The sequence below is a fragment of the Lactococcus allomyrinae genome, assembly GCF_003627095.1.
GTDB classification, from domain to species: Bacteria; Bacillota; Bacilli; order Lactobacillales; family Streptococcaceae; genus Lactococcus; species Lactococcus allomyrinae.
In genome coordinates this window covers 519,045-749,730 of sequence record NZ_CP032627.1, presented here as the reverse complement: position 1 = coordinate 749,730, position 230,686 = coordinate 519,045, and the positions used below count along the sequence as shown (strand labels likewise).

The 230,686-nt window shown below is 37.4% G+C and carries 209 protein-coding genes, 1 tRNA gene, 1 other RNA gene, 10 pseudogenes, 1 CRISPR repeat array, 1 riboswitch and 1 other annotated feature (2 of these 224 only partly in view); of the genes and pseudogenes, 45 read left to right on the top strand and 176 right to left on the bottom strand.

The annotated features are described in order from the left end of the window. From glyS to D7I46_RS03570, 11 genes are all read right to left on the bottom strand, one after another. Positions 1 to 355, bottom strand: the 5' end (the start) of a protein-coding gene (glyS, locus tag D7I46_RS03620; RefSeq protein WP_120771641.1) for a glycine--tRNA ligase subunit beta. The gene continues 1,667 nt to the left of window position 1, outside the view; only the first 355 of its 2,022 coding nucleotides appear in the window; it begins with the start codon at positions 353 to 355; its stop codon lies beyond the left edge, outside the window. A gap of 1 nt (position 356) precedes the next feature. Further along, positions 357 to 1,310 (bottom strand): glycine--tRNA ligase subunit alpha, encoded by a 954-nt coding sequence (glyQ, locus tag D7I46_RS03615; RefSeq protein WP_120771640.1) that lies wholly within the window; start codon positions 1,308 to 1,310, stop codon positions 357 to 359. A 1-nt stretch (position 1,311) separates the two neighbouring features. Then, entirely contained in the window at positions 1,312 to 2,166 is an 855-nt protein-coding gene (locus D7I46_RS03610; RefSeq protein WP_120771639.1) for a GIY-YIG nuclease family protein, read from the bottom strand. Positions 2,167 to 2,373: 207 nt separating this feature from the next. Then, positions 2,374 to 5,118: a CRISPR direct-repeat array (repeat unit 36 nt; unit sequence GTTTTACTGATAGGAAAATGTTGAGAGTACAAAAAC). Positions 5,119 to 5,185: 67 nt separating this feature from the next. Next, positions 5,186 to 6,217 carry a P-loop NTPase family protein gene (locus D7I46_RS03605; RefSeq protein WP_120771638.1) on the bottom strand — a complete coding sequence of 344 codons (1,032 nt, stop codon included), beginning with the start codon at positions 6,215 to 6,217 and terminating at the stop codon, positions 5,186 to 5,188. After that, positions 6,214 to 6,513 carry a CRISPR-associated endonuclease Cas2 gene (gene cas2 / locus D7I46_RS03600; RefSeq protein WP_205570832.1) on the bottom strand — a complete coding sequence of 100 codons (300 nt, stop codon included), beginning with the start codon at positions 6,511 to 6,513 and terminating at the stop codon, positions 6,214 to 6,216. The genes D7I46_RS03605 and cas2 overlap by 4 nt, the downstream gene beginning before the upstream one ends. A gap of 5 nt (positions 6,514 to 6,518) precedes the next feature. Continuing rightward, complete coding sequence (gene cas1, locus D7I46_RS03595; protein WP_240424488.1) at positions 6,519 to 7,415, bottom strand: type II CRISPR-associated endonuclease Cas1; 897 nt, start codon at positions 7,413 to 7,415, stop codon at positions 6,519 to 6,521. Between the two features lie 341 nt (positions 7,416 to 7,756). Next, entirely contained in the window at positions 7,757 to 11,221 is a 3,465-nt protein-coding gene (gene cas9, locus D7I46_RS03590) for a type II CRISPR RNA-guided endonuclease Cas9 (RefSeq protein WP_120771636.1), read from the bottom strand. A 130-nt stretch (positions 11,222 to 11,351) separates the two neighbouring features. Beyond that, positions 11,352 to 12,377, bottom strand: a complete 1,026-nt coding sequence (locus D7I46_RS03585) for a DUF475 domain-containing protein (protein WP_120771635.1) — start codon at positions 12,375 to 12,377, stop codon at positions 11,352 to 11,354. Positions 12,378 to 12,453: 76 nt separating this feature from the next. Further along, entirely contained in the window at positions 12,454 to 12,945 is a 492-nt protein-coding gene (locus D7I46_RS03580) for a VanZ family protein (protein WP_120771634.1), read from the bottom strand. Between the two features lie 26 nt (positions 12,946 to 12,971). Then, complete coding sequence (locus D7I46_RS03575) at positions 12,972 to 13,607, bottom strand: YigZ family protein (RefSeq protein WP_120771633.1); 636 nt, start codon at positions 13,605 to 13,607, stop codon at positions 12,972 to 12,974. Positions 13,608 to 13,700: 93 nt separating this feature from the next. Further along, positions 13,701 to 15,428 (bottom strand): hypothetical protein, encoded by a 1,728-nt coding sequence (locus tag D7I46_RS03570; RefSeq protein WP_120771632.1) that lies wholly within the window; start codon positions 15,426 to 15,428, stop codon positions 13,701 to 13,703. 132 nt (positions 15,429 to 15,560) lie between these two features. On the opposite strand from D7I46_RS03570, the gene D7I46_RS03565 reads away from it, so the two are divergent. Beyond that, complete coding sequence (locus D7I46_RS03565) at positions 15,561 to 16,832, top strand: ATP-dependent helicase ComFA (protein WP_120771631.1); 1,272 nt, start codon at positions 15,561 to 15,563, stop codon at positions 16,830 to 16,832. Continuing rightward, complete coding sequence (locus D7I46_RS03560) at positions 16,829 to 17,476, top strand: ComF family protein (RefSeq protein WP_120771630.1); 648 nt, start codon at positions 16,829 to 16,831, stop codon at positions 17,474 to 17,476. Before D7I46_RS03565 ends, D7I46_RS03560 begins: the two co-directional genes overlap by 4 nt. Before the next feature lie 315 nt (positions 17,477 to 17,791). On the opposite strand, the pseudogene D7I46_RS03555 reads toward D7I46_RS03560, so the two are convergent. The 3 genes and pseudogenes from D7I46_RS03555 to D7I46_RS03545 all read right to left on the bottom strand — a co-directional run bounded on the left by D7I46_RS03555 (position 17,792) and on the right by D7I46_RS03545 (position 20,439). Then, positions 17,792 to 18,576 (bottom strand): annotated as a pseudogene (locus D7I46_RS03555) (ABC transporter permease). A gap of 47 nt (positions 18,577 to 18,623) precedes the next feature. Further along, positions 18,624 to 19,385 (bottom strand): ABC transporter permease, encoded by a 762-nt coding sequence (locus tag D7I46_RS03550; protein WP_240424523.1) that lies wholly within the window; start codon positions 19,383 to 19,385, stop codon positions 18,624 to 18,626. A gap of 67 nt (positions 19,386 to 19,452) precedes the next feature. After that, a complete protein-coding gene (locus tag D7I46_RS03545; protein ID WP_120773279.1) occupies positions 19,453 to 20,439 on the bottom strand; it encodes an ABC transporter ATP-binding protein in 987 nt (328 codons plus the stop codon). A gap of 224 nt (positions 20,440 to 20,663) precedes the next feature. Here D7I46_RS03545 and D7I46_RS03540 point away from each other — a divergent pair, with 224 nt between their 5' ends. Next, positions 20,664 to 21,536 carry an Rgg family transcriptional regulator gene (locus tag D7I46_RS03540; RefSeq protein WP_162930826.1) on the top strand — a complete coding sequence of 291 codons (873 nt, stop codon included), beginning with the start codon at positions 20,664 to 20,666 and terminating at the stop codon, positions 21,534 to 21,536. 106 nt (positions 21,537 to 21,642) lie between these two features. On the opposite strand, the gene D7I46_RS03535 is transcribed toward D7I46_RS03540, so the two are convergent. The 13 genes from D7I46_RS03535 to D7I46_RS03475 form a co-directional block, all read right to left on the bottom strand. Then, the gene (locus D7I46_RS03535) at positions 21,643 to 22,218 is read right to left on the bottom strand and encodes a nucleotidyltransferase family protein (protein ID WP_240424486.1); all 576 of its coding nucleotides are present in this window, start codon (positions 22,216 to 22,218) and stop codon (positions 21,643 to 21,645) included. Beyond that, the gene (locus D7I46_RS03530; protein WP_120771627.1) at positions 22,215 to 22,673 is read right to left on the bottom strand and encodes a diacylglycerol kinase family protein; all 459 of its coding nucleotides are present in this window, start codon (positions 22,671 to 22,673) and stop codon (positions 22,215 to 22,217) included. Before D7I46_RS03530 ends, D7I46_RS03535 begins: the two co-directional genes overlap by 4 nt. Then, positions 22,657 to 23,145, bottom strand: coding sequence for an rRNA maturation RNase YbeY (ybeY, locus tag D7I46_RS03525; protein ID WP_120771626.1), 489 nt, complete (start codon positions 23,143 to 23,145; stop codon positions 22,657 to 22,659). The genes D7I46_RS03530 and ybeY overlap by 17 nt, the downstream gene beginning before the upstream one ends. A 45-nt stretch (positions 23,146 to 23,190) precedes the next feature. Further along, a complete protein-coding gene (locus D7I46_RS03520; protein WP_120771625.1) occupies positions 23,191 to 23,928 on the bottom strand; it encodes an alpha/beta fold hydrolase in 738 nt (245 codons plus the stop codon). A 50-nt stretch (positions 23,929 to 23,978) separates the two neighbouring features. Then, positions 23,979 to 24,449 carry an NUDIX hydrolase gene (locus tag D7I46_RS03515; protein ID WP_120771624.1) on the bottom strand — a complete coding sequence of 157 codons (471 nt, stop codon included), beginning with the start codon at positions 24,447 to 24,449 and terminating at the stop codon, positions 23,979 to 23,981. Positions 24,450 to 24,544: 95 nt separating this feature from the next. Further along, positions 24,545 to 25,498, bottom strand: coding sequence for a PhoH family protein (locus tag D7I46_RS03510; protein WP_120771623.1), 954 nt, complete (start codon positions 25,496 to 25,498; stop codon positions 24,545 to 24,547). Positions 25,499 to 25,611: 113 nt separating this feature from the next. Continuing rightward, positions 25,612 to 29,223, bottom strand: a complete 3,612-nt coding sequence (locus tag D7I46_RS03505; protein ID WP_120771622.1) for a beta strand repeat-containing protein — start codon at positions 29,221 to 29,223, stop codon at positions 25,612 to 25,614. After that, complete coding sequence (locus D7I46_RS03500; RefSeq protein WP_120771621.1) at positions 29,202 to 30,881, bottom strand: hypothetical protein; 1,680 nt, start codon at positions 30,879 to 30,881, stop codon at positions 29,202 to 29,204. Before D7I46_RS03500 ends, D7I46_RS03505 begins: the two co-directional genes overlap by 22 nt. A 371-nt stretch (positions 30,882 to 31,252) precedes the next feature. Continuing rightward, on the bottom strand, positions 31,253 to 31,537 hold the full coding sequence (gene rpmA / locus D7I46_RS03495; RefSeq protein ID WP_120771620.1) for a 50S ribosomal protein L27: 285 nt from the start codon (positions 31,535 to 31,537) through the stop codon (positions 31,253 to 31,255). A gap of 1 nt (position 31,538) precedes the next feature. Continuing rightward, on the bottom strand, positions 31,539 to 31,874 hold the full coding sequence (locus D7I46_RS03490) for a ribosomal-processing cysteine protease Prp (RefSeq protein WP_120771619.1): 336 nt from the start codon (positions 31,872 to 31,874) through the stop codon (positions 31,539 to 31,541). A gap of 2 nt (positions 31,875 to 31,876) precedes the next feature. Next, entirely contained in the window at positions 31,877 to 32,191 is a 315-nt protein-coding gene (rplU, locus tag D7I46_RS03485) for a 50S ribosomal protein L21 (RefSeq protein WP_120771618.1), read from the bottom strand. A 40-nt stretch (positions 32,192 to 32,231) separates the two neighbouring features. Further along, positions 32,232 to 32,306, bottom strand: a sequence feature (ribosomal protein L21 leader region). A 77-nt stretch (positions 32,307 to 32,383) separates the two neighbouring features. After that, complete coding sequence (locus D7I46_RS03480; protein ID WP_120771617.1) at positions 32,384 to 33,550, bottom strand: DUF998 domain-containing protein; 1,167 nt, start codon at positions 33,548 to 33,550, stop codon at positions 32,384 to 32,386. 4 nt (positions 33,551 to 33,554) lie between these two features. Continuing rightward, complete coding sequence (locus D7I46_RS03475; RefSeq protein WP_120771616.1) at positions 33,555 to 33,959, bottom strand: YwiB family protein; 405 nt, start codon at positions 33,957 to 33,959, stop codon at positions 33,555 to 33,557. Positions 33,960 to 34,222: 263 nt separating this feature from the next. Between D7I46_RS03475 and D7I46_RS03470 the strand changes: the two genes are divergently transcribed. The 3 genes from D7I46_RS03470 to D7I46_RS03460 all read left to right on the top strand — a co-directional run bounded on the left by D7I46_RS03470 (position 34,223) and on the right by D7I46_RS03460 (position 36,854). After that, positions 34,223 to 35,527 carry an HD domain-containing protein gene (locus D7I46_RS03470; RefSeq protein ID WP_120771615.1) on the top strand — a complete coding sequence of 435 codons (1,305 nt, stop codon included), beginning with the start codon at positions 34,223 to 34,225 and terminating at the stop codon, positions 35,525 to 35,527. Between the two features lie 45 nt (positions 35,528 to 35,572). Further along, a complete protein-coding gene (gene yidA, locus D7I46_RS03465; protein ID WP_120771614.1) occupies positions 35,573 to 36,385 on the top strand; it encodes a sugar-phosphatase in 813 nt (270 codons plus the stop codon). A gap of 100 nt (positions 36,386 to 36,485) precedes the next feature. Continuing rightward, positions 36,486 to 36,854 carry an iron-sulfur cluster biosynthesis family protein gene (locus D7I46_RS03460; RefSeq protein ID WP_120771613.1) on the top strand — a complete coding sequence of 123 codons (369 nt, stop codon included), beginning with the start codon at positions 36,486 to 36,488 and terminating at the stop codon, positions 36,852 to 36,854. Between the two features lie 28 nt (positions 36,855 to 36,882). On the opposite strand, the gene D7I46_RS03455 is transcribed toward D7I46_RS03460, so the two are convergent. The 9 genes and pseudogenes from D7I46_RS03455 to D7I46_RS03420 form a co-directional block, all read right to left on the bottom strand. Then, entirely contained in the window at positions 36,883 to 37,656 is a 774-nt protein-coding gene (locus tag D7I46_RS03455; RefSeq protein WP_120771612.1) for a Nif3-like dinuclear metal center hexameric protein, read from the bottom strand. After that, complete coding sequence (locus D7I46_RS03450) at positions 37,653 to 38,363, bottom strand: tRNA (adenine(22)-N(1))-methyltransferase (RefSeq protein ID WP_120771611.1); 711 nt, start codon at positions 38,361 to 38,363, stop codon at positions 37,653 to 37,655. The genes D7I46_RS03455 and D7I46_RS03450 overlap by 4 nt, the downstream gene beginning before the upstream one ends. Beyond that, on the bottom strand, positions 38,356 to 39,012 hold the full coding sequence (gene nth, locus D7I46_RS03445) for an endonuclease III (RefSeq protein ID WP_120771610.1): 657 nt from the start codon (positions 39,010 to 39,012) through the stop codon (positions 38,356 to 38,358). The genes D7I46_RS03450 and nth overlap by 8 nt, the downstream gene beginning before the upstream one ends. Before the next feature lie 16 nt (positions 39,013 to 39,028). Continuing rightward, a complete protein-coding gene (locus D7I46_RS03440; RefSeq protein WP_120771609.1) occupies positions 39,029 to 39,685 on the bottom strand; it encodes a DnaD domain-containing protein in 657 nt (218 codons plus the stop codon). Positions 39,686 to 39,910: 225 nt separating this feature from the next. After that, positions 39,911 to 41,191: a dihydroorotase gene (locus D7I46_RS03435; protein ID WP_120771608.1), complete on the bottom strand. Its 1,281-nt coding sequence runs from the start codon at positions 41,189 to 41,191 to the stop codon at positions 39,911 to 39,913. A 174-nt stretch (positions 41,192 to 41,365) separates the two neighbouring features. Then, positions 41,366 to 42,004, bottom strand: coding sequence for an orotate phosphoribosyltransferase (pyrE, locus tag D7I46_RS03430; RefSeq protein ID WP_120771607.1), 639 nt, complete (start codon positions 42,002 to 42,004; stop codon positions 41,366 to 41,368). A 470-nt stretch (positions 42,005 to 42,474) separates the two neighbouring features. Then, positions 42,475 to 42,606, bottom strand: a complete 132-nt coding sequence (locus D7I46_RS13830) for a hypothetical protein (protein WP_476737462.1) — start codon at positions 42,604 to 42,606, stop codon at positions 42,475 to 42,477. Between the two features lie 96 nt (positions 42,607 to 42,702). Beyond that, positions 42,703 to 44,383: pseudogene (locus D7I46_RS03425) on the bottom strand (ABC-F family ATP-binding cassette domain-containing protein); the annotation flags it as partial. A 356-nt stretch (positions 44,384 to 44,739) separates the two neighbouring features. Then, positions 44,740 to 45,132 carry a Spx/MgsR family RNA polymerase-binding regulatory protein gene (locus D7I46_RS03420; RefSeq protein WP_120771606.1) on the bottom strand — a complete coding sequence of 131 codons (393 nt, stop codon included), beginning with the start codon at positions 45,130 to 45,132 and terminating at the stop codon, positions 44,740 to 44,742. Between the two features lie 172 nt (positions 45,133 to 45,304). Between D7I46_RS03420 and D7I46_RS03415 the strand changes: the two genes are divergently transcribed. The 4 genes from D7I46_RS03415 to D7I46_RS03400 all read left to right on the top strand — a co-directional run bounded on the left by D7I46_RS03415 (position 45,305) and on the right by D7I46_RS03400 (position 48,009). Next, positions 45,305 to 45,619, top strand: a complete 315-nt coding sequence (locus D7I46_RS03415) for a PadR family transcriptional regulator (RefSeq protein ID WP_120771605.1) — start codon at positions 45,305 to 45,307, stop codon at positions 45,617 to 45,619. After that, a complete protein-coding gene (locus D7I46_RS03410; RefSeq protein ID WP_120771604.1) occupies positions 45,612 to 46,229 on the top strand; it encodes a DUF1700 domain-containing protein in 618 nt (205 codons plus the stop codon). The genes D7I46_RS03415 and D7I46_RS03410 overlap by 8 nt, the downstream gene beginning before the upstream one ends. Then, positions 46,229 to 47,122, top strand: a complete 894-nt coding sequence (locus tag D7I46_RS03405; RefSeq protein ID WP_120771603.1) for a DUF4097 family beta strand repeat-containing protein — start codon at positions 46,229 to 46,231, stop codon at positions 47,120 to 47,122. Before D7I46_RS03410 ends, D7I46_RS03405 begins: the two co-directional genes overlap by 1 nt. Positions 47,123 to 47,361: 239 nt before the next feature. Further along, a complete protein-coding gene (locus tag D7I46_RS03400; protein WP_120771602.1) occupies positions 47,362 to 48,009 on the top strand; it encodes a redox-sensing transcriptional repressor Rex in 648 nt (215 codons plus the stop codon). Positions 48,010 to 48,462: 453 nt separating this feature from the next. Here the strand turns inward: D7I46_RS03400 and D7I46_RS03390 are convergent, their stop codons facing one another. The 7 genes from D7I46_RS03390 to D7I46_RS03360 all read right to left on the bottom strand — a co-directional run bounded on the left by D7I46_RS03390 (position 48,463) and on the right by D7I46_RS03360 (position 58,539). Continuing rightward, positions 48,463 to 48,969, bottom strand: a complete 507-nt coding sequence (locus tag D7I46_RS03390; protein WP_120771600.1) for a helix-turn-helix domain-containing protein — start codon at positions 48,967 to 48,969, stop codon at positions 48,463 to 48,465. A 50-nt stretch (positions 48,970 to 49,019) separates the two neighbouring features. Then, positions 49,020 to 50,792, bottom strand: a complete 1,773-nt coding sequence (locus tag D7I46_RS03385; RefSeq protein ID WP_240424484.1) for a sortase family protein — start codon at positions 50,790 to 50,792, stop codon at positions 49,020 to 49,022. Positions 50,793 to 51,022: 230 nt separating this feature from the next. Beyond that, positions 51,023 to 51,718, bottom strand: a complete 696-nt coding sequence (locus tag D7I46_RS03380; RefSeq protein ID WP_120771598.1) for a pilin N-terminal domain-containing protein — start codon at positions 51,716 to 51,718, stop codon at positions 51,023 to 51,025. Further along, on the bottom strand, positions 51,702 to 55,085 hold the full coding sequence (locus D7I46_RS03375; protein WP_120771597.1) for a prealbumin-like fold domain-containing protein: 3,384 nt from the start codon (positions 55,083 to 55,085) through the stop codon (positions 51,702 to 51,704). Before D7I46_RS03375 ends, D7I46_RS03380 begins: the two co-directional genes overlap by 17 nt. 25 nt (positions 55,086 to 55,110) lie before the next feature. Continuing rightward, positions 55,111 to 57,054, bottom strand: a complete 1,944-nt coding sequence (locus D7I46_RS13245; protein ID WP_162930825.1) for a SpaH/EbpB family LPXTG-anchored major pilin — start codon at positions 57,052 to 57,054, stop codon at positions 55,111 to 55,113. 578 nt (positions 57,055 to 57,632) lie between these two features. Next, positions 57,633 to 58,079, bottom strand: coding sequence for a hypothetical protein (locus D7I46_RS03365; protein ID WP_120771596.1), 447 nt, complete (start codon positions 58,077 to 58,079; stop codon positions 57,633 to 57,635). Positions 58,080 to 58,128: 49 nt separating this feature from the next. Beyond that, positions 58,129 to 58,539, bottom strand: coding sequence for an ArsC/Spx/MgsR family protein (locus D7I46_RS03360; RefSeq protein WP_120771595.1), 411 nt, complete (start codon positions 58,537 to 58,539; stop codon positions 58,129 to 58,131). A gap of 474 nt (positions 58,540 to 59,013) precedes the next feature. On the opposite strand from D7I46_RS03360, the gene D7I46_RS13825 reads away from it, so the two are divergent. After that, a complete protein-coding gene (locus tag D7I46_RS13825; RefSeq protein ID WP_338033594.1) occupies positions 59,014 to 59,988 on the top strand; it encodes a MucBP domain-containing protein in 975 nt (324 codons plus the stop codon). Beyond that, positions 59,973 to 60,572 carry a MucBP domain-containing protein gene (locus tag D7I46_RS13820; protein WP_120771594.1) on the top strand — a complete coding sequence of 200 codons (600 nt, stop codon included), beginning with the start codon at positions 59,973 to 59,975 and terminating at the stop codon, positions 60,570 to 60,572. The genes D7I46_RS13825 and D7I46_RS13820 overlap by 16 nt, the downstream gene beginning before the upstream one ends. 100 nt (positions 60,573 to 60,672) lie before the next feature. Here the strand turns inward: D7I46_RS13820 and D7I46_RS03345 are convergent, their stop codons facing one another. From D7I46_RS03345 to D7I46_RS03280, 15 genes and pseudogenes are all read right to left on the bottom strand, one after another. Continuing rightward, complete coding sequence (locus D7I46_RS03345) at positions 60,673 to 61,299, bottom strand: K(+)-transporting ATPase subunit C (protein WP_120771593.1); 627 nt, start codon at positions 61,297 to 61,299, stop codon at positions 60,673 to 60,675. A gap of 38 nt (positions 61,300 to 61,337) precedes the next feature. Continuing rightward, a pseudogene (gene kdpB / locus D7I46_RS03340) lies at positions 61,338 to 63,403 on the bottom strand (potassium-transporting ATPase subunit KdpB). A gap of 9 nt (positions 63,404 to 63,412) precedes the next feature. Next, a complete protein-coding gene (locus D7I46_RS03335) occupies positions 63,413 to 65,158 on the bottom strand; it encodes a potassium-transporting ATPase subunit KdpA (RefSeq protein WP_120771592.1) in 1,746 nt (581 codons plus the stop codon). A gap of 12 nt (positions 65,159 to 65,170) precedes the next feature. Continuing rightward, positions 65,171 to 65,251: a K(+)-transporting ATPase subunit F gene (kdpF, locus tag D7I46_RS13770; RefSeq protein WP_205570831.1), complete on the bottom strand. Its 81-nt coding sequence runs from the start codon at positions 65,249 to 65,251 to the stop codon at positions 65,171 to 65,173. Positions 65,252 to 65,671: 420 nt separating this feature from the next. Continuing rightward, positions 65,672 to 66,388, bottom strand: coding sequence for a response regulator transcription factor (locus D7I46_RS03325; protein ID WP_120771591.1), 717 nt, complete (start codon positions 66,386 to 66,388; stop codon positions 65,672 to 65,674). Then, on the bottom strand, positions 66,378 to 69,017 hold the full coding sequence (locus tag D7I46_RS03320; protein ID WP_240424482.1) for a sensor histidine kinase: 2,640 nt from the start codon (positions 69,015 to 69,017) through the stop codon (positions 66,378 to 66,380). The genes D7I46_RS03325 and D7I46_RS03320 overlap by 11 nt, the downstream gene beginning before the upstream one ends. Before the next feature lie 165 nt (positions 69,018 to 69,182). Next, entirely contained in the window at positions 69,183 to 73,199 is a 4,017-nt protein-coding gene (locus D7I46_RS03315) for a vWA domain-containing protein (RefSeq protein WP_120771589.1), read from the bottom strand. Positions 73,200 to 73,454: 255 nt separating this feature from the next. After that, entirely contained in the window at positions 73,455 to 74,183 is a 729-nt protein-coding gene (locus D7I46_RS03310) for an epoxyqueuosine reductase QueH (protein WP_120771588.1), read from the bottom strand. A gap of 106 nt (positions 74,184 to 74,289) precedes the next feature. Further along, positions 74,290 to 75,228: a 2-dehydropantoate 2-reductase gene (locus D7I46_RS03305; RefSeq protein ID WP_120771587.1), complete on the bottom strand. Its 939-nt coding sequence runs from the start codon at positions 75,226 to 75,228 to the stop codon at positions 74,290 to 74,292. Positions 75,229 to 75,339: 111 nt separating this feature from the next. Next, positions 75,340 to 77,133, bottom strand: coding sequence for a pyruvate oxidase (gene spxB, locus D7I46_RS03300; RefSeq protein WP_120771586.1), 1,794 nt, complete (start codon positions 77,131 to 77,133; stop codon positions 75,340 to 75,342). A gap of 186 nt (positions 77,134 to 77,319) precedes the next feature. Beyond that, complete coding sequence (locus D7I46_RS03295; RefSeq protein ID WP_120771585.1) at positions 77,320 to 77,745, bottom strand: Spx/MgsR family RNA polymerase-binding regulatory protein; 426 nt, start codon at positions 77,743 to 77,745, stop codon at positions 77,320 to 77,322. Positions 77,746 to 77,907: 162 nt separating this feature from the next. Beyond that, the gene (locus D7I46_RS03290; RefSeq protein WP_120771584.1) at positions 77,908 to 78,276 is read right to left on the bottom strand and encodes a hypothetical protein; all 369 of its coding nucleotides are present in this window, start codon (positions 78,274 to 78,276) and stop codon (positions 77,908 to 77,910) included. A 158-nt stretch (positions 78,277 to 78,434) separates the two neighbouring features. Beyond that, positions 78,435 to 78,995, bottom strand: coding sequence for a folate family ECF transporter S component (locus tag D7I46_RS03285; protein ID WP_120771583.1), 561 nt, complete (start codon positions 78,993 to 78,995; stop codon positions 78,435 to 78,437). Between the two features lie 198 nt (positions 78,996 to 79,193). Further along, positions 79,194 to 79,307, bottom strand: a riboswitch (THF riboswitch). Between the two features lie 153 nt (positions 79,308 to 79,460). Further along, positions 79,461 to 79,610, bottom strand: coding sequence for a hypothetical protein (locus D7I46_RS13240; protein WP_162930824.1), 150 nt, complete (start codon positions 79,608 to 79,610; stop codon positions 79,461 to 79,463). 435 nt (positions 79,611 to 80,045) lie between these two features. Beyond that, positions 80,046 to 80,489, bottom strand: coding sequence for a DUF3592 domain-containing protein (locus D7I46_RS03280; protein ID WP_120771582.1), 444 nt, complete (start codon positions 80,487 to 80,489; stop codon positions 80,046 to 80,048). A 493-nt stretch (positions 80,490 to 80,982) separates the two neighbouring features. On the opposite strand from D7I46_RS03280, the gene D7I46_RS03275 reads away from it, so the two are divergent. The 5 genes from D7I46_RS03275 to D7I46_RS03255 all read left to right on the top strand — a co-directional run bounded on the left by D7I46_RS03275 (position 80,983) and on the right by D7I46_RS03255 (position 87,384). Then, positions 80,983 to 82,605, top strand: a complete 1,623-nt coding sequence (locus D7I46_RS03275; protein WP_120771581.1) for an Rqc2 family fibronectin-binding protein — start codon at positions 80,983 to 80,985, stop codon at positions 82,603 to 82,605. Between the two features lie 211 nt (positions 82,606 to 82,816). Then, positions 82,817 to 83,635 (top strand): putative RNA methyltransferase, encoded by an 819-nt coding sequence (locus tag D7I46_RS03270; RefSeq protein WP_120771580.1) that lies wholly within the window; start codon positions 82,817 to 82,819, stop codon positions 83,633 to 83,635. Positions 83,636 to 83,823: 188 nt separating this feature from the next. After that, a complete protein-coding gene (locus tag D7I46_RS03265) occupies positions 83,824 to 85,344 on the top strand; it encodes an ABC transporter ATP-binding protein (RefSeq protein ID WP_120771579.1) in 1,521 nt (506 codons plus the stop codon). Next, on the top strand, positions 85,337 to 86,431 hold the full coding sequence (locus tag D7I46_RS03260; RefSeq protein ID WP_120771578.1) for an ABC transporter permease: 1,095 nt from the start codon (positions 85,337 to 85,339) through the stop codon (positions 86,429 to 86,431). Before D7I46_RS03265 ends, D7I46_RS03260 begins: the two co-directional genes overlap by 8 nt. After that, positions 86,431 to 87,384 carry an ABC transporter permease gene (locus D7I46_RS03255; RefSeq protein ID WP_120771577.1) on the top strand — a complete coding sequence of 318 codons (954 nt, stop codon included), beginning with the start codon at positions 86,431 to 86,433 and terminating at the stop codon, positions 87,382 to 87,384. Before D7I46_RS03260 ends, D7I46_RS03255 begins: the two co-directional genes overlap by 1 nt. 39 nt (positions 87,385 to 87,423) lie before the next feature. Here D7I46_RS03255 and D7I46_RS03250 read toward each other — a convergent pair whose 3' ends face one another. The 18 genes from D7I46_RS03250 to D7I46_RS03165 form a co-directional block, all read right to left on the bottom strand. Beyond that, a complete protein-coding gene (locus D7I46_RS03250) occupies positions 87,424 to 88,212 on the bottom strand; it encodes a histidinol-phosphatase HisJ family protein (protein WP_120771576.1) in 789 nt (262 codons plus the stop codon). Further along, positions 88,212 to 88,850, bottom strand: a complete 639-nt coding sequence (gene hisIE, locus D7I46_RS03245; protein ID WP_120771575.1) for a bifunctional phosphoribosyl-AMP cyclohydrolase/phosphoribosyl-ATP diphosphatase HisIE — start codon at positions 88,848 to 88,850, stop codon at positions 88,212 to 88,214. Before hisIE ends, D7I46_RS03250 begins: the two co-directional genes overlap by 1 nt. A 22-nt stretch (positions 88,851 to 88,872) precedes the next feature. Further along, positions 88,873 to 89,646 (bottom strand): imidazole glycerol phosphate synthase subunit HisF, encoded by a 774-nt coding sequence (gene hisF / locus D7I46_RS03240; RefSeq protein ID WP_120771574.1) that lies wholly within the window; start codon positions 89,644 to 89,646, stop codon positions 88,873 to 88,875. Next, entirely contained in the window at positions 89,636 to 90,355 is a 720-nt protein-coding gene (hisA, locus tag D7I46_RS03235) for a 1-(5-phosphoribosyl)-5-[(5-phosphoribosylamino)methylideneamino]imidazole-4-carboxamide isomerase (protein WP_120771573.1), read from the bottom strand. Before hisA ends, hisF begins: the two co-directional genes overlap by 11 nt. Then, positions 90,349 to 90,957: an imidazole glycerol phosphate synthase subunit HisH gene (gene hisH, locus D7I46_RS03230; RefSeq protein WP_120773275.1), complete on the bottom strand. Its 609-nt coding sequence runs from the start codon at positions 90,955 to 90,957 to the stop codon at positions 90,349 to 90,351. Before hisH ends, hisA begins: the two co-directional genes overlap by 7 nt. A gap of 34 nt (positions 90,958 to 90,991) precedes the next feature. Then, positions 90,992 to 91,591 (bottom strand): imidazoleglycerol-phosphate dehydratase HisB, encoded by a 600-nt coding sequence (gene hisB / locus D7I46_RS03225; RefSeq protein ID WP_120771572.1) that lies wholly within the window; start codon positions 91,589 to 91,591, stop codon positions 90,992 to 90,994. Positions 91,592 to 91,750: 159 nt separating this feature from the next. Further along, positions 91,751 to 93,052, bottom strand: coding sequence for a histidinol dehydrogenase (hisD, locus tag D7I46_RS03220; RefSeq protein WP_120771571.1), 1,302 nt, complete (start codon positions 93,050 to 93,052; stop codon positions 91,751 to 91,753). After that, positions 93,049 to 93,678, bottom strand: a complete 630-nt coding sequence (gene hisG, locus D7I46_RS03215) for an ATP phosphoribosyltransferase (protein WP_120771570.1) — start codon at positions 93,676 to 93,678, stop codon at positions 93,049 to 93,051. Before hisG ends, hisD begins: the two co-directional genes overlap by 4 nt. Then, on the bottom strand, positions 93,671 to 94,639 hold the full coding sequence (locus D7I46_RS03210) for an ATP phosphoribosyltransferase regulatory subunit (protein ID WP_120771569.1): 969 nt from the start codon (positions 94,637 to 94,639) through the stop codon (positions 93,671 to 93,673). Before D7I46_RS03210 ends, hisG begins: the two co-directional genes overlap by 8 nt. A gap of 112 nt (positions 94,640 to 94,751) precedes the next feature. Continuing rightward, on the bottom strand, positions 94,752 to 95,816 hold the full coding sequence (gene hisC / locus D7I46_RS03205; RefSeq protein ID WP_120771568.1) for a histidinol-phosphate transaminase: 1,065 nt from the start codon (positions 95,814 to 95,816) through the stop codon (positions 94,752 to 94,754). A 510-nt stretch (positions 95,817 to 96,326) separates the two neighbouring features. After that, positions 96,327 to 96,812 (bottom strand): APC family permease, encoded by a 486-nt coding sequence (locus tag D7I46_RS03200; protein ID WP_240424481.1) that lies wholly within the window; start codon positions 96,810 to 96,812, stop codon positions 96,327 to 96,329. 73 nt (positions 96,813 to 96,885) lie between these two features. Beyond that, the gene (locus tag D7I46_RS03195) at positions 96,886 to 97,632 is read right to left on the bottom strand and encodes a gamma-glutamyl-gamma-aminobutyrate hydrolase family protein (RefSeq protein WP_205570830.1); all 747 of its coding nucleotides are present in this window, start codon (positions 97,630 to 97,632) and stop codon (positions 96,886 to 96,888) included. A gap of 252 nt (positions 97,633 to 97,884) precedes the next feature. Then, positions 97,885 to 98,862 carry an L-lactate dehydrogenase gene (locus D7I46_RS03190; protein ID WP_120771565.1) on the bottom strand — a complete coding sequence of 326 codons (978 nt, stop codon included), beginning with the start codon at positions 98,860 to 98,862 and terminating at the stop codon, positions 97,885 to 97,887. Positions 98,863 to 99,048: 186 nt separating this feature from the next. After that, on the bottom strand, positions 99,049 to 100,551 hold the full coding sequence (pyk, locus tag D7I46_RS03185; protein WP_120771564.1) for a pyruvate kinase: 1,503 nt from the start codon (positions 100,549 to 100,551) through the stop codon (positions 99,049 to 99,051). 86 nt (positions 100,552 to 100,637) lie between these two features. Then, positions 100,638 to 101,660 carry a 6-phosphofructokinase gene (pfkA, locus tag D7I46_RS03180; protein ID WP_120771563.1) on the bottom strand — a complete coding sequence of 341 codons (1,023 nt, stop codon included), beginning with the start codon at positions 101,658 to 101,660 and terminating at the stop codon, positions 100,638 to 100,640. Between the two features lie 466 nt (positions 101,661 to 102,126). Beyond that, a complete protein-coding gene (nagA, locus tag D7I46_RS03175; RefSeq protein WP_120771562.1) occupies positions 102,127 to 103,272 on the bottom strand; it encodes an N-acetylglucosamine-6-phosphate deacetylase in 1,146 nt (381 codons plus the stop codon). Positions 103,273 to 103,507: 235 nt separating this feature from the next. Next, complete coding sequence (locus D7I46_RS03170; RefSeq protein ID WP_120771561.1) at positions 103,508 to 104,677, bottom strand: toxic anion resistance protein; 1,170 nt, start codon at positions 104,675 to 104,677, stop codon at positions 103,508 to 103,510. A 173-nt stretch (positions 104,678 to 104,850) separates the two neighbouring features. Next, entirely contained in the window at positions 104,851 to 105,474 is a 624-nt protein-coding gene (locus tag D7I46_RS03165; protein ID WP_120771560.1) for a 5-bromo-4-chloroindolyl phosphate hydrolysis family protein, read from the bottom strand. Between the two features lie 367 nt (positions 105,475 to 105,841). Here D7I46_RS03165 and D7I46_RS03160 point away from each other — a divergent pair, with 367 nt between their 5' ends. The 6 genes from D7I46_RS03160 (at position 105,842) to rsmG (ending at position 110,541) form a co-directional block, all read left to right on the top strand. Then, on the top strand, positions 105,842 to 106,861 hold the full coding sequence (locus D7I46_RS03160) for an NAD(P)H-dependent glycerol-3-phosphate dehydrogenase (protein ID WP_120771559.1): 1,020 nt from the start codon (positions 105,842 to 105,844) through the stop codon (positions 106,859 to 106,861). Between the two features lie 70 nt (positions 106,862 to 106,931). After that, on the top strand, positions 106,932 to 107,870 hold the full coding sequence (gene galU / locus D7I46_RS03155; RefSeq protein ID WP_120771558.1) for a UTP--glucose-1-phosphate uridylyltransferase GalU: 939 nt from the start codon (positions 106,932 to 106,934) through the stop codon (positions 107,868 to 107,870). A 76-nt stretch (positions 107,871 to 107,946) separates the two neighbouring features. Beyond that, positions 107,947 to 108,354 carry a NusG domain II-containing protein gene (locus tag D7I46_RS03150; protein ID WP_120771557.1) on the top strand — a complete coding sequence of 136 codons (408 nt, stop codon included), beginning with the start codon at positions 107,947 to 107,949 and terminating at the stop codon, positions 108,352 to 108,354. Further along, positions 108,351 to 108,881: a Gx transporter family protein gene (locus D7I46_RS03145; RefSeq protein ID WP_120771556.1), complete on the top strand. Its 531-nt coding sequence runs from the start codon at positions 108,351 to 108,353 to the stop codon at positions 108,879 to 108,881. Before D7I46_RS03150 ends, D7I46_RS03145 begins: the two co-directional genes overlap by 4 nt. Beyond that, the gene (locus D7I46_RS03140; protein WP_120771555.1) at positions 108,872 to 109,831 is read left to right on the top strand and encodes a polyprenyl synthetase family protein; all 960 of its coding nucleotides are present in this window, start codon (positions 108,872 to 108,874) and stop codon (positions 109,829 to 109,831) included. The genes D7I46_RS03145 and D7I46_RS03140 overlap by 10 nt, the downstream gene beginning before the upstream one ends. Further along, a complete protein-coding gene (rsmG, locus tag D7I46_RS03135) occupies positions 109,828 to 110,541 on the top strand; it encodes a 16S rRNA (guanine(527)-N(7))-methyltransferase RsmG (RefSeq protein WP_120771554.1) in 714 nt (237 codons plus the stop codon). The genes D7I46_RS03140 and rsmG overlap by 4 nt, the downstream gene beginning before the upstream one ends. Before the next feature lie 394 nt (positions 110,542 to 110,935). On the opposite strand, the gene D7I46_RS03130 is transcribed toward rsmG, so the two are convergent. The 11 genes from D7I46_RS03130 to D7I46_RS03080 all read right to left on the bottom strand — a co-directional run bounded on the left by D7I46_RS03130 (position 110,936) and on the right by D7I46_RS03080 (position 121,025). Beyond that, positions 110,936 to 112,159: a DUF1015 domain-containing protein gene (locus D7I46_RS03130; protein ID WP_120771553.1), complete on the bottom strand. Its 1,224-nt coding sequence runs from the start codon at positions 112,157 to 112,159 to the stop codon at positions 110,936 to 110,938. Beyond that, positions 112,147 to 113,340, bottom strand: a complete 1,194-nt coding sequence (locus D7I46_RS03125) for a 3-phosphoglycerate dehydrogenase family protein (protein WP_120771552.1) — start codon at positions 113,338 to 113,340, stop codon at positions 112,147 to 112,149. Before D7I46_RS03125 ends, D7I46_RS03130 begins: the two co-directional genes overlap by 13 nt. 86 nt (positions 113,341 to 113,426) lie before the next feature. Beyond that, entirely contained in the window at positions 113,427 to 114,515 is a 1,089-nt protein-coding gene (serC, locus tag D7I46_RS03120; protein ID WP_120771551.1) for a 3-phosphoserine/phosphohydroxythreonine transaminase, read from the bottom strand. Between the two features lie 222 nt (positions 114,516 to 114,737). Next, the gene (gene pyrF / locus D7I46_RS03115; protein WP_120771550.1) at positions 114,738 to 115,454 is read right to left on the bottom strand and encodes an orotidine-5'-phosphate decarboxylase; all 717 of its coding nucleotides are present in this window, start codon (positions 115,452 to 115,454) and stop codon (positions 114,738 to 114,740) included. Further along, positions 115,438 to 116,019, bottom strand: a complete 582-nt coding sequence (locus D7I46_RS03110; protein ID WP_120771549.1) for a hypothetical protein — start codon at positions 116,017 to 116,019, stop codon at positions 115,438 to 115,440. The genes pyrF and D7I46_RS03110 overlap by 17 nt, the downstream gene beginning before the upstream one ends. 41 nt (positions 116,020 to 116,060) lie before the next feature. Then, a complete protein-coding gene (locus D7I46_RS03105) occupies positions 116,061 to 116,711 on the bottom strand; it encodes an HAD family hydrolase (RefSeq protein WP_120771548.1) in 651 nt (216 codons plus the stop codon). Continuing rightward, a complete protein-coding gene (locus tag D7I46_RS03100; RefSeq protein WP_120771547.1) occupies positions 116,708 to 117,214 on the bottom strand; it encodes a GNAT family N-acetyltransferase in 507 nt (168 codons plus the stop codon). The genes D7I46_RS03105 and D7I46_RS03100 overlap by 4 nt, the downstream gene beginning before the upstream one ends. Positions 117,215 to 117,324: 110 nt before the next feature. Continuing rightward, the gene (locus D7I46_RS03095) at positions 117,325 to 118,257 is read right to left on the bottom strand and encodes a dihydroorotate dehydrogenase (protein WP_120771546.1); all 933 of its coding nucleotides are present in this window, start codon (positions 118,255 to 118,257) and stop codon (positions 117,325 to 117,327) included. After that, the gene (locus D7I46_RS03090; protein ID WP_120771545.1) at positions 118,250 to 118,717 is read right to left on the bottom strand and encodes a GNAT family N-acetyltransferase; all 468 of its coding nucleotides are present in this window, start codon (positions 118,715 to 118,717) and stop codon (positions 118,250 to 118,252) included. Before D7I46_RS03090 ends, D7I46_RS03095 begins: the two co-directional genes overlap by 8 nt. Further along, positions 118,714 to 119,502 carry a dihydroorotate dehydrogenase electron transfer subunit gene (locus D7I46_RS03085; protein WP_120771544.1) on the bottom strand — a complete coding sequence of 263 codons (789 nt, stop codon included), beginning with the start codon at positions 119,500 to 119,502 and terminating at the stop codon, positions 118,714 to 118,716. Before D7I46_RS03085 ends, D7I46_RS03090 begins: the two co-directional genes overlap by 4 nt. Positions 119,503 to 119,882: 380 nt before the next feature. Then, positions 119,883 to 121,025: a CPBP family intramembrane glutamic endopeptidase gene (locus D7I46_RS03080; protein ID WP_120771543.1), complete on the bottom strand. Its 1,143-nt coding sequence runs from the start codon at positions 121,023 to 121,025 to the stop codon at positions 119,883 to 119,885. A 378-nt stretch (positions 121,026 to 121,403) separates the two neighbouring features. Between D7I46_RS03080 and D7I46_RS03075 the strand changes: the two genes are divergently transcribed. Genes D7I46_RS03075 through D7I46_RS03060 form a run of 4 tightly spaced genes read left to right on the top strand, consistent with a single transcriptional unit; the run spans position 121,404 to position 124,900 of the window. Beyond that, complete coding sequence (locus tag D7I46_RS03075) at positions 121,404 to 122,618, top strand: SPFH domain-containing protein (RefSeq protein WP_120771542.1); 1,215 nt, start codon at positions 121,404 to 121,406, stop codon at positions 122,616 to 122,618. 8 nt (positions 122,619 to 122,626) lie between these two features. Continuing rightward, positions 122,627 to 123,001 carry a hypothetical protein gene (locus tag D7I46_RS03070; protein WP_120771541.1) on the top strand — a complete coding sequence of 125 codons (375 nt, stop codon included), beginning with the start codon at positions 122,627 to 122,629 and terminating at the stop codon, positions 122,999 to 123,001. Positions 123,002 to 123,014: 13 nt separating this feature from the next. After that, on the top strand, positions 123,015 to 124,115 hold the full coding sequence (locus D7I46_RS03065; RefSeq protein ID WP_120771540.1) for a TFIIB-type zinc ribbon-containing protein: 1,101 nt from the start codon (positions 123,015 to 123,017) through the stop codon (positions 124,113 to 124,115). Further along, complete coding sequence (locus D7I46_RS03060) at positions 124,112 to 124,900, top strand: TPM domain-containing protein (RefSeq protein ID WP_120771539.1); 789 nt, start codon at positions 124,112 to 124,114, stop codon at positions 124,898 to 124,900. Before D7I46_RS03065 ends, D7I46_RS03060 begins: the two co-directional genes overlap by 4 nt. 97 nt (positions 124,901 to 124,997) lie before the next feature. Here the strand turns inward: D7I46_RS03060 and D7I46_RS03055 are convergent, their stop codons facing one another. The 4 genes from D7I46_RS03055 to hemL all read right to left on the bottom strand — a co-directional run bounded on the left by D7I46_RS03055 (position 124,998) and on the right by hemL (position 129,161). After that, on the bottom strand, positions 124,998 to 125,531 hold the full coding sequence (locus D7I46_RS03055) for a pseudouridine synthase (protein WP_120771538.1): 534 nt from the start codon (positions 125,529 to 125,531) through the stop codon (positions 124,998 to 125,000). Continuing rightward, positions 125,528 to 126,208 (bottom strand): uroporphyrinogen-III synthase, encoded by a 681-nt coding sequence (locus D7I46_RS03050; protein WP_120771537.1) that lies wholly within the window; start codon positions 126,206 to 126,208, stop codon positions 125,528 to 125,530. Before D7I46_RS03050 ends, D7I46_RS03055 begins: the two co-directional genes overlap by 4 nt. Beyond that, the gene (hemC, locus tag D7I46_RS03045) at positions 126,205 to 127,086 is read right to left on the bottom strand and encodes a hydroxymethylbilane synthase (RefSeq protein ID WP_120771536.1); all 882 of its coding nucleotides are present in this window, start codon (positions 127,084 to 127,086) and stop codon (positions 126,205 to 126,207) included. Before hemC ends, D7I46_RS03050 begins: the two co-directional genes overlap by 4 nt. A gap of 785 nt (positions 127,087 to 127,871) precedes the next feature. Then, positions 127,872 to 129,161 (bottom strand): glutamate-1-semialdehyde 2,1-aminomutase, encoded by a 1,290-nt coding sequence (gene hemL, locus D7I46_RS03040; protein ID WP_120771535.1) that lies wholly within the window; start codon positions 129,159 to 129,161, stop codon positions 127,872 to 127,874. A gap of 467 nt (positions 129,162 to 129,628) precedes the next feature. Here hemL and glpK point away from each other — a divergent pair, with 467 nt between their 5' ends. The 3 genes from glpK to D7I46_RS03025 all read left to right on the top strand — a co-directional run bounded on the left by glpK (position 129,629) and on the right by D7I46_RS03025 (position 133,794). Beyond that, entirely contained in the window at positions 129,629 to 131,152 is a 1,524-nt protein-coding gene (glpK, locus tag D7I46_RS03035; RefSeq protein WP_120771534.1) for a glycerol kinase GlpK, read from the top strand. Positions 131,153 to 131,188: 36 nt separating this feature from the next. Beyond that, complete coding sequence (locus D7I46_RS03030; RefSeq protein WP_120771533.1) at positions 131,189 to 132,766, top strand: glycerol-3-phosphate dehydrogenase/oxidase; 1,578 nt, start codon at positions 131,189 to 131,191, stop codon at positions 132,764 to 132,766. A 296-nt stretch (positions 132,767 to 133,062) separates the two neighbouring features. Then, positions 133,063 to 133,794 carry an MIP/aquaporin family protein gene (locus tag D7I46_RS03025; RefSeq protein ID WP_120771532.1) on the top strand — a complete coding sequence of 244 codons (732 nt, stop codon included), beginning with the start codon at positions 133,063 to 133,065 and terminating at the stop codon, positions 133,792 to 133,794. A gap of 51 nt (positions 133,795 to 133,845) precedes the next feature. Here D7I46_RS03025 and D7I46_RS03020 read toward each other — a convergent pair whose 3' ends face one another. From D7I46_RS03020 to xylA, 12 genes and pseudogenes are all read right to left on the bottom strand, one after another. Next, positions 133,846 to 136,320 (bottom strand): phosphoketolase family protein, encoded by a 2,475-nt coding sequence (locus D7I46_RS03020; protein WP_120771531.1) that lies wholly within the window; start codon positions 136,318 to 136,320, stop codon positions 133,846 to 133,848. 63 nt (positions 136,321 to 136,383) lie between these two features. Continuing rightward, a complete protein-coding gene (locus D7I46_RS03015; protein WP_120771530.1) occupies positions 136,384 to 137,754 on the bottom strand; it encodes a sugar porter family MFS transporter in 1,371 nt (456 codons plus the stop codon). Positions 137,755 to 137,932: 178 nt separating this feature from the next. After that, positions 137,933 to 138,559: a sugar O-acetyltransferase gene (locus D7I46_RS03010; protein ID WP_120771529.1), complete on the bottom strand. Its 627-nt coding sequence runs from the start codon at positions 138,557 to 138,559 to the stop codon at positions 137,933 to 137,935. Next, a complete protein-coding gene (locus D7I46_RS03005) occupies positions 138,553 to 139,401 on the bottom strand; it encodes an aldo/keto reductase (RefSeq protein ID WP_120771528.1) in 849 nt (282 codons plus the stop codon). Before D7I46_RS03005 ends, D7I46_RS03010 begins: the two co-directional genes overlap by 7 nt. A 60-nt stretch (positions 139,402 to 139,461) precedes the next feature. Beyond that, entirely contained in the window at positions 139,462 to 141,141 is a 1,680-nt protein-coding gene (locus D7I46_RS03000) for a glycoside hydrolase family 43 protein (protein ID WP_120771527.1), read from the bottom strand. A gap of 77 nt (positions 141,142 to 141,218) precedes the next feature. Beyond that, positions 141,219 to 142,238, bottom strand: coding sequence for an aldose epimerase family protein (locus D7I46_RS02995; RefSeq protein WP_240424479.1), 1,020 nt, complete (start codon positions 142,236 to 142,238; stop codon positions 141,219 to 141,221). Further along, positions 142,235 to 143,745: pseudogene (gene xylB / locus D7I46_RS02990) on the bottom strand (xylulokinase). Before xylB ends, D7I46_RS02995 begins: the two are co-directional and overlap by 4 nt. Before the next feature lie 27 nt (positions 143,746 to 143,772). Beyond that, the gene (locus tag D7I46_RS02985; RefSeq protein WP_120773273.1) at positions 143,773 to 144,393 is read right to left on the bottom strand and encodes a polysaccharide deacetylase family protein; all 621 of its coding nucleotides are present in this window, start codon (positions 144,391 to 144,393) and stop codon (positions 143,773 to 143,775) included. A 22-nt stretch (positions 144,394 to 144,415) separates the two neighbouring features. Continuing rightward, the gene (locus tag D7I46_RS02980) at positions 144,416 to 145,273 is read right to left on the bottom strand and encodes a carbohydrate ABC transporter permease (protein ID WP_120773272.1); all 858 of its coding nucleotides are present in this window, start codon (positions 145,271 to 145,273) and stop codon (positions 144,416 to 144,418) included. After that, positions 145,273 to 146,229: a carbohydrate ABC transporter permease gene (locus D7I46_RS02975; RefSeq protein WP_120771526.1), complete on the bottom strand. Its 957-nt coding sequence runs from the start codon at positions 146,227 to 146,229 to the stop codon at positions 145,273 to 145,275. The genes D7I46_RS02980 and D7I46_RS02975 overlap by 1 nt, the downstream gene beginning before the upstream one ends. A 70-nt stretch (positions 146,230 to 146,299) precedes the next feature. Next, on the bottom strand, positions 146,300 to 147,610 hold the full coding sequence (locus tag D7I46_RS02970; RefSeq protein ID WP_120771525.1) for an ABC transporter substrate-binding protein: 1,311 nt from the start codon (positions 147,608 to 147,610) through the stop codon (positions 146,300 to 146,302). Positions 147,611 to 147,654: 44 nt separating this feature from the next. Continuing rightward, a complete protein-coding gene (gene xylA, locus D7I46_RS02965; protein ID WP_120771524.1) occupies positions 147,655 to 148,974 on the bottom strand; it encodes a xylose isomerase in 1,320 nt (439 codons plus the stop codon). A gap of 98 nt (positions 148,975 to 149,072) precedes the next feature. Here xylA and D7I46_RS02960 point away from each other — a divergent pair, with 98 nt between their 5' ends. Beyond that, complete coding sequence (locus tag D7I46_RS02960; RefSeq protein WP_120771523.1) at positions 149,073 to 150,026, top strand: AraC family transcriptional regulator; 954 nt, start codon at positions 149,073 to 149,075, stop codon at positions 150,024 to 150,026. A 247-nt stretch (positions 150,027 to 150,273) separates the two neighbouring features. Beyond that, positions 150,274 to 150,810 (top strand): ClbS/DfsB family four-helix bundle protein, encoded by a 537-nt coding sequence (locus tag D7I46_RS02955; protein WP_120771522.1) that lies wholly within the window; start codon positions 150,274 to 150,276, stop codon positions 150,808 to 150,810. 429 nt (positions 150,811 to 151,239) lie between these two features. Here D7I46_RS02955 and D7I46_RS02950 read toward each other — a convergent pair whose 3' ends face one another. From D7I46_RS02950 to D7I46_RS02900, 11 genes and pseudogenes are all read right to left on the bottom strand, one after another. After that, complete coding sequence (locus tag D7I46_RS02950) at positions 151,240 to 152,646, bottom strand: APC family permease (RefSeq protein WP_120771521.1); 1,407 nt, start codon at positions 152,644 to 152,646, stop codon at positions 151,240 to 151,242. Between the two features lie 68 nt (positions 152,647 to 152,714). Then, complete coding sequence (locus D7I46_RS02945) at positions 152,715 to 154,049, bottom strand: aspartate aminotransferase family protein (protein ID WP_120771520.1); 1,335 nt, start codon at positions 154,047 to 154,049, stop codon at positions 152,715 to 152,717. Positions 154,050 to 154,241: 192 nt separating this feature from the next. Then, a complete protein-coding gene (gene hemB / locus D7I46_RS02940) occupies positions 154,242 to 155,225 on the bottom strand; it encodes a porphobilinogen synthase (RefSeq protein ID WP_120771519.1) in 984 nt (327 codons plus the stop codon). Positions 155,226 to 155,276: 51 nt separating this feature from the next. Continuing rightward, positions 155,277 to 156,554, bottom strand: a complete 1,278-nt coding sequence (hemA, locus tag D7I46_RS02935; RefSeq protein ID WP_120771518.1) for a glutamyl-tRNA reductase — start codon at positions 156,552 to 156,554, stop codon at positions 155,277 to 155,279. Positions 156,555 to 156,558: 4 nt separating this feature from the next. Continuing rightward, entirely contained in the window at positions 156,559 to 157,977 is a 1,419-nt protein-coding gene (gene hemY, locus D7I46_RS02930; protein WP_120771517.1) for a protoporphyrinogen oxidase, read from the bottom strand. An 88-nt stretch (positions 157,978 to 158,065) separates the two neighbouring features. Further along, a complete protein-coding gene (locus D7I46_RS02925) occupies positions 158,066 to 158,548 on the bottom strand; it encodes a PAS domain-containing protein (protein ID WP_162930823.1) in 483 nt (160 codons plus the stop codon). Positions 158,549 to 158,561: 13 nt separating this feature from the next. Next, positions 158,562 to 159,568 (bottom strand): annotated as a pseudogene (gene hemE / locus D7I46_RS02920) (uroporphyrinogen decarboxylase). Between the two features lie 68 nt (positions 159,569 to 159,636). Beyond that, positions 159,637 to 160,539, bottom strand: coding sequence for a ferrochelatase (hemH, locus tag D7I46_RS02915; RefSeq protein ID WP_240424478.1), 903 nt, complete (start codon positions 160,537 to 160,539; stop codon positions 159,637 to 159,639). 503 nt (positions 160,540 to 161,042) lie between these two features. Further along, positions 161,043 to 164,233, bottom strand: a pseudogene (gene carB, locus D7I46_RS02910) (carbamoyl-phosphate synthase large subunit). Positions 164,234 to 164,639: 406 nt separating this feature from the next. Continuing rightward, a complete protein-coding gene (locus tag D7I46_RS02905; RefSeq protein ID WP_120771514.1) occupies positions 164,640 to 165,113 on the bottom strand; it encodes a glutathione peroxidase in 474 nt (157 codons plus the stop codon). Positions 165,114 to 165,133: 20 nt separating this feature from the next. Next, complete coding sequence (locus D7I46_RS02900) at positions 165,134 to 165,607, bottom strand: HAD domain-containing protein (protein ID WP_120771513.1); 474 nt, start codon at positions 165,605 to 165,607, stop codon at positions 165,134 to 165,136. Positions 165,608 to 165,748: 141 nt separating this feature from the next. Here D7I46_RS02900 and D7I46_RS02895 point away from each other — a divergent pair, with 141 nt between their 5' ends. Further along, entirely contained in the window at positions 165,749 to 166,375 is a 627-nt protein-coding gene (locus tag D7I46_RS02895; protein WP_120771512.1) for a glycoside hydrolase family 73 protein, read from the top strand. Between the two features lie 17 nt (positions 166,376 to 166,392). On the opposite strand, the pseudogene D7I46_RS02890 reads toward D7I46_RS02895, so the two are convergent. Further along, positions 166,393 to 169,094, bottom strand: a pseudogene (locus D7I46_RS02890) (cation-translocating P-type ATPase). 45 nt (positions 169,095 to 169,139) lie between these two features. Here D7I46_RS02890 and D7I46_RS13235 point away from each other — a divergent pair. The 3 genes from D7I46_RS13235 to hemH (D7I46_RS02880) all read left to right on the top strand — a co-directional run bounded on the left by D7I46_RS13235 (position 169,140) and on the right by hemH (D7I46_RS02880) (position 171,048). Next, positions 169,140 to 169,298, top strand: a complete 159-nt coding sequence (locus tag D7I46_RS13235) for a hypothetical protein (RefSeq protein WP_162930822.1) — start codon at positions 169,140 to 169,142, stop codon at positions 169,296 to 169,298. Between the two features lie 326 nt (positions 169,299 to 169,624). Beyond that, positions 169,625 to 169,954 (top strand): ribonuclease G, encoded by a 330-nt coding sequence (locus D7I46_RS02885; RefSeq protein WP_120771511.1) that lies wholly within the window; start codon positions 169,625 to 169,627, stop codon positions 169,952 to 169,954. A 152-nt stretch (positions 169,955 to 170,106) separates the two neighbouring features. Next, positions 170,107 to 171,048 (top strand): ferrochelatase, encoded by a 942-nt coding sequence (hemH, locus tag D7I46_RS02880; RefSeq protein ID WP_120771510.1) that lies wholly within the window; start codon positions 170,107 to 170,109, stop codon positions 171,046 to 171,048. 37 nt (positions 171,049 to 171,085) lie between these two features. Here the strand turns inward: hemH (D7I46_RS02880) and D7I46_RS02875 are convergent, their stop codons facing one another. The 8 genes from D7I46_RS02875 to D7I46_RS02840 all read right to left on the bottom strand — a co-directional run bounded on the left by D7I46_RS02875 (position 171,086) and on the right by D7I46_RS02840 (position 175,668). After that, positions 171,086 to 171,385, bottom strand: coding sequence for a hypothetical protein (locus D7I46_RS02875; protein ID WP_120771509.1), 300 nt, complete (start codon positions 171,383 to 171,385; stop codon positions 171,086 to 171,088). Then, complete coding sequence (locus tag D7I46_RS02870; protein WP_120771508.1) at positions 171,382 to 171,936, bottom strand: DUF6036 family nucleotidyltransferase; 555 nt, start codon at positions 171,934 to 171,936, stop codon at positions 171,382 to 171,384. The genes D7I46_RS02875 and D7I46_RS02870 overlap by 4 nt, the downstream gene beginning before the upstream one ends. Positions 171,937 to 172,053: 117 nt before the next feature. Next, positions 172,054 to 172,407, bottom strand: a complete 354-nt coding sequence (locus tag D7I46_RS02865; protein WP_120771507.1) for a DUF1304 domain-containing protein — start codon at positions 172,405 to 172,407, stop codon at positions 172,054 to 172,056. 125 nt (positions 172,408 to 172,532) lie between these two features. Further along, the gene (locus D7I46_RS02860) at positions 172,533 to 173,012 is read right to left on the bottom strand and encodes an SNARE-associated domain-containing protein (RefSeq protein WP_120771506.1); all 480 of its coding nucleotides are present in this window, start codon (positions 173,010 to 173,012) and stop codon (positions 172,533 to 172,535) included. 134 nt (positions 173,013 to 173,146) lie between these two features. Beyond that, on the bottom strand, positions 173,147 to 173,683 hold the full coding sequence (locus D7I46_RS02855) for an HdeD family acid-resistance protein (RefSeq protein ID WP_120771505.1): 537 nt from the start codon (positions 173,681 to 173,683) through the stop codon (positions 173,147 to 173,149). A gap of 333 nt (positions 173,684 to 174,016) precedes the next feature. Continuing rightward, complete coding sequence (locus D7I46_RS02850; RefSeq protein WP_120771504.1) at positions 174,017 to 174,442, bottom strand: universal stress protein; 426 nt, start codon at positions 174,440 to 174,442, stop codon at positions 174,017 to 174,019. 110 nt (positions 174,443 to 174,552) lie between these two features. Continuing rightward, a complete protein-coding gene (locus D7I46_RS02845; RefSeq protein WP_120771503.1) occupies positions 174,553 to 174,984 on the bottom strand; it encodes a universal stress protein in 432 nt (143 codons plus the stop codon). A gap of 255 nt (positions 174,985 to 175,239) precedes the next feature. Next, complete coding sequence (locus D7I46_RS02840) at positions 175,240 to 175,668, bottom strand: universal stress protein (RefSeq protein ID WP_120771502.1); 429 nt, start codon at positions 175,666 to 175,668, stop codon at positions 175,240 to 175,242. A gap of 324 nt (positions 175,669 to 175,992) precedes the next feature. Here D7I46_RS02840 and D7I46_RS02835 point away from each other — a divergent pair, with 324 nt between their 5' ends. After that, the gene (locus D7I46_RS02835) at positions 175,993 to 176,613 is read left to right on the top strand and encodes a LysE/ArgO family amino acid transporter (protein ID WP_338033592.1); all 621 of its coding nucleotides are present in this window, start codon (positions 175,993 to 175,995) and stop codon (positions 176,611 to 176,613) included. A 75-nt stretch (positions 176,614 to 176,688) separates the two neighbouring features. Here the strand turns inward: D7I46_RS02835 and D7I46_RS02830 are convergent, their stop codons facing one another. Continuing rightward, positions 176,689 to 177,117, bottom strand: a complete 429-nt coding sequence (locus D7I46_RS02830; protein WP_120771501.1) for a universal stress protein — start codon at positions 177,115 to 177,117, stop codon at positions 176,689 to 176,691. A 286-nt stretch (positions 177,118 to 177,403) separates the two neighbouring features. Here D7I46_RS02830 and D7I46_RS02825 point away from each other — a divergent pair, with 286 nt between their 5' ends. After that, positions 177,404 to 177,673: a DUF3892 domain-containing protein gene (locus D7I46_RS02825; RefSeq protein WP_120771500.1), complete on the top strand. Its 270-nt coding sequence runs from the start codon at positions 177,404 to 177,406 to the stop codon at positions 177,671 to 177,673. Positions 177,674 to 177,943: 270 nt separating this feature from the next. Here D7I46_RS02825 and D7I46_RS02820 read toward each other — a convergent pair. Both D7I46_RS02820 and D7I46_RS02815 read right to left on the bottom strand, forming a co-directional pair. After that, a tRNA-Ile gene (locus D7I46_RS02820) sits at positions 177,944 to 178,017 on the bottom strand. Between the two features lie 306 nt (positions 178,018 to 178,323). Further along, positions 178,324 to 178,833, bottom strand: coding sequence for a hypothetical protein (locus D7I46_RS02815; RefSeq protein WP_120771499.1), 510 nt, complete (start codon positions 178,831 to 178,833; stop codon positions 178,324 to 178,326). A gap of 1,030 nt (positions 178,834 to 179,863) precedes the next feature. Here D7I46_RS02815 and D7I46_RS02810 point away from each other — a divergent pair. Together D7I46_RS02810 and D7I46_RS02805 are read left to right on the top strand one after the other, a co-directional pair. Continuing rightward, entirely contained in the window at positions 179,864 to 180,325 is a 462-nt protein-coding gene (locus D7I46_RS02810; protein ID WP_120771498.1) for a GNAT family N-acetyltransferase, read from the top strand. 587 nt (positions 180,326 to 180,912) lie between these two features. Further along, positions 180,913 to 181,188, top strand: coding sequence for a DUF3892 domain-containing protein (locus D7I46_RS02805; RefSeq protein WP_120771497.1), 276 nt, complete (start codon positions 180,913 to 180,915; stop codon positions 181,186 to 181,188). 470 nt (positions 181,189 to 181,658) lie between these two features. Here the strand turns inward: D7I46_RS02805 and ssrA are convergent. The 11 genes from ssrA to D7I46_RS02750 all read right to left on the bottom strand — a co-directional run bounded on the left by ssrA (position 181,659) and on the right by D7I46_RS02750 (position 190,924). Then, positions 181,659 to 182,018, bottom strand: a transfer-messenger RNA (tmRNA) gene (gene ssrA, locus D7I46_RS02800). 151 nt (positions 182,019 to 182,169) lie between these two features. Then, positions 182,170 to 182,505, bottom strand: a complete 336-nt coding sequence (locus D7I46_RS02795) for a putative DNA-binding protein (protein WP_120771496.1) — start codon at positions 182,503 to 182,505, stop codon at positions 182,170 to 182,172. Positions 182,506 to 182,583: 78 nt separating this feature from the next. Further along, the gene (locus D7I46_RS02790; protein ID WP_120771495.1) at positions 182,584 to 183,717 is read right to left on the bottom strand and encodes a polysaccharide deacetylase family protein; all 1,134 of its coding nucleotides are present in this window, start codon (positions 183,715 to 183,717) and stop codon (positions 182,584 to 182,586) included. 275 nt (positions 183,718 to 183,992) lie between these two features. Continuing rightward, entirely contained in the window at positions 183,993 to 184,232 is a 240-nt protein-coding gene (locus D7I46_RS02785; protein WP_120771494.1) for a CsbD family protein, read from the bottom strand. Positions 184,233 to 184,353: 121 nt separating this feature from the next. After that, complete coding sequence (locus tag D7I46_RS02780) at positions 184,354 to 184,608, bottom strand: GlsB/YeaQ/YmgE family stress response membrane protein (RefSeq protein WP_120771493.1); 255 nt, start codon at positions 184,606 to 184,608, stop codon at positions 184,354 to 184,356. 122 nt (positions 184,609 to 184,730) lie between these two features. Next, positions 184,731 to 186,452: an ABC transporter permease/substrate binding protein gene (locus D7I46_RS02775; protein ID WP_120771492.1), complete on the bottom strand. Its 1,722-nt coding sequence runs from the start codon at positions 186,450 to 186,452 to the stop codon at positions 184,731 to 184,733. Further along, positions 186,445 to 187,653: a quaternary amine ABC transporter ATP-binding protein gene (locus tag D7I46_RS02770; protein WP_120771491.1), complete on the bottom strand. Its 1,209-nt coding sequence runs from the start codon at positions 187,651 to 187,653 to the stop codon at positions 186,445 to 186,447. Before D7I46_RS02770 ends, D7I46_RS02775 begins: the two co-directional genes overlap by 8 nt. A gap of 167 nt (positions 187,654 to 187,820) precedes the next feature. Continuing rightward, the gene (locus D7I46_RS02765; protein ID WP_120771490.1) at positions 187,821 to 188,444 is read right to left on the bottom strand and encodes a GntR family transcriptional regulator; all 624 of its coding nucleotides are present in this window, start codon (positions 188,442 to 188,444) and stop codon (positions 187,821 to 187,823) included. Positions 188,445 to 188,734: 290 nt separating this feature from the next. Next, positions 188,735 to 188,989, bottom strand: coding sequence for a metal-sensitive transcriptional regulator (locus tag D7I46_RS02760; RefSeq protein WP_120771489.1), 255 nt, complete (start codon positions 188,987 to 188,989; stop codon positions 188,735 to 188,737). Between the two features lie 2 nt (positions 188,990 to 188,991). Further along, entirely contained in the window at positions 188,992 to 190,638 is a 1,647-nt protein-coding gene (locus D7I46_RS02755; RefSeq protein WP_120771488.1) for an FAD-dependent oxidoreductase, read from the bottom strand. Further along, positions 190,631 to 190,924, bottom strand: a complete 294-nt coding sequence (locus tag D7I46_RS02750) for a rhodanese-like domain-containing protein (protein WP_120771487.1) — start codon at positions 190,922 to 190,924, stop codon at positions 190,631 to 190,633. Before D7I46_RS02750 ends, D7I46_RS02755 begins: the two co-directional genes overlap by 8 nt. 244 nt (positions 190,925 to 191,168) lie before the next feature. Between D7I46_RS02750 and D7I46_RS02745 the strand changes: the two genes are divergently transcribed. From D7I46_RS02745 to D7I46_RS02735, 3 genes are all read left to right on the top strand, one after another. Then, positions 191,169 to 191,876: a response regulator transcription factor gene (locus D7I46_RS02745; RefSeq protein WP_120773270.1), complete on the top strand. Its 708-nt coding sequence runs from the start codon at positions 191,169 to 191,171 to the stop codon at positions 191,874 to 191,876. Continuing rightward, complete coding sequence (locus D7I46_RS02740) at positions 191,857 to 193,419, top strand: sensor histidine kinase (protein WP_120771486.1); 1,563 nt, start codon at positions 191,857 to 191,859, stop codon at positions 193,417 to 193,419. Before D7I46_RS02745 ends, D7I46_RS02740 begins: the two co-directional genes overlap by 20 nt. 370 nt (positions 193,420 to 193,789) lie before the next feature. Next, the gene (locus D7I46_RS02735) at positions 193,790 to 194,230 is read left to right on the top strand and encodes a DUF4395 domain-containing protein (RefSeq protein WP_120771485.1); all 441 of its coding nucleotides are present in this window, start codon (positions 193,790 to 193,792) and stop codon (positions 194,228 to 194,230) included. A gap of 472 nt (positions 194,231 to 194,702) precedes the next feature. Here D7I46_RS02735 and D7I46_RS02730 read toward each other — a convergent pair whose 3' ends face one another. From D7I46_RS02730 to D7I46_RS02700, 7 genes are all read right to left on the bottom strand, one after another. Beyond that, entirely contained in the window at positions 194,703 to 195,407 is a 705-nt protein-coding gene (locus D7I46_RS02730) for a GntR family transcriptional regulator (protein ID WP_120771484.1), read from the bottom strand. 156 nt (positions 195,408 to 195,563) lie between these two features. After that, a complete protein-coding gene (locus tag D7I46_RS02725; protein ID WP_120771483.1) occupies positions 195,564 to 196,622 on the bottom strand; it encodes a BMP family lipoprotein in 1,059 nt (352 codons plus the stop codon). A 331-nt stretch (positions 196,623 to 196,953) separates the two neighbouring features. Continuing rightward, positions 196,954 to 197,346, bottom strand: a complete 393-nt coding sequence (locus D7I46_RS02720) for a cytidine deaminase (RefSeq protein WP_120771482.1) — start codon at positions 197,344 to 197,346, stop codon at positions 196,954 to 196,956. Continuing rightward, a complete protein-coding gene (gene deoC, locus D7I46_RS02715; RefSeq protein WP_120771481.1) occupies positions 197,333 to 197,995 on the bottom strand; it encodes a deoxyribose-phosphate aldolase in 663 nt (220 codons plus the stop codon). The genes D7I46_RS02720 and deoC overlap by 14 nt, the downstream gene beginning before the upstream one ends. Positions 197,996 to 198,158: 163 nt before the next feature. Further along, on the bottom strand, positions 198,159 to 198,356 hold the full coding sequence (locus tag D7I46_RS02710) for a hypothetical protein (protein ID WP_120771480.1): 198 nt from the start codon (positions 198,354 to 198,356) through the stop codon (positions 198,159 to 198,161). A 1-nt stretch (position 198,357) separates the two neighbouring features. After that, positions 198,358 to 199,650: a pyrimidine-nucleoside phosphorylase gene (locus D7I46_RS02705; RefSeq protein WP_120771479.1), complete on the bottom strand. Its 1,293-nt coding sequence runs from the start codon at positions 199,648 to 199,650 to the stop codon at positions 198,358 to 198,360. A 25-nt stretch (positions 199,651 to 199,675) separates the two neighbouring features. Next, complete coding sequence (locus D7I46_RS02700) at positions 199,676 to 200,275, bottom strand: class I SAM-dependent methyltransferase (protein ID WP_120773269.1); 600 nt, start codon at positions 200,273 to 200,275, stop codon at positions 199,676 to 199,678. 676 nt (positions 200,276 to 200,951) lie between these two features. Here D7I46_RS02700 and coaA point away from each other — a divergent pair. Continuing rightward, positions 200,952 to 201,872, top strand: coding sequence for a type I pantothenate kinase (gene coaA / locus D7I46_RS02695; RefSeq protein WP_120771478.1), 921 nt, complete (start codon positions 200,952 to 200,954; stop codon positions 201,870 to 201,872). 238 nt (positions 201,873 to 202,110) lie between these two features. Here coaA and D7I46_RS02690 read toward each other — a convergent pair. From D7I46_RS02690 to D7I46_RS02560, 26 genes and pseudogenes are all read right to left on the bottom strand, one after another. After that, positions 202,111 to 203,045: pseudogene (locus D7I46_RS02690) on the bottom strand (cation diffusion facilitator family transporter). Between the two features lie 322 nt (positions 203,046 to 203,367). Further along, entirely contained in the window at positions 203,368 to 204,804 is a 1,437-nt protein-coding gene (locus tag D7I46_RS02685) for a glycoside hydrolase family 1 protein (RefSeq protein ID WP_120771477.1), read from the bottom strand. A gap of 59 nt (positions 204,805 to 204,863) precedes the next feature. Continuing rightward, the gene (locus tag D7I46_RS02680) at positions 204,864 to 206,786 is read right to left on the bottom strand and encodes a beta-glucoside-specific PTS transporter subunit IIABC (RefSeq protein WP_120771476.1); all 1,923 of its coding nucleotides are present in this window, start codon (positions 206,784 to 206,786) and stop codon (positions 204,864 to 204,866) included. Between the two features lie 72 nt (positions 206,787 to 206,858). Next, positions 206,859 to 207,704, bottom strand: a complete 846-nt coding sequence (gene licT, locus D7I46_RS02675) for a BglG family transcription antiterminator LicT (protein WP_162930820.1) — start codon at positions 207,702 to 207,704, stop codon at positions 206,859 to 206,861. Between the two features lie 171 nt (positions 207,705 to 207,875). Then, complete coding sequence (trpA, locus tag D7I46_RS02670; RefSeq protein WP_120773268.1) at positions 207,876 to 208,646, bottom strand: tryptophan synthase subunit alpha; 771 nt, start codon at positions 208,644 to 208,646, stop codon at positions 207,876 to 207,878. Between the two features lie 55 nt (positions 208,647 to 208,701). Continuing rightward, on the bottom strand, positions 208,702 to 209,622 hold the full coding sequence (locus D7I46_RS02665) for an alpha/beta hydrolase (RefSeq protein ID WP_120771475.1): 921 nt from the start codon (positions 209,620 to 209,622) through the stop codon (positions 208,702 to 208,704). Between the two features lie 266 nt (positions 209,623 to 209,888). Then, positions 209,889 to 210,419 (bottom strand): cysteine hydrolase family protein, encoded by a 531-nt coding sequence (locus D7I46_RS02655; RefSeq protein ID WP_120771473.1) that lies wholly within the window; start codon positions 210,417 to 210,419, stop codon positions 209,889 to 209,891. Further along, a complete protein-coding gene (gene trpB / locus D7I46_RS02650) occupies positions 210,416 to 211,660 on the bottom strand; it encodes a tryptophan synthase subunit beta (RefSeq protein WP_120771472.1) in 1,245 nt (414 codons plus the stop codon). The genes D7I46_RS02655 and trpB overlap by 4 nt, the downstream gene beginning before the upstream one ends. Next, a complete protein-coding gene (locus D7I46_RS02645; protein ID WP_120771471.1) occupies positions 211,657 to 212,460 on the bottom strand; it encodes a hypothetical protein in 804 nt (267 codons plus the stop codon). Before D7I46_RS02645 ends, trpB begins: the two co-directional genes overlap by 4 nt. Positions 212,461 to 212,469: 9 nt before the next feature. Further along, positions 212,470 to 213,150, bottom strand: a complete 681-nt coding sequence (locus D7I46_RS02640) for an SDR family NAD(P)-dependent oxidoreductase (protein WP_120771470.1) — start codon at positions 213,148 to 213,150, stop codon at positions 212,470 to 212,472. Further along, positions 213,147 to 214,046, bottom strand: coding sequence for an alpha/beta fold hydrolase (locus D7I46_RS02635; protein ID WP_120771469.1), 900 nt, complete (start codon positions 214,044 to 214,046; stop codon positions 213,147 to 213,149). Before D7I46_RS02635 ends, D7I46_RS02640 begins: the two co-directional genes overlap by 4 nt. A 35-nt stretch (positions 214,047 to 214,081) precedes the next feature. Next, on the bottom strand, positions 214,082 to 214,486 hold the full coding sequence (locus tag D7I46_RS02630) for a VOC family protein (protein ID WP_120771468.1): 405 nt from the start codon (positions 214,484 to 214,486) through the stop codon (positions 214,082 to 214,084). 185 nt (positions 214,487 to 214,671) lie between these two features. Then, positions 214,672 to 215,310, bottom strand: coding sequence for an HAD family hydrolase (locus tag D7I46_RS02625; RefSeq protein WP_120771467.1), 639 nt, complete (start codon positions 215,308 to 215,310; stop codon positions 214,672 to 214,674). After that, positions 215,307 to 215,840, bottom strand: a complete 534-nt coding sequence (locus D7I46_RS02620) for a GNAT family N-acetyltransferase (RefSeq protein ID WP_120771466.1) — start codon at positions 215,838 to 215,840, stop codon at positions 215,307 to 215,309. Before D7I46_RS02620 ends, D7I46_RS02625 begins: the two co-directional genes overlap by 4 nt. A 463-nt stretch (positions 215,841 to 216,303) precedes the next feature. Then, positions 216,304 to 216,876 (bottom strand): annotated as a pseudogene (locus D7I46_RS13715) (phosphoribosylanthranilate isomerase); the annotation flags it as partial. Between the two features lie 3 nt (positions 216,877 to 216,879). Further along, the gene (locus D7I46_RS02610; RefSeq protein WP_120771464.1) at positions 216,880 to 217,362 is read right to left on the bottom strand and encodes a GNAT family N-acetyltransferase; all 483 of its coding nucleotides are present in this window, start codon (positions 217,360 to 217,362) and stop codon (positions 216,880 to 216,882) included. Further along, positions 217,359 to 218,138, bottom strand: coding sequence for an indole-3-glycerol phosphate synthase TrpC (trpC, locus tag D7I46_RS02605; RefSeq protein WP_120771463.1), 780 nt, complete (start codon positions 218,136 to 218,138; stop codon positions 217,359 to 217,361). The genes D7I46_RS02610 and trpC overlap by 4 nt, the downstream gene beginning before the upstream one ends. After that, positions 218,135 to 218,704 (bottom strand): histidine phosphatase family protein, encoded by a 570-nt coding sequence (locus D7I46_RS02600; protein WP_120771462.1) that lies wholly within the window; start codon positions 218,702 to 218,704, stop codon positions 218,135 to 218,137. The genes trpC and D7I46_RS02600 overlap by 4 nt, the downstream gene beginning before the upstream one ends. Continuing rightward, positions 218,701 to 218,967, bottom strand: coding sequence for a DUF3977 family protein (locus D7I46_RS02595; protein WP_120771461.1), 267 nt, complete (start codon positions 218,965 to 218,967; stop codon positions 218,701 to 218,703). Before D7I46_RS02595 ends, D7I46_RS02600 begins: the two co-directional genes overlap by 4 nt. Then, the gene (locus D7I46_RS02590; protein ID WP_120771460.1) at positions 218,964 to 219,401 is read right to left on the bottom strand and encodes a GNAT family N-acetyltransferase; all 438 of its coding nucleotides are present in this window, start codon (positions 219,399 to 219,401) and stop codon (positions 218,964 to 218,966) included. The genes D7I46_RS02595 and D7I46_RS02590 overlap by 4 nt, the downstream gene beginning before the upstream one ends. Further along, complete coding sequence (locus D7I46_RS02585) at positions 219,373 to 219,957, bottom strand: GNAT family N-acetyltransferase (RefSeq protein WP_120771459.1); 585 nt, start codon at positions 219,955 to 219,957, stop codon at positions 219,373 to 219,375. The genes D7I46_RS02590 and D7I46_RS02585 overlap by 29 nt, the downstream gene beginning before the upstream one ends. Then, the gene (locus D7I46_RS02580) at positions 219,950 to 220,414 is read right to left on the bottom strand and encodes an HIT family protein (protein WP_120771458.1); all 465 of its coding nucleotides are present in this window, start codon (positions 220,412 to 220,414) and stop codon (positions 219,950 to 219,952) included. The genes D7I46_RS02585 and D7I46_RS02580 overlap by 8 nt, the downstream gene beginning before the upstream one ends. Positions 220,415 to 220,956: 542 nt before the next feature. After that, positions 220,957 to 221,963: pseudogene (gene trpD / locus D7I46_RS02575) on the bottom strand (anthranilate phosphoribosyltransferase). Between the two features lie 166 nt (positions 221,964 to 222,129). Next, a complete protein-coding gene (locus D7I46_RS02570; RefSeq protein ID WP_120771457.1) occupies positions 222,130 to 222,540 on the bottom strand; it encodes a VOC family protein in 411 nt (136 codons plus the stop codon). A gap of 92 nt (positions 222,541 to 222,632) precedes the next feature. Then, positions 222,633 to 223,076, bottom strand: a complete 444-nt coding sequence (locus tag D7I46_RS02565; protein WP_120771456.1) for a GNAT family N-acetyltransferase — start codon at positions 223,074 to 223,076, stop codon at positions 222,633 to 222,635. Positions 223,077 to 223,080: 4 nt separating this feature from the next. Continuing rightward, positions 223,081 to 223,650 (bottom strand): aminodeoxychorismate/anthranilate synthase component II, encoded by a 570-nt coding sequence (locus D7I46_RS02560; RefSeq protein ID WP_120771455.1) that lies wholly within the window; start codon positions 223,648 to 223,650, stop codon positions 223,081 to 223,083. An 87-nt stretch (positions 223,651 to 223,737) separates the two neighbouring features. On the opposite strand from D7I46_RS02560, the gene D7I46_RS02555 reads away from it, so the two are divergent. Further along, on the top strand, positions 223,738 to 224,355 hold the full coding sequence (locus D7I46_RS02555) for a VC0807 family protein (protein ID WP_120771454.1): 618 nt from the start codon (positions 223,738 to 223,740) through the stop codon (positions 224,353 to 224,355). Positions 224,356 to 224,438: 83 nt separating this feature from the next. Here the strand turns inward: D7I46_RS02555 and trpE are convergent, their stop codons facing one another. The 6 genes from trpE to D7I46_RS02525 all read right to left on the bottom strand — a co-directional run. After that, the gene (trpE, locus tag D7I46_RS02550) at positions 224,439 to 225,806 is read right to left on the bottom strand and encodes an anthranilate synthase component I (protein ID WP_120771453.1); all 1,368 of its coding nucleotides are present in this window, start codon (positions 225,804 to 225,806) and stop codon (positions 224,439 to 224,441) included. Between the two features lie 536 nt (positions 225,807 to 226,342). Further along, positions 226,343 to 226,774, bottom strand: coding sequence for a phosphate-starvation-inducible protein PsiE (gene psiE, locus D7I46_RS02545; protein WP_120771452.1), 432 nt, complete (start codon positions 226,772 to 226,774; stop codon positions 226,343 to 226,345). 247 nt (positions 226,775 to 227,021) lie between these two features. Beyond that, complete coding sequence (gene cysK / locus D7I46_RS02540) at positions 227,022 to 227,942, bottom strand: cysteine synthase A (protein ID WP_120771451.1); 921 nt, start codon at positions 227,940 to 227,942, stop codon at positions 227,022 to 227,024. A gap of 1 nt (position 227,943) precedes the next feature. Further along, a complete protein-coding gene (locus D7I46_RS02535) occupies positions 227,944 to 229,092 on the bottom strand; it encodes a cystathionine gamma-synthase (RefSeq protein WP_120771450.1) in 1,149 nt (382 codons plus the stop codon). A 402-nt stretch (positions 229,093 to 229,494) separates the two neighbouring features. Further along, positions 229,495 to 230,412 carry a BsuBI/PstI family type II restriction endonuclease gene (locus tag D7I46_RS02530; protein WP_120771449.1) on the bottom strand — a complete coding sequence of 306 codons (918 nt, stop codon included), beginning with the start codon at positions 230,410 to 230,412 and terminating at the stop codon, positions 229,495 to 229,497. Continuing rightward, a protein-coding gene (locus D7I46_RS02525; RefSeq protein WP_240424520.1) for an Eco57I restriction-modification methylase domain-containing protein crosses the window boundary here: on the bottom strand, positions 230,409 to 230,686 show its end. 763 nt of this gene lie beyond the right edge of the window; 278 of the gene's 1,041 nt are visible here — the last part of the coding sequence; its start codon lies off the right edge, out of view; it ends in the stop codon at positions 230,409 to 230,411. The genes D7I46_RS02530 and D7I46_RS02525 overlap by 4 nt, the downstream gene beginning before the upstream one ends.

Sequence of the window (230,686 nt, the reverse complement as noted above, 5' to 3'; positions counted from 1 at the left end):
CTCCCTCAATATGCTTGTTTGCATAATAATAATCACCACGCAAAACTAATTCGTCAGGATTGATGCCTTGACCCCGTGAGAAACCTTGAATGGCCTTTGACCAATTTCCCTCTGCGTCTTTAGCGATTTTTGCTGATGGTCCTTTTACTTCCTCATCCTTACTTTCTGAAGTTTCAGCAATATTTTCCACCAAAATAGCCAGGCGGCGCGGTGTTGAATATTTGACAATTTTATCAAATTGAACACGATTTTCAAGCAAAAACTGCTGAGTACGCTCTGCCAACTGATTAATTGATGGCGTCACCAAGTGCGCTGGTACTTCTTCCAGACCAATTTCTAATAAATAATTACCCATTTTATTTTGCCTCCTTTTCAGCGATAACTGGTGTATATTTTCCATTCACACCCAGATATTTTTCTCTAAGCGCCTCATCTTTCAACAAAGGAAAACCAAGCTTTGCGCGCTCCTCAATAAAAGTCTTCGCCACCTTGCGTGCCATCGTCCGCACACGGTGCATATAGCCCGCACGTTCCGTGACCGACACCGCACCACGCGCGTCCAGCAAATTAAAGGTATGAGAAGATTTCAAAATGTAGTCGTAAGCAGGGTGCACCAAGCCCTCGTCCAGCAGGCGCAGCGCTTCCGCCTCATACTCGCCAAAAAGCTGCAACAAAAGCTCCTGATTGCTCTCCTCAAAAGCAAATTTCGAGTGCTCGTACTCAGGCTCTTTGAAAATATCGCCGTAAGCCACGCCATTGCCCCATTCGAGGTCATAAACGCTATCCACCTCCTGAATGACCGTCGCCACGCGCTCCAAGCCGTAAGTAATCTCGCTCGTCACACTATCAACCTCAATCCCGCCGACCTGTTGAAAATAAGTAAACTGCGTACATTCTTGCCCGTCAATCCAGACTTCCCAGCCAATTCCGGCACAACCCATGGACGGATTTTCCCAGTTGTCCTCGACAAAGCGAATGTCATGCTCAAGTGCGTCAATCCCAAGCGCCGCAAGACTTTGCAAGTACAACTCCTGAATATTTTTTGGCGAAGGCTTCAGCACCACTTGAAACTGATGATGTTGGAACAAACGATTTGGATTTTCGCCATAACGGCCGTCAGCAGGACGGCGCGAAGGCTGCACATAAGCTGCTCCCCAAGGCTCAGGTCCATTTGAGCGCAAGAACGTATAAGGCGACATCGTGCCCGCTCCGACCTCATTGTCATAGGCTTGCATCAGATTCGCCCCCTGCTTTGCCCAGAAGCCTTGCAAGGTTAAGATAATGTCTTGAAATGATAGTTTTTTGTTCATGTTAGTTTTCCTTTTCTACGAGCTGTCTGCCCATTTTTTCAGCAAAATCAAGCACTTTTTTTATAGCCTGATTAGCACTCAAATTTGAGTACAAATAAGTAGTATTGTCAATTTTTTTATAACTTGCATAAGGCTTTATTGGCGGATTTTTCGCTAAAATCGTTGCAAATTTTGCTTCTCCTTCAGAAATCAATCCGCTATTTTCAACTTCTTTTTTATTTTGTAGATAGAAGTTGATAAGATAATTGATATAGGCTAGGCGTAAACTCTTATTGCTTTTCCCAGAAATAGCGCCGTCAGAGACCTCAAACTGATAAACTTTATCCGCAACAACTTTCTCATCAGGTGTATCCAAGTCCTCGCCCGTATTCGGCGTAAAAACATCATATTCCCAGAACTGAAACATCTCCAAAATATCTCGGTTTAAGTTTTCAGCATCAATCTTGTCCGACTGAGATAAAAAAGATTTGTTCCCCTGTGTTGCATTTTTTCGATCAAAATCTGTTTCTGGAAAATTTCCAATCCAGTCGCTCTCCAACAAATCAAGCTGTCCTTTACTTAGATTGCCATTTTCCATGCCAAAAAACGCCATAAATTCAAAGTCTTTTTCTAAATCGCCTTGAGACTTATGCGTGCCTGTACGCTGGTCTAAATTGACCGTTTGCCCAACATACCGATAATTATTTTTCAAGCCGATATAAATATAAATCCCAGCATTAGAAAACACAAACGACAATTTATCCTTCGCAAGCTTCAGCTCTTCCTTTGGAAAAATTGCCAGATAATGATTATCTTTAACAAAATAATTAATTCTATCCTTCTGATTATTTTCATCAGCGATTTTAATAACCTTCATTCTTCTCCTCTCCAAACCAAAAACCGCACATCACACCCTGTCAAAAACTGACAAAGGGCGCAAATGCGCGGTTCCACCTTTATTTTTTACTTTACTTTAATATTCATATTATTTAAGCCATTTTTTACCCTGAGCTTACACTACCCTCAAGTCGCTATGTTTAGATTTTAGCCTTATTCTTTGGATTTGTCAAGAAGATATATGTCCAAATCTTTGATAGGAAGATGTTGAGAGTACAAAAACCAAAGCACAGTAAATCTTATCAAAATGATAGGTTTTACTGATAGGAAAATGTTGAGAGTACAAAAACAATTCTGGTTATACAAAAACTTCATCAGAAGTTTTACTGATAGGAAAATGTTGAGAGTACAAAAACACCAAGCACATGTAGCCCTTATATCGTACGGTTTTACTGATAGGAAAATGTTGAGAGTACAAAAACTTGGCTTTATATATTTTAAATGGTATCAGAGTTTTACTGATAGGAAAATGTTGAGAGTACAAAAACGGGAGGAGCTTATTTTATAATGTTGATTAAGTTTTACTGATAGGAAAATGTTGAGAGTACAAAAACAGCTTCAATGATAATTCTCAGCATTTCACGGTTTTACTGATAGGAAAATGTTGAGAGTACAAAAACTAACACTAAGAAGATCAATCCTTTTAAATAGTTTTACTGATAGGAAAATGTTGAGAGTACAAAAACTCAGGTATGGAATGGTACAGCTCAGTTAAAGTTTTACTGATAGGAAAATGTTGAGAGTACAAAAACTATCGCGGGGTATGCTCATGAGTTACTATCGTTTTACTGATAGGAAAATGTTGAGAGTACAAAAACAAGGAGAAAATTATCATGATTAAAAAAACTGTTTTACTGATAGGAAAATGTTGAGAGTACAAAAACTGATGTTTTCAAGCTCTCGCTCGGTCAAATGTTTTACTGATAGGAAAATGTTGAGAGTACAAAAACACTTCTTCAATTCCGTCAAGCTCCCAGATGGTTTTACTGATAGGAAAATGTTGAGAGTACAAAAACTGCTCCCCCCTGATACTATATCAATATTGTGTTTTACTGATAGGAAAATGTTGAGAGTACAAAAACCTAAACTAGAAACAGCTTTGATTAAGTCGTGTTTTACTGATAGGAAAATGTTGAGAGTACAAAAACGGGCAAACCACGAGATAACAACGCTTCAGCGTTTTACTGATAGGAAAATGTTGAGAGTACAAAAACAGTAGCCTGTGTATCTTCTTGGAATAGTACGTTTTACTGATAGGAAAATGTTGAGAGTACAAAAACGGACTTACTAATGTTTTACCGCTGGTATAGGTTTTACTGATAGGAAAATGTTGAGAGTACAAAAACAGTCCTGCGGCTACTCCTTTGTTCCCGCTGGTTTTACTGATAGGAAAATGTTGAGAGTACAAAAACTCTACGTCGATGATAGTATTTCCATGATAAGGTTTTACTGATAGGAAAATGTTGAGAGTACAAAAACTGCTCCATTTATATGAATTGGTGGCATCAGGTTTTACTGATAGGAAAATGTTGAGAGTACAAAAACCAGACCATGAATTTGGTTAAAGCCAATTCTGTTTTACTGATAGGAAAATGTTGAGAGTACAAAAACTCTGCTTTTGTTCTACGCAGTACATTTTGAGTTTTACTGATAGGAAAATGTTGAGAGTACAAAAACCATTGTTTGCGGACTTAACAGAAAAGCCACGTTTTACTGATAGGAAAATGTTGAGAGTACAAAAACGGCATTCTCTGAAATGGTGGATGGATATAAGTTTTACTGATAGGAAAATGTTGAGAGTACAAAAACCATAATCAGGGTCAAGAAATTCATTATCATGTTTTACTGATAGGAAAATGTTGAGAGTACAAAAACACTAGATGGGAATATCTACACAGGGGTCACGTTTTACTGATAGGAAAATGTTGAGAGTACAAAAACAAAAAACGTAATGCTTGTTATTAACCATAAGTTTTACTGATAGGAAAATGTTGAGAGTACAAAAACTGGCTTGAGACAATCCCCCACCTTTTCCGAGTTTTACTGATAGGAAAATGTTGAGAGTACAAAAACCAAGGCATCCATAGGAGCAGCGGCAGATTTGTTTTACTGATAGGAAAATGTTGAGAGTACAAAAACACAAGCTGAGAAAGCTGCTAAAAGAGTTTTGTTTTACTGATAGGAAAATGTTGAGAGTACAAAAACCAAAACGCCATGAGCGGACAGATTATTTGCGTTTTACTGATAGGAAAATGTTGAGAGTACAAAAACTAAGTTCACTCAGATATTTTTGTATTTCCTGTTTTACTGATAGGAAAATGTTGAGAGTACAAAAACGAACAACAACTGTCATCGGTGCATGGATTTGTTTTACTGATAGGAAAATGTTGAGAGTACAAAAACATAATGTAACCCGCCCCATTTCATAGCCGAGTTTTACTGATAGGAAAATGTTGAGAGTACAAAAACCAGAGCCGTGACTGGTCTTCTTATGTATCTGTTTTACTGATAGGAAAATGTTGAGAGTACAAAAACATACTATAAATAAGGAGAACAATAATGGCATGTTTTACTGATAGGAAAATGTTGAGAGTACAAAAACAATAGCGAAGGTGACATGGTTGTATACTTTGTTTTACTGATAGGAAAATGTTGAGAGTACAAAAACAGATTAGTTGTCTGATTATATTACTTTTCAGTTTTACTGATAGGAAAATGTTGAGAGTACAAAAACAAAGCCAAGCTAAAACAGCAAGCCCTGCCAGTTTTACTGATAGGAAAATGTTGAGAGTACAAAAACCCACTTGCTGCATTACCATCATCATCTTCAGTTTTACTGATAGGAAAATGTTGAGAGTACAAAAACAAAAGTTTCATTGGTTGTCCTCCTCAAATAGTTTTACTGATAGGAAAATGTTGAGAGTACAAAAACCTCAAATTAAAAACTTTTTGGTTTTTGCTCCTACGATTTCCAAACATTCTTGAAAATTCGTCAATCCTCAAGAACTAAGATAAGTGCGTTCTAGCTCAGAAAGTTCATCAAAATTGATAGAAAATGATGCACTTTCAATACCTAAAATCTCATTTATCACCTTTAATAATATCATATTTTGATAAGATTTTCCAGCGACTTTTGCCTTGCTACCAATGCTTGAGACGATTTCATAAAAATTTTGACAGAGCGCTTCATCTGACATTTTCAAACTTATCGGATAATGATTTTCAATACTTTTTCTAAAAGTGTCAAAATCTGGCATTTGATAAACATCATCTGTCAAAACAATCGTACTCGGCACATCATTTGGAAAATACACTAGTTCAAGCGTTTGCTGGCTAATGACAAACGTATGGACAAGTTCCGTTTTTTCTGTCAGCACTGACAGACCCTCTAGCAAGTCTTGTATCTTTTCTGTCATTAAAAAACTTGCTGGATTAATCAAAATAATCCATGTTTCTTTAGGCTGATGCTCCAATTTCTGACCGAGCAGTGCCAAATATTCATCCACAAATTCATTGGCATCCATCATTTCTAAAGGGAAGTCATGATTATCAGCCGCATAGGACAAAAACAGATGGTTTTTCAATAAATCTTCAAATGACAAATCTGTCAAATTTGACGAAACATTATTCGAAACTTGACGAAGCTGTCCATTAAAGAGCAGCTCAATCTTCAATAAGTGGTTTTTGATTTCTTCAAGTTCCGTAGTGATCGCCATATTTTCCGTCAGAGCTGACAGGAAATCAGTCATCAAACTCTTTCTGTCAAAGCTGACTTCTCGGTAAAGAGAGGCATTATCCTGTAAGAAATGGATGTCGATATTTTTTTCGTTGAGCCGTTCTTTCTCTCGGTAAATTTCAATCCCATTTTCACCGTAAACCAATTCTTCCAAGTCATTCAAAGTTTTTTTATTAGCAAATCTTTTCAGGCTGCGAACAAGTTCTTGCGCAACTTTTTGATTTTGACCATAAAAAAACAAACGCGGCATTTCGTCAAATTCAATAAACTTATTATTTTCTATTTCTATTCTCATATAATTACCATTTTGTGATTACCGACAGCGACTTCTTGCGGTGCTTTTTCACCCGTCAAAAATCGTCGGTCATTAAACTGTTTCTCCGTCACATACATCAGCTCAACCAAGCCATTGTAAGGAGTTACCCTTTTGAGCTGCTCCTCATATTTTGTGAGTTGACTCCGATTGGGTAATGTTCTGACATAAACTGATTCTTGTACCATCACAAAGCCAAGTTCTATCAGTTTTTTTCTGAAAACGCGATAATATTTCTGTTCCTGTTTCGTTTCCATTGGCAAATCAAAAAAACACATCAATCTCAATTTCTCATACACCTCGCAATCCCTCCTAAAGTAATTTCTGTCAACTCTGAAAGATTTTCATTTTTCATTACTTTAATAAAAGAATTGACATAATCCAACATTACCAAATCAATCGTTGTTTTCTTCCCTCTGTAAAAATAGGGCTGATTCAAGAAATCAATCAACTTACAGCGCGCTTCCCAAGTCAGATATTTCGGGTAATTCGGTAAAATTTTCTCCAAAATATACCAATCCATCAAGGGACGAAAAGGTTCCATCAAATCATCCACCAAGTTAAACGAATTAAATTCATTCCGATGAAAAACGCCTAAAGTTGGAATGAGTCCTAAACTCGTCACCAGCCGCGCCATATAAGCTCTGATAATGGTGTAGCCGTAATTCATCGCGCCATTTTCCAGACAATCCTGCTCCCGCGTGAATTTCATGCCGTACAGACTGTTAAAATAAACCTTTGCCGCATGTCCCTCACGGTTCGTCGCATCCGCCAGTTGGATGTGTTCAATCAACTCCTGAAGCTTGTCAATCCGCTCTACATCTGCATCATGCGCAATGAGTACCGCTCGTTGATTGCTCAGCTTTTGTCGGATAATTTCTGTCCAGACTTCATTTCGTAGCTTTTCACTCCAAGCAACCTGCTCCAGATTGCGCTTGGCCGTCCGATGATACTGCCCAAAGCCCATGAAAATACCACAAGGCACATATTTATTGTCACAAACAATCACGGCAATATTATGTTGTGCTAACTTTGCAAGCAACTTAGTCGTTAGCGTCAAAATATTGCCTTCTAGAGTGATTGTCGCAATATCTGAGAGTGGAATACTAAATTTTTGTCCACCTTTCTCAATTTCTAAGTTATCTAATTTTAGACGAAGATAGTCCCCGTCCTTAATCATCACATTTCTCCAAGTCATAAATAAGATGTGAGACCGATTGCTCTGATGGCTTGAAAAATAGGAATTTGTAGTTCTGTCGCAAGTGTCAGGTTCCAATTTATCTTTTTTCCAGCCGTCAAAGAGGTCGAACTCAATTTTCCTTTCTAAAGAAAAACAAAAAACTCGCCCAAAGGCGAGTTAATGATTTCGGCATAAAGCCTTATCCTTGTAGATTCTCAATCATTTTCCTATCAATAAAAAGATTGAATACGCTCCGTCGAGCGCAGTAGTTCGTCAACTACTCCTTTATTTTAGCAAAAATTTTGAGTTCCTGCAAGCGTCACGTAAGCCTTTTCTTAATTTTATAAATTTAATTTTGGTTGATCTGATTCTTTTTCGGTGTAGTAGGGTGTGCCTAGAATTCCCGTGTTGACTTTGTAGAGTTTATAGCCCTTTTTAGCTAATGGCTTTAGAAATCTACCAGAAGATGTTTTTCCATAAAAAGCAATCTCCTCTGCACCTTCAAATCTCGCTTTGTGGATAGGTTTCATCTCAACATAACCCTCATTGTTTCCAGCACGAGACCCAAACAACAACTCAATTTCTTCCCCTTTATCGTCCACAATCTTCACACGATCATTTCGATACAAACTAAACCGAAACTCGCTGTTCCGCCCAATCGGTTTCCACAAAATCGTGCCGTCCGCTTCAATCCCATGTTTCAGCTTTTCATAGGCTTCCTCCGTGATTCCGTAAACTCCTTTTGTGAATTTCAAATCTGCATATTTGAGACCGAGAAGTTCATATTGCTGCGTGTCAGGATTGTAGTAAACGTCCGTCCGCCAAGGCTTCAAGCTTTGCAACACGACTTTATTTCTAGCGTTCTCAGGCGTAATATCAATATGACTGCCGATTTTTGAGTCGTAATATTTCAAGCTCACCACTTTTGGCCCATTATTATGCTTGGCATATTTAGTAATAAAACCATTTTCACGGCGATAAAGCTCAAATGGAGAAACAGGGATGACTTTGACTTTTCCATCTGTCTGCGTTTTTTCTTCAAAATCAGGCGTGTTTTTCAGAATTTTAAGCAATTTTTCCCAAGTTTTTGGGTCTTTTTCTTGCATCAAAAACTTGACATCCTCTTTTTTGAGCGCCTCATCGTACAACTTTTTGAATTTCGCAAAATCATCTACGTTATAGATGTTTTTTATCGTGCCAAAGATATATTCATCTTGCACAATTTCCGTTTTTCCACGTTTTACAACTTCTGTTTCTTTCATGCGCGTGCCGTAAATCGTCTGATTGGCAACGGCGCGATTGGCTTTTTTATCGACTTTGTGGCTGAATTTGACTGGATTTTCTGGGTCATCAATGTCATTTGCCAATTCAACTTGCTTGAAAAGCGGAAAATCAAAAATCTCGCTGTCTAATTTTTCAAATTCTTTTTCATTCGGAATCGCCCATTGCGCCAATAATTCGGCTTCACGCGCTTTTTTGACCGCTGCTTTATCTTGCAAAATTTCGCCCGTTTCCTTGTCAATATCAATCAATTTGACCGCTTTGTCAAAGGCTTTCAGCAATGGAAAACTGGCGATAATGCTGGCATCAATCGCGTGATGATGATGCGTGTCGCGCGTTTTGGCAAGTCCACCTGCGCTATTCCATTTTTTACGCATTTGTGAAGTCCATTTGCCACGGACGACCTTGACTTTTGTGGGCAGATGGTTTGACTTGAAAAAGCTGTAAAACTCGTCCAGCACCACGCGTGAGGCATAGCGCGTGTCATTAAGATTTCGCTGAATAAAACTACGACGCGTGATAATGTCGTTCAAATCCGCGTCGTTGAGCAGATTGTCAACTTTATTTTTGTTGAAATTTTTATTTGCCTTAACTCTGGCAATGTATTCCGCTTTCGTTTGCCCAAATCCGCCGCCGTTGTTAATCCAGCCAAGCGGCGTTTGCTTTTCCTTCGCTTGATTGCACTGACTATGGACAAGCACTTTATTATTTTGCGAGTCATCAAAACTGACTGAAATCGGGATGATGTGGTCAATTTCAAAACTTTCATTATTGTTGATGAGCTGAATCACCTTGATTTTCTCGCCGCAGTATGGACAAAAAGTTTCTTGCTGATACCAATAACGCACTTTTTGTGATAGACCTTTGAACTTGCGATATTGAGCAAGTAAGCTGCTGTCAGGAATTGTCATTTGTTGTTTGACGAGTTCGTCAGCTGCATTTTTCTCGGCTTCTTGTGCTTTCTGAAACTTTATTTTTTGCTTTTTAACATCGTCTTCATTGTCTTCGCGCGGCAATTCAATGACAACGTGCGCAATATTTTCTGCGCCGACACGTTTTGCAATCGCATTGAAAACATTAATGGCTTCGCGCGTTGATTTTGCGACGACAGGATTGTAAATTTCTTCTGTGATTTGAGCTGCTGGAATATTCTTCAAGCCTTGATATTTCTCATTGTCAGGCTTCATCAAGCCCAGACCTGTCAAAATCGTCATCTGTTCATCAGAGGTATTGAGCAGCTCAGGAATGAGCAAATTCAAGGTTTTGTAAGAAAAACTGTGCCAAGTCGCACGTCCGTCAACGAGGAGATTTTTATTTTCTTTGACAATGAGTTCTTTTACCTCGTCAGAAATGGCAAAATCGGCTTTATCCAACTGCTTGCGGATTTCAGCTTTTTCAGTATTTAACGTGAGAATATCTGCGATTTTATCGAAAAATTCGGTGGACAAATCATTTGCTTCAATATTGCTTTCTGCAAGCGCTTTGCGGAATTTTCTGTAAGCAAAAAGTGTATGCTTAAATTCAATTTCTCCACCTTTTTTGGTTTTAAGTTCATCAAATTTTACTCCAATTAGCTTACAAATCTGAACTTTCCCAAAAATACCCTCAGCCCGCTTCGCAGCTGACAGAATTTCTTTTTTCGTTTCAGTCGTCAATTTTCCATCTTCGGTGTTTGGCACGGTCAGGTTATTCAAATCATTGAGCAAATTATAAATCTGAGCGGTCAAACTTGACGCAGATGCCCGTTTTTCGCCGTTGATTTTGTCCGTTCCGATGAGTTCGTCAAAAAGATTATCCAGCGTCCTACCGTCCGTTTTGTAAATCCCGTAATCTGTACGTGATTTTTCATTGCCTGGACCGACAAAATATTCGCGCTTGCGAGTAATCAGTTCATTGATTTTCGCGATAAATTCGTCCGTGATTTCAGGATAATATTCAGCCTGCTTTTCCAAAATCTGCTTGGCTTCGTCCGCATAGGCAGCTGACGGAAAAACATTGAGCAAAGTTGTTTCATCATCTGCTTTGACCTGACCACGAACTTGACCGAATTCATTCAGCCGTTCAAGCTGAATTTGCCCAATCGTCTTTTCACGCAAAAGCTGGCGGTTGATATTAATCGAAGATTTGTAGTCACTAACACCGCTCGTCCCGTCGTCTTCCAAATCGCCCAAATCATAGGAAATCCCACGCCGATTGACAATATGATAAAGTGCAGTTGCCAATTCTTCCTTTGATAGTTGCTCTGCCAGCCCTTTGGAACGAAGGGCATAAGGATTTTGATTTTTGTCATTACTGACAGCAAAGCCATTTTCAGCCAAAAACTTCGTCAAATCTGACAAACGATTTTTTCGCCGTCTGATGAGTCGCCGCGTCCCACGAAAACTCCGTCTGTCTTGATTTCCAGCAGCATTTCCAGATGGAAAAATCCGACTGCCTAAATCTATAATCTCTTTTTTCTCAATATCAATAATGCTCCAGCCGCAGCTTGCTATACCGATGTCCAAACCGACACTATACTTTGTCATAAATCTCTCCTGTATACGTTTTCTTTCATTTTATCATATTTTGCTTTGAAAAAATTAAAATGAAAAACCCCAGTTAACTTGCACTGAGATTTTTAAATATTTACAGTTTTAAAATACTATCCGTTAGTCCTCAATGTTTCCGATTATAGAAAACACTAGAGATAAATGAAACGACAATAATCACACCACCTAAGAGGCCTGTGATGGCTTCACCGATGTCCCATTTGATACTACCTAAAATGAGAAGAGCAAGGGTTAGGATTGCCCAATGCGCGCCGTGCTCCAGATAGACGAGTTCGTTGAGCGTGCCTTTCTTGACAAGGTAAAGGGTCAGCGAGCGCACAAACATTGCCCCAATCACACCGAGTCCTAAAAGGATGATGATGGGGTCGGAGGTAATCGCAAAGGCACCAATCACGCCGTCAAAACTAAATGACGCATCAATCACTTCCAGATAGAGAAAGAGGGCAAGTCCTGCTTTTCCTGTGGCAATCACAAAGTTTGACATAGAGCTTGAAGCTGCTTTGCTATGGCTCATCATCTCACCAAAGCCGTCAACGACCATAAAGGTCAAAATACCAAGTAGACCTGCAAAAAGAATCGTCTGCGCATTTTCTGTCAAGGTCATTGAAGCAACTAAGAGTAAAGCCAGTGAAATAATAGCATTTGCGGCAGGAAAGTGACCAATTTTTTGAAGGACTTTCTCTGGAAGTTTGAGCCAAGTGTGCGCGCGTTTATCGAAGAAAAATGCCAGCGCTAACATGAGCAAAAACATACCGCCGAAAGCCGCAATCTGAGGGTGTGCGTGGTGGAGAATGTATCCATAAGTCCCTACAGTATGTGGATTACCTTTTTCAAGCGCTAAACGCAAAGCCTCGATTGGATTGAGCTGCGCTGAAACACTCACAATGAGCAGGGGAAAAATCAAGCGCATTCCTACTACGGCAATCAATATCCCGACGGTGAGAAAGACTTTTTGCCAAGTCGGACTCATGCGTTCAAGAATCCTCGCATTGACAATCGCATTATCAATCGAAAGAGAGATTTCAAGAACAGCAAGAATCGCTGTGATAAAAAGTGCATCCCAGCCACCGTAAATAAAAGCAACGATAAGTGCAATGATACTAACAATAATTGAGCCTCTGAAAATTTTCATGGGGTTCCTTTTCTTATATTTTGTCTTTTCTAAAATAAAACGACTTTTATCATTTTAACATAAATATCACACTTACTTACATCATTCGTCTAAAGAAAAGTCTACCAATCCAGATTATGATGAAAACTATCATAATACATCCCAAAACAACAATATTTCTATCAACTTTGCGCTTTTGTCCTAATTTCATAGCAATACTATAAAGACTTAAACCAATAAGTCCTCCTAAACTATTAGTGATAAGGTCAGTCACATCACTCGCGCCAATGGACAGCAGATATTGCAAACTTTCAAATAAAAAACTGACTGCACAGATTATCAAAAATTTTAATAAAAATGGAATTTTTCTTCCTACCATATTCAGTAATACACCAAAAGGAACAAAAATAAAAACATTGAGTAAAACTTCTCTCCGTCCTCCTGAAAGAGCAAATGGAACCAAATTGAGACTTCTTGTGTTTACATTTACCAAAAAGTTAATCGGATGAAAAGAAAGTTTAAATAAAATAATCCAAATCAGAATAAGACTATATATGATAAATAAAATTTTAGCTAGTGTTTTAGTCATTGAATCCTTTCATGGCCAAATAAAATCTACTTAATTTGTGCAAAATCGACTTCTGTCAGTCTGATTTTCCCTTTGTCAGCGGTGATTTTACTATTAAAATGCTCTGTCAGTGCTGACAAAAAGCTGTCAGCACGGTTTTCGTCAATGTATGCGCTCACTTTGATTTCTGTCAAAAATTCACTCTGTGCGATGACGAGATTTTCTTGTGTCAAAAAACGCTGTAAGCTGTCATAAAGACTGTAATCAAGGCACAATATCATTTCTTGCTGTTCAACCAACTTTACCAGTCCAACAGCTTCAACCGCGTGGTTAACAGCACCTGCATACGCACGAATGAGTCCGCCTGCGCCCAGCTTGATACCGCCAAAATAGCGCGTGACAACGGCACAAACATTGGTAATTTCCTTCTTTTTTAGGATTTCAAGCATGGGAACGCCCGCAGTGCCTGACGGCTCTCCATCATCACTCATACGCTGGATTTCCTGCCGCTCGCCAATCGTATAGACCCAGCAGTTATGATTGGCGCGAGGATTGGCTTTTTTGACCTGTGCAATAAAATTTTGCGCTTCTTCCTCTGATTTAACACGCGCGAGCTGACAGATGAAACGTGATTTTTTGATTTCTTCTTCGTTTGTAAAGTCGGTTTTTATCGTGATAGTCATCTATTTCTCCTCAGCAAGTCTTAGCACAATTATAGCATTTTTACATATAGAAAATGCAAAGTTCTACAGCTTTGCATTTCTCTATTTCATCTTTTATTTTTCTTTTTTAGCGGATTTTTTATGTTTTTTGAGTCCTTCTTCAAGCGCGACAGCTGCGGCGCCAAGCGCAATAGCGCCACCTTCTACTTCTAGAAGCTCATCAGTTTTATCGCCTGTTTTTGGCATATTGACGTCCTCACCACCTACAACAAACCCATCATCCATTGGCACTGGTGCTGGCTCATCAGAGGTAAAGCTATAAGTTGGTGTCAAAGTAATCATTGGCTCGGGAACAATCTCAGCTGCCTCGGTTTCTTCTGCGACCTTTTCCTCAATCTGAGGCTCCGTTTCTTTCTCCTCTTCTACGATTTTTGGCTCTGGTTCTGGGATAGGTTCCGGAATTGGCTCTGGTTCTGGTTCATTTTCTGGTAAAACCAATTTAACCGTCGTATTCCAGCTTGCCGAATATAGATTTTCAACCTCTGTATAATAATACCTCAGTCCTCGATACCACTCGTTTTCACCAGGAATTTCTGGATGGTAAGTAGATTTCAACCAATGAAAGGCTGGATTCTCCGCTGTACCATCCGCAGTCCTCGTCAATACAATATACACATAATGATCTGTCCCTACCAAACTCATTAGGGCAGGGGTTCGTGATTGATTGGCATATGTTTCAAGTGGACTTCTCAGAGTTACAGATTGTCCAACCTCAAGAGAATACAACAACGCTTTGAACGAATCATTGTTTAGTGTTTCGACAATAATCGTATGGTCTTCTGGACTCACGACTTGCTGATTAAAGCCAAAGCTCAGCACCCAGTTCGATATCGCCATCGTAGGACTCGTCGTCCATGTACCCGAACTGTGCGCGTTATAATTCTGCGTTCCCGATAAGAAAGTCGCTGTTGAGCCATTGATTGAGTCAAGCTCTGGCGGAAGAACCGTCGAACCAGCTAAAAACATCGTCGCATCAAATCCTTCATGATAGATGCCGTCCGCAAATTCCCCATCAAGCCCATGTGCAAATATGGTCTTACCGTCTTTTGTGACATACTCCCATGCCGTCGGGATGACTCCGTCAGGCAGCTTTCCTACAGGACCCATCTCGTGCTCAATGCTTGCAGATTCTTCTGCAAAATGATACCTTTCTTTTTCCTCAGCTGTAAAAGCTGGAACTTTAGATAAATCATCTACCCCAAAAAAGAGCGTTGCTTCATTTTCCGTTCGGTCAAATTCATAACCTGTAAAATTCTTAATTCCAAATTGATTAAGAATATCCTTGACATTGACATCAGTCTTAATCTTGGTAATATCGCCAAAAAGAGTGATTAAGTAGTTAATATCTTCACTTTCCCACAAACTTGTGAAATCAACCTTTGCGAGACTTTCAACATCCACTTCCTCCGCGGCGGCAGTTTCTCCTAGCACAACCTCTGTTATTTCTTTTGAAAGATTTCGAGAAATTTGTGCCAAACGTGCAGTCAAAGGTGATACCTTGGACAAGGTTGTTGTGAGAAACTCAATAGATGGGATTTCTTCCGGAAATGGACTCCCTGCAGCTCCGAGAATTCCTGCAATTGCCGCCTCCATGCTTGAACTGTCGCCCTTCTTTTTCTTACTTTTTGTATCTTTTTTAATCATCACTGACTTGATGAAAGATTTCGCAGCAGCAAGCTCTACTGGTGTTGCTGTCGCCACGACAACAGAAGAACCTGCAACTATTCCTGTTGCGATGAGTAAAATTCTGAGCATTCTAGATTTAATATGATTCGATTTCATAGCTTTCCCTCCATTTTTAGTATTTCCTATTAACTCTATTTAAACAAATTTTAACAAAAACACATAATAATTTAACGTTTGTAATATTTAAAATACACGTTACATCAAGCAAAAATTTACGTATAACTATTTATGAAAGATTTATATGGACGATTATTACTAACAGCCGATTTTAATCGTATCAGACATTCTGTCAGCAAGACTGATTTTAACCAATCTCCTACCATGACTGCTGTCAGCACTGACAGCATTAAATGTTTGCGATGTGGCAGCGTTCACAAAAAAGTTATGGTTCAACTTCCTCTGGGATGTTTTTATTGTCCAACTTGTATTAACTTAGGGAGAGTACAATCTGATGAATCGCTCTATCATTTTCCTCAGCAAAATTTTATTGCACATCCTTATCTTCTTTGGTCAGGGAAACTAACATCAGAACAGCAAAAAATCGCTGACAGCCTTATCACAGATTGCCATCAGCGCTCACAGATTCTTGTCAGAGCTGTCACAGGTGCAGGAAAGACAGAGATGGTCTACCCAATCATCAATCAATATTTAAGAGATGGAAAAAGTGTCGCAGTTGTCAGTCCTCGAATTGATGTCTGTATCGAGCTACATAAACGATTTTCTCGTGATTTTTCTTGTAAAATATCTCTCTTGCATAGCGAAAGTCAACCTTATTTTCGTGCACCGCTTGTGATTGCCACCACGCATCAACTCTTACGATTTCGTGATGCTTTTGATTTATTGATTGTTGACGAAGTTGATGCCTTTCCTTTTGCAGATAATCCAATGCTTTATTTCGCTGTAGAAAATGCAAGAAAACCTGATTCTTGTTTGGTTTACCTGACTGCCACAACCACCGACTTCTTAGAGCATCAAATCAAAATCGGAGCTCTCCATCAACTTGAATTAACCCAACGTTTTCATGGAGGTAAACTCACAGTTCCAAAACTTTTATGGCATACAAAATTTATCCAATGTTTAAAAAAGCAGAGAGTAAGCCGTTTTCCACTTCTTATTTTTGTACCTGAGATTAGATTTGGAGAATCATTTACAAAAAAGTTAAAACAAAAATTTCCAGAAGAAAAAATTGCATTTGTATCCTCCAAAAGCAAGCAGCGCTTAAATATAGTTGAAGACTTTCGTTCAGGAAACTACTCTATCCTTGTTACCACAAGTATTTTAGAGCGAGGAGTTACTTTCCCAGAAATAGACGTATTTGTCCTCTTCGCTCATCACACTAATTTTACAAAATCAGCCCTTATCCAAATAGCAGGACGAGTTGGACGCTCAAGCACACGCCCTGATGGATTAGTCTACTTTTTTCACGAAGGACGAACTAGAGCCATGCTTAAAGCCGTTCAGGAAATCAAAAAATCAAACCGTGGAGGTGGTGTTTTATGACTTGTCTACTCTGTCACACTAAATTTCACATTCATTATCGCTTTTCAGATTTGCTTCTTCTCAAAACCCCTGAGCAATTTATCTGTCCAGATTGTCAACAAGCTTTTATAAAAATCCCAGCAGAACACTGCCCACGTTGTTATAAGTCAGGGAACTCACAGATTTGCAAAGATTGTCTAGAATGGGAAAGTAAAGGTATCTTGATTAACCACCAAGCTATTTTTCAGTACAATAATGCAATGCACGACTATTTCAGTCGTTATAAATTTCTTGGAGATTATCAACTTCATAAAATTTTTAGCTCATTTTTCAAAAAATTTGACAAAAACTTTACGGTTGTTCCTATCCCAATCAGTCCAGAACGTTATCAAAAGCGTGGTTTTAACCAAGTTTCTGCATTTCTAAAGGAGCCTTCTTTTACAGAATTGCTTGTTAAATCTGATACCCTAGCTCAAAGTTCTCTCAATAGAAAATCCCGCTTAAACTCAAAAAATACGTTTTCTATTATAGAAAACGCAATCCTTCCTAAAAAAGTCCTCTTAGTCGATGATATTTACACCACAGGAGCAACCTTACAGCACGCTGCTCATCTTCTTAAAGATTCAGGTGTTAGAGAAATCAAGACTTTTTCGTTATGTCGCTAAATTTAATACTGTTTAATTTCTAAAATTTCCCTTTAAAAATTAAAGTTTGCGTAAATTCCAACCATTTCTTGCGCTTAACACAACGCGTTATGGTGGCGGATAAGAAAAGCAAGTTTTTTCCCAATCGTCGCATTGTGCGCCGTTCGCAGAACGGTCTACGTTCATTTCGCTCACTACGCTGTTCGTTTGCTTAGCAAGCGAAGCTTGCAAGAGCAAAAGACAGTATATTTGCAGTTCAACTACCAAATTCGCTTACGCAAAATTAGAGGTAAACTAGTATAAGTATCGTTTATCAAAGTTTTTTCAACCCTTATCTCAAGACCCTGCTGACTCGTATGCCGCAATTCCCTTATTCCAAATCCAGAGTGCAAAAGTCATGAACATGACAGAAACAAGTATTGTCCCCCAATATTTAAAACAAAATTTTGCCCTTTCAGTAAGAAACTCGCTGGATAATAAGCTGTAAAGGCAAACGGTACGATAAAGCTAACTAAAAATCGAACTGGAAAACTATAAATCGTGACAGGATATTTTGAAAATCCATTGATCTGGTAAAAAACATAGAGCAAACTTCCGCTTTGCTTCATCCAAAATGCCAAACTTGAAAGTATTATTTTCAGTGCTGTATAAATCAATGTCGCAAAAGGAATGCTTACAATAAAAGCAAATGCTTTGAGTGGAGTCCAAGCAACAGTCTGCCATGTACTTGCCATTAATAATATCCCAATTAACATCTCACCAAAACCATCAACTTGAAACATTTCAAGCGCACAGTAAATCAATGGACTAATCGGACGCGTCATATATTTATCAAAATCTCCCCTACGGACCAGTCGCTGTCCAACCGCCCAAAGATTATCTGTTAGCACATGGTCAATCCCTTTGGGAAGCGAGCCATAGCCATAAATAAAAATAATCTCAGGTAAACTCCAGCCACGTAAACTTGGAATCTGCGTAAAAATAATTCCAATCAGCAAAATATTTAGCCCTTGTGTCAAGAAAACACCAATAATTCCCACCAAAAAATCTGCTTTGTACTCCATCAATTGTTTGAGATATTGTGCGGCAAAGATTTTTTCTAATCTTAAAATTCTTTTCATAGTTCCTCCAATGTTTTACTCTGCTTAAATCGTCGTTCCAACTTACTTTAACCCCCTTGCACATTGAGACGCTTTATGGTACTGCGCCAAATTAACTTTGATAATCCCATGAAAATTAAAAGCCAAACGACTTGAATAGCAAAAGCGATTAAAATTTGGCTCGTATTTTCTTTCCCTAAATAAATCATCACTGGTGTGTAAATCAAACTAGAAAAAGGTAATAAGCCCAATATATGTCCAATAGCTGGTGGAAAAAAGCTCAACGGAATCAACGAACCCGACATAAAAGCAACGACTGCACTTTTCAAAACATTGGCTCCCCACAAATTTTGGAACACAAACGCTGTGAAACCATAGCATAGATTAAAATAAAAATTGATAAAATAAGCAAATATTGAACTCAAAAGAAATAAAGCAAAATTAACGAAACTAAAACTTACCGTTGTAGGATGCAAAAATTGATAGAGTAAAACACCACCAAAAATCGGTACACTAAGCATTCCAATCGCAACAGATTTTCCGCCCAATTCGTTGAACAAAAAAGTTGCATTAAAATTAACAGGTTTCAAAAGGCGCATCGCAACTGATCCATCTTTCACTTCATCCCCAAGCGCCCAAGCTCCGTCTGAATATGAAAGTTGAGAGGTAAAAAAACTCAAAAAAACATAAAGTGTCATTTCTTGGACGGTAAAACCGTTCAGATTGGTACGTGATGAACTCAGAAAAACAGCTTGCCATAGAAAGAAAGTAACAACGGCTCCCATAATATCGCCCAACCTGTAAATCAAAAAATCCATCCGATATGCCATCAGACCTTGAACTCCCGCACGTAGGAATGGACGATATTTTCTAAAGTTATAATAAAATCCTCTCACTCTAAATCTCCTTTCTAAAAAATCTACGAATAATTTCCTCAATATCAGCATCTTTAACTGAAACATCCACCACTTGAGCTTGACTCATCACAGAGTGCAAAAGCTGTGGCACTGTAATTTTTGTCGCATCAAATCGAACTTTTATCTGTCGCCCCATTTGTTCGACTTCAACTTCTGAAAAGCTAGTAAAATTAACCTTTTTTACCTCTTCTTCGCTGAACAATTCAAAATCAACCTCGTGAATCTTTCCAAATGTCGATTTTAATTGGCTGACAGAACCATCAAACATTGCTTCTCCTTTATCAATCATATAAATTCGATTGCAAAGTAGTTCAATGTCCGCAAGGTCATGTGTCGTTAGGATAATCGTTGTTTGTTCTTCTTGATTAATTTGCATAATCGCTTTTCTAATATTATCCTTGACCGCGACATCGAGTCCTATGGTTGGCTCATCTAAAAACAATACTTTGGGACTATGTAGAAGACTTGCTGCAATATCTGCTCGCATCCGTTGACCAAGTGAAAGTGTACGGACAGGGTCCTTGATAAACTCTTGCAATTCAAGCACTTCATTGAGAAAATCCATGCGTTTTTCAAATTGTTTGTCGGGTACTTCATAAATTTCTTTAAGCACACTATAAGTTTCTTGTAGTGCCAAATCCCACCAAAGTTGCGTACGTTGACCAAATACAACACCGATTTCTTTAACATATTCGGTACGATTTTCTTGCGGGATTTTTCCATTAATCGTGCAAGTTCCGCTCGTCGGAGTTAGAATCCCTGTTAACATCTTAATTGTTGTAGATTTACCCGCACCATTTGCACCAATAAAGCCAAGAATCTCCCCTTTTTTTACATCAAAAGTTAGATTTTTTACTGCTTCAAAGGTTTCATACTCTGGATTGAAAAGAGATTTAACGGCTCCTTTTAAACCAGATTGTTTAATTGTTTTTTTGAAGCTTTTACTGAGTTCATTAACCTCTATCATTTTTTCCATAATTTTCCTGATTTCTGCTGATAATAAGGGTTTTGACAGTCCTGTCAAAACCTGACATACGTAGTATATCAAACTTCGCACAAAAAATTTGATAGCAGTTTCAAATATTTTAGGAGGAAACGGCGCTATCAAATTTTATGTTTTTATTGTATAATGACTTGAAAGCGAAATCAATATTTTTTAGAGTAAAATTTCGCAGATATGAGAGTGAAAAAATGAACGATAATTTAGGAAAAGCTTATAAAAGCTTACGTTTAATGAGAAATATCGAGGCAAAATCAATCGCCTGTGAAAATCTTTCTTATTCTCAACTCATGAAATTTGAAGCAGGGAAAACCACTCTGACGATTGACAAACTTATGGTTGCGCTCAATGGGATTGGAACAACCTTGATGGATTTTGAATATGCTTATCATGAACTAGAGGAAAATAAAAACTCTACGAGTTGGCAAATCTGGCAGAGTTTTTGGCAACGAAATATTGCGAAATTAGAAATTCTCATTGAGCAACAAAATCAAGAATTATTGAAAAATCCTGATGATACTGCTGTCTTTCTCTATAAAATGCAAGCAGAGGCTTTTTTGAAGCAGCTCAATCCCAGGTATCATGTTAGCCAAACAGATGTTGACCATCTCGTCTCCCATCTCCTTAATATTAGTCAGTGGTGGTATGTTGAGTGCGAAATACTCATGAATTGTGCGGTTTTATTTTCAGATAAACAGTTGGCTGATTTGACTAATCAAATGATTTCACCTAAAGTTCAAGTGAGAAATTGGGAGATTTTACAAGGAAAGATTGATGCCGCACTACTTTCTGTAATTCGTATTTTCATTGCAAATAAACACTTTGGACCTCTGCGTGAAATTTTTAATTACTTGGAAGCTCATGTCTTGCCAGATTATAATATGTATGAGCGAGCTATGTTTGCTTATTTTAAAGCACTTTACAAGTTTCGTAAGCAATCTAATTCTGAACATTTAGCAGATGTTGAACGTTGTATCGATGCTTTTAAAGTTTTGGAGTGTTTTGGACTTGCAAATTTAGCAGCTGAAGAACTTGAACGTTACAAAAAAGAATCGCATATTTGAGAAATTTTATTAAATTTGATAAAAAAGCGTACTGATAGAAAGTTGTCAGTACACTTTTTTAATGATAGATTTGTTGAGAATACTGACAGAATTTCTGTCAGTAATTTTAGTGTTTATCATCAGGCCAAGAAAGTACAGTCAATCCTTGAAATCTTTCTTGCCATTTTTTTGCCTTAGCAAGATACATCTCACGTGTGATATCATCATGCACCAATGGACGAATTGTTCTTGAAAAAATATCATCTAAACCATAGGGTGCAAAATAACGAATCCCTGCCTGTGTCTGAGTAATACCGATAGCATGAACCGTTGCAATCCAGCGTTCAATTGCATTTTCACAGCTCGTATAGGGTAATCTGTCAGTACCATGCCAAAGATGCATTTGAGCTTCATTGTGTACGTCAAACTGATAACCAAATTTTACTGACAAACAACTTTCCAAAGCTTTGTCAGCAATTTTAGATTCATCAGCTGACAAATGCGAATCAAAATAAACAAGATCTATATCATGAACACCATTCATCAATGGCTTGCCCTCCTGAGCATTCCATACCGTTTGAAAAACACTTCCGGCAGCAATGTACCAATGAGGTAAATTTAGTTTTGATACTTCCTCAACAATCATCATCAGTTCTGTATTTTGCTGCAAAATATTTAAAAATTCTGTTTCTTTATCCATCATTTAAAAATTAAGCTCCAAATTTTAGGGAGGAAGACAATCAAGCCAACCACAATCGCAAACCCTGAAATCACAAGGACTGCTCCAGCTGCCATATCTTTTGCACGTTTTGCCCGCATATGAAACTGATAATCAGAGGCTAAATCGACCACATTTTCAATCGCCGAATTAAAAAGTTCCGCCATAAAAACAAGAAAAATAGATAAAAGCAGAAATAACCACTCAAACTCTGAAATTTTGAAAAATATCCCGAAAGCAATTGCTATAATCGCTGACAGAGCATGCTTTCTCATATTTCGCTCATAACGAAAAGCAGTCAAAATCCCTGTCAAAGCAAAATTCAAACTTGAAAAAACATCTCTATTTTTCCACTTATCGCGTGAATTAGCATTTTTGTCATTCGGATTTTTGAAATCCTTCTTGTCATAAACTTTAAAATCTTTATCGTGTGAGTCCATAGGCAGTCAAAATCTCCTCTTGAAGTCCAAACATCTCTGCCTCTTCCTCAGGCGTATAGTGGTCATAGCCATTGATATGTAAGAAACCATGTACTGCAAGCCAGCCATATTCACGTTCAATCGAATGTCCATAATCTGCTGCTTGCTCAACTGCTTTATCAATCGAAATAAATAATTCGCCAATAAAAGGATCCATCTCATTGAGCAATTCTTCAGGGATTTCCATTTCTTCATCAAAGAAGATTTCACTTTCATCAGGTTTGTACTCTAACGAAATTACATCTGTTGAACGGTCTGTATCACGATATTCCAAATTCAATTCATGAGAGCGAGCGTTGTCAACAAATGTGACTGCCATCTCCGTTGCATCTTTCAACTTCAATTTTTCAGCAGCAAATGCCAAGATTTTTTCAGTTTGCTCAATGATGTTTTCAGGAACCTTTCCTGTTTCATCCGTCATTTCTACGTACATTTTATATTTCCTTATTTTTTGTTACTGACAAGCTTTATAATATTATCAAACACCATTCTCGATTCGTAAGAGCCAATTTTTTACCAAGAATTCAAACACTTCTGACTGCTCCATTTGCAAATTGTGTCCTGCTAAATCCAAAATCGCAAAAGTGGTACGTGGATAATCTTTTAACAAACTAATTTGGTCAACAAATCCTACCGTTCCATCTTGATGCCCCAATAAAATCAAAGTCGGAGCATTGAAAACTTTGACATGAGTCGTATCAAAACTAAGCGCATAAGACCCACGCAAACGTGCCAAAAATTCTGAATTAGCATCTCGCCAAAGCTTGTCTGAGCGGACACTTGCTTGTTGGCAAATTTCGGTGTCATAAAACCATTCGACATCAGGCAAAATTCTAGCATCTGTATCTGGAATGACCATAGGTTCGAGGAGCAACAAACCTGATACCTGAGCACTTTTTGCTACCATTGCTCTTGCCAAATATCCGCCATATGAATAACCAGCTAACAAAAAAGGCTCATCAATAACTTCTTTTGCAAAGCTCATCAAAGTAGATAAAATCATGTCCGACGAGGAAAAAACATCATGAACAGATGAATCTCCCATTCCTGGTAAATCAACGTAAATCCGTTTATACCCTATTTTCTCATTGAAAATTGGTTCAAAAACTTCGGTCATCGTTGCTAAATGAGCTGCCCAGCCATGCAAAATCAATATCGGCTTTCCTTCACCCATTACTTCATAATGCAGCTTAAAATCATCGATTTGAAAAAACATTTTGTCCTCTTTTTATTCATTTTTTATTTCTGTCATTTCTGACAAAGTGCTCAAAAACTCCTTGTGAGCATTTCTTTTGCAAAATGCAAAATCGGAGTTTTTGTAGATCGTGTAATATCATCTGGAAGTTGATTAAAAGCGAACCACCTACAATCTGTCACTTCTGACTCTTCCATGACAATATCACCCGAAAAATTTTTGCAAATAAAAACAGTATCCACAATGTGAACCTCGTCACCATTAGGATAAAAGAAATGTTGCTCTTTCCCTGATGCTACTGTATAAAGCTCCATCTTCAAAGCAGAAAGCCCTGTTTCTTCAAAAAGCTCGCGCTTTGCTGCTTCTTCCACTGTTTCGTCAGGTTCCACAGAACCTCCATGATAACACCACTGACCATTATCCTTGCGTTTTTGCAAAAGAATGCCCCGTGTTTCATCATAGATAATCACACTCGCACATGCAATTACCATCGGAATATGCCCGATTTTCTCGCGCAAATCCATGATATATCCTTCAGCCATTATTCAATATTAGACCACTAAATCACTGACAGAAAACTGTCAGCAATCTTTTGTCTTTTCTCCTTTTAAGCTTTAAGTTAAACTTCTCATCAAAATCACTCATCGCCGTAAGCTTTGATGATTTCAGCCACTACCGGATGTCGCACAACATCTTTTGAAGTAAAATATACAAAATCAATCGCATCAACATGATTCAACTTATCCTTAGCATCAATCAAGCCCGACTTTACTTTTAGAGGCAAATCAATTTGTGAAGTATCTCCGTTGACAATCATCTTCGAATTAAAACCGAGACGCGTCAAAAACATCTTCATCTGCATTGTCGTTGTATTTTGTGCTTCATCTAAGATAACAAACGCATCGTCTAATGTCCGACCACGCATATAAGCAAGCGGTGCAATCTCAATAATACCACGCTCCATCATACGCTCAGTGGCGGTTTTCCCCAAAATAGTAAATAAAGCATCGTACACGGGACGAAGGTAAGGATCAACTTTTTCCTGTAAATCTCCAGGTAAAAATCCTAAACTTTCGCCAGCTTCAACCGCAGGTCTTGTCAATATAATACGCTTCACAGCACCATTACGTAAGGCTTGGACGGACATTACCACGGCAAGAAATGTTTTCCCTGTTCCGGCAGGTCCAATTCCAAAAACAATATCATGATGTTTGACCGAGTCCACATAGGTTTTCTGCCCCAGATTTTTGAGCCTAATTGGTTTATTATTTGCATCTTTAGTTAGCTCAACTTCATAGAGCGTTGTAAAGTTCTCAATATCATCATTCAAAACCATTTTTACAGCGATAACCACGTCTGACGTGTGCACGGGAAGTCCTCTTGAAACCAAGACCTGAAGAGCTTGAAGTGCCTTTCGCGCTCGCTCACCTGTTGCCTCATCATCAGACAAAATTTGAACCATCTCGCCACGATAATTTACCTCAACACCTAGTTGAGTCTCAATTAATTTCAAATACTTATCTTGCACACCAAAAATCAAACTTGCATCTTCTGGATTTTTAAGCTTAAATTCAATAGAATTTTTATTCAATAAACAATCTCCATTTAATCGTTTTCTTATATTATAGCATATTTCATTTTTTAATATAAATTTCAATTTATCCAAAAAACCCCGAGATAACATATCAATCTCGGAGTTTTTTGTTAACTTTGGCCTTCTTCAGCTTGCCGTTTTTTACGTTTTCGTAGAATAACTGCAAGGCTACTGATTCCAGCCCCTAGGATAACTATGAGCAAGATACCAATTCCACCAGTATATGGCAACGACCATGTCGTTTTCGTATAGTAAATTGTAAAACTCAAATCCGTGTTTCCAGTTGTTGTTGTATCTGCAGAAACACCCGTTTCAAATAATTTACTTAGAGCACCGATAGTTGCACTAGAGCTTAAACTTGTAGTGGTTGATGTAGGTATTACCGTATTTGAACCAGCTTTTGCCACCTGTCCCTTCAACGTATAAGTATTGGAGTTTCCAGTTGTTGGAGTTAGTGAGATTGACTTATTGGTACCACCCGTTGTATAGTCATTTTCAACAGCAGTTGTCACAATATCATACTCGGAGAGTGGGGGTGCTGCGATTTTACCTGCAATATTTGTAATTGAGTCAAAGCTAGGATCCGTAGAAAGTAATGTCCAGCCAGTAGGTGCACTTACTGTCCCAACCGTATTGGATGACGTGTAAGATACTGTAGGATAAGTTGTAGGGATACCATCATACCAGTAAGTGGCATAAACACCTGTTGTTGTTCCTGAACCATTCGTTCCACTCATTGCATTCACAGTGATAAAGGTAATCGTCTGCTGAGATGTTGTCGCCACCTGATGCGTTGTATCAGTTTGAGCAACATAGTTCACATGCTCTGTCGTATAAGTAGGACTATTAGACATCGCAATACTCGTGGACGTATTATAATAAACATTCAGAGTAATACTAGAAATTGTAGGAGTATAGCTATTAGTTGTTGGGTAACTGCTTGATGTCGTGTATCCAGCAAACTGTGTGCCGCCAGTTGCTGTTACTGCTGGCACTTGCGTTGGTACAGGCGTAATCACTACTCCAGCATTAGTTACTGCATTGATATATTTCCCAGAAACCGTAGGAAATGAAGAAGATAAAAACTGAGGTGGACTACTTGAATTATAAGTACTCCATCCTGTCGCTGAAGATGCCAAACTTCCATCATTGTTAAGTGCTGGAGCACTACTTGATGTTAGAGTAGGTTTACTTGTCCCATAATTATACCAGTCAGTATAAAGAAGATTTCCATTGACTTGATCATACACATTACTAAAGCCAATATAATTTGTTACCGCGGTCGCCACAGTTGCAGTACCAGCTGGTGCAGTAGCCGAACCAGTATTAGTATAATAATTTATCGTCTCAGCTTGTAGTATAGGAGTCAAAGCCGTACCATTGATACTAGAAGTAGCCATATGCGTCAAATAAATCGTAATTGTCTCAGGGGTATTTTCTGCCAGTGACCAGTCAAATGTTAAACCACTTGTTGATACATCTGTTGCCGAGTTTGTTCCTGAAGAATTAGGGATTGTTGGTGTTGATGAGCTACTTGGGGACGAGCCAGTCATAATCTTATTTGTACCAGCCCCAGACTGACCTGTCGTGTTGACTGCATAACTTAACTGATAGCCCGCTGGAATAGCAAAATTACTACTGGCATTTGTTGTCACAAGATTTGTTCCTGTCGTTTTAGCGTTCGTATAATTGCTGGCAGCATAACTAACGGCTGACAAAGTTGCTCCGACTGTACCTTTATAAGCAATTGAAATTTGTGTAGGTGTATCCTTATTAGAACCTGTAATACTTGGATCAACATAAGTTGGGGTTTTGCCATCGCTCCCACCATTCAAATCAACATAAGTGACATTAGCATATTCTGTTGCAGGCTTGTAGATATAGTACAAATAGGTATTATTCGCAGAGAAAGTTCCTGTATATTTTCCAGACATTGATGTGCCATCATAACTTCCTGTTGTTGTATCTAAGTTTACTGCTGCTGTCGTACTTCCATTAATATAAATATTTCCTGAACTATCCCCAGATAGTGAAGTGATACTACCCGATGCCGTACCATAAATTCCCGCATAAGTATAATCAGGCGATACACTAAATGGATTTGTTGGACTAAAAGGTGTTGTACTCTTATTGAATATTTCAGCCGGAACCGCTGTTCCATCTCCTGGGTCAAAACTTCCTCCACTTCCGCCTACATCGGGAGCAAGAGTTTGATACATCCGACTAACTTGGTCTGTAAATTCATTTCCAATATTGTTTTGAGTTTTTCCATCAGGTGTAATCATTGTCGTCACTGACTTCGCTGTTGGGGGTGAAACATCCACTCCTGATGCATTTTTAGATTTGATTTGTGAGATTGGATTCCCAGCATTATTGACAAGTTGTTGTCCCGACAAGTTAACTACAGTATTTTTGGTAAAGTCAACATAACCTACTGTCACATAACCTGGTGAAGGAGAAAAGCCAAAGCCTTGATTAGACTGCATTGCATTAGCTGTTGCATCTCCTTGAAATTCTACCTGTTGCAGATTCATTGAACCACCAGTTGATCCAAGAAAGGCAAAAGACATTGAAGTTGTTCCAACTTCTGAAGCACCACCAGCATTATATTCTAATTCTGCAACAGGAATAGACCATTTGAAATCACTACTTCCATCAACAGAGTTCGCAGAATATGTAGCAAAGCTTGCATACCAGTAAGTTACTGATGTGCTTGTACTTGTCGTGGTACTCGATTTCGCTACAATCACATTAGAATACGTGATTGTTGGTGTTGAATAAGAAACAGTACCATAACCACTTGTAAATGATGATGAAGTTCCTTGTTGAGTATATGAGAATGTGGTACCAATTGGGTATGGTGTACCTTTGTAACTAAAACTCTTTAGAGCTATTTTCATCCCAGTCAAAGCTGAACCATAAGTTACTGTTGGTGCTGTAGAGGCCGCCATATTACTAGCTATTGTAATTTTATAGTTTGAATTGCTACTTGCGCTACTTTCTGAGCTAAAAGCAACTGCATTTGTAGAGTTACCATTGCCTTGAATTGCCCAAGTTGAACCATTGGGAAGTATTGTTGTTGTGCCACTTGTTGTCGCATTTCCAGAAGTTGTAACACTCGGAGCTGAAGCAGCGGCTAAATCTGCTCCATACTCTACTGCGATTGTCCCTTGAGCAAGGTCAGAAGCTTTGGTGGATTTTGTTCCTGGTGTGTATTGAAGCGTAAAGTCATGAAAGCTATTATCCAAGAAACCTGAAATATCAGCTGTAGGACAGTCTGTTAAGTCAAAGACAGAATATGCATTTGCTGCCGAACCACCTGAAGGTCTTGAAAATGCCCAACCTCCTCTTGCAGTATTTGTTCCCCCGCCTGTAGTGAAGTTAAGCGCTAAATTTTGCGTTGTGGTATTCGTCCCACTATTTGATACTGTAGCACCAGAAGTTGGTAAAGTATAATTCGATGGTCCATCTGAACCTTTATATGTTCCATTAGTTCCTGTTGATGTACTATCTGAACCTTGTAGCAGATACGCTGGGTCTGTTGTGGCTCCTGCCCCATTGGCATAAGTATCCGCTGTCCATCCAAAAGCACCAGACAAGCCTCCTACACCGAGGTCTAATCCTTTTTTACCGATTTGTCCGACATTACCTGGATAGAGTGCAAAACCAACACCATCAGCTCCTCCAGTACCACCAATTGCTACTTGCCCCCAAAATTCCAAGTCTTTGTCATGTCAAGTTTATAGGAAGTCAATTCAGCTGCACCGATTTGATTACCTGAGGCTGGTGTAAGTGTGAGGATACCTTTTGAAGCTGTTGTTAGATTGGGTCCTATCGAAATCACTTCTTGATCGTTTGCAAAGTTTGAGTAGAAACTCCCTGATTTATTTGGTGTTCCTGTAGCACTAATAGCGTTTGTTCCTGAGCTATCTGTAGAGGTTTGATTAATAACTGGTTCTGTGATCGTGGTTGCTGCACCATCCCAGACAATTGTCATATTTTTTGAAGCATCTTCTGAGTAGGTAATGGTACAAGTCACACCCGTTTCTTTACCACCTGTAACAGTAATTCCAGAAAGTTGGATAGGGTTTCCTTTTGAATCATTGGCAATCATCTTTCCTGCTACTACTGGGGTTAATGTTGTTCCTTTACCATTCGAGATTTCTGCGTAATCTCCTGAATAGGTTGTGCCGTTAGGGTCTTGTTGTCCCGAATAAGTAACCGTTGTTCCTGTCACAGTGTTTCCATTGGCATCTTTACCCGACACTGTAGCACCAACATAAGTGATTACGCTCGTGATTGAACCTGAACCTGCAAAGGATGAACCATTGTAAGCATCAAAGTAAGAAACATCTTCTACTTGCGTTGCAATAGCGTTATCCCCTGGATTGACTGCTTGAATCGGGTAAGTTGCTTGTGTATTCGGGTCTTGGTCTGGTTGGATATAGCCTGTTTTAGCTGAACTTAGGTCACTTTGGTAAAGGATTTTTGTTGTAAATCCTACAGGAGGATTAAAGGAAGTCGCACCTGTTGTTGAACCTACAATCGTCCCTGGTGTACCACCTGTTCCTCCTGTCTTTGTTCCATCTGGATTGTCCAATGTGATTGTTGTCGCGGAGGAAGTCTTGGTATATTGTTTTCCTGAGTTTCCAGCAAGAACTGTACTATCTTTAGGATCGGGTCCAAGCACGATACTGCTACCATCCGCAGGTTTCATTGTATAAACAGTCGCGATTTGATTTGTACCATCAACACTACCCGGAGTATAGACAAATGAACCTGCTGTAGATGTTACTGATTTACCTGCATTAGCTGGAGCTGTGGTACTTGTCACATTAGAGGTTTGTGGGGTGGTATAAGTTCCAGTTGTTGGTGTTGTCGGCTGCGTGCTATTATTTGTTGCTCCTGATTTATTTCCTAGAGTATAAAGATAAGGAATACCATAAGTATTTTGTGGCCATTCTGAGAAGAAAGAGTTTATCAAGGGCAAGCCTGTCCCTGTACCCAGCGAACCTTTAGGATTAATGGTAAAGTTTCCTGTACCATTGATTAAATCATTGGAAATACCATTTGTATAGCTTGTACTGTCTGTCAAATCTCCAGCCGTCTCAAGTCGTTGTGCAGGCATTGTACTTGCGTCTCCTGAGGTTACGAATCCTAAGTCTGTAAAGTAGTACAGAAAATCATTTGCTCCGACAGTATTCAACGTACCAGTACCATCATTACCAGAAACGGCATAGACTTTTAAAGTATTTTGATTTGCCTGATAAACTAACCACCCCGTTAGCGCGCAAAGCATGATAAATGAGGCACTAAAGCGAAATACTTTTGGATGCTGGGAAAGTTTGATAGATGATTGTTTCTTTTTATTTTGTCGCATAACACTACTCTTTTTTGTTTTTATACCAAAAAATCTTTAATATTTGGACTTTTGCATAGATAACTTATAGTCTTTGTTATTTATGTTTCTTGAGTTAAATATCTTTAGATTTTGTAGGTTTTCCTATTTATACACTAAATCTAAAACTATTTTATCACTTTATGTTTATAATTACAATTTCATATCTTTTATTTCTTTAATTATGTTTTTAATTTAAAGAATTTACTCTGCGAATGTCTTTTATATATTACTGTTTTTGCTAATTTATGGTTATATATTAACTGAATCATTGTAATTTTTATGTAATATTAAAAGTCTACAAAAAAACTCTGCCCCACGGCAGAGTTTAAAATTTCAATATTTATTAGTGATTATTTAGCAACCACTGGATAAACTGATACGTGTTTTTTACCACGTTTCATTTCGAATTTAACAGTTCCTTCGATTTTAGCGAAGAGAGTATCATCGCCACCACGGCCAACATTAGTACCTGGATGGATATGTGTACCACGTTGACGGAAAAGGATTGAACCGCCACTTACAAGTTCACCGTCAGATGCTTTAGCACCGAGACGTTTTGATTGTGAGTCACGTCCATTGGAAGTAGAACCTCCACCTTTTTTGTGGGCGAAGAGTTGCAGATTAAGTTCAAGCATGTTATTGCCCTCCATTTTCAAATTTAAGTGTAATGTATTGACCGTAATTTTTCTCTACAGCTTTCATTGCATTCGCAAAAGCTTCAAGCAAAGTTTGAGCCAATACTCCTTGTTTTTCAGGTGTGCTCAATGGGATTTCAACATACAAATAACCATCTTCCATCTTGGTCACAGGTTTAATGTGAGCCATATCATAGATATTATTTGCAGTAGTAATCGATAGAACGCTGACTGCGGAACAGACCACATCATGACCGTATTCACCAGACTCAGCATGTCCTGAGATTTCATAAGAGACAATCTTATCTCTTTTTGTCCTGATACAAGCTTCAATCATAATTAAGCGTTAACTGATTTGATAACAACTTTAGTGTAAGGTTGACGGTGACCTTGTTTGCGGTGTGAGTGTTTTTTAGGTTTGTATTGGAAAGTGACAACTTTCTTTTGTTTACCATGTTTTTCAACTTCACCAACAACAGTAGCACCTTCAACGAGTGGTGCACCAACTTTAGTTGTGTCTCCTCCGACAAAGATAACTTCATCGAAAGTTACGTTTTGACCAGCTTCAACGTTAAGTTTTTCAACGTAGATCACTGAACCTTCTTCAACTTTAACTTGTTTACCACCAGTTTTGATGATTGCATAGTTTGACATTGTGATTCCTCCTTATTAGATTTGGTCGCTTTTTTAGTCAAGCGACTGTCAGACTCGCCTTTGTTCGTGGGCTTTTTGCCACTTTAAACGAAACTTCGTGCGGTTGTACTTCATGAGATTCCACAAAGACAACTATATCATTATACTACTTCTTATATTGTTTTTCAAGAATTTTTTTCAAAAAATTTGAATTTATTCTTCATTTTCTTTAGAAACGGTAACTTTGTATATTTTTCGGTCATTCCATAACATATTAATCAATGTATTCACTAAAAGGAGGAGCCAAGCAAAACTTAGACTGAATGAAAGAATTTCAAAAGCTGTTAGTGTTAAATAGTGAACAGGATGCCAAAGAAAATATGAAAACAAGATAAGTCCGACGATAATATAAGACATTTGATAAAGACTCTTTCCAGCTTTAGGCAAAAACCATTGAATCCCTAAAATAGACAATGCCATAAAAAATACAATAAGTTGAGCAGCCACATCATGAGCGATGTGCATCCATCCTGCATTATTCGGTATCAATCCAACTAATGCAATCGAAAATGCACATAAAGTAAGTAACACCTGAAGTATTGTTTGTCTAAGATGTGTGCCGTATTTTTCTCGAATAGAAACAAAAATATAATCTACCAGCGCAATGAACAGCGCAGCAGACACAATCAATGTCAAGTTAAATTGCCAACTAGAGTGTGAGGCTTCTGTTCCTAATAGACTAAAATTCCGCTGCCACCAGTATTGATTACCATTTGTTGCCATGCTTGACACTAAACCGCCCACGGAAACCATCAATAACATATTAACCATCATATTAATTGAAAAAGTGTCAACAACAAAAATCATCACATAGTTAAGAATTCCTGAAAAAATAGCAAAGATTAGTGTTGAAGTAAATAAACCAAAATTTACACCGTAAAAAATTTGTCCTAAAAACCAAAATAATGCCATCAGAGCTAGTGTTACGATGATTAATATTGATACTGTCACTGTGACAAAAGTCCTCCAATAAATCCGTTTGGTCATTTGACGATAAAAACTTTTTCTACGACTGAAATAGGCAGAGATAAAAGTAAAAATCGCTAGGGCATTCGCTATTACAATCACTGCTGTCGCAATAGATTCATTTCCAGACAAAGGAATCACATGAGGATGGTTAAAAAAGAAAGCAAGCGCAATAAAAATCAATGTTGCAAAAATCGTAGGTACAATAAACCAAGTAGGTGCATAGTCTGATTTTTTACTAGTTAATCGCCGGACGGTGAAACTGTCTGCTGCTATATCAATCACTTCAATTTCCTCGTCAATTGATAAATCAAGTTTGTCATAAAGTTCTTGTGGAAGATGAATTTTTTTCATCAATTTATTTTACTCCTTCTTTCTCTTGTTCTTCTTCATCTAACCAGGTGATGTGAAGTCTATAATCTCCGATTTTTAAGTCATTTTGTGCAAGTTGATAGTTGATTTTTACTAATTTTTCTTGAATATTAACTGACAAATTTTCTGTCAGCACTGACAGACTTCCCAAGCCTTCGTAAGTCATTTCACTAGGAAAATCTTCATGAAAACGCATAGTTACAGGCTTGTCAGTAAATCTTGTCATTGTAAGTTCTTGTTCATCAAATTTGAGAAGTACCTTTTCTTCTGCTTCATTCTTGTAAATTAATACTGTTTTTCCTGCAATTCTTTTTAGTTCGCCATTGTAAGTTTCTTTGATTATTTCTTCGTGCTTATCAATTTTTATCTGATTTCTTATTGTGATTTTCATAACTTATATTTTACTATAATTTACCCCATAATCATAGCTGTTCATTTTTACTTAGGATGTTTTTGATGTGTCTGTAAGAAATGGTATTTTAATTTAAAATGGGTTATAATTAGAGAAAATGAGCTGTCAAAGAGATTAGCTTTCTGTCAGTAAATTTTCGTATTGGCAGATTATAAAATTTGTTTCTCTTGACTCTATTTCAAATTTTTGATTAGTGATAATTATAAGCAACTCAACTCATCACAATAAATAGGAGGTCCGTTTTGGAAAAGGTTTTTCGTGACCCAGTACATAATTATATTAATGTAAATAGTCCGATTATTTCTGCTTTAATTGATACTGCAGAATTTCAACGGTTACGTCGAATTAAACAACTTGGTACATCGAGTTTCACGTTTCATGGTGCTGAACATACTCGCTTTTCCCATTGTTTAGGCGTTTACCACATTGCTAAAAAAATCACTGATTATTTCAGTATGAATTTTCCTCTTGAATGGAATCCTGATGAAAATTTGTTGACTCAGTGTGCTGCACTTTTACATGATGTAGGTCATGGTGCATATTCTCATACTTTTGAAGGTTTGTTTGGAACTGACCATGAAGCTGTAACACGTGAGATTATTACCTCTGAAGAAACGGAAGTCAATGCTATCTTACGACAAGTTTCACCTGACTTTCCTGAAAAAGTAGCTTCTGTAATCTCTCACGAGTATGCTAATCCTCAAGTTGTTCAGCTTATTTCCAGTCAGATTGATGCTGACCGGATGGACTATCTTCTACGCGATGCTTATTATACTGGTGCGGTTTATGGACAATTTGACTTAACCCGAATTCTACGAGTTATGGTACCTACCGAAAATGGTATTGCCTTTAAGTATTCTGGAATGCACGCTGTGGAGGACTACATTGTCAGTCGCTATCAAATGTATATGCAAGTTTATTTTCACGCTGCTTCGCGCTCAATGGAAGTTCTACTCCAAAAAATGTTAGCACGAGCAAAATTTTTGTATGCGCAATGTCCCGATTATTTTGCAACAAGTAGTCCTTGCCTTGTTCCTTTCTTTGAAAAAAATCATAACCTGAAAAACTATCTTCGTCTTGATGATGGCGTGATGAATACTTATTTTCAAACTTGGATGGAGCACGAAGATAAGATTTTATCAGATTTAGCAACAGCTTATATCAATCGTCATCTACTTAAATCTATCAAATTCGATCGCAATTCTATTAAAGAAAATGAGCTTGATGTTCTAAGTCAACTTGTCAATGAAGCAGGTTTTGATCCAGCTTACTATACGGGTATCCATAGTAATTATGATTTACCTTATGATTTTTATCGTCCAAGTTCAAGCAAACCTCGCACCCAAATTGAGATTTTGCAAAAGGATGGAGAATTAACGGAACTTTCCATGCTTTCTCCATTAATTCAAAGTTTAACTGGAACAATCCATGGTAATAGTCGCTTCTACTTCCCAAAAGTCATGTTGGAAAATCCCGAATTCACAAAACATATCAAAAACGATACTTTTGTTAGCACTAATGGTGTCATCAGTACTATTTTAGATTAAAAATACATCATTAAAATTATGTAAAATATAGAAAGAGATAAATTTATGATTAAACTTGTAGCAATTGACCTTGACGGAACTCTCCTCAATCCTAATCGGCAAATTACTGATGAAGTGAAATTAGCTGTCGCTAAAGCAAAAGAAGTCGGTGTCAAAATTGTTATTACAACTGGACGTCCTCTACCTGGTGTTACTGATATTCTCAAAACTTTAGGCTTGACTGAACAAAGTGACTATGTTATCACATATAATGGCGCTCTAGTTCAAAGAGCAACTGGTGAGGAGTTTATCAAAGAAACATTGGCTGCTGAGGATTGGCTTGACCTTGATGCTGCTGCTAGAAAAATTGGATTACCAATTCATGCCATCACCCGAAAGGGAATTTATACACCTAATAGAGACCTCGGAAAATACACTGTTCATGAAGCTCAAATGGTTAATATGCCTCTTTATTTCCGTCAACCAGAAGAAATCGCGGCACTAGAAATTGCAAAAGTTATGATGGTTGATGAACCCGAAGCTCTGGATGATGGTATCGCCTACCTCCCATTTGAATTTTTTGAACGATACAACATGGTAAAGTCGACGCCTTATTACCTTGAATTTATGAATAAAAAAGCAAGTAAAGGCTCTGCTGTAAAGCATTTAGCTGAGAAACTTTATCTTGATTTGGATGAAATTATGGCAATTGGTGATGAAGAAAATGACCGTTCTATGCTTGAAGTTGCTGGACATCCAGTAGTCATGGAAAATGGTAAAGCTGAACTCAAAAAAATTGCAAAACATATCACTAAGTCAAATGCAGAATCTGGGGTAGCTCACGCTATCAATGAATGGGTGCTTAAAGATTATAACTAATCGTAAACATTTGTAAACCAAAAGCATGACCTTTCTCTCAAAAAATTTTACAATAGGGATATACAGGATAATCTGATACATATAAATTTGGAGGTGTAAAATGAAAATTACATTTGATGAAAAGACAGCTGATAAAATCAGAGCACTCGGAGATGTTGAACTTGTTTTTGATTTCGACCATACTCTGAGTGAAAAAAATACGGAAGTTGATGCTTGTGCCGGTGGTATTTCACGCTATCGGATTGTTGCCGTTGAAAAAGGAAATGTCCCTAAAGAATTTGATGCACATATTGATTCAGAGTTTGGTCCTATCTACTATAAAGGATATGGTTCTTACTTCTTTCACGATAATATGACAACGAGTATCAACACTTCTTATAATCTTATTGAACTTAAAAGCCCTGCAGAACTACTTAGTCCCAATCTTCTGATTGTTGATTTTCGTGGTAAAACAAGTGTTACTTATTAAAAAAGACCTTACGGTCTTTTTTTATATCTTATATATCATAAAAGGGATTGGTATTCACTTTACTTTCAATTATTTCAACATCTGTCTCAAAACTACGCATTTTTTCCGCAACTAATGGAATAAAAGCTTTTTCAATATAATGACCGGGATCAATACCTAGAAGTCCTCTAGAAAGCATATCATGACCTGCATGATAATAAATATCCCCTGTTAAATACACATCAGCTCCCTTTTCTTTTGCAATTGGCCAAAATTTACCGCCAGAGCCACCACATAGCGCAAGTCGAGTAATTTTTTCCAGCATATCATGATGATAAGTTACTATCCTCAGCCGTTCAAGATTGAAGACCGTTTTCACTTTTTCTGTCAGTGCTGACAGAGTTGTCAGCGGAAGATTCCCAATGCGTCCAACACCTTCATCATCATCTAGAACTTCAATATCTGTCATCCCTAAAAGTTCACAAAAATAATCGTTCAATCCACCTTTAACGACATCAATATTAGTGTGACTTGTATAGACTGCAATCCCTGAACTTACCAAATCTAAAACAAGTTTCTGCTGCTCATCAAGCGTAGTCAAAGCTTCCAAAGCTCTAAAAATCAACGGATGCTTCGCAAAAATTACATCGACTCCTAAATCAATCGCCTCTTGAACCGTTTGCTCTCTAATATCTAGTGTCACAAGAACTTTTTTAACCTCTTTATCAGGATTACCCACTTGTAATCCTACAGGATCACCCTCTACTGCAAGTTCTTTTGGACAAAACAACTCATATTTTGCTATAAAATCTGCTAATTTCATTTGAGTATCTCCTCAATTTTTTGTTTTTGTTCTTGGAGTTCAACACGTTTTATAACTTGTTCTTCAGGCAATCTTTTCAGTATTTTATTTAAAGTATCTCGTTCTTTTTCCCATTTTTTACAAAAAATGTCTGATTTCTCAAGTAGTAATTTAGGACCAAAAATCAATTCCTTCACTGACAGTCTTCCGTCAGTACTGACAGAATTTTCAGTAAAACAATCAGTAGACTCTGCTACAATAATTTCATAAAATTTACCCGCTTCTAGCAGAATTTTTTCATCAACTATCTTAAATCCCTGATTATCAAGCCATTGGCGTAAGGTATCTTCATGATTATTAGGTTGTAAAATCAATCGTTTTACTTGTTTTAACTTTTTTATGTCAGCACCCAAAATTTCAGAAATTAAAATCCCCCCCATCCCTGCGATGACAATATTATCAATTTGGTCATCTTTTTCTATTGCAGCAAGTCCATTTGCTAATCTTACATCTATTTTATTATGTAAATTTATATCATTAATGTGATTCTTGGCGATATTAAACGGACCCTCAACAACTTCTCCAGCGACTGCAAAATCAATCGTTCCCTCTTGTACCAAATAAGCCGGTAGATAGGCATGGTCAGAACCAATATCTGCAACTCTTGCCCCTTTTGACACAAAATCAGCGACTGATTGAAGTCGCTGTGATAATCTAATTTCATTCATTCTCTAAATACTTCTTTCCAAACTTACAATACTCTAACACTGGACATTCTGAACACTTCGGTTTTTTAGCTGTGCAGTGATAACGACCAAAAAATATAAGATGATGATGTGCTTGAACCCACTTCTCCTCTGGGATAAACTTCATTAACTTTTCTTCAACTTCTACTACTGTCGCTTTTTGGGGAACAATATCTAATCTTTTAGATACGCGCTCAACATGAGTATCAACTGCAATCCCAGGTACACCATAAGCTTCTGCGAGGACAACATTAGCAGTCTTACGCCCGACACCAGGCAAAGTTTGCAGAATTTTTTTATCTTTTGGAAGATTTGGTAATAAGTCACCAAACTCTTCTGTCAATATCTGAGCAGTTTTTAAGATATTTTTAGCCTTTGTTTTATAAAGGCCGATGGTTCTGATATATGACTCAATATCAGAAATATCCGCTTGTGCCATTGTTTGAGCATCTGGATAAGCTGCAAAAAGTGCAGGAGTAGCCTTGTTCACTCCTTTATCTGTCGCTTGGGCAGATAGGATTGTTGCAATAAGCAATTGAAAAGGGGTTTCCCAAACTAACTCTCCATGTGCATCTGGAAACATATTTTCAATGATTTCTAAGGCTTCTAAATATTTTTTCTTACTTAACATAATTTTTATTCCGTAATCAGTTATTCCAAGGACCATCCATTGGAATATAAAAATCTTTCTGTGGCGTCATTTTTCTAGATTCTTGACGTTCAATCTGACGATTTTCTACTGCTTGAACAGAGTGAATCCCCTCATTTTTCCAATTTCGCAGAATCGCCTTGATGTAGTTTAACGAAACTTTCCGATTTAAGACTGCCTCACGAAGTGCTTGTTTAATTAAAGCAAATTCATAATTATCCTCAAATAGCCATGCCCGTAATTCTTCCATCTGGACTGGAGAAATCACCCCCATTTCAGCTTCAAATAGACTGATTAGCTCTTTGAGTGTCCCTTCAATTTCTTCATTCGCATTTGTACTACTATCTGAGTTAAGGAGTTCATCCAAATGTTTAAAAGCTGGACTGACATCAAAAAAAGTCTCCATTTCACCGTCAATCTCTATCAAAGTTACTTTCATAGCTCCAAATTTCGCCAAACGGTCAATCGCGTGATTAATTTCCGCAGGTGTACTCCCAATTTTTGAAGCAATTTCGCTTGGAGCAACGTCACTATTTTCAAAAAAATAAAGCCAAACCAAAAAATCAGAGCTAGAAGGAAAAAGCTTATTGAAATGTGTCAAGAGTGCGCTCGGCAAAACCAAGTGTCCTTTGCTATATTCTTCATAATAATTCATTTTATATTGTTATGCTCCTCTTTGCTCATAAGTTACTTTAATCACCTGGTATATCCCAATCTTTTACCTTTATTTGATAAACTTTGGCATATACCAACCTGTTGTTTGTTATCCTACTGGGATACAAATCAATTAATTAAGTTTTGGAACAACTCTATTATAGCATTTCAGAGGATTTTTTTGTACTTCATAATATAATAAAAAACATCAGAGGTTTCTGATGCTTTAGTGTTGTTGATAGACAACTTTTCCTGAGCAAATCGTAAATTTTACTTGCCCTTTAACTTTTTGATGGCTGAAAGGTGAGTTTGTCGCTTTAGAATCAAAGTATTCTGGCACCGTGAAGTCATGATGAGCATCAAAAATTGTCAGGTCAGCTGAAGCATTTTCTGCCAGATAACCTGCATCAAAATGATAAAGTTGCGCTGGATTGATTGTCATTTTTGCAAGTAAATCTGATAAGCTAAGATGACCAGGTGCTACTAGATGAGTCAAACCAAGCTGCAACGAAGTTTCCAAACCAATCATTCCACTTGGCGCTTTTGCTAGCTCAACAGCTTTTTCTTCATGGGTATGTGGCGCATGATCGGTTGCAATGACATCAATAGTCCCGTCTCGCAAACCTTCAATGATTTTTGCAATATCCTCGTTACGACGCAGAGGTGGATTGAGCTTAGCATTTGTTCCTTGCTCCAATACCGCCTGCTCTGTGATTGAGAAGTGCTGTGGTGTCACTTCTGCAGTCACTTTCGCCCCCAACTTTTTAGCAAAACGAACAACTTCGACAGATTCGGCTGTTGATAAATGTTGAACATGAAGGCGAGCATTAGTATCATAAGCAATCATGACATCACGCGCCACCATACTGTATTCAGAAACTGCAGGTGCACCCGTAAAACCGCATTGATGAGCGACCGCACCATCGTTTACTCCCAGAGTTCCGATAAGATTTGGATCTTCTTCATGAATGGAAATTAAACTGTCAGTTTCTAAAGCTTTTGTCAGTGCTGACCGTAATACACCAGCGTTTGTCAAAGGGATACCGTCATCAGAAAAACCAACAGCACCTACTGACAGAAGTTGGTCGAAGTCTGTCAGTTGCTGACCATCAAAATCCTGTGTAATCGATGCAACAGCTCTTATATGAATGGATTCCTGACTAGCAATTTCTAAGGTTTCACGGAGAATTTCAGCCGTTGACAGCACAGGTTTTGTATTTGCCATCATGACAACCGTGGTAAAACCTCCAGCCGCAGCGGATTTGGCACCTGTATGAATTGTTTCCTTATGCGTTTGTCCAGGTTCTCTAAAATGAACGTGAATATCAATCAGCCCCGGCGATACAACCAATCCTGTTGCATCAATAATCTCATCAATTTTAATCCCTTCAACTGACAAACTCTTCCCGATTTTTACAATTTTTTTATCTTGAATTAAAACATCACAAACACAATCTAGTCTAGTTTTTGGGTCAATGACACGCCCGTTTTTAATCAACAAATACATGACTTCTCCTCTTACTCTTTTCTGTCAGTACTGACAGAAATACTGTCAGTATTTTTTGCGTCATCTCATCCCGTTTGACTTTACGCAGCTACTTCTTTACTCAAAGGTAAATCAATCTCTTATAGTTAATCTAATACTTTTCTAACAAAAATTAAAAATAAGTCCGCAAAGCGATTATTCGCTCACGTCCAACCAAGTTTCTTGATTTTCTTTAAATTTCTTGAGCAAGGCAAGTTCATGGGAAGTAACATAGCCCGTTTCTTGAGCAATTTCAATCAATTCAGAGTAGTTGGTAAGTGTCGCCAATTTAACACCAGCTTCGGCAAATTTTATACTTGCTTTTTCCAATTCGTAGGTAAAAATTGCAACTACTCCGAGGACATCTGCCCCTTCTCGTTCAGCTGCAGCAACTGCTTCCAAGACTGAGCCTCCCGTAGAAATTAAATCTTCAACAACAACCATTTTTTGCCCCCTAGCTACACGTCCTTCAACTTGATGACCTGCGCCGTGGTCTTTGGGTTTGCTCCGAATATAAGCAAAAGGAAGTTTCAAATAATCCGCAATAATTGCCCCATGCGGAATGCCAGCTGTCGCCGTACCTGCAATGACTTCAACTTCTGGAAATTCTGACTTGATCAAGTCTGCAAAGCCTTTTTCAATCTGTGTCCGTACCTCTGGATAAGCAAGTGTAACACGATTGTCCGTATAAATTGGCGATTGAATACCAGAAGCCCAAGTAAAAGGTTGACTTGGTGACAAACTAACGGCCTTGATTTTTAATAAATCAGCTGCAATATTCTTTGACAATGACATAGAAAATTAACTCCTTTTAGTAAGAGATGAGAATATTTAATACTGTTATACTTATTTTGCGTTAATACAACTTGCGCTTGACACAATGCATAAAAGTTGGTGTTTAAAGCATAACGAATAAAAAAATGAACTCAATTAATTGTGTAGTGTTATAACAAAAAAACTTGCAGAAACACTGCAAGTTTTGAAAAATTTTGTAAAAGTTTTCTGTCAGTATACTGACAGCTTATTGTATAAGCCGATAAAGCGCTCGTTCAATACAAATCAAGCCATATTGAACGGACAGACTTTTTGTCAGTACTGACAGATGATTATTCTACACCTGTTCTCAACCTTGCTAGTCTCTCTGGACTATCCTAGGACTTCCCGTCACTAGAACAGGGCAATCTCACAGCAAGCTGCAAAAACCAACCCTAAATTAAAAGTTTTATTAGAACGATTCTATCAAAGATCAGACAAATTTGCAAGTCTTATTCTAACTCTTCTAGTAGTTCCATCGCTTCAAGAAGCATAAGCTCAGCTTCATCTTTTTGCTCAGTCAATGTATCAATACTTGCCTGAAGTTCTCCAAGCTTTACAAAGTCTTCCGAATTTTCATGCATCTGCACCAGTAACTCTTTTATCGTAAACTCTATTCTTTCTAAAGTTTCTTCCGCATTTGCAACATCTCGTTCAATTTTGCGTCGGTTTTTTTGCGCTTCTTTTTGTGCTGCAAAGTCTTGCTGACTCGCTGATTCAACAAACTCTCGCCCCCTAACGCTTCCCTTGCAAACTCAATTTCTTCTTTCTTTTCCAAGTAATAATCATAGTCGCCCAAAAACTCCATACTCCCCTCGGCTGAGAGTTCAATCACTTTTGTTGCTACACGATTAATGAAATAACGGTCATGCGAGACAAATAAAATCGTGCCTGCAAAGTCAATCAAAGCATTTTCAAGCACCTCACGCGAATCAATATCCAAGTGGTTTGTTGGTTCATCCAAAATCAAAAAATTATCATGGTTCATCGCCAATTTTGCTAATAATAAACGTGCTTTTTCACCTCCAGACAGCATTCCTACCGTCTTTTTCACGTCTTCACCAGAGAATAAAAAATTTCCTAACATATTGCGAATCTCGACCTCATTAAGAAGACGATGTTCATTCCACAACTCGTCAAGCACCGTATTAGATGAAGTTAAACGTCCTTGCTCTTGATCGTAGTAGCCCAGTAGCACATTTGCACCAAGTTTGGACTCACCCGAAATAAAAGGAATTTGACCAATAATGGATTTAATAAGTGTTGTTTTCCCAATCCCATTTGGGCCAACAATAGCAATCGCTTCTCCTTTACGTTCATCAAGGTTAATTGACTTTGAAAGTACCTTATCAGGATAACCAATCGTGGCATTTGTCACTGTCAGAACCACATTACCTGAAGATTTTTCGGGAATAAAAGTAACGTGTGCAGACTTTTCATCTCCAGAAGGAGAGTCCAGACGCTCCATTTTTTCCAATCTTTTCCGACGAGATTGCGCCATTTTTGTCGTTGAAGCACGTGCAAGATTGCGTGCTACGTAATCCTCTAACTTCGCAATTTCTTTTTGTTGTTTTTCAAAATTTTTAAGTTCAGAAAGTAACTTTTCTTCACGAAGTTCAACATATTTTGAATAATTTCCAACAAAACGAGTCAACTCACCTCTGGATAGTTCTAAAACTTCATTCACGACTTTATCCAAAAAATATCGATCGTGACTAACAATCAAAAGACTTCCGTCATAATTTTTTAAATAATTTTCCAACCAAGCCAGCGTTTCAATATCCAAATGGTTCGTTGGTTCATCTAAAATTAACAACTGCGGCTTTTCCAAAAGCATTTTTGCTAAAGCAAGGCGTGTTTTTTGTCCCCAGATAAGCTTGAAATTTTTCTATCCCACATTGATTCATCAAAGCGAAAACCATTCAATACTGCCTTTATCTCTGCCTCATAGGTAAAACCATTTAAAACTCGAAATTCTTCTGAGAGATGGTCATATCGTGCCATAAGAACTGCTAAATCGTCAGACTCTAGTTCTCCCATCTGCATTTCCATCTGACGAAGCTGTTTTTCCATCTGACGTATTTTTTCAAAAACTGTCAGCATCTCATCAAAAATAGTTAAATCCGAGTTTAGTCCCGTATCCTGTGCAAGATAGTTCATCGACAAATCTCTAACTTTTGAAATCATTCCTGAACTCGGCTCCTCAACTCCAGCAATAATTTTTAATAAAGTAGATTTTCCAGCACCATTTCGTCCAACCAAAGCCATACGCGACTTATCTTGCAAACTAAAATTAATATCTTTAAATAAAACATCGCCACCAAAAGTACGAGCGATGCCATTTCCTTGTAGTAAAATCATAATTCTATTTAAACCTCTTCATAAAACGATGTCCTTTAACTTTTTGAAGTATGCGAATTTCATTTTAAAATCCAGTAGGATTTTATATCACCATTGTTCATTTATTGTCGTTTATTCACGACGGATTAGCTCTACTTCTATTTTTAGCTGTTAGGCATTCATGTTTATTATATCATTTCAAATCGGCTTTTGGTACTCTTTTTCTAACTCATCATTGAAGAAGCGATTACTTCATCAATAATTACAATTCTCCTTCTTTTCAATATTGAGATATGAACAAAGGCAAAGCTAGACTTTTGCAAAATTGAAATAGACTTACTCGTATTGGTAAGTCTACTTTACTCATTTCCTCATGCTCAGGCTAGAACCATTCTTGATTTCAAGGCAACTCTACGTACTTCCGTAGGAATAAAGCTACGAATTTTTTCTTTATTATAGCCTATCAGCAATCGTCTTTCATCCAAAATGAGTGGTCTTCTCAAAAATCTTGGCTCTCTTTGGATTAAAGCGATAGCTTCATCTAAGTGCAAATTTCCAAAATCATAAACAACTTCCAAGTATTTCTTGCTTCGACTAGAAATAATATCTTCAAAACCATTTTCTGATAAGGATAACATCTTGATTAAATCCTCCTTACTCAGCAAATTTGGTGATAATTTAATTTCTCTAAACTTGATACCATGACTTTGTAACCATTTTCTTGCTTTTCTACACGATGTGCAAGAATTACTGAGATAAAGTTTAATCATATTTTCTCCTTAACTAAATACTCGCCAAGCCCTGAAAGCCTTTGTTTCTATCATAATTCCATTTTATCATTAAAAGAATACATTTGAAAACGTTTTAAATATCACAGGATGATTTGACTTTATACTATATTTCATATAATATAGTATTATAAACGATATAGAAAGGAAATCTATGGAAATTCAAATCCCAAGTCTTTTACTTGACGGCACCGTTTTAGCCTTACTTAATCAAGAAGACCTTTATGGTTACATTATCACTAAAAATGTCCAAGAACGGCTTCCTATAAGCGAATCAACAATGTATCCTGTACTCCGCCGTCTCAGGAAAAATGAATTACTTGAAACCTATGATATCCCTTTTGAAGGAAGAATGAGACGTTATTACAGAATCACTTCCGATGGAAAAGATGAACTCAAAAAAATTACAGAAGATTGGAAGAACTTTCGACAAATTATTGATGAAATGTTAGGAGAAAAAGATGAATAACTATCTTAATGAGGTTCAAAAGCACCTTACGGGTATTCCTCAAAAAGAATCTATTGAACTTTTGGAGTACTATGAAGAATATTTTCTTGATGCAAACCTCACTTTAGAACAAGTCTCAGCAAAATATGGAACACCAAAGAAATTCGCTCAAGCACTTAAAATGACCTATTTCCTAGAACAGGATGCTGAAAATAGTACATCTGTTCAGCCTCAAAACACCAAACATAGATTGCAATTGGTTTGGTTGATTGTTCTCGGACTCTTCGCTTCACCGCTGTTGCTTCCTGTCGCTTTAAGTCTTTTTCTTGTTTTATTCGCTTGCTGCATTGTGCTTATCGCCTTATTATTCTCTTACTATATTGCAGTAATTGCCCTGATTTTAAGTGGATTTTTTACTCTGATTTCTGCCTTTGGAATTCTCGCACAAAGTTTGGTAACTTTCATCTTCTTCACAGGGATTGCTTTTGTTGCTATCGGTCTTGGATTTATTTTTGCTCCATTGACACTCAAACTTACCCATGTTTTGTTTAATTTATTCATGAAACTTATCAAATGGATTGGGTACAAATTAACAAGAAAATCGAATATTAAGATGAGGGGAGCAATTTGATGAAATTTAAAAATCTTATGATAGCTGGTGCTGTACTTTTGGTTTTAGGTTGTGCACTCGGACTTATCGGATTCGGGATGGGAGCGTCTAGAAGTATTGTCTGGAAAAATGGTCATCCACAACTTAGTAAGATGGTAGTCACTCATCAAGCTCTCAATTCTTCTGTAGAAAATCTTAAAATTAATGCATCAGATGTCAATGTGTCATTTAGAGAAGGTTCTGAATTTAAAGTTGAGTCACACCTTCTTGAACGTAATACAGTGATTACTTCTCAAGGAAAAAGTGCGGTCATTCAGACAAAATCAACTAGCTCTGAAGGTTCAACTTTATTTAGGGCTCCAACTTTGTCTTTTGGTTCTGCTCAGAAAGAAACGTTAATCATCACACTTCCCGACAAAAATCAGATTAAATCTTTACAATTACAACTTTCTGATACAACAATAACACTAGAACATTTTTCTTTGAAAAATTTTTCAGGTCAGTTTCGTGATACTAAGCTGACTGCTCGTCATTTGTCAGTAGCTTCTCCTGCAGCACTTAACTTCTCAGATAGTCATCTTGAGATTTCAGACAGTCAATTTTCAACCCTTACTTCCAAAGGGAGAGACTCTCAGCTCGTACTGACCGACTTACAGACTGACATCTTTAATGTCAGTGCCAATGATTCTGCTTTTGATACAAGTGCACTTACTGTCAAAAGAGCTGGCACATGGACACTTAATGACAGCAGGCTCACATTAAATTATCCTAAAGTAGCTGGTCTGATGATTGACGGACAAGATAGCAGTCTCCATGTGAATCATCAGCGCCAAAGTTTTCCCTTTACTGATGGTAATTTGAATCAGTCCCTTAAAATTTCTGTCAGTGATAGTCAGATTAATTTGAATCACTAATTAATTACAGAAAAAGTTGTCAGTATGCTGACAGCTTTTTTATACTTCATTTATATTATTTATTCTTCTGACAACACATTGTCAGCGCTGACAATATCGGTCATAATTCACTTCTGTTATTTTTGGTTGATAATTTCACAAACTTTTGGTAAAATTATCACAAAAGAAACAGATTTAACTTTTGAAACAAAAATTTAAGATGAAATGTGTCAAAATACACATTTTATACGGAGAAAAAAATGACTGACACTAAATTTAGTAAAACTTTGCCAAAAGCAACCGCAAAACGTCTTCCTCAATACTATCGTTTATTTAAAAATTTGGTTGAAGAAAACATCACACGGACTAATTCGCAGTTGATTTCTGAAAAAATTGGTGTGGATGCTGCAACAATTCGCCGAGACTTCTCTCTTTTCGGTGAACTTGGGCGCCGTGGTTATGGCTATGAAACACAAGTATTACGTGACTTTTTCGGCGAATTACTTGGGCAAGATCAAGAAACACATCTAGCACTGATTGGAGTGGGAAATCTCGGACGAGCATTGCTCCACTACCACTTCCAAGAACGCAATAAAATGAGAATTACTCAGGCCTATGACATTTCTGGAAATCCATTAGTGGGTACACAGACAGATGATGGTATTCCAGTCTTTAATATTTCCGATTTAGAGAGAAATGTAAAAAAATCAGATATCAAAACTGCCATTCTTTCTGTTAGAAAAGAAGACGCTCAGGAAGTCGTTGATATTTTGATTAAAGCTGGTATCAAAGGAATCCTAAATTTCGCTCCTATTCGCCTTCGCGTCCCATCAGATGTTGTCGTTCAATCTATTGATCTCACTAAAGAACTTCAAACTTTGCTTTTCTTCATGAATGACAATAAATAAAAATAGACAAACTGTAAAAAAGAATCACCAATAGAGTGATTCTTTTTTGTTAAACCAATTAAAAAATATAGACATAAAGCTAACAAATGTCCATTTTTAAACTTTGAACCTTGATTAACTATTCAACTTTTGAGTTATCATTCTTATTTATCCCTTCAATATTTCCATCAGGATTAGCCCTAAACTCGTTAATCTTAGTTTTAGTACTATTTGCAACTCCTCCATTTTGAAACGAAATATAATCAATCTTGAATACATTTGCATAAATTAGATTGCTTTTAGAGTATGCATCTACATCGCACACTCATTCTATCTAAAAATCACACAAATGTCTAAGTTCCATAATTTCCGTAAATGATAAAAAAACAGCTCTATTGAACTGTTTTTTAACTTAAAACTGTTGACAGAAATCAATCATTCTCTCCTACTCCTCAAATAGCTACCAAGAGCCTATTAATCCCTTAAGAGCCAGTCTAATGTCACATTTCCCATATCTGCAATTTGGATAAGATAACTTAGTGATGGAACAAATTGATTGTTTTCCATTTCATCAATAGTATAAACTGATAGACTTGGAGAAAGTTTTTCACCAAATTCTTCTTTTGAGTATTTCAAAGTATAGCGAATACGTCTTATTTTTACGCCAAACTTTACTGGAACTTTTGAGTCTAAAAATCCTAAGTCTTCAAATGAATTCTTAGTTCTTTCTTCTCTATCATGTTGCTTTGCCATCGTATTCAAGCTTCTGTTTTCTCTAACAATCCCCTCCAATGCTTTTTCAACTTTTTCCAAAAAATCATCCCCAGCTTTTTTTCTAAAAAACAAAACGTCAGCCACTATCGTTCCTGGATAATCTATTTTTTCTGAAAGCTTTAAAATTGGAATTCTATAACGCTGGATGACTTTCTTAATCGCTTTTATTCGTTCATTGATTTCTTTTTGTTTTTCCAGATTGCCCATAAATCTCTGACTCCTTTATCACTCCTATCACTTCTTTTCTAACACAAAACTCAAAGTAAATTTAAAAAAAGAATAGGAACCATTAAAAGTAACACAATAGGAATAAGAGTTTGCATCGGATTATTAATAATAGCCGCTGCAATCTTCATCCCTAAAACAGTAATTGACGAATAACTAGGACCAGTATATATTTCACTAGATAACTTAGATGCCATCCTACTCATACCCAAAGCCTTTAAGTCTTGATTATTTAGTTGACTTATTGACTCTTTTTTCACCAAATCTCCCTGAACAACACGACGAAATTGAGTGCCCATTCCACCTTCACAACGAATGAGAGTAATCACCGCCTCACCTCCCCTATCTTGTGGCTGTTCAATATATTGTGTTTCTGTCTCCTTAACGACCTGATTTGTTGTAACTTTATAAACATAAACATTTTTGAAATCTGAGGCATAAATCACATCTCCCTTTTTTAATTTATTGATTTTTCCCAAAAGAACTGGACTTGACTCTCCCTTGTTATTAGGAATATTATGTGCAAGCAAAACATAATTTCCCTTTCCCAACTGTTGCTGAACACTATACGTAGCTGCACCATTTAATAAATTATCATTATTCATCCCAGCCAATATTGGAAGATTAATTTGTTGACTAGGAATCACTATTTTCCCTACACCCCAATCATTGACCGTCTGATTAAAATTTATCTTAGCCTCAGCATAATTTCCGATCCCAACAGATGTGACATCTGACTCTGTATAATTAGCACGATTAATCTTATCCAAATTATAATTCGAGAGCTGTTCTGTTTTTCCTACATCAATACTATTCATCTGCCTCTGATGTTGAATCTGTGTGTAACCATAAATGGCAAATCCCAAAACTCCAACCATCACGATAATTAGCGTGATAAAAAGGATTTTGACTGCTTTAAATAATCTACGCAACCTTTTTTCTGAAGTTTCTATATTCCCATGATTCATCATCTTAACTGCTTGGTTATATTGACCTTTTAATACACGGTATAAAATCAAAATAACAATAAATAAAAGGGCACAAAGACTCAGTGAAGCAATAACCACCTTAGTATAGCTGAACAAATCTCTATGAGTTACTTTTGCTTTTTGGGCTTTACTATATGGGATACGAACTCCATTTACCAAAAGACGATAAGTATTGATTCCTGGCGGAGTACAAGTAACCAAAGTAACCATATCTTTACCAGGAATAATCTTGACTTTATCTACCTGAGAAGGGAGAACTTCATCCATAGATTGAATCTGATAGGCCAATTTTTTCTTTAAAACATTAATATAAAAAATATCTCCTACCTGAAGATTTCGTACATTTGTGAATAATACCTGATTTTGTAACCCAGAGTGTCCTGCAATAACAGCACGGGTATTCTTTCCTCCAATCGGAACTGATGAAGGCTGAAAATGCCCCAATCCATCATTCAAAGTCAACTCATTCGTACCATGAAAAACAGGCATATTTTTAATATCAATCGCTGGAATATCTAGTGTTGCCATAACTCCATCAAGATTAATTGTGTTTTTATACTTAATATTAGGATAAGGTGCGATTTCACCTTGCTGCTGAGCAAAAATATTATCATTATATTCTTGAGCATCCTTTAATTTCTGTTCAATATCTGATTTAGAAATTTTTTCTAATCGATTATCATAATGAGCAACAGCTGTTGAACGCTGTTGATTCGCAAAATAATCTCCTACAATAGGATACACTAATGCACCAATACCAACAAAAATAAAGACAATTGCGGCAATTAACAATACTGGAATTTTTTTCTTTCTCATCGTTCCCCTCTTTCTTGTGGTAATGAATAAAATAATTACAAATATTATCTCATTCATTACCACAAGAAGAATTTCTTCCTGTGATAACCGTTAATATAGAATTCAACAATAAAAACTTGTTAAAAAAGATAGATAAAAAGGAGAAAGAAATAGTAAGAGTATTATCATCAGAGCACGCAAATTTTTAAAATTAATCATGACACTTGTCCTACTCTTCCTCCTTTTTATCATTATTTAGTGTAATGTTCAGATTTGATTATAAATACACCATATAATCCTGCACAAATCACTATGACTAAAGCAATATAAATAGGATATAAAGAACTTTCACTTCCAGAAGTTTGCGGAATGTTACTTATCTCTTTATTTCTTAAAGGTGTTGTTTCTTTTTGAGCAGATATGACACTAGATTTTGGATAGAGATAAACGTGATTCAAAAACTGACCATTTTGTAGAGTCATTGGAAGTTGAACGATAACAGGAGCTGCAGGATTCTGAACCCCTGCTCCTTGAAGTTCTGTTACTCTATAGATTCCTGCTGGAAGCGTAATCGTTGCTTGTCCCTCATCATCTGTAGTAATCACTTGAGAATGATTGTTAGGAGCAATTTCAAACGGTACATTCTCATCATTACTTGGGATGACTTCATCAATCTGATACTGAACCCCTGACATTATTGTTAAATCATTTCCCGATGAATCTTTAGCTTCATTAGCTCCCAAAATCGAACCTGTTGGCTGTTTCGGCAAATTAGAATTTTGAAGCTGTGATTCAGAAAGTTTATATTTCACAATTGTCAATGACGTATCAGGAATTGATGTGTCTGCAAAGGTCAAGTTTTTAGAGACAAAACTGAAAAAGAGAAACGAAATGAATAGGAATATTTTAAAAGCAGTTGAAATTTTTATTTTATTCAATAACATCATTTTCCTCTCCTTTCTTTCTCTTGTTTTGGATGAGGTATCCTGCACCTACCGTAATCAGTCCTACAAGTCCTAAACTACTTGCTACGATTAATGGCACTTGATTTGAACCATCACCTCCTGTGCTAGGAAGAATGGTTTGTGGACTATCACCTGCAAATGCTACTGTAACACCATTATTTGATGATGAAACCGTAACAGGAATTGGTTTTTTCAAAAGTTCATATCCTGCAGGAGCTTTTGTTTCTACAAGAGTATAATCTCCATACCAAACATTACTAAAATGAATTTGACCGTATTGGTCTGTTGTTGCAGTTCCTACTGTTTTTCCGCTCGCATCAACCAAATCAAAGACTGCACCAGCCAAAGGATTTCCCTTAGTCAAATGATAATTAGAGTCAATATCTGGTTTTCCATCACTATCTGTATCCACAGTTGTACCTGTTTCAAATTTAAGCAAGTATACATCACCTGTATAGTTTTCCATTGCAACCCCAACTTTGATTGGTTCAATAACTTGGGAAGTATTTTCTTGATAAGCAAAGGAATTCCAAGCTGCCCGATTTGTTGGATTGCTTGTAGGGTCTCCTGACACATTAGTTGCAAGAGCATTTGTTTCTCCTGCTGAGATAAGTTGAGCCACTGTTGGAGCTTGCATCGTGAAAGTATAAATCAAATTAGAAATATTACTCCACGTATCCCCAGTGTTTTGTTTAATCATATAGCTATGAATTTGAGACCAATCCGTTACTTGACTAGCAGTTTGCCAATTAGCTGTCTGAACTCCACTCGGATCTGTCAATTGAGTCGTTGTATCAGGATAGACCACATTAGCCGTTAAATCTGAACGAGATGGATTCTTAGCTGTAGAATAATAAACTGTAACATGACTATTCCAAGAACTAGGTAAACTAATAGGTCCCGTCAAAATAGGAGTAAATTGAGAACCTCGAGCAGCATTGTCCGTAATCCCTAAATCTCCCACAGATGGAAGTACATCTACAAAGACAAAGTTCGTAAGTGTCTGATTTGGATTACGTGTAGTTAATGCTATTTTATAATTAATTATCCCACCAGGTGAAACATGACCAAAGGTAGAATATCCTGAATCCAAATTCCCCTGTACTTGCTTTTGAACATTTAAACCATAGTTACTCAATACCGTATATTGATTGCCTGATTTAACCAACTTATCTGTACTGCTACCATTATTATTGATATCTGCTGTTTTTGCAATATCATCTGAACCGTTATCTATCAACAAGAACGAATCCGTTATTTTGCTTGGAGCAGTAGGAACTGTAAGGTTTGTATCACTTGATGACCCAAAAGTATAGAGTTGGATAGGGGAGGAGGCTGTACTGTCTATGTTTACATTAAAGCCGTACCATAGAGCTTGGCCTGGTTGTAAAATACTATCACTTGTCCAACTAATTAAAATTTGTTCCTGCCCTGTACTGTTATAATTTGTAGAAAGTATTTTAACAGTACCATTAGCATTATTTCCATCTGTCGTTGCGCTATCCCATGAGTTACCAATCGCACTCTTTAGCTGATAGCTAGGATTTGCCGTGTTAATTGTTACACCCTTAGGTAAGATAACCACTGCTGTAAATGGGCCGTTCATATTTGAAGTTGATGTGTTGATATTTCCAAAATTACCTGTCACACGATTAGCCCCTAGATTTACCACCCCATTATTATTTGTGTCGAAACTAATCTTGGAAGTTGCCACTGGAGGACTCGGCACTGGACGAGCAACTATTTCTGCTGTTCTTGCTCCAACAGCATTACTAGGGTTTGTAGAATTAGATGTAGTATCAATGGTTACTGGTTGACCTGCAGCGTTATAACCCGATATTTTATAAACCACAGTATTTGTGACTTTCCCCACATAACCACTTTGTATCGTGAAATTTAATGCCATATTACTCGCATACATTCCTGCGGGAGCATAATTGTAGTTATATCTCACATTAGAAACATGGCTATCTTGAGGTAATCCCAATTGAGTAAAGATTGCACTCATCTGGTAAGTTGTTAAATCTGTCGCATTAGTGACTGCTTTGTATTCTGTCCCATTTACTGTAATATAAATATCCATATTAGGATGCTGCGCACCAACCATAGCCGTGCTCGGGTTGTTAGCTGCATCGTAAGCTAAGACATAACTTGGAACATACAAAGAACTTAAGTTCAAATGTGGGTCGATTGAATAGTAAGCCACATATGAAGTCATATCTTTAGTTTGACTATTAGCCGCATTATCTCGAATATTAAAAGCTGTCGCCCAAGTTTGATCATTATAAAGCGTTGGATCTGGATTTGATCCTTGAGTCCACTGTGTTTGATAAAAACCAGCAGCTGCATTTGCACCATGTTGCAACGCCCAAATATTTCCTGAAGGTACTTCTGGAGCAGACGGATCGCTTAATCCCATACTAACCGATGCTGATGAAGTATTTGTTACGGGGGTTCCATTCAGGTCTGTCGCAGTTGCTTTCACACTATTAGTCAGTTTTGAGAAATTAGTTGTGCTAGATATCATCGTTTTTACATTGATTGTCTTATTATATAAATCTCCTGTTGCTGCTTGTTGTTGAGCAATGGTTGGTGCTCCAAAAGTCCAAGTAACTGTATTATTCGAAGCATTATACACACCACCAGAATCATCACTAACATAAGTCAATCCATCTGGAAGAGTGTCTACCACTACAATATTAGATCCTTCTTTAAGATACAATAAACCCGTTGTTTTATTAATATCTGCAACTTTAATCTGCCAATTAATGAGGTCATTGGTTGCAGGAGGACGTGAGATAGTTTTACCACTTGAATCTGTAATTGAAGCCGCTGTTTTAGATGTACTGATTGTATTAGATGCAGTAACTGTCACTGATGCATTGTCGGTTGCATTTCCATCAAAATTATCTGCAGTAAACTTAGCAGCTAATGTTAGTGACGTTCCATTCGGAGTAGAACCATTAGTCGTTGCTACTTTTAAGACCAAAGAATAATCTAATCCAGAACTAACCGTCCCTAAATTATAGGTTAAAGTATTAGTTGTAGTATCATAAACAGGTGTTACTCCATTAATCGCAATACTATTTAAAGGCATATTGGTAGTATCTAAACTAAAACCTGTTGGAACATTGACTGTTAATTTAGCATTATTATACGTCGTATTAATCCCTGTTACTTTGAAATCCATACGATATAGGGCATCTTGCCCAGATAATGTAGAACTCATCATACTCGAGACATTAACATCTACGTTCAATGTTCCTACAGCAAATACATTAGCGGCTGGAAACAGTGCTGTAAAAAGAAGTATCAACATTCCTACAAAAGTACCTACTTTTTTCTTCACTTCTGCTGTCTCCTTTCTCTAAAAATTATGCTTCCTTTGATTGACGTTTTTTACGCGCTACAATAATCGCTGTACCAATACCAATTGAACCAAGTGCAAGAGTTACGAGTAATACTTGTCCTGCTCCACCTGTAAATGGTAAATCTGTTGATTTTTGGTCTGCGACTGTTAATTCTATTGTTGAATCATTCGATGTTGTGTCATTAACTGTCACTTTTTGCGGAGTTTTTAAAAGTTCATATCCTGTTGGAGCTTTTGTTTCAACAACCCAGTAATCAGATTGAACAGTGTCTCCATCTGAAAGTTCTCCTGGGTCAATGATTCCATTACTGTTGCTGTCTGTCCAGTCAAGAATACCATTGCCGTTGCCGTCATTAAAGACCAAAGGTAATCCATCAAAAGCTGCGTGTCCATTACTATCAGATGTAGAGGTCAAGAAACTTACACCACTTGGTAATGTATCTGCTGTTGTATAAGAATTACCATCAGATGCAAGATATTTTCCTGCATTTGCATTATCTTCACTCGTGGCAATCATGAATTCAGCACCAGCAAGTTCAGCTTTAGTGGAAGCATCTTCTTTTACAATATCAAAACCGCCATCAAAATATTTAGGCGTTTCTCCTGGTGGTGGAGTAACATCAGTAGGTGGGACTGGAGGGGTAACTGGAGGGGTAACCGGTGGTGTTACTGGGGGATTAACTGGAGGGGTTGTTGGAGTTGCTGCTTCTGTAGGGGTTTGATAAGTTGCTGTGAAGTTATTTTCAATGACCCCATCCCAATTTGCATCAACCTTAGTGTTAACAACCGCACGAATTTGAGGTGTGCCGCCTGCTGTTTTTGAAGCTGCTACTTTAGCAAGTCCTGATTCTGTTAATTCGAATGTAAGGGTTGTTTTACCCGTAGTTGCATAAGTATAGTCGCTAGATTCTAAATCAACCCATGCACCAGAGGCATCTTGATATTGCATTTTTTGTGAGTTGACCGTTAGTTGATTAGACATCTGGTCAGTAATTGTATATAGGCTTGAAGGAGCTAAATCAGCTACTGTAAGAGCCGTGCTTGAACCATTCGAGTAAATAGGCACACCACCTGCTGCTGCAAAAGCATCTGATGCTGAATAATAAAGTGGATCTCCTGCTTTGATTGCAACCGTTACAGGAGTACCATCCGCGTAGTAAACAGCATTTCCAGCTTTATCTCGTACTTGCAAAGAAGTATCTTTCGTTGCTGTTGAATAAAGACCTGCAGGAATATCTGTTTTTAGATACCAGTTAAAGTTATTTCCTGCTACTAATGAATCTGTTTTACCATCCTCTGTTCCAACATTTTTGACGGGATGAATATCGTCAATAATTTGGTTTTTAGGTTGAGCTTGGACATCATAAATAAGTCCTGATTGTGTTCCGCGATTTGTTTGTGGAATATAAGCAAAGAAAGGTGCAGCTGGACTCACAACTGTAACAGGTTTCCCTGTTGTAGGATCAATAGCTCCTGAATCATCAACCTCTGTCACAAGATAGATTCCATCATTGTCAGTGCCTGTTCCTAAATCAAATTTGACTTTACCGTCTGAACCTGTTGTTCCTGTTTGTGCTGTAAAGCTAGAATCAATCGTATAGTCTGTTCCTTCATGTTGAAGTGCAGGATTAACTAATTGTGCACCGTCTTTTACTGGCAAAACACGTTGAATTTTAAACTCAACTCCTTGAAGTAATGGAAGATTTACTGTACCGCCAGTTCCATCTCCATTAATGCCAGATTGGTTAGCTTCCGTAATTTGATATTTGGTAATAGTCAATGAACGGTCGCTTGTAGAATCTGCGACGGGATTAGTGGAAAGATTTGAGGCACTGTCCGTCGTAGCATATGCCTGAAATGCTGGTACTGCAGCTCCGCTCGCAAGAATAAGAATTGTAGAACTAGCCATCATTCTTGAAAAAATTGCTTGCTTAAGTGTTTTTTTCATTTAATTTTCTCCAATAAATAATTAATCAAAATTTAATCAAAATTTGATTTTAGCAATGAATTGTTTTTGTGAAATAATTTTTTCACTCATCTTGTATGTTGTTTCTTTCTCTGCCTATTTCTCCTTTCTATTCCTTGTGTAGTAGACATTCGCCTTTCTTCTTCTTTTTTTATTACTCTTTCAAGAAAACCATAATTTTTCTGAAAGCAAAAACTCTAGGGTATAATAGAGTTAGTCTTAAAAACCATTTAAAAATAAATAATCGTCACAAATTCCGAATCTATGAATTCTAATTTTTTCACAATTTTAATTATTGATTTCTTATATATCTTTTGCAAAACTGTTGACATATTTATAAATTGTTATATAATGTATTTGTAAGGTAGTAATAAGCATTACTGTTTTTATCTTATGTTTTTATATTTTCTTTCAGAAAAATTATGGCTTTTCGTATAAATATTTGATATAAAACTCTAATTAAATTAGCCTTTTTGCTATTTTCATACGCTAAATAAGTTTTATTTTGTTAATAAAAAAACCTCTCGAAGATACGAGAGGTTTTTTATTGTGCTTTATTTTTATTTTTTACTTGATTTGTACTCAATATTGGCTTTTCTAAAGTCATTTTTTAGATTTGGGTACTGCTTTTTAATCACGCTTGCAGAAATATAATAGAAAACGATAACCAAAATCAATAAAATGATGGTTATCAAAGATAAAAGCGCAGATAAAATAATTTCATTTGGAGATATAAAAAGTAAAATCATGAGTGGAATAGATACAACATTATAGACATAATATAAAATAGGTGCAGTGTAACAGATTTTTGGTACTTCTGCTCGCTTATAGTTAAGATGTGTGATTACCGCAAAAATAAATATAAATGTTCCAACAACATTTATCTTAATTCCTACCAGAGTAAAGAGATAGAGTATGATTAATGTTGAAGGGAGGATAATACTATTTATCCATGACTGATAAGGAGCAATTTGTGTTTTGTACCGTTGCTTGGGTGTTGTTTCCATATTTTCTCCACAATTAGTGACTTAACTCAGCAAAAGCTAGATCATTCATTTACTGACTGAAATGATAGCGTTGTTCTACTATTCTACGCTCTCGATGAATGAATTGGCGCAATTCTTCTTCGTTATATCCTATTTGGAGTTTGTGGTCTTTAATTGCAATTGGACTTTTTAATAAATAATGATGTTCCAACAAAAAGTCAAGCATTTCCGGCACAGTATATTTATCAATTGCTTGATTCAAAAGTTTATTAAGGCTTGGATTTTTTATTTTTGATCTTATGATATCTGAAAATCCTTGATCTGTTAAATATAAAATATTAAGCAATTCTTTTTGGGTCAGAGAGCCAAAGGTTAATAGCTGATATTCCATTTGATGCATCTGAAACCACTTTTCTAATTTTCTGACAGTGGCACTTTTTCTTCCTACTGAATAATAGACTTTTATCACTTCGTCGCTCATATATTAACTACTCACTCTTCTATAGGTGATTCATATTCTCCATTTTTAACAATACGTTATCTTATGATTACGTTAATTTTACATATTTCTTATCGTTTTTGCAAGTTTTTTAGATGTTGTTTCTGATAGAATCTAAGCTATTTTTACTATAAAAGCCTATATTACTTGTTCTTAAAGTGATACTTTAACGACTTCAGTGATTTTTATTTTATAAGTTTTTTATAGAATCTTGATATTTTTATTTGAAATAGTACAAATCATTTATATTTCTTTTTGTGAGCTTATGTTTTAAAAAAATATTTCAATATAAAAACAAAATAATGCAATCAATAAAATACATAATAAAAGTTAATTAAATAAAACCAACTTTAACAAAAAGATATCTTTTAATTTACTTCAAATGATAAAATTTAATCATGTATTAATGTTAGTCATGAAAAAGACCAACAAGTTAAATAAAGGAGTCTTATAAAATTGAAAAGAAAACACATTTTGTCTTTAGCTGTATTGCTTCTATTTGTAGCATTCACCGGTTGGAGAAGTCCAAAAGTACAGGCGAATACACCAAATTTCGGTGCTGCTCTTTATTATTCTTTTGATGGTAATAATTATCGAAATATCTCTTGGAATCAAGTTTCTGATATTAATCTCAGAACAACTTCTACCGTTTATATTCAGGAGCAACTCATTGCAACAAGTAATGGAGCACTGACTAATAAACTATGGAGTAGCTTCACTAATGCTGATGCATCTGGAAATGAATGGTTTACATTTGCAGATTACCCTACCTTGTCTGGAAGTAGCAATTTTTTACCTTTAGTAAAGATGACTTATACGACTGATGGCATTAACTATACAGATACAAAGCCTCCACTAAGTGAATTGAAAGGTGTTAAGGCGACTCTAAATGGAACACTCACCAGTCCTGAGTCTGACGGTACCAATCCATTTGTTAGTATTACTGCTCCATTGATTCCTAAAAAGGATGATATTATAAACAATAATATGTTAAATCAACCGATGTTCCCTGTTATGGGCCAATATTCTATTTTTTATGATTGGAGTATTCAAGACTGGTTTTATGAGCTAAATCCATCAATGATCATGGGACGATTTCAATTTTTAAATCCTGCTTTATCTGGTAAAGATATTACTGTTTTGTACCAAGATGAGAATGGCAAGGAAATTGCAACTCCTGAAACTTTAAACGGAAATATTGGAGATACTTATACAACTGAACAAAAGAATATTTCTGGTTATACTTTTAAAGAGGTGCAAGGAAATACAAATGGAACTTTTACTGACCAAGCCCAGACAGTAATTTATGTTTATCGTATGAATCAAGATTTTTCTAGTATTATTGTTCATGATTCAAACTTGATCGTCGGAGAGTATTGGTGCGCTCAAGATAATTTTGATTCTGCAACAGATTATTGGGGAATCCTGTAGATTTTTCAAATATTATTGTTAGTGGTGATGTAGATACTAGCAAAGCGGGAATATATAAGGTGAGCTATACAAGAGGCGTTCCTAATTTCTTTTCGAATTCGGAAAATCATGGGATATATAGTGCTGTGGCTACGATAAAAGTTAGTGATAAATTGCCAGATAAGGGAAATGTCATCATTAACTATGTGGATGAAGCTGGAAATACTCTCTCAAAATCTATAATCTTATCTGGTGATGTTGGTGAAAACTACTCTTCAGAACAAAAACATATTGATGGCTACACTTTTAAAGAAATTCACGGAAATCCTGATGGACAATTCACTCATCAAACTCAAAACATAACTTATATTTATAAAAAAGATGCTGTTTTGCCATCTGATCCAAAGCCATCTATCCCTACCTCTCCCTCAAAAAAGGATACTCATAAAAACAAGAGTATAGATAAAAAAGTTGAAAATAAAAAATTACCTACTACTGGAGATTCTCCTTCTGAATTTCTTTTGGTCCTTGGTGGTACTTTGATAGTTATTAGTTTGGGGGTACTGTTATTTAGAAAAATACAAGCACGATTTATTAATAAATAAACTAAGTAAAGCTGATATGCAATAAGTTGAATTTCTGTTTTTCTCTTTGGAGAATACGACGAGATAAAATCACTAAGAATTCTTAGTGATTTTTTATATTTTATTGATTTTGGGATAAGAGCTTCGCTATATCAATGTTGACAGATAGAACATTTACTGTTTTTTCTCCAAGAAATCCGAGTAATTTATTTTGAGTATTTTTTCTGACAATTTCTTTTAATTTACTTTCACTTAATCCTGTTGTTTTCGATAGCTCTGGTACTTGAACAAGCGCGCTTTCTGGACTAATGTCTGGGTCTAAGCCTGAACCAGAAGCGGTCAGTAAATCCGTCGGAATTTGTGATTTTGTTATTGTCGGATTTGCCTTGAGAAACGCAGCTTGATCTTTTTCAACACGGTATTGAAGTGCTGGATTGCTTGGAGCAAGATTTTGAGAACCTGATGACACTCCTGTGTAGATTCCTTTTTCTTTTTCTTTGGCGGTATAGGTATTGTAATTTACAGCAGAAGGGCGTCCTTTCATATATTGTGGCGCTGTGAATTCCTGTCCGATTAATGACGAACCTATAACTTTTCCGTCAGCAATAACTTGACTGCCATTAGCTTGATGGGGAAAGAGTGTTTGACCTAATCCTGTCATAAGCAATGGATAGAATAGACCGCAAATAACAATGAACACGAATGTAGTTAAGAATGGTGTTTTTATTTCTGTAAGTGATTTTTTCATATTTTCTCCTTTTTGTCAGCACTGACAATCAGTATTTTTTAAAGTCCAATCATATGCAAAAGTGGCGCAATAATAAAATCAATGATTTTGATGCCGATAAATGGTGCGATTACTCCGCCTAATCCATAAATGAGCATATTGTGTGTCAACATTTTTTCGGAACGTTGGGGTTTGTACTTGACCCCTTTCATCGCAAGTGGAATCAGAATAGGAATAATGATGGCATTAAAAATCAGAGCCGATAAAATTGCACTTGACGGAGTCGCAAGTCCCATGACATTGAGCACGCGCATCTCTGGAATCGCTAGCATAAACATCGCTGGAATGATGGCGAAATATTTGGCAATATCGTTGGCAATGGAGAAAGTGGTCAATGCTCCGCGTGTAATCAGTAATTGTTTTCCGATTTCAACAATATCAAGAATTTTGGTGGGATCGCTATCAAGGTCAACCATATTTGCTGCTTCTTTGGCAGCACTCGTTCCTGAATTCATAGCGATTCCTACATCGGCTTGAGCCAATGCTGGCGCGTCATTTGTCCCATCCCCTGTCATCGCAACGACTTTTCCTTTATTTTGCTCTGCTTTGATAGCTTCTATTTTATCCTCTGGTTTACATTCGGCGATGAAGCTATCTACACCTGCTTCTTGGGCAATGGTTGCGGCAGTCAATGGATTATCGCCTGTGCACATAATTGTTTTTATACCCATTTTACGCAAACGCGCGAATCGTTCAACTAGACCTGGTTTGATGGTATCTTTTAGATAAATAACACCCAGAATTTTATCATTTTCGGCAACGGTCAATGGTGTGCCGCCTGCTGATGAAATTTCGTCAGTGATTATTTTCAAGTCTGAGGGGATTCTTCCCCACGTTTTGTGACAAAAGCGGTAATCGCATCTGTCGCACCTTTTCTAATCGTCCGTCCTGTCAGAAAATCCACCCCACTCATTCGAGTTTGAGCTGTAAATGCTACAAAAGTCATATCAGCAGGTGTCATAAATTCTTTATCTTCTTGCTCCTCAGCCAGTTTGACAATGGATTTTCCTTCTGGTGTTTCATCCTGTAATGATGTCAGCACCGCACTCTCTGTCAGTGCTGACAACGTTACTCCAGTAACAGGTATAAATTTAGATGCCATTCGATTACCAAAAGTAATTGTTCCTGTCTTATCCAAAATCATGGTATCAACATCTCCACTCGCTTCAACAGCTTTTCCTGACATAGCAATCACATTGAAACGTGTCACACGATCCATACCAGCAATTCCGATGGCAGATAACAAGCCACCAATCGTTGTTGGAATCAAACAAACGGTCAATGCAATTAGAGTAGGTACAGCAAGCTTCACATGGACAAAATTTGCAATAGGATAAAGTGTCACAATGACAATCAAGAAAATGATTGTTAAGCTGACAAGAAGCGTGTTCAAAGCAATTTCATTGGGGGTCTTTTTGCGCGATGCTCCTTCGACTAAAGCAATCATTTTATCAATAAAGGATTCACCAGCATTTGATGTAATTTCGATTTTAAGCCAGTCACTTGAAACCGTTGTTCCTCCTGTGACAGAAGCAAAGTCTCCTCCTGATTCTTTGACGACAGGTGCTGATTCACCCGTAATGGCCGACTCATCAACAGAAGCTATCCCTTCAATGACTTCGCCATCATTTGCAATAAGCTCGCCTGCTTTGACAAGAATAATATTGCCTTTTTTCAGTTCAGAAGCATCAATTATTTTCTCGTCAGTACTGACAGAATTTCTGTCAGTACCAACAAGTCGTGCTTTCATATTTTCTTGCGTTTTTTTCAGACTCTCAGCCTGTGCTTTGCCTCGCCCTTCGGCAACGGATTCAGCAAAATTTGCAAAGAGAATTGTCAGTAGCAAAATCAGGGCTACGATACTATTGTAAATCTGTGTTGAACGACTCACTGGGCCAAACAAATCAGGAAAAATAGATAAAATCAACGTAATCGCAAAACCAATTTCAACCACAAACATCACTGGATTTTTTATCATATACATTGGGTTGAGTTTGATAAACGCTCCTTTGATAGAGCTTGTCAGTATTTCCCGATTTAATAATTTTTTATTTTTTGAAACCATCATAACACCTCACAAAGTTAAAGATTCAGCAATCGGCCCTAAAACTAAAGTTGGTAAAAAAGTTAAAGCTGAAATCACAATGACAATGACAAATAGCACAATGGTAAAAGTGCCTGTGTCTGTTTTTAGCGTTCCTTGTGATTCATTGACTGGTTTTTTCATCATCAATGAACCAGCGATTGCAAGTTGAATAATCATAGTCACATACCGTCCAAAGAACATGGCAAATCCTGTTGTGATATTCCAAAATGCAGTATTATCCTTCAGACCTTCAAAACCTGACCCATTATTAGCTGATGATGAAGTATATTGATAGATAATTTGTGACAAACCGTGAAAGCCCGGATTGCTCACTCCCGCAACACCTGCGGCAAGTGAAACAGCCAGTGCCGAAAAACTTAAAATGAGAAACGGATGCACAATGATTCCCATTGCAGTCAGCTTCATCTCTGTTCCCTCAATTTTTTTCCCAAGATATACAGGTGTGCGCCCAATCATCAAACCGCAGATAAAGACAGCCAAGATAACGTATAAAATCATGTTCATCAATCCAACACCTTTACCTCCGAAAATGACATTAAACATCATATTTACTAGAGCAACACCACCACTCAATGGCATCAATGTATCATGCATATTATTGACTGAGCCTGTTGTAAATGCTGTTGTAATTTCAGTAAAAAGTCCCGACATTGTCACACCAAATCGTGTTTCTTTTCCCTCCATATTGCCCATAGACTGACTAAGACCAATATGCTGTAAAATAGGATTTCCTTTAGACTCTACCCAGAGAATAACAATAAGACCAGCGATAAACAATACACTCATGACAATAAAAATCGGGCGTGCTTGTCTTCCGAGCCAAACTTTTTTAATTTTTTGAGTTTTGTCATTTACTGACAGCTTTTCAGAACGTTCTGTCAGCACAGATTGATTATCCGCAACCATATGTCCGAAAGCAACAAGGATTGAACCAGGTAAAAGCATCATTGACAGCATTTCAACAAGATTAGTAAGCACATTTGGATTTTCAAAAGGCATAGCTGAATTTGCCCCGAAGAATCCACCACCATTCGTTCCCAAATGCTTGATAATTTCAAGCGCTGCAACAGGCCCCATCGCAATATCTTGAAATTTTCCTTCCAAAGTTGTCACTGTCAAAGTGTGCATGAGCGTTTGAGGAACTCCTTGTGAGATAAGAATCAATGCGCCGATGATTGAAAAAGGTAAAAGAACGCGCGTAATAATCCGAACAAAATCAACATAGAAATTTCCCATATCTTGAAATTTGCCCGACAAACCACGAATAAATGCCATTGCAGCCGCAAAACCTGATGCAGCTGATGTAAACATCATAAAAGTAATCACAACCATCTGGCTTAAATAAGACAAAGCTGACTCTCCAGCATAGTCTTGCAAGTTAGTATTGGTGATAAAAGAAATTACAGTATTAAAGCTCAAACTTTGCTCCATCGCCGAAATTCCATTTGGATTAAAAATAGGCAAAGCCTGCACCCGTAAAATCAAGTAACCCCAAAAAGCCATTACCGCATTGGTCAAAACTAATGCAATTGCATATTTTTTCCAAGTCATCCCTTGTTTTTTTACCCCGATGCACTTATAAATCAGCGCATCCACACGATTCATCACTGAATCAGCAAAGGTGCGTTGTCCCGTTGCAATATGATAAAGATATTTTCCTGTAGGGAGCATTAAACAAACCCCAATTACTAAAACAAAAACACTTTGTAGCATCTCATTTTCCTCCTAAAACCGCTCTGGATGAATCAGCGCATAAAAGAGATAAAAGGCCAATAAAATAATAATAATCCCCAAAACAATAAACACTTCAACACCTCTTTCTAATTTCTCTTCATCTGATGATTACACCAAGTAATCAAACCAAAAATTAGTGCAAAAAGCACCACAAATATTATAAGCATCAATAAATCCATCAAAACATTATCCTCCTCTTTGATATCGAAATCATTCTAACATTTTAAAAATTAAGCTGGTATAAAGATTAGCCAAGTCATATAAAGATGATATAAAGATTTTATTTTTGAGATAAAAAAGCCTGTCAGCACTGACGGGCTAAAAAAACTTACTGACAAAAAATCTGTCAGTAAGTTTTTATCTTATCAAAGCAGGTACGTACTAATTCTCGATCTCTGCGGATAAAGTAGCACAATCTCCGTCCTCTCATGCTCCTCGCTCCATCACTAAAGCACTTAGTCGGAATGACAAATTTCGCATTCCGCCTTGGCTTCATTTTTCATCAATTTTAACCATTCGATAACCTACGCCAATATGCGTTTGGATAATTTTAGGATGTGCTGGATTAAGTTCAATTTTCTTGCGCAATGTATTAGCGAAGACACGCAAAGCCGAAAAATCCTCCTCATAATAACCCCAAATTTCCTTGACAATGAAATGATAAGTCAAAACACGATCAATATTTTCAGACAAAAGACAAAGTAATTTGTATTCAATTGGAGTCAGGTGGATCTCTTCACCATTGACAAATACACATTTTGACAAAAAATCTATTCGCAGCCAGCCGTTGATAAATTCTGTTTTTTCTGTCAGTGCTGACAGATTCTTGTCAGCAAATTTTGCTCGTCGTAAGCTCACACGCAGACGCGCTAACAACTCATCAGTGCTAAAAGGTTTCGTCAAATAGTCATCTGCACCCGCATCTAACGCACCGATTTTATCCGTCTCTTCACCGCGCGCACTCACCACAATAATCGGTAGTTGTGAGAAACCGCGCACTTTTTCAATGATTTCACGACCATCCATATCAGGCAGTCCCAAATCCAAAATCAATACATCAGGGCGGTGCGTTACTAACTCACGTAAAGCATCTTTACCCGTCTGAACCGCCGTATAATCATATTCTTCAACTTCCATCGTTAAAGACAATAATTTATTGACTGACGGATCATCCTCACAAATCAAAATTTTAATCACATCATTCTCCATCTGCTAAAACAACCTCCACTAAAGGTAATGTAAAACCAATAATTGCACCTTTTGGATAATTATCTCGTGCATAAATCTCACCACCGTGCGCCACGATAATACTCTTACACAAGGATAGACCAAGACCTAAACCACGTTTTGAATCCACTTGACGATTTCCTGTTGTATAAAATAAATCAAAAATTTTCAACTTTGCTTCATCTCTAATCCCAACCCCATCATCAGCAACTTCTACCACCATTTTTCCGTCCAAACGCTGTGTGCTTAGCACAATCATTGAGCCAACAGGCGTGTATTTTACAGCATTATTAATAATATTGATTAATACTTGAATCATTAAAGAAGCATCCATTTTCGCAGTCAACACCTCAGATGATAGTTCCAAACTAAATTGATGTTGACTCAAATGCCTATCCACATGTTTCAAAGCCTCCTCAATCACTTCGTCAATGATATTTGTTGTTAGCTGCAACTCCACATCACCATCCAATTTTGTGATAGAGAGCAGATTTTCGACTAAGTTAATCAGCCACATCGCATCATCATAGATATACGCTGAAAGCTCATTTTTCTGAAGCTCGTCCAGACTTTGACCAGATTCCATCAGTAATTTTGCATGACCTGAAATACTTGTCAGTGGTGTCCGCAAATCATGAGAAATCGCACGAAGTAGGTTAGCGCGAAGCTGCTCTTGTTGCATCTTAAGCTCCGTTTTCTGCTGCTCCTCACGTAAAATTTCTTTCTCCAAAGCTAGTGCAGCCTCACCTAAAATCGCAAAAACGACTGATTTTTCAAAAACTTCCAGTTCAGATTTTTCAGTCATTAATATTCCAATCACAGCAAAAACCTGATTTTTACCTCGAATAGAAAGATACAAATATTTTGAAGCAGATAAAGTACTCGTTGTTGCTCCCGCTCGCTTGTTATTATGCATCACCCACTCAGCTACGCCTTTTTCCTTATAGGATTCATAAGTGGCTAATGTACGATTAGACTGTCCCGTAGCAAAATAATGTGGTTCGCTAAGTACGCCTTCTTCAACAGGATAGACAACAATATCACGCTCCAACAATTTTTCAACTTGATAAGCTGTAGCCTCTAAAATATCTACTACCGAATCAGATTGTGCCAATTCCTTATTGGTTTGAAGTAAAATTTCCGTACGATAAGACTTCTCAGCAGAAGCTCTCACTTGCTCCTGAATCCTCTTAATCAATGTTGCTGTAATTAACCCTGCAGCAAGCATGATAAAAAAAGTTACTGGATAATTCGGACTAAATGCCACAAAAGTGAAATAAGGAGCAGTAAAAAAGTAGTTAAAACAAAGCACTGAAAGCACTGACGAAATAACGCTAAAAATTCTTCCCTTTGTCAGCACAGCATTAATCTGAACCCCTAAGATATAGATTGTAATAATATTTGCAACACTGAAATTCCAATATCGAAAAGCCAGACCGACTACCGTCACAATGACAAGCATCAGTAAAGTTTTAAATAAATCGCTGACAGAAAAATGTAGTTTTGCCAGTTGATAAAACTTTCGATGTGATGTCTCCTCCAGTGCTCTCCCATTTGGGATGACATAAATATCTAAATTAGGCGCCGTCTGACTTAAAAAATCAACAATATTCACCCTTCGCCAAAATGGTTGTTCCGCACTTTTACCTATTACTAGCTTTGACACATGACTCACCTTGGCATACTCTACGATTTGTTGAGGGAGGTCATCCCCATAAACAACCGAAACCTTTGCTCCTAGCTGTTCAGCTAACCGTAAGCTCTGACGTAACCTCAATTTATCTTCGTCACTAAAAGATTCAGTCTCCGCATTTCCCACATAAAGCGCCGTAAATTCTGCTTTAAACGCCATCGCCAAACGTGCCGCTGATCGAATCACGTGCAGTGCTGATGGTGAAGGAGAAACACAGACCAAAACATGCTCTTTCGTATAAGCACTATTTCTATTTTTATCCATGCGAACCGCACTATGGTTCACTTGGTCAGCTGTTTTGCGCAATGCTATCTCACGAAGAGCAATCAACTTCTCCTCTGTAAAGAAATTTTGCATTGCACGATAGGCTTGAGCTTTTTGATAAATCTTTCCCTTATCAAGACGTTCAAGCAAATCCAACGGCTCAATATCAACTAATTCTATTTGGTCAGCCTCATCAAAAATATCATCAGGAATCCTTTCATTCACACGAATTCCTGTTATCTTTTCAATAACATCATTCAAGCTCTCAATATGCTGAACATTCACCGTTGTATAAACATCAATTCCTGCCCGAAGTAACTCCTCAATATCCTGAAATCTTTTCTTATTCCGTGACCCATAACCATTAGTATGTGCCAACTCATCAACTAGCATAATTTGCGGTTTTCTTACAATTGCAGCATCAATATCAAATTCCTGAAGTTTAATTCCCTTATAAATCAAACTCTTAGTCGGTAATTTCTCCAATCCATCCAGCAATCGCATGGTTTCAGGTCGTGCATGAGGTTCAATATAACCAGCCACCACATCAATTCCATCTTTTTGGGCTTCATGCGCCCCTTCAAGCATAGCGTAAGTTTTCCCAACACCAGCCGCATAACCGAAATAAATTCGTAATTTTCCTTTTTTCATCATTTGCCCCTGATATTTAGTTGCTCATATTATAGCATTTATTTTCAAAGAGTTAGCCTATAAATCTATTTTTTGTAATACACGCCTCACAACATCACCTCTAAAAGAAAAGCCTGCATAATAATTATTATGCAAACTTTTAAAAATTTGTGAAGTCAAAACACTAAATTACTTCTTCAGGTATCTCTTCATGAGATAAGTAGCAATCAATACCAAGGCACCTATACCAGTGATACCAGCACTAACTACTCCCAAACTAGGTAATTTTGAACTTCCTTCATCCTTAACATCTTCATTATTACCGTCATTATCTCCATTACCATCATTAGGTTCTCCAAGTTCAAAGTTAGCAAAAACCAATCCTATCTTATCATCAAGAGTTCCACGATATTCAGGAAATTCTTCCAAGGCACCAAATTCTAAAAGATTAGGATTATTAGCTGAACGACGGGCTAAGCGGATGTGAATATCTGCTACATCACTATAACCTTGAGCTTCATCCATATAAGCAACAATCACTGTGTTAGTTGGCTGATAGCCAGCTGGTGGAGTATCCTCACTAATAATATAAAGATTCCCCCGAGACATATGATCCAGTGTTTTAGAACCATTAACCGTTGAAAGTGTAGCACCCGTCGATACATCTACCTCTGTTTCACTATCTTCGTCTTCCCCTCCAGAAAGTTCTAAATCCTCAAGGTTTAAAGTCTTCAGTGAATCAAAATCTGTCGCAGGAACAAATCTCTGTACCCATCGTAAGATAAATTGTGTATCCATAGGAGCATTAGTTCTTGCATCAACTTTCTCAATCGTAAACGGATGTGTAATATTTGAATGAACTTCAAAAGAAATAACATAAGCTGATGCTTCAGTATTACGTGACATCTTTAAAGCAGCCCTTGCATTAGATTCTAGATTTACCATTGGTTTGAAATCTGCATTTTGTGTTGTGATAAGTGAAACATAGCCTACAGGAGAAGGCGGATGAACAACAGAATCAGAGATAGCTTCATCAGGTGTTTCAATTAGGTCATCTCCTGAGATAGTTATAGCACTATTTGCATTAGCGTGTTCCTGTACTTTTGCAGCAGTCGGTGTTTTAATTGTCCATTGGCTCAATTCTCCGAAGTTTGGGAATAAACCAACAGTATCTTTTTTAACTAGTTGATACTCTGTATCATAATCTAATTCAATAGGGTCTGCATTTTCTATCAGATTTCCCTCATCGTCCAAAGGCGATAAATGTCCAGAATCATTTGATTTTAATAAAACAGTATCATCCAAAGCTACACTATCAAAAAGTCTCAAAGGAGTAACAGGTTCACTTGCACTTGTATTTCCATCCTCTCCATTGATTCTTCCAACTTTTGTCAGTTCAAAAGTCACCCCTGCTAATGGAGAAGTAAAGTCAGCATCCCATTTTGTTACTTCAAGATAGAGTGGAGGAGCAGCTTGATTATGAAAGATGAGGGTAAGTATAGGATTATTTTCTTCATCTTTTTCAAAGATAAAACCATTTTGCCCAATCTCTGCTTCCTCTAAAAACGGCACTTCTTCACCCTCAGCATTTATCGCGGTAAATCCACCCTCAAAATCAATTCTGAAATATTGAACCTCATCATTACGGAAATATCCATTTGGTGCTGCAACTTCTTGTAAAGCATACAACCCAGGTAACAAATTATCAAAACTTTCCAAAGCTGTCAAATCCGCTAAATCATCACTAAGCGCATTTAGATGGTATAGGTTAAAGTGTGCTCCTGAGATTGATTGCCCAGTTACTGCATCTCGTTTATCAACTTTTACAGAATTTTTAAATGCTTCAACATTAATCTCATTTGTGATATTAAGTGTAAGAACAAATCTATTATTCTCAGCATCCAACTCTACCTTCTCATCCCCAACAAATACTACAGGTTTTCCTTCCTTAATTTCTGCTCTTATTGTCCACGGTTCTGTTGGTTTATGACCCGCTGGCGTTGTTTCAGACAAGCGATATTCTTCTCCATAGTTCAATCGGAAATCTTCAAAAAGAATCTCCCCAGATTCACCTGTCCTATCACGCGCAACCTCTTTTCCTTCACTATTTTTCAGGATAAACTCTACCCCTGCTAATGGTTTATTAGTATGATTGGAAGTCTTAATCAACTGTAAACGGAAACGTTCTGTGTTGACAACTGTCATATCTGTAGTACCAGTTACATCCCACTGGTAAACATTAGACAGATTCTTATCTTCATCAGAAAATATTTCATTATTAACTTTGTAATTAAAATCTAGTCCAAGATTACTAAATTTCGGAAGTTTAGACAGTGAAGCTCTCCAATCTTCCTCACTACTTAATAAAACTGATTTTTCCCAGTCAGAAATTCCATTTTCTGTAGAACGGCCCAGCACCAGCTCTAATTGTTTAGGAATGCTTTCAAGATTAGCAACCCAATGTTTAGCAAAATCCAAATCCACACCAGGAGCATTACCCGATGGTACCGCAAATAGCGCTTCAGCTCTACTATTCACAGAGTTGGTATTATTTACAAATTGGGTAGCTACAGGGTCAGAGATATGATACCACTGCTCTGGAACAAAATTTTTATCCTCAGTCTTGATTCGTACTTGATGATAAATTTGAACTTCCTGATTAGCTCCTAAGCTGATATCAGATAATACTATAGAATCATTAGCAGAAGTATCTATAGCACCAATATTTCCTCCAGTTCCCACTAAGTTGGCTTTAACACTGCTTGATTCAAGATTAAATTGTTCGCCAATTTTAATATTAATTTGCCCGTTGTTAACAGTATTTAAATGATCTTGAAGTATACCGGACAATTTCTGAGAAATAAGATGAAAATCTCCACCAGGAAAATTGGTAAATTTTGATTCATTGCTTTCGTAATCATAATTTTCTCCATCAACTAGACGTTCAAAATTCTTTTTTACCTCTTCAATATTAAAACCACGTTCTGTTCCACTAGTATTCGTTGCAGCAATGTTCATCCCAATACCATAAAGTTGTATTCCATCTTGCTGCATCTTATCTGCCTGAAAGATTGTCGCTGGAAAAACATTGTCATACTGAGGGTTACTAGAACTAGAACCTACAGCATTTCTAGGACGAAGGCCACCATTAACTCCTTGAGACCAATCAATAATACGCCCAGAATTATTGTATCCATTACCATTACCTGCAACAGTAGTATTAGCACCAGATGGAGTCTGTGCCGCTGGGACGCCATCACGTATTGTTGAGTTCCCTTCACCAGTCGTTTCTGTAACTTCACCAATATCTATAGTATTATTAGAATTTTTATTATCAAATGCCGTTATTGAATTAGAAAACGTCGGAATCCCATCTGTCAGTAAGATAACAATCCTTTCACGACTTCCATCAGTTACGTCAAACATATTTTGAGCTGCACGAAGTCCAGCTTGAGTGAACGTATAATTAGAGGAAAGCGAAATCGGTGTTTGTTGAGGATTAGCAATCCTTTTTAAATCTTCCGCAGCCTGACCATAATTTTTCAAATTAAAGTAGGTCGCAGTATTTGCATCGTTTCCTGTATTATATACTTTTGACCCGAAAGCAACGTGTCCCACTCGAACATCGTCCGCTTTTACTCCCTCATAATTGGTTAGTAAGTTTGAAAATTCGTTGACTGCCCCTCGCCAATAATTCATACGCGATTGACTATCCATAGACGCCGAAAAATCTGATACTAAAATAACATCAAGCGGCTTGGTTAAGACATGCCGATAGCCTTTAACATGAGTGAAGACATCATATAGACCAGGAGTTTTAGTTTCTTTAGCAAATTGAGTGATATCAAATTCTGGTTGTGACATTGTACCATATTGAATCCAGGTATTATCTAATGTATTACTTGAGCCTATTTCTGGAAAATCACTTTCTGAAGCATCAGGTGCATTTGTTATAAAATTATTTATTCCTCTTATAGTATTTCCTGTATGATTCAGAACCCGTTCATGGTCAGCAACTTTCCAAGTGTTAGCTGCCAAAGGTCGTCCGCTTCCTCCAATATCAGATTCTTGGTCTTGATAATTCGGATTAATCGCACCAGATGTTTCTCCTGATGTTCTGATTGTACCAAATCCGCTAAATAAGGGGAGAACCAGAGCCAGAATCGCAAAAAGCTTTATTGACTTTTTAAATCTTTTTTTACTCATGGATTTTTACTTGAATTAATGTCCAATTTAACACTAATTCTTCCTTTCTCTAATATTTTCGTCATCTAATGAATACATTTTATTAACTTATAATTAGAATTATCTCATATAAAATTTAATTTACCTAATGATATGCAAATATCGATGATGGATAAAACCTTAATTTTACTGACTTTTTAAAGATTTTATCTATTTTAGTCAAAAGAAAAAGAGAGCTGAATGCTCTCTTTTGGTAAAATATACATTAAATGACGATCAAATCTTTTTTTGATTATTTATGAAAGCAATAGCTTCCCTATTCTGAATCTTCAAGTCCACACCTTGCGCTTTAGCAGCATAAATACATCCACAATAACATTGACGATAAACATCATATTCTTTACAAAGCTCAATAGAACGTTTATAGCCGTTATTTTTCTTAAAATCACTTGGAAGATAATTTACACTATATATTTTCTGAATATCAAGACCAATTTCATTGATAAGTTGACTATTTTTCTTTGGAGAAAGCGTCAGAGCACTACCAAAATAGTCAAACCCTAGTTCTTTGGCTTTCTCAGCCACAATATCCAATCTCATTTGAAAACAAGCCGTACATCTTTTTCCACCTTCAGGCTCACCAGCAAGATGATTTTCTTGTATCATTTTTATGAAAAGATTAGGCTCATAATCAGCGGAAATAAATTTAACTTCATTACCTGTTCGTTGATTGAATTCTTCAATAAATTGCTGCTGAACAATTTTTCGTCTTTCATATTCGCTAGCAGGATGTATGTTTGAATTAGCAAAATAAATTGTCACATCAGCTGTACGAGTAAGATATTCAAGTGAATAAGTGCTACATGGTGCACAACAACTATGCAGCAATATTTGAGGTCGAATCCCCTGCTCAATCCAATCTTCTTGTACTTTTTGAAAAACTCTATCATAATTAATTTTTTGATTTTTATTCATTTTTTCTAAAATTTCTGATGCATTTTTCATATTTTCTTCTTCCTTCAATCTTAAAAAATAATTATATCATAAAAAAATACCCTGATAATCTTATCAAGGTATTTTTTGTATGATTATTTCACCATAAGTTAAACCACTATTTTGCTTTTAAGATTTCTTCTTTACTATGAATCAGTTGTGTCAAAAAATCACAGTAAGGTGTTGCAACATGATATTTTACCCCTTTTCTTGATACTGCACCATTAATATAATCAATTTCTGTAAGACGATTATTTTTAATTAAATCTTGGTACATTGAGGGATAGTGCATACCGATGGTATCGGGATTAAAACAAGTTTCGACGTGCTCAACAACCTCAGATATATCTAAATTTACTCCTTCATACTTGGCTACAGCTGCGAATTCATCGACAATAGTGACAACCGTATCATGAGCAAATTGTGTAATTCCAAGCCCATACATATTAGTGTCTAAAATCGTACATAAACCATTCACTGTACCATTTACACAAGCTTTACGATAAATTGAATAACGAATATTCTCTGAATATTTAGCATTTAGACCAGACTCAAATAAAACTTTAGCAAGTTCTCTAGCAGCAGCTTCTTGCCCCATCGCCAAGTTCTGTAACTCGACTGAACCATCTCCAAATAACTTTACTCTACCAGGCGCTTCCAAGCCCGCAGTCCATATTGTGTTTCCAATGAAAATATTCTCTACTGGAACATATTTCTCAACAATATCCTCATGTCCAATCCCATTAAGTAAGCACAAAACTTTCGTGCGTTTATCAATTAGCGGCTTGATATCTTGAAGCATTTTATCCAATTGCATCGCTTTAGTAAATAAGACAATCAAGTCTGTTTTCTCTTGAGAAGAAATATTTGATTGAAGCTCTATTGGCAAATGAGCCACAATATCTTCCCCATTAAAATTAGCTTGTAAGCCATTTTCTTTAATTGCATTCACATGGTCAGCCCAGCCATCAACTAGGGTAACATCATTGCCGCCTTGATGTAGCATTAAACCAAAGCGACTCCCCATTGCACCAGCTCCTGCGATTGTAATTTTCATTTATCTATAGCCTCCAAGATTGTTTTTTCTGCTTGATATAAAATTAAAGCATACGAGAAAGATTGTATCTTTTTATGACAGAAAAATCAAATTCTTACTCTCTTTTTATGATTAGAAACCACCTTGTGCTGTTGCTTTTTCAGCTTCACTTAATCCTTCTTCTTTCATATATTCAGAAAATGGTTTAAGAATTTCAGCATGAAATCTAGTTTTGAATTTATTGATTTCTTCTTTTGAGAACCGTTCTGAATCTAATTTTAAAGCTTCGGCAGGAATAGGACTTTCTCCAGTTATTTTGGCATCAACCAATACAGGAATATTTTTTTCGATATCATTCAAAGCTTGTTCAAAAATATGATCTAACTCTTCAACTTTTCGAACAGTATATCCTTTAGCTCCCATAGCTTCCGCTATTTTTGCAAAATCAATACCTGTAAATTCAACACCAAGATATCCTTTGTTTGTAGCTTCTTGTTCATCTTTTATAAAACCAAATTGTTCATTTGAAAAGACAACATTGAGTATACCTAGTTTTTCTTGTACTTGGGTAGCTAGGTCTTGCATCACCATGGAGAATGCACCATCACCTGACAATGACCAAACTTGTCGTTCAGGATAATCTAGTTTTGCCGTAATTGCTCCTGGAAGTCCAACACCCATCGTTGCAAAAAGTCCTGATGTACGCCACATTTGTCCTTTACCCATCTTCAAGTGACGTACTGAAGTCATTGTAACATCACCCACATCAGTTGAAAATAAAGCATTATGAGTCGCCACTTTATTAATGGCGTGATAAACTTGATACATATTTAACGGAGATTGAACATCTTGCTCAAGAGAATCTGTATATGATTTCCAGTTAGCAACATTTTTTATGTTAGCACGCCACCACGCTGTTTCTGATTTTTCGTTGATATTTTCATTTAATGAATGAACGACTTTTTTGGCATCAGCTAAGATTGCTAATTCTGTTTTTTGTCTTTTTCCAAGTTTTGCTGGGTCAATATCAACTTGTACGACATGCTTCACATGTTCAAACATATTGGTCACATCAATAAAAGGTTGGTTGGTACCAAGCATTAAAACAGTATCTGCATTTGCGATAGCTTCATTTGCTGGTTTTCTTGATACACGGATTGCTGAACCTAAAAATGCTTCATAATCATGGTCAATAATATCTATCGCTAAGGCTGAAATCATGATAGGGGCTTTAAGTTTTTTGGATAGAGCAATTACTTCATCACCTGCTCCTCGCATTCCAATCCCTGCAAAAATCAAAGGACGTTCAGCATTTTCTAGAATTTCAGCTGCTTTTTCTATTTGTTTTGCTTCTGGATTAGCTAGTTTTGGTTGAGCATAAACTTGACTCGCATCAAACCAACTGCCTGAAGGAATTTCTTCCCATCCTAGATTAACTGGAAGTTGGACGACTGCGACTCCTCTTTGGCTATAAGCTTGTCTAATCGCTTCATCAATCACATGAGGTAAAGATTGAGCGGTCATAACTACTCGATGGTAAACAGCAACATCAGCATAAATGGGGTCTTCATTCATTTCTTGAAAAGTATCCATATTCATCCCACTTGTTCCAAACTGTCCAATGATAGCTAAGACTGGTACATGATCTTCTCTAGCGTCATAGAGTCCATTGAGCAAATGAGTCCCACCAGGTCCTGCAGAACCAAAAGCTACTCCAATATGTCCAGTGAATTTAGCGTGCATACTTGCGGCCATTGCTCCTACTTCTTCGTGACGAACTTGAACATAATGAATGTTTTCTCTTTCTTCTAAAAGTGCATCCATCAAAGAATTAATGGATCCTCCGGGAAGACCATAGATATTTTTTACTCCCCAATTTTCAAGAACTTTAACTGCAGCAACGCCTGCTTTTACGGTGTTTTTCATAATATTCCCTCCAGTATTTAATCATCAATCCAAGTAATACTGCTTGGTTTCTTTCTTCGTTTACATTTGTAAACCATAATTATATTATATGCCTATTTCTTATAAAAAACAACTCCGTAATTAAAAAAAATCAAGAAAAATGATATTTCGCTTGATTTTCATAAATATTTGTGAGCTTTATAACCCTTAATTGCAGGCAGCTCTTTCTTCATCCCACATTCTAACATTATCAATTGCACGTGCGATTTCTATTTTTCGTACGGAGCGAGGGAGAAATTGCCGAATATCATCTTCATTGTAACCCACTTGCAATCTGTATTCGTCTACAAGAAGTGGACGTCTTAGAAGTCCTCTATTTTTGCTGATTAATTTTACTAATTCACTTAGGCTAAGTGTATCAAAGTCCAAATCTAATGCCTTATAAATATGACTTCTTTTTGAAAGAATTTCTTCTGCACCCAATTCTGTTAATGAGAGTATTCTTAGAATATCACTTTTTTCTAACTCATCTTCTATCAAATTAACTTCTTCAAAGTTTAATTCATTTTTAATCAACCACTGTTTAGCTTTCTGGCTTGATGAGCATCCTGGGAAGTAAAATAATTTTATCATTGTTTTCATGTCCTTTTGTTATTATAATGTTTTTCTCATTTATATAATCATATTATAATAAAATTAAAAGTTTATGTCAATACTTTTATCATATTTTTTTAATTATTTTCTTATTATTTTTCTAATAAGAAAAACCAACACTAATTTGCTGGTTTTTTAATCTTAGATTTCTTGTAAATATTCTTGAAGAGGACTGGTATCTGAGATTCCCAAACATTTGATAAAGGGGAGCAGATAACCGATATCTTCACTCCCAATATTTTTGAGAATTGTGATTTTTCCTTTTCCTTGATAAATCTCTACTGTACTTTTATGACTTTCTTCGATAAAAAGATGCACATGCTCCTTGTTTCCTTGATGAATACTTACTTCTACTTCTGTGCCATTAGAAAATGTTCTACTTTGATTTCCTTGAAGATAACTATCAATCACAAGTTTCATCATTTCGCTTTCGATGACTGGGTCAATGTCAACAAACTGTTTGATTGTTGCTCTTTTTATCTTTGTGGCTCCTACTTTTCTTTGCTCCATATCGGCAATCTCCTATATTTTTATATTTCTATTATAACAAACGGTTTTATTAGAACAAAATGAGATATAATTAAAAAAGTGATTATCGAAATTTCTGATAATCACTTTATTTTTTTATCAAAACCAGTGTGTGCTAAGCCTTTAACTTAGTCTTGACTTCATTTTGAATGTTCTGTTATGAATGCTCCAATAGGTTTTATTGATTGAAGAGTTGGGATAATAAACATTAGAATACAAGTTTCGAGTGGAACTTGGAGTAATAACAGGACTCGGCCGCTAAGCAAGGTCATAAAAGTTGAAAAGTTCGAATTTGGTATCATCAACGTTATCCATAATGTATTAAAAAAGGTTGAATCTATGAGCATGATTATCGCAATCGCTATGAATACGAAGAACCAATGTTTTTTATTTTTTATGTCTAGACGTTTTTTATAGAAAAATATGCCATAAAGTATCCCTACAAAAAATGCAGAAATCGTAAACCCTGGGAAATAGGGCACTCCTGATAAGACAGCTCCTAGAATATCACCTATCATTAGGAGAATTCCTCCCCATAATGGTCCTGCAATCATTCCAATTAGTGCATTAGCAATAAAGACTGGACTAAGTCTAAAAAAACTATTGCCAATGGCTAGTCTTGATAGTACTAACTGTAACGCCAATAGAAAGGCCAAAAGGACTAAGCGTTGCAGCTCAATTTTTTTCGTAAAGTTTTTCATGTTATTCTCCTTGAATAAGATATGAATTTGACCATTTTGGAGTCATAAATCTATCACCTTGCTTGTAAATTTATTTGCTTACGCAAACAAATGAATAGCTAGTTAGTTTCATAACTTCAATCCTGCCAAACTCCGCTGGGTAAAGTTCCCATAAATTTAAGGTAGAGTAACACTGATTATTGTGCAAGACACAAAAAAACCAGCGGATGCGGAGTTGTACCGCGTACAGTATTTGTAATTTCAACAAATCTGTACTTCGCCTGCAAGCAACATCCCGTCTTGCAGTACTTAACGCACTTCCCCTACTCTGTGTGACATTTTTCATTATAGCATAATTATTTTCTCCTACTTTCACTAAAAGTTGTTGATTCATCAAAAATAACTCTGAAAGTTCGGATATCGCATTATCATTTGATTGGTATATTTTATATAAAAAAATCATCAGTAATCACTGACGATATCTTTTTATTTTCTATTTTCTGCGGTGAGTATCTCCAGTTTATGCTTCCATTCATTTTGGAACCATCGGTTTTCAAAAGTATCAGCAAGGATTGCATTTCTATCATTATGATTCTTGCTATTTTTTACGACTTTTATTGAAGCTTTTTTAGACATTTGATTTCCTCCTGTCAGTGGTCAGTAATAGCTGACCCTCTTAAACTGGTTTTCTCAAGAAGCCACCCCTTTGCGGCTCTTCAAAATCTAAACATAACACTCTGGAGATATCTTTTGATAACTCTGTAATAAATTATATCAAAAAATTACGATTTATTGAAATTAAAGCACTTCTTCTTTATTATTCCTTGTCAATTCAGCTCTGTCAGTGCTGACAGAATGCAAAAAAGCAAGCTCCTCATGTAAAAGGAGCTTGCTCAATGTTTGTAATTTGAAAAGAATTTCAGAGATGCCAAAGTTGGATAGGCTTTGACTTTATTATTCTATCGTATTCTTTTGATATTTACTAAAAATTTGCTTACAAATTTATTTGATAAATTTTAGCTTCTGTCAGTACTGACAGAATATTTTAAAGTCAAGATGACTAAAGAAAGTTTACTTTTTTGTTTTCTCTTCAAGAATTTTCATTCGTTTAATGAGCTGATGTTCTCCAAACAAAATAAGGAATAGCACTAAACTCCAACCGCCTAATAAAGCCGCTGAATCCTGTAAATCATCGCCACGTTGACTTGTAAATACTCTTGAAGGGTGGTCATTAACAACGTAAACCGTGATTTTATCCCCTTCATCTCCAAGTTTTCTAAAGTATACATCTAATGGACGACGAACGAAGTGTTTACCTTCAAACTCGTAAGAAACCTCATGAATCGCTTTGACATCGTCGCCATAAACAATTTTCCCTGAAACGGGTGTTTTTTCTAAATTTTTGTTTGCCTGATGAACTCCTATCAAAAATGATGCGCCACCAAGCATTGCTATTGCGACTATTAACGTAATAATGCGCAGAATTCGCTGGATAATTGTAATCGTTTTACTCATTCATTATTCCTATTTAAACATCTTCTATGTCGAATTTACTAAAAAATACAATATTTTAACTGGTTTCACTCTAAAATCCGATAAATTTTATATTACATACAAATATAATTACAAATCATCTATTCGGAGAGTAGCCTCTTATTATTCTACCATTTTTTGTTAATAAAAGTCGAATCCTTGATATGTCTATTATTTTATAAAAATCTAGTAAGGATGAATTTGTATAAACTAGTAAAATCTTATTGATACATTTGGAAAGACAAGAAAAAAACGCTTTTTTTTGATAAAATGGTCTAAGAATTTTTTAATTTCACTAGATGTGTGAAAGCAACTCTGTTTTTTGTCAAACGATCCTTTTGTATGGCATAAATGTCATTTCGCAACACCATGATTACGCTTCATTTAAAAGCAAAACAAATTGCTCTCACATCTTTATTAAACAAATCACTGACAGTTTTCTGTCAGCACTTATAGAAATGAAAAGAGGTGAAAAATGTCTTTTGATGGTATTTTTCTACACCACATGACCGCTGAATTGCAGCTCCTTGTCGGCGGTCGTATTCAGAAAATCAATCAGCCTTTCGAGCAGGAACTTGTGCTGACCGTGCGTGCAAATGGTAAATCACATAAACTTTTGCTGTCCGCTCATCCTGTATTTGGACGTGTTCAATTGACGAAAACAGACTTTCAAAATCCACAAAATCCGACTAATTTTGTCATGATTCTGCGCAAGTATTTGGCTGGCAGTTTCATTGAAAAAATTGAACAAGTTGGCAATGATCGACAAATTATTTTCCATATTTCCACCAAGGATGAAATTGGTGACATGATGAAAATCGCGCTAATTGCAGAAATTATGGGCAAACACAGTAACATTATCTTACTTGAGCAAACTTCAGGTAAAATTATTGAGAGTATCAAACACATTGGATTTTCACAAAATCAATATCGAACGATTTTGCCAGGTTCGACTTACATCACACCACCGCTGACAAATGCTATTAATCCTTTTGTCAGCACTGACGAAAAAATTTTTGATGCGCTTCAGACTGACAGCCTCTCAAAAGTTTTTCAAGGTATTGGGCGTGATAGTCGAGAGGCGCTTTCAGGTCTGTCAGTCAATGACTTTAAGCAAAAATTGACTAACGTTGTACCATCAATTTATTCTGATGATCGTTTTTCAAGTATTCAACTGACAGATGATTTTGTCAAATTTGATGATTTGTCAGAAATGCTGGATATCTATTATGCCGACAAGGCGGAGCGAGACCGTGTCAAACAAGTCGCAAGCAGCGTCATCAAAAAAGTTCAAAATGAGCTTAAAAAGAATCGTGACAAACTTAAAAAGCAAGAAACAGAGCTGTCAGCAACTGACAAAGCTGAAATTTTTCGTCAAAAAGGTGAACTCCTCAACACTTTCCTCCAGCAAGTGCCAAATGACAAACCATCAGTAACATTAGAAAATTATTATACTGACAAACCGATTGAGATCGCCTTAGATTTATCCCGAACGCCTGTGCAAAATGCTCAGCGCTACTTCCATCGCTATCAAAAATTAAAACAAGCTGTCAAATTCTTGGGCGAACAAATTGAGCAAACCAAACAAGCTATCACTTATCTTGAATCTGTTGAATCAAATCTTTCAAATGCTGATGTTCCTGAGATTGCAGATATTCGTGAAGAACTTATTCAGACCGGATATATCAAGCAAAAATATCGTAACAAGAAACAAAAAATGCTACCACCCGAAAAATATCAGGCCCCCGATGGCACAATTATTCTCGTCGGCAAAAATAATTTACAAAATGAACAAGTCACATTCAAACTCTCAAGACGTGGAGATTTGTGGTTTCATGTCAAAGATATTCCTGGAAGTCACGTACTTATTACGGGAAATCCCACTCCTTCTGATGAAACGATTACATTTGCTGGAGAACTCGCTGCTTATTTCAGCAAAGCACGTCACTCCAACCTTGTTCAAGTTGATGTTTTAGAAGCTAAAAAATTACACAAACCTACTGGTACAGCGCCCGGATTTGTTACCTATGACCGTGAAAAAACGATTCGCGTCACACCAGATGAAGAAATCATTAAAGCCAGAAAGATTTCGAGATAGGCTGATTTCTCATAATTAGCTCATCTCTATATGACTTTGACTTTAGTTGTTTAGTCAGACAAACTCCACAACTCAACTGTCTTACGCTTGCTTTTTGTTCCTTCCCCTTCGTCTTAAAAGCTTTAGTAATTTAGAACAAATCTACAACGTAATACAACAGAGTAACTTCTAAAACACTTTTAGAAGTTAAACAGTACCAGAAAGAATGATAATGAATGAAATATTAAAATGTCCTGTCTGCGACCAAGCATTAACTCCACATGAAAAAACTTATGAATGTAGCAATCATCATAGTTTCGATTGTGCTAAAGAAGGATATCTTAACCTTTTACTTAATGCCAAAAAGACAGCGGGTGATTCCAAAGAAATGATGGCAGCCAGACGAAATTTTCTCGCAAAAGGCTATTACGAAAAGCTGTCAGACCATATCAATACTCACTTACAAGCCGTCAGTACTGACAAAAGTTCTGTCATTGATATCGGCTGTGGTGAGGGCTACTACCTCTCACGCTTTCAACGTCAAATGGCTCATCATGCAGATCAGTTCTATGGTCTTGATATTTCAAAGCTCGGTATTCGTATGGCAGCAAAGAAAAATCCTGACATTCATTGGCTTGTGGCCAATTTTTCCAAACTTCCCTTTACTGACCATTCTATCAGCAGTGTTTTGTCCATGTTCGCTGAATATTCTGTCGAAGAAATTGATCGAGTCCTTGCTGACAAAGGTACTGTCATTATTGTCAGAGCTGCAAGCGACCATCTTTTGGAATTAAAAAATATCATTTACCCTGAAATTCATGAAAAAGTTAAAGCAGCCAGCATCAAGTATTTCCCAGGTTACCATGTTGAACGTGAAAATTATCGCTACAAAACAACGATTAAAACCACTGATGACCTGCTCAGCCTACTTCTAATGACACCTCACTACTGGAAAATAAAACCTGACGGTATTGACAAACTCAAAACATATAAAGAATTAGAAATCACTGTCAGTATCGAAATTGACTGTTTGACACGTCAATTTCATTAATCTAGTAAAATTTTAACATAAGTTTTTCCCTCACTAAATCCTGAAAGCGTTATTTTTTTCAAAATGAACAAAAGGCATTGAAAATTTTTTCTTTCGTGTAAGCGCATCCTTTCTGCCTGAAAAAACACTTTCATAAATGTTCAAAATTTGCTATAATTAGCTGTAATTATTTTATAGAAGGAGCCACTATGGCCAACGAAAATGTCATTCAAATGATTGATGTGACCAAACGATTTGGTGAATTTGTCGCTAACGACAAAATCAATCTTGAGTTGAAGAAAGGGGAAATTCATGCGTTACTCGGTGAAAATGGTGCCGGTAAATCAACACTAATGAATATCCTTTCAGGACTCCTTGAACCTACTTCTGGGGAAGTTCACGTCAACGGAAAACTCGAAAATATCGATTCTCCATCTAAAGCAGCCAACCTAGGAATTGGTATGGTTCACCAGCATTTCATGCTAGTTGACGCTTTTACAGTCGCGGAAAATATCATTCTCGGTAATGAAATCACAAAAGGACTAAACCTCGACCTCAAAACAGCGAAAAAGAAAATCCTTGAACTTTCTAATCGCTATGGTCTTACAGTAGAACCCGACTCTCTTGTGCGAGATATTTCTGTCGGACAACAGCAGCGTGTTGAGATACTAAAAACACTCTATCGTGGAGCAGATATTTTAATCTTTGATGAACCAACAGCCGTTCTGACTCCCGCCGAAATTACTGAATTAATGCAGATATTAAAAAATCTCATTAAAGAAGGTAAATCTATCATCCTCATCACACACAAACTTGATGAAATTCGTGCAGTTGCTGACCGTATTACCGTAATCCGCCGTGGTAAATCTATTGAAACCGTTGAGCTTGGAGACAAAACAAACCAAGAACTCGCAGAAATGATGGTTGGACACGCTGTTTCTTTCGTTACAGAAAAAGAACCTGCGCATCCTACTGATGTCGTTCTCCAAGTAGAGAATCTACAAGTCAGAGAAAATCGTGGTTCTCTTGCAGTTAAAGGACTTTCACTTGACGTTCATGCAGGCGAAATCGTTGGACTCGCAGGTATTGATGGAAATGGTCAAACTGAGCTAATCAAAGCAATTACTGGATTGATGAAAGTTGATTCAGGTACAGTAAAATTACATGGTAAAGACATTACAAATCAACGCCCTCGTAAAATTACCGAACAATCTGTCGGGCACGTTCCAGAAGACCGTCATCGTGATGGTTTAGTCCTCCAAATGACCGTCGCTGAAAACATTGCGCTTCAAACCTATTACAAAGCTCCAATGAGCAAATATGGATTCCTTGACTACAACAAAATCAATAGCTACGCTCGTGATTTAATGCATGAATTTGATGTTCGTGGTGCTGGAGAATGGGTTTCTGCTGGTTCTCTCTCTGGTGGTAACCAACAAAAAGCAATCATCGCACGCGAAGTTGATCGTAACCCAGACCTGCTCATTGTTTCGCAACCTACACGTGGACTTGATGTTGGTGCGATTGAATACATTCACAAACGCTTAATTCAAGCACGAGATGAAGGCAAGGCTGTCCTAGTTGTTTCTTTCGAACTTGATGAAATTCTCAATGTCTCTGACCGAATCGCTGTTATCCATGATGGTCATATTCAGGGTATCGTTTCTCCTGAAACAACCACAAAACAAGAACTCGGTATTTTGATGGTCGGAGGTAATATTAATGAATAGTAAAATGAAAAAAATTCTCGTACCAATCATTGCCGTTCTTGCTGGTTTTGTACTCGGTGCGATTATCATGGTGGTTTTCGGTTACAACCCACTGTGGGGTTATGAAGATCTCTTCATCTCTGCATTAGGTAGTGCCCGCTCAATTGGCGAAACACTACAAACTACTGGTCCACTTATCCTAACTGCCCTTTCCTTTGCAGTAGCAATGAAAGCTGGTCTATTCAATATTGGGATGTCTGGTCAAGCACTGGCAGGTTGGATTACTTCCATGTGGTTTGCACTCAGTTTTCCAGATATCCCTCGTGTACTTATGATTCCACTTGTTGTGATTATTGGGATGGTTTTCGGAGCTTTGATGGGCTTCATTCCTGGGATACTTCGGGCCTTACTTGGAACCTCAGAAGTCATCACTACCATCATGCTCAACTATATTATTTTATTCTTCTCGACCTATATGATTCATGATATGTTCCAAAAGAATATTTTGATGGAAAATACAACAGACCAAACAAAACTTATCAGTGCAAATGCTTCTTTCAGAACAGGCTGGATGTCTTCTCTTACAGATAATTCCACACTCAATATTGGGTTAATTATTGCTTTAATCGCCTTAGTGATTATGGCTATCGTCTTCTCAAAAACAACACTTGGATTTGAAATCAAAGCTGTCGGATTAAATCCAGATGCTTCTGAATATGCAGGTATTTCTGCAAAACGTACAATCATTATGTCAATGCTTGTTGCAGGTGCTCTTGCAGGTCTTGGTGGTGTCGTTTACGGATTTGGCTATATGCAAAACTTTGTTTCGCAGTCTGCTTCCCTTGACATTGGATTTAACGGTATGGCAGTAGCCTTATTAGGAGGCAATAGCCCCGTTGGTATCCTATTTGCTGGTCTCCTCTTCTCTATCCTTCAGACAGGCGCTCCCGGTATGATGAATGATGCTATTCCGCCACAAATCGTACAGGTCGTTACAGCTTCAATCATCTTCTTTATTGCAGTGAAATTCATCATCGAAGTAATGCTGCCAAAAGCAAAGGAAATAAAAGCTGCTGAAAATGCTAAGAAGAAAGGAGAAAAAGCCTAATGAATCTCGTTAACACTTTGCAAATTATCGTTGCAAATATGCTTATTTACTCAACACCTTTCATCTTCACAAGTATTGGTGGTGTATTCTCAGAACGGGGCGGTATCGTAAACGTCGGTCTTGAAGGTATCATGACCATGGGAGCTTTCAGTTCCGTTGTATTTAACCTGACAACAGCGAGTATCTTTGGAAGTTTGACCCCTTGGATTTCTATCCTGTTTGGTGCCTTGATTGGAGCAGTGTTCGCTTCGCTTCATGCCGTTGCCACAGTTAATTTCCGCGCAGACCACATTGTATCTGGTACTGTACTCAATTTAATGGCACCAGCACTGGGCGTTTTCCTTCTCCAAGTTCTCTATAATCAAGGACAAATCAACATCAACGAACAAATTGGTTATTGGGATTTTCCACTTCTCTCAAAAATTCCTATCATCGGTCAAATATTCTTTAGCCAAACTTCATTACCTGGTTTTCTCGCAATTGTTGTTGCATTTATTGCTTGGTATGTTCTCTTTAAAACTCGCTTTGGCTTACGTCTTCGCTCTGTTGGTGAAAACCCTCAAGCAGCAGATACACTTGGTATCAACGTTTATGCTTATCGTTGGGCAGGTGTCCTTCTCTCTGGTGTCCTTGGTGGTATCGGTGGTGCAATCTATGCCCAAGCTATTTCTGGTAACTTTGCTGTGTCAACCATCGTTGGTCAAGGGTTCATCTCACTTGCAGCAATGATTTTTGGTAAATGGAATCCAATCGGAGCTATGCTCGCTTCACTTCTCTTTGGACTTTCTACTTCACTTGCTGTTGTTGGTGGTCAAATTCCAGGGATTAAAGAAATTCCATCTGCTTTCTTGCAAATGGCTCCTTACGTCTTTACGATCGTCGTCCTTGCACTCTTCTTAGGAAAAGCAGTTGCTCCAAAAGCAGACGGTGTCAACTACATCAAATCTAAATAACAAAAAAGTCAGTTTAACAGCTGACTTTTTTCTATACATTTATTTATCTAATATCCTTTGACTAAATGTTGATATCTCTGAAAATCCTGCACTCTGAATCAAATGTTGAGCCTCTTGAATCCGATCAAGAGTTCTATCAGCTTTATGATTATCCGTACCCAAAGTTACAATTTTACCATCTGCCATCGCATACTCCGTAAGCAAGTATTGATAAAATATTTGTGCTTTTGGAAACTGGAATAATCGAGTATTTACTTCAATCCCCTTACCATTTTCAACTAATTTTTTGATAATTTGATGAATAATCCCCTCAAACTTATCATAATCAATCAGTTTATCTTGATACGGTCCATAACGCGCTACATAATCCAAATGCCCTAAACTATCAAAGCACTTAAATGTGTCTATGCACTCTAATAAATGTTCAAAATACTCTCTATGTGCAGTTATTTTGGATTTATTCTTATAATAATTTGTGTCTTCATAAACTTCAATATCATCAATTTCATGAATTGAACCGATAACAAAGTCAAAATCATGTTCATTGACAAATAAATCTATTTCCTCTTTAAATCGGCTGTCTAACCCTATTTCCAGTCCTTTTTTTATTTTGATTTTTCCTTCAAATTCTTTTTGGAGACTCTGTATCTCATCAAAATAAGCAGAAACATCTAGATTAAAACTTAGCCCTGGAAAATGAAATTCATGATGTTCAGTAAAACATATCTCCTCTAGTCCGTATTTTATCGCCTCTAAAACTTGATTTCTGGGGTTTTCTTCACTATCTGCAGAGAAGTATGAATGGAGATGATAGTCAACATTCCGCATCAATAACTTCCTTTCTGATGAAATATTTTTTTGTTTTGCTCTTTTTGATGACGTACTTTTAGTTTATCCTCTACATCAGAAAGAGTAATCTCTCTTTGATTCATCAATACAAAAAGATGATAGAGCAAGTCACAGATTTCTCCAACTAATTCTACTTTATCAGGATTTTTACTGGCAATAATGACTTCGCTTGCTTCCTCACCAACTTTTTTTAACACTTTATCTATTCCTTGTTCAAGAAGGTAATTAGTATAAGACTGCTCAATTGGATTTGATTTACGTTCTTCAATCAAGTGTTCTAGTTCTAAAAAAATATTTCTATCATCAAAAGCTTTAATTTCATTGAAAAAGCAAGAATAATTTTCTGTATGACAAGCTGCTCCAACTTGCTCGACATAGACTAACAACGTATCTTCATCACAATCAAGCATTATTCCTTTGATTTTTTGGATATGTCCAGATTCTTCGCCTTTATGCCAAAGTCTTTGCCGTGAACGTGAATAAAACCATGTTTCTCCTGTATCAAGCATTTTTTCATAGGCTTCCTCATTCGTATAAGCGAGCATCAAAATTTGCTTACTTTGATAATCTTGGACAATTACTGGTATCAAAATTTGTTTTTTAAAATCTGGTTTCATTTTTCTTTTTTCTCCTATTACTTCAAGTTCTCATGCTCAAACGACGAGCTGGAACTTTATTTTTGATTAAAGCTTCTTTTACCTCATCAATAGTTATTTCTTTATAGTGAAATAAACTAGCTACAAGCGCCGCATCTGAACGAGTTTCTTTGAAAACATTGACAATATCTTCGACACTTCCACAACCTCCGCTTGCAATCACAGGGATATTTACGGATTCACAAACTATATTGAGCATATTAATGTCGTAACCTGATTTAGTCCCGTCCTTATCCATAGACGTCAATAATATCTCACCCGCTCCAAGCTGCTCACATTGTTTAACCCACCGGACAAGGTCTAAACCTGTGTTTTCTCGCCCACCCTTGATATAAACATCATAAGAACCTGCAGAGTTTATTTTGGCATCAATAGCAACTACAACGCATTGATTACCGAATTTTTCTGCTGCTTGCGTAATAAGTTTTGGATCTTTTACTGCTGCAGAATTAATAGATACTTTATCAGCCCCTTTTGATAATATTTTCTGAAAATCATCAATCGTATGAATTCCGCCACCTACTGTAAGTGGAATTGATAAAACACGCGCCGCATGTGAAATGATATCTCCAATAATTTCACGATTTTCATAAGTTGCTGTAATATCAAGAAAAATAATCTCGTCTGCGCACTGTTTTTCATATTCTTTGGCAAATTCTACAGGTTCTCCTAGTTCTTTTAAGCCAATAAAATTCGTTCCTTTTACTACTTTACCGTCTTTAATATCTAAACAAGGAATAATACGTTTACTCAACATTTCTCAGTACCTCCTCAAGATTTATCTTTCCTTCATAATAGGCTTTCCCAACGATAATCGCATAATAATCCTTTTGCCTGGCTTGAATAATATCTTCTCTATCTTTCACACCACCTGAAACTACAAATTTAAGACTCGTTTTTTGAGCTATTTCTTCATATAATGAAAAATTAGGTCCTGTCAATGTCCCATCTCTAGAAATATCTGTGATTACAACATAACCGACACCCATTTTTTCTAGTTTTTTTAGAAATATGAGATAAGGAACATCACTTGTTTTTAACCAACCACTTGTTGATACGTATCCTTTTTTTATATCTACACCCACCACTATTTTCTCTGCTCCATATTTTTTTAAAGCTGTTTTGAGAAAATCGGGATGTTCTAACGCGGCAGTTCCCAAAATAACACGGTTTATTCCTAGTTTTTCTAAATAGAGAGCAAGAACTTCAGGAGTTCTTACACCACCTCCAACTTGAATCTGAAGTTGAGTTGTTGCTTTTATTTTTTTGATTATCTCTATATTAGTCGTTTTACCTTCTTTTGCACCGTCAAGATCCACAACGTGGAGATGTTTTGCTCCCATTTTCTCAAAATTCTGAGCAATTTGTTCAGGAAATTCACTGTAGGTCGTTTGATTTGAATAATCACCGTGATAAAGGCGAACCACTTTTCCGTCTTTTAAATCAATTGCTGGAATTATTAACATAGTATCATCTCCTTAAAAGCTTTAAGTATGAGTTGACCTATTTGAGCTGATTTTTCAGGGTGAAATTGGCAACCCATCACATTACCAGAAGCTACGATAGCTGGGATTTTGACATCGCCATATTCTGTGTAGGCAATGAGTTCGTCTTTTGGACATTGCACTGCGTAGCTATGCACAAAATAAGTTTCATCATTTTCTTTTAAATATCTAAGTAGTGGATGATTTTGTGTAAAATGAAGTTGATTCCAACCCATGTGTGGAAGTTTCTCCACCGTTTGTATCAAGTTAACACTTCCTTTCAATAAGCCAAGCCCTTTTGTTTTTTCTTTTTCTGTGCCTTTTTCAAAAAGTATTTGCATTCCAAGACAAATTCCTAAGATTGGAACTCCTGCTGCTGCACGTGTTTTTATTAGTTCAACTAGATTGTACTGCGTAAGCTGTTTCATTGCTGTTGGGAAAGCTCCTACTCCCGGTAAAATCAGAGCTTGAGCTTTATTAATTTGTTCGGAATCTCTTGAAATAATACACTCCAATCCTAGTCGCTCTATTGCTCCTTGAACACTTTGAAGATTTCCTACATTGTAGTCAATAATAACAATCATTTTCTGCCTATTGTCTTTCTTATGGATGCTGATTTTATAAAATACCTTTTGAAGATGGAATTTCATCTATTTTTTTATTGTCTATGGCAACTGCTTGTTTAAGTGCACGTGCGGTAGCCTTGAATATTGCCTCAATAATATGATGAGTATTTTTTCCATAATGTTCATTGATATGTAGAGTAATCCCCGCATTAAAGGATAAAGCTCGGAAAAATTCTTCTGTCATTTCAGTATCATAGTCACCAAGTTTGTTATTAGCTGATAAATCAGCATTAAAGACCAGATAAGGGCGACCACTAATATCGAGGTCACAAGTAATTAGTGACTCATCCATCGGTATCGTAAAGCTCCCATAACGTTGAATCCCTCGTTTATCATCTAGTGCTTGGTTGATACACTTCCCAAGAACAATCGCAACGTCCTCAATCAAGTGGTGAGCATCCATTCCTACACTCTCATTATCGCCATGAGCTTTTAGTGTTAGGTCAAAATCTCCGTGATAAGCTAAAAGTGTGAGCATATGGTCAAAAAAACCAACTCCTGTAGTAATGTCACTTTGCCCTGTTCCATCAAGGTCAATTGTGATTGTAATTTGAGTTTCTTTTGTATTGCGCGTAATTTGTGCTGCCCGCATTTTTTCTCCTTTTGGTTTTAGATATGGGATTTTATACTAGTTCATCTTTAATTTTTCTAAGGAAAGTTATTAGACGAACTGCAAATATACTGTTTTGTGATAATTGGTAAAACATCTACAGCCTTGATACTGTATGTCAAGCGTAATCTTTAGTATAATTTACTCTTTGTCAAATCTTACTGTTATAGAATTCGCATGAGCACTCAGACCTTCTGATTTTGCGAACTTTTCTACATCTTCTTTAAATTTTGCTAGACTTTCCCGTGGATAGTAGCTGTATGAACTGTATTTTACAAAATCATATACTCCCAACGCAGAATAAAATTTTGCTGTGCCTCCTGTTGGAAGAACGTGATTGGTACCACTCATGTAATCACCTAATGGTTCTGGGGTATGCTCTCCAAGAAATATACTACCAGCGTTTTTTATCAATGGAAGTTTATTGAGCGGTTCTGAAGTTAGAACCTCTAGATGTTCTGGAGCGAGTTGATTGGAAACCTCAAAAGCTTCCTCAATCGTCTGAGAAAGAATTGCTCCACCATAATTTTTAAGTGAACTTTCGATAATTTTACGTCGTTCAAGTTGTTGAATCTGTCGTTCAAGTTCCTGATTGACTGCTTCTACAAGTGGTGCTGAAGTGGTGACGAGTATTGCTGAAGCAAGTTTATCATGCTCTGCTTGTGCCATCAAGTCTGCTGCAACATATTTAGGATTAGCCTTTTCATCAGCAATAATAAGCACCTCAGATGGGCCTGCAATCATATCAATATCAACACTACCGTAGCAAAGTTTTTTCGCAGTCGCTACGAAGATGTTGCCGGGTCCTACAATCTTGTCAACTTTTGGTATGGAGGCTGTGCCGTAGGCAAGAGCTGCAACCCCTTGAGCACCACCTACTTTATAAATTTTATCTACCCCTACAACTTTAGCTGCTGCAAGAATCACAGGACTGACCTTACCTCCTGCTTTGGTCGGAGTAATGATTACAAGCTCTTTAACCCCAGCAAGTTTGGCTGGTACGGCATTCATCATGACAGTAGAGGGATAAGCCGCTGTTCCTCCTGGAACGTAGAGCGCCACTCGCTCAAGTGGACGAACGATTTGCCCCATGATGATTCCTTCATCTTTGTAGATAGACCATGAGTTGCTCAACTGATGTTTATGGAATTCCTCAATTTGAGTTTTTGTACGCTCCAAAATACGGATATAATCTTCGTCTATTTGCGAAAGTCCTTCTTCGAATTCTTCTGGTGTGACCATCAAATTTTTCGTTGTGAGTGTTACTCCATCAAATTGTTTCGCATAATTAAAGAGTGCCTCATCACCTTTTGTTTTAATATTTTCAATAATTTTTTCAACAATATTGGTGATTTCTTTGGAAACTTGGGATTTTCTTCCTTGAAATTTCGTAGTTAAATCTGTTAGATTTTCTGTGTTTTCTATGATTTCTAAGAGTGTCATTTTATTTTTCCTGCTTTCTCAAATTTTGTTACCATTTGTAAAATATTTTGTTGTTTAAATCTAAAGCTGGCTTTGTTTACAATCATTCGTGTCGAGATGTCACTGATTTTTTCAATAATTTCAAGACCATTTGCTGCTAAAGTATTTCCTGTTTCCACGATGTCAATGATGGCATCTGATAGTCCTACGACAGGCCCTAATTCAACAGAGCCTTCTAGTTTGATGATTTCAACATCTTCTTTTTGGTTGGAAAAGTATGCTTTTGCCACTTTTGGATATTTGGATGCAATCCTTTTTCGGCGGTGGAATGTTTTATTTTTAAAATCTGGGTAGGCAGCTAATGCGAAATAACATTGACCAACTTGCAAATCAAACAACTCATAGTAATCATCAAAATCACTCTCTTGCAAGGTGTCTTTACCAACAAATCCAATATCAACAACACCATGTTCAAGAAAGGTGACAACGTCATTTGCTTTGCCAAAGATAAACTGTAAATCATCTGTTGTGGTCACTTCCAAACTTCGGCCCATATTGATGATTGGTTGTGTATCATAGCCTGATTTTTGAAGTAAAAGGATAAGTTGTTCTTGAATACGACCTTTTGTAACGGCGATTTTAAGCATTTGTTTCCTCCTCTATTGCTTTGAGAATATTGTCCATATGACAACAAAAACCAATCGCAGTAGTTTTAAGTTCAAACCTTGATAAAAGTTCATCATAGCGTCCACCTGAGATAATGGGTTGACTGACAACATCACTGTAAGCTGTCAGCATCAAGCCTGTGTAATAACTCATGGCTGGAACCATTGCCAAATCAATGACAATCTGATGGTCGTCAGAAAATTGCTGACAAAGTTGAGTAAGTGTACTGACAGCTTCAATCAGTATTTCATCTTGGGTAGCAGCAACTAATTTCAGTAATGACAGTGGGTCTGTCAGCACTGGCAACTTTGTCAGTAAATTTTTGAATGCTGACGGAAATTGATTACTACTTACAAATTGCTCAATACCGCTGATATTTCTTTTTTTGAGAAGTTCTGTCAACTCTTTTGATTTTTCTTGCCCAACTAATTCGCAAAGACGTTTGTAAAATTTTGCTGAGCCAATTTCAAGGACGGAATGTTTGAGGGGAATTTGTTCTAGTGTCGCAAGACTCAATGCAATAATTTCCTTGTCCGCAAGTTGTTCTTGGGCTCCCAATAATTCAATGCCAATTTGATAAGACTCCGTACGGCGACCTTTATGCCGTTTTTCTTTTCTAAAAACCTTGCCAAAATAGACATAACGTTCAACTTCTGAATTTCTTGTATAGGCATAAGTTCGTGCTAAAGGGATGGTGAAATCGTAGCGCAAAGCGATAGATTTTCCTTCATGATTAATCATCTGAAAAAGTTTCTCTGATTTAAAATCTGAACCAAGTTGGGTGTAAAGTTCAACGTATTCAAAGTTAGGCGGCATTACTTCTTGATAGTTCGCGTTAATAAATATCTCGCGCAATATTTTTTCAATTTTTCTTAGATTAGCTACTTGTATAAGTGACATTTCCGCTGACTCTTCTGGAAGCAGATAGTGATAGTTGTTCATTTATAACTCCTTATAGTTAGAGTGTTCTGAAAGCTTTTGATTTACTTTATTTGAGTGCTGTTGGAGCATCTTAATGAAATATACAAAATATAAATTTTTTATTGAAACACTTTTATTTTTTTCTTTCTTCAAGATATTGTTTTAAAAACTGCGCAACTCTTTTCATTTGATCATCAGTACCGATTGTAATGCGCAACCAATCGTTAAGACGCGGTTTTTGCCAATGTCGCACAATAATTTTTTCATCGTAAAGCGCATTAAATAACTCTTTTCCCGAAATTTTAGGATGTTTAACAAATACAAAATTGGCTTTAGAGTCTGTCAGTTCAAAACCAAGCGTTATCAGCGATGCTTTGAACCATTCTCGCGTAGAAATAATTTTTTTAACAGTATGGTCAAAATATTTTTGGTCTAAAATACTAGCAATCCCGATTTCTTGTGCCAAACTATCCACAGGATACGAATTAAACGAATTTTTAACGTCATATAGTTTACTAATCGCAAACTCATTCCCCAAAGCTACACCCAAACGGATACCAGCAAGCGCGCGTGATTTTGAAAAAGTTCGTGTAATCAATAAATTTTCATATTTATCCAAGAGGGAAATCGCTGATTGTCCACCAAAATCAACATATGCCTCATCAATTAAAACAAGAGAATCTGGATTTTTTTGCAAAATATACTCAATTTCGTGTAGATTTATCGCCAAACCAGTCGGAGCATTAGGATTAGCAAAGACAATCCCACCATTTGGCTGACAATAATCTGCAAAAACTAAACGGAAATCCTGAGTAAGAGCTACATTTTTATACTCAATATCGTACAAATCACAGTAAACAGGATAAAAGGAATAACTAATATCTGGTATTAACAATGGCTTATCACTATTAAAAAAAGTTAAAAACGAAAGAGAAAGCACCTCGTCAGAACCATTACCAATGAATATTTGTTGCTCAGATAACCTATAATATTGAGCTAATTCTGCACGAAGTCGATCGGCATCAGCTTGCGGATAAAGCCGAAGATCCTTACTGTCATACTGACGAAGCTGTTTCGTCACTAAGGGACTGGGAGGATAGGGGTTCTCATTCGTATTAAGCTTTATCATATCCATAAAATCAGGTTGTTCACCCGCAACGTAAGGGTGAACTTTACGTAGATTATCTTTCCAAGACATAAACATTCCTTTCATAAGTTCCTTTTTTTCTGTCAGTATACTGACAGAAATTGATATAAAAAAACCGCCTAAAAGCGCGAGGCTTAAAGGACGGCATATCAATCGTGGTTCCACCTTTTTTCGTACTCTTTTCACAAAAAGTACCTCTGTAAGTATAAACTCAAGTTATAACGGGACAAACGTTTTCTGTCAGTGCTGACAGAAAAAAGATTGCGATGAGTGTGGTTCATTTGTCATAACAGACCTCTTTCTCAGCAACGAGGCTCTCTTTTCTGCTACAAACAAATTACTCTTTCATCTCTATTTTTAAATTATTTTAAATTATCTGAATTTTAGCATAAACATTATTTTCTGTCAAGAATAAATTTATTCTTTTTTTCGTTTATATAGTCCAGTGATAAAATAAAAAGGAATAACAACAACCAATGCTCCAAATTCCCAAAGCAATTGTTCAACTTCAACCTGTGTGAGTAATCAGATACTGACTAAAATAGCCACACTAGGAATAACCTAACCAAACGGCAATCTAAAAGACTGTTTAACCTCTTTTTTAGTTTTTGCAAAGACCAAAACAGCGAGACAAGTCGGGACATATTGAGCAAAGTGCGAAAGTGCTGAAATCAGAGCAAGCTGAGAAAAAGCACCTGACCATGCGATTACAAGAACAATGATACTAGGAATAATAATAATAAAAATACAAGGTGCATTAAATCTATTTCTTCTCGCAACCACTTTAGATAGCATTTTATTTTCGGTTAAAGCATCCTTCAAATAAAGCAATCCTCCTGTTGAAAGCACTACTCCAGCTGCAATTAGATCTCTATCAAAACTTCCTGCAACTTTTTCAAAAGCATCTTGAATAGGCACTGAACTTGCTGATAACGAATGGCTTTCTAAAATACCAACTGCCACTACTTGTATTAAAACATAGAATACCACGATGGCAAATGTCGTCAATATAAAAATACGAGGCAAAATTTTCTTTGGATTTTCCATATCACCAGCTACGACAACTAGCTCCTCAAAGCCTGTAAAAATATAAAATAAAGTAACCGTGTTGTTTTTTATTCTAATTTATCTTTGATTTCTCACAACACTCTACAAAGTGCTCAAAAATCTCTAGTTGCAACTTATTTGAACGCCACATATTCTCTGGATGCCACTGAACCGCTAAAATATCTTCTTCCTTTGATTCAATCGCCTCAACAACTCCATCATAAGCTGTTGCAATCACATTAAAACCTTTCGCTAAATCTTTAACAGCCTGATGATGGCGCGAGTTAACATAAGCCTCAGACCCAAAAGTTTCATACAAATGACTTGACTCGTCAATTTTTACGTGATGTGTTGGGAAACCGCCTGGTGCAGATTGACTGTGTTTGAGATTGCTCCCCAGATTTTGTACGGCCAAATCTTGATAGAGTGTCCCTCCAAATGCCACATTAATAAGTTGTAAACCACGACAAATCCCAAATATAGGTTTATTTGCTTTCCTTGCAGCTTTCACTAGAGCAATTTCATAATAATCGCGTTGATAAGCTGTACGACCTATTTCACGAATTGGCTCCTCACCAAAAAAAGTTGGATCAATATCTGGACCGCCTGGAATAATCAACCCATCAAATAATCTCACAGCTTCTCTGGCAAACTCGTCAGCAAGACTCACATTCTCAGGAAACGGTAATATAATCGGAATTCCTCCCGCTTCAATAATCACTTCTTTCAAATCTCTTGGAGCAAAATCAGCAAAATTCTGATTGATAACTCTAGAAGGCTCGACCATACTATCTGCTGTTATAGCAATAATTACTTTCATCATATTTTTCCCCACTAAAAATTTCACTTAACAAAAGCTAATACATTTATTTTCAGTCAATCATCTGGTTTCTTCACTCTGAAATCACTATTATAAAGTATGTACCAAAGTATCCACAATTATATTCTTTTTTATATACAATTGCAATAACTTATCAATAATATTAAATGAAATATATTTTTATAAATAAAAAAGTTCATGGCAGAAAATAATTCCACCATAAACTCTTATAAAGTTAATAATTATCAAAAATTAGTTTTTTATCGCTGAAGCAAATTCTTCTTTTTGAAAAGCTTCTTCAATAATTGATTTCAATTGTGCACCAGAGGCTTGCATTTTTTGCATTTCAGCATCATTCAATGGGATATGAATTGGATTCACAACACCTTCAGCTCCGACAACTGCTGGTTGACCCAAGTAGCAATCGTCAATTCCATATTGGCCATCTTGAAAAACAGATACTGGCAAAACAGAATGTTCGTCGTCAAGGATTGCTTTTGTGATACGAGCAAGAGCTACTGCTACACCATAGAAAGTTGCACCTTTTTTGGCAATGATTGAATAAGCGGCATCACGAACAGATTCGAACAGTTCAACAATTTCTTCTTCATTGAGATATTTATTTTCTTGGAACCATTGTTCTAATTTAACACCCGCAACATTGGCATGTGACCAAACAGCAAACTCTGAATCACCATGTTCACCCATGATATACGCATGAATTGAACGAGCATCAACGCCAACTTTTTCTCCCAAGGCTTGACGGAAACGAGCAGTATCAAGTGATGTTCCTGAACCTACAACACGGTTTTTAGGGAAACCAGAGAATTTCCATGTTGCATAAGTCAAAATATCTACTGGATTAGCGGCAACAAGAAAAATTCCTTTAAATCCTGAATCTACAATTTTAGTAACAACATCTTTAGTAATACGAAGATTTTTTTCAACTAAATCAAGACGAGTTTCACCTGGTTTTTGTGGTGCTCCAGAAGTCAAGACAACAAGGTCAGCATCATGAGCATCAGAGTAATCTGCAGAGTAGATTTTTTTAGGCGAAGTAAATGCCAATGCATGAGAAAGATCTTCTGCATCTCCTTGAGTTTTTTCTTTAAAAATATCAACGATTCCCAATTCTTGGGCAATTCCTTGGTTTACGAGCGCAAAAGCATATGATGAACCTACTGCACCATCACCAACGAGGATTACTTTTTTACGTTGTTTTTCAGCCATGATTTCTTTGATTCCTTTCAAATTACGAATGAGTTTATGTTTTAATTTAGTGAATATCTACCCTTATTTAGCATTGCTTAAAGAACAGATTGAGCTATTTTTGTCAAAAATATTTGACATTGTATCAGGAAATAAAGTCTGTCAATATTGACAGACTTATTTGTCATATTCTTTTTTTCTTTAGGTTTATTTAACTGTACGAATACGCATTGTATTTGTGCGTCCTGAACCAACTGGTACACCAGCAACGATGATAATATTATCACCAGATTCAACTAAACCAGAAGCCAAAGCCGCTTTTTCAGCTACTTCAAACATATCATCAGTTGAAGCAGGTTTTTCAGTCAACAATGGAATAACTCCCCAATTAATCATCAAGCCACGTTCAACTTTTTCGTCAAATGTAACAGCCAAAATATCAGCGTCTGGACGATGTTTAGAAATCAAACGCGCTGTGTTACCTGACTCAGTCAAAGCAACAATCAACTTGATATCCATTGCTTCAGCAGCATTTTTAACTGATGATGCAACAACTTCTGTTACAGTTGCTTTATCATATTTTTCTGGATGAAGACGACCGTATTCTTTCAACATTGTTTGAGCATTTTTGTTAACAGTAGCCATTGTGCGAACTGATTCGCGTGGGTATTTACCATTAGCAGACTCACCTGAAAGCATTGTAGCATCTGTACCATCAATAACTGCGTTGAACACGTCAGAAATTTCTGAACGAGTTGCACGGGGTTTTTCAGTCATTGATTCAAGCATATTCGTTGCGGTAACAACCATCTTACCAGCTTTATTAACTTTACGAATAATTAATTTTTGGTAAACTGGAACCATTTCAAACGGTACTTCAATCCCCATGTCCCCACGAGCAATCATGATACCATCTGCTGCTTCAATGATTTCATCAAGGTTATCAATCCCTTGTTGGTTTTCGATTTTTGCAAGAAGTTGAACATGTGCATTGCCAGTTTCTTCACAAATTGCACGTACTTCATTAACATCTTTAGCAGAACGTACAAACGAGATGGCAATAAAATTCAAGCCTTGTTCAAGCCCAAAACGGATGTCTGCATTATCACGTTCAGCAAGTGCTGGGAAAGGAATTTTTGTGTTAGGAATATTGACACCTTTTTGTTTACCAACAAGTCCGTCATTTTGAGCTTCAACAACAAATTCACGAGTAGCAACATCTTTTTCAAGAACAGTCAGACCCAATTTACCATCATCAATCAAAATAGTTTGACCGATTTCAACGTCGTCAAAAATATCAAGTCCACCAGCAACATTCAAAGCAATTTTTTCAACAGTTGAAGTCAAGCCTTGCTTAGTTGCCACGCGGAATTTATCGCCTGTAAGGAATTTATATTCGTCTGCGCCGTCTTCATAAACTTCAGTACGCATTTCAGGACCTTTAGTGTCAAGCAAGAAACCAACTTTACGTCCAGCGATTTCTTCAGCACGACGTACAGTTGCCATACGTGCACCTTGTTCTGGGTGATCACCGTGTGAGAAGTTGAAACGGAAAACGTCAGCACCTTCCTGAATTAGAGACGCAATTGTTTTTGCTGAAGTTTCAACATCAAGTTCTTCTCCCCAATAACCTTTTTCACCAAATTTTTTACCACCGCGAGTTTCAACGGCAGGGCCAAGAGTTGAGACGATTTTTACACGTTTATTCATTATGTGTTTTCTCCTATAAAAGATTTTATTATCTGTCTCTAGCTATGCGTACTTCAACACTTAACTAGAAACTAGAATGCAGTAACTTAATTAAGGTTGAGATTGTTCAGGTCTGAATTCAGACGGTAGAGTTCAAGACCAGCTTTGTGTGGGTTGTTCACTTTGATACCACCATCTTCAGTCAAACTGAATAAGGCATGTTCTTCAGCGCTACCTAAAATTGGGCTTTCCACAAGTTCTTCATTATGAATACCAACGGCTACGCCTCCGATACCATCACGAAGTAATTCAACGGCACGAGCACCCATACGTGAAGCAAGAACACGGTCACGAGCTGTTGGAGAACCCCCACGTTGAATGTGTCCAAGAACAGATACACGCAAGTCCCCTTTATATCCAGCTTCCTTGAGTTTTGAGGCAAATTCCTCACCTGACATTACACCTTCAGCAAGAACGATGATATGGTGATTTTTACCTTTTTCATAGCCTTTGTTGATATTGTTAACAACGTTTTCAAATTTGAAGCTCTTTTCTGGAATGCAGATATCATCTGCTCCAGCCGCAATACCTGACCAAAGTGCAATATCTCCAGCATTACGTCCCATTACTTCAACTACAAATGTGCGGTTGTGTGATGATGATGTATCACGAATTTTGTCAAGAGCATCAACAACAGTTGAAACAGCGGTATCAAAACCAATCGTGAAGTCAGTTCCCACGATATCATTGTCAATAGTACCTGGAAGGCCGACTGCTGGGAAACCATGTTCAGTTAGGCGCATTGCACCATGATAAGAACCGTCACCACCGATAACTACTACACCTTCGATGCCATGTTTTTTTAGTTGTTCAATACCAGCAAGTTGCCCTTCAATTTGAGCAAATTCTGGATAACGTGCTGAATACAAGAAAGTACCACCACGTCCAATTTTATCACCAACTGATGCCGAAGTGAGCGGGAAAATATCTCCTGCAACCATACCAGCATATCCGTGATTAATACCGTAAACTTCGATACCTTCAGAAATCGCTTTACGAACAACGGCACGAATAGCCGCGTTCATTCCTGGTGCATCACCACCAGAAGTCAAAACTGCAATGCGTTTCATTAGAGATTTGTCCTCCGAATTATAAGATACATAATTCCATCAGTACTGACAAGGATTTATCAGTAACTTTATAAATCATGCTCATTTATTATCTAGTTCATTATATCACGTATTTTCAAAAAAATCCTCTAATAAACTGTGTAAACCGTTTACATTACAAAAAATTTTTGAACCCTTAAGTTGCAAAGGTTTTCTCGTATTTTTTAATGAAATTTTTCTGCCAATTCAAAATTTTCATGGTTATTATTAGTAAAAGTTTTTCATTCTCATCTACGACAGTATAGCATAAAAAAGTAAAACATTTTTTACAATTTTATGTCTTAAATACACGAGTATAAATCATTTTTTTAACTTATCGACTGCTTCCATTTTGTCTATAGTTTTAAATATTGATTTTACTTTGATGGGCTAAATTCAAAAGCCGAATATCATAACGATATTCGACTTTTATTAGTATTACTTGTTCTTAACCGAATCTCTTTTGACCATCAAGATAAGTCGCAACAAGGTTCATTTCGCTATCAAGGACAATGAAATCTGCGTCCAAGCCCGTTTTAATTTGGCCACAAACATCGTCAATATTAACTGACTTAGCTGGAGTTAAAGATGCCATCATAATCGCTTGGGCAGGAGTTGCAATCCCCCAATCAACAACATTTTTTACAGCTGTTTTCAATGTTAAAATAGAAGCTGCGGGACGACCTGTTGGAAGCCATGCTGCGCCATCACGTACTTCAACTTCGTATTCACCAAGCATATATGGTCCATCTGGTAGTCCTGCTGCACGCATCGAGTCTGTAATTAAAACAACATGGTCAGCCCCCTTCATCTTCATCACAATTTCTGCTGCTTCAGGGCGAACATGATGACCATCACAAATAAGCTCAGCATAAGTATTTGGCGTGTTTAGAATCGCCCCCACCATCCCTGGTTCTTGATGAGTCATTCCTGACATCCCATTGAATGTATGAATCCACATCGTTGCACCTGCTTGAACTCCTGCTACAGCTTGTTTATAAGTCGCATTGGAGTGACCAAGGGCAATGGTTACACCTGATTCTGTAGCTTTTCTGATAAACTCCTCTGAACCTTCACGCTCAGGTGCCAGTCCGACTTTTTTTAACATCCCATGTGCTGCATTTTGCCAATCTTCAAGTTCCCACATTTTCGCATCACGCATATATTTAGGATTTTGCGCTCCTTTGTGTTCTTCTGTGAAAAATGGTCCTTCAAAGAAAATACCGCGTACTTTGGCCCCACGCGCTTCTTGGTAATGCTCGCCAACAACGCTACAGACTTCTTTTAATCCCTCATGATTATCTGTCAATGGACTAGGTAGAAATGAAGTAACTCCAGCCGATAATAGCCCTTCAGACATGGTGCCCATGATTCCCTCAATTTCGGCATCTTGTGCATCAGCCCCACCAAATCCGTGAATATGTGTTTCTACAAGTCCTGGTGCAATAGATTTTCCAGAATAATCCAAAATTTCAGCGGAAGTTGGTATTTCTTCTGTCCAGTCACCAAATTTTCCATCAACAATTTCAAGAAAACCACCTTTTTTAATTTCATAAGGATAGAAAAATTGGTCAGCTTTGATGTAATAAGTCATAAAATCCTCCTAGTTTAACACATGAGCAATGCAGGATTAAAATTAGAGTGCTAAAAAATTTTGCAGATTCTAATTTTAACTTTTCTCAAGTTTCTTGCATTCTGAATAATTTGCTCTTTTTCAGTTTATTTTATCACGATTTTTACCTTCTGTCAATAAGAAGTATATACCAATTAAACTGACAGAAGTTACTTTCATACTGAAAAAGTCTGTCAGTATACTGACAGACTTTTTGTCATTGCTTATTAGAAAGTTGTAGAAGCTTTGTTTTGATTTCTTCTTCCATTTTTGCCATTTCAATCTCACCTTGTTGACGTTTTTGACGACCATCAGCTTGGATACGCATGGTTTCTTGAATCGTATCTACTAAATTTTGTTGAGTTAATTTCAATGTTTCAATATCAACTAACCCACGTTCATTCTCAATAGCTGCTTCAATCGTTGAATTTTTGAGCATCTCCGAATTTTTCTTGAGCAAATCATTTGTCGTCTCAGAAACAATCCGCTGGCTCGTCAACGCATCTTTTTGCTTCAGCAAGGTCAATGCAATCGCAACTTGATTTTTCCAAAGCGGAATGGCTGTATTGATTGACGTTTGAATCTTTTCTGCCAATTCTTGATTGGTATTTTGAATCAGTCTAATCTGAGGCGCTTGTTGAATTGTCAACTGGCGAGCAAGACGTAAATCATGAGCACGTTTTTCCAAACGATTTTTGTAAGATTCCAAATCATTCACTTTTTGGACAACGAGAGCATTATCTGTTGATTGCTGCGCTTCAAGGCGAGCCTTAGGCAACGTTTCATTATCCAACTCCTGAACTTTTAATTCCGCTCCTGCGATAAAAACATTGAGCGCTTTAAAATAATTCAAATTTTCATCATAAAGTTTGTCCAAAGTTTCATTATCTTGCAATAATCCCTGTTGTTCATTGTTCAATTTTGCTGAAATCTTATCAATTCCCGCCCCGATTTTTTGATACTTTTGAGTCACCTCAAAAATTGATTTTTTAACTTTTCCAAACATCTTAGTGAACAAACCTTTGTTCTCCGCGACTAACTCATTAGGATTAGCTTGCTGTAAGTTAAACATCAGGTCTGTCAGCGATATCCCCACTTCTCCGAGGTCTTGAGCTTGTACTTTATTTAAAACACTTTGCGAAAAAGCCGAAATTTTATCTTGCGCATTTGCTCCATAAGCAATGACAGACTGTGCGCTATTTTCGTCAAGCTGTTTTGAAAGTTCTTTTGCTTTTTCCAACTCCTCAGGTGAAAGTGCGTCAACAGCCGCTAAGGAAGCGCTTTTATGCATCTCTACAATTTCTGACTTTTGCTGTTCATCAAGTTGCTCGGCATCTTTGATGACCTTATCATTATTTAGTAAATCATCTAAAATCGGATTCTCCATGAATTTTTTGTCCTTTATCTATTTTTCTTAATTATAAACGATTCCTGCCAAAAATGACAGGAATTTTTTAATAATTTATTTCTGTCAGTATACTGACAGACTTATCAGCTATGCTGACAACTCTTTTATTCGCTGATAAATACTTACAGTAATCACACGCATCGGTTGTGCTATCAGTCAAAATTCACTTGATGTTTAATCACATTAACATCATCCATAAGAATTTCATGATAATTTTTTGAAATTGCTCCTGACAAAGTTTTAATCAGTAATAACGTTTCATCCAAATCACGTTTAATATCATCAGTTCTTACAGATTGCTTTTTCATCTCAATGAATTTTTCTGTCAGTTTGACCATATTTGGTAAGTTTTTGTATAGAAACTCATTTTGCTTTGTCAGCTCTTGAGGATTTTGCACAATATATCTGAAAGTTTGTTTACTTGAGTCAAGCCCACCTGTTACAGACTCAACAACTTGTAAATCATCATCTTTCTTTTGATGTGTTTCCCAAGTTTCAATATTTGCTTTTGCTTCAGCCAAATTTTCACGTAAAATCTTGATATCGCTATCAGAAAGTCCTGCTTCATGGTAACGTTCCATATTTTCTTTCAAACTCATTGATTTATCCTTATAACCTCCACGTTCCTCACGACGATTTTTGCGCATAAAGCCAATACCAATAATCATTTTTACAATCAAGAAAAAGAGAATCAAACCAAAAATCATGTTCACAACTCCCCAATGTCCACCACCCGCCATCATTCCTTGATGATTCATAAACAAACTGACTGGCATATTTTTTTCCTCCTGCTTGCGTCCTGTTCTCACAAGTTTCTAATTTCAAATTCATTTTTATTTTAGCAAGTGCCTACTAATTTTTCCATCTATGGTGGTAAAACAAACAGCACTCAGCTCTGTTTTCGTTAGTACTAACATCTTTCTAAAAAAATGAAGTATTCACTTCAAACTAGCCCTATCAGGCTATATCTATATTTTATCACATTTTTGGATAGTGAAATCATACTTAGGGCTGATTTTTAATCTTGCTTATGATAAAATGAAAGGGAAATAGAAATACATGAAAGCGTCTGTTTTTTTATACTAAACAAGTGATAGTAAATAAAATCGGCTATTTCACATCTTATGAGAGAGGCTCATTCATATGAAACCACAAAAAATCGCGGTCCTAGGCCCAGGGTCATGGGGTACTGCCCTTTCACAAGTCCTAAATGATAATGGTCATGAAGTACGTATCTGGGGAAATAATCCAGAGCAAATTACGGAAATTAATGAACAACATACAAATCAACGTTATTTTAAAGAGGTCATTTTAGATAAAAAAATCAAGGCATTTACAAATTTAAGTGAAGCTATTGATGGAGTTGATGCTATTCTTTTTGTTGTTCCTACAAAAGTTACTCGCCTTGTTGCCAAGCAACTTGCCGAAGTTTTAAAGCATAAAGTCCATATTCTTCACGCATCAAAAGGTCTTGAGCAAGGAACACATGCCCGTATTTCAAGTATTCTTGAAGAAGAAATCCCTGCTGAATATCGTGGAGAAATTGTAGTTGTATCTGGACCTTCTCATGCCGAAGAAACAATCGTTCGGGACATTACTTTAATCTCTGCTGCTTCAAAAAATCATGACGAAGCAAAATATGCACAAAATATTTTTAGTAATGACTACTTCCGCCTTTATACCAATACTGATGTGGTTGGAGTGGAAACAGCGGGTGCGCTTAAAAATATCATTGCCGTTGGTGCTGGTGCTCTTCACGGTCTTGGATTTGGAGATAATGCAAAAGCCGCAATCATCACACGCGGGCTTACCGAGATTACACGTCTCGGTGTAGCAATGGGTGCTGAACCTTTAACTTATAGTGGACTTTCTGGGGTTGGCGATCTCATCGTCACAGGAACTTCCGTTCACTCGCGAAATTGGCGCGCTGGAGATGCACTTGGTCGTGGAGAAAAGCTTGAAGATGTTGAGCGCAATATGGGTATGATTATTGAAGGTGTTTCAACAACAAAAGCCGCTTATGAATTAGCACAACAACTTAATATTGATATGCCAATCACTGAAACTATTTATAAAGTTTTATATGAAGGACTTGATGCTAAAGTTGGTATTCTTGACATTATGCGCCGAGAAACACGAGCAGAAAATGAATTCACCAATTGACATATCTTGTGAATACAAATAAAATATGTTATATTTGTAACTGTTTACAAAAAAGGAGCTTCTATATCTTATGAATCAAACTAAAGCTAGAAAAGTCCGTAAGGCTGTTATTCCTGCGGCAGGTTTAGGTACTCGTTTCTTGCCTGCAACAAAAGCAATGGCAAAAGAAATGCTTCCAATCGTTGACAAACCCACAATCCAATTTATTGTTGAAGAAGCCTTAAAATCAGGCATTGAAGATATTTTGATTGTTACAGGTAAGGCAAAGCGTCCTATTGAAGACCATTTTGACTCCAATCTTGAACTTGAGCAAAATTTACTGGAAAAGGGTAAAACTGAATTATTAAAACTCGTTGAAGAAACCACAGACATTAATCTTCACTTTATCCGTCAATCTCATCCAAAAGGTTTAGGCCATGCTGTACTTCAAGCTAAGGCTTTTGTCGGAAATGAACCTTTTGTTGTCATGCTTGGGGATGATTTGATGAATATCAATGGTGAAGGTACTCCACTTACTAAAGAGCTTATCTCCGATTACGAAAAAACTCACGCTTCTACTATTGCTGTAATGAAAGTCCCTCATGAAGATGTTGATAAATATGGTGTTATTGCACCTGATGGCGAAGTCTCTAAAGGACTTTATAATGTCAATCATTTCGTTGAAAAGCCAAAAGTTGAAGAAGCACCTTCTGACTTAGCAATCATTGGTCGCTATCTCTTAACACCTGAGATTTTTGATGTATTAGAGTCACAAGCACCAGGTGCAGGTAACGAAATTCAATTAACTGATGCCATCGAACGCCTGAACAAAACTCAACGTGTTTTTGCACATGAATTTACTGGAAAACGTTATGATGTTGGAGACAAGTTTGGTTTTGTTGAAACAACTATTGAATATGGACTTGAACACCCTCAAATTAGCGAAGATTTGAAAGCTTATATTATCGCTAAAGCTCAAGAACTCACTAAACAATCAAATACTAAGGTTCCATTAACCAATAAAAAATAAGAAAGTTGCCCTCAAGGCGCTTTCTTTTTGCAGATTTCGTGAAAAATTTCATCAATTTTGCTATAATAGTTCAATAATGAAATTCCTTAAAAATACGATACTGTTTTTTAAAAATATAAAGATTAAACCTCTAGATTTTGTCATTATTTTCGTATTGTTTATCGCTTCTTTTTCTACTCTTTTTTTCCTAACCAGTCACCAAGCTGGAGCTGAAGCACAGGTGCGTGTGAATGGAAAGGTAATCAAAACTTTTGATTTAACAAAAAATCAAACTTGGACTTATCGGGCAAAAAATGGTAATTGGAATAAAATCCAAGTCCTTGATGGAAAAATTCGAGATAAGGCCGATAATTCTCCTGACCAAATTGCTGTTCATCGAGGTTGGATTTCAAATGTGGGAGAAACTGCTGTTTGTCTTCCTCACAACCTTGTCATTGAAGTGATGAGTGGTAAAAAAGATAATCAGGTGGATTACACAGCATGAATATTAAAGAATATGTCTACGTTTCCCTATTGACAGCTGTCGCTGTTGTTATGGGAATCATCGAAAATATGTTTCCACCTTTTTTTGCATTTGCTCCTGGAGCCAAAATTGGTCTTGCCAATTTAGTGATGATTATTGCTATTTTCACTTTGAATTGGCGTAAAGTTTGGGTAATGGAGATTCTTCGTTTACTTATTACTGCGCTGTTCACAGGCTTTTCTGTGTTTCTTTATTCTTTTGCTGGAGGAATATTATCTCTTCTTGCAATGTACCTCATGAAACAATTTGGACCCAAGTTAGTTTCATTAATTGGAATATCAGTTGTTGGCGGCTTTTTTCATAATTTTGGTCAACTTGTCGTCGCAGCTTTTCTAGCAAAGGCTGCCTCTGTCATGCTATATTTACCCTGGCTGGCTTTTTTTGGGATGTTAGCTGGGTTTGCAATAGGAATTGGTGGTAATCAATTAATTACGCGAGTCAAACCAATACAGGAATTATTTATCAAAGAAAGTAAACAATGGACGTAAAAAACACAATTTGGAAAGATTATCCAGTACTTGGAAAGCAACTTTCAAAAGTGCAGAAATTGATGAAAAGTCAAATTTCAATCAAAAATGAGTCGATTAAGTCGGCGATTTTTGATATTTTTGATGCGGGAGGTAAAATGCTTCGTCCCGCTTATTTGTTGCTTTTTGCTGACTTTACAGAGTTAGACGAGAAAGAGAAATTAGCCTTAGCAGCAAGCGTGGAGATGTTGCACACCGCAACTTTGGTTCATGATGATGTTGTTGATAAAGCGACGACTAGGCGAGGAGTTGCGACAATATCCGCAAAATATGGCTCTGAAGTTGCCGTTTATGCAGGTGACTATCTTTTTGTTGCCGTTTTTAAATTGATGTCTGAGTATTCTTTAGAATTAACAAATTTGACAAAAAATCTTGGTTCAATTGAGCGATTACTAGGTGGTGAATTAGGCCAGTTAAACAAACATTTTGACCTTGAACAATCGCTTGAAGATTACATCGAAAATATTTCTGGGAAAACGGGCGAACTCTTTGCTATGTCTGCTTCTATCGCACCTTTAATTGCCAAAAAGAATCGTCTTTCTAGTTTATCTTATAAGATTGGGATGAACATCGGCATTGCCTTTCAGATTATGGATGATTATCTTGATTATGCTTCTACAAGTGGTGTTTTGGGTAAACCTGTACTTGAGGACATCAGACAAGGCATTTATTCTGCACCTGTCCTTTTTGCTTTGCGTGAAGATTTTAATCAAGTGTCTGTCTGGATTAGAGATGAAAATTTTGAAGCTGTGGATGAATTTATCAAAAGCTCACAAGCATTAGCTGAAACAAAAAATCTTGCAAAATCTTATACTACTGCTGCTCTGGAACTTATTGAAAAGTTACCAAAAAGCGAAAATAGAGAAATGATTAAAGAAATTACTAGAAAACTTTTGGAGCGGACTTTATGACCCCTGATGAATTTTTGTCGCTACTTACAGAATTTAATATTATACTTTCTGAACACCAAAAAGAGCAGTTCCAACGCTATTTTGAGTTACTTGTTGAGTGGAATGAGAAAATCAATCTGACTGCAATTACCGAGCAATCAGATGTCTATTTAAAACATTTTTATGATTCAATTGCTCCAATTTTGTATGATGTTATTGCTGACGATGCGACTACTCTTCTTGATATTGGCGCTGGGGCTGGTTTTCCTAGCTTACCGATGAAAATAATTTTCCCGTCATTAAAAGTAACGATCATTGACAGCTTACAAAAGCGGATCAATTTTCTGTCAGTACTGACAGATGAGCTAGGACTTAAAGAGGTAACTCTACTTCATGGACGGGCGGAAGATTTTGGCCAAAACCCGCACTATCGTGGACAGTTTGACTTAGTTACGGCTCGTGCTGTGGCAAGACTTTCGGTCTTATCGGAATTCACCATTCCATTTTTAAAGAAAGATGGTCGTCTTCTATCGCTGAAAGCCAGCCAATTCACAGAAGAGTTATCAGAGGCAAAAAATGCCATTGCCATCCTCGGAAGTAAATTCATCAAAGAAATCGCTTATGAATTGCCAAATGGTGATGAACGGCATATTGCTATCATTGAAAAGAAAAAAGAAACACCGAAAAAATATCCTAGAAAAGCTGGATTGCCAGCTAAAAAACCACTTTAATCACTGTTAGTTTAAGTGATGATGATATACAGAAAACTCTGTCAGCACGCTGACAGAGTTTTCTGTATATCAAGTTTTAACTTAGCAAGTGCTGCCTTCGTTTTACTGCCCTAGGGTCTCGATATTTTAACACTTGCGATTTGTGCTTGTTACTTTTAACAACTTAACGAGATAGACTTCAGGGACAGAACCATTTCGCCTTGCAATTTTTAGTCGCTTAGAGCGAATGGATAACGTAGCAAAGCGGAGATGTAACTTCATTTCTTTGATGTTAAGCATACTATTTGCGTACAAGTCACTTAGTTGTTACATCACCTAACATTGGTGGAGAAGAAAAATTCTCCACCAATGAAATAATCACTTCAAATCAACTTTAACTTTCCAACAAAATTTATTAGCTTAATTCATGCAAAAATAGTCCTGATAAAAGCTTTGGCTCAAACCATGTTGATTTTGGAGGCATAATTTTTCCTGCATCTGCAACGGCGAGAAGATCTGCCATCGTTGGAGGATAAAGTGCAAAAGCGATTCCAGCTCCAGCATTTACTTCGTCTTCAAGTGCTAAAAGTCCACGAATACCACCGACAAATTTAATATTAGGATTTGTCTTTGGGTTATCTATTTCTAGCAATGGTGCCAAGATTTCATTTTGCAAAATTGCTACATCTAAAGCCTCCACTTCATCCGTTGGAATGAATTCATTTTTAGGTGTCAACCTAAACCATTGATGATTCGAAAATGCATGGATTTCATGTGTTTTCTGTGGAATTGAACGTTCAATTTTTTCAAAATAAAATTTTTCAGCAACTTTCTCCCAGAAATCTTGCGGTAGAGCTGTTTTAATCACTCGATTATAATCCAAAATTTCTAATTCATTATCCGGAAAAATAACAGATAAAAAATAGTTATATTCCGCATTTTCATCATCATTTTCAGCAGCTCTACGCTTTGCTCCTACTCTGAATGCACTCGCACTCCGATGGTGGCCGTCTGCAATATATAGCGCAGAAACTTGAGAAAAATACTGCTCAAGCTGCTCCACAACATCGTTATCATCAACAAGATAAATGCGATGTGCAACGCCATAAAAACTCGTAAAATCATAAATCGGCTCATGACTCTGTTTCCATTCTGAAACCAAAGCTTGAATTTCGTATTTTTCATGATAAGCAAGGAAAATAGGACTAGTATTGCAGTTTGTTGCCTCAAAATGATTAATTCTATCTTGCTCTTTTTCAGGCAAAGTCAACTCATGACGTTTGATTTTGCCGTTTTCATAATCTGAAATTGAAGTACAGCCAACAATTCCCGTTTGAGTCCGTCCATTCATCGTTAACTCATACAAATAAAGTCTATCTTCATCTTCTTTTTTCAACCAGCCAGCCTCTAAAAAATCTTTTAAGGCAGTCGCAGCCTGCTGATATACCGCTTCACTATGCGAATCAATATCCACTGGCAAATCGACCTCAGCTTTATCAATATGCAAATAAGAGTAAGGATTATCAGCCGAGAGCACCCTTGCTTCATTGCTAGATAGGACATCGTAAGGCAAAGTCGCTACTTTCTCAACCAAATCCTCTCGTGGTCTAATCGCCTTAAAAGCCTTCACAATGACCATTTTTTAATCACTCTTACCCTCACAATATTTTCGCTATTTTCAAAATGCTCAACTAAAGCTTGAATTTTAGATTCATTTTGTTCATCCAAGTCAATCAAAGTATAAGCAAAATCACCTTTTGAACGATTGATGATATTGCTGATATTAATATTTTTATCCGAAACAGCCACCGAAATTTGTGCCACTACATTTGGAACATTTTTATTAATCAATGTAATCCGATAAGGAACTTTTAGCTCTTGCCGTACATTTGGAAAATTCACAGAATTAATGATTTCACCTGTTTGAAGATAAGCTTGAATTGACCTCGCGGCCATCCTTGTGCAATTCAAACTCGCTTCCTGAGTTGAACCTCCCAAATGAGGGCTCACAAAAATATGTTCTTGATGATAAAATTGCTCTGAGCCAAAATCCGTTGCAAAAAATTGAATCGTCCCATTGGCAATATAATCAAGAACAGCCGATTTATCAGTAATCTCATCTCGTGCAAAATTCATCAAAATCACACCTTTTTTCATCTTTGAAAAATTATCATAGCCGTACATTTCTTTTGTTTCTTCGGTCAATGGTGTATGAATCGTGATATAGTCTGCTTCCTCAAAAATATCATCAAGATTCGTTACCCGTTTCACATCATGAGAAATATCCCACGCGCGCTCAACAGAAATATAGGGGTCATAACCTAAAACTTTCATTCCCAGATTCGCCGCATCATTTGCTACACGAGAGCCAATATTACCCAAACCAATAATACCTAGTGTTTTCCCACGGATTTCACTCCCTGCAAAAGCTTTTTTCCCTTTTTCAACGGCTAAATCAATTTCTCTATCGGTTCCTTTTTGGCTGGTCAACCATTTATTTGCAGGTTTGAGATTTCTAGAACCAAAAATCATCATGCAAAGTACCTGCTCTTTTACCGCATTAGCATTTCCGCCAGGTGCATTGAACACAACAATTCCTTCACTAGCACATTGCTCAACTGGAATATTATTGAAACCTGCTCCTGCACGACCAATCGCTAGAAGATTTTTTCCAAACTGATAATCATGAAAGTTCTGAGCACGACAAACAAAGGCATCTGCTTCATCTTCTTTTACAGCATCAATGACAAAACCTTCGCCAAATGCTTGTAAACCTAGAGGGTCAATATTATTTCCAATTGTTTTGATATTATAAACCATTTCTTTTCTCCCAATTTATTTTAACTTGCTATCTCCGCTCTTTGAGTTATGGGCATTGCTGCTCACTGCTGAGTTTCGGAACAGATTTAATGTTCTTTTTCAAATTTTTTCATAAACCTAACCAACTCAACCACACCATCTCTTGGAAAAGCATTGTAGATACTTGCTCTCATCCCACCTACTGAACGATGCCCTTTTAGGTTCTTTAAGCCTGATTCATCAGCCTGTTTGACAAAGAGTTGGTCAAGCGATTCATCAGAAGTCGTAAAAGGAATATTACAAATTGAACGTTCTGCTTTATTTTTGATTGGTGTTTGATAAAAAGTAGTGCTGTCAAGATAATCATAAAGTAACACTGCTTTTTCTCGATTTAACTTCTCCATCTCATCAACACCACCAAGCGATTTTACCCAATCAAAGACAAGCCCCGCCATGTATATTCCAAAAGTTGGTGGTGTATTATAAAGCGAATGATTTTTGATTAAAAGTTGATAATCCAGCATTGAAGACAGCATTTCTTGATGAGGTAAGAGGTCTTCTCGCACGATAACAATGGTTACCCCTGCTGGTCCAATATTTTTTTGAGCACCAGCATAAACTAGTCCAAATTTATTAATATCATATTTTACAGCAAGAATATTTGAACTCATATCTCCAACAATTGGCACACCATTAGTTTCAGGGAGTTCATATATACTGCTCCCTTCAATGGTATTATTCATTGTCAAATGAACGTACGCAGCTTCTGGGTCAACTTGACATTTATCAAACTGTGCGATTTTGGTAAAATGATCACCTTTACTCTCAGAAAGGATAATCGGTTCCAAATCCAATTTTTTAGATAATTTAACGGCTTCTTCGTATGCTTTTTGTCCGAAAAGTCCCGATATTGTATAATAAGCTTTTTTCTCAAGTGCCAAATTTAGCGGTACCATTGTAAATTGTGTAGATGCTCCTCCTTGTAGAAATAAAATTTTGTAATGGTCAGGAATGTTCATCAACTCGCGCAAAGTTTCTTCTGCGTGCGTAATAATTTCACTAAACAACTTGCCCCGATGTGTCAACTCCATCACACTCATTCCCGAGTTCGCATAGTTTAAAAACTCTTTTTGCGCTTTTCTAAGCACTTCTTGTGGGAGTACGGCTGGTCCTGCTGCAAAGTTATAAATCATTATTTCTCCTTTAAGCTGTGAGGAATGGTCATTAAGCTACTGTAAAAATTTAATATTTCAGAAGAAATGGATAGCTTTATCCTCAGTATGAAAATTAGAATTTTTATATATTGTAGCATAATTTTCAGATTATTTTAATATCCATGATGTTTCTAGCCATAAAAAATGGATAAGTTCACTTATCCATTTTATTTTTAACTTTTATTGATTGGTTCATAATTTAACTTATTGATTCCACTCTGCTTTAATATTGTGGTAAGCCTCAATAGGATTTTGTGCTTGGGTAATAGGACGACCGACCACGATATAATCTGCGCCAATCTGATGGGCTTGCGCTGGTGTCATTACTCGTTTTTGGTCTCCTGAAGCTGTTCCAGCTGGACGAATACCAGGTGTTAAGCAAATAAAATCTTCATGAGTTGCTGTTTTTATCTTTTCTACTTCGTGTGCTGAACAAACCACACCATCAAGTCCTGCTTCTGCTGTTTTTTGAGCATAATTGATGACAGATTCTTCCAGACTTGTCATGATTTTTTGGTCATTGTGCATGATTTCTTCAGAAGTTGAGGTCAGCTGAGTCACTGCAATAAGTTTCGGTTTTCTCCGTCCGGTCGGTGTACCTGCCTCCAAACCTCGTCTTGCAGCAATCATCATTTCAACACCACCAGCCGCATGAACATTAACCATATCTACACCCAAGCGCGCAAGAACACGCATTGAGGATTCCACTGTATTCGGAATATCGTGCAATTTCAAATCTAAAAATACACGATGTCCAAGTGATTTCACATAATAGACAACTTGTGGACCTGCAGTATAAAACAGCTCCATTCCTAACTTAATATAAAGTTTCTCTGAAGGGTCGAATTGCTCCAAAAAATCTTTTACATCCGCAAATTCTGGAAAGTCTAAGGCAATAACTGGTCTATTTTCGTGTGTCATGTTTTCTACTTTCTTTTAAAAATTGTCCTTTTTTCTTTTTGTCACTACTTACAGCTTTGTAAAATCGTTCCGTTTGAGCACCAAAGTATTCAAGCGCACTCATATTTCCCCAATCAATTTTCCCGTCAGTAAGGAGCCTTTTATCAATAAATCTGTCAGTGATTTTTATAAAAAGATGATTAATTCCATCCATCGAAACAACTTTTTCAATCTGCCCAATAATTGATACTGAACCATTTTCCAGGATCGGAATCTCATCAATCTCTGTCAATTCTGCTCCCATTTCTGTCAGTACTGACAGCCTTGTGCGACTACTGACAAGACCTGCAATATCAGCTAAAATCCCATTTTCAGCATCCAAATAATTTACTGACAATTTTGTTCCAACTTTTAGATGTGAAGCTGTATTTCCGTCAGCACCTGCTCCTATGACAAGCCAGTTATCCAGCATATAAGACGAGCTATAAGTCGTCGCAAGGATTTGTTCTGTGTCTATTTTCACAAGAGTAATAAACACAGGAAAACCTGTATAAAACATTTCTGAATTAAATCTTTTTTTGGTCAATTTTACTCATCCTTTCAAATTTTGTTTTTTCTCTTAACCTATCAATTTCCCATCAGTTTATCTTCCAAACTTTTGATATCGTCGACAAGCCAAGTAGCACCTGCTTCTTCAAGTTCTTTTTGATTTCCAAAGCCATAGAGAACACCGATTGAGTTTAAGCCATTTTCTTTTGCACCAATGACATCAAAGGCACGGTCGCCAACCATCACAGTATTTTCCTTTGTAATACAATGAGTTTCTATCGCATAGGCAATTACATCACTCTTTTTGCTCCGACTTCCATCCATTGTCGCACCAGCGATAAAATCAAAGTACTCGGAAATAGAAAAATAATCAATAATCTGCTTGGCATAAAATTCAGGTTTTGATGTTGCAACACCGAGTTGCTTGCCACTTTCTTTCAAAGTGTGCAAAAGTTCTGAAATCCCTACATAAAGCTGATTTTCAAACAAGCCATTTTTACTGAAATACTCCCGATAGTTAATAATTGCCTGCTCAGTTTGCTCATCATTAAACCCACAAAAAGTTTTGAAAGATTCGGCAAGAGGAGGTCCGATAAATTTGAGTAAATCTTCTTGATTAATCTCAGGTGCGGAAGACTTTTGCAGCGCATAAACCAAAGCGTTGACAATGCCCCGTGCTGGATTAGAGAGCGTTCCATCTAAATCAAATAAAATTGTTGAATAAGTCATTTTAGTTTCCTTAAATCTTTGGCTGTGAAACCATAAATATAACGACTTTCACCTTCTCCATCCCAATCTCTGAGCAGTCCTTCACGGTGAAAATTAGTTTTTTCTAGCAATTTTTGTGAAGGAATATTTTCTGGATTGACATAAGCTGTCACGCGCGCCAACTCCCATTCTGCAAAAACTTTTTTTAAGAAAAGTTGTAACATCGCCCCTCCATAACCCTGTCTTCTGACAGCTGGCGCCACGATATAATCAACCTCAGCTCGATGGTAACGCGAATCATAGCGCTTGATTGTTATAAATCCAATAAATTTTTCACAATCAAACATAAGATAACGAATCATTTCATAGTTTTTAGCACCTTCAATATAATGATGAATCAAACTTATAATCTCTAACTTATTCTTCGCTAAATCTCTTCCAAAATACCGCATTGATGACTCATCTGTATAAAGTTCCCAGAGATATTTTACATCATTTTCTCCAATTTCTCGGCATCTAAGCATACCTTCTCCCTTACAATTGATAAATTGGATTTTATTATAACTGATTCACTATAGAAAAGCAATAAACAGTTGCTCTCAGGACAAACTCTGAAAGTTGGAACCGTTCTGTATTACTTTTTGCCTGATTTTACCTCTTCAATCAATCCTTCCAATGTGTCAATGCCATATCTATCCATCAACTCGGGAAGATTTTCAATAATCTCAGGGCAGACCGTTGGATTGGCAAAATTTGCTGTACCTACTGCCACTGCTGACGCCCCAGCAAGGTACATTTCAAGGACATCTTGAGCTGTTGCTACTCCACCCATACCAATAATCGGAATATCAACTGCTTGTGATACTTGATGAATCAACTTGAGAGCAACAGGTTTTATCGCAGGACCAGAAAGTCCTCCTGTGACATTAGCAAGGATAGGTTTTCTAGTCTTTAAATCAAAACGAACTCCCATCAAAGTATTAATCATTGTGATACCATCTGCACCAGCAGCTTCAACCGCCTTTGCAATAGGCACAATATCAGTCACATTGGGCGAAAGTTTTGGATAAATAGGCAAGTTTGTTACTGCTTTACACGCGCGAACAAGGCTTGCCGCTACCTCTGGGTCGGTTCCAAAAGCTTGTCCTCCGTGCTTAACATTTGGACAAGAAATATTTAATTCAATTGCTTTGACATTAGGTGCTTCACCAATTCTAGCACACACCGCTACATAGTCAGCTTCCTCTGAACCCGCTACATTCGCGATAATAGGAAGCTTCTTAAAATGTTCATTGAGCCATGAAAGCTTATGAGCTAAAACTTCTTCAAGTCCTGGATTTTGCAAACCAATTGCGTTGAGCATACCACTCGCCGTTTCTGCAACACGCGGCGTCGGATTACCAAAGCGTGCCGTCAAAGTCGTTGCCTTGACCATGATTGACCCAAGTTGATTAAGGTCAAAATATCTGGCATATTCTTCTCCAAAACCGAAACAGCCTGAAGCTGGAATAATCGGGTTTTTCAAATCAAGTCCTGGAAGTTTTATCGATAATCTATTTTCAGTCATTTTGTCCTCCTTTGACCATTTTTACTTCGTGAAAAGTCATACCATCATTTTCGTATGAAAATGTTTCTTGTTTTTCAAATCCAAATTTCTCGTACAAGTTTTGGGCAACTGAATTGTCTAATTCTGCACTCGTGTAAATATCTTGTCTTGGATATTCTTTTTTGAAAAAAGCTAAAAATTGCATAAGGGCTTGGCTTGCGATGCCTTGATGTTGATAAGAATGGTCAATCATCAATCGACTCAATGTCCAGCCACCCATCTTCTCATCAAAATCATACAGTAACAATCCAACGGCTGTTTCATCTTTATAAATTGCAAGCAGATTCAACTCAGGCTCATAGGCTGCCTGCAATAGACTTTTCCAATTTGGTGCAACGAAGTTTTGCTGCTCCTCTGAAACCTTCAAATCTATCAAGACCTGATAATTTTCTCCGTTGACTTGCCGTAAACTGATTTTCATAAAAGAACCTCATTTCCAGTAAAAACTGGACCGTCTTCACATACCTTCAATGCTTTTGACTCATCATTTTTATCATGTTCAACGCAGGCATAACAAGCACCAATCCCGCACGCCATCCGACTTTCCATGGAGATATAAAGTCGTTCAAGTGTATCATATTTTTGAGCAACCGCTTTGAGCATCGGAGCAGCACCGCAAGTATAAACAGCGTCAGGTTCAAAGTCTAAATCATTCATTAAAAGTCCCACATGACCTTGTGTTCCATAACTTCCATCATCAGTTGCAACTTTGAGCTCAACATTTGATAACTCACGAAATTCCTGCTCTAAGATTTTGACTTCTTTACTGGCGAAACCAAGTAATACTGTAATTTTACAACTCACTTTACTCAAGCGTTTAGCCAACTCATATAATGGTGGAACGCCGATACCACCACCAACAATCAAAACACGTTCTCCTTTTTTGACTTCGTCAATCGGAAAACCATGTCCAAGAGGTCCCATAACATCAATCTTTTGTCCTGCTGTCAGTACTGACAAAAGTCTAGTTCCTGTCACTTCATCCCCAGCTCTGTATAAAATCGTGCAAGTATTAGTTTCAGAATCCCAACTTGAAATGGAAATTGGTCGTCTGAGAAGCATTGCATCATTGGGTACTTTGATATGCAAGAATTGTCCTGGCACTTCCATGTCAGCAACTATTTCACCTGTCAGCACCATTTCGAAAATATCTCGTGCAACTTCACGCTGACTGACCACTGTCATCATTTCTTGTAATTTCGGCATTTCTTTCTCCATTTCTGTCAGTATGCTGACAAAAGTTGTCAGTCACACAAAGCTTGTCCAAAATCTCGCTGAGCGGTGGAACTAATACTGTTTAACTTTTAAACGTATCGTTTAGAAGTTAAAGTTTGCACAATATCTGCAGCTCATCTAACAATTCTATCTCCATGCTATCGCACTTCGTAGAATTGAAGGCGAACGAGTATAATACAAAAAACACTCGCAGCTCAGACTACAAGTGTACTAAAAACTGTCAGCACTGACAGAACTATATCAAACATTGTCAGCACTTCACATTCTATTTTCTGTATCCTTGTAAGCCTCTCTGGACTCATTTAAAGGTTTTAAATTATTATAACGAAATTTATCAGTTTCGTCAAAGATTATCGAATCATTTGATGATTTCCTCGTTTGACTTTTTGGTCAAATTTTGGACGAACACTTTTTGTCAATGCAATAATAACAAAAACTGGACCACCCACCACTGGAATAAGCAACCAACAGAAATTACTTTTTCTATAATCAAAGAAGGTCATCACAACGAGATAAAATAGGATACTTAAAAGCAAAGTAAATCCTAATACTTGGTTTCCCTGTGTAGCGACCGCATGATTTTTGCCTGCTGCCAAGGTACGTTGTACGTTAGAAGTAATGGCGAAGACATACCAAAAATTCGTAATAATCCCAAAAATCAGCGCCACAACAAGTAAAACTGAGCGGAGTATTTTATTTTTAGCCAAAGCTGGCAAGCTTCTGTCTCCAAGTTGAGCTGGTATATTTTTTAAAAATGCCTTGAAGTTAGCGATTTGCTGACTATCCGCATATAAAATAATTAAAGCAAGGGTTAAATACAAAGCATAATCCATCAAGACAGCGCTCAATGAGGTCACTTGCGAACTCACTCCACCCGTAAAAACTAATGCCGCAAAATCTTGCATAGCATGAAGAAAGATTGCAAACATCAGATTATTTGTTTTGATATAAATCGCCGCCAAGAACATTCCTAAAGGAAAAACATAAAGCACCTGTAAAAAAGTGTTTAAAAGTGGTTGATGAAAGATGTTGACCAAATGCAAGCAAGCAAAGAGAATAGAAGACACCGTCATCGAAAATAGGAGTGATTTTCCTTTGGAAATCAAGTGTCCCAAAATAAGACCGCGAAAGACAAATTCCTCTGCAAGCCCAATAAAGATTGCTCCTACAAATAAAGCAATAAAAATGCCTAGTCCAACTTGACGGTATATTCCTGCACCAATCGCTACACAAAACATTAAAATCGTATAAAAAGAAACGCCTAGTCCTTTTCCTAAAGGATATTTTTTGAAAATGATCTTTTGTTTCCAAATAAAATGATTAAGGAAAAGCATGAGCACAATAATTGGAATTTCTTCCAGAAAAATCTGAGCAGTTATACTATAAGCTCCAAAATGTTTTATCATCTCTCCAAGCTGTAAAAAATCAATGATAAAATGGAAAGCTGTAAGATAAAGAATCTCTACAACTAAGATACTTATTATTTTCTTCATATAGATTCTCCTTATATTAGTTCATCTAGCGATTCCACTATAGATAATATTGTCTTGTGACGCTTGGAAGGAAAAGGCGATACTTTTCTCATTCATAGCCTTGAAAAGCAGCATTAAGCGCAAGAGATGATTCGCGTAAAATTTTCAATTGGTACGTTTGAAAATTAAACAGTATTAAAAATCCCCTCACCTCTTGTGTACTATGGATAATTCTAAACTTTTACTTTTAAAAATTCAAGCCACAATTTTTTCAGACTTTGGACCGATTTTTTAAAAAATATGGATATAATATGGGTTTTAAACAGGAAATTTGTTATAATGAAAACGGATAATAAGTTTATTGAATGATAAAAATATTCTATTTTGGAAGGAACGATTATGGGAATTATCAAAGCAGCAACAAGCAGTATTGGTGGAGCACTTTCTGACCAATGGCTCGAAGTGATTGAGCCAAATGAAATGTCTGGACAAACTGTTTTTACAAATGGCGTTAAAGTTAGAAAAGATGATAAACGCGGTTCAAACCGCAAAGGAACAAGCGATGTTATAACGGATGGTTCAGTCGTACACGTCTATGAAAATATGATGATGCTTCTTGTTGACGGTGGAAAAATTATTGACTATACTGCCGAACCTGGCTATTACACTGTTAAAAATGACACTGCACCAAGTATGTTTAATGGTGATTTGCGTGCCTCTGTTCAAGAAAGCTTCTTCCGTTTCAAGTTTGGTGGTGTCACTCCACAAGCTCAGAAAGTTTTCTTTATTAATTTACAAGAGATTAAAGGTATCAAGTTTGGCACAGCAACACCTTTGCAATACTTTGATAATTTTTACAATGCAGAGTTGTTTTTGCGAACACATGGGACTTATTCAATCAAAATCACAGACCCATTGGCTTTTTATGCGAATGCGATCCCTAAAAATGCTGACCGTGTAGAAATTAATGACATCAATGAGCAGTATTTAGCTGAATTCTTGACTGCATTGAACACCTCAATTAATCAATATTCTGCACAAGGAGAACGCGTTTCATTTTTGACTTCTAAGTCAATGGAATTGTCAAAATATATGGCTGATGCCTTAGATGAAGATTGGACAAAACTGCGTGGCATGGAAATCGTCTCTGTAGCCGTCGCCAGCATTTCCTATACAGACGATAGTCAAAAACTTATCAATATGCGCAACCAAGGCGCAATGTTAGGTGATCCTAGTGTGCGTGAAGGCTATGTGCAAGGTGCAGTGGCACGTGGTCTTGAAGCTGCTGGCAGCAATCAAGGTGGTGCAATGAATGCTTTCATGGGCATGAATATGGGAGGACAAAATCTAGCTGGTTTTTCTAGTACAAATCAAGCACAAATGACACAACAACAAGTACAAAAAGAATCTGCTGGAACTTGGACTTGTCCTGAATGTTCGACTAAGAATACTGGAAAATTCTGCTCCAACTGTGGGCATGGTAAGCCTGAACCCGTCGCAGCTTCTGATATCAAAATGGCTTGTAACGAATGTGGGGCTGTTGTCAATTTAGCAAATGGTGTCCCTAAGTTCTGTCCTGAATGTGGGAAACCTTTTGTTGCAAGGGCTTTGTGAGGTCTTTTATGAAAGCCTCTCTAATTTTGAGTCTGATTGGTAATATTTTTAACTCTGTAATTTTTGGTTTCCTTTGGATTGGTGCCATCAGTCAAATTTATGAACATCAGTATCTGTCAGATATGATTGGTTATTTATTATGGTTTAGTATTGTGCTAGTTTTCGGCTGGTTTTCTCGCGAGTTAATGAAAAGAAAAGGTGCAAAAACAATAAAAACTGGGCGTATCTTAATGCGAATTGTTGCTATTCTTTCTTTACTTGATTTTCCTGGTGCCCTTTTGCTCTTCATCGCCAGTTTCTTGGGAAAAAAAGAACAAGAACACTTTCGAACTCTCGGTGTTTTAGAAGATGACGACCCTAGCAATGACTGGGCAGATTATTAAAAAAGGAGACCTTATGAGCGACAGTACTGTGCTTACGCACAAATGTCCCAATTGCGGTGGACCGCTCTTATTTGAACCTAAAAATCAAAAATTCCATTGTGAATATTGTGGTTCTACTTTCACTGAACAGGAAGTGACAGAGTTTGAAGCTAAGCAGGCTGATGCAGCCATTACTGACAACTTATCAACAACTTCTATCAGCACTGACAGCAATGAAATTGACGCTAAAACCAAAGAAGTCGGCATTTTTCTGTGTCCTTCCTGCGGTGCTGAAATCGTGACAGATGCAACAACAGCATCAACTTGGTGTTATTACTGCCATAATCCCGTTGTGCTTACTTCTAGACTTTCTGGTCAATTTTTGCCAGAGAAAATTTTACCTTTCCAGATTGAACGAGATGATGCTGAAGCAAAATTTTTAGATTGGGTCGGTAAAAAATTGTTCGTCCCTAAAGAATTTTTTAATAAAAAACAAATTCAAAATCTTTCTGGTGTCTATTTTCCATACTGGGCTGTTGATGCAGATTTGTCTGGCGAAATGTCTGCCGATGCAACTAATTTACGCGTTTGGATTGCTGGGGACATAGAATACACCGAGCACTCACAATATTCTATTGCGCGTGCTGGAGATAGCAGTTTCAAGGATTTAATCAAAAATGCTTTACAAAAAAATCTGGCTGATAAGATGGTTGGTTCAGTTCAACCTTTTGACATGGGTGCAGCAATTCCATTCAAAAATCAGTACCTATCAGGTTTTCTGACAGAAAAACGAGATATCGAGTTCACTGACATGAAAGAAAATGTTGAACAAGAGTTTCGTCAGTATGCTGACAGACTTATGGAAAATACGATTAGTGGTTACAGCTCTGTCAGTAATGTCCGCAGTCAGCAGCAAATCAAAAAACTTGATGAAGATTATGTACTTCTTCCTATTTGGCTTGTCACTTATCGTGAAGCAGGCAATGATAAACTTTTTTACTATGCAATGAACGGACAAACAGGTAAAGTAGCTGGTGTCCTACCCATTGACAAAACAAAGCTTTGGATCTGGGCAATAGGACTATGCGTGCTTATTTTAATTTTAGGAATTTTAGTGGGGTATTTCATTTCATGAGAAAAAAATCAACACTTTTTGTCCTTTCTTTTTTGACTTTATTTTTTATATTCTTTGCTCAGCAAGCTACAGCACAGACTTTTCCTTCAAATATTGAAGATAGTGCACAGATTTTAGGAGATAGTGTTTCAACATTGTCCCAAAAAGCTCAAGAAGTTGCGCAAAAAACAAGAGCTGGCGTCTTTGTCGTCACGACAGAAAATGATATATCAGCAGGCGATTACGCAAGAACTTATCTGGCAGACAAGGTGGGTAGTGGCAATAATGGCGTTGTCCTCGTCATCAATATGAATTTGCGCAAAGTTTATATCTGGGCAACAGGAAATATGAAATATTATCTGCCAAGTTCTCGGATTAATGCCACGCTTGATGTCGTGCAACCTGCTTTATCAGATAACGATAACATTGGTGCAGTGAGTGTCTTCTTTGACAAAGTTGAACATTATTATCAAGCTGGTATCCCTACTTCTCGCAAGTATACAGTTAACCCTGAAACCGGCGTCATTACCTTTCATCGAAGTTTTCAACCGCTCAATATTTTAATCGCAGTCATTGTTGCATTTATTGTTGGTGGCAGTTTTGTCTGGACGATTTATCGACGTTATCAAATGAAGGGCAGCCATTCGATTTGGCGCTATGATTACGGGACAAACGGTAATCTTGAACTCAATGAACAACAAGATGTTCTCGTTAATACTTTCATCACAACACGACGAATTCCTCGCCCTTCTTCAAATAGTGGAGGTAGTTCAGGTGGAGGTTCCGGCGGAGGTCGTAGTTTCTAGAAATAAAAAATTCATCTCACTGATGAATTTTTTATTTTACCTCTACATCTACGCTAGTATTTGAGTAAAATGAAGTCTGTCAGTATGCTGACAAACTTCATTTTATTATTTTATACTCACCAGATTTGAGATCTCCCAAATCATACTGACCAATAGACCTACGAATCAACCGCAAAGTTGGAAAACCAACGGCTGCTGTCATTCGGCGCACCTGACGATTTTTCCCTTCCTTAATCGAAATCTCTATCCAACTTGTTGGAATATTTTTTCTCTCACGTATCGGAGGTGTTCGCGCCCAAATCCAATCAGGCGGTGCAATCTTTTTAACCTTTGCAGGTAATGTTTTCCCATCTTTGAGCAAAATCCCGAGACCTAATTTCCGAGCTGCTTCATCTGAAAAATCTCCCTCAACTTGCACCACATAAGTCTTATAAGACTTCAATTTTGGGTCTGTCAGCTGATGATTAAGCTGCCCATCATCTGTCAGTAAAAGTAAGCCCTCACTGTCTTTATCCAATCGCCCAGCCGCATAAACATTAGGAATTTTGATATAGTCCGCAAGCGTTGCTCGACCATCATTATCTGTAAATTTTGTCAATACATTATAAGGTTTATTAAAAAGTACAATCATAATTCATCTTTCAATATAGAAACAAAGCCGTTTGCAGCAATTGCAGCTTGTGTTGTTTTTCCAATTGCAATCAATTTCAAAGAGCAATCAAAATTTTTATAGACACTATAAAATCTTGCCCACGCTGATGGACTTGTCAGATAAACCGCATCTAAATTTCCTGCTGACAGAAGCCTTTCAAGTGCTGAAGTAGCTGACAGATTTGCCCGATTCTCATAACAAATCACATTTTTAATGACTGCATTTGTCGCCAATATCGGCTCTGCCAAGTCTGACATCGGATAAAAAATCTGTACCTCTTCAGAATACAAATTTTTCCATTCAGCAATAAAATCTGCCTTATTTGCCTTTGACGAAACAAAATCAGGCTCATAACCGCACTGACGAATTCGGCCTGCCGTATGCTCGCCAATACAAGCAATTTTTATTGGCTTTGTAAGCAGCGACAGAATCATTTTTACTGGCGTCTGACTCGTAAAAATAACCCAATGTGACTGATTCAAATCCTGTATCTCTCGTGCTGTTAACGCCCTCAAAACAAGCTCTGACAGAGGCAAAATTTGACTTACGAAATTTCTGTCAGCAAAAAACTTTTCATCAGCAGCAGAATTTTTTCTCGTCAGCAAAACGCTCTTCGTATGCTCATTTTGTTGATGTGTGCGTGAAACGATTTTCACTTCATCAGCTCCTCATAAGCTTGCACAGCAAGCGAAAGTGGATTTACCCCTGTAAAACGAACAGAACGTCCTGCATCATTATCATCTTTGGCAAGAAAAGCATTAAACACCCATTCCTCGTCAAATCTCTGTGCCAAAGCTCCAAGCGGAATATCACAATTTCCATTCATTAATTCTAAGAACTTACGTTCCGCAATTGCCATCTGTTCTGTTTCAGGGTCAGAAATCTCTTTCAACAGTTGAAAGACTTCCTCATCATCCATCCGACATTCCACACCTAGAATTCCCTGCCCAACTGCAGGAACAAAATTGTCTGGACAAAGTGGCTCATACAACAAATGATCTAAATAACCCATGCGCTCAAGACCAGCACAAGCCAGTACAACACCATCCAAATGTTCATCCAACATTTTTTCTAAACGTGTCTCGATTTTTCCACGAATTGGAACCGTTTCAACATCACTAAAATGAAGCCCAAGCTGCTTAATCCGACGGCTTGAACCAGTACCCAATCGCAAACCACCATCCGAAATTCTTTTTTCAGAATATTCAGGATAAACCACACAATCCAAAGGATTTGCACGCTTTGGATGTGCCGCCAAAACTAGACCCTCAGGTAATATTGCCGGCAAATCTTTTAAAGAATGTACCGCAAAATCAATCTCCGAATCAATCAATTCTCGCTCTACTTCTTTTGCAAAAATTCCCTTTCCACCAATTTCGGAAAGCTTAGATTTTTGGTCTCTATCTCCTAATGTCGAAATTCCAACAATTTCAATCCCAAGTTCAGGATGTTTGGCTTTAAGCATATCAACGACCAGTTCCGTTTGTTTCATAGCAAGCGGACTCTTACGCGTTCCAACTTTTAAATTTCTCATGTTTCTCTGTATTTCCATCTCTACTAATACTGTTTGACCTTTAAATGTGTCATTTAAAAGCTATCTCTGCTTCACTCTGCTGTCCATACCACAGTTCTCCATTCGCTCTAAACGCCTAAAACTTCTCTCGCTACCTCGTCGAATCCCAAAGTTTATATATTACGCTTGAGGCACGGCGTCAAGGTTTCAGATAAGGAAAGCAGCATTTTCCCCAATCGTACCGCTTCTTGTGCTTGCTACGCAACCACCCACCCCAAAAGCATTTTTTTGCAGACTAACCAATAAAATCTATCATTTTAACTTAGCAAGTGCTGCTTTCGTTCTACTGTTCCAGGGTCTTAGCACTTTAGCGGTTGCGATTTGAACTTCTGACTTTAGTCGGTTGCCACTGCGACTAGGTACTTTGCCGTTTGCTTAGCAATGAAGTTGCATAGACCGTTCGTAGAACGGCGTGCTAAGCACGTAGCACCATAGCAAGCATGGACAGCGTAGCAACGAAGTTACGGAGATAGTAAAATTGACAGCATAGCAAAGCGAGATAGACCTCAGGGACAGGACCATTTCGCCTTGCAACTTTTAATCGATTGCGATTTGAACTTCCGACTTTAGTCGGTTAGTGAAATCGACAACGTAGCAAAGCGGAGATAGAGCGAATGGATAACGTAGCGAAGCGGAGGTGTGAACTCATATCTTTGATGCTAACATTGGTGAGGAAGAAAGAATCCCCTACCAATGAAGGAATCACTTCAAAATTAGTCTAGTATAGAAGTCACCCCTCCGTCAGTTCAATTTTCTCTTACCAATTCTGCAAAAGCACGGTCACAAGCTGCTATTGTTGCATCAATATCTGCATCAGTATGTGCTGTTGACAAGAACCATGTTTCAAATTGTGAAGCAGGTAAATAAATCCCTTGCTCAAGCATTTTTTTGAAAAAACGTGCAAACATCACAGTATCAGCTGTTTTTGCTGTTTCAAAATTAACAACTGTCTCATTAGTGAAAAACACACCCATCATTCCTCCCACATGACTTGTAGATAGAGCAATTCCATACTTCTTAGCCGCCAGCTCAAATCCTGACAATAATCTAGCCGCTTTACGCTCAAACTCCACGTAATCATCAACTGATAACTGTTTCAAAGTTTCCAAACCAGCTGTCATCGCTAAAGGATTCCCAGATAAAGTTCCAGCCTGATAAATCGGTCCACTAGGTGCAATTTGTTCCATTATTTCACGACGTCCACCATAAGCTCCAACAGGCAAACCACCACCGATAATTTTTCCAAAGCACGTAATGTCAGGTTCAATACCAAATTTACCTTGAGCACAATTGTAATCCACACGAAAGCCAGTCATCACCTCATCAAAAATCAAAAGCGCGCCAAACTCTGCTGTAATCTCACGTAAGCCTTCCAAAAAACCTGCAACAGGCGGAACACAACCCATGTTTCCTCCCACTGGTTCAACAATGACTGCTGCAATATCAGCACCAAAATGTTCAAAAGCAACACGCAAAGCTACCAAATCATTGTAAGGCACCGTCAAAGTATTCTCCGCAATACCAGCAGGCACTCCAGGAGAGTCAGGTAAACCAAGCGTTGCCACACCAGACCCCGCCTTAATTAACAACGAATCCGCGTGTCCATGATACGAACCCTCAAATTTCACAATCTTATTGCGCCCAGTCACACCACGTGCAAGACGCAGAGCAGACATTGTCGCCTCCGTTCCTGAATTCACCATCCGAACCATCTCAACAGATGGCACTCGACGAATGACAAGCTCAGCTAAATCAGTTTCAATTTCTGTTGGTGCACCAAAAGACGTCCCACGTGACACACTAGCCTCTAAGGCACTCACAACCGACTGCTCTGCGTGTCCAAGAACCAATGGTCCCCAAGACAATACATAATCAATATATTCATTGCCATCAATATCGTAAAGCCTGCTTCCAGCACCATGGTCAATAAATACAGGGTTCATATCAACAGATTTAAAAGCCCGTACAGGACTATTTACCCCACCAGGTAGCACTTTTTTAGCTTCATCAAAAGCTTTTACTGATTTTTCAAACATGATTTTCTCCCATAAAAATATAAAGAATACTCGTTTTAAGGATATGAAATTAACCCCTATCCAGAACACCATATATTTGAAAAAATTTATCTTTTTCTCAGATTATAGCATCCAAGTTACTCTTTTATACTCAGAAATTTGTTTCAATTCACCTTTCTATTTTACCAAAAAAAACAAGCAATAGCTTCTTTAAGGATATTTTCTGACTTTTTCACTTTGTGAAATTTCATAATTCTTAAAAACAAACCAATTTTTCTATTTTCATCAAAAACAAGCAATAAACAAAGCAAATAAAGCATTTATATTTTTAGACAAATTATAAAGTTTGTTCACTTTGTGAATTTCAAACTTGAAAATGTATTATTCTTGTAGTAAAATAGAAATCGTTTTCAGAATACGTTTACAAATGTTAGAGTTTATTTCAGTAAAATTAAAGTAGACTCATACCTTAAAGGAGGAACACATCTATGTCTGAAGGATTACCATTGCAATCCACCGAACAACCACAATATATCATGGCGATTGACCAAGGTACAACAAGCTCGCGCGCCATTATCTTTGACCATGATGGCAAGCACGTAGGAACTAGCCAAAAAGAATTTACCCAATACTTCCCTGAAGCAGGCTGGGTCGAACATGATGCCAATGAAATTTGGAATTCTGTTCAATCCGTCATTGCAGGAGCCTTCATTGAATCAGGAATAAAGCCCTACCAAATCGCGGGAATAGGAATCACCAACCAACGTGAAACGACTGTCGTTTGGGATAAAAAAACAGGACTCCCTATTTATCATGCGATTGTTTGGCAATCTCGCCAATCCGCAAGTATTGCAGACCAACTTAAAGATGCTGGTCATGCTGAACTTTTCCACAAAAAAACAGGACTTATTATTGACTCCTACTTCTCTGCAACCAAGATTCGTTGGATTTTGGACCATGTAGAAGGTGCACAAGAACGTGCAGAAAAAGGTGAACTTCTTTTCGGTACCATTGACAGCTGGCTGGTCTACAAACTCACCGATGGCAAAGTTCACGTCACTGACTATTCTAACGCCAGTCGTACCATGCTCTTCAACATCAATACACTTGAGTGGGACCAAGAAATCCTTGATATTTTAAATATTCCAGCAGCTATGCTCCCTAAGGCTGTATCCAATTCAGAAATTTATGGCCTCACCAAAACTTATCACTTCTTTGGCTCTAAAGTTCCTATTGCAGGAATGGCAGGTGACCAACAAGCCGCACTCTTTGGGCAAATGGCTTTCGAACCTGGCATGGTAAAAAATACTTATGGAACAGGTTCGTTCATCGTGATGAACACCGGAGATAAGCCACAACTCTCTCACAATAATCTACTTACTACAATCGGCTACGGCATTAATGGTGAAATCAACTATGCCCTTGAAGGCTCTGTATTCGTTGCCGGATCTTCTATACAGTGGCTACGTGATGGTCTCAAAATTATCACTAAAGCCAGTGAATCCGAAGCTGCAGCACTCGAGTCAAAAAGCGAAGATGAAGTTTATATGGTTCCTGCCTTTGTCGGACTTGGAGCGCCTTATTGGGACCAAGACGCACGTGGCGCTATCTTCGGATTAACACGTGGCACAACGGATAAAGACCTGATTAAAGCAACTTTGCAAGGCATTGCCTATCAAGTTCGAGATATTCTGGGTGCAATGGCAGAAGATACAGGGATAGATATCCCTGTACTAAAAGTTGATGGTGGTGCTACTAACAATGACTATCTTATGCAATTCCAAGCCGACATCTTAAATACCTCTGTTCAGCGTGCGGGCGATTTAGAAACAACAGCACTTGGTGCAGCCTTCCTTGCAGGACTTGCTGTTGGCTATTGGAAAGACCTTGATGAGCTTAAATCCTCTGCAAAAGAAGGTAAACGTTTTGATGTCCAAATGAATGATAAACGCCGTGAAAAGCTTTATTCAGGATGGAAAAAAGCAGTTGAAGCAACACGTACTTTCAAATAACAATCCGTTCATCATATCTTAGTTAGGAGTGAGAAAATGCCGATTTCTCGTGAAAAAAATATAGAAACTCTCAAAAATCATCCTGAAGGATGGGATTTTATTATCATAGGTGGAGGAGCAACAGGACTGGGAGTTGCCGTTGATGCTGCTTCTCGTGGATATAAAACTGTTCTACTTGAACAAAATGACTTTGCAAAATCAACTTCAAGTCGGTCAACAAAACTCGTCCACGGAGGCGTTCGCTACCTTGCACAAGGCGATATTGCTCTTGTTCGAGAAGCCCTTCATGAACGCGGCCGCCTAGCACGTAATGCTCAGCATCTTGTTAAAAGTCAAAAATTCATTATCGCCAACCGAAAAACTTGGGAACAACCTTTTTACTCCGTTGGTATGAAGTTCTATGACGCCTTAGCTGGAAAACTCAATATTGGAAAATCAAAAATTTATTCCAAGAAAAAAGTTAAAGAAGGGATTCCTAAAATCAAGTTTGATGGCTTAGTTGGCGGTGTCATGTACTATGATGGACAATTTGATGATGCCAGAATGGCAATAAATCTCGTCCAAACCGCGACAGAACATGGTGCTGTTCTAGTCAACTATGCTGGTGTTACAGGATTAAAAAAATCAAACGGAAAACTTTCAGGAGTGTCCGTCAAAGATAATTTTACAGGTGAATCTTTTGAGCTAAATGGAAAAGTTGTCATCAACGCTTCAGGCATCTTCGTTGACCAAATTATGTCTATGGACATCAAAAATCACAAACCCTCGGTTCGTCCATCCCAAGGAGTCCATTTGATTGTCGATGGAAAATTTTTGGGAGGCGATGATGCGATTATGGTTCCTAAAACTTCAGATGGCCGCGTTCTTTTCTGTGTTCCTTGGCACAATAAGGTTATCTTAGGAACAACAGACACGCCTTTAACAGAGTTTACTCTAGAGCCTCGTCCACTTGAAGAGGAAATTGACTTTATTCTTCAAACAGCAGGTGAATATCTTGAACAAGCACCAACCCGTGATGATGTACTCTGTGCCTATGCAGGACTTCGTCCACTCGCTGCCCCAAAAGAAGGTGCTGATCCTTCCAAAACAAAAGAAATCTCACGAAGCCATAAACTATTCAGTAATGATTCTGGTCTCGTCACTATCACTGGTGGCAAATGGACAACCTATCGTCAAATGGCAGAAGAAACTGTTGATCTAGGGATAAAAATTGGAAATCTGCCTGTTCATGACTGTATCACAAAAACACTCACTATTCATGGTTCAAAGACAACAACAACGCAAGACCGTGAAGACTGGATTTACGTCTATGGAACCGACGGTGAAAAGATTCGTCAACTTGAAAAAGAGAATCCAGACCTTGCTCAGCCACTCTCTGATAAATATGAGTTCACTGGAGGTGAGGTCGTCTGGGCAGTTCGCGAAGAAATGGCACAAAAACTTGAAGATGTCCTCGCTAGACGTGTTCGTGTTTTATTCCTTGATGCACGCGAATCTAAAGTAATTGCTCCAAAGGTCGCTCATATTATGGCAACAGAGTTAGGATACAACAAAGATTGGGAACTTGAACAAGTCAAAGATTATAATAAATTAGCTGATGGATATATTTTATAAGCCACTTCTTACTGATGATGAGCGAGTATAAAAATAATGAATTAACATTATTACACAACTTCATGGCGCAAAAAAAGCGCCTGAGTTGTCTATTCCGTCTTATTATAATGTATATACCATCTAGAGATAGTATATACTAGTTAAATTAAAAAATAATGAAAGGTAGGCTTATTAAAAATAACGATATTCTTTTCCCAACATGCCGTAAAAAAACACCTTTTTTAAAAAGTGTTAGTATTTTGTGCGCCCTGATGAAAAAATATCGCTATTTAATAAACCTTTTATATAGGTGCGTTATGCATTCCGTTTTGATTCAATGTCTTGGTGAATTTCTTGGAGATTTTATCATTATCTTATTTGGCAATGGTGTAGTTGCTAGTGTTTCTTTAAACAAAACAAAGGCTCAGGGAACTGGTTGGCTTGCAATCGCTCTAGGTTGGGGCTTTGCAGTTCTATTTGCGGTAATGATTGGTGGTGTCTTCTCGCCTGCAGCATCATTTAACCCTGCTTTAACTCTTGCTATGGCGATAATTGGAAAATTCAGTTGGAATCTTGTTCTTCCATTCATCCTTGCTCAGTTTCTTGGAGCAATGGTAGGGCAACTTTTTGTCTGGCTTTTCTTCTATCCCCATTGGGCAGAAACTAAAGACTCAGCTACAATCCTTGGCTGTTTCTCTACTGGTCCTGCAATCAAACATACTCCATCTAACATCTTTGGAGAAGCAGTCGGAACAGCCATTCTCCTAATTGGAGTTCTTGCTTTTGGTCAAAATAAACTTGTGGCAGGTGTTTCACCAATGATGGTAGGATGGCTTATCATGGCAATCGGTCTTTCATTGGGGGCTACTACTGGATATGCCATCAATCCCGCACGTGATTGGGGACCTCGTATTATGCACAGCATACTCCCTATTGCAAACAAAGGAAAATCAGGTTGGAACTACGCTTTAGTTCCTCTAGTTGGTCCAATTCTCGGAGGTGCTCTTGGAGCACTACTCTACCAAGGTTTATTAGGATTACTCCATTGATAATATTAATCAAAAAAGCCCTCAATTCACGAGGGTCTTTTTATTCATCATTTATTCTTTACAATTCAAGTCTTTCCAAACCCAATCTGTAAATTCTGGAATATCTATTCCTTCGTTACGCGTTACCTCGAAATGATGCGCAATTGTTCGCTTCATTCGGTCAATAAATGCCTTTGCCAATGCTTGATTGACTTTGCGTTCGACATACAGAATTTGGACAGCATCAATCGCTTGATGAAAACGATCCAGTTCTGAATAAACCCGCATATCATACGTCGTAGTGATATCACCATCTTCGCGGTAACCATGCGCTTTCAATCCCAGATGCCCTCTTTGATAAAAAATTGATTCGATCAAATCTTCATAGCCATGAAATCCAAAAATAACTGGTGTTCCTGACGGACCAAAGTATTTTTCAAATTCTTCATCCGAAAGTTCACGCTCCTGATTAAGTAAACCATTCTTTTTCTGTAAGCGCCCGAGTTCAACAACATTGACATAACGGAACTTCACTTCTGGGAAAATTTCATTTACCAGCTTCAAAGCTGCCAAGGTTTCAATCGTAGGCTCCGCACCCGCAGAAGCAAAAACCAAATCAACCCTTTCCCCTTCTTTAGCCGTCGAAGCCCAATCAATAACGGCAAGACCATCCGTTGCTAATTTTTCCGCTTCTTCAACTGTGAACCATTGTTGGCGAGGTTGTTTTGAGGCAACAACATGATTGATTTTGCTCCTATCTTGAAAAGCACGATTAAACACAGCCAGCAAAGTATTTCCATCAGCTGGTAAATACTGACGAATAAAATCAGACTTCTTTTCCGCCAAATGTGTCAACATACCAGGATCTTGGTGAGTATAACCATTATGGTCTTGTTGGAAAACTGTTGAAGTTGAAATCACATTTAAAGCTGGATAATCATGCCGCCATTTTTGATCAGAAGCCTGACGAATCCATTTAAAGTACTGCGTCAACATAGAATCAACTACACGCAGAAAACTTTCATACGAAGCAAAAACTCCTGTACGACCAGTCAAAGTATATGCTTCCAAAAATCCTTCTGCTTGGTGTTCTGATAATTGGGAATCAATAATCCTTCCCTCTGGTGCAATGGACTCATCATTAGGATTTTTGATGACTTGCATCCATTGACGATTGGTCACCTTAAACATTTCCCAAAAACGATTAGACATCGTTTCATCAGGGCCAAACAGGCGGAATCTTGTTGGATTGAGCTTCACAATCTCGGCAAAATACTTAGACAGCACATTCATATCCATATTGTCATTGACTACTGGCAATAATTTACCGCGATTTTCCGCTGTAATATCATTTGCAAACTTTTTCCAATCTGGTAACGTCAAGTTTGAACCATCAATTCCACCATTCGTTACAGGATTGGCTGCCATGCGCATATTCCCTTTCGGAGAAAACTCACGTAATTCTTCTTTGAGGGTTCCATCAGTATTAAATAATTCTTCAGGTTTATAAGACGTCATCCACTCTTCAAACTCTGGCAGAGTCTGCATATTTCGACTCGATAATGGCAATGGAACTTGATGAGCACGGAAACTATGTTCAATCGGCATACCGTTCCCGTGGAATTTTGGACCTGACCAATCATTAAAACGAGGTCCGCCCCAACCTTTCGGGAGTCGTGCAATAATAACGGGCCAAGCTGGAATTTCTCCGTTTTGATAGCGACCATGTTCACGCGCATCTGACCAGATCTGATGAATATCTTCTATCGCTTTATCAAATACTTCCGCTGCAATTTTATGATAAGTCATGTAATCATGGATATCATCGTTTTCGATATATCGCGGACTATATCCTAGTCCTTCAAAAAATTTACGAATATCCACATCAGAAGTTCGAGCAAATAGCGTTGGATTAGAAATTTTAAAACCATTCAAGTCCAAAATTGGTAAAAGCGCGCCATCATTTTTAGGATTAATAAATTTGATAGAATGCCAACCTGCCATCAGAGGACCTGTTTCTGCTTCCCCATCCCCAACCACAGCAAAAGCAATTTGGTCAGGTTGGTCAAGGATTGCTCCCGTCGCATGAGAAAGCGTATATCCCAATTCTCCCCCTTCATGTAATGAACCTGGCGTTTGTGCCGTCATATGTGAGCCAATACCACCTGGAAATGAGAATCGTTTGTACAAACGTGTCATGCCTTCAAGATCTTGTGTGATTTCAGGATAAGCTTCTGTATAACTTCCATCAAGATATGAAGGAACAACCATCGCCTGCCCGCCATGTCCAGGACCTCCAAGATAAAACATCTTCTGTTGATATTTATTAATCAAACGATTGGCATGGGCATAGAGGAAAGTTTGTCCTGAAACAGTTCCCCAGTGACCAATTGGATTGGCCTTCAAGTCTTCTGCTTGAATCGGTGTTTTAGTTACTGAAAAAAGTGGATTAGATTTCAAAAAAATCATTCCTGCACCAAGATAGGTTGCTGCTCTCCACCATTTATCAAGATTTTTAAGATACTCATCTGAATTATAATTTGCCACTATATTCTCCTTTTAATTTCTATCTCCATTTAAAATTTACAAACAAGCTTGATTTTATTATATTTATCCGTTAAGATGATGGACACGATGAAGTAGTTCTGCTTCAATTTGTTCCAATGTCTTACCGCGAGTTTCGATAACTTTCTTACTCGTAAACCAGATTGATAGAAAACAACAAGCTGCATAAAGCAAGAAGATTTTACCCGTACCAAAAAATGAAAGCAAAGGCAAAAAAGTTAATGAAACCACCCAATTTGCAGCCCAGTTAACTGCAGCTCCAAAGGAGTTTCCAAGTCCACGAATTTTTAGGGGGAAACTTTCACCAATCATCACCCACATTACAGGGCCCCATGTTGCCGAGAAGAAAGCAATATAAACCGTTAATGCAATAACCGCCAAATATTTCCCAAAACCAATATGTGCATTTTCAGCCAAAATCATTCCAACAGACATCAGCACAAGAGAAATTCCCATTCCCCAAGCCCCAAAATTCAACATCCATCGACGATTAACTTTATCCATTACTTTCATTGCAATATAGGTGACAATCACGTTAAAAATGCCAATACCAATGTGAGCAAGCAATGCTGCACTTGCTCCAAAACCAACAGAAACAAAGATTGATGGAGCGAAGTATAAAACAGTATTACAGCCCATCACTTGTTGGAAAACAGCGAGTCCAATCGCCATAATTAACACTGGACGTGACATTTTCCCAAATAATTCTTGCAACCCACCTTGTTTTTCTTCACTAGCCATAAGCTGTATATCAGAAATTTCGGCATCAATAGAATCAGGATTGTCATTAATCATCTTTAAAATATCACGCGCTCCCTTTTCATCATCATGACGTACAAGAAATCGTGGAGATTCAGGTAAAAATAACCCACCAATAAAGAGTAAGGCAGCAGGAATTGTCGCAAGCCCAAGCATCCAATGCCAGTTTCCTGCCACTCCTTGTAAAGCATAATTTGAAATGTAAGCAAGTAAAATTCCAGTCATAATCATCAATTGGAACATCGTAGATACTCCACCACGAATTTCTGCAGGTGAAAGTTCTGATAGATAAGTGGGAACTAATGCAGATGCTGAACCAACAGCCATACCTAAAATAACACGTGAAATGATGAGTAGCTCTGCACTATTAGAAAGTCCAGAACCTAAAGCTCCAATAAAAAATATGATTGCTGATAGTAACAAAAGTCGTTTACGTCCAAACCTATCACTCATTGGTCCAATAACAATAGCACCAATTACCGCCCCCATCAAAACTGCTGCAGTAATCCATCCTTCCATCCAAGCCCAACTACTAACATGCCAACTCTCTTTTTCAATGAAAAGTAATGCACCAGATATAACACCCGTATCATATCCAAATAATAGCCCACCTAAAGCTCCAAAAAAATAGATGAAAGTGGGAGAAAGTTTTCTCATAACAATAACTCCTTAATTTTATTTTCGCAAGTTTCTCTTGCATTGTATTATTGCACTTAAATGATACCGCTTTCTAATTATATTTTCTTGGAGAACTTTGATATTTTAAAACGGAAAGGTTGCGTTTATTTCATATAAAAAAAACCGTCTTTTTTCATCAGACGGCTGTAACCTATCATCAGTATCTTTTTAATATACGTGCTGGATTTCCAGCAACCATGCAATGACTGGGAACATCTTTAGTGACTACACTTCCTGCACCAATCACAACATCATCTCCAATTGACACCCCTGGTAAGATAATCACAGTTCCTCCAAGCCAACAATCATTCCCAATCGTAATCGGTGCATCATATTGCCAACCTTGTCTTCTTAATTTGGGATTACTAGCATGATGATTAGGAGTAAATAATTGACAATTTGGACCAATAAAACAGTGATTTCCTATCGTCACTTTTCCAGCACTAATCACTTGTATTCCAGAGTTAATAAAACTTTCTTCTCCAACATAAAAACGCTCAGGATATTCTACACTCGTCAACGGAAAATAGATTTCGGCTGTCTTAGAAAGATGAGGCAAAAAGTCTTCGAGAAGCTCTCTTGCTTCTTCAAAACTTTCTTTTGATTTATCATTTATTTTTTGTATGCTTTGGCTGCTCTTTTTGACAATTTCTTGCAATTCTGGTGCTTTGCCAAACTGATACCAATCTCCATTTTCTATTTTTTCAAATAGGGATATCTTGCTCAATCGCTCAATTTCTTCATCAGTAAGTGTTCTTTGCACTTTATTCCCCTTTCTTACCATTTATCTTCTGTATAATTTTCATCTGGCGCACCCATTACTCGCTCTCCTTTTTGCAGTTCGTCAATGGCTTGTTCATCTATTGGTGTCAATGACCAATCAAAAATACTAATATTTTGTTCTTGCCTTACAAAATTCGTTGATTTTGGAATGGCAGTAACCCCTTTTTGAACAAGCCAACGTAAAATAATCTGCCCAACTGACTTATGATACTTTTGGGCTAATTCTATTATTTTATTATCATTTAGTTCTTGACCACCATGACCCAAAGGACTCCATGCCTGAGGTTGAATTTCTAACTTTTTTAAATAATCATGAGTAACATGGTTAGAAAAATAAGGATGCGTTTCGACTTGGTCAACTGCAGGCATAATTCTTGCTCGTGTTAAAAGACGATCAATATGATTGGGTTCAAAATTTGACACTCCTATCGCTCTTACAAGCCCCTCATCATAGAGTTCTTCCATTGCCTTCCATGTTTCAAAAAAAGTTTTTTCTTTTGGCCAATGAATCAAATATAAATCCAAATAATCCGTCTGTAATTCCTTGAGTGTTTTCTGAAATGCAGCCAATGTTTGTTCATAACCTTGCTCATCTTGGGCGACTTTACTCGTCAACCAATATTCCTCACGATTACATTCTAAAGTTTGTAGCCAATTTCCAAGCGCAATCTGATTGCCATAGTTTGATGCTGTGTCAAAAAGGCGATACCCCTTATTCCAAGCGCTATTATAAACAGCATCAAAATCAGAAACATCTGTTTCAAGAACAGAACCAAACCCAAGGATTGGCATCTTTATTCCATTGTTCAATGTTACAAACTTTTTTCCATAATTTTTGTTCATTTTTACCTTACCTTTAGAAAACTCACTTCGCCTTTAAAGATGAAGTGAGCTATTTTCTTATTAATCAAAACGAGATTCACTAGCTTCCCAGCTGTACGAACCATCCTTAAGAAGTTTGTCGCCTAGTTCTTGATAATCAAAATAATCAAACTCAGCTTGAACATCATATCCAGAATAATCAACAACAGCAAGTCCTACAAAAGCACCCGTGAAGAATCCACCATAAGACTGCACCACATAATCATCTGACAACACGGCTGCGTCCAAATAAACTGGAATTTCTATAAATTCTTTGCCATCAAACGAATATTCATAGCTATATGTTTCTTTACGAACTTTTGTTCGCAACCAAACATACTCTGTTCCTTCAGGAATTTTTATTGCATTATCTTTCAAATACGATGTATAATTGCCACGATTATTTTCTCCAACTTCGATGACATGACCTTTGATTTCATTCCATGTCACAAAAGCAAAACTCCAATGACGGTCGTTATAATAGTTGGTTAAACCAGCCATTTGTTGATAACTGAAAGGGTTAAATTTAATTTTGGTTTCAGCATCAAAGTAAAAAGTTTGCCATCTACGAGCAATTAAAGATAAGTCATGAACATTAGCAAGTGATCCTTGACCCACTAGAGTTAATTTACCATTTCCCACTTGACCCATTTTTTTACTAAACGGTACACGAAGAGTATTCCAATTTATATCTAGTGTGTCATTTTCAAAATCATCGTGTTGCGAGTGATGAAGAGGAGCCTTTGTCTCAATCGCATCTTTGGGTCCTTCAACAAAAGTAGTACCGCCATGTCCACCGACAATACGAGGCCAACCTTCTTTGTCCCATTCAACCTTTTGAATAGAAGTTTCACGTCCTAATGTTGACCAGCCACGTGGATCCGTGCTGGATTCATTTTCTCTATTCCAAGGTCGAGCGCAAAGGGAAGCATAATACCATTCTCCCTCAGGTGTTGAAACTAAGCCACCATGTCCTTGTTTTTGAATATATGAATCAGGTGTATCAAAATTGGTAATAAAAGGATCTCCAGGCTCTGTTTCAAACGAGTTTGCTTCTAAGGTCTTAGATCTGGCAACGACTTCTTGGTGAGTAAATATTGTCCCGCCTTGAGCAACAAAAAGAAAATAATAACCATTTACTCTATAAAGGTGTGGACCTTCAACTAGCTTAACGTGAGTTCCTTTATAGATTGTTCTTGCTGTTTCTGGACGAAGTTTCATCGTTGATACATCAAATTCTGTCAATGTAATTCCATCAAAGGGATGATGATATTCACGGTGATCCCAAGTTTGTTGGACAAGATATTTTCTGCCATCTTCATCATGAAAAAGTGAAGCATCAAAACCTACACCATTAAGCTTAATTGGTTCAGACCAAGGACCATGGATATCTACTGCTGTTGTCAGATAATTTGTCATATCCTTAAAAGCCCCCTCGGTAATTTTTACATCAGTATAAACCAACCAAAATTTTCCATCAGAGTAAGATAAATCTGGTGCCCAGATTCCTCCTGATGATGGATTTCCTTTCATATCCAGTAAGTTTGTGGTCGATAGAGGTGATGGAAGCAAGTTCCAATGTGCTAAATCTTTTGATTCGTGTAAACGCACGCCTGGAAACCACTCAAAAGTTGAATTTGCGATGTAGTACGTATCATCTACACGAATGATTGAAGGATCCGCATTGAACCCTGGTAAAACCGGATTTTGAATTTGTGCCATTCTAAAAATTCTCCTTAATAAACATAAAAAACAATGATAATCACATCTTTATATTATTTCTTTTACACTTCTAATAGTTACTCTGGTTCAACAGAAAATGTATAAGTTGAAATAAAGGTCTTTTCCTCACCTAATCTAAGTTCTATCGTTCCCCATTCAGGATGATGCACCATGTCAGGTAATTCTTGGAATTCAATAGCAACTCCTCGATTAGGTGTCATCTTCTTTCCCGATATTGTTGATTCTTGTTCAGGATTGGTAGCTGTATAAATGACTACTGCCTGACGATCCGTTATACAGGTCAACTTTCTTCCCGATTTTTTCTCGAAAAGATTTAGAGTTTTCTCTGTGTTTTGTTCTGGAAATACGAAGCAGTGATCAAAACCCTGAGGTTTTTTTTCTAAAATACTCCTGATAGATACTGGTTTTCTCAAATCATAAACCGTATCTCCCACAGGAACTAGATTTCCCGTTGGAATATTTTCTTCATCCACTTCAACTACTTTTGTCGCTGAGGTTTGTAAAATATGTTCCAAAATATTTTCTTTGTCAGCTGTAAGATTAAAATATGGGTGAAAAGCTGGATTGAAGACCGTATCTTTTTCTGATATTCCTGTCATTTTTACCGTTAGACATGAGCCTTCAAGCTCATATACGACACTTGCAGAAATATTTCCTGGAAAGCCTGATTGGCCATCTCTCAAAGTTAGCTTAATTCCTATTTTTTCTTTCTCTTTGAACACCTCATAATTCCAAAATTGTCTTTCCCATCCTTTGCTGCCAGAATGAAGCGTATTTTTTCCTTCATTTGCGTCTAATTTAATCTCTCCATAACTAGCTTCCGCAATCCTACCAGCTACTGGCCCACAAATTACTCCATAGTATCCTCCATCATGTATATATGTTTCGGAATTGTCTTTAGAAAGGAGAATATTTTCAAATGTTCCATACTTATCGGGCGCAAAAATCTGATGGATACGCGCTCCAAAGTCATGGACGACAATGGTTAGATGCCCATTTGAAAGAGTAATTTCACGGATGCTCTTACCTGGTAAAAGCGGGAGCTCTTTTTCAGAAATATCACTTATCATAATCATTTTAAGTTCCCATCATTAAAGTCTACTAATTGATGAGATATATTTTTTGTTACTGAATAAACTTGTTTCCAGATTTGATAAACTTTTTCATATTCAGCAACATTTTTAGCAATTGGCTTAAAGGTTTCTGTCTGATAGTGAACAAAAGCTTTCGTTACTTCTTCAAGCGTTGGATAAAAACCACAACCAAAAGCAGCAATCATACAAGCGCCAAGTCCTGGTCCTTGCTCAACGGTTAAGCGAATCATTTCTGTATTAAAAATATCTGCTTGCATTTGCATAATATCTGGATTTTGTGCACCTCCACCTACAGAAATCAAGTATTTGAATGTTTTTCCCTTTGTTGATTCCATTATATCTTTTGAATCTCGTAAAGAAAATTGAATCCCTTCTAGGACTGCACGTGAAAAATGTTTTTGTTCATGTGTTGCTGAGATTCCTATAAAACTACCGCGGATTTTAGAATCAAAATGTGGCGTACGTTCTCCTACAATATAAGGTGTAAACAAAAGCCCACTAGAGCCTACAGGTACAGTGTTCACATCAGAAAGCAATTCTGAAAAACCTTTACCATTCCCAAAAGTTTCTTTGTACCAATTCAATGAATTACCTGCTGCTAAAGTGACCCCATAGAATAGTAAGCCTGAGGTACAGTGTGATTAAAGAAGTGAAGCTTACCATCATAATTGGTAAACTTAGACTCAAAACTAGAAACAACTCCTGATGTTCCCATTGAGATTAATCCAATTTCTTCGTCAATCAATCCAACGCCAAGAGCTGCTGCTGCATTATCCGCTCCACCAGCAAAAACTTTTACTTCATTTTCAATACCAAATTTATCTTTGATTCCAGCGGTCACTGTGCCAATCTGTCCTACAGACTCAACCAGCTCTGGTAAAACTTCCATTGAAATATTAAAAGTATCTGCGATTTCTTTGGACCACTCATGTTTTTCAATGTCTAAAAGCAAAGTCCCTGCTGCGTCTGAAAATTCTGTATGAATGTTTCCTGTCAAATAAAGACCTAAATAATCTTTGGGCAACATTATTTTTTTAACACGTTCCCAAACTTTTGGTTCATTTTCCTGAAGCCATAAAATCTTAGGTAAAGTAAAGCCTTCAAGCGCGATATTACCAGTAATTTCAAGTAATCTGTCACCCATTTTGCTCATAATCTCTTGACATTGCTTACTTGTTCTCACGTCATTCCACAAAATAGCTGGGTAAATAGGTGTATTGTTTTCGTCTAATACAACTAACGAGTGCATCTGACCTGAAAAACTAATTCCTGAAAGTGCTGTACCAAAATCTGAAACTTCTTGCGATATTTCGGTTAAAACTTTTTCTAGCGCTTCTACCCAAATGACTGGTTTTTGCTCAGAAAAACCTTGCTTGGGATTGTCAATATCATAATTTGCGCTTTTTGTTGTAACTACTGAACCTTCTTGGCTCAGTAGAATTCCTTTTAAACTTGATGTTCCAAGGTCTATTCCTAAAACGTATGACATTTTTATTTCCTTTCAATCTATAACTTTTTATTTAAATCCAATTTTATCTCTTTTGTTTCTAGAATAGTAGATGTATGGTTCTTCGTTGAGTTGATGACCTAATAAATCTGGAATCGTTTTAAAAATAAAGTCGTTTTTTTGTAAATAATCTATTATTTTAGGTAAGGCCTCTGCTTCCGCTTCCTGATAATCGTGCATGAGAATGATATCACCATCCTTTGCTTTTGTAGCACGCTCTAAACACTGATTAACATCATGATGATTCCATGACTCTGTGTCTAAAGACCAACAAATAATAGGTCGATTGACTATTTTTAATGTGTTGAAGTCTATATCACCAAAAGGTGGTCGGATAAACTTGGGAACCTCTCCAGTTAGTTCTTTGACGATATGGTCTGTTTTTTCTAGTTCTTTCCTAATTTCTTCCTCATCAATTTCAAGTAAGGAATGATGGGAAAAGGTATGATTACCGAAAGAAAATAGTTTGGCTGCTGCTGCTCGTTTTACAAGTTCTGGATATTGCTTAGCATGCTCGCCCCATATCATGAATGTTGCTGGAATTTTTTGAGCGATTAACTCATCTAGTACTCTTGGGGTTGTTAGCCCCCAAGGACCATCATCAAAAGTTAAGGCAATTTCTTTTGTCATCTTCTCATACTTTCTTTTGTCATTAACCTTTAACACCACCAGCATTACCGCCACCAACGATAAATCTTGATAATAGGAGATAGACAATTATGATAGGAACTACTGTGATAGAAAGTCCGACATAAATAGCACCCCATTCTACAGTGTGTCCCCCTGCGCCCATCGCTGTGATCGTCTGAACAATCATTGGCAAAGTATACATACTTTGTTTTGAAATTAAAATCAATGGCATCAAGAAGTTATTCCATGAGAAGACAAACCCAAATATTGCCATTGTAGCGAGTCCTGGCTTCATCATTGGCAACATGACACGGTGAAATATTTTTAATTCTCCTGCTCCGTCTAAACGGGCTGAATCTGCATAGTCTTTGTTGTAAACGGTTGACATATATTCAACGAGGAAAAATACTGTTGCTGGTGCTGCTAAGCCTGGTAAAATCAGGGGTAGAAAGTTATCCAACAGGTTTAATTTAATCATAAATTCGTAGAATCCAATCATTGAAACTTGACTTGGAATCATGATTAGAGCAACAATCGCACCGTAAATCAATTTTTTTCCTTTAAAATCATATGCTACCAATGCATATGCCGCCATTGCAGAAAAATAGACTGAAATAATAGTCGATGCGGCCGCTACAAAAAAGGAATTACCTACTCCTCGAGCCATATTAAATCCATATTGAAACAAAACTTCAATATTGTGAATCAACGAGCTTCCAGGAATCAATGATACACCAGTATTGATTTGAACAACGGAACGTGTTGAATTGATTAACATCATGATTAACGGTAAGACACTGATTATCGTCAAAATAGCAAATACAATATAAATTAATATCCGTCTTGTCCTCAATGCTTTGCTCATACTACTCTTATTCATCATTTTTTACCTCCAATCGCAGTATTTGTAGTTCTTTCTCGGAAGAATCGGAACATAATAATGGATACGATTGCAGCAATAACTAGTAAGATAATTGATGCTGCGGATGCAATGCCGTAGTTACGATATTGAAAGGCTTGATTGTAGATAAAGATAGCCAAAGTATAAACCGAGTTAAGAGGTCCTCCTGAACCCTGTGTTAACAAATACGGAATATCGAAAACTTGCAAGCCTCCGACAAATGATGTTACGAAAGTGTACATGATGATTGGACGCATCAAAGGCATCGTGATACGACGATAGATTTGACCATCAGATGCACCGTCAATACGTGCAGCTTCAAATAATGATTCGTCAATAGATGAAATTGCTGCGACAAACACAATCGAAGTTTGCCCATACCACATCCAAAACTGAAGGAATATTGTAATTCCTCGCGTTCCCCAAACAGACTGTAAGAAGTTGAATGGATGACTAATCAGATGCAAATTCATTAAGAATTGGTTAGCTGGACCCTGAGGATATGAAAACAAAATCATGAACAAAGCAGCGACAGATGCCGCCATAATCATATTAGGAAGATAAAAAACTGTCTTGAAAAAACTAGAGCCTTTCAGAGCTAGTTTCCTATTTGTCCACCATGCTGCCAAAATCAATGCCATCAGTATTTGTGGTATAAAATTAAGCAACCATAAAAGCAATGTATTTTGAAGACTTTGTATAAATAATGGTGTCTTAGTAAGTAAAGTTACAAAGTTGTCGAATCCTACATTTGTTGCTGTTGATAACGTCTGCCAACCATTCATACTCGTAAAAGCTATTCTGAAAGTATAAATAATTGGATAGAGTTGAAAGAGTAGAAAACCAATGAAAAACGGAATGAGAAAATAATAACCATAACGATTATATTTTTCAAACTTTAACTTTTTCGTTGATTTTTTTTTATGTTTTTCCATGTTATTCTCCATAAAAGAAGAACCGAATAAGTTTATTCGGTTCTCTTATTTGCTAATTGAACCACTGAATTTAGTCGGTAGTCAATTCAGGATAAGCACTTTTCACGTCAGCTTTGAAAGTTGCCAATGCTTTATCTTTAGTTGTTTTACCATTAGCATATGGGTTAATCACATCATTAATCCAAAGGTTTTGGATATTTTGGTCGTATTTAGTGATAATTTTACCATTGATATTTTTAGCTGCTTCTGAGAATAATGAGTATGGATTTTGAGTACCAATTGGACTTCCTTTAACTGGATTATTGTCATAGTCTTTTGCAACAGCTTCATCAACTTTTTGATCTGCTACAAAGTCCGTATTAGCAGATGCTTGCCAAGTTTGGAATTTTTTGTCTGTTGACCAGTAAATTGCAAGTTTTGCTGCATTCGCTTCATCTTTAGTTCCTTTGACTGCACCAAACCAAGTACCACCCCATGAATAAGATTGAGGGCCTTGAATTGCTCGCCAATCTCCTGCTGTTCCTTTAGAATAGTCTTTCAACCAGTAGAATAGTCCCCATGAAGGTAGTGAATACGCTACAATGTTATCAGAAGACATTCCTGCAAACCAGTCAGAATTTTGTCCCACAGTATTCTGTGTTAAACCTTTATCAACAAATGTTTTCATCAAATCAAGGTTAGTGAGTAATGATGGGTCAATCTGAAGTTTATTATCTTTTGAAACCCACCCCTCAGTACGTCCACCAATCGCTGGCATATACATATCTTGCAAAGATGAGAAGAGATATGCTTTACCTCCAGATTTTTCTTTAATTGTTTCTGCTGTTTTTTCTACCTGATTCCAGTTTGAGAAAGCTTGTTGAGCTGCTTTTTGGTCATCTGGTGCAATCCCTAGATATTTTTGTAATAATGATGCACGATAGTAAACAGCTCCTGGAGCAGCTTGATAAGAAATGGCGACTTGATTACCTTTGCTATCTTTACCAATATCTAATGTATATGAGAAACTATCTTTTGTAGCACTCTTAACACCATAAGGCTTGAGATTAGCAAGCATTCCTGAGTCTACATATTTACTCACAAATCCTGCATCTAAAGCAACCATGTCAGGTGCTTTATTTGTACCGAGAACCTTGTCTAGCTTTGTTTGGAAATCAGCATAGGGAATAACTGTTTCTTTTATCTTGAAACCATTGGGATTCTCTTTTTCATATTCTTGGATTTGCGGTTTCATATCTGCAAAAGTCCAAAGATTGATATTTTTATCTGTAGCCTTTGGCGTAGATGATTTTGAAGCACTCGTTGATGAACCACAAGCTGCAAGCAGCCCCGCACTAGCCAAAGCAATGGTTCCTAAGATAACTTTTTTTGAAGTTTTCATGAATATTCACTCCTATATGAACATTTTATTTTGATTTTATTTGCTTAAACAAGATAGTCATTCAAAACTGATTTAATGTGTTCGAGATGATTAGATTCTAATTCAATTTCATCACCATGTTCAAGAGCATAGGCTGCAAGACTTTCAAAGGTTGCTGTACCATCTTCAATTGAGCGACCAACTTCTGTTGTTTTGTATGATTCATAGCGATGTTCAACAATATCTGATAAGAATTTATCTTCAATGATTGCTGCTGCTCCTTTAAGTGCACGCGCATAAGTATCCATACCTGCTATATGTGCTAAAATCAAATCTTCAGCCTTGAATGAAGTACGACGTACTTTCGCATCAAAGTTAATTCCGCCTTTACCCAATCCGCCGTTCAAAAGGATTTGATGCATTGCCAAAGTGATGTCAATCACAAGTGTTGGGAACTCATCTGTATCCCAGCCTAGCAAGTAATTTCCTTGGTTGGCATCAATAGAGCCGAGCGCATTGAAGCTACGGGCTGTGTTCAATTCATGTTCAAAAGTATGACCAGCAAGCCAAGCATGGTTCGTTTCCAAGTTGAGTTTGAAGTATGATGTCAAATCATATTTTTCTAAGAAAGCCATTGCTGTTGCAGCATCATAATCGTATTGATGTGTCATTGGTTCTTTTGGTTTTGGTTCAATCAAGAAGACTGGTAAATGGTCAATCGATTTTGCATAATCAACAGCCATATGGAAGAATTTAGCCATGTGGTCCATTTCGAGTCCCATGTCTGTATTCAAGAGTGATTCATAACCTTCACGGCCGCCCCAGAAGACATAGTTTTCACCACCGAGTTTTTTAGAAAGTTCCAAACCTTTTTTAACTTGTGCAGCACCATAAGCAAAGACTTCAGCACGGTTAGAAGTTGACACCCCATTCATGTAACGTGGATTTGAGAACATATTAGCTGTGTTCCAAAGCAATTTGATGCCAGTTTCTTTTTGTTTTTCAAGGAGGTGGTCAGTAATTTCGTCCAAGTTTTCATAAAATTCTTTGAGCGAACTACCTGCTGGTGCAATATCGATATCGTGGAAACAATAGTATTTCACTCCTAGTTTTTCAGCAATTTCGAAGAATGCATCTACGCGACGGTGAGCGATTTCAAGCTCTGTCCCGCCTTCTAAATCCCAAGGTCGCTCCATTGTTGCTCCACCAAATGGGTCTGTTCCATCCATTGTAATTGTGTGCCAGAACGCCAATGCAAAATGAAGATGTTCAGCCATTGTCTTTCCTAGCACCACTTCTTCAGGATTGTAATGACGAAAGGCAAACATGTTTTTTGTTTTTGTACCTTCATATTGGATGGATGAGATGTTGTTAAAGTAAGCCATTTTATAGCTCCTCCTAAGTAAGATGTATTTTAATTATTTCTAAATTCCTGCGAGCGCTTGCAAAAATATGTTACAATTACTAACAGGAGGTTGTAGACGTGAAAAATGAATTGGAGAATATTTATCATTCAAAGATAAACAATCTGAATTTTTTGTTAGTGGATATTGCTTATCGTAAACCCCATTTGCACTTTGATATGGAAGTATCATTTGTTCTTGAAGGAAAAGGAAAAATTAGAACTCAAGAACAAGAATTTACCATCCAAGCAGGGCAAGGTATTATTTTTAATAGTTGCCAGATTCATGAGTTCATCTCAGAGCAAGCCATGAAAGTCTTGGTCGTGCAGTTTAGTACAACGATTCTTGAGATTGTTTTTCCACAGTTGGATCGGACCAACTTTGAGAGCCAACCTTTTGACTTGGAGAATAATCCTGAAGTCCTTTATTTTATTCTTCAAGCAGCTCTGAGCTACTTTGAAGAAGGGACACATTCTCCGCTGCGCGTGCATGGTTATACCTCGTTGGTTCTGGATGGGCTGATGGAAATCTGCAATTATGACATTTTGAGTGCGGCTCAACAAAATAAATTAATGGACTTACAAGAGCGTATCCAACGGATTTCTTCGTACATCCATGAACACTACACCAGCAAGATTTCTCTGGATGATTTAGCTACACGTGAAGGATTTTCTCGGACTTACTTTAGTCACTTTTTTAAAAATAATTTTGGCATTACTTTTAAAGAGTACTTGGATAACTTACGTTGTGAAAAAGCACGCACCCTTCTCGCCTCGACAAATGAAAACTTGCTCACGATTTCCTATATCTGCGGTTTTTCTGATATTAGGACGTTGAATAATGCATTCTCTAAGTGTTATGGTGTTTCTCCAAGGGATTATCGAACGAATAACCTGAACTCTCCCTCATTGGTAGAGATGTCTTTTAATCAAGACGAAATTGATAATCAACGAAGTTATAATGATAAAGAAAGTTTTGATTTGCTTCAGCACTATTTTGATGAGAGGTTTACAAGATTTGTTTTTAAACGTTAATTCTTATTTCCCCCTTGCACAATAACAATGATACCGTTTTCCTAAATGTTTGTCTTACCAATTCTTTCGATTTTAAAGTGGAAACGTTGTCATTTTTATAATTCGTTTTATAACTATCAAAATTAATATATAAAAAACGATTCTTTTATTAAGAATCGCGGAAAATAGATTTTGTAAAAAATGAATTTGATAGAATATATATGCTTCGTGATACAATACTAATAACACGTAAACGAGGAAATTTAATATGGTAAAAGCTACAAATAAATCCGAACTTATTTTCTACTCTCAAAAGAATTGGGAGAAACTTTGGAAATTAATTAATGATATGGATGAAGAAATGAAAAATGGAACTTTTAGATTTAACCCCGAAGGGAAAAAAGAGCAACATTGGTCGAGAGATAAGAATACTAGAGATGTTTTGGCACATTTATATGAGTGGCATAAACTCCTACTCAATTTTGTTATGAAAAATAGACAGGGAGAGCATATCTCCTTTCTGCCCATCCCTTATTCGTGGAAAAATTATGGAGATATGAATGAAAAATTCTGGGAAAAAAATCAAAAAATTTCTTTTGAAGATTTGAAACAACAAATTTTTCAAACACATCAAGAATTAATTACTCTCATTGGTACTTTTTCTAATGATGAATTATATATAAAAAAATATTTCAACTGGACTGGGACAACTAGTCTAGGACAATATTTTCAATCTTCTTTACCTTCCCACTATGACTGGGCTTTGAAAAAGCTAAGGCTTCATAAAAAGACATTTCAAAATTAATAAACAAGTCTATCAAAAATAAAAAGATTCATTCAGTTATAATAGTTAATAAGGGATGTACTTCTAACCTCTAGGAGTCATGCTTTTTTATTTACTCCATAAATAATCATAGTTATACAATCTTCAATCTGCTGGATAAACGTTTGTTCATTCATCTGTGATAAATTTATGATTAAGACAATGAGATGTAAAATTTCGCTTCAGTTGATTAATCATCCATCTTCTTGTCTTGTGTAAAAAACAAATCGTTTTAGAAATTGGGGGAAAAACCATACCCTTCTCTACCAGTTGGACAATTTTTAACAACTTGAAATTTAAAATTTACACTTTATTTGAGGTAGAAAAACCTCCTAAAATAGATTTTATACTGTTTCTTTGCAGTATCTATTATTTTAAGAGGTTCTTTTTATTTTCGACTATTATCATATCTTACTGTTTCTTTATTTTACCATGCTTACTTCCATAAAGTGTATAAACAATAATTCCAAGAATAAACCAAATAAATGCTCCTAGTTTTGCTGCTGGATCAAGCATTTCAAAGACGATGACTGAGCCAATCGCTCCAAGTGCTGGCAATATAGGGTAAAATGGCATTTTATAACTTGCGTCGGGTAAATCCTTTCCTTCTCTTGGACGAAGGGCAAACATTCCTAAGGAAACAAAGATAAATGCTACCAAGGTCCCAGCAGAAATAAGTTGTGCCAAAAAGGCAAATGGGAAAAATGCGCCAATGACGATAGCGACAACGGTCAACACTAATAGTCCATTGGACGGAAGTCCTCTTTTATCTAGGTTTCCTACTTTTGCTGGAAGCATTCCATCACGTCCAAATGCATAAAGTAGACGAGAACCCGCCAGTACCATCCCTAGCAAAGCAACAAACATCCCTGCGTCCGCAACTACTGATACAACTACTGAAAGTGTACCAAAACCAGCTTTTTCCAAAGCCCAAGAAACTGGTGCAGCATTTCCTGCGTATGAAGAATAAGGGTGCATACCTACTAGAACTAAAGTTACCGCTGAGAATAGAACGACTGCAATTAGTAGTGAACCAAGAATACCAATGGGCATTGTACGTTTCGGATTTTTAGCTTCTGCTGAATTAGCAGCAATGGAATCAAAACCGATGTATGCAAGGAAAATCATTGATACACCTGATAAAATACCAGAAACTCCTCCAAAACCTGTTTTTGGATTATGAGCTGGGATAAAGGGAACATAATTGTGTGCTTTAATGACGGTTAAACCTACAAAGATAAAGACTAGAATAGCTGCAACTTTTAGGACGACAAGAATCTGGCCGACTCGTCCTGCATCTGATGCTCCTCGCCAGACAACAAAAGAGGATACAGCAATAACTAGTAGAGAAATCAAATCAACAATACCACCCTTTGTACCAAAAGGGCTTGCTAAAGCTGCTGGCATATGAAAGTTGAGCTGCCCAAGTAAGTTTTGAAAGGTTGCTGAGAATCCAGAACCTACAAAGGCAACTGCAATGAAGTATTCAGCAAGGAGTGCCCAACCTGCAATCCATCCAAATCCTTCTCCAAATAAGACCGAAATCCATGAATAAGCAGAACCCGCAAATGGCATAACTGTTGACATCTCTGCATAGGCGAAGGCTACTAGACCAGCTACAATAGCGGCTAACAAAAATGAGAATACGACTGCGGGTCCTGCATATTCGGCTGCTACAATACCAGGTAAGGTGAAAATCGAAGTGGAGATGATTGTTCCAACCCCGAGGGCAAGGAAATCTCTCACTCCTAAAACTTGTTCTAATTTTTTATCTTTTTGATAATATGTGCTAAAACTTGCACGTTTTGTGAATCCCATGTTTTTCTCCTAATGCTTTATGTTATTTCTTCTTTAAACGACTTTACTGCAATGGTAAGTGTCGTTTGTTACCAGCCTATTTTTTCTGAGTGTTCTGGTAGGGTTAGCTCATTATTTTTATAAGCCTCAAAGGCAATTTCAATTTGTTTGAATCCTTTGTTGAGCTGCGCTTCAGTAATGACTAGTGGTGGTTGAAAGCGGAGAATATTTCCTCGTAAACTAATCATAATGACACCAAGTTGAAATAATTTGTAGATGATTTTAGTCGTTCCATCTATATCTGGACTACCATTGCTATCAACAATATCAATGCCTCCATCAAGTCCATACATTCTTGTATCTCCGATGAAGTCATATTTTTCTTTCATTGTTTGAAAAAATTCGAAAGATTGTTTTCCAAGCTGTTCCGAGCGCTTGACAAGTTTTTCTTCTTCAATGACTTCTAGAGTTGCATGGGCTGCTGCTGCACATATCGGGTTTCCTGCCGTAGTAAATACGTGAGCTGGCGCGGCTAAACTATCCATAATTTCTGTACGTCCTATGAGAGCAGACAACGGGAGTCCTGATGCCAGTGATTTCCCAACACTGATTAAATCTGGTTCAATGTTAAAATGTTCAACAGACCACATCTTCCCTGAACGTCCAAGTCCTTGATTAATTTCATCAACTGCAAAAATAATTCCGTGTTTTCTTGTAAAATCGTATAGGCGCTTGAGATAGTCTTTTGGTGCTGCGATGATACCTCCATCTCCCTGAATAGGTTCAATGATGATCGCTGCTACTTCTTCAACTGGTAACCATGTTTCAAAAGGGAGTGTAAACATCTGCCACATTCTATCTATAAATTGGTCATCTGTTTCATTTTCCATTCTTAGATGTGTGTCGGGGTAAGGGAGTTTTATAATATTAGGTAAAAGTGGTCCTATTTTTCTTGACATATTTAGGCTGACTGAGGACAAGCTTAATGAACCATAGGTTGAACCGTGATAAGCTCCGGTAAAGCTAATAATATATGGTCGTCCTGTATAGGCGCGAGAAAATTTTATTATTGCATCATTAGCATCCGAGCCAGACGTTCCTAATGCAACTTTCTTGGAAAAATTTCCTGGAGCAAGCTGTGCTAGTTTGGTCAGTAGTGAAGCGGTCATTTCATTTGCATAATAGGCAGGAGTGAAATGAATGAGTCGCTCTGCTTGCTCTTGAATCGCCTTGACAACTTTAGGGTGACAATGACCTACATTTGCAGAGGATGCGCTAGAAAGGAAATCAATATATTCTCGTCCCTCCACATCATATAACAATGCACCGCTCCCACGTTCAAGCACAATATCAAAGTATTTGACGCGTGAGCTCTCTGGAATACTTTCTGCTTCTTCGGTTAGGATACTGTGGTTATCCTTCATATACTCTCCTTTCTTTCTAGTTAAGATGAGTTGCTCTTTTCATCTTTTGAAATGTTATTTATTTAGTATAAATAAATTTTATAGAATTGTCAAAATATTATTAATAATATGGTGTTCTTATTTGCTTATTACATCATTCGTGATAAATAAAACACAATCGAAATCTTGATTGTGTTTTTTAGATAATAAAATTCAATCTTCACTGAGCCATTTCGCAACATCTTTTGCAAAGTAGGTAATAATCATATCCGCTCCTGCACGTTTCATGCTGGTTAGCTGCTCAATGACAATGCGTTTTTCGTCGATCCAACCGTTCTGCGCTGCTGCTTTAACCATAGCGTATTCGCCGGATACATTGTAAGTCACAAGTGGGAGATTGCAGTTATTGCGTACATCTCGCGTGATGTCCAGATAAGACAGTGCAGGCTTGACAATCAGAAAATCTGCGCCCTCGTCAATGTCAGACTGCATTTCACGCAAGGCTTCAAGGCGATTTGCTGGGTCCATTTGATAGGTTTTACGGTCAAAGGGTCCTGTGCGTGGGGCAGAGTCTGCCGCATCACGAAATGGGCCGTAGAATGCCGAGGCGTACTTGACCGCATAGCTCATGATGGGAATATTTTCAAAGTCCTTTTCATCAAGTCCAGCACGGATTGCAGCTACAAAACCGTCCATCATATTTGACGGTGCGATAATGTCTGCTCCTGCTTTCGCCTGCGAAACTGCTGTTTTCACAAGAAGTTCAAGGCTTTCGTCATTAATGACACAGTCATGCTCAATCATACCACAATGTCCGTGGTCTGTGTATTCACACAGGCAAGTGTCAGCGATAACAAGAATGTCTGGATGACTCGCTTTAATTTGGCGAATAGCTTTTTGCAAAATTCCATTATCATTGTAAGCTTCGGTGCCTAGGTCGTCTTTATGGTCAGGAATGCCAAAAAGAATCACTGCTGGAATGTTCAGTTGAGCGATGACCTTCATTTCTATTTCCAACTGGTCAAGGCTAAATTGGTATTGACCTGGCATCGAAGAGATTTCTTTTTTTATATTTTCTCCTTCAACAATAAATAAAGGATAAATCAGGTCTTCTTTGCGAATGAAATTTTCGCGTACCATACTGCGCATGGTCTCAGATGACCGCAGACGGCGATGACGGTTAAATTGTAAGTTCATTTTTTCATCTCTTTCTTTTTTGTCAAATTTGACAGTGCTGACTGATTTCTGTCAGCGTTTTTGGTCTTCTGACAGGTTAAATATTTGTTTGAAAAGTGTCAGTTTTTCTGGTGAATTTTCATCAGTAGCGAGTGATTTGACAGTCAAAATGGGCTCACGCAGAAGCTGATTGACAATAGATTTTGTCAGTTTATTGATGACTTTTCGGTCATGAACGGATAAATCTGTCAGTTTATGGTCAATGGTCTCCATGACTTTTTCTTGAATCTGCATTGATTTTTCTTGAAGTTCGGCAATAATTGGTGTAACTTGTTGCGCTGACAGCCAGTTTTTAAATTCATCAGTCGCTTTTAGAATCATTTTTTCTACTTCTTTTTCTGCTTTCTGCCGTTCTGACTTGTTAAATTTGACCAATCGTTCCAAGTCATCAATATCGTAAAGTTTTACCCCTGTGATATCTCTGACAGATGGTTCAATATCTCTTGGCACCGCCAAATCAAAAAGAATCAGCGGCTTATTGTCACGCTTTGCCTGAACAATGCGAACAAGACTCTCATTTAAAATAAAGGATTTACTGGAAGTTGATGAAAAGGCAAAATCCACTTCTGTCAGTAACTTTTCAAGTTCTGTCAGTTTGACAGCCTCAGCATGATAGTGTTCGGCGAGTTTCTGCGCTTTCTCATAAGTGCGATTAGAAATGGTCAGCCCTGCAATCTTCTGGGCGGCAATATATTTCGCTGAAAGTTCCGACATTTGTCCTGCACCAATGACAGCTGCTTTTTTGTCAGATAAATCTGACCAGATATTTTTGGTTAATTGCACCGCAGCAGAGCCTACGGACACGGAATTTCGAGACAGAAGGGTTTCCGTATGTGCCTTTTTGGACAGTGTAATGGCTGATTTAAACAAGGTATTGAGAACACTTCCCGTCGCTTGATTTTCCTGAGCGAAGAGAAAGCTCGATTTGACCTGCGAGAGAATCTGTTCTTCCCCAACAATCAATGACTCCAGGCCACAAGTCACTCGAAAAAGATAGTTTGCGACCTCTAATTCTTGATAAACATCCAAATATCCAGAAAAAGTCGTAATCGAAAGATGAAACCAATTTGCCAAGAAGCGTTTGAGGTAATCTTCACCTCGCTTCGTTTGGTCAACTACAGCATATATCTCTGTCCGATTGCAGGTGGACAAAATCACATTTTCAAATACAGATTGCGATTCTTTCAAAGTTGCCATCGCTGCTGCCAATTCTGACTCTGCGAAAGCGAGTTTTTCACGGAGTTCTATAGGAACTTTTTTATAATTTAAACTTAAAGCTAATAAATGCATTTTTTTATCTCTGCTTCATTACAAAATTTAGTGCTTCGTTGCCATATTTGCGTCCTGCAACAACATTATCAGGCAGGCCGATCGCATCGTAAGACATTCCTGCAATGAAAGTACCTGGTAGTTTTTCAGCAAGAGTCTTCCGTGCTTCTTCCAGACGCGCTTTGTGGCCTACTGTATATTGCGCCATTGAGTTGGTCAAGCGAGAAATTTCAGCAAATTCTGGCTCTCCATCTAAATCCATAATTTGTCGTAAATCTTTGAGTGCAAGTGAAATCAGCTCCTCGTCTGAAAGCGTTACATAACGCTCATCGCCAGGCTTTCCCATGAAAACACGGAGCGTAATCTTGCCTGCTGGTGTCGTGTGCGGCCATTTTTTGTGCAGCCAAGTGCAAGCTGTAATCGAAAAATCAGAATTTCTGGACACTAAAAATCCAGTGCCATCAAAGTCTTTTTTGAGTGCTTCAGCAGGGAATCCCATTGCAATCGTAACCACAGAAGTCGATGGAATATCTGCAAAGCCCTCCATCACACCATAGGCTGCCAAAAGTTGCACCGAAATCTCATGCGGAGTAGTCAAAATAATACTGTCAGCACTGATAAAATTTCCGTCAGCAAATTCTAATCGATAACTGCCACTGTCAGCCAAAATTTTTATCACAGGGCTACTCAGACGCACCTTTTCTTTAGGAATATGGGCTTCAATAGCATCTACTAAAGTTTGCAAACCTGTTGAAAAATTTTGAAACATCCCTTTAACAGCACCACGATAAGGCATTTTTTTCACATTTTCTTTGGCTTGTTCACGAAGTCCACCAATCAAACTGCCATATTTTTGCTCAACTTCGTAAAATTGAGGGTAGGTTGAAAGCAGACTCATTTCATCCAGATTTCCACCATAAACACCTGATAATAAGGGCTCAATCAAATTTTCAACAACTTCATCCCCAAGTCTACGACGGAAAAATTGCCCCATTGATTGGTCAATTTCAGCTGGTGATTTTTCTATTTTAAAGTCATCCATCGCCCTTTTTTTGGCTTCGTCAGAGAATAATCCTGATTCCAAAAAACTTTCTTCATTGGTAGGAACACCCATGATTGACCCCGCTGGAATCGGATATAACTTGCCATTCATCGCGATATAGGCTTGACCTGTCGCATTATTTACAAGCTGCTCAGCGACTCCAACTTCTGCGGCAAGTTCTGCCATCGCTGTTTTCCGCTCCAAAAATGAATCAGGACCACGCTCAATAATATAGCCAGCGTGCTTGACTGTTTCTATTTTCCCACCTAAGCGTGGTTCAGCCTCAACAAGCAAGAGTTCAACAGGCAAATCTTCATTCAAAACTCGTTTTTGCATTTCCATCATTGCTGACAGTCCTGTAATTCCGCCGCCGACAATGACAATTTTCTTCTTATTTATCATTTATTTCTCTTTGTTTTTTATAAAATACATTAAAAGCTCTGTCAGCACTGATAGAAAATACATCAGCACTGACAGAGACTCCTATCTCTTATTTGTCAAGGGGTTTCAACTCTTGGAACTCTTTGATTGTTTCAGGAGCATGTTTTCCTTCTTTATCTTTCAAAATATCAAGGTTAATTGTTACATCCATGCTACCAAGATATTTGCCAGTTTCATCGCGAACAGCCATGAATTTTTGATAAATTTGTCCTGGTTGACCATTACGTTTAGGGAACCAAAATTCAAATTCATCTGCTTTTCCTTCACGAAAATCATCAAGCACTTTTTTCACATGGTGAGCAACTCCTGGGTGAAGCTCTAAAACAGACTTCCCAAATGCTTCTACACGACGTTTATGGACACGGTCAGGATTATTTGAGAACCAACGGAATTTATCATCAGCATCACAAAATCCCATTTCAAAAGGCAACATTTTGATAATTGTATCTAAAGTGCTTGCCTTAATTGTGCCAGTTTCAAATTTGATAATAGCTTCTGGACCAACAACTTCGCTTAATTTTTCTTCAGTCATAACGACCTCTTTTCTATTTTTTGTTTTTGTCAGCACTGACAGAATTTCTGTCAGCAATTTTTTGTCTTGAATAATCATGAACAAAAGCGGTCAAACGCTTCAGGACCTCAGGATTAACTTCTGGGAAAACACCATGTCCTAAATTAAAAATAAATCCAGCCTGATGAGCCATTCCCATGTCTAAGATTTCTCGTGTCGCTTGTTCAATCACATCCCACGGTGCCAAAAGTAACGAAGGATCCAAATTCCCCTGAATTGCTTTCGTCACGCCAAGCTGCTCTGCTTCAGCAATCGTCATGCGCCAATCTAGGCCAATCACATCACAAGGTAAATCGTTCCATTCCAAAACCAAATGTGATGCTCCCACCCCAAACAAAATCAACGGCACTTTTTCCTCACGTAAACTTGAGAAAATTCGACTCATAATCGGTTTAATAAACCGGCGATAATCTGCCACATTTAAACAGCCAACCCATGAGTCAAAAATCTGAATCACAGTTGCCCCTGCTCGAACCTGCGCCCGAACATAGCGAATCACCATGTCACCCAACTTATCCATAAGTGCGAACCAAGCCACAGGATTCGCATGCATAAAAGCCTTGGTCTGATGATAATTCTTTGAAGGCCCCCCTCAATCAAATAGCTCGCCAAAGTAAATGGTGCACCAGAAAATCCAATCAGTGGCACCTCAAGCAATTCCTCTGAAAGCAAGCGAATCGTCTCAAGCACATAGGGAACATCCTGTTCAGGATGAATCTCTCCTAAACGCTCAACATCACACAATGTCCTTATCGGATTTGCAATCACTGGACCAATCCCCGACTTGATTTCAACATCTATACCAATTGCACTCATCGGCGTCATGATGTCTTTATACAGCACCGCTGCATCCACATCGTAATGTTCCACAGGAAGTTTCGTCACATAGGCACAAAGCTCCGAGTCATGTGTAATCTCAAATAAAGTATGGTTCTCCTTTATTTTACGATACTCTGGCTGTGACCGTCCAGCTTGACGCATATACCAGACAGGGACGTGGTCTACCATCTCACCTCTCGCAGCCTTTAAAAAATTGTCATTGAAACTCATTAGTTCAACTCCAACTTTTTCATGATCAAATCTGTGATGCTTCCGACAAAAGTGGGATTCGCGTTCGGCATCCCTGGACGGTGGTAATTCACCCCTAATTCATCACAAACTATTTTACATTCATAATCATTATCAAAAAACACTTCTAAATGTTCCGTAACAAAACCAAAAGGACAATAGATAAAATGTGTGTAACCATGAGCCTGATACAAATCACGTGTGACATCTTGAACATCAGGCCCAAGCCATGTATCCGCCGTTGCACCCTCTGACTGCCAAGCCTGTACTGCGTGTTTAAGATCAGCCTTTTTGATAATTTCAGCAGCAGAATCTGCTACTTGGTGCTTATATGTGTCTTCAATTGCCATCAATTTTTCAGGAAGAGAATGTGCTGATAAGATAACCACTGTTTTATCATGGTCTTCCTCAGGAATTTTAGAAAATTCTTCTTTGATATTATTTGCCCAGAAATCAGAAAACTTCTCTTCTTTCCACCATTCCATAATATCAGTAAAGTGCATATCAGGATATTCTTTTGCAACTTCATAAGCTGCATCATGATATCCTTTCACACTAAACGCAGAATAATGTGGCGCCATCGCAACAGCAACAACTTCACGAATTCCATTTTCGTGCATTTCACGCACCTTATCACCAATAAATGGGGCAACATGTTGAAAGCCTAAATAAAGTTCAAATTCTACTTCAGACTGAACTTCATTGACTTGCTTGTAAAGTTCATCTGCCTGAGCAATCGTCAATTCTATCAACGGCGACAACCCAATCATTTTAAAACGATTAGTTAATTCTTGAAGCTGTTCAGTCGATGGTTTGTGTCCGTGACGAATTCGAGTGTAATAATCCTCAATGCCCTCGTAACTTGATGGTGTTCCAAAAGCCATCACTAATAATCCTACTTTTTTAGTCATGTTTAACGTGTGAAAAACCGATTATAGCACGGTCTTACAATCCTTCTTTCTCTAAAGAATGTAAAAATATCTTTACAACGATTTTATTATACTAAAATTTTTAGATTTTTTCAGACTTTGCGAAAGTTAACATTTGGTTACAAATCACACAAAGTTCACAAATAATTCTGACTTTAACGACACCGTGTAAATTTTGAACGTGAGTTTTATCTAATTCCTAAAAAGAGGGCAGGCTTTAACATCAGGCTTTTAAGCAAAAATAGATTCCTAATTTATATATGACATTATCTTCTGAGAAAAACTTTTCCAGTACAAAAAAGATTGTGCAACTCTCTTTACATAATCATTCATAAATAAAAAAACTTCAAAGTAAACGAGTTACTTCAAAGCTTTTAACTTAATACTATCTACAGTTTCTTATAAAGCTTACAAACATAATCAAAGATAAACTAGTATAAAAAGTCAATCATAAACACTCAAATCATGCGCGTTGAAAAACTGCGACTCTCCATTACTTTAAGAATGGCCGCAACTGTATCAAGTGCGGTAAATAGTGGAATTCCACGACTTATGGCTTCTTGGCGAATCCTGAATCCATCTGTTTCTGTTTGCAGTGATGCACGATTATTTCCCATTGTATTAACAACAGCTTGCACGCGTCCACGTCTGATTTCTTCAATCAAGGTTCCGTCTTCTTCATCGCCAGACAATTTTTCAACTTCTCGAACATAAAGTCCATGGTTCGTGAAGAATTGTGCTGTACCTGTTGTTGCTACAAGGGAATATCCGATTTCTGCGAAAGCTTTTGCAAGCTCCAAGGTTTCTTCTTTATCCTCATCTGCAACGGTAAACAAGACTGATCCGTGGTCCGCCATATGAAGTTTTGCAGCTTCAAAAGATTTATACAACGCTTTTTCGAGTGTTGTATCAGATCCCATCGCCTCACCCGTTGATTTCATCTCAGGTCCAAGTAAGCTATCCACTTTTGCTAATTTTGTAAAGCTAAATACTGGCGCCTTGACGTGTACCATATCAGGAGTAGCTGCTAAACCTTCTTTATAGCCTAATTCACTCAAAGTTTTACCTAATATCATCTTTGTTGCTAACTGTGCCATTGGGATATTAGTAACCTTTGATAAAAACGGAACTGTACGCGAAGCCCGTGGATTGACTTCAATCACGTAAACCTGATGATTATGAATGACAAATTGAATATTCATCATACCAATACAATTTAGACCAAGTGCAAGGCGTCTTGTATAGTCGACAATGGTATCAATGATTTCTTGTGAAAAGGTTTGAGGGGATAGACTGCCATAGAGTCTCCCGAATGGACTCCCGCACGTTCGATATGCTCCATAATACCTGGTAACAATACCTCTTTTCCATCGCAAATCGCATCCACTTCGCATTCGCGCCCTTGCAAATAGCTATCAACTAAAACGGGATGTTCAGGACTTGCTTTTACTGCACGATTCATATAATCTCGCAGGTCTTTCTCGTTATTAATAATCTCCATAGCACGTCCACCAAGTACAAAAGATGGACGAATAAGAACAGGATATCCAATTTTACCCGCTGCAATAACCGCTTCTTCTTCGTTTGTTGCTGTGCTTCCTGGTGGTTGTGGGATAGATAATGCTTTAAGTGCTTTTTCAAAAAGATCGCGGTCTTCTGCTCTATCCAAATCTTCAACTTGTGTCCCTAAGATTTTTACACCTGCTTTTGATAAAGGCTCTGCCAGATTAATCGCAGTCTGTCCACCAAACTGAACAATCACACCAAGCGGTTGCTCAAGGTCAATGACGTTCATGACATCTTCAAAAGTCAAAGGTTCAAAGTAAAGTTTGTCTGAAATCGAGAAATCTGTTGACACTGTTTCAGGATTAGAATTGATCACAATGGCTTCACGCCCTTCTGCTTGAATCGCTTTGACACAGTGAACTGTTGCATAGTCAAACTCAACCCCTTGCCCAATCCGAATCGGACCTGAACCTAAAACAATAATTTTTTCTTTATTAGATTTTACAGACTCGTTCTCCCACTCATATGTTGAATAAAAATAGGGTGTAGAGCTTTCAAATTCGGCAGCACAGGTATCAACCATTTTATAGACAGGGATGAGTTGATTGTCTTGTCTTCTACGACGGACTTCATCAGCATTTACATTCCAAAGTTTAGCGATTTCTTGGTCGGAAAATCCATTTCTTTTAGCTGTTTTTAAAAGGTCTGGGTCGAAAACATTAACTTTTAGCGCTTGTTCAATTTCAACAATATGAAGTAATTTATCAAGAAAAAAGAGGTCGATTTTTGTTAATTCGGCGATTTCTTCTATTGGAATGCCACGGCGAATGGCTTCACTAACGTAAAAGAGTCTGTCATCTTGGACACGAACCATTTTCTCATAGAGGATTTCATCTGTCGCTTCTCGTGCTTCTTCAAGGTCATTGTGAAACACACCAATTTCTAATGACCTGACGGCTTTGAGAAGTGACTCTTCAATGTTACGTCCAATCGCCATCACTTCGCCTGTTGCTTTCATTTGAGTTCCTAAATGTCGGTCTCCATTTTCAAATTTATCAAAAGGAAAACGCGCAATTTTGGCGACAACATAGTCAAGTGCAGGCTCAAACATGGCATAAGTTTTGTTAGTTACTGGATTGATAATTTCATCAAGTGTCATACCAACAGCGATTTTAGCTGACATTTTCGCAATAGGATACCCTGTTGCTTTTGAAGCGAGCGCCGAGCTACGACTCACGCGCGGATTGACTTCAATCACATAATATTTATAACTCTCGGAGTCAAGTGCAAGTTGGACGTTACATCCCCCTTCGATTTTAAGCGCACGGATGATTTTTAAGCTGGCATCACGCAACATTTGATACTCATTATCAGAGAGTGTTTGGCTAGGCGCAAATACAATAGAATCTCCTGTGTGAACACCTACTGGGTCAAAATTTTCCATATTACAAACCACAATAGCATTATCTCTTGAGTCACGCATTACTTCATATTCGATTTCCTTAAAACCTGCAATGGAGCGCTCAATCAGACATTGTGTCACTGGGCTAAGTTTCAATCCATTTGCGGAAATTTCGCGAAGTTCTTCTTCATTGGCACAGATTCCGCCACCTGTTCCACCCATTGTGAAAGCTGGTCTTACAATAACTGGATAGCCGATTGTATTGGCAAAAGCGACCGCTTCCTCAACAGTGTGCACAATTTCTGATTCTGGAATAGGTTCGTTTAACTCTTCCATGAGTTTTTTGAAAAGTTCTCGATCTTCTGCTTGGTCAATCGCACTGAGTTTTGTTCCTAAAAGCTCAATATTTAGCTCTTCCAAAATCCCAGTATTAGCTAGCTCCATCGCCATATTCAATCCCGTTTGTCCACCAAGTGTTGGTAGCAGAGCATCTGGACGTTCTTTGCGAAGAATTTTGCTAACAAACTCAACGGTAATCGGCTCAATATACACTGTATCTGCAATTTCACGGTCTGTCATAATTGTTGCCGGATTTGAATTGACAAGAACGACTTTATAACCCTCTTCTTTTAAAGCAAGACAAGCTTGAGTTCCAGCATAGTCAAATTCAGCAGCCTGTCCAATAATAATTGGTCCAGAGCCTATAATCATAATTTTCTTAATATCAGTACGTTTTGGCATTTGTTCTCCTTATAATTATTCAGCTCTAAATAAGATGAATTGTAACTCTGTTATTTTGCATCTACGTAAGGTAAAGTCCACCTTAAACAAGATAGCATGAGATATGTGCTAAACAGCGCATTTTTATAAAAAAACATCTGCCAGAAATCTAGCAGATGTGTACCAAAATGCTTCAATAATTTACTGACAGAAAGCTGTCAGCAACTTACAGAATGATATTTTTCTCGTTCACAACCTTGCTAGCCTCTCTGGACTAGATTAAAAGTTTTATTGTTTAATAGTTTAGCAAAATTTCTTTTAGATTTCAAGTATTTACTGACAAAAACTCTGTCAGTAAATATTCATTCTGACAGAATAATTATAATGTAAATGGAAAATTTATAAAAAGAACTTTTATATTAGAGTATCAGAGCAATTTTTCAATAGCAGCAACCATATCTTTAGGCTCAGTTGCTGGTGCAAAGCGTTCAATGACATTACCTTCTCGGTCAATCAAAAATTTTGTAAAATTCCATTTGATTGTGCTTCCAACTGTTCCTTTAGCTTCATTTTTCAAAAATTGATAAAGCGGATGCGCTTCTTTACCATTGACTTTAATTTTTTGGAACATCGTAAATTTTACGCCATAATTCAACTGACAAAACTCATTAATTGTGGCGTTTTCAGCAGGATCTTGTCCAGCAAATTGATTACAAGGAAATCCTAAAATCTCAAGTCCTTGACCTTTGTAAGTTTCATACAAATCTTCTAATCCTTCAAATTGTGGTGTAAATCCACATTTGCTTGCTGTATTGACAACAATGACAACTTTCCCTTTATAGTCAGCCATTGATTCGTTTTCACCATTCATCTTAATGGCACTAAAATCATAAAAATTCATTTTTCCCTCCATGATTTATCTTATTTATTTTTCACGTATTCTGATACTTTTTTCATTTCTTTATCAGAAATTCCTACATAAGCATTAGGTTTAATGACAAGTAATTTTCCTTCTTTTATTAATTCTGTCAGTACTGACGAAGCTGTCAGCAGCCAGTGATTCGCATTGTCATCAATAAGAACAAATTTTTTACCTACATTTTGCTGACAGAAAATTTCAATGGTTTCTAATTTCCCCCATAAATAATTTTTGGTATGATATTTAGAAAAATCTAAGAATCCTTGACAATGGAATGCTAACTCATGTTCAAAAATTTTGGCATTGGCTTGCCAAGATGTTGCCCAATAAATTTCAGATTTCTCACTCAAATCTTGTAACCATTTCCGCAATTTTTTACGTACAAAAACAGGACCAACTGCAATCATTTTGTGTTGAGGATACGGACCAAATGGAACCAAAACTCCATCAACATCCAACAATATCACTGTCTCCACTGTAGCTTTAACCTCCTTTCATACCCAACTCCTCAAACTTTTTATTATGAAGTCCAGTCAGAAAATTCTTTGGAATAACTATAGTATATCAAATCCCCCATTTTTAGCCAATAAGTTGATTTTTATGTTAAACTATATAGTATGAAAACTCAGACTCGGCGAAAAAATAAATATCGACTCGCCCCTTTTTTCTTAAAACTTATTTTACTCATTCTCATCATTTTTTCAACGATTTTTTATAAAACCGTTACTACTAATAATTCTGTAAGTAGTGCTAAACTCTCAACTCAGTTGCAAAAAATGATTCAGTATAATTTTATCAGAGAGATTGCTCCTCTTGCTCAAAAAGCTTACAAAGAAGACAAGGTTCTTGCTTCTATTACCCTTGCTCAAGCCTGTCTTGAGTCTGACTTTGGACAAAGCACCCTCGCCAGTAAATATCATAATCTCTTTGGAGTCAAGGCTTATGGTAATGTCCCAACCGTCAAACTTGATACACAAGAGTACGAAAACGGACAATGGATAACCATCAAGGGAGAGTTTCGTGTTTATCCAAGTTTTGAAAAATCTGTCCTTGGTCACACTAAGCTTTTCCTTGAAGGAACGACTTGGAATCCAAAACAATATGCGAGTGTCCTTGCTGCAAAAGACTACACAACAGCCGCAAAAGCCGTTCAAACATCTGGCTATGCTACTGACCCCAGCTATGCTGATAAATTAATTCAAATGATTCAGACTTACCATTTGGACAATTACGACCAAAAATAAAAACGCCCAAAGGCGTTTTATTTTTGATATTTTTTCTTCAAAATCATTCTTAAACGGAAACGTTCAAAGCCACCATTTACTGCTTTCAAAATTTCCATCAAAACGACTGCCAAAAGAGCAAGACCAGCAGAAATCAGCCATTGATTCCAGCCAAAATTCGCTGGAATTGAGAAAATATTGCGCAATATTGGTAAAGTAGTGATTGTATATAGCGCCAAACAGAAAGCTACTGCACCAAAGACATATTTATTTGAAGCAACTCCCTGTCTGAAGATAGATTGTGAATTTGAACGTGCAGAAAAAGTTTGCAATGTCCTAGCCAAAATAAGTGTCGTGAATGCCATTGCAACACCCATTTCAGGCGAGTCCAAAAGTCCAACCGCTTGTGAAACAATCGTTGCAATCCCAATCAAACTTCCACGAATTACAATAATTCTCATCAACCCATTTGCAAATATTCCCTCTTGCAAACGCCTCGGTGGCTTTGACATCACATCAGGCTCCGCTTTTTCCATCCCTAAGGCAATGGCAGGAACAGAGTCATTCACCAAGTTGATAAATAAAAGCTGCAAAGCTGTAAACGGATTTGCCCAACCAACGATAAGCGCAAATACAATCGCAATGATTGCTCCCAAATTACCTGAAAATAAATAAGCAATTGATTTCTTGATATTATCATAAACAACACGACCGATGGAAACAGCTTTCACAATTGACACAAAATTATCATCTGTCAAAATCATGCTTGAAGCATCTTTTGCCACATCCGTTCCAGAGCCCATCGCAATTCCTATATTTGCTTGTTTGAGTGCTGGTGCATCATTAACCCCATCACCTGTCATTGCAGTGACCTGATGTTTCTCCTGCCATGCTCGTACAATTCGTATTTTGTTTTCAGGTGAAACACGCGCATAAACAGTGATATGCTCCAACTCGGCTGACAATTCCTCATCAGTCATGGCATCCAACTCCTGCCCTGTTAACGCGCGTTCATTGGGCTCCATCAGTCCAATATCTTGTGCAATCGCACGAGCGGTCGTCTTATGGTCTCCAGTAATCATGATAGTGCGAATACCTGCTTTTCTCGCTTCAGCAATTGACTCATAAACAGCTTCACGTGGTGGGTCAATCATTGCTGACAGGCCAATCAAGACCAATTCATTCTCATCTGACAAGTTCAACTCATTTTTGTCAGTACTGACAGCTTTATAAGCATAAGCAAGCACTCGCAATGCTTTCTGACTGAAGGCTTCATTTTGTTCTTGGAGTAACTTTTTCCATTCATCTGTAAACACTTCTTGCTTTCCATCAACAAAAATATGACTGCAGCGTGAAAACAAAACATCTGGCCCCCTTTAACAAAAATCATTTGACGCTCTTCAAAGTGATTTAAAGTGCTCATCAATTTACGCTCTGAATCAAATGGAAGCTCTGAAATTCGAGGAGAACTATTTCTCAATGCTTGATAAGGTTGATTCAATTGATTACTGTAAGCAATCAAAGCAAGCTCTGTCGGATCACCAAGTCCTTGTCCTTCCGCAGTAAAACTCGAATCATTGCAAAGCACCATTGCATTGAGCAAAAGTTGGTGCCGCTGTACTGACAAGTCTGTCAGCATACTGACAGAAAAACCAGATGCTGACAAATCACTGACAGCCCCCTCTGGTAAAAAAGTTTCAACGACCGTCATCTTATTTTGCGTTAGTGTCCCCGTTTTGTCCGTACAAATGACCGATGTCGAACCCAAAGTTTCCACCGCAGGCAAATTTCTCATAATCGCGTGTTGCTTTGCCATTTTGTTCGTTCCAACAGAAAGCACAATCGTGACCACCGAAGATAGAGCCTCTGGAATCGCAGCAACTGCCACAGCTACGGCAAACATAAATGCACTAAGAATATCTTTTTGGACATCAACAGCTTGAGAAGTCGCAAATATTCTAAAAGATTGAACAGCAAAAATCAATAAACACAATCCTAAAATAGCAAAACCGAGCTGTTTACCAAACTTCTCTAATTTTTGCTGCAATGGTGTTTGTTTCGCCTGAGCCGTCTCCAGCATCTCAGCAATTTTCCCAATTTCAGTATTTGAAGCAATTGCTGTGACTACAAACTCACCACGCCCATAAACCACGAGGCTACTACTGAAAACCATATTTTTTCTGTCACCAAGCCCAACTTCGCCATCAATACTTGCTGTCATTTTTTCTACAGGTTCTGATTCTCCTGTAAGCATCCCTTCTTCCAAACGTAGATTTTGACTTGAGAGCAATCTACCGTCTGCTGGCACAAAATCGCCAGCCTCAAGCAAAATAACATCTCCAACTACCACTTCACGTGCTGGAATCGCTATCTTATTGCCATCGCGTAAAACCTTCGCACTCGGAGCAGACATTTTTCTCAAAGCATCTAGTGAACCTTCAGCACGCTTACTTTGAATCACCGCGACGAGTGAATTAATCATAAGAACCACTAAAATAACGATAGACTCTATAAACTCACCTAAAAACAATTGGATAAACGCAACCAAAAGTAAGATGATGACCATCGGATCTTTTAAAGTGTCAACAAATAAAGCCCATGTCGAAACTTTTTTCTTTTCATTTAGCTCATTGTATCCCTCTTGAAGTTGTCTTTTTTTAACCTCATCAAAATTAAGCCCTTGCATTTGACTCATCGTTTTCTTCAAAACATCATTGGGGGACTGGTTGTAATATTGCACGCTAGTTCTCCTTGTAAATAAGATGTGAGAAGCGCTCGCTCTGAAATGATGAAAATTAGGAAAATTCAAGTTTCTGCGCTGATGCAGGTTCTGACTTTTATCTATTTTCATGCACTTCAAGCGCTTCAAACTCAGTTAAACTATGGGGATGAAGATTCGCTTCAAAAATTTTATCTTTTTCAAGCTTCCAATCTTTCTCACTAAATTTATAACAAAATAGAGTATTTTTAGTAAAAAAAGACCTTTGCCAGAAATCCTATCTGACAAAGGTCTTGCTTAACATACAAAGTATGTCAACAAAGCCGATGAGCAAGCTCATGAATTGACGACTTTGTTTCGGTTTCCCGCCGCTACTCCCCTTTGGAATAATTAACTTCCTATATTTTATTAAAAAAATTTAATATTGTCAAATCAAATCTAAGAATTAATTAAACATATATTAATTTTCCTGATAAATCACACTTTAAAACGCAAGAAAAAATTACCAATGTGTTATAATGATTACATCACTTAATTATTGGAGAACTTTTATGGAACAGCAAAATTTCACTACAAAATGGAACTGGGGTGCTTTCATTGACCCTATCGGTTTCGCCATCGGTAACCGCGCCTACCTTGGCCTCCTTGCCTTAATTCCTATCTTGAATATTGTCTGGATTTTTATTTCAGGAGCAAAAGGAGAGCAGTGGGCACTCTCTAATCAAAACAATGAATATCGTGATGAAGAAGAATTTAGAAAAGTTATGGACAGCTGGAAACGCGCTGGTTTCGTACAATTCCTCATCTTTGTAGGAGTTCTAGTCCTCTATCTTATTATCATGATTTTAGCTTTCAGTGTATGGAGTTTTAATATTAATTAACTAATTATTACAAAGCGCATCAATGCGCTTTTTTATTTTCCTAATATTTTTGTTAAACTAGACTAGTAACCCTTAATGTATTTTTTAGAATAAATTAAATTTTATATTTCATATATTTTTAATTTCCTAGAGTGAAAGGAGAACTCATCGTTTTGCAAAATAAAAAAGGAATTTTACTAGTGGCACTAGGAACGCCACGTTCTTATAAAACTGAAGACGTCAAAGAATATCTCAAAGAATTTCTAAGCGATCCTTTAGTAATACAAAAACCAAGATGGTTCTGGCTTCCAATTCTTAACGGAATTATCTTAAAAGTCAGACCAGCAAAATCTGCAGAAATGTATAAACAAATATGGTCAGAAAATGGCTCTCCCTTGATGAATCATACAAGCGCTCAAACAAAACAGCTCCAAGAAATCTACCCAGAAGCGGATGTAAGATTTGCCATGACATATGGCGAACCTCGCATTGATAAAACAATAAAAGATATGCAAAACTTAGGGATAGAAGATATCACCATCCTTCCTCTCTATCCTCAGTATTCGCTCACTACAGTCGAACCCATTGTTCAACAAGTAAAAAAAATTAACCCACATCTTAAAGTGATTAAAGACTTTCATAAAATTGAAGGATATACCGACTTACTCGTAAACTTGATTAAGAAAAAATGGAACTCAGGAGAATATGATAAACTTATTTTAAGCTACCATGGCATCCCTCAATCTTATGTCACAAAAAAGAAAGATCCTTACGAAAAACAATGTCAAAAAACAACCGAATTAGTCATCAATAAACTTGGGCTCAAACAACATCAATTTGAGCATACCTATCAATCAAAATTTGGTCCAGAAAAATGGTTAGAGCCTGCAACTATTGACCGTGTCGCTCGTCTTCCCAAAGAAGGAGCAAAAAAAGTACTAATTTGTTCACCAGCATTTGTCGCGGATTGTTTAGAAACCTTATTTGAATTAGAAATAGAGAACAAAGAGGTCTTTATTTCTAATGGTGGCGAAACCTTTGACTTCGTTCATCCCTTTAATAGTTCCATAGAATTCACCAAAGTTATAAAAACTATCCTTGCAGCCACAGATTAACACAAAAACCACTCATATGGGTGGTTTTCTTATGATTTTATTTCACCAAAACTACTTCTTCATCTAGTTCTTGAATTACTTCCTGAAGTTGCCGAAACATTGCTGGTTCAGAGATTACCACTGTTTTTTCCCACGATAACGTTCCTGGCTTACAAGCCTCCTTCAAAACCATCTTTTGAAAAGCTGATAATTCCTCACAATGTGTCAAATAGTCAATTTCATTTTTGGACAAATCAATCTTATCCCGCTGAATTGCTTTATTCAAATAACGAATCCAAAGTTCAGAATCATCCCTTGACTTTTTTGCAGCTTCTATGTAGTATTCAATCCATGTCATTTTAGTAACCTCATCAAATCTGGATTTTGTCTCAAATATTCTTTTAAAGCTTCTTTTCCATAGGCAATGCTATAAGCTTCAAGAATAATTGCTGGGTCTGTCTCCCCCTCTGAATGTTTCATCATTAATTTTAACAAGCCATCTGGTTGTGTTATTTCCAGATACTGCATAATCTTTGCAACATCCCAAATATCTTTTGTACGACCTGCCTGAAGCTTATCAATCAAAACCGATTCAAGGGAAGAAATAGTCACAGATAAATTAGTATCTTGAAAGATAACTATCTGATTTTTCTCACTTGATACAGACATGACACGCCCAACAGCATGATTTAACCACGACTCCTTACTCGTACCAACGTTGAATTCCTCGCCCACTTCCTTAATCAAATAATCAATTTTTTCGGAAGAATCATAAAACGCATCAATATCATTTGTTGCTTTTAATCCGTAGTATTCTAGTACAAATCCACCCACACAATGTAGTCGTAAAGTCAAATTATTCTCAGCTAATTTTTGATTTAACCGAAAAAACAATTTCTGATAGTCCATACTCAAATCCTTTTTAATCTCCCCCATATTATAACATAAATTTACTATATAAAATCATCAAATTCTTAAAGAATTTCAAAACTTATAGCATTAAGAATACAAAAAATTAAAAAAATACTATAGAGCTAGTACAAGACTTAACAACGCTAGTAAAGCTGGTCCAACTTGTATAAACCATATTTTTTTAGTAACAGTTAAACCACCATAAGTACCAACAATAACTACAAAAATCATTGATAAAATAAGGCTATTGACTGCTAAGTTAAATATTATAAAAGCGATAACCAACAGTCCAAGTGAAACATTATAAATTCCCTGATTGGACAGGGCTATTTGGAGAGTATTGCTTTGCAGTTCTTTTTCTGGAAACCCAAATGCTTTGGATTGCACTTGAACACTCCCAAACATTTCAATATAACCAAACAAGAGGTGTTCAAGTGCTACAAAAAATACAAGTATAAGTGATAGCATGAGTCTATCCTTTCTTTTTTTTAATTATATCATAGTCCATCTATGCGCAAGCGCTTCCCCGCTCATATCAAAAAAGCACTCATAGAATGCTTTTTAATGAAAGTAATCTAAAGCTTGAAACTTCGTTATTCGCTTGTTTTAAGTTTTTTAACAACAAAGACCCCTATACTCCATACTAAAAATGCAACAATTAAAGCGATAATTAATAATCCAATAGATCCATTTGCAATAGACCGAAAAAGTGCCAACCCACCAAAGGCATAAATAAATCCCCAAGCCAGATATCCTGGAAGTGCTACAAGTGTATATTTAAACCAATTCCAATCAAGCAAGCCCGCGCCGATTTGCACAACTGATTGAAATCCTACTGTCAAAAAGCTCAAGGGAATGACTGGCCAGCCATATTTTTGCAGTGCTGCAATTCCTGCCCGTTTTTCCTCTGACCGTGTTGTATTTTTCGACAAATTGGTTTTTAAAATTCCTTTATACATCAATTTCCCCAACCAAAAAGTCAGCTGTGCCCTAAAGAACACAACTATAAATAAAAATAATGTTGCTTGCCACAGAGGCAGACTTGCTACCCAATTTAGCATATGATCAACCAATTATATTCCTCGCTTTACCTAGGTTTCATAATAAAAACCAGCTATTTTATATCATACCACAAATTTTTATTCTAAAACAAGCAAATAAGCCAGCAATATGCTGGCTCATATTAATTAGATGTTTTTTCACACTATCACTTGTTCCAATTATAGAAATGAATAATTTTAATTAGGCCAATGATGATGAACTCAATTCCCAGTAATATCCAGAGTGCAACTGCTCCCCAAAGTGGTGAAAAAAGTAACATTGCCCCTGCAACTATACTGATAATACTCAAAATAACCCCCCAGAGTTTATTATTAAATTTACTCAAAGCAGTTAAGTTAACAAAACCATCAATTATCCAAAGCATTCCAACAAAGATACCTACAAGAATGAAGAGAGACTCCGCAGCCGCATTTAAATCTATAAACACGAAAATACCTGCAAAAAGGTACATAAAGCCTAGGAGAAAATGCCCCACTCTCCAAATTTGTCCTTTATCATCCCTTTTTTTAATAAAATTTGCTCCGATATATGTAATGCCCATTATTACAAGAGCGACACCCACGATAGAAGCCGCAATAATAGCCGTTTTAGAAGGTAAAAAAAGTATCAATAAACCAATAATTATCGAAACAATACCACTAAATCCTACTCCACGACGAAGTTTTTCAAAATCCGTTAACATTTTTCTGTACCTCCTAATTTCTTACCCACAGTATAACAACTTAACTTCTATTTTTCAATAATATAGCCTATTTTTTAGATGACGAATCTATAAAAATTTTTTGAATATGAGAGTCACATTAGTTCTGAATTAAATTAAAATATACTTTTAAAAACAAAAAATTCCCACCACTACAGCAGGAACTATGTCTACTTGATATTATAACATTTATTTATCACTAAGCGCTGAAAAACGTTTTATACCAATGTGTAAATTTCCCCTCAATTCCTCAATAATTTTTTAGATTTATAATTTTATAATTAAAAAAATCACCCAAAATGGTGATTTTTAGATTTATCTGACAATCATAACGTTACAAGTTGCGTTGTCAACAACATACCGTGTAGTTGAACCAAGCATGAGTTTATCGAAGAAGCCTGCACCTGTTGAACCGATAACGATTAAATCAATCCCCTCCTCTTCTGCAAACTTAACAATTCTGTGTTTTGGATTACCTGCAATCTCTTCTGTTTTGACTTCTACTTCGTTTTTTACCAACTTAGCAGCTTTTGCTAAAATATCCTCAGCAATCCTATCAAGTCCTGGAGTTTCAATCCTACCAGCTCCGGCCATTCCGTAATAACGATTAATGTCTTTTACCGTTAAAATAACTAATTTAGCCTCGTTACGTTTTGCAATTTCAGTAGCTTCGCCCACAGCGTTATAAGACTGTTCAGAACCATCTACTGCAACCAAGATGTTCTTGTATTGTTTTTTCATAATAAGCACCTCCCATGTAGTTATCTTTCTACTTCAATTATATACTAAATACCTCTAAAAGAAAACACCATATAAAGAAAACATTCGTTATCTCAACTTTACTCTACCCGCTATTTAACAACTATGACATTACAAGGTGCATGACTAATAACATATTGAGTCGTTGAGCCTACAATAAATCGATCAATTGCATCAAGTCCCGTTGAACCAATAATTATTAAATCAATATTATTTTCTTTAGAAAAATTGACAATTTCTCTTTTAGGCGTACCAGTCAATCTTACTATCTCGAAATCATGATCTTTACCATCAATACGTCTGTGTATTTGTTCCACAACAAAGTCAGCATGCTCTTGAACACTCTTGTAAAGTGTTATTGTGTCCATATGTACTGGAACATTCGCTAATTTATCATTTAATACATACAATATCTTTAAACGTGCCTTGTTTCGTTTTGAGATATTTATTGCTTCACGAACAGCATCATACGATTGTTCAGAACCATCCACTGCTACTAAAATATTCTTGTATTGTTTAACCATCATAACACCTCCCTATCCTTATTATATAACTAAATATAGTAAGATACCATCGTTAAATATCTTTGTTATATCAGAGAATTATAATTAACTCTAGATATGGATACTTTCAAGATTTACATTATAAATAATGATGTAACATCATAATAAACATACTCACCCCAAAATCACCTATTGGAATCATTCTTATTCTATATTTATACTCTTTTCCATAAAAAAAGCTATCATTGCTGATAGCTTGAATAAATCTTATTTTATTTATCTAACGACCATCACATTACATGATGCATGACTAACAACATATTGGGTCGTTGAGCCTACTAGTAGTTTGTCAATAAATCCTGTACCAGTCGCCCCTATAACAATAAGGTCAATATCATGCTCTTTTGAAAAATCAGCAATAGTATACTTTGGCACTCCTGAAACCTCATAAATTTCAGTTTCCACTTCATTTGTAACTAGATGAGAAGCTTTATCTAAGATTTCTTCAGCACTTTTATCAAGTTCCAATGTGTCGGTTAAAACAACACGACCTGCCATACCATAGTAACGCCCAATATCCTTGACTGTCAAGATATGAAGTTTCCCATCGTTTCTTTTGGCTACTTCTGCAGCCTCACTTACAGCATTATAAGCTTGTTCAGAACCATCTACTGCAACCAAGATGTTTTTGTATTGTTTTTTCATGATATTCACCTCCTGCATCGTCTAGTCATTCTCTACACTTTAATTATATAATAAATCTCCTTAAAAGAAAACCCTGCAGAGATAGCTATTAAAATAAAAATCGCTCTGTTACAAGATTTTATGTCTAACACAGTAAATTTTGTATCATGTTATTTTTCTAAGTTTGGAACTACTTAATTTTTCATAGTTCATACCAACATCAAATAATAAATATTACTCTTCTGAAATATTTGTCTATCATATCAGTGTTTTAGAAGTATTGGATAACATATTTATTTCTCTCCTGCAGGGTCCATTTTATGATATAATTGTGAGATATTGTTTGTGATTTTTAAGGGTATGCTTATTGGTTTCGCTGCGATTGCGCCAATTGGTATGCAAAATATATATGTATTTAATAACGCACTGACGAATAATATAAAAAAAGCACTATTTTATGCTTTTTTTATATGGTTTTCTGATGCGATTTTCGAAATTGCTGCGTTTTATGGAATGGGAGCTTTAATTTCTTCAAATGAAATCTTTAAACTCATGGTGATGGGTGTCGGAGGTGCATTATTAATTTATATTGCACGTGGAATCTTGAAAGATGCTAGAGCGTCCCATTTCGATGAAAATACTCAAGTAACTGCTTCTCAAACTCTTGGCAAAGTTCTTTTATCTTCATTGCTTCTTGTTTGGGCGAACCCACAGGCTCTAATAGATGGTTCTCTGATACTTGGAGCATTACATGGCACTCTATCAGGTATGAATGCCATCTATTTCATTTCTGGCGTACTATTAGCTACTATCTTGTGGTTTTATGGAATCACTTTATTCGTAGGTCTTTTAAAAGAAAAACTGCCAAAATTTATCTTAGTCTGGGTCAACATTATTTCAGGTGCTATTGTCTTAATCTATGGCATATACTTAGTCATTCATGTCTTAATAATTCTTTTTCAATAATGATGAGTTTATAATGAAAAACAAAATCCTTTATCATATTTGGTAAAAAAGCCATCCTTCCGATGACTTTTTTATTTATCTGACAACCATCACACTACATGGAGCGTGAATGATAACATATTGTGTCGTTGAACCCAACATTAGCTTGTCAATAAAACCTGCACCAGTCGCTCCAATAATGATAAGATCTACATCATGCTCTTTTGCAAACTTGACAATTAGATGCTTGGGAGTCCCTGCAAGTTCATAAGTTTCAAATTCAACTTCATAATTAACTAATTTACAAGATTTAACTAGTATGGACTTAGCAATTCTATCAAGAGCTGGAGTACCCGTTAAATCCATTCTTCCTGCTAATCCATAATAACGATTGATATCTTTAACTGTCAAGATATGGAGCTTTCCCTGATTTCTTTTAGCCACTCCTACAGCTTCCTTTATAGCATTATAGGACTGTTCTGAACCATCTACTGCAACTAAGATGTTTTTGTATTGTTTTCTCATCACTTTCACCTCCTGCATCGCTTAGTTATTCTCTACACTTCAATTATATAATAAATAATCTTAAAAGAAAACATCACAAAAAAATCTGCCAAAATAGTAGATTTTTTATTTATTTTCCGACAAAATCTATCTGTGGCGGCTTTGAATAACTAGCCTCTTACTGTATAGTCCTGATATCCTTTTAAATTTATCACCTATATTTTTATTCCCTCATCACTATTTATTGACTAATTCAGTTTATTTTATTTGCAAAAAGGTTTATAATAAAAAGAAAGCGGTAAATTTTATGGCCTATCGAATTACACATATTCATTTATCCACTTCTCCCGCAAAATCGCCTATGCAAATTAAAGAGGTAAAATTAGAAGGCGGGGCAATAGAAACTGCTGCAGAAGTGGCGTACTTTATTGGTTTAGGATGTGAGTACTATTATGTTTCACCAAAAGGAACACTTTCCTATGTTGAATCCGTTCACCAACAAATCAAGCCTCCTTATATTCGCTCTATCCATCGAGCAGTAGGTTCAGACGAGCTTTGTCAGTTACCTCTGTTTTAATTTAGATTTTTCATCAAAGTCCTTTTATGGACTTTTTTATTTTCTAGTTTTTTCGGATACAAGACGCTTTTCTCTACTGAGTTTTGGAACTCCAAAATTAGAAATTCAATTTTTTCAAAATAAAAAACGCTCTATTACGCGATTTTAAATTCTATTGACCCTGATATGCTCTTATAACAAAGATGAGAGAAGATTCGTGTAACAATAGATGTCCTCTCGGATAGCTCTAGAGACCTGTTTCAGTGTTCTCAATTGGTCGATATATTTATATGGTTCTTGCTGGACTCGAACCAGCGACCGAACGGTTATGAGCCGTTAGCTCTAACCAACTGAGCTAAAGAACCTGAAAGGAAGTTGAAATTATCTAGCTTACCTTGATTAAAGATATTCTTATTATAACATAGATTTTAACAATAAAAAAATCTCTGTCAGTATGACAGGGAAATAATTCCAATCTTGTAGCAAACAGACATTTACCACAACTTTTTACCTGTGCCAAAGATTTTACGAATCCATTTAAACGCCAATTTTTGCACCTCATTAAAGTATTTTAAACTACATTTTTATTATAGTCCTCTATAAAATACTTTGTCAAATCTTTATCGCGCAAAGTAAAAAAGTACCTCGAAAGGTACAAAAATACTGATTTATTATTGGTTGCTACTCACTGCTGAATCTGCTTTCTGGCGAGTGGCTTGTACATCACTAACAGCTTGATTCAAATCACTATTACCTTGATTTTTCAAGTCATTAATCTGTTGGTTAAGACTAGCAATTGTTTGGTTAGCGGAGTCAAGTTGTTGTTGCACAGCTGCTGTTTTTTGATTTCCATCACTAATCGCTTGATTAACTTCATTAATTTTTTCTTGAATTTGAGTCTGAGCAGAAGTGTTCGCTTGTGTCAATTGATCTTGAAGACTACTAAGTTGCGATTTATAGCCATTTACTGAATTTTGTGAATCACTGAGTTGGCTTGTCAAAGTTGTCACTTGTTGAGATTTACCTTGAATTCTGTTTGATAATGTATCAATATCAGCATTGATTGCTTGAATATCACCGTGACCAGACCAGAATTGATCCGCTAAAGTCTTTACTCCAAAAGCAGAAAGAGCAATAAGAAGAGCCGCAGCAATAGAAATTGTAAGTTTTTTATAGTTCATTATTTCCTCATGTTGTTCATTAATATTATAGTAATTTCATAACATTACATTAATAAAATTACCATTTTCGACAACTTTTAAAGTATATTACTTTTTCACATTAGCGTCAATCACATTTTGATTAAATCATGATTATGTTTTTTGGCTTATTGTGTTTCTTTTAGATTACGTTATTTGATGTAGAACGAAAGATTCTTAAAAAACTATTGTACTCAACCACGATAAATTCGCAGTTACCTGTGATATATTTGTCAATTATCGCTGAATCAAAACATGTCATTCATTTCTAACAACATTACTCCATAAAACAAAAACCACTCAACAGAGCGGTTTATAGAAATTTATAAAAAACTTATTATTGAGGCAAGGGAAATTAATGTTTTATTTTAGAATATAGGTAGTAAGTTAATAATCCTAGGAGTGTCAACACTAATATTGATAACACTAGTATACCTGTACCAAGCATGAGCAGTGTTACTAATCGCTCAGGACAAAATACTCCTGGCTCCTCACCATTATGGATTTTATCCATCCATTCTACTAGTTTTGAATAGATTAATCTGTAAAGTCTCACTTTTCATCATTTCTCCGCTATTTTCAACTTCGCCAATATGTTCAGTATATCACAATTTTAATAATATTTAAATCCTGTCAGTATGGCAGAATGTATATAATCTTATAATTTATTCACATTCAATCATTTTTGCAGAGCTTTTACAGCATTAGAAACGGGAATAATCACACTGTCTTATGCTGTTCCTAGGTATTTCTGCAAGACATTTACCACGTTTAAACCTGCTAGTGATAAATCAAAATGAACAGCGCATATATTTTGATTAAATAACTGTTTATATTGATGACTGATGATAGCATTTCTTTATCTGACGTATCAAAGTATTTTTGAAGGGCTCTTGCTGTCGCATCTATCCGCCATTAACTAAACTCTCCCTTTTATGATATAATCTGGCTATAAAGTGTTATTCCCTGTACCATTTGTGGTTTATGGTAGACATTTATTTGAGGAGTACTTATGATAAAACTTACTAAAATGAATAAAAAATCTTTCGAAGATTATATGGCAACCTCCGTCGAAGTCTTTGCCAAAGAAAAGGTCGAAAATGGAACATGGGACAAAGCGAGTTCTATATCAAATTCTAAAAAAGAATACGATAGACTTCTCCCCGAAGGACTACAAACACCAAATAATTATTTCTACTCAGTTCTATATCATGAAAAAATAATTGGATACATCTGGATTGCCAAAAGTACTGATAACGAAAATACAGCTTTTATATATGATTTCGAGATTTATCCAGAATTTCAAAACTTAGGGTTCGGAACAAAAGTTATTGATCTCATTGAAATTCAAGCAAAGCAGCTTTCTTTCACTTCTTTAGCCCTACATGTTTTTGGAAATAATTCAAGAGCAATACACGTTTATCAAAAAACTGGTTTTCAGATTACTGATATTAATATGCAAAAAAAGTTATGATTGTAGCTTCTCAACGCCAATTGTTGTATTGTAAGTATTTGAATATTATAGAAAGTATATTTTTCTACTGATACTATCATTTATCATTCTCCATTTCTGTTTTTATTCGAAACGTGATATAAGCTAATTATCAAACTAGGGCATATCAAATCTTGGCTCGCATTCCCATGCGAGTTTTTATTTTGCATCGTAAGTCCAAAGTGTTGTTTTCGTTACCATACTTCATGGTAGGCTTTGCTTTACATTGTTTGTTGGTTCAGTAAAAATTTTCTGACATTTCCTTGCAGTATTCCTTTGAAAATCGTGAGATTTGTGCCAAGTTTTACTCATAGAATGACTTATAATCTTGCTTGATATTTTTGACCAATTCGAGTCGTTATGACTTTCATTGATTATTTGCGTGGGGAACTATTTTCTTTTTATGCTTAATACTTGATTGTTCATTTCTTTAAAATGTAAATACTTTTTAATAAAATTTCCACTAAAATAAAATTGTATACTCATTTTATTTTGTTATACTATCTGTGAATGAAGTTATAAGTTACTTGATTTTATTCAAAATATTATAATAGAAGGTGGTACTTCATATGGAATATCAAATAACCCATATCCGTGTTTCTGATAACTATGTATCTTCTACTGACAAGATTACTGATGTTAAACTAAGCAGTGATCTAGAATATTCGGTCGCAGATATTATTCGTTTTATCAACAATGATAGTCGTTTTTTCTACACCTGTGCTTATTCCCAAGCTGATAAAGTATACCTTGAGGCTGTTTGTTCAGCCAATGGAATACTGTGTCTCCATACTGAAGCCAACCCAATAAGTAACGATAATTTGCTTAGTTTACCAAGATTCTAAATCCAAGACTCATTATTTTTATAATGGGTCTTTTGCTTTTCTTCTCTAGATTAAGAGGTTCTGTAAACCAGTTAATAACCAAATCTCTTGATTACTTTACACTCGATTTTTCATAATTAATTTCAGTAAATTTTAGATACGGTTTAAAGCTATTACAAACGTACTTTCGTCTTTACAACCTATCAAGTCCATAGCTTCGTTACTAAATTTAATAATCATAAAGAATATTTAGGCAATAACAGTTCTCTTGATATAGAATGAAAATCCTGAAAACTTTGAATACGCACAAACCTTATTTAATGGGGAATAAATAAAAAATCCGCCAAACTTTGGTGGGGATGATGGATTTAGTTCAAATAAAAAAGAAACGGAATAAAAATCAACTTTGGAAATAAAATCTTACAAATCATAAAAACAAAAACCACTCAACGGAGCGGTTTTTTAATCGTTACAGATTCATGAAATCTGTATTATGGAGGCGAGGGGAGTCGAACCCCTGTCCAAACACCTTGCTACATCAACGTCTACAACTATAGGACTTTCTCAAATTTAACAAAATACCAAAGCCAGTCTCAAACAGCGATATTTTGCGGGGCTTGAAATCTCTTTTGCTGTGTCAAGCCACCACAGCAACGTATCTGACTGAAGGTTTAGACCGAAAGCATCATCATCAGCGAACGAAGTTTCGGCACGCATGATGTTTTTTAGGCAGCCATTGCGTAAGTTTGTGTATTATTTTTAGCAGTTATATTTATCTGCGGATGATTATCCTGATCCCTCAGCAGTTGCAGTTCATGCGCGACAATGCCTGTCGAATCCGTAACGCCCCCTTGTAAAAAGTTTAGAAACTATCACTAAATCTTAGAGAATAATTATAGCATATTTTCTACATTCTGTCAGTACTGACAGAATAAATTTGAACTTTTATCAGCAATAGAATTTATTAAAAAGAGTTGTATTTTGCTAAGTTTGTGCTTATTGTTAAAATTCTTCTTCATCAATTTGTTGAATTTCACGAAGTTTACTGACAAGATATTCGTCAGTACTGTATTTTTCTGTCAGTGACTCTAATAATTGGTTTCTGACAACGTAGTTACTAAACAAATGAAGTTTTTCCTCATAACTCTCTAAAACTTTTTCTGTTCGCTTGATATTATCATAAACAGCTTGACGAGAGACATCAAACTCTTCTGCAATCTCGGCAAGACTGTAATCATCCGCGTAATAAAGCTCAATATAGTTCATCTGCTTGTCTGTCAGTAGTGTAGCATAAAATTCAAAGAGAGTGTTCATTCGATTTGTTTTTTCGATTTCCATTCTTACATTATAACATACAAGCAACCTCTCCTCGTGAATAGGATGAAAAAACACTTAAAAATTATTAAGCATTTTTCATTATTTTCCAAAATAAACCTGCTGTGCCTGAGCACCTCCATATCGCGCTTCTAATAATTGAGAGACAGTCACAAAAGTGTAGCCTTGTGCCTTGAGCTGCTGGATGATTGTCGGTACCGCAGCAACAGACCAAGGATGAATATCGTGCATCAAAATAATCGCACCATCATGAGCATTTGCAAGTGCATTTTGAATCACTGGTGCAGAGCTGTTGTAGCGCCAATCATTTGTATCGACTGACCAATTTATTGCAGTGAGAGGAGTTGCGGCAAGCGTTGTTGCATTATAACTTCCATAAGGTGGGCGGAAAAGCGTCACATTTTGTCCTGTGAGTTGATTAATTAAATTATGAGCCGACATAATTTCTTGGACTTGTGCACTTTGCGACAATGTGGTCAAATCTTTATGATCCCAGGTATGTGAAGCAACTTCATTTCCTTGAGCAGCTTCTTGCTTAATGATTGATGGATAAGCCTGTGCTTGCTGACCAAGTGCAAAAAAGGTCGCATGGACATTATAACTTTGTAAAGTTTGTAAAAGCTGAGGAGTTGTCGATGGGTTTGGTCCATCATCAAAAGTTAGAGCAATCATTTTTGAACTTTTCGTAGTTTCTTGTTGTTCTGCTGCAGCCTTTGCTTTCGCATCTGCCTCTGCTTTTACCTTCGCTGCTACCTCCGCTTTTGCTTTTGCTAATTTCTCTTTGTCAGCATTAATCTGTGCCTGTAATTGAGCTCTGTCAGTACTGACAGATTTGCTTGTCAGTTGATTTACTTTTTCTTGTGCATTAGCAATCGTTTGATCCGTTTGATTTTTGTTTGCCTCTGCAACCAGCGCCTGAGCATTTGACAAATCTTCTCTTATCTCTTTGACCTGATTCAGTTGCTTTGTCAGTGAAGTACGGTCAGATTTTTTTAGGCGATTAATTAATTTTTCACTCCTTGCAATATCCTCGTCGGCAAGCGTTTGTTCTGCTTTTTGCTCAGCCTTTATTGCTTCATTTTTTAATTTTTTATAAGCTAAGGCAACTTTTTCTCTGTGAACTTTGGCATCATGTTGATGTTTGATATTCAACCCAACAAAAATACCAGCCCCAATCAGTACAATAACAACAAAAATCCCAATTACTTTCTTCATAACACTCTCTTTAATCTAAACTATTCTAACTCCAAAATGCTTTCAGATATTGATTGTACTAGCGAATGATAATAATCTCCGTAGCCACTCTCTCATCCATAGCCGTCCCGTTTGCATTAATTATAACTTAAAATAACAGCAAATTCGTAGCCTCAATCTTACATTTTTGTAAGTTTTCTCAATTAAATAAATTAAAGCGGTTACCTAAATTAGAAAAAATAAAAAGAGTTAGTAAGAAAAACTTACCAACTCCTCATTTATTAAAAATTAAACGACTATTTATCCTTTTTATCCTTCACAGAATCAACCACATCATTAAACTTTTCCGCAACATCATCAGCGAGTTCAGAAGCTTTATCTTTAAGTGTTCCAAGTTCTTCTTTGGCTTTTCCAAGAAGTCCCTCACCTTTGCCTTTAGCTTCTAATTTTTCATCTCCTGTCACTTTTCCGGCTACTTCTTTAATTTTTCCACTTGTCTTATCCTTAGCTGCGTCAAGTTTATCATTTAATGTCATGAAAGTTCCTCCTTAGTTGTTAATGATTTTTAAGTTATTTAGGTGCCTATTTTTTATTATTTATCCACCTCCATCTTTATCTATCAAATCATACATTGAGAGTTGTTATAGCTCACAATAATTATGTCCTTTTATTTGAACGTCCAAAGATGGCCGATACAATCAAAACTAGAATGACTGCGCCAATAATGGAGGGAAAAATAGCCATACCTGCCAATTGAAGTCCCCAATGTCCTAGAAGTCCTTCACCTATAGCCGAGCCGATTAAACCAGCCAAAATATTACTAATGATTCCCATTTTCGCTCCTCGACTCGTGATTGCACCTGCAATCGCACCAATAAGAGCACCAACAATTAATGACCATATAAAGTGCATATTCACCCCTCCTTTTATTTACTTTAATCTACTTATTATTTTATCATTCGTAATATGAAAAGTACAAAAAAGTGCTTACAATTTTCAAATCTAAAACTCAGTATAGTGACTGTCAATAAGCTTTATTTGAACCACGCATCCACCTGTTTTTGATGCGCTTTTATCCATATATCCGCTGCTTGTTCCGGATTTTTGCCATTTTGAATATCTAGCATTACAGTTTCCATATCTTTTTGGGTCCAATTAAATTTATCTAATACTTTATAAGCAACAGAATTTTCTTTCTTTAATCCTTTACGCACTACAGTATTGATATTTTCTTCTGTTCCCATCGTTCCTTTAGGGTCAGATAAATATTTCAAATCATATTTATTAAACATCCAATGTGGTGACCACCCTGTCACAATAATATCCTTATGTTGTTTAATCGCCTCTCCAAGCGCAACTGTCATTGCTCCAGAAGATGATGGAACCAAATTCCAATCTTTAAGATTATTATAAGATTTAAGTGTTTTTTCAACTGCAGCCATTTCACCAGCTCCTGGTTCAATTCCGACAATTGTCCTATCTGCTTGATTTGTTAATTCCGAAATAGAATTGACCTTCATATAACTTGGAACAACCAAACCGACTTTTGCCCCTTTCAAGTTAGGTCCTAATAAGTCAACAGATTTCCCAAATTTTTTCCACTGTGTTTTATGAGTGTTAGGCAACCAAGCTGAAACCATACCATCTGCTTGACCATTTGCTACAGTCTGCCAAGCCACTGTATTATCTAACGCCGTCGTCTTAACTTGAAAACCATGTTGCTTCATTGCCTCACTCAAAACATTAATTGAGGCAATCTCTGAATCCCAGTTCATATAAACTAAGTCAACTTTTTTCTCAGCCGTCTTGTTCTTAAAAGAGACTCCTGAAAATCCCCCAATGATAAGAACAACTAGAGATAACAGTGCAACACGGCGCTTCCAAACTCTAAATTTAGCATTTTCCTGTTTTTCAATTGGCGATACATTTAATTTTTGGGTAAAACGGTCAATGATAATAGCAAGAATAACCAGTGCAATACCATTAACAAACCCTTTACCAATATCTGCTGACTGGACAGCTGATAATACTCCACGTCCCAATCCTGGTGCGCCAATCATAGAAGCAATCACAACCATAGATAATGCCAGCATAATCGTTTGATTAACCCCTGCCATGATTGTCCCTTTGGCTAATGGAAATTCTAGCTTGAATAATTTCTGTCTTGGTGTAGAACCAAATGAATTTGCAGCTTCTACCAACTCTGTAGGAACTTGTCGAATCCCCAAATTGGTCATACGAACTGTTGGAGGTAAGGCAAAGATAACCGAAGCAAACACACCAGGAACAACTCCAATGCCAAAAAATGCGACAGCTGGAATCAAGTAAACAAAACCAGGCATAGTCTGCATAAAATCCAAAATAGGTTGCACAATTTTAGCAACAAGCTCTGACTTCGCCATCCAAATTCCTAATGGAACACCAATAATAATTGATAATAAACTAGACAATAGCACCAAAGTTACGGTATTCATCAAATCCAGCCAAAGTCCTTGGTTGGCAATCAAAACTAAACCTAAAAATGTGAAAATAGGAAAACCAATTTTTTTACCTGAAACTAAAATCGCTAATAGAGTGATAACAATAATCATCAACCAGAATGGCACAGCCGTTAACCCAGCAGTCACCCCATTCATTATTGTCGTCCCAGATTTTTGGATGATATCAAAACCAACCGCTAAATGGCTTGTAATCCAATCTGTTGCCGTTGAAACCCATTCTGCCAACGGTAATTTATCAATTGATAACTCAAACATTAATCTTCTCCCCTGTTTCCGTCGGCGTATCTGCTAAAGCTTCTAGTACACTTCCTCGAATTAGAACCCCTTTTAAATATCCCTTGTCGTCAACTACTGCTACTGGTGTTGGTGAATCATAGATGATTGGTAAAATATCACTGACTAATGTTTCTTTACCTACTTTCCCAACTTCTGTTGTCATCACCTCACGCAAAGATTGATTGCTCTTTCTTGCTGCTAAGGCTTGCTCACTTGTGACAACTCCTTGAAAATGGCGCTTTTTATCAACGGCCATCAAAGAACTGACTTCTTCTGTCTTCATCTTTTTAAGCGCAACACTTGGACCATCAACATCAACATTCGTTGTTAAAGCTGGAATCATAATGTTTTCTGCTGTTATTACTTTAGCTCGGTCAACATCTTCTACGAAGGTTTTTACATAGTCATTTGCCGGATGGGTTAAGATTTCCTCACCTGTACCAATTTGAATAATTTTTCCATCTTTCATAATCGCAATACGGTCTCCGATTCGAAGAGCTTCATTTAAATCATGAGAGATAAATATGATTGTTTTCTGAAACTTTGCCTGAAGTTCCAATAATTCATCCTGCATTTCTCGACGAATCAAGGGGTCAAGCGCAGAGAAGGCCTCATCCATGAGCAGAATTTCAGGGTCATTGGCTAAAGCACGCGCTAATCCTACACGTTGCTGCATCCCACCTGACAATTGATTAGGATACTGGTTTTTGAAATCAAGTAAGTTTGCATTTTCAAGTGCATTTTCTGCTCGTTTCCGTCTTTCTTCTTTAGGTATATTTTGAATTTCCAAGCCATATTCTGTATTCTCCAAAATAGTACGATGAGGAAATAGTCCAAAATTTTGAAAAACCATACTCATGGTTTTACGACGAACTTTAAGCAAGTCTTCCTTATTGAGTGTTGCAACATCTTGTCCATCAATATAAATCTTACCACTTGTAGGCTCTATCAAACGGTTTAACAAACGTAATAAGGTAGATTTTCCAGATCCTGATAAACCCATGATCACAAAAATTTCTCCTTCATTAATCTCAAAATTTGTATCATAGACACCGACAGTTGCACCTGTCTTTTTCAAGATTTCATTTTTGGATTCTCCTTGTTCAACCATTGCTAGTGCGTTTTTCACGCGCTTACCGAATATTTTGGTAAGATGTTCGATTTTAACTTTTACTGGCAAACTTTTCTCCTTTACTTTTTTAAAATTCTTACAACTAACCATAATCACTTATCCAATACTGTTCTTTTAAATATATGTAAAGTGACCACTTAATAATATCAGCAAGTTGTCACTTTGTCAAACATACCGTTTGCTGTAAAGAAAAAGCATTGTTTAATCAAACAATGCTAATCCTTGGTATAAAAGAAGTTTTGAAGAATTTGAAGTGTATCAGATGTCCCAACAAAATAAAGTGTATCTCCTTGATTTATTGTTGCATACGGTCCAGGGGAGATCACTAATTCATCGTTTTGGAGGATTGCTATAACTGTTGCACCTGTATTTTGCCAGAGACTCATCTCACCCAACGTTTTTCCTAATTTTTCAGATGCTTCTGCAAGTTCAAATTCGACAGGAGTCATTGGATTTGACTTTTGAAAATGTTCTGTTTGTCCCACAAGTTTATCAAGAATAGACGAAAAATTAGCTAATTCTTTTTGTTGGCGAGATACGCTTTTTAAAATCTCTGTTTGTAAATCCTGAATACTTTTTACTTCTTGATATTGTCCTAAATATTCTTGAGCTTTTTGGCGTGACGCGATGACAACTCCACTTCCATGAATCGAGTCAACGATACCCAAATCACCTAATACACTAATTGCTTTTCTAGCTGTTTCGGATGATACACCAAAGGTGGTGGCTAAAGTCGAGCGTGCATATATTTTTTGTCCAACTTTGAGCTCATTATGAACTATTTTTTCAGCAATTAGGATAGCAATTTGTTGGTACCTTGGCTGTCTCACTTCTTTCACGCTATATCTCCTCTCCATTTTATTAAGTATTTTTCTAGTGTCGTGACTTCATTAGTGGAGGAGTCGTTCTCTGACACTAAGTTAAAAGTTTCAACATATTATAGCTTTTTATACCCTTTTTTTCAATACTGTAGATCGTTCATCATGAAAAATCAGCGCTGCTAAATATTCATTGCAGCTTTTACTAGGCCTTTCGCTTTATCGATTTAGTGTTTTAGCACAAATAAAATATAAAATTGTAAAAAAAGAGGGCACAAAAGGTTAGCGTTACAGTTCTAGAGTAAAAGTATTTATTTTTTTATAATCATTTTGATGGCTTGTTCAATTTTATCTTCTTTTTTCTCAGCAGTTTCTGATAACAAGCATGTTTTCAAATTTTCAGCTACGATAAGACCAATGAGATTATCTAAGCTAGAACGTACAGCAGTAAGCTGCGTGACTATGTCAATACAATCTTTTTCTTCTTGCATCATGCGCAGGACTCCTTGAAGCTGTCCATCTGCGCGTTTTAAACGATTTGTCATTTTTTTATCGTAATTATTCATTTTTACTTCAACCCTTCATCTGTCACTGAGCTGTAAAGTCCATAAGCACCATCTAAATTTTGGACTTGGAAGCCATTTCCTTTTAAAATTCGCTCTGCATTATAAGAACGCAAACCTGATTGACAGCTTACGATATAGGCTTGATTTTTATCTAATTTGTCAAGATGATTCCTAAGCTCATTAAGTGGAATATTGATAGAATTTTTAAACGCACCAAGCTTAATTTCACTAGGGTTGCGCACATCAAGCAATTGCTTACCTTTTGCAAGTTCGTTGGCTAATTCATGCCACTGAATATTTTCTGACAATCCTAAACTGATGTTCATTGCCGCATAGCCCAACATATTGATTGGATCTTTGGCAGATCCAAATGGCGGTGCGTAAGTCATCTCCAACTCAGGTAAATCAAAAATGGTTAAATTACCCTTGATTGCTGTTGCCAAAATATCTATTCGCTTATCAACACCTTTTTGCCCAATTGCTTGTGCACCATAAATTGTCCCACTTTCTGGGTTAAAGATGAGTTTTAATAAAATTGGAGTTGCATTTGGATAATAGCTTGCATGGTCATTGGCTGTGATATGAACGACTTTATGATTTAATTTTAATTCTTGTGCATATCGTTCAGAAATCCCTGTGGTTCCGATGATTAAGTCAAAAACACGAACGATTGCAGTTCCAATGGAGCCACGATTTTTGACTTGCAATCCAGATAAAACATCTGCAACTTGGCGTCCTTGACGATTGGCTGGGCTAGCTAGAGAAATCAAGGTATCTTGCTCAGTAATCTGATTTTTGACAATAATCGCATCACCGACAGCATAAATATCTTTTATCGAGGTTTCATAATTTTCATTGACTAAGATACCGCCACGTAGTCCTAATTCTATTCCAACTGCTTGAGCCAATGCTGACTCAGGTTGCACACCCACTGACAGAATCACCATATCTGCTGACAGAATGCTACCATCTTCTAAAATAATGTTGTCCGTAGTAAATTTACTGACAGATACTCCTGTCAGTATACTGACAGAATTTTTAGCTAGTTCCCTTTGAACCTGAACAGCCATTTCTATATCAATCATCGGTAAAACATGAGTTGCTTTTTCTACAAGTGTGACTTCTATTCCCCGTTTTTTGAGATTTTCTACCATCTCCAACCCGATAAAACCTGCACCAATGACAAGCGCTGATTGTGGATGGTGTTTTTCAATGTGTGCCATAATTTGGTCAACATCAGGAATATTTCGTAAAGTAAATACATTCTTTGCTTCTGACAGGCCTACTATTGGTGGAACAATAGATTTGGCACCTGGTGATAAAATCAATGCATCATAACGCTCAACATAAATTTTTCCATCACTACTTACAGAAATGGTTTTATTGTCAGCATTAATTTTTACTACTTCAGCATTCTCACGGATGTCTAAGTTAAAACGTGCTTTTAAAGCTTGCGCAGATTGAACAATTAAGTCATCACGATTTTCAATTGCACCACCAACATAATAAGGCAGGCCACAATTTGCAAATGACACATGGGGGCCTTTTTCAAAAACAATGATTTCTGCATCCTCTTGGAGCCTTCTCAATCGTGTTGCGGCAGACATTCCGCCAGCAACACCACCAACAATGAGATATTTTTTAGCCATTATTTACCAAATTTCCTTTCCAAGCAAGCGTGCCACCACTCACATTTGTTACGTTCAAGCCCTTACTTTCTAAAAATTGACAAGCACGTTTTGACCGCGCACCAGATTGACAGATAATATAAGCTCCATTTTCAACCTCATTTACCCGCACGGCAAGCTCACTCAAAGGAATATTTTTTGCCGTTGGTACGTGCCCTGCTTTATATTCATTGCTTTCGCGGACATCAATAATAACTGATTTGCTAGCCATTGCTTGTGTTAATTCTTGTATTGTTACAGCTTTCATTTTACTCTCCAGTTTTTCTAGCTTGCTCTACTTCTATATTTCTCGATATTTTCATGGCGCAAAAACAGCGCATAATATGCGAATTGCTTTTCTACAGATATCTTTTCAAAGTAGAAATAATAGTTTAATGAATTCATTATATACCCCAATGGGTATATTGTCAAATAAAATTAACTGTTTTTATTTAGCAAAAGATATGAATCTTTGGGAGCAAAATCATCATTCATTTGTTATAATAAAAAGTATGAAAAAAATTTTAATTGCTGATGACGATCGGTCAATTTTGACCCTTCTCTCCTATCATTTCCGTCAAAATGATTTTGAAGTGACGACAGCTGATGATGGAAAAAAAGCTTATGATAAGGTGAGAAAAAATCCATTTGATTTAATCTTATTAGATCTCATGATGCCTGAATTTTCTGGGATTGAAGTAACAAAAAAACTTCGTAAGGAAGGAAATTTTACACCGATTTTGATTTTGACAGCGCGAGATGATGACGAAATGAAACTGACAGGTTTGTCAGCAGGTTCTGATGAATATTTGGATAAAACCACTCCAATGAAAGAAATTATCGTACGTGCCAACGCATTGATTCGTCGTAGTCAGATGTATAATGATGTTACTAAAAATTCTGTCAGCACTGACAACAACAAACCGACCTCATTGATTACTGACAGAATGGAAATTGATTTTGTCAAAAAAGAAGTCACTTTTGACGGGAAAATTTTGGATTTAACCAAGCGAGAATTTGAAATTTTAGAACTTTTAGCAGAAAGACAAGGCGAAGTCATCAGTCGAGAAGAGTTGCTCAAGCATTTTTGGGGAATTTCAGAATCCGCAGAAACAAGAACTATTGATGTTCTTATCTCAAAAATAAGAAAAAAATTAGACAATCGATACATCAAAACAAAACGAGGATTTGGTTACTACTTTGAAGAAAACGAAGCTTAGAAACATCGTCATTTTGACGGTGATTTATATCATCGCAACTTTGAGTTTAGTTATTTTGCTCAATCAAAATATTCTTAATAATGATACCAATCGAGTGCTTGAACGCTCAAGTAATATTCAACTTTTTCTTGAAAAACATCCCAATGTTTCTCTCCCTAAAGGTTTTGAGCTTCTCCCCAAAGCTACAGATGATTCTGACACAAGAAAAATTGCACATGGTGCTGCTTACTCAAGGGATTTGACCCGATCTAAGATTACGATTACAAGCCCGATTTTCGATGATGGGCAGGTCAAAAATTATCTGCAAATTACCGAAAGTAGAACACCCTCTTGGTTCATCAGCTTTGCCACGGTTACTTTTGCTATTTTAATTTATCTCGGTGTAGGCTTCCAAGTCCTCAATCGAGCTCGTGAATTGCGCAATTTTACCGAAAACACTGTTGCAAAAATTAAAAATATTGAGCGTAGCCCACTTACTCAAAGTTATCTCATCAGTGAAAAAGATGACCGTATCACAACAGCACTAAATACACTTGGCGAAAGCATTCAGCGACAAGCATTATCTCATACTGAGAAAAAAGAAAACCTCTATGAATTCATTGAATTTTTCCAATTTCCTATCTTTATCTACAACAACAAAGGTAAAATTCGTAAAACCAATGCTGCCTTTAAAAATGAATTTACAGATACGCATAATCTTGATATTTTTAGTCCTTATGCCGATTTTCTGACCTTCCTAGTTGATAAAATGCTCCATCCTGATATTCAAGAAAAACTCTTTTATTTTGAAGAAATAGCCGCCTATTATCAAGTTCGGATTACACCTTTGCCAGAACTTGATAGCCGTTTTCTCGTTACTATGATGGATGTTACAAGCTACTATCGTACATTAGATGCTCACAACGCCTTTATTGCCAATGTTTCGCACGAATTGAAAACACCTCTTACTTCTATCAAAGGCTTTGCTGAACTTTTGGAATCTGATGATATCTCTCAAGAAGAAGGTAAAAACTTTGCAGCAATTATCAATAAAGAAAGTTCTCGTTTGATGAATTTGGTGCAGGACACTCTGCTTTTAACCAAACAAAATCATCGAATTGATAAGAAAAAGCTCAACCTTACCACACTCATCCAAGATATTTTGAACACCTCTCGTCCGCAAATCTCGGAAAAAAATCTCCATTTGGAAGCTCAAGTTGACAATATAACTTTTAAAACCAACCAGCAAATGGTTCATAGCATTTTTGAAAATCTCATCGAGAATGCTATTAAATACACACCAAATGATGGGAAAATCATTGTCAGCCTTCAAACCAAAGATAGAAAAGTAATCTTTAGTGTCACTGACAATGGACCCGGGCTGACAGAAATCCAAAAAGAACGTATTTTTGACCGTTTCTATCGTGTTGATGAAAGTCGTTCAGAAGTCAGAGGAACTGGACTTGGGCTCTCTATTGTCGAAAAAAACGTTCAGGAACTTCAAGGACACATCGACGTCGTCAGTATTATCGGAAAAGGGACAACTTTTACCGTTACCCTATAAACAAACACTCTGTCAGCATACTGACAGCTTTATACAGCTTCAAGCAATAGATATAGACTTCTGTTAGTGTACTAACAGAAGTCTTTTTATCTACCTTTATTAAACTTGTCACTCATCATAAAAAATTTTTAAACCCATCTCTCCTCAAATAAGATAAAATCAAACTATAGCCAAACCATTTTAAAAATCACAATGATTTATGGTACTCCGCACCTGTTCTAACACAAAAAATGCGCCAGAACTTGACAATTGTAGAACGATTAATAAAAATACAATCCCATTTTAAAGTAGTTCTAGTAGATTAACTACGAGTTCCTACAGAGTTTTTAAAACATCTGTAGAAACTCAAAATTCTTGAAGGAGATTTCTTATGAGCAAACCTAGTATCCAAGGTGTTCCTCGTCCACTTGTACGCACCAATCAAACTGTAATCGTCATCAGTATTATTCTTGCCGTTTTCACCCAATTTTATTGGGTCCTCCTGCTCCCTATCCTTGCTGGTTTTTTAGGTATTTTCTTTGAACGAAATTTTGTCATTCTTATTGCAAAACGTTTTCTAAAAAAGAAAGCTTCTGAATATCTCTTGGAAGATAAGTCTGATTTACGTTTTAATCAAATTATTGCCACTGTACTCTTAACAGCAAGCCTAACTGCTTCGCTTTTTGGTCATCTTATTCTCGCTATTATCTTTGCCACGCTCGTTTTCATCGCAGCAAGTGTAGCCTTAAGCGGTTTCTGTGTAGGTTGCTGGCTTCATTTTCAAATAAAACAATATCAATATAAAAGGAAAATAAAAAAAGGAATCTCATAACACCACAAATAAAAGAACCCTGCCAGTTAATCTGGCAGGATTTTGAAGTAGCTACTTCATTGGTGGGAGATTCTTTTTCCCACCAATGTTAGGGTAAAACCTCAAGGTGTAACAACTAAGCAACCTGTACGCATCTAAAAGTGCAACAGTCTGCTTAATCTCAAGCTATGAGGTCACACCTCTCGCTTTGCTACGTTATCCATTCACTCTAAGTGACTATCTCTAAAGTCTATCCTGCCATCTTTAAGAGGTGGGGGAATTGCGATTGTGACTAGGTGCTTTGCTTTTGCTCTTGCTGCTTTAGCAGCTAAGCAAATGGACAGTAGAGCAATGAAGTTGCATAGAGACCGTTCGTAGAACGGCGTGCAAAGTACGTAGCCCCATAGCAAGCATCGACAGCGTAGCCCAACCAAAGGTCCGATAGTATGCACTTGCTAAATTAGAACAAAACTAGCGTACTATAATACTTATACTATCTTTCCAAATAAAACTCAAAACGGTCTCCAACGTACTGAGAAAGCACATACTCAAAAGCTGTCCCATCAGCAAGATAAGAAACTTGAGTTAACCCTAAAATTGCAGAACCTGCACGAGTTTTTAAATACTCAGACACCTCAGTGCTTACCTTTTTAGCAGAAACGATTTGCTCACTACGCGAAATCACATGCCCATGCTTTTCCAACGTTTTAAAGAAATTACTCGTAATCTCCTTCTTATCAAAGTTTTTCACTAGATTAAAAGGAATACTCGCCACTTCAAAACAAATAGGAATATTATCCGCATAACGAATCCGCTCCATACGAATGATTGAATCTTTTTTAGTGATATTCAGTTTTTCGCATTCTACTTCATTGGGAGCAGTTTTGATATAGCTTAATACTTCAGTTGAAGGCACTTTACCTTGTGATATGATAATCTCTGTGAAAGAAGTCGTGCCCCGCATTTTTTCACGTACTCGACGACTTGCAACGTAGGTACCAGAGCCAACTCTTCGGTCCAAAATCCCTTCATCTACCAAAGCGGTTACCGCCTGCCTTGCAGTCATGCGACTTACACCAAATCGTTCCGCCAAATCTCTTTCACTTGGCAGACGTTGACCAATTTTCCAGATGTTTTTCTCAACTTCATCTTTAAGTGCATCATGAATCTTAATATAGTTTGGCACTGCTTTTCTCATGACCTCTCCCCTCTGCTAAAAAATCTATACCGATTTATAATCTGTCTATATCATTATAACATAGTTTATCACTATTTTTATACAAAAACATATAATTTAACAGACAATTCAATCCAATATAAAAAAACCAACACATTCGTTGGTTTTTTATTTTTATTATTTAGATGGAACAGTAATCTTACCAGAAATAATATCAGCTTTTGCAGTAGCAACAGCATCTTTGATTTGTGGTGTTACATTATCAAGACCAAGGTCTACCCCACCATTTTTGAGGTTGTAAGTAACGGTTGTTCCACCAGGGAATTTGCCATCCTTAGTTTTGTCGGCAATATCTTGAACGACTTTACCAACTTCTTTGATTGTTGAAACGAGGACAAAGTTTGATTTTTTACCATCTTTAGAAGTGTAACCACCAAGATATTTTTGGTCTTGGTCAACACCGATAAGCCATACTTTATCTGCTTCATTCTTTTGAGCATTCAAAGCTTTTGCTTCACTAAATGCACCAACACCAACACCACCAGCACATTGATAAACTACATCATCACCAGAACCATACATTGCTGCTGCAATAGTTTTACCTTTGGCTGCATCTGTAAATGAACCAGCATATTGAACATCTACTTTAATGTTAGGATTTACAGATTTTGCGCCTGCTTCAAAACCAACTTGGAAACGAGTGATAACATCAGATTGCATTCCTCCGATGAAACCAATCTTATTTGTCTTAGTTGCTTTTGCAGCAGCTACACCGGCAAGATAAGCCCCTTCATTATCGGCAAATGTTGCTGAAGCCACGTTCTTTTGACCAGTAATTACTGAGTCAATGATAACGAAGTTTGATTTTGGATTGTTCTTAGCTGCTGCAGATGTAGCATCTTGAAGTGAGAACCCAATACCAAACAAAAGTTTATAACCTTGTTGTTCAGCTGAGTTAAAGTTTGTTGTATAATCTGAAGCTGAATTTGATTGGAAGTACATGAAACCTTGACCTTTTTTAAGGTTATTTTCTTTACCCCAAGCTTGAAGACCTTCCCACGCTGATTGGTTGAATGAACGGTCGTTGATACCACCGGTATCTGTGATGATAGCTGCTTTAAGGTCTGTCTTAGCTTTACCTGATGATGACCCTGCTGCATCGTGTGAACGGCAGCCTGCAAGGACTGCCACTGAAGCAAGTGCAACTGCACCGACTGCGATTACGCGTTTGTTCATGGAAACGGAACCCTCCGAATATTTTTTAATGGCTAAACTTTAGCTTAAGACTATTTTAAGCTATCTGTTTCTTTTTTTCAAGCATTATACAAAGATTGAAGGCACTTTTCACTTAACGTTCGGTATTACCTTACAATTTTTATAGAATACCATTTTTCTACTGGAAATGCGCTTACTTTTTTCAATTATACACACAATTGTGTCCAATTTTTAAATTACAGCGCTTTCTTTAATACCCTAATTTTTCTGCCAATGAATTTCACTGGCAGAAAATCTGAGTCCTTGCTTTTGTGAGAAAGCAAAATTAAATAACATTACCTCCTACTCTTAATTAGTTCAATTCTGTAAACGAATAAGGTAACAATTCACCTACAGAAGTCATCTTAACTTTATCAGTCTTCGACAACAGATAAACTGGCATGTCTGCAGCACAAAACTCTGCAATCACTTGACGGCAAGCGCCACAAGGACTAATCGGTTCTTGCGTTTCGCCATAAATATAAAGTGCATCAAAATGCGTTATACCCTCTGATATTGCTTTGAAAATCGCTGTTCGTTCGGCACAATTAGATAATCCAAAACTAGCATTTTCAATATTACACCCTGTAATGATTTGACCATCTGGTGTGTGAAAAGCTGCACCAACTGGAAAGTGCGAATATGGAATATAAGCTTGCGCCGCCGCTTCCTTCGCAGCTTTCACCATTTCTTTAGTAACTGTCATGACTTGTCAGCCCTTCCATGATAGCAACTCCTGCTGATACACCTAGACGGGTTGCTCCTGCATCAATCATTGCTTTAGCTTCTTCGAGATTATGCACACCACCTGATGCCTTAACACCCATATCAGGTCCTACTGTAGCACGCATCAATCTAATATCTGCAACCGTTGCTCCAGCAGTTGAAAAACCAGTTGATGTTTTGACAAAATCTGCCCCTGCACGTACTGCTGCTTCACATGATTTAATTTTTTCATCATCTGTAAGGAGACTTGTTTCAATAATGACCTTCAAAAGTTTGTCTTCTTTTACTGCATTTACTGCTGCAATATCTGATTCAACGAGCTCCCAATTTCCATCTTTAGCCGCACCAATATTAATGACCATATCAATCTCATCAGCACCGTTTTCAATGGCATTTTTTGCTTCAAAAGCCTTAACTTCTGATGTATTTGCTCCAAGAGGGAAACCAATGACTGTGCAAACTTTAACATCTGTCTCTTTTAATTGTTTACTTGCAAAGCTTACCCATGTTGGATTAATACATACACTCATGAAGTCATATTTTTTAGCTTCATCAATGATTTGTTGAACCTTTTCTTGCGAGCTATCCGCTTTAAGAATCGTGTGGTCAATATATTTATTAATTTTCATTTTTAAGAGATGAACTCCTTATTTGGAGCTCAATTCCTTTCTTTATTGTTTTTAAATTTTATCTTTTACTAGTTTATCTCTAAATCTAAATCTATATTAGCAGATTTAGTATGCGATAAATGATAAAAGTAAGGGCAAACATAAGAGATGGTTTGCGTAAACACTAGGTTCTGTTTTTATTCCACTTCAAATAAACCATTCCGACAATGATATAAATAATGACGAAGATGATAATAAAAGCGATAAGTTGTATAACCCAACTATAATTTTGCAAGAGCAACTTTATTATTGCACCAGAAAGTGCAGATAACACGACTTGAAGTCCAACAATGACTGGCGGAAGTTTTAAATCATCATTCATTTTAGCGAACAATTTCTAATATTTCTTTCTGATGAACTTGTTCGTCAGAAATAACAATGCTATCGTTAAACTCGGAGATGAGTTCTTCCGAAATTTCACGATTACTGTAAAGTGTTGCAATTAAATCGTTGTTGCTAACTTTATCTCCAACTTTTTTTGCAAGTAGAATTCCTGCTTCAAAATCAATTGTATCAGCTTTTGTAGCGCGTCCAGCACCCAGTTTCATGGCGAGAACACCAACACCTAATGCTTTTTCATCAGTGATGAAGCCTGTTTTGGGGGCACGAATTTCAACTTTGTATTTGGTTTTGAGCGGTGCAGTCAGATTTTCAAAGGCTGTTGGATCGCCTCCTTGGGCTTTTATCATAGCGACAAATTTGGCATAGGCAAGTCCATTATCAAGATTTTGTAGGATTTCTGGGATTGTTTTTTTATCGCCTGCAAGCTCCAGCATAATCTGTGCTAATTCAGCAATAAATTGGCGAAATTCAGCTGTTCCCTTACCATTTAGCGTATTGACTGCTTCTGTAATTTCATTACGATTTCCAATGGCATAGCCTAAAGGCTGACTCATGTTTGTGATAACAGCAACAGTTTCACGGCCAACAGATTTACCTAGGTCAACCATGGTTCGTGCCAAAATTCGTGCATCTTCCACAGACTTCATGAAAGCACCATCTCCTACTGTCACATCAAGTAAAATTGCATCTGAACCTGCGGCAATCTTTTTAGACATCACAGAGCTTGCAATAAGAGGAATAATGTCAACTGTCGCTGTTACATCTCGGAGCGCATAAAGGAGCTTATCCGCCTTTACAAGCTCATCTGATTGTCCAATCACAGCAATCCCAATATCTTTTACCTGTTCAATGAATCCCGCCTCAGTTTTTTCAATATTAAAACCTGGAATAGACTCTAATTTATCTAAAGTTCCACCTGTATGACCAAGTCCACGTCCTGACATTTTTGCGACAGGAACACCGAATGAGGCAACGAGTGGGGCGAGAATTAGCGTTACTTTATCACCAACACCACCTGTTGAATGTTTATCTACTTTAATACCTGAGATATCACTCAAATCAAATTCTTTTCCTGAGTGAACCATTGCCATCGTAAGATTTGATATTTCAGAAGTATTCATCCCTTTGAAATAAATTGCCATTGCAAGTGCCGACATTTGGTAGTCTGGGACGCTGCCAGCCACATAATTTTCAATCATCCAGTCTATTTCGGATTGATTAAAACTTCCACCATCTCGTTTTTTTTGGATGAGGTCAACCATTCTATAGGTCATTTTTGCTCCTATTCTAATTTTACTATCATTTTTTGTAACTTCTCAAAATGAAGTAACCCTTATCTTTCGCAATCACAATACAATTACCAAAGACTTCTTCCATCTTTTTTTGAGCAGATGGTGCTCCTTGTTTTTTCTGAATGACAATCGTAAGCGTTCCTGCATCATTGAGATGTTCAAAACTTCCTTCCAAAATGCCATGAACGACTGATTTTCCTGCCCGAATCGGTGGATTGCTGATAATTGCATCGTATTTCCCGCTGACAGTATCATAAATATCAGAAATTTTGATTTCATCAATACTGACAGCATTTCTGTCAGCATTTTGACGGCACAAATCCAATGCACGACTGTTTACATCAACCATTGTGACCGCTAAATCATATTTTTTAGCTAACGTCAATCCAAGCGTCCCATAACCACAACCAACATCCAATAGTGTTTTCGCATTTTCTGGATTAAAATTCTCTAATAAAACTCGTGAGCCATAGTCAACTCCGTTTTTTGAAAAGACACCACTGTCTGTCAAAAATTTCATGGCTATTCCTAAAAGTTCAACTTTTATTTCTTGAATATCATGCGCTAAATCACGATTATCCTCGTAGTACATATTTGTCTTTACCATTATCATTATTCTATCATAAATCATTTTTTTTCGCGCTGAAAATTTTTTCATAAGTGCAATTTTATCATGTAAACTCTTACATTCGTTTAAACGTAATGTCACTAACCTCCAGCGCTAGAGTTGTTTTACGATATTTGAGTCCCTTACATCCTATATTTAAAGTGATTCCTTCATTGGTAGGAGATTCTTTCTTCCTCACCAATGTTAGCATCAAAGATATGAGGTCACACCTCCGCTTCGCTACGTTATCCATTCGCTCTAAGCGGCTAAAAGTCGCAAGGCGAAATGGTCCTGTCCTTGAAGTCTACCTCGCTTTGCTGTGCTGTCAATTTCACTATCTCCGCAAAACTTCGTTGCTATGCTGTCCATGCTTGCTATGGTGCTATGTGCTTTCTGCGAACGGTCTATGCAACTTCATTGCTCCATTGTCCGTTTGCTTAGCTGCTAAAGCAGCAAGAGCAAAAGGCAAAGCACTTGGTCACAGTGGCAACCGACTAAAGTCGGAAGTTCAAATCGTAATCGCTAAAGCACTAAGACCCTAGGGCAGTAGAACGAAATTAAGGATTAATGCTGCTAAGTTAAACTTATAAATTTACCATGAAAAACACAGATTACTGCTACTGACAACTGACAGAAAGTTTGTCAGTAATGACAGAAATATGATAAAATATTTATCATGAATGAATTCATCAATTTCGACGAAATTAGCCGTGAAACTTGGCAAAATCTTTATAAAACTTCTATCGCGCCTCTGACACATGATGAGCTTGAATCTATTCGCTCACTCAATGACGAAATTAGTCTGAAAGACGTGCAAGATGTTTATCTACCGCTCGTCCATCTCTTACGTTTATACAAAAAAAATTTAGAAGATATGAGTTTTTCTAAAGGACTTTTTTTACAAAAAATAGTAAAAACGCCGCCATTAATTATCGGTATTTCTGGCTCTGTCGCTGTCGGAAAATCAACTACAGCAAGACTTGTGCAGCTTTTACTTTCACGCGCTTTTCCTAAACTCAGTGTTGAGTTAGTCACGACTGACGGTTTTTTATATACTACTGATGATTTGAAAAACCGAGGAATCCTTGATAGAAAAGGTTTTCCTGAAAGCTACGATATGGAGCGACTTCTTGCCTTTCTCTACCATGTAAAAAATGGTGAAAAATGTGAAATTCCAATTTATTCACATGAAACTTACGACATTCTGCCCGACCAAGTTCAAACCATTGACAGTCCCGATATTCTCATTGTTGAAGGAATCAACGTTTTACAAAATCCACAAAATCAGATGCTCTATATCAGTGATTTTTATGATTTTTCAATTTATGTCGATGCCGAAGAAGAATTAATTGAAAAATGGTATCTGGAACGTTTTGATAGTCTTTTAAAATTAGCAAAATATGATACGACAAATTTTTATCACCAATTTACTAAAATGCCCGTAAGTAAAGTTGTCAATTTGGCAAAAGAAACCTGGGCAAGAGTTAATCGAATTAATTTAAAAGAATACATTGAACCTACGAGAAATCGTGCAGAAGTCATCCTACATAAATCAGAAAATCATTATGTTGATAAAATTTATCTAAAAAAATTCTAATATTATTAATTGCAAAAACCTGTCATCATACTGACAGGTTTTAATTTTACTATAACTAATTCGTTGTGAGAATCGACAATGGATTGATGCCGTAGCGCAAAAACAGCGCCGTGATGCACTAATTGCAGTTACCACTAACCCTTTCACCTTACAGATTTAGTCGTTTAAAGCGGACAGGTATCTGTCGTATAAAATTCCTATCGGATTTTAAAGTAGAAATAGTTATGACAAAAACCTATCATCTACTATAATGTTCATCAAATTCATCAATTTCAATATAAATATAACATTTTTTATCTGAGAGTTTTTGTCGAATTTTCTCCTCAATACTATTGATAATTCCGTAACCATGCGCTTCTTCACTACTTATAATATCTATTTTTGCTGCAATCAAGATTTCTGTTGGGCCTAGATGAGTCGTTCTAATATTGATGACTTGTTTAATTTCAGGACATTCAAATGCTGATAAAATTTTAGAAAGGTCACTATCTGTTACTCTCTCCCCGACAATCAAACTATAAAATTCTCTTGTCAAGAAAATCGCTGCAGCCATAAGTAAAAAGCCGATTAAAAGACCACTTATTGCGTCAAACATTGGATTGGACGTAAACATCGTCAAAACAGTTCCTAAAAGCGCCAAGAGTAATCCAATAATTGCACATAAATCCTCAGCAAAAATAACCAAAATTTCGCTGTGACGACTCTCGTGTAAGAACTTGAAAATAGGTAATTTATCTGTGTTCAACTCTGCAATTTCTTTAAATGCAATTCGCAATGATGACCCTTCAATCAACATACCAACGAGCAAAATCGCAATAACAATCCAAGGATTTTCAACCGAATGTTCAGGGTGAATAAGCTTTTCAAATGCCTCCATCACACCAATCACTCCCCACCAAAAAATAGAAACGTTGCAACAATCATGCTAAAAAAGTATTTTGCTCGCGCCTCACCAAATTGATGCAGATTACTTGAAGCCTGTTTCGCCTGCCTATCACCGAAAAGTAACAAAATCTGATTACCACAGTCTACAACCGAATGAATACTCTCGTTGAGCATCGCAGCGGAACCCGACAGCCCAAAGCCAATAAATTTACTGATTGCCACCAAAACATTGGCACCAAGCGCTGCAAATACAGCAAACATCCCCGAGTTTTTCTTTTCTTTTTCCATATACTCCTCTAAATCATTTTAATCTAACTTAACATAAGCACAATTATATCAAGATGTGAAGCTATTTGTCCAGAACTCAGAAAAATTAGGAAAATTTAGAAATAATACTTACTCATTATAGACATTTATATGCAGTTCCAAAGAACAGAACTCCACTATAAAATAGGAAATCTAGAAACAAAACAAAGTTTCTTAGAAAATTTTATATTTTTAGTCTTATCCACTCTTATAATTTTAATCAACCCAAAAACAATGTCTGAGATGCTCCCTCATTTATGATACATAAAAATTCCGTCAACTTTGACGGAATTTCTTATCCTTTTTAGAGTTTCTTACCATTTGAAGCAATCACCTCTTTGTACCAATCAAAAGATTTCTTCTTAGAGCGTTGGCCTGTACCATGACCTAAATCATCCAAATCAACATAAATAAAACCATAACGCTTACTCATCTCACCCGTGGAAGCCGATACCAAATCAATGCAGCCCCAAGGTGTATAACCCATAAGCTCCACCCCATCTTCTATCGATTGATTCATGGCAACAATATGTTTTCTCAGATAGTCAATCCGATAATCGTCATTAATCGCCCCATCTTCTTCAACTTTATCAATCGCTCCTAACCCATTTTCAACAACAAATAGTGGAACTTGGTAGCGACCATAAAGATCATTTAAAGCATAGCGTAAACCATCAGAATCCACTGCCCAGCCCCATTCACTTTCCTGTAAAAATGGATTTTTGACTCCACCAAGTACCATATTTCCACTTGCAGAAGTCCCTTCACCAGTTTTTGATTCTACTGTTGACATATAATAGCTAAATCCAATATAGTCCACACAACCATTTTTGAGTAAAATTAAATCTTCTTCTGTAATCTCCAAATCATCCGATTTGACACCATATTTTTCATGTAAACGCTGAGTAAACACAGGATATTCCCCACGTACTTGCACATCATTACAAAAATAATTAAACTCCTGAATACTTTGTTGAGTCGCAATCTGATTGATTGGATTGGCATCAAACGAATAAGTCGTAGAATAAATACTCATACATCCAATTTGTAAATCTTTATTTAGTTCATGCCCAAACTTAACTGTTTCAGCACTTGCTACAAATTGATTATGCCAAGCCTGAAAGACATTTGTTTTATCAGCTCCACCATTGGACGGGACCAAGCCTTGACTAAGTGCAGAGAAAAAAGTAGCTGAGTTAATTTCATTAAAAGTCATCCAATATTTAACTTTATTTTGATAACGCGTAAGGAGAACTTTAGCATAGCGAACATAGAATTCAATCAAAGCACGATTTTTCCATCCGCCATATTCTTTAGCCAGATGTAAAGGCATTTCATAGTGCGAAATCGTGATAACTGGCTCAATCCCATATTTTAAACACTCGTCAATCAAACCATCATAAAAATGTAAACCCGCCTCATTTGGCGTCGTTTCATCTCCTTTGGGAAAAATTCTTGACCAAGCAACCGAAAAACGATACGCTTTAAAGCCCATTTCCGCAAACAGTGCAATATCTTCTTTAAAATGATGATAATGGTCAATCCCATCATGATTAGGATAAACGTAATGCTTTTCATCAATCGTCCAATCAAATTCTGGAGAAGCAAGGATGCTCATGCGCTGTTTCCCACCAGGCATCGCATCAGCAACAGAGAGTCCCTTTCCATCAATATTATACGCACCTTCCAACTGATTGGCCGCTGTCGCACCACCCCATAAAAAATCATTTTTAAATCCCATTTTGTCTCCTTATTTTTAGTTTCTTATCGTTTTTCTCTTCTACTTATTGATATTTTTTACTATGCAGGATTTGCTACCAACTGAGTTGCCTGCGCTGCAACCGCTGTTATAAGCATATCATCTTTGCGAACAAATTTCTTATCCGTTGCAATGACATCCATATAATCATCAGTGTTTGTCACGATTATCGGAACTTGCGTGCTATACCCAGCATTTTGAATTCCTTCAATATCAAATTTAACAAGTAGATCTCCCTTTTTAACGGTTTGTCCTTGTTTTACAAAGGCTTCAAAATATTTTCCATCAAGTTGCACGGTATCTATACCGACATGAATCAAAATTTCTGTGCCTTGATTTGAAACCAGTCCCACTGCGTGTTTAGTTGGAAACATAATCATGACTGTCCCATCAAAAGGCGCTCTCACTTCACCAACTGTCGGTTCAACTGCTACACCTTTTCCCATAATTTCTGCTGAAAAAGCGGGATCTTTTACTTCTGCAAGTGGAAGAATCTTTCCTTCAATAGGTGTTAAAATGACTTCTTTTTCTGTTGTTGGTTTAAAATTTACAGGCTTTTTAGAAGTTTCTTCAATAGGTTCACTACTATTATCATCTTCAAAACCTAATATCCAAGTCAAGCCAAAACCAGCGATGACTGAAATAGCACATAAAATCATCATTGTTATTGCACCAGAAACATTTCCGTCAAGGGAAATATTGGCAGTAAAACTAAATATTCCAAATGCAGCCATTGTATAAGCTTTAACTCCCAATGCCATTGCTGCTGCACAAATTACTGCACTAACAATACATGAAGCCCAAAACGGACGTTTTTTAGGAAGGGTAATCCCATAAATCGCTGGTTCCGTAACGCCAAACCATCCTGAAATAAAAGCTGGTATTGCAAGTTCACGCAAACGTTTATCTTTAGTTTTCATCATAACAGCACCTACAGCCCCAGTTTGTGCAAAGGAAGCTGTACTTGCTGCTGTTAAAAGTGTTGTAGGCTCACCTTGTGCAAGAGCAATGATTGCAAATGGTACAAGTGCCCAGTGAAGTCCGAACATTACCATAATTTGCCAAGTGAATCCAAGAACCAATCCAAAAATGATTGGACTAAAGCCTTGAAGCGCCATCAATCCTTTACCAAGAGCATCAGAAATAACATTCATCACTGGACCAATAATCAAAAATCCTAAAGGAATCGTAATCAATGCTGTAAAGAACGGTGTCAAAAAGAGTTTAACTACATCAGGAATAATTTTCTTAAGTTGATGTTCAAGAAAGGCTGCAAATGCTGTAATTGCGATAATCGGCATAACCGAAGAGCCGTAACCTGCAACAGGAACAGAAAATGGAATACCAAAGAAACTTAAACCACCACTTTCCGTAAAAGTTTTTGCTACTGAACCATCTACAAATCCAGGATAGACAATCGCAGCCGCAATCATCATTCCAACGAATGGTGAACCTTTGAATTTTTTCATTGCTGTATAACCAATGAAAATAGGAAGGAATAAGAAAAGTCCATCTCCCATCGCATGGATTACTGCATAGGTTGATGATGCCTGAAATCCTTTACCAAGTGCAAAAGAAAGAATCGCATTTAATCCCTTAAGCATCCCTGCTGCTGCAAGTGGTGCCAAAATAGGTTGAAAAATTCCAGAGATTAATTCAACAAAACGGTCAAAAAGACTTCCTTTTGGTGCTGTATCCGCAGCAGATGTATCTAATTTCCCGATAACTTCATCTACATCTGCACGCACATCTGGCACATGGTTACCAATGACAACCTGATACTGTCCTCCAGCTTGCATAACAGTGACCACACCGTCCATTTTCTTTAGGACATCAGTATCTGCTTTTTTCTCATCTTTGAGTTTAAAGCGCAACCGTGTCACACAATTTGTTAGTGAGAGGATATTTTCCTTACCTCCCACATTTGCTACAATGTCTTTTGCAAGAGCTTCATATTTGCCCATTACAAACCTCCAAAATAATATATTTTTTAGAGGTTTCGCCAACTTAATGTCACGATCCAATTGTTACCAAGATTAATTTTTCTGGATTTTTTCCAGAATTCGTGCAATATGCACGGTCATATAAATTTGCTCACTTTGAGAAACTTGATAAGCACGTGTTTGTTTCAAAAACTCACTTATTTTTGATGTTCCAAGGTAAGCTCTGGGATATTTACGAACAATGAGCGCAAATAAATCCTCATCTGCTGCTTCATCAGATATTGACCCAGATAGGATACGTTCTGCAAAAAACTTGAGATGTGTGATAAAACGTTGAAAATAGGCATCTTGCTCATTAAAATTGACTTGTAAGGTGTATTTTAATGTCGTTAGGATTTCTTCCATAAGTTTAGTTAACTGAGTCGCATACTCATGCCCACTACCCAGTGTTCCATTAACGATATGCATCGCCAAGAAACCCGCCTCATCTTCTGGTAATGAAATTCCAAGTTCTTGCTTCACTTTTTCTAATGTTCCTAGACAAATGTTGAACTCTTCGGGAAAAAATCTTTTAATATCCCACAGCAAGAAATTTTTGATAACAATATTTTCTTTTGTACGAATGATTGCTGCATTGAGATGGTCAGCAAAAGAAACTAAAACTGTATCTGAGATTTCTTTTTTGAACTTTGCTTTCGCTTCAGAAAGCGTAACCATTGATAACTCAATGATATGACTTGGAATTTCTGAAAGAATTTCATAAAAATTCTGCTTATCAGTACTAGCTTTCAGAGAAAAAATCTTTTCTATTTTTTTATCCTCTACAAACTCCCCTGACTTTTTTCCAAATCCAAGACCTAGTCCCATAAGAATCGTCTCTTCTCCGTTTTCATTCTTCGCAATGACCACATTATTGTTCAGAACTTTTTTGATTTTCAAATTTTACTCCATTATTTCACAAAAAAGACCTTACCCACCCTATAGATATAGGGTATGATAAGGTCTAGCTTAACTTAATAATCACTATCCATTTTTTGTGAAACCGTTTTATTTGACTATAAGTATAACATTTCAAGAAACCGTTGTCAACAATAAATTAGAATATTTATTTTATTTATTATTATTTTGTGTAGCTGATTGGATAAACGCAAGCACTTCGTCTTTTTTGCCTTCATGCAAATCTCGGACAATTTTTGAGCCAACGATGACGCCGTCAGCAACTTTGTTAAAGCGCTCAACATCTGACAAACTAGAGACACCGAAACCAACGCAGACAGGGACTTCTGAAAGTAGCGACAGCTGACGTAAATGCGCATCCAGCTCATCAGAATAGGCATTTTCTTTTCCTGTCACGCCGTTAATAGCGACAGCATAGACAAATCCTTCGGCATTTTTGACCAGTTCTTTTTGGCGTTCAGTGCCTGTAGTCAAGCTGACGAGCTGCACCAGAGCAATGTCCTTGTCGCCAATAAAATCTGTGATAAAATTTTGTGCTTCCATTGGCACATCAGGGACAATCAAACCTTTGACAGCAGTTTCTGTCAGCGCTGACAGAAATTTGTCAGTGCCATACTGATAGACGGGATTCATGTAAGTCATGACAATCAGCGGCACAGCGCTACTGACAGCCTGTAAGTGCGCCACGATGTCTGTCAAATTCACATTTTTCGCCAAAGCCCGCAGTCCGGCCTGCTCAATGACCGGCCCGTCAGCCACGGGATCGCTGAAAGGCACGCCAATCTCAATCGCCGATGCACCTGCATTTGCAAGCAAGTCAATCGTTTCTTGCAGTCCGTCAAGTCCTTTCTCATGGTCGCCCGCCATGATGTAGGGAATGAATACTTTGTTAATATTTTTTAAATGTTTTTCTAATGTTTTCATTTTTTCCTCTTTCAATCTGCATCCAATTTTTTCATAATAACGAATGTTGTCCGCTTTAATCCCTGCTAATTCCTCCGCTTTTTTGATATTCATCTTTGTTTTCCTCAATATTTTCTTGCTCAGAAAACTTATTTTCTAAAATCTTGCGCCAATCTTTCGCATGATTGATAAACCCAAGATGTCCACCAGCCAAGCGAACAAAATCACAATCTAGCCTTTCACTACAAGCTTTGGCAGGTTCTGCTAACCAGACTTTTTTATCTAAAGTCCACTCGCCTGCCGCGAAAATCATTTTTTCCTTTGATTTCTCCAATACAGCAAAGTCAGGTAAGAAATTCGTTACGGATAACAGCTCCTGCTCAATAAAAATTTTATCAGCAAGTGCAGCGTAAATCTTTGGCAAACTTTCCTTTTTAGCTTCGGCACTCAGATAACGTTTCAAATAAAAATCGGCTAAAAGCGGCTCAAGCGTAAAACGCCCCACGATTCCCATGCCAAATTTTGTTGCTGCCTTAGAAGCCCCTTTATCCAGTGCCAACTGATAGCAATCACTCATGAAAGTCTGCCATTTTTCAGAATTTTCCGCCAAGTGAGTCAAAGGTGGCTCGTGAAAAAGCGCCTTCCTGACCGTATCTGGAAAATCTTGCAACATTTTCAGCGCAATCACTGCACCACTGCTATTGCCTAGCAGATAAGCGGAACTTTCGCCAGCGGCATGAAGCACGGCTTTAGCATCTCGCGCCTGTTGTGCCAAGTCAAAATATTCGGGAGAATGTGCCGTAGAGCGACCGTTGGCACGTCGGTCATAGCTAATCACCCTGAAATGCTCCGCCAGCTGGTCTGCGAGTGGAAGAAAGCTGTCTCCCTCACCACCACCGCCTGCAATACAAAGGAGTGGCACGCCCTGACCCGTGATTTTATAAGACAATACATCTCCGTCTATCTCAACTTGTCCATAAATTCGTTCTTTCATCATGTCCGCCCGTTTTGCAATATTTTTATAACTTTTCTCAACTATGATAATGTTTTCTCAAATAAATTACAGCAAAAATTGTGAGTAAAATGCTCCCCAATATTGCCCAGATTAATCCTAACAGTATGCCTAGTTGTGATTTGAATAAAAAAGCAGCAATTTCCACTGGTACAACGAATAGTATCAACCAAAAGATAGTGAAAATCCATCCCCCTATCGTCTGTGGTCTCAAACCCCAGCCAAAACGCCGAGCACGAAACATCCATTTTTTATCGTTCATTTTTCATCAAAATTTCCACTGTCGTCTGGATTTCTCCAATCTTTGGAAACTCATCTTTGATAATTTTTTCATAACCAGAAGCATTTCTATCCGCCGTTGCATCACGCACCAGAACGACGTCAAATCCTTGCTCTGCGACGGCATCTTTTGCTGATTTGAATACGCCATTACTTGTAGAAATCCCTGAGAAGAAAACTTTCGTAATACCTTGTGCTTTCAACTTTTCAGCTAAACCTGCGTCCGACTGCGTGAAAATTGATGGACCAAATTTTATTACTTCTTCTACGCCTGCAATATCTGTAATGAGCTGCCGTCCGAAAGCTTTTCCCCAACTTTTCGGCAAGATTTTTGGTTGCACACTGGTTACAAAAACAGGACAATTTTCCGCCAAAAAGTAGCTCATCAAAGCGCGATTATTTGCCTCGATTTCCACCCATGAGTAGGGGTACGGATGACTTACGATTTTTTGTATCGCTGCATTCAAATCAACAACGATAAGTGCTGAATGTTCTAGTTTCATTTCTCAATATCCTTTTTATACATCTTTTCATAATGTTCAAGACTTGTCTCGCCAGTTTCTAATCTTTCTTTAATCTGATTGACATCTTTGTCCCCACGACCAGACAGGCAGACAATCATCGCCTTATCTTTGCCGAGTTCCTTAGCCAATTTCACGGCGTAAGCAATGGCGTGCGAGCTTTCGAGTGCTGGGATAATGCCTTCTTGACGGCTGAGGAGTTGAAAAGCTTCGACCGCTTCGTCATCAGTAATATCGACGTATTTTGCCCGACCAATCGCGTTGAAATAGCTGTGTTCAGGGCCAATGCCAGGATAGTCAAGACCTGCAGAAATACTGAACGCTTCGAGGATTTGCCCGTTTTCGTCCTGCAGCACGTCCATCAGCTGCCCGTGGAGAATGCCGGGGCGACCGCTGGTGATTGTTGCTGCATTGTAAGGGCTGTCAATTCCCAAGCCCGCTGCCTCAACGCCGTACATTTCGACCGTTTCGTCATTGACAAAAGGATAGAAAAGGCCCATCGAGTTGGAGCCGCCGCCGACACAGGCGACCAGCGCATCAGGGAGCTTGCCCTCTTTTTCGAGAAATTGCGCCCGCGCCTCACGACCGATGACCGCCTGATAATCGCGCACAATCTGCGGATAAGGGTGCGGACCGAGGACGGAACCCATGACATAGTGCGTGTCCTCAACATTCGCGACCCACGCACGCAGCGCTGCATTGACCGCATCTTTGAGTACGCGCGAGCCGTCCGTCACACTGTGAACTTTCGCACCGAGCAATTCCATACGAAAGACATTGAGCGCTTGCCGCTTCACATCTTCTTCGCCCATGTAAATCGTACATTCCATGCCAAAAAGCGCCGCCGCTGTGGCTGTTGCCACGCCGTGTTGCCCTGCACCTGTCTCTGCGATGACCTTGTTCTTGCCCATTTTGCGAGCGAGCAGGACTTGTCCGAGGGCGTTGTTGATTTTGTGCGCACCCGTGTGGTTGAGGTCTTCACGCTTCAGGTAAATCTTGGCACCACCTGCGTAGTCGGTCAAGCGCTTTGCAAAATAAAGCGGATTTTCGCGCCCGACATAGTCTTTGAGCAAATAGTCAAGCTCCGCCTGAAATTCTGGGTCTTGTTGACTTTCTTCGTAAGCGGTTTCGAGTTCTTTAACGGCAGTCATCAGCGTTTCAGGGACGAATTGTCCGCCGAATTTGCCGTAGAAGCCTTTTTCGTCTGGTTTGTTGTAAGTCATGATTCTTCTCCTTCATCTGTTGTATTGATTAAATTCTTGCCAAGCTTGTATTCATGATGCTGATACCACGCTGCAAATCCGAAAAATATTATCAAAGTTCCTAGAAAGCTTATTCGAGCAATCCAGCCACTTTGCTGTGTAGTTCCAAATACTATTATAACAATAATTAAAACAATCAAGAATATCAATGATACCCTTTTTCTTATTTTTTTATCACTACTCTTAAAGTCCCCAATAGTAATATTCCATGTTTCATAAATTCTTTTTATTCTTCTAATTTTTACATCCGACATCTTTTCCAAAACTAATAAGTGATTTTGAAGTAACTCATAGGGTAAAATTAAGAACTGAGTTTTTTCTACTATGGGTTGTAGAAGGACACTATCTTTTAATATTCTCTTAAGAACAATAAATTCTTGTTCTTCCCCATCAATCTTTAATTTGGTAACTAATTTTTGTTGAAAGTCTTCTTGATACCATCTATTTAATGCCCAATAAATTAGAGATACTAGTAAAAACCCCGATATAATAATGTAGACAACAGCATTAGAACTTGAAATCGAGTTCTTTGGCTGCTTTCCTCCTTTTTCACTTAACGTGGTATAAATGCTTGTAATTATTATCGTAAAATATAATGTTATTTCGATTATATTGGATAGATGCCTAAAAAAACGTTGGTAGTTATTTTCTAAATTTCGCTCTACAGGAGTTGCTGATACTCTATCAATCAAAAATCTAGCCGTTATAATTACAACAGTCATCCAAGAAATAGAGGAAAGTACAATCTTTATTAAATTCATTTTTCTTCCTTACCAATCCACTGTTTTTCCTTGATAATCCAAAAACTGAATGCCAACTTCGCCTAAGTGTTGCGTGATGACTTGCACTAAGCCTGCGGTGCTTTCTGTGACGGTCAAGGGTGCTTGTCCCGCGCTATTTCCCAAATCAGTCTTCACCCAGCCTGGATGCAAAAGCAAAATGGACTGTTCAGGATTTTTTGCACTGTAGGATTTCATCAGTTGGTTCAATGCAGACTTGCTGGCGCGATATACCGCATTGTCTCCTCGTGTATTTTGACTAATTGATCCTTGACGTGAGGAGGTCAGCGCAAGTGTGCCCTTGTTCGTTAATAAATTTGCCATCAGCTCAATCAATTTTGCAGGGGCATAAGCGTTGGTCAGCATGATTTTGCTAAATTCGTCAGCTGTAACCTCACTGACAGGTTTGTCAGCAATCGCGATACCTGCATTGACAAGGATTAAATCAAATTTCTGCGCTGACAGACGACTAATCAACGCACTCACTTCGTCATCTCGCGTAATATCGACCTGCTCAACTTGGATAGCTTCTATTTTTTGTGCCAAATCATGTAACAACGTTCCTGACGACTGACGGACTGTACCTGTCACTTGCCACTCTTCCTCAGATAAGGCTCTGACAAGCCCCAAGCCAATCCCCCTTGAGGCACCTATAATTAAAGCGTACTTCATCTTTTCTCCTCCTTGATTTTTTGACTAAAATGCTCCAAAAACCACGTTTCAACTTGCGCTTGAATTTTTTCTGCATCAGGATGGGCATAGAACGCGAGATGTGTGCCATTTTTCACTAGGATAAGCTGACTATTGCTAAGCCGTTTGTGTGCATTTTCACTGTAAAAAGGAAGCACATCGGTATCTACGTCACCTTGGACAATCAGTACTGGACAGTGCACTTTTTCTAACTCTAGGCGATCAATCTTGGCATAATTTTTAACATCATTGTCCCAACCTGGCTTTCGCTTACCGACCCAATTCATGGTTTTTGCCACGTCAAGAACGGCTTTACGCTGCGCTGAATGCGCCATCACGCTTTCTGTCTGCTTCTGAACTTCTGCATTGCTGAGCTTTCCCTCACCTGCCAGCGCACCGCTGATAATCTGTTTTGGTGTAACCTTTGCAAGAAAATGAACAAGAGATTTCCCAAAGGCTGTGCCATAGAGAAACCTGTCCGACGCAGGATAAGGTGGGCAAATCCAACGCTCACTCACTGCTGCAATCATCACCATGCTCGAAATCTGCTCTGGATGGCGCACCGCCAAACGATAAGCAGATGGACCGCCACCTGACCAAGCCAAAACTGCTGCACGTTTAATCTTTAGATGCTCAAGCATTGCGGCAATCAAATCGGCTTCGTGGTCAATCGAATCATCTTTTTCATTCAGCAGCGTTCCGAGATAACCAGGTCGTGAAAAGGCAATTTTTTGAAATTTGTCTGATGGTAAAAAATCAAGCATCATTTTCGCGCCGTCCCAGCCGCCAGGACTGCCATGAATGGCAATAACTGGAAAGCCTGTTCCTTCTATCTCTACTTCAATCTTTCCCTGTTTTGTTGTGATGATTTCTGGCATTTTGTTCCTTTCAGTTCTGATTTTTAGAGGTACCCTTAAGCATTTCTTGAAATAAATTCAATCCGATTTCCACTTGGTTCATGAATCATAAAATGGCGTGCTTCTGTTGTACCGAGGGTTTCTGGCGCAAACTCAATGTTGATCGTTTGCTCATTTTTTATTTTAGCAAATAACTGGTCGAGCTGCTCATGATTTGGGACACGAAAAGCGAGATGGTGGAGTCCAATATGATGCCTACGGTCAAAATCCAGAATTTCAGCGTCATCTTTTGCCTGCCAGAGCGTCATCATGACTGCGTCATCAGCAACAAACACCGCTGGATATTCTGGACGCTCGCCCACTTTTTTGAAACCTAAGCAGTTGATGAAAAAGTTCGTGCTGGCTGTTAAATCTTTCACGGTTAGACCGATATGGTCTATGCCAGATGTTGAATACGACATTTTTGTTCTCCTTGAAGTGATTACTCCATCGTTGAGGGAGAAAGAATCCCCCAACGATGTTAGTAGAACGAAAGCAGAGTTTAGTGCTGCTTATCCCGCCACCTAAGATAGGATCTAGCGTTTAGAGATATGCTAGTTGTTACACCTAGGTGGGGAATTAGTACGCACTTGCTAAGTTAAACCTGTTACAAATCAAACAACTCTTTCAAACTTTCAACTTCCAAATCTGGCTCATAAGCCCTTGAAATCGGTATCTGATAAGCTCCAAAGCCTTGTTTGACCCATATCGTTTTCATTCCAAGCTGTTTGGCGGGAAAGATATCATTATCCAGTCTATCCCCAATCATACAAATATTTTCTGGCTCACAATCACAGAATTCCAGCGCTGTTTTAAATATTTCCAAGTTTGGTTTTGCAATACCAAAATCTGCGGATGAATTCATGAAATCTATTTTATCTTGTAACTGCCATTTTTTTAGAAGATCTGCACCTGTCAGCGATTGGTTGGCGATGATTCCTATTTTATAGCGTTGTCGCAACTTGTCTAAGAGCGGCAAGGTCTCTGCATAGAGTTGCTCAAGTTGATGGGGATAAGACACTATTTTGTCGCTCCCCAGATTTTCCATGACTGCTAGATACTGCGGTTCATAACGTTTTGAAGCATTGCACATTTCCTGAAAAAATTGTTGTTCAGTCATTGAAATACCTTGCTCTACAAGGAGTTTCACACTTTCTCTGATTCGTATTTCTTGTGCTTTTTCTTCGTTGATAAGTGTCGAACCTAGGTCAAAGAAGAGCCATTTCATATTTTTAAACTTAGTCATAATTCTTCTCTCAGAATCCCATATTTCACCGAGTCATACCAATTTCCCTGCCAAAAGCGGACTTTGCGGATTTGTCCTTCGCGCTGTAAGCCACATTTTTCGCCGAGTTTCATCATGCCTGGATTTCCTGACCAAGTGGTGAAGCCAAGGTGTTGGATTTCGGGGTAAGTGTCGAAAAGTTGCCGCATCCATAGGCGTACAGCGGCTGCGCCAATACCTTTGCCCCAAAGCCTGCTGTCATAGATAACAAGTCCAAACTCCAGCCAGTTTTGCAAGTCGCCGTCATACCAGTGGCTCGAAAGTTGCCCGACAATCTGATTTTCATAGATAATCAGTGCAAAATTCGATTGGTTGATTTTAGGAGCGATTTTTGCTGAAAATTCTTCCCAAGTCAAAATCGGGTTTTGAAAATACGGACCGTTGTACGCCATCCAGGTCAAATCCGCTTTTTGACCGTAGCTGATTGCCCATAATTCATGTAAATCCGCTTTTTGAATGGAGCGAATCGTTACTTCGCTTTCAGCGGTCATTTTCCAGCTCCTTTAATTTTTCTAAAATCACTTTATCTTTGTACTTATCATTGCGCCAGTTGTCGCGAGTTGCTGCTTCGTAGATTTTGATATTTTGCTGAAGATTTGGCAAATAAAATTCACCGAGTTCACTTTTTGATAACGCTGTAAAATCAACGTTAGCATAGTTTTTCAGCGTTTCAACATTGGCAAAGCCAACATGGATATTCCCTTTTTCAAACTTGTGCTCGTGCCAATCAATCAAGTGGTAGCCTAAGTCTTCCATCAGCACTGACAGTCGGTCAAATTGCGCAAAATCAGACTGTCGAAGCTGAATGTCGATGTCGTCAGGATTGGTCGAAAACCCAGCCACCAACTGGACGGCAACGCTTCCCATCAGATAGGGGATGATGCCATGTGCATTGAGCCTTTGCGTGAGGGTCAGAAACGCTGTCAGCAAATCGTCATAATGTGCCAGACTTGCATTTTGAATGAAAGTACAGATTTTCGTCAAATCCTTGACCCCATCTGTCTCCACACCAGACGACACGTCCACGCCGTAAAAGTGAGGAAAATCCTGAAAATGCTGCACCGCTGCTGCCACATTGTCGGGGGTCAAGCCGCCCGCCACAAAAAAGGGCAATGACAGGCTGTCAGCCCGCACGCTTGTCCAGTCAAACGTCTGACCGCTGCCGCCTTTTGGGCTGTCTAAAAGCAACATAATATTTTCATATTGGGCAATCTTTGCGAAATCACTGACAGCTTTAATCACAGGCACTGACATCTGACGGATATAGTCCATGTCTTCGTCACCGTGCAGCTGCACGAGGTCAAGCCCAGCAATCGCCACCGCATTTTTGACAAATTCAATCGATTCGTTGACAAACACGCCAACTTTTTTGACCGATTTTGGTAGGTTTTCTGTCAGCGTACTGACAGCTTCTGGTGTGACTTGACGGTGCGATTTTGACAGGATAAAGCCGAGGTGTGTTGCGCCGTTTTTGACCGCTTCGTCAACGGCAGATTTTGTGCGGAGACCGCAGATTTTGATGTTCATTTTTTAATCCTTTTCATAAGCCACTAAATCCATAAATTCATTATAACGCTGAACTTCTCCAATACGCTTATACCCCAGTTTTTCATAAAGATGTACGTTCCCTTTTTCCTGAAAAATCGTGTCCAACTCCCAACCATTTTTTGGATGATAAAGTTGTTCCAACTGGTAAAACATTTCTTGTGCCAAACCCTGATTTTGAAAATTGGGCAAAATTCCCAATGGTGACAAACGCACACGCTCTCGCTTTTCAGGGAAAAATTTCAGCTCAATCACACGCACAAATCCAACATTTTTTCCATCAGTTCTGACAAAATATACCGTTGTAAAATCTTGTGCAAACCAGCGTGCAATCCGCTCCTGCGATAGATTCGCGGGGTTGATTTCATTATCATGGTATTTCTCAAGCAAAGGCGTGAAAATAGTTTTTAGCATCTTTGTCAGTTCTGACAAGTCTGTCAGTTGGACTTTTATTAATTCAATATTCATCTTTTCACTTTTAATTCTGTCAGTGCTGACGAAACATTACCCGACTGCATCAGCGCCGTCCCGACTAAAATTCCGTTGAAACTGTCAGCAACTAATTCTGCCTCGAAAGCAGAGAAAATGCCACTCTCCGAGATATAGACATTTTCAGGCTTAAAATATTTCACTAAATCCAATGAACTTTGCAAACTGACCTCGAAAGTTTTGAGATTGCGGTTGTTCACGCCGATAATTTTTGCACCCAGTGCATGTGCACGGTCGAGCTCAGGCTTATTGTGTGTCTCAATCAACACTTCAAGCCCTAATGAAAGCGCATACTCATACAATTCTTGAAGCACCGAAAAATCATTTTCAAAACAAGCGACAATCAGTAAAATCACGGTCGCACCAGCATTCACGGCTCGGTCAATCTGTTTTTTGTCAATGATAAAATCTTTGTTCAGCGTCGGAATGCTCACGACGCTCGAAATCTCACGCAAATACTCAATATCGCCCTTGAAAAACACAGGGTCGGTCAGCACGGAAATCATCGCCGCACCCGCCTTTTCATAGCTTTTCGCCTGCGCCACCAAATCCACCTCCGTGTTGATGTCCCCCAAACTTGGCGAGGCTTTTTTGCACTCTGCGATAATTTGGAGCTGATTGCCATGATTTTTCAAGAAATCGTAGAGCTTGTATGTTGCACGCACTTCTCGTGGCTGTTCCTGCTGCATTTCCGCGACTTCACGCGACTTCTGCGCGAGGATTGTTTCTAAAAATTTTCCTTGTTCTATGTTCATATTTCTGTCATTTCTTTCTTAGATAAATAGCTCGTTCCATCAAACTCTAGTTTGATGATATAGGGCATCACATCCGCAATCCGCAGAAAATCTGCCACGCCAAAGCTCGAATCATAATAGTTGAGTAGTGTTGAAAGTGCTGTGCCATGCGTCCCAACAATCAGCGTCCGTCCGTCATTTTCTGTCAAAATCTGCTTCAACGCATGAATATTTCGCTTCTGCACCTCTTGTAAACTCTCGCCATTTTCATGTTTATAAGAAAAATCAGCCCACTGTCGTCTTGTATATGCTTCAAAGTCCAAATGCCAAGCCCCGTTTTCTCGCTCACGCAAATCCGAGATTTCCAAAATTTCCAGTCCCTTTATTCGTGCAATCGGCTCAACCGTCTGCACCGTTCGCAAGTAAGAACTAGAATAAATCTTGTCAATTTTGACAGCTTCAAAGCGCTTGACAAGTTCGTCAGCCCGCCTCAGACCCTCATCAGTCAAGGGACGATGCGCATCATTTTTGACCGACTGGTCAGAACGGTCAGGCACTGAGTGCCGAATAAAATAAACCGTTGTCATCCTTTTTCTCCCCACTTTCCAATCACAAACTTAAAATTTCGACGTGTTTTCTTTCTGACCGAAAAATGCGGACTTTGACTATCAAAAATCAAGACAGTTTTCCCTAACCAAATTCTAACATAACGTGAGACAAGTTTATCAGGTTTGACCGAAATTTTGAGCCGTTTCTCCGTGCCATCAGCATGTTCAATTTCTACGCTACGTCCAAAACCAAAACGATTATTGTCAAGGTCAAAACCGATTTCTATGAAAATTTTATTCATAGCTCAATCGCCATCATAAAATCCTCGTGCCCCAAACGCTCATTTTTAAAGGCGCTACTCGTTAACACAAAACCCATTTTCTTGTAAAATCCAACTGCTGTCCCCCGCGCTTCCACGATACATTTTTCAAAATTTTGCGCAAGTAAATCAGTAAATAACGCCTGAACCAATTGACTACCAACCCCTGATTTTTGTCGGTCAGATTTGACAGCAAAAGCACAAAGTTGAGCTGTTTTCGATGTTTTCTCAAAATAATTGACCGTGCCAATCAGCTCATCATTTTCAAAAGCACCTAAGAAAATATTTTCAACTTCATAATCCAGATTCTCATCATAAATCGTCACACCAAAGGGCTGACGCAAAATCTTATCCCGCAAAGCAAGCGTTTCAGCATAATGCGCTTCATCAGCCCTCCGATATTTTATAATTTCCATCCTTTACCTCATCCAAATATTCAGCACGTGTCAATGCCCAATAATCCGCCAGCACAGATTTTTCTTCTTTTTTCATATAAATCCAAATCCGTCCAATTTTATGCATCCCCACTTTTTCCATCACTCGTCCAGACTTCTGATTCACAGCATAATGGTCGGCAATAATCACGTTTAATTTAAGTGTATTAAAGGCAAAATCACGCAAAACACTTGCCGCTTCAGGCATCAAACCTTTCCCCCAGTAATTTCGATTTAAAGCCCAACCAAAAGTACCAGAATCTCCCTTTATCCAGAGAGCGATTGTTCCAATGACCTTATTTGTCGCTTTGTCAACAATTCCCCAGTTTTCTAAACGATTGGGAATAAAGTAATTCACAATTCCATCTTTCGTTATGTCCAAGTTTTCATGTGGCGGATAAGTGACATAGCGCGCTACCTCTGGGTCACTTGTAAACTCAAACATATCCTCAGCATCCGCCAAAGAAATTTTTCGCAAAATGAGTCGATTCGTTTCAAAAGTCTCGTGCTCTGCTAAAATAATTTTACTATCATTCATTACTTGCTCCTTCTTTCATCGCTCCTCTCAATCGCTCAATAGGAACATTATTTTCATCATAAGTTTGTCGTTCTTTTACAAAATTTGTTGAACCAATTTTTTCGCCAGCATAGCGTGGGAGGAGCTGCGCATGAAAATGATTGGCTTTTCCGTCGCACATACTACAAAGATACACGCGCTCTGCCTTTAGCTCCGTTTTCAACACATTCATCAATTTTTTAGCAATGATAAAAACGTGTGCACAAAGTTCATCGGGCAAAGTTGCCATATCGTCATAATGCGCCTTAACAAGAATAATTGTATGACCTTTCGCACGAGGTCTTTCTTCTAAAAAACAATAAAGCCATTCATCCTCAAAAATCAGACGCTCTGTAAAATTGGAATATACGCCACCATGTTCAAAATTATAACAAGTTGGGCAAATCCCTTGCTCCTGCAATTCTTGCACGATTCCCATGTTTTTTACCTCTCTTTTTTGAAATGATTACTTCATCAGCTGGGAATTTTCCCCTTGCAGATGTTAGGGTACAACCTCACATCAAAGATATGAGGTCACCTTGTCCCTGAAGCCTATCTCGCTTTGCTACGCTGTCGATTTGACTAACCAGCTAAAGTCTGAAGTTCAAATCGCGATTGCTAAAGTACTGAGACCCTAGGGCAGTAGAACGAAAGAAAAGCTTGCTATTTCGCCTTATCGCTTTGCCTCTATCATTAGCATATGGATAGAGGACAGCGGAGCAACGGAGTTGCGGAGACCGTTTGGAGAACGGCGTGAGTTGCGACTTCGACTAGGCACTTTCGTGCCGTAGCGAACCACTTCGCCTTGCTGCTTTAGCAGCTTAGAGCGAATGGATACCCGTGGTAAATCGACAGGAGATATAGCGAATAGATAAAGTAGTGAAGCGGAGATAGTGCTACTTTATCCATCCACCTCAAAGAGGTGGGGGATTTAGCAAGCACTTGCTTGGTTGAATTATACTTTTCCCAATTCTTTATTTTTTATCCCACTTGCTCAGCCTGCAACTCTCGCAATTTTGCAAGTGCACTCCCCTCTGCAATGACTTCGCGCGCAAGCTGAACACCGTCTTTCACGCTTTCGACTTTGCCATTTGCAAAGAAACCTAAGCCTGCGTTTAAAACTGTTGTTTCCAAGAATGGGGAGGCTTCATTTTCTAGTACTTTGACTAATATTTCTGCATTTTCAGGGGCTTCGCCGCCTCGGATTTCGTTGAGTTGGATTTCTTTCATTCCGAGGTCTCTAGCTGTAAACTCATGTAGGCTGACTTCGCCATTTTCAAGTAGCGCATAGCGATTGACACCAAAAAGTGCTGCCTCATCCATACCGCCCTCGCCTGTAATCACCACTGCACGTCTGCGCCCTAAGCCTTTTAAGACATTTGCCGTCAACTCTAGCAAATCAGGACGTGAAGTGCCGAGGAGCTGCGTATCAAGAGAAACCGGATTAATCAAAGGCCCCGTCAAGTTCATAATCGTTGGAATTTCAAGCTGTCTACGCACTGGCGTGAAATATTTCATCGCAGGATGTAAATTTTGTGCGAAAAGAAAGACTAATCCAACTCTATCAAAGACCTGAGCTAGTTTTTCTTCTGGCAGATAAAGGTTGATACCAAGTGCTTCAAGCACATCTGCCGAGCCAGATTTGCTGGTAATTGAGCGATTCCCGTGCTTTGCCATGTGGACACCACCAGCGGCTAAAACAAATGCTGAAGTAGTAGAGATATTAAAACTAAACGAGCGGTCACCCCAGTTCCGCAATTATCCATCGCATCCGTGACTTGAGTTGGAATTTTCAGACTGGCTTTTTGAAGGGCGCGCGCCAAACCTGTCAGCTCACTCGCCGATTCGCCTTTCATTTTCAGTGCGACAAGAAAACTTGCGATTTGCACCTCGCTGAGTTCGCCTTGAATAATACTGTTTGCCAGCATATTCATTTCGTTTTCGGTCATATCTCGACCTGCAATTACTTTTTCGAGTTCATTTTTCATAATAAGATGTGAGTTCGATTGCTCAAGAGCCTAGAACACTAGGAAAATATGGTTCTCTCGCATAGCGACAGCTTCCATTTTATCTAATCGTCTAGCTCCCCAAGAGGGCGAACTCAATTCCTTTCTCTATTTTCTATTTAATTTTATCTTTAGATATTTGTCAAAATTATTTTATCTCTGTTAAAAAATTTCTGTCTAGTCCATGTTCTTGCCCATTGTGACAAACGGCTTCAATTCGATAGCCATCAGGGTCAATGATAAAAGCAGCATAATAATTTTCGTGATAGTCTTTACGGTATCCAGGAGCACCATTATCTACTCCCCCATTTTCAATTGCTTCCTTATAAAATTCGTCAACTGCTTCATTACTTTTTACTTCAAAAGCATAATGAAAAGGATATGGTTCTCCTTCAAAAAAACAAAAATCACCAAAAGGATCCTGCGAAATACCATCTGTATAGCCAGTTTCTCTAGTACCTGTGCGATGAATCTTGTAACCAAGCGGTTTAAGCGCTGCGTCATAAAACTTTTTTGAACGCATACAATCCTTAACTGCAATACCGAAGTGATTAATCATAATTTATATCTCCTTTTTTTAAAATTTTGTTTTGTCAGAGCTGATGATTTCATCTGTCAGATTTGACAGTTCTTTCAAATTCTTTCACTATTTCATAGCTCCTTGCGAAACACAAAACTCGTCCGCATCAGTTTCATCTTTTCTTCGTAAAAACGATGGGCGTCCACACGTTGCAGCCCTGAGGTCAAAACCAACATTTCACAGCCCAGACGTTTTCCTTCTTCTGTCAGTGCTGACAGAAGTATTTTGCCGTAACCTTGACCTCTGAGCGCAACGTCCGTGACCAGCTCGTACACGAAAATGTGCCGCCCCTCATAGAGGTTGAGTTGTTCAGCGAAACCTGCGTAGGCGATGATTTTGTCAGCAACGGTCAGCACGAAAACGCGGTAGTCTTGCATTTGTGCGGTTACTGACAGAAAATCTGTCAGTGGTAAATCCTGCCGTAACTGATGAACAAGGGGATATGCCTGCTCAAATTCTGCCTGCGCCAGCTCTTTTATGATAAGTTGCTCAGAAATTGCTTTGATTATTTTCATAAAGTCATCCCATTTTTTTCACAAAATTCTCAATCATCGTCATACCATCAAGCGTACCAATACTTTCAGGGTGAAATTGAAGGCCATAAATGCCCAACTTCTCGTTTTCAATCGCCATAATTTCGCCGTCATCTATGGCAAGTGCGGTAATCGCAAAATCAGGCAGCGCAACATTTTCGTCCATCACAATCGAATGATAGCGCATGACTGAAAATTTGCTGGGGAGATTACTAAAAAGCAAGTTTCCTGAAGTCTGACGGACTTGCGAATTTTTGCCATGCTTGACCGCGTGTGCCAAGCGTAAGTTTCCACCAAAGCTCTCGACAATGGCTTGAAAACCGAGACAAATGCCCAAAACTGGTTTTTTACCCGCAAAATCCGCAATCATCTGCTCCATCTTCCCCGCATCAGCTGGCCAACCTGGTCCTGGTGAAAAAATCAATCCGTCAGCCTGCTCTGCGACATCGTAAAGCCGGGCATCATCATTGCGCAACACCTGCACATCGGTCAAACTACCGACATACTGGGCGAGATTGTAGGTGAAACTATCATAGTTGTCAATTATTAAAATCACTGTTGTTCCTTCTTTCAATTCAGACTTTGGTCTGATGATTAACCTGTTTTTATGTGCTAAAATAACTTACAGATCGGAGATTATCAAATGTTACCCAAAATTAAAGCCTTTATTCAGCCAAAAATGCTTGTCGGAATTCTCATTAACTGGATTATTCCAATTATTCTCGTTGCTCTTCTCAAAATGCTACATTTTTCTGATGCGAGCGCCTTGTTATTATCTGCACTTATCCCCGTAATTTACACATTGGAAGAAAGTATTCGCAAGCACAAGCTCGATCCAATGGGATCTATTAGTGTCATTGCTTTTGCAATCAGCTTACTTGTCGCCTTTTTCTCACATGGAAATGGCTTGCTCATCAAGATTTTTGTACCTTCGATTTATCTTATAATTGGTCTTATTTTGATTGGCTCTTTTTTGGTCAAGAAGCCTTTTCTCATGAAGCTCATCACGAAAGCCAATCGCACGCTCGCTACACGAGCCCATGCGCACCCTGAATGGGTAAAGCGCATTGATACGTTAGGCACGCTGATTTTCGGCGTAATCTTGGTAGTTCATTCTGCCTTGCAAATTTGGCTGGCTTTTAACACTTCTACCGTCACCTATGTCTGGGGTGGAAGACTGCTGACACTTGCGACTATGGTCATTTGCGGACTGGCTGCTTTTATCACTATGCGCCACAATAAACGAACATTGAGCAAATAAATTTGGAGATTACCCTGAGGGTGATCTTTTTTATCTGAGTTGATATTTCATTATCAAGAACTCTCTTTCCTAAAAATAGCTCACTATTCCCCAATCTCCAACAATCCCCGTGCCTTGTTCAATGTTTCTTGATATTCCAATTCTGGCACAGAGTCGTAAACAATACCTGCGCCTGCTTGCACATAGGCTTTTTTGTTTTTCAAAATCATCGTCCGAATGGCAATCGCAAAATCACAGTTTCCGTTTTTCGTCAAATAACCAATCGCACCACCGTAAATCCCACGCTTGTCTTGCTCAAATTCGTAAATGCGCTGATAAGCACGGTGTTTTGGAGCACCTGACAGAGTGCCAGCAGGCAAAGTCGCAAGCAGGGCGTCCATTGCGCTAAATTCTGGACGTAATTGACCTTTTACCTCACTTGTGATGTGCATGACATAGCGATATTTTTCTACTTTCATAAAGACTGGAACACTGATTGAACCGTACTCTGACAGCTTTCCGATGTCGTTTCGTCCAAGGTCAACCAGCATTTTATGCTCAGCGATTTCTTTTTCGTCATTTTCCAATTCTTCAATGAGTCGTTGATCCTCAAACTCCTCTGCGCCACGTTTTCTCGTTCCTGCGATTGGGTTGGTTGAGACTTGATTGCCATGCACTGCAACCAGCCGCTCAGGCGATGAGCCAATCACGTGAAAATCGTCAAATTCAAGAAAATACATATAAGATGACGGATTTTCCACGCGCAACTGACGGTAATAATCAAAAGGATTTTCTGTGAAATCTGCACTCAATCGTTGTGACAAAACGATTTGGAACATATCGCCATTCTTGATTAAAGCTTTGGCTGCCTCAACTTTTTCCTTGAACGCCTCCTTTGTCGTGTTACTTGTGAAATTCATTTTTGAAAGTTTCGGAATTCGTTTTTCTGCTTCTGTCAGCACTGACAGCACCTCGATTTTTTCTGTCAGCGCTGTTTGGAGTGCTGCTTCTGCTCTGTGACTGTAAATGTTATCTTCAATCAGGATCAATTTTTCGCGCTTGTGGTCAAAGACAATCGCATTTTCATAAAGCATAAAATATAAGTCTGGCGTGCCGATCTCATCACTCAGCTCTGGCTGAATGTTCTCAAAGAGACCGTAAGTGTCAAATCCTGCGTAGCCAATCGCACCGCTCGTAAAAGGTAAATTGTCTTCATCATTTCTGTCAGCAAGACAAACTAACTTTTCAACAAACTTCAAAGGCTTGTCAGTACTGACAACTTCATCATTCACTGTCAAAACTTCGTCAGTAAACTTCACCTGTTTAACAGGATTTAAAGCAATGATTGAAAAACGTGACTGGTCATTTTCTCTTGGAATCGACTCCAAAATCACCTTATTTTTCCCCTTCAAACGAAGATATACTGAAATGGGTGTCAATGTGTCTGCTGGGATTTCTTTTATTATTCTCATTATTTTCTCTCTTTTTGTTTTACTTTTTTAATTTTTTATACTCATTTATTAAATTTTGCCATCGCTTCATTGCTCACTCTCCTTTTAACTGGTTCACAGTGGCACGCCCATAATCCTATTAGGATTATGGACTACAACTGCGTTAGTTACAAAATGAAAAAATAATCATTTTTCGTTTTGAGACGTCAAAAAACCCGCAGAGTAAAAATACTCTACGGGCGTATTCCACGCGGTGCCACCGTAATTTAAGAGTCCAAAAGGTACTTAAAAAGACTCATCTTCTTCTCGTCCAACAACAAGTAGCTCGGTATCGGGAGCATCCGTGATTTTTATTGTTTCAAATCATTTTTGCGATAAAACATTATCAACTTTAAAATCAGTCCATTCACTCTCTTGAATCTATCTGCTCGCACAACCGCAGACTTCCTGAAAAATTTTTATAGAGAGCTACTCTTCTGATGTTGTTCATATTGTAAAACTTTTCTATAGGCTTGTCAAGGATTTTATAATAAAAAATTCAGATAATTATCTGAATTCTATAAATGTTCTTCGTTTTTATCTTCTGTAAAAATAAACCTTTTCAATACAACCACACCAATGATTAGCAACAAAATACTACTAGATATTGCAATCAAGCCAATCAGTTGGTCATGGTAGGTCAATAATACTCGGATTAAAGAAGTAATTCCTAGGGATAATAAGAAAATAAGTGAAACATGGCCTTTATTTCGAATTGATGTAATGATCAATGTTAAAAACTCAAAGAAAATAAAGAAAGAAAGAATACTTTGTAAAACTTCATAATAATGTGTTGATGAATCAGCCTGAAACGCCATTGTTATCATACTGTAGATTTCCCTAAAAAGAAAAAATACAATAACAAGTCCCACAACCATCAATGACAAGAAACTAATTCTTGACAAAAATTTCACCATTTTCTCATCAATATGGTCAAAAAATTTTTTCACAATATTCCCCTTTTAAAATATAATCCACTATCTTGATTTCTTCGTCTTTTTTAACCTAGTAAGCGTATACTTTCGTTCTACTACCCTAGGGTCTTAGCGCTTTGCAACTCGATTTGTGGCTTTAGCCACTTAGCAAGAGTGGACAGCGTAGCGAAGCGGAGGTGTGACCTCATATCTTTGATGTGAGGTTGTACCCTAACCTTTGTAGACAAGAAAGAATCCCTCACAAATGAAGTAATCACTTCAATCAAAAATCATAGAGCTCTGTCGATAAATAGCGCTCACCATTATCTGCACAAAGTGCTAAAACTCTTTTACCAACTCCAAGTTTTTTGGCCACCTTGTATGCTGCGCAAATTGCTGCACCTGAAGAAAAACCAATTAAAAATCCTTCATTTCGTCCAACTTCCCGAGCGGTCATAATTGCCTCATCAGTCGTTACATCTATTATATCATCATAAGCCTCGTTATCTAAATTTAAAGATGCGAAGGGAACTCCAATTCCTTGAATTCCATGCTGTCCGCTTTTTCCACCAGATAAGACCGGAGATTCAGCAGGTTCAACCACAAAGGTTTTTATCTTTGAATTTATTCTCTTTAACCCATGTGAAACTCCTGATATTGTTCCCCCAGTACCTGCGCCTGCCACAAAAGCATCCAATCCTTGATTTCCAAAAGCCGCTAAAATTTCAGGAGCTGTCGTTTGTTCATGTGCAGTAATATTAGCTGAATTCTCAAATTGCATTGGCATAAACCATCCCTTCTCTTTGACCAGATGTTTTCCCAAATCAATTGCAGCCTTGATTCCTTCAGATGCAGGAGTTAAAATTAACTCCGCACCATAGGCTTGAATAAGTTTACGTCGCTCAATAGAATAATTATCAGGCATAATAATCACAACTTTATAACCTAAAGCTGCGCCGACAAGAGCAAGTCCTATCCCTGTATTTCCAGAAGTCGGCTCAACGATTGTTCCTCCTTCTCTCAGACGCCCATCCATCTGTGCTTGCCGAATCATGTTTAAGGCAATTCGATCCTTTACCGAACCTCCAGGATTAAAAAAATCTAATTTAACATAAACATCCGCGCTCCCTTTTGGAGTATTTTTTAGTTTTACAATTGGCGTTTCACCGATGAGTTCAACAATATTTCCAACAATTTTATACATTTCATGCTCCGATTAAATGAATGGCACGATTCAAATCACCAACAAGGTCATCTATATCTTCAATGCCTACAGAAACACGAATCAAACCATCCCTAATACCAGCTAGTTCACGAACTTCTTTGGGAATTGATGCATGAGTCATTATGGCTGGCACTTCAATCAAACTTTCCACTCCACCAAGTGACTCTGCAAGAGTAAAATAGTGTAAACTTTCGACGAATGGTTTTACTTTTGACTCATCAACCAATTCAAAAGAAAGCATTCCACCAAAAGCATCCATTTGAGATTGTGCAATCTCATAACCTTTATGGCTTGGCAACCCTGGATAATAAACTTTGGCTACCGCTTCTGATTCCTCTAAAAATTTTGCAACTTTTTCTGCACTCTTGCTATGAGCATCCATCCGAAGTGCAAGTGTCTTAATTCCACGTTGAATCAACCAGCTGTCTTGTGGACCAAGCACTGCTCCAATTGAGTTTTGTAAAAAACCAATTTTTTCTGCCAAGTTTTCCGAATTTGTTGTTACTAATCCTGCTACCACATCAGAATGACCACCAAGATATTTAGTAGCAGAATGCAACACAACATCTGCACCTAATTCTAATGGTCGCTGTAAATAAGGAGTTGCGAAAGTATTGTCAACCAAAGTGAGTGAATGATGGGCTTTAGCAATACGAGCAATTTCTTTAATATCAAGGACTTTCAGTAAAGGATTTGAAGGTGTTTCAAAGTAAACTGCTTTTGTTTCAGGCTTAAAAGCAGCCTCTAAACTTGCTGGTACACTCAAATCAATTAAATCATAAGTGATGCCACTGCGTACTAACACTTTGTCAAGTAAGCGGAAAGTTCCACCATATACATCATCAGCTAAAATAAGATGGTCTCCAGCAGAAAACATTGAGAGTACAGCATGGATTCCTGCAAGTCCCGAACTAAATGCAAATCCTTTCACTCCACCTTCAAGCTCTGCAATCAAAGTTTCAAGAGCATGGCGCGTAGGATTTCCTGAACGTGAATATTCGTATTCTTTGGGCTGACCTAAAGCATTTTGCTTATAAGTTGAAGTTTGGTAGATAGGAACAGATACTGCTCCTGTTGTACTATCTGTTGATATACCGCCATGGATTACTTTTGTTTTTAAATTTGCCATTTTTCTCTAGACTTTCTAATTATTTTCTATATATAGATTACCATGAGCTTATGTACATTGTTATAAAAATTTTTTATGATGACTTTAACTATTTTTATAGAGAAAAAAAGCAGGCAATTGAAATTGTCTGCTTTTTTAAAATTCCTATTGTAAGTCGGTCTTAGACTGGCTTTTCTTTTTGAAGAAGTGAATGAAAAAAGTACTAAGAATCATAAAATTATGACCTTAGTACTTTTTAGTACTAAATTTTCGGATATAACACAGTATGACTTGTTCGATACCTTTTGTTTATTTTGGTAAGATTTATTTCGTTCTTATTCTAAACATGGATATCTTTAGATATTGCAGTGCTTGATATTCACTAAACCAGAATGAGAAGCTTATTACAAATAAAACTTAAGTTTATCTTGGTCCTAAAAATCTATCACCGTTCAAATGTATCATATGATCTGGCATTGCCGATATCCATACTTCTGTTTCCCACGCAATTGTTGTAGCAAATTTTTTGTAAGTTGTAAAATCAAGAAATGCAGTGACAAATACTTTTCCAGCTTTTACATTTCTAGTCATCTGAGTAATCTCTAAAATTCTCTTAGGGTCCATTGGCCCCACACTAGTAACTGATTCAATAAAGTATATCCAATTTTTTTCTTCACTATATAGTACAACGTCAGGCATTTTGTCATGTTTAGTAATTGTAAATCCAAGTTTTTTTAATGTTTCAATATTATTTACTAAATCTTTCTTTATAGTATCCCCAACATATAGACATTCAGATCCTGGAGCAAATCTAGGTGCAAATTCCTCAATAATATATTTTTGGAGTTCATTGTGTCTACCTGGAGAAAAAAGAAAATTCTCACCATTAATTTTTACGGGCATCTTCTCCATTCTTTTCTTAGATGCGTATTTATCAATTAAAGTTCCGTGTTCATTTTTAAATTCAATTAAAGAACTATCCCAGGAATCCTTTTTAAATGATTTTATCAGAGCTAGAGCTTCCTCGGTTAGTCTATATCTATAATTTGGTGAATTAGTTGCTTTTCCATTATCTTCAATTATTGCAGCATTTCTAAAATGATGAATAGCCTGTTTTCTAAAAGTTTCCCTAGAATTTTCCGCATATATTATGTCATATTTTTCATTTAGGAATTGAATAATATCGTGAATTCTAATCCAATCATTCTTGCTTGAATTCCAAGTATCCTCTTCACTAACAGAGCTCATAGCAATAAGAGTATAACCACATAAATCAGTTTGTTGTTTCTTTGGCATACCGATTTCTTGTAATATCAACTTTGCTTCTTCAATTTTTTTCATTTCATAACCTCTCCTAATATAATATCGCACATTTCTACAGAAAAAACATTAGACAATATCAACTTTTCTCCTAAATATTTTAAAATATTAATTTTGGGCATAGGTATGCTATTTATTTCCGTGCTATTGACCTGAGTTGATCCATTTAAGATTCTGTAATATCTATCGTAAATGGTAGAATTAAATACCACGTACAGCCCAAAAACCAAAGATTCATCAATAATCAAGTTATTAACTGAGTCAATAAAATTTAATTTGTTTTGTGTACTAATAT

Bases quoted from the DNA above. Each gene is read 5' to 3' on its own strand.
- glyQ (WP_120771640.1), bottom strand. From the start codon at position 1,310: ATGAACAAAAAACTATCATTTCAAGACATTATCTTAACCTTGCAAGGC.
- D7I46_RS03610 (WP_120771639.1), bottom strand. From the start codon at position 2,166: ATGAAGGTTATTAAAATCGCTGATGAAAATAATCAGAAGGATAGAATT.
- D7I46_RS03605 (WP_120771638.1), bottom strand. From the start codon at position 6,217: ATGAGAATAGAAATAGAAAATAATAAGTTTATTGAATTTGACGAAATG.
- cas2 (WP_205570832.1), bottom strand. From the start codon at position 6,513: ATGTGTTTTTTTGATTTGCCAATGGAAACGAAACAGGAACAGAAATAT.
- cas1 (WP_240424488.1), bottom strand. From the start codon at position 7,415: ATGATTAAGGACGGGGACTATCTTCGTCTAAAATTAGATAACTTAGAA.
- cas9 (WP_120771636.1), bottom strand. From the start codon at position 11,221: ATGACAAAGTATAGTGTCGGTTTGGACATCGGTATAGCAAGCTGCGGC.
- D7I46_RS03585 (WP_120771635.1), bottom strand. From the start codon at position 12,377: ATGAAAATTTTCAGAGGCTCAATTATTGTTAGTATCATTGCACTTATC.
- D7I46_RS03580 (WP_120771634.1), bottom strand. From the start codon at position 12,945: ATGACTAAAACACTAGCTAAAATTTTATTTATCATATATAGTCTTATT.
- D7I46_RS03575 (WP_120771633.1), bottom strand. From the start codon at position 13,607: ATGACTATCACGATAAAAACCGACTTTACAAACGAAGAAGAAATCAAA.
- D7I46_RS03570 (WP_120771632.1), bottom strand. From the start codon at position 15,428: ATGAAATCGAATCATATTAAATCTAGAATGCTCAGAATTTTACTCATC.
- D7I46_RS03565 (WP_120771631.1), top strand. From the start codon at position 15,561: ATGAAAGATTTATATGGACGATTATTACTAACAGCCGATTTTAATCGT.
- D7I46_RS03560 (WP_120771630.1), top strand. From the start codon at position 16,829: ATGACTTGTCTACTCTGTCACACTAAATTTCACATTCATTATCGCTTT.
- D7I46_RS03550 (WP_240424523.1), bottom strand. From the start codon at position 19,385: ATGGCATATCGGATGGATTTTTTGATTTACAGGTTGGGCGATATTATG.
- D7I46_RS03545 (WP_120773279.1), bottom strand. From the start codon at position 20,439: ATGATAGAGGTTAATGAACTCAGTAAAAGCTTCAAAAAAACAATTAAA.
- D7I46_RS03540 (WP_162930826.1), top strand. From the start codon at position 20,664: ATGAACGATAATTTAGGAAAAGCTTATAAAAGCTTACGTTTAATGAGA.
- D7I46_RS03535 (WP_240424486.1), bottom strand. From the start codon at position 22,218: ATGATGGATAAAGAAACAGAATTTTTAAATATTTTGCAGCAAAATACA.
- D7I46_RS03530 (WP_120771627.1), bottom strand. From the start codon at position 22,673: ATGGACTCACACGATAAAGATTTTAAAGTTTATGACAAGAAGGATTTC.
- ybeY (WP_120771626.1), bottom strand. From the start codon at position 23,145: ATGTACGTAGAAATGACGGATGAAACAGGAAAGGTTCCTGAAAACATC.
- D7I46_RS03520 (WP_120771625.1), bottom strand. From the start codon at position 23,928: ATGTTTTTTCAAATCGATGATTTTAAGCTGCATTATGAAGTAATGGGT.
- D7I46_RS03515 (WP_120771624.1), bottom strand. From the start codon at position 24,449: ATGGCTGAAGGATATATCATGGATTTGCGCGAGAAAATCGGGCATATT.
- D7I46_RS03500 (WP_120771621.1), bottom strand. From the start codon at position 30,881: ATGCGACAAAATAAAAAGAAACAATCATCTATCAAACTTTCCCAGCAT.
- rpmA (WP_120771620.1), bottom strand. From the start codon at position 31,537: ATGCTTGAACTTAATCTGCAACTCTTCGCCCACAAAAAAGGTGGAGGT.
- D7I46_RS03490 (WP_120771619.1), bottom strand. From the start codon at position 31,874: ATGATTGAAGCTTGTATCAGGACAAAAAGAGATAAGATTGTCTCTTAT.
- rplU (WP_120771618.1), bottom strand. From the start codon at position 32,191: ATGTCAAACTATGCAATCATCAAAACTGGTGGTAAACAAGTTAAAGTT.
- D7I46_RS03480 (WP_120771617.1), bottom strand. From the start codon at position 33,550: ATGAAAAAAATTCATCTTCCACAAGAACTTTATGACAAACTTGATTTA.
- D7I46_RS03475 (WP_120771616.1), bottom strand. From the start codon at position 33,959: ATGAAAATCACAATAAGAAATCAGATAAAAATTGATAAGCACGAAGAA.
- yidA (WP_120771614.1), top strand. From the start codon at position 35,573: ATGATTAAACTTGTAGCAATTGACCTTGACGGAACTCTCCTCAATCCT.
- D7I46_RS03460 (WP_120771613.1), top strand. From the start codon at position 36,486: ATGAAAATTACATTTGATGAAAAGACAGCTGATAAAATCAGAGCACTC.
- D7I46_RS03455 (WP_120771612.1), bottom strand. From the start codon at position 37,656: ATGAAATTAGCAGATTTTATAGCAAAATATGAGTTGTTTTGTCCAAAA.
- D7I46_RS03450 (WP_120771611.1), bottom strand. From the start codon at position 38,363: ATGAATGAAATTAGATTATCACAGCGACTTCAATCAGTCGCTGATTTT.
- nth (WP_120771610.1), bottom strand. From the start codon at position 39,012: ATGTTAAGTAAGAAAAAATATTTAGAAGCCTTAGAAATCATTGAAAAT.
- D7I46_RS03440 (WP_120771609.1), bottom strand. From the start codon at position 39,685: ATGAATTATTATGAAGAATATAGCAAAGGACACTTGGTTTTGCCGAGC.
- D7I46_RS03435 (WP_120771608.1), bottom strand. From the start codon at position 41,191: ATGTATTTGTTGATTAAAAACGGGCGTGTCATTGACCCAAAAACTAGA.
- pyrE (WP_120771607.1), bottom strand. From the start codon at position 42,004: ATGTCATTGTCAAAGAATATTGCAGCTGATTTATTAAAAATCAAGGCC.
- D7I46_RS13830 (WP_476737462.1), bottom strand. From the start codon at position 42,606: ATGCATGAAAATTCGGAAGACTTTGTAAAGCTTGGAGAACTTCAGGCA.
- D7I46_RS03420 (WP_120771606.1), bottom strand. From the start codon at position 45,132: ATGATTAAACTTTATCTCAGTAATTCTTGCACATCGTGTAGAAAAGCA.
- D7I46_RS03415 (WP_120771605.1), top strand. From the start codon at position 45,305: ATGGAAATTCAAATCCCAAGTCTTTTACTTGACGGCACCGTTTTAGCC.
- D7I46_RS03410 (WP_120771604.1), top strand. From the start codon at position 45,612: ATGAATAACTATCTTAATGAGGTTCAAAAGCACCTTACGGGTATTCCT.
- D7I46_RS03405 (WP_120771603.1), top strand. From the start codon at position 46,229: ATGAAATTTAAAAATCTTATGATAGCTGGTGCTGTACTTTTGGTTTTA.
- D7I46_RS03400 (WP_120771602.1), top strand. From the start codon at position 47,362: ATGACTGACACTAAATTTAGTAAAACTTTGCCAAAAGCAACCGCAAAA.
- D7I46_RS03390 (WP_120771600.1), bottom strand. From the start codon at position 48,969: ATGGGCAATCTGGAAAAACAAAAAGAAATCAATGAACGAATAAAAGCG.
- D7I46_RS03385 (WP_240424484.1), bottom strand. From the start codon at position 50,792: ATGAGAAAGAAAAAAATTCCAGTATTGTTAATTGCCGCAATTGTCTTT.
- D7I46_RS03380 (WP_120771598.1), bottom strand. From the start codon at position 51,718: ATGATGTTATTGAATAAAATAAAAATTTCAACTGCTTTTAAAATATTC.
- D7I46_RS13245 (WP_162930825.1), bottom strand. From the start codon at position 57,054: ATGAAAAAAACACTTAAGCAAGCAATTTTTTCAAGAATGATGGCTAGT.
- D7I46_RS03365 (WP_120771596.1), bottom strand. From the start codon at position 58,079: ATGGAAACAACACCCAAGCAACGGTACAAAACACAAATTGCTCCTTAT.
- D7I46_RS03360 (WP_120771595.1), bottom strand. From the start codon at position 58,539: ATGAGCGACGAAGTGATAAAAGTCTATTATTCAGTAGGAAGAAAAAGT.
- D7I46_RS03345 (WP_120771593.1), bottom strand. From the start codon at position 61,299: ATGAAAAAATCACTTACAGAAATAAAAACACCATTCTTAACTACATTC.
- D7I46_RS03335 (WP_120771592.1), bottom strand. From the start codon at position 65,158: ATGCTACAAAGTGTTTTTGTTTTAGTAATTGGGGTTTGTTTAATGCTC.
- D7I46_RS03325 (WP_120771591.1), bottom strand. From the start codon at position 66,388: ATGGAGAATGATGTGATTAAAATTTTGATTTGTGAGGATGATCCGTCA.
- D7I46_RS03320 (WP_240424482.1), bottom strand. From the start codon at position 69,017: ATGATGAAAAAAGGAAAATTACGAATTTATTTCGGTTATGCGGCTGGT.
- D7I46_RS03315 (WP_120771589.1), bottom strand. From the start codon at position 73,199: ATGAGTAAAAAAAGATTTAAAAAGTCAATAAAGCTTTTTGCGATTCTG.
- D7I46_RS03310 (WP_120771588.1), bottom strand. From the start codon at position 74,183: ATGAAAAATGCATCAGAAATTTTAGAAAAAATGAATAAAAATCAAAAA.
- D7I46_RS03305 (WP_120771587.1), bottom strand. From the start codon at position 75,228: ATGAAAATTACAATCGCAGGAGCTGGTGCAATGGGGAGTCGCTTTGGT.
- spxB (WP_120771586.1), bottom strand. From the start codon at position 77,133: ATGAAAAACACCGTAAAAGCAGGCGTTGCTGCAGTTAAAGTTCTTGAA.
- D7I46_RS03295 (WP_120771585.1), bottom strand. From the start codon at position 77,745: ATGATAAAATTATTTTACTTCCCAGGATGCTCATCAAGCCAGAAAGCT.
- D7I46_RS03290 (WP_120771584.1), bottom strand. From the start codon at position 78,276: ATGGAGCAAAGAAAAGTAGGAGCCACAAAGATAAAAAGAGCAACAATC.
- D7I46_RS03285 (WP_120771583.1), bottom strand. From the start codon at position 78,995: ATGAAAAACTTTACGAAAAAAATTGAGCTGCAACGCTTAGTCCTTTTG.
- D7I46_RS13240 (WP_162930824.1), bottom strand. From the start codon at position 79,610: ATGTCTAAAAAAGCTTCAATAAAAGTCGTAAAAAATAGCAAGAATCAT.
- D7I46_RS03280 (WP_120771582.1), bottom strand. From the start codon at position 80,489: ATGAGTAAAACGATTACAATTATCCAGCGAATTCTGCGCATTATTACG.
- D7I46_RS03275 (WP_120771581.1), top strand. From the start codon at position 80,983: ATGTCTTTTGATGGTATTTTTCTACACCACATGACCGCTGAATTGCAG.
- D7I46_RS03270 (WP_120771580.1), top strand. From the start codon at position 82,817: ATGAATGAAATATTAAAATGTCCTGTCTGCGACCAAGCATTAACTCCA.
- D7I46_RS03265 (WP_120771579.1), top strand. From the start codon at position 83,824: ATGGCCAACGAAAATGTCATTCAAATGATTGATGTGACCAAACGATTT.
- D7I46_RS03260 (WP_120771578.1), top strand. From the start codon at position 85,337: ATGAATAGTAAAATGAAAAAAATTCTCGTACCAATCATTGCCGTTCTT.
- D7I46_RS03255 (WP_120771577.1), top strand. From the start codon at position 86,431: ATGAATCTCGTTAACACTTTGCAAATTATCGTTGCAAATATGCTTATT.
- D7I46_RS03250 (WP_120771576.1), bottom strand. From the start codon at position 88,212: ATGCGGAATGTTGACTATCATCTCCATTCATACTTCTCTGCAGATAGT.
- hisIE (WP_120771575.1), bottom strand. From the start codon at position 88,850: ATGAAACCAGATTTTAAAAAACAAATTTTGATACCAGTAATTGTCCAA.
- hisF (WP_120771574.1), bottom strand. From the start codon at position 89,646: ATGTTGAGTAAACGTATTATTCCTTGTTTAGATATTAAAGACGGTAAA.
- hisA (WP_120771573.1), bottom strand. From the start codon at position 90,355: ATGTTAATAATTCCAGCAATTGATTTAAAAGACGGAAAAGTGGTTCGC.
- hisH (WP_120773275.1), bottom strand. From the start codon at position 90,957: ATGATTGTTATTATTGACTACAATGTAGGAAATCTTCAAAGTGTTCAA.
- hisB (WP_120771572.1), bottom strand. From the start codon at position 91,591: ATGCGGGCAGCACAAATTACGCGCAATACAAAAGAAACTCAAATTACA.
- hisD (WP_120771571.1), bottom strand. From the start codon at position 93,052: ATGACACTCTTAGAAATCATAGAAAACACAGAAAATCTAACAGATTTA.
- hisG (WP_120771570.1), bottom strand. From the start codon at position 93,678: ATGCTTAAAATCGCCGTTACAAAAGGTCGTATTCAAGAACAACTTATC.
- D7I46_RS03210 (WP_120771569.1), bottom strand. From the start codon at position 94,639: ATGAACAACTATCACTATCTGCTTCCAGAAGAGTCAGCGGAAATGTCA.
- hisC (WP_120771568.1), bottom strand. From the start codon at position 95,816: ATGTCTTGGAAAGATAATCTACGTAAAGTTCACCCTTACGTTGCGGGT.
- D7I46_RS03200 (WP_240424481.1), bottom strand. From the start codon at position 96,812: ATGGAAAATCCAAAGAAAATTTTGCCTCGTATTTTTATATTGACGACA.
- D7I46_RS03195 (WP_205570830.1), bottom strand. From the start codon at position 97,632: ATGAAAGTAATTATTGCTATAACAGCAGATAGTATGGTCGAGCCTTCT.
- D7I46_RS03190 (WP_120771565.1), bottom strand. From the start codon at position 98,862: ATGGCTGAAAAACAACGTAAAAAAGTAATCCTCGTTGGTGATGGTGCA.
- pyk (WP_120771564.1), bottom strand. From the start codon at position 100,551: ATGAATAAACGTGTAAAAATCGTCTCAACTCTTGGCCCTGCCGTTGAA.
- pfkA (WP_120771563.1), bottom strand. From the start codon at position 101,660: ATGAAACGCATTGCAGTTTTGACTTCTGGTGGTGATGCACCAGGAATG.
- nagA (WP_120771562.1), bottom strand. From the start codon at position 103,272: ATGACTTATTACATCAAAGCTGACCAATTTTTCTATCCTTATGAAATT.
- D7I46_RS03170 (WP_120771561.1), bottom strand. From the start codon at position 104,677: ATGGAGAATCCGATTTTAGATGATTTACTAAATAATGATAAGGTCATC.
- D7I46_RS03165 (WP_120771560.1), bottom strand. From the start codon at position 105,474: ATGCCAGTCAGTTTGTTTATGAATCATCAAGGAATGATGGCGGGTGGT.
- D7I46_RS03160 (WP_120771559.1), top strand. From the start codon at position 105,842: ATGAAACCACAAAAAATCGCGGTCCTAGGCCCAGGGTCATGGGGTACT.
- galU (WP_120771558.1), top strand. From the start codon at position 106,932: ATGAATCAAACTAAAGCTAGAAAAGTCCGTAAGGCTGTTATTCCTGCG.
- D7I46_RS03150 (WP_120771557.1), top strand. From the start codon at position 107,947: ATGAAATTCCTTAAAAATACGATACTGTTTTTTAAAAATATAAAGATT.
- D7I46_RS03145 (WP_120771556.1), top strand. From the start codon at position 108,351: ATGAATATTAAAGAATATGTCTACGTTTCCCTATTGACAGCTGTCGCT.
- D7I46_RS03140 (WP_120771555.1), top strand. From the start codon at position 108,872: ATGGACGTAAAAAACACAATTTGGAAAGATTATCCAGTACTTGGAAAG.
- rsmG (WP_120771554.1), top strand. From the start codon at position 109,828: ATGACCCCTGATGAATTTTTGTCGCTACTTACAGAATTTAATATTATA.
- D7I46_RS03130 (WP_120771553.1), bottom strand. From the start codon at position 112,159: ATGGTCATTGTGAAGGCTTTTAAGGCGATTAGACCACGAGAGGATTTG.
- D7I46_RS03125 (WP_120771552.1), bottom strand. From the start codon at position 113,340: ATGGTTTATAATATCAAAACAATTGGAAATAATATTGACCCTCTAGGT.
- pyrF (WP_120771550.1), bottom strand. From the start codon at position 115,454: ATGACACACGAAAATAGACCAGTTATTGCCTTAGACTTTCCAGAATTT.
- D7I46_RS03105 (WP_120771548.1), bottom strand. From the start codon at position 116,711: ATGACTTATTCAACAATTTTATTTGATTTAGATGGAACGCTCTCTAAT.
- D7I46_RS03100 (WP_120771547.1), bottom strand. From the start codon at position 117,214: ATGCTTAGATGCCGAGAAATTGGAGAAAATGATGTAAAATATCTCTGG.
- D7I46_RS03095 (WP_120771546.1), bottom strand. From the start codon at position 118,257: ATGACTGAAAATAGATTATCGATAAAACTTCCAGGACTTGATTTGAAA.
- D7I46_RS03090 (WP_120771545.1), bottom strand. From the start codon at position 118,717: ATGAAAATCAGTTTACGGCAAGTCAACGGAGAAAATTATCAGGTCTTG.
- D7I46_RS03085 (WP_120771544.1), bottom strand. From the start codon at position 119,502: ATGCCGAAATTACAAGAAATGATGACAGTGGTCAGTCAGCGTGAAGTT.
- D7I46_RS03080 (WP_120771543.1), bottom strand. From the start codon at position 121,025: ATGAAGAAAATAATAAGTATCTTAGTTGTAGAGATTCTTTATCTTACA.
- D7I46_RS03075 (WP_120771542.1), top strand. From the start codon at position 121,404: ATGGGAATTATCAAAGCAGCAACAAGCAGTATTGGTGGAGCACTTTCT.
- D7I46_RS03070 (WP_120771541.1), top strand. From the start codon at position 122,627: ATGAAAGCCTCTCTAATTTTGAGTCTGATTGGTAATATTTTTAACTCT.
- D7I46_RS03065 (WP_120771540.1), top strand. From the start codon at position 123,015: ATGAGCGACAGTACTGTGCTTACGCACAAATGTCCCAATTGCGGTGGA.
- D7I46_RS03060 (WP_120771539.1), top strand. From the start codon at position 124,112: ATGAGAAAAAAATCAACACTTTTTGTCCTTTCTTTTTTGACTTTATTT.
- D7I46_RS03055 (WP_120771538.1), bottom strand. From the start codon at position 125,531: ATGATTGTACTTTTTAATAAACCTTATAATGTATTGACAAAATTTACA.
- hemC (WP_120771536.1), bottom strand. From the start codon at position 127,086: ATGAGAAATTTAAAAGTTGGAACGCGTAAGAGTCCGCTTGCTATGAAA.
- hemL (WP_120771535.1), bottom strand. From the start codon at position 129,161: ATGTTTGAAAAATCAGTAAAAGCTTTTGATGAAGCTAAAAAAGTGCTA.
- glpK (WP_120771534.1), top strand. From the start codon at position 129,629: ATGTCTGAAGGATTACCATTGCAATCCACCGAACAACCACAATATATC.
- D7I46_RS03030 (WP_120771533.1), top strand. From the start codon at position 131,189: ATGCCGATTTCTCGTGAAAAAAATATAGAAACTCTCAAAAATCATCCT.
- D7I46_RS03025 (WP_120771532.1), top strand. From the start codon at position 133,063: ATGCATTCCGTTTTGATTCAATGTCTTGGTGAATTTCTTGGAGATTTT.
- D7I46_RS03015 (WP_120771530.1), bottom strand. From the start codon at position 137,754: ATGAGAAAACTTTCTCCCACTTTCATCTATTTTTTTGGAGCTTTAGGT.
- D7I46_RS03010 (WP_120771529.1), bottom strand. From the start codon at position 138,559: ATGGTAAGAAAGGGGAATAAAGTGCAAAGAACACTTACTGATGAAGAA.
- D7I46_RS03005 (WP_120771528.1), bottom strand. From the start codon at position 139,401: ATGAACAAAAATTATGGAAAAAAGTTTGTAACATTGAACAATGGAATA.
- D7I46_RS03000 (WP_120771527.1), bottom strand. From the start codon at position 141,141: ATGGCACAAATTCAAAATCCGGTTTTACCAGGGTTCAATGCGGATCCT.
- D7I46_RS02995 (WP_240424479.1), bottom strand. From the start codon at position 142,238: ATGATTATGATAAGTGATATTTCTGAAAAAGAGCTCCCGCTTTTACCA.
- D7I46_RS02985 (WP_120773273.1), bottom strand. From the start codon at position 144,393: ATGACAAAAGAAATTGCCTTAACTTTTGATGATGGTCCTTGGGGGCTA.
- D7I46_RS02980 (WP_120773272.1), bottom strand. From the start codon at position 145,273: ATGAATAAGAGTAGTATGAGCAAAGCATTGAGGACAAGACGGATATTA.
- D7I46_RS02975 (WP_120771526.1), bottom strand. From the start codon at position 146,229: ATGGAAAAACATAAAAAAAAATCAACGAAAAAGTTAAAGTTTGAAAAA.
- D7I46_RS02970 (WP_120771525.1), bottom strand. From the start codon at position 147,610: ATGAAAACTTCAAAAAAAGTTATCTTAGGAACCATTGCTTTGGCTAGT.
- xylA (WP_120771524.1), bottom strand. From the start codon at position 148,974: ATGGCTTACTTTAACAACATCTCATCCATCCAATATGAAGGTACAAAA.
- D7I46_RS02955 (WP_120771522.1), top strand. From the start codon at position 150,274: ATGGTAAAAGCTACAAATAAATCCGAACTTATTTTCTACTCTCAAAAG.
- D7I46_RS02950 (WP_120771521.1), bottom strand. From the start codon at position 152,646: ATGGGATTCACAAAACGTGCAAGTTTTAGCACATATTATCAAAAAGAT.
- D7I46_RS02945 (WP_120771520.1), bottom strand. From the start codon at position 154,049: ATGAAGGATAACCACAGTATCCTAACCGAAGAAGCAGAAAGTATTCCA.
- hemB (WP_120771519.1), bottom strand. From the start codon at position 155,225: ATGAACTTACAATTTAACCGTCATCGCCGTCTGCGGTCATCTGAGACC.
- hemA (WP_120771518.1), bottom strand. From the start codon at position 156,554: ATGCATTTATTAGCTTTAAGTTTAAATTATAAAAAAGTTCCTATAGAA.
- hemY (WP_120771517.1), bottom strand. From the start codon at position 157,977: ATGATAAATAAGAAGAAAATTGTCATTGTCGGCGGCGGAATTACAGGA.
- D7I46_RS02925 (WP_162930823.1), bottom strand. From the start codon at position 158,548: ATGACTGAAGAAAAATTAAGCGAAGTTGTTGGTCCAGAAGCTATTATC.
- hemH (WP_240424478.1), bottom strand. From the start codon at position 160,539: ATGGCTTTTGGAACACCATCAAGTTACGAGGGCATTGAGGATTATTAC.
- D7I46_RS02905 (WP_120771514.1), bottom strand. From the start codon at position 165,113: ATGAATTTTTATGATTTTAGTGCCATTAAGATGAATGGTGAAAACGAA.
- D7I46_RS02895 (WP_120771512.1), top strand. From the start codon at position 165,749: ATGAAAACTCAGACTCGGCGAAAAAATAAATATCGACTCGCCCCTTTT.
- D7I46_RS13235 (WP_162930822.1), top strand. From the start codon at position 169,140: ATGATGAAAATTAGGAAAATTCAAGTTTCTGCGCTGATGCAGGTTCTG.
- D7I46_RS02885 (WP_120771511.1), top strand. From the start codon at position 169,625: ATGGAACAGCAAAATTTCACTACAAAATGGAACTGGGGTGCTTTCATT.
- D7I46_RS02875 (WP_120771509.1), bottom strand. From the start codon at position 171,385: ATGACATGGATTGAATACTACATAGAAGCTGCAAAAAAGTCAAGGGAT.
- D7I46_RS02870 (WP_120771508.1), bottom strand. From the start codon at position 171,936: ATGGACTATCAGAAATTGTTTTTTCGGTTAAATCAAAAATTAGCTGAG.
- D7I46_RS02865 (WP_120771507.1), bottom strand. From the start codon at position 172,407: ATGCTATCACTTATACTTGTATTTTTTGTAGCACTTGAACACCTCTTG.
- D7I46_RS02855 (WP_120771505.1), bottom strand. From the start codon at position 173,683: ATGTTAACGGATTTTGAAAAACTTCGTCGTGGAGTAGGATTTAGTGGT.
- D7I46_RS02850 (WP_120771504.1), bottom strand. From the start codon at position 174,442: ATGAAAAAACAATACAAGAACATCTTGGTTGCAGTAGATGGTTCTGAA.
- D7I46_RS02845 (WP_120771503.1), bottom strand. From the start codon at position 174,984: ATGGTTAAACAATACAAGAATATTTTAGTAGCAGTGGATGGTTCTGAA.
- D7I46_RS02840 (WP_120771502.1), bottom strand. From the start codon at position 175,668: ATGAAAAAACAATACAAAAACATCTTGGTTGCAGTAGATGGTTCTGAA.
- D7I46_RS02830 (WP_120771501.1), bottom strand. From the start codon at position 177,117: ATGAGAAAACAATACAAAAACATCTTAGTTGCAGTAGATGGTTCAGAA.
- D7I46_RS02825 (WP_120771500.1), top strand. From the start codon at position 177,404: ATGGCCTATCGAATTACACATATTCATTTATCCACTTCTCCCGCAAAA.
- D7I46_RS02815 (WP_120771499.1), bottom strand. From the start codon at position 178,833: ATGAACTATAAAAAACTTACAATTTCTATTGCTGCGGCTCTTCTTATT.
- D7I46_RS02810 (WP_120771498.1), top strand. From the start codon at position 179,864: ATGATAAAACTTACTAAAATGAATAAAAAATCTTTCGAAGATTATATG.
- D7I46_RS02805 (WP_120771497.1), top strand. From the start codon at position 180,913: ATGGAATATCAAATAACCCATATCCGTGTTTCTGATAACTATGTATCT.
- D7I46_RS02795 (WP_120771496.1), bottom strand. From the start codon at position 182,505: ATGGAAATCGAAAAAACAAATCGAATGAACACTCTCTTTGAATTTTAT.
- D7I46_RS02790 (WP_120771495.1), bottom strand. From the start codon at position 183,717: ATGAAGAAAGTAATTGGGATTTTTGTTGTTATTGTACTGATTGGGGCT.
- D7I46_RS02785 (WP_120771494.1), bottom strand. From the start codon at position 184,232: ATGACATTAAATGATAAACTTGACGCAGCTAAGGATAAGACAAGTGGA.
- D7I46_RS02780 (WP_120771493.1), bottom strand. From the start codon at position 184,608: ATGCACTTTATATGGTCATTAATTGTTGGTGCTCTTATTGGTGCGATT.
- D7I46_RS02775 (WP_120771492.1), bottom strand. From the start codon at position 186,452: ATGTTTGAGTTATCAATTGATAAATTACCGTTGGCAGAATGGGTTTCA.
- D7I46_RS02760 (WP_120771489.1), bottom strand. From the start codon at position 188,989: ATGAATAATTACGATAAAAAAATGACAAATCGTTTAAAACGCGCAGAT.
- D7I46_RS02755 (WP_120771488.1), bottom strand. From the start codon at position 190,638: ATGGCTAAAAAATATCTCATTGTTGGTGGTGTTGCTGGCGGAATGTCT.
- D7I46_RS02750 (WP_120771487.1), bottom strand. From the start codon at position 190,924: ATGAAAGCTGTAACAATACAAGAATTAACACAAGCAATGGCTAGCAAA.
- D7I46_RS02745 (WP_120773270.1), top strand. From the start codon at position 191,169: ATGAAAAAAATTTTAATTGCTGATGACGATCGGTCAATTTTGACCCTT.
- D7I46_RS02735 (WP_120771485.1), top strand. From the start codon at position 193,790: ATGAGCAAACCTAGTATCCAAGGTGTTCCTCGTCCACTTGTACGCACC.
- D7I46_RS02730 (WP_120771484.1), bottom strand. From the start codon at position 195,407: ATGAGAAAAGCAGTGCCAAACTATATTAAGATTCATGATGCACTTAAA.
- D7I46_RS02725 (WP_120771483.1), bottom strand. From the start codon at position 196,622: ATGAACAAACGCGTAATCGCAGTCGGTGCAGTTGCACTTGCTTCAGTG.
- D7I46_RS02720 (WP_120771482.1), bottom strand. From the start codon at position 197,346: ATGACAGTTACTAAAGAAATGGTGAAAGCTGCGAAGGAAGCGGCGGCG.
- deoC (WP_120771481.1), bottom strand. From the start codon at position 197,995: ATGAAAATTAATAAATATATTGACCACACGATTCTTAAAGCGGATAGC.
- D7I46_RS02710 (WP_120771480.1), bottom strand. From the start codon at position 198,356: ATGAATGATGATTTAAAACTTCCGCCAGTCATTGTTGGACTTCAAGTC.
- D7I46_RS02705 (WP_120771479.1), bottom strand. From the start codon at position 199,650: ATGACCTATAGAATGGTTGACCTCATCCAAAAAAAACGAGATGGTGGA.
- D7I46_RS02700 (WP_120773269.1), bottom strand. From the start codon at position 200,275: ATGGTAAAGACAAATATGTACTACGAGGATAATCGTGATTTAGCGCAT.
- coaA (WP_120771478.1), top strand. From the start codon at position 200,952: ATGAATGAATTCATCAATTTCGACGAAATTAGCCGTGAAACTTGGCAA.
- D7I46_RS02685 (WP_120771477.1), bottom strand. From the start codon at position 204,804: ATGGGATTTAAAAATGATTTTTTATGGGGTGGTGCGACAGCGGCCAAT.
- D7I46_RS02680 (WP_120771476.1), bottom strand. From the start codon at position 206,786: ATGGGCAAATATGAAGCTCTTGCAAAAGACATTGTAGCAAATGTGGGA.
- trpA (WP_120773268.1), bottom strand. From the start codon at position 208,646: ATGAAAACATTAGAAAAACATTTAAAAAATATTAACAAAGTATTCATT.
- D7I46_RS02665 (WP_120771475.1), bottom strand. From the start codon at position 209,622: ATGATGAAAGAACGAATTTATGGACAAGTTGAGATAGACGGAGATGTA.
- D7I46_RS02655 (WP_120771473.1), bottom strand. From the start codon at position 210,419: ATGAAACTAGAACATTCAGCACTTATCGTTGTTGATTTGAATGCAGCG.
- trpB (WP_120771472.1), bottom strand. From the start codon at position 211,660: ATGACTTACAACAAACCAGACGAAAAAGGCTTCTACGGCAAATTCGGC.
- D7I46_RS02645 (WP_120771471.1), bottom strand. From the start codon at position 212,460: ATGAATTTAATAAAGATTGTACTTTCCTCTATTTCTTGGATGACTGTT.
- D7I46_RS02640 (WP_120771470.1), bottom strand. From the start codon at position 213,150: ATGAAGTACGCTTTAATTATAGGTGCCTCAAGGGGGATTGGCTTGGGG.
- D7I46_RS02635 (WP_120771469.1), bottom strand. From the start codon at position 214,046: ATGCCAGAAATCATCACAACAAAACAGGGAAAGATTGAAGTAGAGATA.
- D7I46_RS02630 (WP_120771468.1), bottom strand. From the start codon at position 214,486: ATGTCGTATTCAACATCTGGCATAGACCATATCGGTCTAACCGTGAAA.
- D7I46_RS02625 (WP_120771467.1), bottom strand. From the start codon at position 215,310: ATGACTAAGTTTAAAAATATGAAATGGCTCTTCTTTGACCTAGGTTCG.
- D7I46_RS02620 (WP_120771466.1), bottom strand. From the start codon at position 215,840: ATGACCGCTGAAAGCGAAGTAACGATTCGCTCCATTCAAAAAGCGGAT.
- D7I46_RS02610 (WP_120771464.1), bottom strand. From the start codon at position 217,362: ATGAATATTGAATTAATAAAAGTCCAACTGACAGACTTGTCAGAACTG.
- trpC (WP_120771463.1), bottom strand. From the start codon at position 218,138: ATGAACATAGAACAAGGAAAATTTTTAGAAACAATCCTCGCGCAGAAG.
- D7I46_RS02600 (WP_120771462.1), bottom strand. From the start codon at position 218,704: ATGACAACGGTTTATTTTATTCGGCACTCAGTGCCTGACCGTTCTGAC.
- D7I46_RS02595 (WP_120771461.1), bottom strand. From the start codon at position 218,967: ATGAATAAAATTTTCATAGAAATCGGTTTTGACCTTGACAATAATCGT.
- D7I46_RS02590 (WP_120771460.1), bottom strand. From the start codon at position 219,401: ATGGAAATTATAAAATATCGGAGGGCTGATGAAGCGCATTATGCTGAA.
- D7I46_RS02585 (WP_120771459.1), bottom strand. From the start codon at position 219,957: ATGAATGATAGTAAAATTATTTTAGCAGAGCACGAGACTTTTGAAACG.
- D7I46_RS02580 (WP_120771458.1), bottom strand. From the start codon at position 220,414: ATGGGAATCGTGCAAGAATTGCAGGAGCAAGGGATTTGCCCAACTTGT.
- D7I46_RS02570 (WP_120771457.1), bottom strand. From the start codon at position 222,540: ATGATTAATCACTTCGGTATTGCAGTTAAGGATTGTATGCGTTCAAAA.
- D7I46_RS02565 (WP_120771456.1), bottom strand. From the start codon at position 223,076: ATGAAAATAATCAAAGCAATTTCTGAGCAACTTATCATAAAAGAGCTG.
- D7I46_RS02555 (WP_120771454.1), top strand. From the start codon at position 223,738: ATGTTACCCAAAATTAAAGCCTTTATTCAGCCAAAAATGCTTGTCGGA.
- trpE (WP_120771453.1), bottom strand. From the start codon at position 225,806: ATGAGAATAATAAAAGAAATCCCAGCAGACACATTGACACCCATTTCA.
- cysK (WP_120771451.1), bottom strand. From the start codon at position 227,942: ATGTATAAAATTGTTGGAAATATTGTTGAACTCATCGGTGAAACGCCA.
- D7I46_RS02535 (WP_120771450.1), bottom strand. From the start codon at position 229,092: ATGGCAAATTTAAAAACAAAAGTAATCCATGGCGGTATATCAACAGAT.
- D7I46_RS02530 (WP_120771449.1), bottom strand. From the start codon at position 230,412: ATGAAAAAAATTGAAGAAGCAAAGTTGATATTACAAGAAATCGGTATG.